Source organism: Acidovorax temperans (assembly GCF_028596105.1).
Lineage (GTDB): Bacteria > Pseudomonadota > Gammaproteobacteria > Burkholderiales > Burkholderiaceae_C > Acidovorax > Acidovorax temperans.
The window spans coordinates 859859-1087177 of the sequence record NZ_CP117193.1 but is presented as its reverse complement, the minus strand read 5'-3'; the positions used below and the strand labels follow the sequence as shown (position 1 = coordinate 1087177).

At 63.5% G+C, this 227319-nt stretch carries 205 protein-coding genes, 2 tRNA genes and 12 pseudogenes (2 of these 219 only partly in view); 104 read left to right on the top strand and 115 right to left on the bottom strand.

Annotated features, from left to right (window positions below; all coding sequences use genetic code 11):
• Positions 1–304: the 3' end of a Bug family tripartite tricarboxylate transporter substrate binding protein gene (locus PQV96_RS05100; RefSeq protein ID WP_207374194.1), read on the top strand. Its footprint begins 707 nt before the window's first position; the window shows 304 of its 1011 coding nt (coding positions 708–1011); its start codon lies off the left edge, out of view; it ends in the stop codon at positions 302–304.
• 68 nt (positions 305–372) lie between these two features.
• Positions 373–1947: a methyl-accepting chemotaxis protein gene (locus PQV96_RS05095; RefSeq protein ID WP_207374195.1), complete on the top strand. Its 1575-nt coding sequence runs from the start codon at positions 373–375 to the stop codon at positions 1945–1947.
• An 80-nt stretch (positions 1948–2027) separates the two neighbouring features.
• Here PQV96_RS05095 and PQV96_RS05090 read toward each other — a convergent pair.
• The 4 genes and pseudogenes from PQV96_RS05090 to PQV96_RS05075 form a co-directional block, all read right to left on the bottom strand.
• Positions 2028–2744 (bottom strand): annotated as a pseudogene (locus tag PQV96_RS05090) (tripartite tricarboxylate transporter substrate-binding protein); the annotation flags it as partial.
• A gap of 273 nt (positions 2745–3017) precedes the next feature.
• Positions 3018–3236: pseudogene (locus PQV96_RS05085) on the bottom strand (tripartite tricarboxylate transporter substrate-binding protein); the annotation flags it as partial.
• A 193-nt stretch (positions 3237–3429) separates the two neighbouring features.
• Complete coding sequence (locus PQV96_RS05080) at positions 3430–4665, bottom strand: CaiB/BaiF CoA transferase family protein (protein WP_207374196.1); 1236 nt, start codon at positions 4663–4665, stop codon at positions 3430–3432.
• Positions 4666–4683: 18 nt separating this feature from the next.
• Positions 4684–5631, bottom strand: a complete 948-nt coding sequence (locus PQV96_RS05075) for a hydroxymethylglutaryl-CoA lyase (RefSeq protein WP_207374211.1) — start codon at positions 5629–5631, stop codon at positions 4684–4686.
• A gap of 147 nt (positions 5632–5778) precedes the next feature.
• On the opposite strand from PQV96_RS05075, the gene PQV96_RS05070 reads away from it, so the two are divergent.
• The 3 genes from PQV96_RS05070 (at position 5779) to PQV96_RS05060 (ending at position 7705) form a co-directional block, all read left to right on the top strand.
• A complete protein-coding gene (locus PQV96_RS05070; protein WP_207374197.1) occupies positions 5779–6693 on the top strand; it encodes a LysR family transcriptional regulator in 915 nt (304 codons plus the stop codon).
• Between the two features lie 239 nt (positions 6694–6932).
• A complete protein-coding gene (locus PQV96_RS05065) occupies positions 6933–7244 on the top strand; it encodes a winged helix-turn-helix transcriptional regulator (protein WP_044399922.1) in 312 nt (103 codons plus the stop codon).
• Between the two features lie 104 nt (positions 7245–7348).
• A complete protein-coding gene (locus PQV96_RS05060) occupies positions 7349–7705 on the top strand; it encodes an FKBP-type peptidyl-prolyl cis-trans isomerase (RefSeq protein ID WP_044399919.1) in 357 nt (118 codons plus the stop codon).
• A gap of 101 nt (positions 7706–7806) precedes the next feature.
• Here the strand turns inward: PQV96_RS05060 and PQV96_RS05055 are convergent, their stop codons facing one another.
• From PQV96_RS05055 to ppsA, 4 genes are all read right to left on the bottom strand, one after another.
• Positions 7807–8292 (bottom strand): hypothetical protein, encoded by a 486-nt coding sequence (locus PQV96_RS05055; RefSeq protein ID WP_273624763.1) that lies wholly within the window; start codon positions 8290–8292, stop codon positions 7807–7809.
• A 122-nt stretch (positions 8293–8414) separates the two neighbouring features.
• Positions 8415–10484: a VC_2705 family sodium/solute symporter gene (locus PQV96_RS05050; RefSeq protein ID WP_273625226.1), complete on the bottom strand. Its 2070-nt coding sequence runs from the start codon at positions 10482–10484 to the stop codon at positions 8415–8417.
• A gap of 22 nt (positions 10485–10506) precedes the next feature.
• Entirely contained in the window at positions 10507–10860 is a 354-nt protein-coding gene (locus tag PQV96_RS05045) for a DUF4212 domain-containing protein (RefSeq protein WP_273624762.1), read from the bottom strand.
• A gap of 54 nt (positions 10861–10914) precedes the next feature.
• A complete protein-coding gene (gene ppsA, locus PQV96_RS05040; protein ID WP_273624761.1) occupies positions 10915–13305 on the bottom strand; it encodes a phosphoenolpyruvate synthase in 2391 nt (796 codons plus the stop codon).
• A 194-nt stretch (positions 13306–13499) separates the two neighbouring features.
• Here ppsA and ppsR point away from each other — a divergent pair, with 194 nt between their 5' ends.
• Positions 13500–14321 carry a posphoenolpyruvate synthetase regulatory kinase/phosphorylase PpsR gene (ppsR, locus tag PQV96_RS05035; protein WP_044399904.1) on the top strand — a complete coding sequence of 274 codons (822 nt, stop codon included), beginning with the start codon at positions 13500–13502 and terminating at the stop codon, positions 14319–14321.
• Positions 14322–14532: 211 nt separating this feature from the next.
• On the opposite strand, the gene ahpF is transcribed toward ppsR, so the two are convergent.
• Both ahpF and ahpC read right to left on the bottom strand, forming a co-directional pair.
• Complete coding sequence (ahpF, locus tag PQV96_RS05030) at positions 14533–16101, bottom strand: alkyl hydroperoxide reductase subunit F (protein ID WP_273624760.1); 1569 nt, start codon at positions 16099–16101, stop codon at positions 14533–14535.
• Between the two features lie 182 nt (positions 16102–16283).
• Positions 16284–16859, bottom strand: coding sequence for an alkyl hydroperoxide reductase subunit C (gene ahpC / locus PQV96_RS05025; protein ID WP_273624759.1), 576 nt, complete (start codon positions 16857–16859; stop codon positions 16284–16286).
• Between the two features lie 253 nt (positions 16860–17112).
• Here ahpC and bfr point away from each other — a divergent pair, with 253 nt between their 5' ends.
• From bfr to PQV96_RS05000, 5 genes are all read left to right on the top strand, one after another.
• The gene (gene bfr / locus PQV96_RS05020; RefSeq protein ID WP_044399895.1) at positions 17113–17589 is read left to right on the top strand and encodes a bacterioferritin; all 477 of its coding nucleotides are present in this window, start codon (positions 17113–17115) and stop codon (positions 17587–17589) included.
• Positions 17590–17909: 320 nt separating this feature from the next.
• Positions 17910–18218: a DUF3649 domain-containing protein gene (locus PQV96_RS05015; protein WP_198846227.1), complete on the top strand. Its 309-nt coding sequence runs from the start codon at positions 17910–17912 to the stop codon at positions 18216–18218.
• Positions 18219–18223: 5 nt separating this feature from the next.
• Complete coding sequence (locus PQV96_RS05010; RefSeq protein ID WP_420482203.1) at positions 18224–19999, top strand: PepSY-associated TM helix domain-containing protein; 1776 nt, start codon at positions 18224–18226, stop codon at positions 19997–19999.
• Between the two features lie 4 nt (positions 20000–20003).
• The gene (locus PQV96_RS05005) at positions 20004–20336 is read left to right on the top strand and encodes a DUF3325 domain-containing protein (RefSeq protein ID WP_066786500.1); all 333 of its coding nucleotides are present in this window, start codon (positions 20004–20006) and stop codon (positions 20334–20336) included.
• A gap of 120 nt (positions 20337–20456) precedes the next feature.
• Positions 20457–22643, top strand: coding sequence for a TonB-dependent receptor (locus tag PQV96_RS05000; protein WP_273624758.1), 2187 nt, complete (start codon positions 20457–20459; stop codon positions 22641–22643).
• A gap of 184 nt (positions 22644–22827) precedes the next feature.
• Here PQV96_RS05000 and PQV96_RS04995 read toward each other — a convergent pair whose 3' ends face one another.
• Both PQV96_RS04995 and PQV96_RS04990 read right to left on the bottom strand, forming a co-directional pair.
• Positions 22828–23430 (bottom strand): hypothetical protein, encoded by a 603-nt coding sequence (locus PQV96_RS04995; RefSeq protein ID WP_207374206.1) that lies wholly within the window; start codon positions 23428–23430, stop codon positions 22828–22830.
• Between the two features lie 51 nt (positions 23431–23481).
• Positions 23482–25107: a methyl-accepting chemotaxis protein gene (locus PQV96_RS04990; RefSeq protein ID WP_273624757.1), complete on the bottom strand. Its 1626-nt coding sequence runs from the start codon at positions 25105–25107 to the stop codon at positions 23482–23484.
• Positions 25108–25477: 370 nt separating this feature from the next.
• On the opposite strand from PQV96_RS04990, the gene PQV96_RS04985 reads away from it, so the two are divergent.
• The 4 genes from PQV96_RS04985 to PQV96_RS04970 all read left to right on the top strand — a co-directional run bounded on the left by PQV96_RS04985 (position 25478) and on the right by PQV96_RS04970 (position 30156).
• Complete coding sequence (locus tag PQV96_RS04985; protein WP_207374207.1) at positions 25478–26680, top strand: PepSY-associated TM helix domain-containing protein; 1203 nt, start codon at positions 25478–25480, stop codon at positions 26678–26680.
• The gene (locus tag PQV96_RS04980) at positions 26677–26922 is read left to right on the top strand and encodes a hypothetical protein (RefSeq protein ID WP_207374208.1); all 246 of its coding nucleotides are present in this window, start codon (positions 26677–26679) and stop codon (positions 26920–26922) included. Before PQV96_RS04985 ends, PQV96_RS04980 begins: the two co-directional genes overlap by 4 nt.
• A gap of 28 nt (positions 26923–26950) precedes the next feature.
• Positions 26951–29200, top strand: coding sequence for a TonB-dependent receptor (locus PQV96_RS04975; RefSeq protein WP_207375667.1), 2250 nt, complete (start codon positions 26951–26953; stop codon positions 29198–29200).
• Between the two features lie 218 nt (positions 29201–29418).
• Positions 29419–30156: a DUF4198 domain-containing protein gene (locus PQV96_RS04970; protein WP_242638391.1), complete on the top strand. Its 738-nt coding sequence runs from the start codon at positions 29419–29421 to the stop codon at positions 30154–30156.
• A 108-nt stretch (positions 30157–30264) separates the two neighbouring features.
• On the opposite strand, the gene PQV96_RS04965 is transcribed toward PQV96_RS04970, so the two are convergent.
• Complete coding sequence (locus tag PQV96_RS04965) at positions 30265–30606, bottom strand: HPF/RaiA family ribosome-associated protein (protein ID WP_044399884.1); 342 nt, start codon at positions 30604–30606, stop codon at positions 30265–30267.
• A gap of 219 nt (positions 30607–30825) precedes the next feature.
• On the opposite strand from PQV96_RS04965, the gene PQV96_RS04960 reads away from it, so the two are divergent.
• Positions 30826–31032, top strand: a complete 207-nt coding sequence (locus tag PQV96_RS04960) for a hypothetical protein (RefSeq protein ID WP_207374312.1) — start codon at positions 30826–30828, stop codon at positions 31030–31032.
• Positions 31033–31078: 46 nt separating this feature from the next.
• Positions 31079–31483, top strand: a complete 405-nt coding sequence (locus PQV96_RS04955) for a TerB family tellurite resistance protein (protein WP_207374313.1) — start codon at positions 31079–31081, stop codon at positions 31481–31483.
• A gap of 16 nt (positions 31484–31499) precedes the next feature.
• Here the strand turns inward: PQV96_RS04955 and PQV96_RS04950 are convergent.
• Together PQV96_RS04950 and PQV96_RS04945 are read right to left on the bottom strand one after the other, a co-directional pair.
• Positions 31500–32084 (bottom strand): annotated as a pseudogene (locus tag PQV96_RS04950) (LysR substrate-binding domain-containing protein); the annotation flags it as partial.
• A 113-nt stretch (positions 32085–32197) separates the two neighbouring features.
• Positions 32198–32509, bottom strand: a pseudogene (locus PQV96_RS04945) (LysR family transcriptional regulator); the annotation flags it as partial.
• Between the two features lie 109 nt (positions 32510–32618).
• Between PQV96_RS04945 and PQV96_RS04940 the strand changes: the two are divergent.
• Positions 32619–33056 (top strand): hypothetical protein, encoded by a 438-nt coding sequence (locus tag PQV96_RS04940; RefSeq protein ID WP_207374314.1) that lies wholly within the window; start codon positions 32619–32621, stop codon positions 33054–33056.
• A gap of 25 nt (positions 33057–33081) precedes the next feature.
• On the opposite strand, the gene PQV96_RS04935 is transcribed toward PQV96_RS04940, so the two are convergent.
• The 7 genes and pseudogenes from PQV96_RS04935 to PQV96_RS04905 all read right to left on the bottom strand — a co-directional run bounded on the left by PQV96_RS04935 (position 33082) and on the right by PQV96_RS04905 (position 40076).
• The gene (locus tag PQV96_RS04935) at positions 33082–33576 is read right to left on the bottom strand and encodes a hypothetical protein (protein WP_207374315.1); all 495 of its coding nucleotides are present in this window, start codon (positions 33574–33576) and stop codon (positions 33082–33084) included.
• 61 nt (positions 33577–33637) lie between these two features.
• Positions 33638–35074: an NAD-dependent succinate-semialdehyde dehydrogenase gene (locus PQV96_RS04930; protein ID WP_207374316.1), complete on the bottom strand. Its 1437-nt coding sequence runs from the start codon at positions 35072–35074 to the stop codon at positions 33638–33640.
• A gap of 240 nt (positions 35075–35314) precedes the next feature.
• Positions 35315–36706 carry an efflux transporter outer membrane subunit gene (locus PQV96_RS04925; protein WP_273624756.1) on the bottom strand — a complete coding sequence of 464 codons (1392 nt, stop codon included), beginning with the start codon at positions 36704–36706 and terminating at the stop codon, positions 35315–35317.
• Between the two features lie 197 nt (positions 36707–36903).
• Positions 36904–37689 (bottom strand): annotated as a pseudogene (locus PQV96_RS04920) (efflux RND transporter permease subunit); the annotation flags it as partial.
• Between the two features lie 9 nt (positions 37690–37698).
• Positions 37699–37893 (bottom strand): annotated as a pseudogene (locus PQV96_RS04915) (efflux RND transporter permease subunit); the annotation flags it as partial.
• Positions 37894–37910: 17 nt separating this feature from the next.
• Positions 37911–38690, bottom strand: a pseudogene (locus PQV96_RS04910) (efflux RND transporter periplasmic adaptor subunit).
• Between the two features lie 510 nt (positions 38691–39200).
• On the bottom strand, positions 39201–40076 hold the full coding sequence (locus PQV96_RS04905; RefSeq protein ID WP_207374318.1) for an alpha/beta hydrolase: 876 nt from the start codon (positions 40074–40076) through the stop codon (positions 39201–39203).
• A gap of 210 nt (positions 40077–40286) precedes the next feature.
• Here PQV96_RS04905 and PQV96_RS04900 point away from each other — a divergent pair, with 210 nt between their 5' ends.
• Both PQV96_RS04900 and PQV96_RS04895 read left to right on the top strand, forming a co-directional pair.
• Entirely contained in the window at positions 40287–41207 is a 921-nt protein-coding gene (locus PQV96_RS04900) for a LysR family transcriptional regulator (RefSeq protein ID WP_207374319.1), read from the top strand.
• A 34-nt stretch (positions 41208–41241) separates the two neighbouring features.
• Positions 41242–41589 carry a VF530 family protein gene (locus tag PQV96_RS04895; protein WP_420482187.1) on the top strand — a complete coding sequence of 116 codons (348 nt, stop codon included), beginning with the start codon at positions 41242–41244 and terminating at the stop codon, positions 41587–41589.
• 74 nt (positions 41590–41663) lie between these two features.
• Here the strand turns inward: PQV96_RS04895 and PQV96_RS04890 are convergent, their stop codons facing one another.
• From PQV96_RS04890 to PQV96_RS04880, 3 genes are all read right to left on the bottom strand, one after another.
• Positions 41664–42623, bottom strand: coding sequence for an alpha-E domain-containing protein (locus PQV96_RS04890; RefSeq protein WP_207374320.1), 960 nt, complete (start codon positions 42621–42623; stop codon positions 41664–41666).
• A 52-nt stretch (positions 42624–42675) separates the two neighbouring features.
• The gene (locus tag PQV96_RS04885; RefSeq protein ID WP_273624755.1) at positions 42676–44133 is read right to left on the bottom strand and encodes a circularly permuted type 2 ATP-grasp protein; all 1458 of its coding nucleotides are present in this window, start codon (positions 44131–44133) and stop codon (positions 42676–42678) included.
• 112 nt (positions 44134–44245) lie between these two features.
• A complete protein-coding gene (locus PQV96_RS04880) occupies positions 44246–46741 on the bottom strand; it encodes a DNA internalization-related competence protein ComEC/Rec2 (RefSeq protein ID WP_273624754.1) in 2496 nt (831 codons plus the stop codon).
• 284 nt (positions 46742–47025) lie between these two features.
• Here PQV96_RS04880 and PQV96_RS04875 point away from each other — a divergent pair, with 284 nt between their 5' ends.
• Positions 47026–47484: a RidA family protein gene (locus PQV96_RS04875; protein WP_066784266.1), complete on the top strand. Its 459-nt coding sequence runs from the start codon at positions 47026–47028 to the stop codon at positions 47482–47484.
• A 70-nt stretch (positions 47485–47554) separates the two neighbouring features.
• Here the strand turns inward: PQV96_RS04875 and parC are convergent, their stop codons facing one another.
• The 3 genes from parC to PQV96_RS04860 are packed head-to-tail and all read right to left on the bottom strand — an operon-like array spanning position 47555 to position 52784.
• Entirely contained in the window at positions 47555–49912 is a 2358-nt protein-coding gene (parC, locus tag PQV96_RS04870) for a DNA topoisomerase IV subunit A (RefSeq protein ID WP_273624753.1), read from the bottom strand.
• 10 nt (positions 49913–49922) lie between these two features.
• Complete coding sequence (locus PQV96_RS04865) at positions 49923–50768, bottom strand: lytic transglycosylase domain-containing protein (RefSeq protein ID WP_273624752.1); 846 nt, start codon at positions 50766–50768, stop codon at positions 49923–49925.
• A 33-nt stretch (positions 50769–50801) separates the two neighbouring features.
• Entirely contained in the window at positions 50802–52784 is a 1983-nt protein-coding gene (locus PQV96_RS04860) for a DNA topoisomerase IV subunit B (RefSeq protein WP_273624751.1), read from the bottom strand.
• Between the two features lie 127 nt (positions 52785–52911).
• Between PQV96_RS04860 and PQV96_RS04855 the strand changes: the two genes are divergently transcribed.
• From PQV96_RS04855 to PQV96_RS04830, 6 genes are all read left to right on the top strand, one after another.
• Entirely contained in the window at positions 52912–54129 is a 1218-nt protein-coding gene (locus PQV96_RS04855; protein WP_207374326.1) for an MFS transporter, read from the top strand.
• 20 nt (positions 54130–54149) lie between these two features.
• A complete protein-coding gene (locus PQV96_RS04850; RefSeq protein ID WP_207374327.1) occupies positions 54150–54305 on the top strand; it encodes a hypothetical protein in 156 nt (51 codons plus the stop codon).
• A gap of 71 nt (positions 54306–54376) precedes the next feature.
• Entirely contained in the window at positions 54377–54931 is a 555-nt protein-coding gene (locus tag PQV96_RS04845) for a class I SAM-dependent methyltransferase (RefSeq protein WP_207374328.1), read from the top strand.
• Between the two features lie 30 nt (positions 54932–54961).
• A complete protein-coding gene (gene dapA / locus PQV96_RS04840) occupies positions 54962–55858 on the top strand; it encodes a 4-hydroxy-tetrahydrodipicolinate synthase (RefSeq protein WP_207374329.1) in 897 nt (298 codons plus the stop codon).
• 36 nt (positions 55859–55894) lie between these two features.
• Positions 55895–56992, top strand: coding sequence for an outer membrane protein assembly factor BamC (bamC, locus tag PQV96_RS04835; protein ID WP_207374330.1), 1098 nt, complete (start codon positions 55895–55897; stop codon positions 56990–56992).
• A 93-nt stretch (positions 56993–57085) separates the two neighbouring features.
• The gene (locus PQV96_RS04830) at positions 57086–57874 is read left to right on the top strand and encodes an MBL fold metallo-hydrolase (protein WP_207374331.1); all 789 of its coding nucleotides are present in this window, start codon (positions 57086–57088) and stop codon (positions 57872–57874) included.
• 166 nt (positions 57875–58040) lie between these two features.
• Here PQV96_RS04830 and PQV96_RS04825 read toward each other — a convergent pair whose 3' ends face one another.
• The 4 genes from PQV96_RS04825 to PQV96_RS04810 form a co-directional block, all read right to left on the bottom strand.
• Positions 58041–58298 (bottom strand): hypothetical protein, encoded by a 258-nt coding sequence (locus PQV96_RS04825; protein ID WP_066785041.1) that lies wholly within the window; start codon positions 58296–58298, stop codon positions 58041–58043.
• Between the two features lie 173 nt (positions 58299–58471).
• Entirely contained in the window at positions 58472–59512 is a 1041-nt protein-coding gene (locus tag PQV96_RS04820) for an IS630 family transposase (protein WP_044395424.1), read from the bottom strand.
• A gap of 155 nt (positions 59513–59667) precedes the next feature.
• Positions 59668–60186, bottom strand: coding sequence for a hypothetical protein (locus tag PQV96_RS04815; protein ID WP_066785039.1), 519 nt, complete (start codon positions 60184–60186; stop codon positions 59668–59670).
• Positions 60183–61322, bottom strand: coding sequence for a cupin domain-containing protein (locus PQV96_RS04810; RefSeq protein WP_273624750.1), 1140 nt, complete (start codon positions 61320–61322; stop codon positions 60183–60185). The genes PQV96_RS04815 and PQV96_RS04810 overlap by 4 nt, the downstream gene beginning before the upstream one ends.
• A 55-nt stretch (positions 61323–61377) precedes the next feature.
• Between PQV96_RS04810 and PQV96_RS04805 the strand changes: the two genes are divergently transcribed.
• Positions 61378–61902 carry an FKBP-type peptidyl-prolyl cis-trans isomerase gene (locus tag PQV96_RS04805; RefSeq protein ID WP_044401469.1) on the top strand — a complete coding sequence of 175 codons (525 nt, stop codon included), beginning with the start codon at positions 61378–61380 and terminating at the stop codon, positions 61900–61902.
• Positions 61903–61981: 79 nt separating this feature from the next.
• Here the strand turns inward: PQV96_RS04805 and PQV96_RS04800 are convergent, their stop codons facing one another.
• From PQV96_RS04800 to coaBC, 3 genes are all read right to left on the bottom strand, one after another.
• Positions 61982–62488: an outer membrane lipoprotein gene (locus PQV96_RS04800; RefSeq protein WP_066785061.1), complete on the bottom strand. Its 507-nt coding sequence runs from the start codon at positions 62486–62488 to the stop codon at positions 61982–61984.
• 207 nt (positions 62489–62695) lie between these two features.
• On the bottom strand, positions 62696–63142 hold the full coding sequence (gene dut, locus PQV96_RS04795) for a dUTP diphosphatase (protein WP_066693746.1): 447 nt from the start codon (positions 63140–63142) through the stop codon (positions 62696–62698).
• A 111-nt stretch (positions 63143–63253) separates the two neighbouring features.
• Positions 63254–64468, bottom strand: coding sequence for a bifunctional phosphopantothenoylcysteine decarboxylase/phosphopantothenate--cysteine ligase CoaBC (gene coaBC, locus PQV96_RS04790; protein ID WP_273624749.1), 1215 nt, complete (start codon positions 64466–64468; stop codon positions 63254–63256).
• A gap of 103 nt (positions 64469–64571) precedes the next feature.
• Between coaBC and PQV96_RS04785 the strand changes: the two genes are divergently transcribed.
• The 6 genes from PQV96_RS04785 (at position 64572) to PQV96_RS04760 (ending at position 69706) form a co-directional block, all read left to right on the top strand.
• Positions 64572–66230, top strand: a complete 1659-nt coding sequence (locus PQV96_RS04785; RefSeq protein ID WP_273624748.1) for a CTP synthase — start codon at positions 64572–64574, stop codon at positions 66228–66230.
• An 11-nt stretch (positions 66231–66241) separates the two neighbouring features.
• On the top strand, positions 66242–67099 hold the full coding sequence (gene kdsA / locus PQV96_RS04780; RefSeq protein WP_273624747.1) for a 3-deoxy-8-phosphooctulonate synthase: 858 nt from the start codon (positions 66242–66244) through the stop codon (positions 67097–67099).
• Positions 67100–67103: 4 nt separating this feature from the next.
• Positions 67104–67394 (top strand): DUF1330 domain-containing protein, encoded by a 291-nt coding sequence (locus tag PQV96_RS04775; protein WP_207374336.1) that lies wholly within the window; start codon positions 67104–67106, stop codon positions 67392–67394.
• Positions 67395–67478: 84 nt separating this feature from the next.
• A complete protein-coding gene (gene eno, locus PQV96_RS04770) occupies positions 67479–68765 on the top strand; it encodes a phosphopyruvate hydratase (protein WP_142081689.1) in 1287 nt (428 codons plus the stop codon).
• Between the two features lie 74 nt (positions 68766–68839).
• On the top strand, positions 68840–69118 hold the full coding sequence (gene ftsB, locus PQV96_RS04765) for a cell division protein FtsB (protein WP_044401446.1): 279 nt from the start codon (positions 68840–68842) through the stop codon (positions 69116–69118).
• Positions 69119–69172: 54 nt separating this feature from the next.
• A complete protein-coding gene (locus PQV96_RS04760; RefSeq protein WP_273624746.1) occupies positions 69173–69706 on the top strand; it encodes a hypothetical protein in 534 nt (177 codons plus the stop codon).
• A gap of 39 nt (positions 69707–69745) precedes the next feature.
• Here PQV96_RS04760 and PQV96_RS04755 read toward each other — a convergent pair whose 3' ends face one another.
• The 3 genes from PQV96_RS04755 to PQV96_RS04745 all read right to left on the bottom strand — a co-directional run bounded on the left by PQV96_RS04755 (position 69746) and on the right by PQV96_RS04745 (position 71925).
• Entirely contained in the window at positions 69746–70222 is a 477-nt protein-coding gene (locus PQV96_RS04755; protein WP_273624745.1) for a CZB domain-containing protein, read from the bottom strand.
• A 144-nt stretch (positions 70223–70366) separates the two neighbouring features.
• Positions 70367–71359 (bottom strand): Hsp33 family molecular chaperone HslO, encoded by a 993-nt coding sequence (hslO, locus tag PQV96_RS04750; protein ID WP_273624744.1) that lies wholly within the window; start codon positions 71357–71359, stop codon positions 70367–70369.
• Between the two features lie 41 nt (positions 71360–71400).
• Positions 71401–71925: a gamma carbonic anhydrase family protein gene (locus PQV96_RS04745; protein ID WP_066693724.1), complete on the bottom strand. Its 525-nt coding sequence runs from the start codon at positions 71923–71925 to the stop codon at positions 71401–71403.
• Between the two features lie 90 nt (positions 71926–72015).
• On the opposite strand from PQV96_RS04745, the gene PQV96_RS04740 reads away from it, so the two are divergent.
• The 3 genes from PQV96_RS04740 to PQV96_RS04730 all read left to right on the top strand — a co-directional run bounded on the left by PQV96_RS04740 (position 72016) and on the right by PQV96_RS04730 (position 75622).
• The gene (locus PQV96_RS04740; RefSeq protein ID WP_207374340.1) at positions 72016–72819 is read left to right on the top strand and encodes a ferritin-like domain-containing protein; all 804 of its coding nucleotides are present in this window, start codon (positions 72016–72018) and stop codon (positions 72817–72819) included.
• An 85-nt stretch (positions 72820–72904) separates the two neighbouring features.
• Complete coding sequence (locus tag PQV96_RS04735) at positions 72905–74173, top strand: EAL and HDOD domain-containing protein (RefSeq protein ID WP_273624743.1); 1269 nt, start codon at positions 72905–72907, stop codon at positions 74171–74173.
• Between the two features lie 165 nt (positions 74174–74338).
• Complete coding sequence (locus tag PQV96_RS04730) at positions 74339–75622, top strand: EAL and HDOD domain-containing protein (RefSeq protein WP_273624742.1); 1284 nt, start codon at positions 74339–74341, stop codon at positions 75620–75622.
• A 93-nt stretch (positions 75623–75715) separates the two neighbouring features.
• On the opposite strand, the gene xerD is transcribed toward PQV96_RS04730, so the two are convergent.
• Both xerD and PQV96_RS04720 read right to left on the bottom strand, forming a co-directional pair.
• Complete coding sequence (gene xerD / locus PQV96_RS04725; protein ID WP_066693714.1) at positions 75716–76615, bottom strand: site-specific tyrosine recombinase XerD; 900 nt, start codon at positions 76613–76615, stop codon at positions 75716–75718.
• An 84-nt stretch (positions 76616–76699) separates the two neighbouring features.
• Positions 76700–77662, bottom strand: coding sequence for a tripartite tricarboxylate transporter substrate binding protein BugE (locus tag PQV96_RS04720; RefSeq protein WP_273624741.1), 963 nt, complete (start codon positions 77660–77662; stop codon positions 76700–76702).
• A 179-nt stretch (positions 77663–77841) separates the two neighbouring features.
• Between PQV96_RS04720 and PQV96_RS04715 the strand changes: the two genes are divergently transcribed.
• Complete coding sequence (locus tag PQV96_RS04715) at positions 77842–78747, top strand: AEC family transporter (protein ID WP_066695605.1); 906 nt, start codon at positions 77842–77844, stop codon at positions 78745–78747.
• Positions 78744–79397: a GDSL-type esterase/lipase family protein gene (locus tag PQV96_RS04710; protein WP_273624740.1), complete on the top strand. Its 654-nt coding sequence runs from the start codon at positions 78744–78746 to the stop codon at positions 79395–79397. The genes PQV96_RS04715 and PQV96_RS04710 overlap by 4 nt, the downstream gene beginning before the upstream one ends.
• Positions 79398–79439: 42 nt before the next feature.
• Here PQV96_RS04710 and queG read toward each other — a convergent pair whose 3' ends face one another.
• Complete coding sequence (queG, locus tag PQV96_RS04705) at positions 79440–80528, bottom strand: tRNA epoxyqueuosine(34) reductase QueG (protein WP_242638185.1); 1089 nt, start codon at positions 80526–80528, stop codon at positions 79440–79442.
• Between queG and tsaE the strand changes: the two genes are divergently transcribed.
• Both tsaE and PQV96_RS04695 read left to right on the top strand, forming a co-directional pair.
• Complete coding sequence (tsaE, locus tag PQV96_RS04700; RefSeq protein WP_207374345.1) at positions 80511–81023, top strand: tRNA (adenosine(37)-N6)-threonylcarbamoyltransferase complex ATPase subunit type 1 TsaE; 513 nt, start codon at positions 80511–80513, stop codon at positions 81021–81023. The genes queG and tsaE overlap by 18 nt on opposite strands.
• Complete coding sequence (locus PQV96_RS04695) at positions 81020–82465, top strand: N-acetylmuramoyl-L-alanine amidase (RefSeq protein WP_273624739.1); 1446 nt, start codon at positions 81020–81022, stop codon at positions 82463–82465. Before tsaE ends, PQV96_RS04695 begins: the two co-directional genes overlap by 4 nt.
• Positions 82466–82534: 69 nt before the next feature.
• On the opposite strand, the gene PQV96_RS04690 is transcribed toward PQV96_RS04695, so the two are convergent.
• A complete protein-coding gene (locus tag PQV96_RS04690; protein ID WP_273624738.1) occupies positions 82535–84109 on the bottom strand; it encodes a methyl-accepting chemotaxis protein in 1575 nt (524 codons plus the stop codon).
• A gap of 297 nt (positions 84110–84406) precedes the next feature.
• Here PQV96_RS04690 and PQV96_RS04685 point away from each other — a divergent pair, with 297 nt between their 5' ends.
• The gene (locus PQV96_RS04685) at positions 84407–84649 is read left to right on the top strand and encodes a glycine zipper 2TM domain-containing protein (protein ID WP_044401408.1); all 243 of its coding nucleotides are present in this window, start codon (positions 84407–84409) and stop codon (positions 84647–84649) included.
• 72 nt (positions 84650–84721) lie between these two features.
• Here PQV96_RS04685 and PQV96_RS04680 read toward each other — a convergent pair whose 3' ends face one another.
• A complete protein-coding gene (locus PQV96_RS04680) occupies positions 84722–85372 on the bottom strand; it encodes a DedA family protein (RefSeq protein WP_066696275.1) in 651 nt (216 codons plus the stop codon).
• A 104-nt stretch (positions 85373–85476) separates the two neighbouring features.
• Here PQV96_RS04680 and mutL point away from each other — a divergent pair, with 104 nt between their 5' ends.
• Positions 85477–87507 (top strand): DNA mismatch repair endonuclease MutL, encoded by a 2031-nt coding sequence (gene mutL / locus PQV96_RS04675; protein WP_273624737.1) that lies wholly within the window; start codon positions 85477–85479, stop codon positions 87505–87507.
• Positions 87508–87577: 70 nt separating this feature from the next.
• Here the strand turns inward: mutL and PQV96_RS04670 are convergent, their stop codons facing one another.
• Positions 87578–88747, bottom strand: a complete 1170-nt coding sequence (locus PQV96_RS04670; RefSeq protein WP_273624736.1) for a glycerophosphodiester phosphodiesterase — start codon at positions 88745–88747, stop codon at positions 87578–87580.
• 440 nt (positions 88748–89187) lie between these two features.
• Here PQV96_RS04670 and gdhA point away from each other — a divergent pair, with 440 nt between their 5' ends.
• The 6 genes from gdhA (at position 89188) to PQV96_RS04640 (ending at position 96039) form a co-directional block, all read left to right on the top strand.
• On the top strand, positions 89188–90531 hold the full coding sequence (gene gdhA, locus PQV96_RS04665; protein ID WP_273624735.1) for an NADP-specific glutamate dehydrogenase: 1344 nt from the start codon (positions 89188–89190) through the stop codon (positions 90529–90531).
• A 162-nt stretch (positions 90532–90693) separates the two neighbouring features.
• Positions 90694–91827, top strand: a complete 1134-nt coding sequence (locus PQV96_RS04660) for a PilT/PilU family type 4a pilus ATPase (RefSeq protein ID WP_273624734.1) — start codon at positions 90694–90696, stop codon at positions 91825–91827.
• 374 nt (positions 91828–92201) lie between these two features.
• Positions 92202–93041: an alpha/beta hydrolase gene (locus PQV96_RS04655; protein ID WP_273625223.1), complete on the top strand. Its 840-nt coding sequence runs from the start codon at positions 92202–92204 to the stop codon at positions 93039–93041.
• Positions 93042–93109: 68 nt separating this feature from the next.
• Positions 93110–94354, top strand: coding sequence for a multidrug effflux MFS transporter (locus PQV96_RS04650; protein WP_273624733.1), 1245 nt, complete (start codon positions 93110–93112; stop codon positions 94352–94354).
• Entirely contained in the window at positions 94344–95354 is a 1011-nt protein-coding gene (miaA, locus tag PQV96_RS04645; protein ID WP_273624732.1) for a tRNA (adenosine(37)-N6)-dimethylallyltransferase MiaA, read from the top strand. Before PQV96_RS04650 ends, miaA begins: the two co-directional genes overlap by 11 nt.
• A 10-nt stretch (positions 95355–95364) precedes the next feature.
• Positions 95365–96039, top strand: a complete 675-nt coding sequence (locus PQV96_RS04640) for an ABC transporter ATP-binding protein (protein ID WP_207374615.1) — start codon at positions 95365–95367, stop codon at positions 96037–96039.
• A 9-nt stretch (positions 96040–96048) separates the two neighbouring features.
• Here PQV96_RS04640 and PQV96_RS04635 read toward each other — a convergent pair whose 3' ends face one another.
• Positions 96049–96480: an Hsp20/alpha crystallin family protein gene (locus PQV96_RS04635; protein ID WP_198846181.1), complete on the bottom strand. Its 432-nt coding sequence runs from the start codon at positions 96478–96480 to the stop codon at positions 96049–96051.
• A 222-nt stretch (positions 96481–96702) separates the two neighbouring features.
• Here PQV96_RS04635 and PQV96_RS04630 point away from each other — a divergent pair, with 222 nt between their 5' ends.
• The 4 genes from PQV96_RS04630 to PQV96_RS04615 all read left to right on the top strand — a co-directional run bounded on the left by PQV96_RS04630 (position 96703) and on the right by PQV96_RS04615 (position 102632).
• Complete coding sequence (locus tag PQV96_RS04630) at positions 96703–99351, top strand: FtsX-like permease family protein (protein ID WP_273624731.1); 2649 nt, start codon at positions 96703–96705, stop codon at positions 99349–99351.
• 98 nt (positions 99352–99449) lie between these two features.
• Positions 99450–100343 (top strand): hypothetical protein, encoded by an 894-nt coding sequence (locus PQV96_RS04625; protein WP_273624730.1) that lies wholly within the window; start codon positions 99450–99452, stop codon positions 100341–100343.
• A gap of 86 nt (positions 100344–100429) precedes the next feature.
• Complete coding sequence (locus tag PQV96_RS04620) at positions 100430–101482, top strand: PLP-dependent cysteine synthase family protein (RefSeq protein ID WP_273624729.1); 1053 nt, start codon at positions 100430–100432, stop codon at positions 101480–101482.
• Positions 101483–101516: 34 nt separating this feature from the next.
• Positions 101517–102632 (top strand): lipocalin-like domain-containing protein, encoded by a 1116-nt coding sequence (locus tag PQV96_RS04615; protein ID WP_207374619.1) that lies wholly within the window; start codon positions 101517–101519, stop codon positions 102630–102632.
• A 120-nt stretch (positions 102633–102752) separates the two neighbouring features.
• On the opposite strand, the pseudogene PQV96_RS04610 reads toward PQV96_RS04615, so the two are convergent.
• From PQV96_RS04610 to rpsO, 23 genes and pseudogenes are all read right to left on the bottom strand, one after another.
• Positions 102753–103706, bottom strand: a pseudogene (locus PQV96_RS04610) (methyl-accepting chemotaxis protein); the annotation flags it as partial.
• Between the two features lie 228 nt (positions 103707–103934).
• Entirely contained in the window at positions 103935–104390 is a 456-nt protein-coding gene (locus PQV96_RS04605; protein WP_207374621.1) for a DUF1178 family protein, read from the bottom strand.
• A 36-nt stretch (positions 104391–104426) separates the two neighbouring features.
• Positions 104427–104732, bottom strand: coding sequence for a DUF2818 family protein (locus tag PQV96_RS04600; RefSeq protein ID WP_044401380.1), 306 nt, complete (start codon positions 104730–104732; stop codon positions 104427–104429).
• Positions 104733–104739: 7 nt separating this feature from the next.
• Positions 104740–106233, bottom strand: coding sequence for an NADH-quinone oxidoreductase subunit NuoN (gene nuoN, locus PQV96_RS04595; protein WP_207374622.1), 1494 nt, complete (start codon positions 106231–106233; stop codon positions 104740–104742).
• A 27-nt stretch (positions 106234–106260) separates the two neighbouring features.
• On the bottom strand, positions 106261–107739 hold the full coding sequence (locus PQV96_RS04590) for an NADH-quinone oxidoreductase subunit M (RefSeq protein WP_066788798.1): 1479 nt from the start codon (positions 107737–107739) through the stop codon (positions 106261–106263).
• A gap of 13 nt (positions 107740–107752) precedes the next feature.
• A complete protein-coding gene (gene nuoL / locus PQV96_RS04585) occupies positions 107753–109786 on the bottom strand; it encodes an NADH-quinone oxidoreductase subunit L (RefSeq protein ID WP_207374623.1) in 2034 nt (677 codons plus the stop codon).
• Between the two features lie 31 nt (positions 109787–109817).
• Positions 109818–110126 (bottom strand): NADH-quinone oxidoreductase subunit NuoK, encoded by a 309-nt coding sequence (nuoK, locus tag PQV96_RS04580; RefSeq protein WP_044401370.1) that lies wholly within the window; start codon positions 110124–110126, stop codon positions 109818–109820.
• Complete coding sequence (locus PQV96_RS04575; RefSeq protein WP_207374624.1) at positions 110123–110791, bottom strand: NADH-quinone oxidoreductase subunit J; 669 nt, start codon at positions 110789–110791, stop codon at positions 110123–110125. Before PQV96_RS04575 ends, nuoK begins: the two co-directional genes overlap by 4 nt.
• A 50-nt stretch (positions 110792–110841) precedes the next feature.
• Positions 110842–111354: an NADH-quinone oxidoreductase subunit NuoI gene (gene nuoI, locus PQV96_RS04570; protein ID WP_044401364.1), complete on the bottom strand. Its 513-nt coding sequence runs from the start codon at positions 111352–111354 to the stop codon at positions 110842–110844.
• A gap of 12 nt (positions 111355–111366) precedes the next feature.
• The gene (nuoH, locus tag PQV96_RS04565; RefSeq protein WP_044401361.1) at positions 111367–112443 is read right to left on the bottom strand and encodes an NADH-quinone oxidoreductase subunit NuoH; all 1077 of its coding nucleotides are present in this window, start codon (positions 112441–112443) and stop codon (positions 111367–111369) included.
• Positions 112440–114578, bottom strand: coding sequence for an NADH-quinone oxidoreductase subunit NuoG (nuoG, locus tag PQV96_RS04560; RefSeq protein ID WP_273624728.1), 2139 nt, complete (start codon positions 114576–114578; stop codon positions 112440–112442). Before nuoG ends, nuoH begins: the two co-directional genes overlap by 4 nt.
• A 14-nt stretch (positions 114579–114592) precedes the next feature.
• Complete coding sequence (gene nuoF, locus PQV96_RS04555; protein WP_273624727.1) at positions 114593–115948, bottom strand: NADH-quinone oxidoreductase subunit NuoF; 1356 nt, start codon at positions 115946–115948, stop codon at positions 114593–114595.
• Positions 115948–116436, bottom strand: a complete 489-nt coding sequence (nuoE, locus tag PQV96_RS04550; RefSeq protein ID WP_207374627.1) for an NADH-quinone oxidoreductase subunit NuoE — start codon at positions 116434–116436, stop codon at positions 115948–115950. The genes nuoF and nuoE overlap by 1 nt, the downstream gene beginning before the upstream one ends.
• Positions 116433–117686 (bottom strand): NADH-quinone oxidoreductase subunit D, encoded by a 1254-nt coding sequence (locus PQV96_RS04545; RefSeq protein ID WP_273624726.1) that lies wholly within the window; start codon positions 117684–117686, stop codon positions 116433–116435. Before PQV96_RS04545 ends, nuoE begins: the two co-directional genes overlap by 4 nt.
• A 26-nt stretch (positions 117687–117712) precedes the next feature.
• Positions 117713–118321, bottom strand: a complete 609-nt coding sequence (locus tag PQV96_RS04540; RefSeq protein WP_207374628.1) for an NADH-quinone oxidoreductase subunit C — start codon at positions 118319–118321, stop codon at positions 117713–117715.
• 10 nt (positions 118322–118331) lie between these two features.
• Positions 118332–118811, bottom strand: coding sequence for a NuoB/complex I 20 kDa subunit family protein (locus PQV96_RS04535; protein WP_273624725.1), 480 nt, complete (start codon positions 118809–118811; stop codon positions 118332–118334).
• A 25-nt stretch (positions 118812–118836) separates the two neighbouring features.
• Positions 118837–119196, bottom strand: coding sequence for an NADH-quinone oxidoreductase subunit A (locus PQV96_RS04530; RefSeq protein ID WP_044401345.1), 360 nt, complete (start codon positions 119194–119196; stop codon positions 118837–118839).
• A 68-nt stretch (positions 119197–119264) separates the two neighbouring features.
• A tRNA-Leu gene (locus PQV96_RS04525) sits at positions 119265–119349 on the bottom strand.
• 116 nt (positions 119350–119465) lie between these two features.
• On the bottom strand, positions 119466–119834 hold the full coding sequence (gene secG / locus PQV96_RS04520) for a preprotein translocase subunit SecG (RefSeq protein WP_207374630.1): 369 nt from the start codon (positions 119832–119834) through the stop codon (positions 119466–119468).
• A 35-nt stretch (positions 119835–119869) separates the two neighbouring features.
• Positions 119870–120613 (bottom strand): triose-phosphate isomerase, encoded by a 744-nt coding sequence (gene tpiA / locus PQV96_RS04515; RefSeq protein WP_207374631.1) that lies wholly within the window; start codon positions 120611–120613, stop codon positions 119870–119872.
• 2 nt (positions 120614–120615) lie between these two features.
• Positions 120616–121602: an NAD(P)H-quinone oxidoreductase gene (locus PQV96_RS04510; protein WP_142082524.1), complete on the bottom strand. Its 987-nt coding sequence runs from the start codon at positions 121600–121602 to the stop codon at positions 120616–120618.
• A 128-nt stretch (positions 121603–121730) separates the two neighbouring features.
• Entirely contained in the window at positions 121731–123935 is a 2205-nt protein-coding gene (pnp, locus tag PQV96_RS04505) for a polyribonucleotide nucleotidyltransferase (RefSeq protein WP_273624724.1), read from the bottom strand.
• 207 nt (positions 123936–124142) lie between these two features.
• Positions 124143–124409 (bottom strand): 30S ribosomal protein S15, encoded by a 267-nt coding sequence (gene rpsO / locus PQV96_RS04500; RefSeq protein ID WP_005793232.1) that lies wholly within the window; start codon positions 124407–124409, stop codon positions 124143–124145.
• A gap of 270 nt (positions 124410–124679) precedes the next feature.
• Between rpsO and PQV96_RS04495 the strand changes: the two genes are divergently transcribed.
• The 11 genes from PQV96_RS04495 (at position 124680) to PQV96_RS04445 (ending at position 137168) form a co-directional block, all read left to right on the top strand.
• Positions 124680–124961: a hypothetical protein gene (locus PQV96_RS04495; RefSeq protein ID WP_066694770.1), complete on the top strand. Its 282-nt coding sequence runs from the start codon at positions 124680–124682 to the stop codon at positions 124959–124961.
• A gap of 95 nt (positions 124962–125056) precedes the next feature.
• Entirely contained in the window at positions 125057–125686 is a 630-nt protein-coding gene (locus tag PQV96_RS04490; RefSeq protein WP_082758721.1) for a GspH/FimT family pseudopilin, read from the top strand.
• Positions 125687–125704: 18 nt separating this feature from the next.
• Positions 125705–126292, top strand: coding sequence for a GspH/FimT family pseudopilin (locus PQV96_RS04485; RefSeq protein ID WP_273624723.1), 588 nt, complete (start codon positions 125705–125707; stop codon positions 126290–126292).
• Positions 126280–126951, top strand: a complete 672-nt coding sequence (gene pilV, locus PQV96_RS04480; protein ID WP_273624722.1) for a type IV pilus modification protein PilV — start codon at positions 126280–126282, stop codon at positions 126949–126951. The genes PQV96_RS04485 and pilV overlap by 13 nt, the downstream gene beginning before the upstream one ends.
• A 62-nt stretch (positions 126952–127013) precedes the next feature.
• Positions 127014–127892, top strand: coding sequence for a PilW family protein (locus PQV96_RS04475; RefSeq protein WP_273624721.1), 879 nt, complete (start codon positions 127014–127016; stop codon positions 127890–127892).
• A gap of 35 nt (positions 127893–127927) precedes the next feature.
• Positions 127928–128737: a pilus assembly PilX family protein gene (locus PQV96_RS04470; RefSeq protein WP_273624720.1), complete on the top strand. Its 810-nt coding sequence runs from the start codon at positions 127928–127930 to the stop codon at positions 128735–128737.
• Positions 128738–128833: 96 nt separating this feature from the next.
• The gene (locus tag PQV96_RS04465; RefSeq protein WP_273624719.1) at positions 128834–132538 is read left to right on the top strand and encodes a pilus assembly protein; all 3705 of its coding nucleotides are present in this window, start codon (positions 128834–128836) and stop codon (positions 132536–132538) included.
• 7 nt (positions 132539–132545) lie between these two features.
• Positions 132546–132974 carry a type IV pilin protein gene (locus tag PQV96_RS04460; RefSeq protein WP_142081743.1) on the top strand — a complete coding sequence of 143 codons (429 nt, stop codon included), beginning with the start codon at positions 132546–132548 and terminating at the stop codon, positions 132972–132974.
• 25 nt (positions 132975–132999) lie between these two features.
• On the top strand, positions 133000–134145 hold the full coding sequence (ribD, locus tag PQV96_RS04455; protein WP_142081744.1) for a bifunctional diaminohydroxyphosphoribosylaminopyrimidine deaminase/5-amino-6-(5-phosphoribosylamino)uracil reductase RibD: 1146 nt from the start codon (positions 133000–133002) through the stop codon (positions 134143–134145).
• A gap of 195 nt (positions 134146–134340) precedes the next feature.
• On the top strand, positions 134341–134970 hold the full coding sequence (locus PQV96_RS04450; RefSeq protein ID WP_142081746.1) for a riboflavin synthase: 630 nt from the start codon (positions 134341–134343) through the stop codon (positions 134968–134970).
• A 437-nt stretch (positions 134971–135407) separates the two neighbouring features.
• The gene (locus PQV96_RS04445; RefSeq protein WP_420482186.1) at positions 135408–137168 is read left to right on the top strand and encodes a phospholipase D family protein; all 1761 of its coding nucleotides are present in this window, start codon (positions 135408–135410) and stop codon (positions 137166–137168) included.
• 14 nt (positions 137169–137182) lie between these two features.
• Here the strand turns inward: PQV96_RS04445 and PQV96_RS04440 are convergent, their stop codons facing one another.
• The gene (locus tag PQV96_RS04440; protein ID WP_066692840.1) at positions 137183–138148 is read right to left on the bottom strand and encodes a tRNA dihydrouridine synthase; all 966 of its coding nucleotides are present in this window, start codon (positions 138146–138148) and stop codon (positions 137183–137185) included.
• A 233-nt stretch (positions 138149–138381) separates the two neighbouring features.
• Between PQV96_RS04440 and PQV96_RS04435 the strand changes: the two genes are divergently transcribed.
• The gene (locus PQV96_RS04435) at positions 138382–138933 is read left to right on the top strand and encodes a hypothetical protein (protein WP_207374448.1); all 552 of its coding nucleotides are present in this window, start codon (positions 138382–138384) and stop codon (positions 138931–138933) included.
• 13 nt (positions 138934–138946) lie between these two features.
• Here the strand turns inward: PQV96_RS04435 and PQV96_RS04430 are convergent, their stop codons facing one another.
• From PQV96_RS04430 to PQV96_RS04400, 7 genes are all read right to left on the bottom strand, one after another.
• Positions 138947–140095, bottom strand: coding sequence for a class I SAM-dependent methyltransferase (locus PQV96_RS04430; protein WP_273624718.1), 1149 nt, complete (start codon positions 140093–140095; stop codon positions 138947–138949).
• Positions 140096–140103: 8 nt separating this feature from the next.
• Positions 140104–140628 carry a GNAT family N-acetyltransferase gene (locus PQV96_RS04425; protein ID WP_044400098.1) on the bottom strand — a complete coding sequence of 175 codons (525 nt, stop codon included), beginning with the start codon at positions 140626–140628 and terminating at the stop codon, positions 140104–140106.
• 657 nt (positions 140629–141285) lie between these two features.
• Positions 141286–142725, bottom strand: coding sequence for a coniferyl aldehyde dehydrogenase (locus PQV96_RS04420; protein WP_273624717.1), 1440 nt, complete (start codon positions 142723–142725; stop codon positions 141286–141288).
• 151 nt (positions 142726–142876) lie between these two features.
• The gene (locus tag PQV96_RS04415; protein ID WP_066690506.1) at positions 142877–143230 is read right to left on the bottom strand and encodes a hypothetical protein; all 354 of its coding nucleotides are present in this window, start codon (positions 143228–143230) and stop codon (positions 142877–142879) included.
• Positions 143231–143301: 71 nt separating this feature from the next.
• A complete protein-coding gene (gene clpB / locus PQV96_RS04410; protein WP_273624716.1) occupies positions 143302–145908 on the bottom strand; it encodes an ATP-dependent chaperone ClpB in 2607 nt (868 codons plus the stop codon).
• 199 nt (positions 145909–146107) lie between these two features.
• Positions 146108–146584: a molybdenum cofactor biosynthesis protein MoaE gene (locus tag PQV96_RS04405; protein ID WP_207374451.1), complete on the bottom strand. Its 477-nt coding sequence runs from the start codon at positions 146582–146584 to the stop codon at positions 146108–146110.
• Positions 146581–146811, bottom strand: coding sequence for a hypothetical protein (locus PQV96_RS04400; RefSeq protein ID WP_044400080.1), 231 nt, complete (start codon positions 146809–146811; stop codon positions 146581–146583). Before PQV96_RS04400 ends, PQV96_RS04405 begins: the two co-directional genes overlap by 4 nt.
• Positions 146812–146910: 99 nt before the next feature.
• Here PQV96_RS04400 and PQV96_RS04395 point away from each other — a divergent pair, with 99 nt between their 5' ends.
• Positions 146911–147165, top strand: coding sequence for a hypothetical protein (locus tag PQV96_RS04395; protein WP_142081758.1), 255 nt, complete (start codon positions 146911–146913; stop codon positions 147163–147165).
• A 32-nt stretch (positions 147166–147197) separates the two neighbouring features.
• Positions 147198–147569 carry a hypothetical protein gene (locus tag PQV96_RS04390; protein WP_273624715.1) on the top strand — a complete coding sequence of 124 codons (372 nt, stop codon included), beginning with the start codon at positions 147198–147200 and terminating at the stop codon, positions 147567–147569.
• 90 nt (positions 147570–147659) lie between these two features.
• On the opposite strand, the gene ffh is transcribed toward PQV96_RS04390, so the two are convergent.
• Entirely contained in the window at positions 147660–149042 is a 1383-nt protein-coding gene (gene ffh / locus PQV96_RS04385; RefSeq protein ID WP_066784978.1) for a signal recognition particle protein, read from the bottom strand.
• Between the two features lie 106 nt (positions 149043–149148).
• Between ffh and PQV96_RS04380 the strand changes: the two genes are divergently transcribed.
• The 8 genes from PQV96_RS04380 to PQV96_RS04345 all read left to right on the top strand — a co-directional run bounded on the left by PQV96_RS04380 (position 149149) and on the right by PQV96_RS04345 (position 159432).
• Complete coding sequence (locus PQV96_RS04380) at positions 149149–149946, top strand: cytochrome C assembly family protein (RefSeq protein WP_207374453.1); 798 nt, start codon at positions 149149–149151, stop codon at positions 149944–149946.
• Complete coding sequence (locus tag PQV96_RS04375) at positions 149943–150173, top strand: PP0621 family protein (RefSeq protein WP_207374454.1); 231 nt, start codon at positions 149943–149945, stop codon at positions 150171–150173. Before PQV96_RS04380 ends, PQV96_RS04375 begins: the two co-directional genes overlap by 4 nt.
• 11 nt (positions 150174–150184) lie before the next feature.
• Positions 150185–151879: a two-component system sensor histidine kinase NtrB gene (locus PQV96_RS04370; protein WP_273624714.1), complete on the top strand. Its 1695-nt coding sequence runs from the start codon at positions 150185–150187 to the stop codon at positions 151877–151879.
• Positions 151880–151884: 5 nt separating this feature from the next.
• Positions 151885–153423 (top strand): sigma-54-dependent transcriptional regulator, encoded by a 1539-nt coding sequence (locus PQV96_RS04365; protein WP_207374455.1) that lies wholly within the window; start codon positions 151885–151887, stop codon positions 153421–153423.
• A gap of 1 nt (position 153424) precedes the next feature.
• Positions 153425–154018, top strand: a complete 594-nt coding sequence (gene ampD / locus PQV96_RS04360) for a 1,6-anhydro-N-acetylmuramyl-L-alanine amidase AmpD (protein ID WP_207374456.1) — start codon at positions 153425–153427, stop codon at positions 154016–154018.
• 371 nt (positions 154019–154389) lie between these two features.
• Entirely contained in the window at positions 154390–157296 is a 2907-nt protein-coding gene (locus PQV96_RS04355) for a ribonucleoside-diphosphate reductase subunit alpha (protein WP_273624713.1), read from the top strand.
• 135 nt (positions 157297–157431) lie between these two features.
• Positions 157432–158619: a ribonucleotide-diphosphate reductase subunit beta gene (locus tag PQV96_RS04350; RefSeq protein WP_066696320.1), complete on the top strand. Its 1188-nt coding sequence runs from the start codon at positions 157432–157434 to the stop codon at positions 158617–158619.
• Between the two features lie 192 nt (positions 158620–158811).
• Positions 158812–159432, top strand: a complete 621-nt coding sequence (locus PQV96_RS04345; RefSeq protein WP_273624712.1) for a histone — start codon at positions 158812–158814, stop codon at positions 159430–159432.
• Positions 159433–159568: 136 nt separating this feature from the next.
• On the opposite strand, the gene PQV96_RS04340 is transcribed toward PQV96_RS04345, so the two are convergent.
• From PQV96_RS04340 to PQV96_RS04285, 13 genes and pseudogenes are all read right to left on the bottom strand, one after another.
• Positions 159569–160465 carry a carbohydrate kinase family protein gene (locus PQV96_RS04340; RefSeq protein WP_273624711.1) on the bottom strand — a complete coding sequence of 299 codons (897 nt, stop codon included), beginning with the start codon at positions 160463–160465 and terminating at the stop codon, positions 159569–159571.
• 24 nt (positions 160466–160489) lie between these two features.
• Positions 160490–161527: a DUF3426 domain-containing protein gene (locus PQV96_RS04335; protein ID WP_273624710.1), complete on the bottom strand. Its 1038-nt coding sequence runs from the start codon at positions 161525–161527 to the stop codon at positions 160490–160492.
• A gap of 393 nt (positions 161528–161920) precedes the next feature.
• Positions 161921–162025 (bottom strand): annotated as a pseudogene (locus PQV96_RS22340) (zinc-ribbon domain-containing protein); the annotation flags it as partial.
• A 52-nt stretch (positions 162026–162077) separates the two neighbouring features.
• Positions 162078–162980 carry a 50S ribosomal protein L11 methyltransferase gene (gene prmA / locus PQV96_RS04330; RefSeq protein WP_142081769.1) on the bottom strand — a complete coding sequence of 301 codons (903 nt, stop codon included), beginning with the start codon at positions 162978–162980 and terminating at the stop codon, positions 162078–162080.
• Positions 162981–163207: 227 nt separating this feature from the next.
• Positions 163208–164557, bottom strand: coding sequence for an acetyl-CoA carboxylase biotin carboxylase subunit (gene accC, locus PQV96_RS04325; RefSeq protein WP_044401556.1), 1350 nt, complete (start codon positions 164555–164557; stop codon positions 163208–163210).
• Between the two features lie 7 nt (positions 164558–164564).
• A complete protein-coding gene (gene accB, locus PQV96_RS04320; protein ID WP_066782614.1) occupies positions 164565–165017 on the bottom strand; it encodes an acetyl-CoA carboxylase biotin carboxyl carrier protein in 453 nt (150 codons plus the stop codon).
• Between the two features lie 145 nt (positions 165018–165162).
• Positions 165163–165753, bottom strand: coding sequence for a TlpA family protein disulfide reductase (locus tag PQV96_RS04315; RefSeq protein WP_273624709.1), 591 nt, complete (start codon positions 165751–165753; stop codon positions 165163–165165).
• On the bottom strand, positions 165750–166352 hold the full coding sequence (locus PQV96_RS04310) for a hypothetical protein (protein ID WP_066695785.1): 603 nt from the start codon (positions 166350–166352) through the stop codon (positions 165750–165752). Before PQV96_RS04310 ends, PQV96_RS04315 begins: the two co-directional genes overlap by 4 nt.
• Before the next feature lie 208 nt (positions 166353–166560).
• Positions 166561–166824, bottom strand: a pseudogene (locus tag PQV96_RS04305) (tripartite tricarboxylate transporter substrate-binding protein); the annotation flags it as partial.
• Positions 166825–167184: 360 nt separating this feature from the next.
• A complete protein-coding gene (locus PQV96_RS04300; protein ID WP_420482185.1) occupies positions 167185–167919 on the bottom strand; it encodes an SDR family NAD(P)-dependent oxidoreductase in 735 nt (244 codons plus the stop codon).
• Between the two features lie 2 nt (positions 167920–167921).
• Positions 167922–169151 carry a 3-oxoadipyl-CoA thiolase gene (gene pcaF / locus PQV96_RS04295; protein WP_273624707.1) on the bottom strand — a complete coding sequence of 410 codons (1230 nt, stop codon included), beginning with the start codon at positions 169149–169151 and terminating at the stop codon, positions 167922–167924.
• 35 nt (positions 169152–169186) lie between these two features.
• Positions 169187–169837 (bottom strand): 3-oxoacid CoA-transferase subunit B, encoded by a 651-nt coding sequence (locus PQV96_RS04290; protein WP_273624706.1) that lies wholly within the window; start codon positions 169835–169837, stop codon positions 169187–169189.
• 29 nt (positions 169838–169866) lie between these two features.
• On the bottom strand, positions 169867–170583 hold the full coding sequence (locus PQV96_RS04285; protein ID WP_207374465.1) for a 3-oxoacid CoA-transferase subunit A: 717 nt from the start codon (positions 170581–170583) through the stop codon (positions 169867–169869).
• 131 nt (positions 170584–170714) lie between these two features.
• Here PQV96_RS04285 and PQV96_RS04280 point away from each other — a divergent pair, with 131 nt between their 5' ends.
• The 5 genes from PQV96_RS04280 to PQV96_RS04260 all read left to right on the top strand — a co-directional run bounded on the left by PQV96_RS04280 (position 170715) and on the right by PQV96_RS04260 (position 175249).
• Positions 170715–171542 (top strand): IclR family transcriptional regulator domain-containing protein, encoded by an 828-nt coding sequence (locus PQV96_RS04280; RefSeq protein WP_198845796.1) that lies wholly within the window; start codon positions 170715–170717, stop codon positions 171540–171542.
• A 238-nt stretch (positions 171543–171780) separates the two neighbouring features.
• Positions 171781–172185, top strand: coding sequence for a hypothetical protein (locus tag PQV96_RS04275; RefSeq protein ID WP_207374466.1), 405 nt, complete (start codon positions 171781–171783; stop codon positions 172183–172185).
• Positions 172186–172857: 672 nt separating this feature from the next.
• Positions 172858–173292 (top strand): DUF1841 family protein, encoded by a 435-nt coding sequence (locus PQV96_RS04270; protein ID WP_066695761.1) that lies wholly within the window; start codon positions 172858–172860, stop codon positions 173290–173292.
• 192 nt (positions 173293–173484) lie between these two features.
• Positions 173485–173967 carry a DUF3429 domain-containing protein gene (locus PQV96_RS04265; protein ID WP_066695759.1) on the top strand — a complete coding sequence of 161 codons (483 nt, stop codon included), beginning with the start codon at positions 173485–173487 and terminating at the stop codon, positions 173965–173967.
• Positions 173960–175249: an ABC1 kinase family protein gene (locus PQV96_RS04260; RefSeq protein WP_066695757.1), complete on the top strand. Its 1290-nt coding sequence runs from the start codon at positions 173960–173962 to the stop codon at positions 175247–175249. The genes PQV96_RS04265 and PQV96_RS04260 overlap by 8 nt, the downstream gene beginning before the upstream one ends.
• A gap of 91 nt (positions 175250–175340) precedes the next feature.
• Here PQV96_RS04260 and PQV96_RS04255 read toward each other — a convergent pair whose 3' ends face one another.
• Positions 175341–176006, bottom strand: a complete 666-nt coding sequence (locus tag PQV96_RS04255) for a c-type cytochrome (RefSeq protein ID WP_044401599.1) — start codon at positions 176004–176006, stop codon at positions 175341–175343.
• Between the two features lie 111 nt (positions 176007–176117).
• Here PQV96_RS04255 and PQV96_RS04250 point away from each other — a divergent pair, with 111 nt between their 5' ends.
• The 7 genes from PQV96_RS04250 (at position 176118) to PQV96_RS04220 (ending at position 185657) form a co-directional block, all read left to right on the top strand.
• Entirely contained in the window at positions 176118–176972 is an 855-nt protein-coding gene (locus PQV96_RS04250; RefSeq protein ID WP_044401602.1) for an AAA family ATPase, read from the top strand.
• Complete coding sequence (locus PQV96_RS04245) at positions 176973–177215, top strand: hypothetical protein (protein ID WP_082758785.1); 243 nt, start codon at positions 176973–176975, stop codon at positions 177213–177215. It abuts the gene before it with no gap.
• Positions 177216–177219: 4 nt separating this feature from the next.
• Positions 177220–177819, top strand: a complete 600-nt coding sequence (locus tag PQV96_RS04240) for a GNAT family N-acetyltransferase (RefSeq protein ID WP_066695755.1) — start codon at positions 177220–177222, stop codon at positions 177817–177819.
• A gap of 21 nt (positions 177820–177840) precedes the next feature.
• Positions 177841–179028, top strand: a complete 1188-nt coding sequence (locus tag PQV96_RS04235) for a vWA domain-containing protein (protein WP_066695753.1) — start codon at positions 177841–177843, stop codon at positions 179026–179028.
• Between the two features lie 129 nt (positions 179029–179157).
• Entirely contained in the window at positions 179158–181068 is a 1911-nt protein-coding gene (locus tag PQV96_RS04230; protein WP_082758784.1) for an autotransporter assembly complex protein TamA, read from the top strand.
• Positions 181068–185528: a translocation/assembly module TamB domain-containing protein gene (locus PQV96_RS04225; protein WP_273624704.1), complete on the top strand. Its 4461-nt coding sequence runs from the start codon at positions 181068–181070 to the stop codon at positions 185526–185528. The genes PQV96_RS04230 and PQV96_RS04225 overlap by 1 nt, the downstream gene beginning before the upstream one ends.
• A 54-nt stretch (positions 185529–185582) precedes the next feature.
• Positions 185583–185657, top strand: a tRNA-Arg gene (locus tag PQV96_RS04220).
• A gap of 232 nt (positions 185658–185889) precedes the next feature.
• On the opposite strand, the gene PQV96_RS04215 is transcribed toward PQV96_RS04220, so the two are convergent.
• The 10 genes from PQV96_RS04215 to PQV96_RS04170 all read right to left on the bottom strand — a co-directional run bounded on the left by PQV96_RS04215 (position 185890) and on the right by PQV96_RS04170 (position 197103).
• Positions 185890–187257, bottom strand: coding sequence for a restriction endonuclease subunit S (locus PQV96_RS04215; protein ID WP_273624703.1), 1368 nt, complete (start codon positions 187255–187257; stop codon positions 185890–185892).
• Positions 187258–187292: 35 nt separating this feature from the next.
• Positions 187293–188333, bottom strand: coding sequence for an IS630 family transposase (locus tag PQV96_RS04210; RefSeq protein ID WP_044395424.1), 1041 nt, complete (start codon positions 188331–188333; stop codon positions 187293–187295).
• Positions 188334–188364: 31 nt separating this feature from the next.
• On the bottom strand, positions 188365–188619 hold the full coding sequence (locus PQV96_RS04205) for a hypothetical protein (RefSeq protein WP_273624702.1): 255 nt from the start codon (positions 188617–188619) through the stop codon (positions 188365–188367).
• A 26-nt stretch (positions 188620–188645) separates the two neighbouring features.
• Positions 188646–190127 (bottom strand): type I restriction-modification system subunit M, encoded by a 1482-nt coding sequence (locus PQV96_RS04200; RefSeq protein WP_273624701.1) that lies wholly within the window; start codon positions 190125–190127, stop codon positions 188646–188648.
• Positions 190128–190199: 72 nt separating this feature from the next.
• On the bottom strand, positions 190200–190757 hold the full coding sequence (locus tag PQV96_RS04195; RefSeq protein WP_207375149.1) for a hypothetical protein: 558 nt from the start codon (positions 190755–190757) through the stop codon (positions 190200–190202).
• 60 nt (positions 190758–190817) lie between these two features.
• Positions 190818–193262, bottom strand: coding sequence for an EcoAI/FtnUII family type I restriction enzme subunit R (hsdR, locus tag PQV96_RS04190; RefSeq protein ID WP_273624700.1), 2445 nt, complete (start codon positions 193260–193262; stop codon positions 190818–190820).
• A gap of 304 nt (positions 193263–193566) precedes the next feature.
• Positions 193567–194448, bottom strand: coding sequence for an EamA family transporter (locus PQV96_RS04185; protein WP_273624699.1), 882 nt, complete (start codon positions 194446–194448; stop codon positions 193567–193569).
• Between the two features lie 174 nt (positions 194449–194622).
• Positions 194623–195726 (bottom strand): aldose epimerase family protein, encoded by a 1104-nt coding sequence (locus PQV96_RS04180; protein ID WP_207375146.1) that lies wholly within the window; start codon positions 195724–195726, stop codon positions 194623–194625.
• Between the two features lie 149 nt (positions 195727–195875).
• The gene (locus PQV96_RS04175; RefSeq protein WP_044395424.1) at positions 195876–196916 is read right to left on the bottom strand and encodes an IS630 family transposase; all 1041 of its coding nucleotides are present in this window, start codon (positions 196914–196916) and stop codon (positions 195876–195878) included.
• 31 nt (positions 196917–196947) lie between these two features.
• On the bottom strand, positions 196948–197103 hold the full coding sequence (locus PQV96_RS04170) for a hypothetical protein (RefSeq protein ID WP_273624698.1): 156 nt from the start codon (positions 197101–197103) through the stop codon (positions 196948–196950).
• 227 nt (positions 197104–197330) lie between these two features.
• On the opposite strand from PQV96_RS04170, the gene PQV96_RS04165 reads away from it, so the two are divergent.
• The 4 genes and pseudogenes from PQV96_RS04165 (at position 197331) to mpl (ending at position 200529) form a co-directional block, all read left to right on the top strand.
• Positions 197331–198059, top strand: a complete 729-nt coding sequence (locus tag PQV96_RS04165) for a FadR/GntR family transcriptional regulator (protein ID WP_207375145.1) — start codon at positions 197331–197333, stop codon at positions 198057–198059.
• A 174-nt stretch (positions 198060–198233) separates the two neighbouring features.
• A pseudogene (locus PQV96_RS04160) lies at positions 198234–198347 on the top strand (5-dehydro-4-deoxyglucarate dehydratase); the annotation flags it as partial.
• Positions 198348–198398: 51 nt separating this feature from the next.
• A pseudogene (locus tag PQV96_RS04155) lies at positions 198399–198905 on the top strand (aldehyde dehydrogenase family protein); the annotation flags it as partial.
• Positions 198906–199104: 199 nt separating this feature from the next.
• Positions 199105–200529 (top strand): UDP-N-acetylmuramate:L-alanyl-gamma-D-glutamyl-meso-diaminopimelate ligase, encoded by a 1425-nt coding sequence (mpl, locus tag PQV96_RS04150; RefSeq protein ID WP_273624697.1) that lies wholly within the window; start codon positions 199105–199107, stop codon positions 200527–200529.
• Positions 200530–200656: 127 nt separating this feature from the next.
• Here the strand turns inward: mpl and PQV96_RS04145 are convergent, their stop codons facing one another.
• From PQV96_RS04145 to PQV96_RS04110, 8 genes are all read right to left on the bottom strand, one after another.
• Positions 200657–200968 carry a hypothetical protein gene (locus PQV96_RS04145; protein WP_273624696.1) on the bottom strand — a complete coding sequence of 104 codons (312 nt, stop codon included), beginning with the start codon at positions 200966–200968 and terminating at the stop codon, positions 200657–200659.
• A gap of 110 nt (positions 200969–201078) precedes the next feature.
• Positions 201079–202200 carry a 3-deoxy-7-phosphoheptulonate synthase gene (locus PQV96_RS04140; protein WP_273624695.1) on the bottom strand — a complete coding sequence of 374 codons (1122 nt, stop codon included), beginning with the start codon at positions 202198–202200 and terminating at the stop codon, positions 201079–201081.
• 334 nt (positions 202201–202534) lie between these two features.
• Positions 202535–203065, bottom strand: a complete 531-nt coding sequence (locus tag PQV96_RS04135) for a hypothetical protein (protein ID WP_044401661.1) — start codon at positions 203063–203065, stop codon at positions 202535–202537.
• 122 nt (positions 203066–203187) lie between these two features.
• On the bottom strand, positions 203188–204672 hold the full coding sequence (tldD, locus tag PQV96_RS04130; RefSeq protein ID WP_273624694.1) for a metalloprotease TldD: 1485 nt from the start codon (positions 204670–204672) through the stop codon (positions 203188–203190).
• 53 nt (positions 204673–204725) lie between these two features.
• Positions 204726–205073 (bottom strand): YegP family protein, encoded by a 348-nt coding sequence (locus PQV96_RS04125; RefSeq protein WP_044401667.1) that lies wholly within the window; start codon positions 205071–205073, stop codon positions 204726–204728.
• Positions 205074–205203: 130 nt separating this feature from the next.
• Entirely contained in the window at positions 205204–206376 is a 1173-nt protein-coding gene (gene rodA, locus PQV96_RS04120; protein WP_198845870.1) for a rod shape-determining protein RodA, read from the bottom strand.
• Between the two features lie 35 nt (positions 206377–206411).
• Entirely contained in the window at positions 206412–206711 is a 300-nt protein-coding gene (locus PQV96_RS04115; RefSeq protein WP_273624693.1) for a hypothetical protein, read from the bottom strand.
• Entirely contained in the window at positions 206708–207199 is a 492-nt protein-coding gene (locus PQV96_RS04110; RefSeq protein ID WP_273624692.1) for a hypothetical protein, read from the bottom strand. Before PQV96_RS04110 ends, PQV96_RS04115 begins: the two co-directional genes overlap by 4 nt.
• Positions 207200–207339: 140 nt before the next feature.
• Between PQV96_RS04110 and PQV96_RS04105 the strand changes: the two genes are divergently transcribed.
• Positions 207340–207924 carry a YqiA/YcfP family alpha/beta fold hydrolase gene (locus PQV96_RS04105; RefSeq protein ID WP_273624691.1) on the top strand — a complete coding sequence of 195 codons (585 nt, stop codon included), beginning with the start codon at positions 207340–207342 and terminating at the stop codon, positions 207922–207924.
• 6 nt (positions 207925–207930) lie between these two features.
• Here the strand turns inward: PQV96_RS04105 and PQV96_RS04100 are convergent, their stop codons facing one another.
• Positions 207931–209535, bottom strand: a complete 1605-nt coding sequence (locus tag PQV96_RS04100) for a PglL family O-oligosaccharyltransferase (protein WP_337931572.1) — start codon at positions 209533–209535, stop codon at positions 207931–207933.
• Positions 209536–209766: 231 nt separating this feature from the next.
• Here PQV96_RS04100 and PQV96_RS04095 point away from each other — a divergent pair, with 231 nt between their 5' ends.
• The 4 genes from PQV96_RS04095 (at position 209767) to mtgA (ending at position 214429) form a co-directional block, all read left to right on the top strand.
• Entirely contained in the window at positions 209767–211848 is a 2082-nt protein-coding gene (locus tag PQV96_RS04095; RefSeq protein WP_273624690.1) for a ribonuclease catalytic domain-containing protein, read from the top strand.
• Positions 211845–212705, top strand: coding sequence for an energy transducer TonB (locus PQV96_RS04090; protein ID WP_066695456.1), 861 nt, complete (start codon positions 211845–211847; stop codon positions 212703–212705). The genes PQV96_RS04095 and PQV96_RS04090 overlap by 4 nt, the downstream gene beginning before the upstream one ends.
• An 83-nt stretch (positions 212706–212788) precedes the next feature.
• Positions 212789–213640 carry a shikimate dehydrogenase gene (gene aroE, locus PQV96_RS04085; RefSeq protein WP_273624689.1) on the top strand — a complete coding sequence of 284 codons (852 nt, stop codon included), beginning with the start codon at positions 212789–212791 and terminating at the stop codon, positions 213638–213640.
• A 54-nt stretch (positions 213641–213694) separates the two neighbouring features.
• Positions 213695–214429: a monofunctional biosynthetic peptidoglycan transglycosylase gene (gene mtgA / locus PQV96_RS04080; RefSeq protein WP_273624688.1), complete on the top strand. Its 735-nt coding sequence runs from the start codon at positions 213695–213697 to the stop codon at positions 214427–214429.
• A 48-nt stretch (positions 214430–214477) separates the two neighbouring features.
• Here mtgA and PQV96_RS04075 read toward each other — a convergent pair whose 3' ends face one another.
• Positions 214478–214894 (bottom strand): cyanophycinase, encoded by a 417-nt coding sequence (locus PQV96_RS04075; protein ID WP_066695450.1) that lies wholly within the window; start codon positions 214892–214894, stop codon positions 214478–214480.
• 272 nt (positions 214895–215166) lie between these two features.
• Here PQV96_RS04075 and PQV96_RS04070 point away from each other — a divergent pair, with 272 nt between their 5' ends.
• The 3 genes from PQV96_RS04070 (at position 215167) to ruvC (ending at position 217675) form a co-directional block, all read left to right on the top strand.
• On the top strand, positions 215167–215928 hold the full coding sequence (locus PQV96_RS04070; protein WP_273624687.1) for a lysophospholipid acyltransferase family protein: 762 nt from the start codon (positions 215167–215169) through the stop codon (positions 215926–215928).
• Positions 215929–216074: 146 nt separating this feature from the next.
• Positions 216075–217067, top strand: coding sequence for a phosphatidate cytidylyltransferase (locus tag PQV96_RS04065; RefSeq protein ID WP_273624686.1), 993 nt, complete (start codon positions 216075–216077; stop codon positions 217065–217067).
• 59 nt (positions 217068–217126) lie between these two features.
• Positions 217127–217675, top strand: a complete 549-nt coding sequence (gene ruvC, locus PQV96_RS04060) for a crossover junction endodeoxyribonuclease RuvC (protein WP_273624685.1) — start codon at positions 217127–217129, stop codon at positions 217673–217675.
• 114 nt (positions 217676–217789) lie between these two features.
• Here ruvC and PQV96_RS04055 read toward each other — a convergent pair whose 3' ends face one another.
• Positions 217790–218320 carry a CZB domain-containing protein gene (locus tag PQV96_RS04055; RefSeq protein WP_273624684.1) on the bottom strand — a complete coding sequence of 177 codons (531 nt, stop codon included), beginning with the start codon at positions 218318–218320 and terminating at the stop codon, positions 217790–217792.
• 157 nt (positions 218321–218477) lie between these two features.
• On the opposite strand from PQV96_RS04055, the gene PQV96_RS04050 reads away from it, so the two are divergent.
• The 4 genes from PQV96_RS04050 (at position 218478) to PQV96_RS04035 (ending at position 222398) form a co-directional block, all read left to right on the top strand.
• Positions 218478–219515, top strand: a complete 1038-nt coding sequence (locus tag PQV96_RS04050; protein WP_066695008.1) for an LLM class flavin-dependent oxidoreductase — start codon at positions 218478–218480, stop codon at positions 219513–219515.
• Between the two features lie 178 nt (positions 219516–219693).
• The gene (gene gspF / locus PQV96_RS04045; RefSeq protein ID WP_066695007.1) at positions 219694–220926 is read left to right on the top strand and encodes a type II secretion system inner membrane protein GspF; all 1233 of its coding nucleotides are present in this window, start codon (positions 219694–219696) and stop codon (positions 220924–220926) included.
• Between the two features lie 24 nt (positions 220927–220950).
• Positions 220951–221895, top strand: a complete 945-nt coding sequence (locus PQV96_RS04040; RefSeq protein WP_273624683.1) for a 5'-nucleotidase — start codon at positions 220951–220953, stop codon at positions 221893–221895.
• Between the two features lie 113 nt (positions 221896–222008).
• On the top strand, positions 222009–222398 hold the full coding sequence (locus PQV96_RS04035) for an EF-hand domain-containing protein (protein ID WP_370541178.1): 390 nt from the start codon (positions 222009–222011) through the stop codon (positions 222396–222398).
• A gap of 43 nt (positions 222399–222441) precedes the next feature.
• On the opposite strand, the gene PQV96_RS04030 is transcribed toward PQV96_RS04035, so the two are convergent.
• The 3 genes from PQV96_RS04030 to PQV96_RS04020 form a co-directional block, all read right to left on the bottom strand.
• Positions 222442–222873 (bottom strand): hypothetical protein, encoded by a 432-nt coding sequence (locus tag PQV96_RS04030; protein ID WP_044401714.1) that lies wholly within the window; start codon positions 222871–222873, stop codon positions 222442–222444.
• A gap of 153 nt (positions 222874–223026) precedes the next feature.
• A complete protein-coding gene (locus PQV96_RS04025; protein WP_207374005.1) occupies positions 223027–223497 on the bottom strand; it encodes a cyanophycin metabolism-associated DUF1854 family protein in 471 nt (156 codons plus the stop codon).
• A 58-nt stretch (positions 223498–223555) separates the two neighbouring features.
• Positions 223556–225862, bottom strand: a complete 2307-nt coding sequence (locus PQV96_RS04020) for a cyanophycin metabolism-associated ABC transporter (RefSeq protein WP_207373985.1) — start codon at positions 225860–225862, stop codon at positions 223556–223558.
• A 370-nt stretch (positions 225863–226232) separates the two neighbouring features.
• On the opposite strand from PQV96_RS04020, the gene PQV96_RS04015 reads away from it, so the two are divergent.
• Positions 226233–227319, top strand: partial view of a cyanophycin synthetase gene (locus tag PQV96_RS04015; RefSeq protein ID WP_273624682.1) — the start only. 1148 nt of this gene lie beyond the right edge of the window; only the first 1087 of its 2235 coding nucleotides appear in the window; the start codon lies at positions 226233–226235; its stop codon lies off the right edge, out of view.

Below are 227319 nucleotides of genomic sequence, written 5' to 3'. Positions count from 1 at the left end.
GCGGGCTGTGGGCGTCTCGGCCCGGCGCAACGCCTTTGGCATCCCCGCCTTCAAGGACCAGGGCATTGACGCGGTGATGGCCAACTGGCGCGGTGTGTTCACCGGCAAGGACGTGAGCCCTGCCCGCACCGCCGAGCTGCTGGCCGCTGTGGAACAGGCCACGCACCACGAAAGCTGGCAGCAAACCCTCAAGCAAAACCGCTGGGAAGCCTCGTGGCTGTCGGGCAAGGACCTGAACGAATTCGTGGAGCTGGACCTGACCACCGCACGCGTGATGGTGTACCTGCTCAAGCTCAAAGCCTGATCGCCCTGCTCTGGGCGCCAGACCGCGCAATGCCGGGGCCAGCGCCCCTTGATTCACAGAGTTGACCCATGAAACTGTCCAACCACTCCATCGGTGCACGCATGGCCACGGCCCTGGGCCTGGTGCTGGCCCTGTTGCTGGGCGCAGCGCTGTTTGGCATTGCCACGCTGTACCGCACGCTGGGCACCTACGACAGCACCGTGCTGCAACGCGTGGCGCAAGAGCGCGCCGTGAGCCGCATGGAAAGCGAGTTCAAGACCCAGGTGCTGGAGTGGAAGAACACGCTGCTGCGCGGCGAAGACTCGCGCAAGCGCGAGCTGCATTGGGCTGCCTTCCAGGCCAGCGAAAAGCGCGTGGCCGACGCCGCCCGTGCGCTGGAGCCGCAACTGAGCGACGCCAACGAACGTGCCGCTCTGCAGAAATTCACCGACGCCCACGCGCAGATGGCACAGGGCTATCGCAAGGGGTTTGAGGTGTTCCAGTCGCTCGGCTTTGTGCCCGCAGCGGGCGATGCCGACGTGGCCGACATCGACCAGGGCCCTGCCAAGCTGCTCACGGCGCTGAGCGAGCAAGTGGCCGCCAGCAGCGCCGCCATTGCCCAGGCGGCCGCGCAGGATGCGCGCAACGCGCTGGTCAGCAGCCTGGTGGCGCTGGGCTTGGTGACGGGCCTAGGCGTGCTGGCCGGTCTGGTGCTGACGCGCTCGGTGGTGCGGCCACTGCGCGAGGCGGTATCCGTTGCGCACAAGGTGGCGGCGGGCGATTTGACCTCGGACATTCCGCTGGACGGGCAGGACGAGCCCGCCCGGCTGCTGCAGGCCCTCAAGGCCATGCAGGACAACCTTGAGAACGTGGTCGCGGGCGTGCGCAGCAGTGCCGAGAGTGTGGCCAGCGCCAGCGCCGAAATTGCGCAGGGCAATGCCGACCTGAGCGCGCGCACAGAGCAGCAGGCCAGCTCGCTGGACGAAACCGCGGCGTCCATGCAGCAACTGCAGACCACGGTGCAGCAAAACGCTGCCACTGCCCAGCGCGCCAGCGACCTGGCCCGCAATGGCTCGGCCGTGGCCGAGCGTGGCGGCGCGGTGGTGGAGCAGATGGTGCAGGTGGTGCAAGGCATCCAGGACAGCTCGCGCCGCATTGCCGACATCACCGGCGTGATCGATTCGATTGCCTTCCAGACCAACATCCTGGCGCTGAACGCGGCCGTGGAAGCCGCCCGTGCGGGCGAGCAAGGTCGAGGCTTTGCCGTGGTGGCCAGCGAGGTGCGCAACCTGGCCACGCGCAGCGCGGGCGCCGCGCAAGAGATCAAGACCCTGATCCAGGCCAGCGTGGAGCGGGTGCAGGCAGGTTCAGAGCTGGCCCACAACGCCGGTGGCACCATGGCGGAGGTGGTGTCGTCCATTCGCAGCGTGAGCGAGCTGATGCAGGAAATCAGCCATGCCAGCAGCAGCCAGACCAACGACATGCTGAACGCGACCCAGGCCATCGTGCGCATGGACGAGGCCACGCAGCAAAACGCTGCCCTGGTGGAAGAAAGCGCCGCCGCGGCCGGCAGCCTGAGCACCCAGGCGCGCGAGCTGGTGCAGGCCGTGGCCGTGTTCCGCCTGCGCCGCCAAGGCGGCCGCGCCACCGCCTTGCTGCGGTGACCGTACCGTTAGCTCACTTTTTCATAGCTGCCAGCGCTTGCCAGATAAGCGCTGGAGGCCTAAAAGGCTTTAAGAACCGCTCAATCCAGCTTCACGTTGGCGTTTTTCACCACCTGCGCCATGCGCGCCGCTTCGCTGCGGAAGAAGGCGGCGGCGGCATCGGGCGGGGTGAGCTTGATTTCGTAGCCCTGGGCGACGAGCGCATCGCGCGCTTCGGGCATCTCCATTGCTGCCTTGAAGGCGTTGTACAGCCGGGCTAGCTCGGTCTTGGGCAGGCCGGCGGGGGCCACGGGGGCAATCCAGCCGTCCAGCTCGTAGGCGGGCAGGCCTTGCTCGGCAATGGTTGGCACGCCGGGCAGCGAAGGCACGCGCGTGCTGGTCGTCACGCCCATGGCCCGCAGCGCGCCCGACTTGATGTGCGCCGCCGCAGGGGCCACGGCCACCACCGCCAGTTGCACCTGGCCGCCCAGCACGTCGTTCATCAGCGGGCCCATGCCCTTGTAGGGAATGTGCTGAATGGCGAGCTTGGCCTGGTCCACAAACATGGCCGCGCCCAGGTGCAGGATGGTGCCGTTGCCCGACGAGCCGTAGTTGAGCACCCCAGGCTTGGACTTGGCGTAGGCGATCAGCTCCTGCACGTTCTTGGCCGGCACGGAAGGGTGCGCTACCAGCACAAAGGGCGTGGCCCCGATGATGGTGATGGGCGTGATGTCGACCAGCGAATCGAATGGAATGCTTTTGTACACGCTGGGGTTGACCACATGGTTGTTCGACACCACCCCGATCACCGAACCGTCCCAGAACCTGCTCGCCGCCTTTTTACAGCCGCGTTGGAGCGCAATCGGGATGAGTGGATGCTCCGGATGCGCCGCATGGGCTCGTGCCCATGCAAGCAGCCGGGGCGTTCAATCGCCCGATTTCACTCCAACCCTGCGGGCAAGTGCCTTTTCGGGCGGTCTGCGGCGTTGCGGCGTTTGTGGATAGCGGTGCTATCCACTGCTCACCGCGCCTAGCATCCCATCCCGAAAAGGAACTTGCGCGGCTGCAAAAAGGCGGCGAGCAGGTTCATGCGCCCGCACGATCTGCGTGGTGCCGGTGATGCCGCCCGCGCCGGGCAGGTTTTCGATCACCACCGGTTGGCCCAGCGCCTTGGCCAGGCTGTTGCTGATGGCGCGGATGGCACCATCGGCCCCCGAGCCCGCAGACAGCGGCAAGATGATGCGCAGGGGCCGGTCGCCCAGGCTCTGGGCCCGCACCAGGCCCACGGGTGCCAGCGCTGCAGCGCCCAAGGCAGCCGCGCCAAAGCACAGGGCGCGGCGCCGGGCGGGAGCTGTCAGTGCGAAGGATGCTTCGCTGTCGCCTGCACCGGGGTGCCCAGAGCCTTTGGGTTGGAAGGGGGGTGTGGTCATGGTCTGGTCTCCGTTGTAGTTGTGAATCTGGGGCTGGCAGGGCTCTACCTGCCCGTTGTGCTCGTTGTGCCTGTCAGGCCACGGCACCTGCCTGCTGCAGCGCTTGCACCTGCTCGGGCGTGTAGCCCAGCTCTTGCATCAAAGCCGCCGTGTGCTGGCCCAGCACCGGGGGCTGCAGGCGCACGCCCAGGCGCTGGCCATCCATCGCCAGGGGCAGCAGCGTGGTGCGGGCGGTTTGCCCGGCGCGCTCGCCGTCGGGCAGCGTGATGTCGGCCAGGCCGCCGGTGGCGTTGAGGTGCGGGTCGTCCAGCAACTGCTCGGGCCGCGAAATGGGGGCAAACGGCAGGCCGTGCTTTTCAAAAATGGCGGCCAGCTCGGCCGCGCTGTGGTTTGCCAGGCGTTGGCGCAGGTCGGGCATCAGCGTGGGGCGGGCGCGCACGCGGTCGTTGTTGGTGGTGAGCTGCGGGTTGGCCTTGAGGTCAGCGTAGCCCATGGCGTCGCAGAAGGTGACCCACTGCGCGTCGCTCACGGCGGCCAGGAAGATCTGCTCGCCATCTTTGACGGTGAACACGTCGTACAGCGCCCACGAGGAAATGCGGTCGGGCATGGGGGCGGCGGGTTGGCCCGTCACGGCGTACTGCATCATGTGCTGGCCGACCAGAAAGACGTTGTTCTCGAACAGGGCCGAGTCCACCTCTTGCCCGCGCCCGGTGATGCCGCGCTGCATCAGCGCGGCCATGGCGCCAATGGCACCAAACATGCCGCCCATGATGTCGTTGACGCTGCTGCCTGCGCGCAGCGGGTCGCCGGGGCGGCCCGTCATATAGGCCAGCCCGCCCATCATCTGCACCACTTCATCGAGCGCGGTGCGGTGCTCGTACGGCCCGGCCAGAAAGCCCGTGTGGTTCACGTAGATAAGGCGGGGGTTGAGCTGCGAGAGCGCCGCGTAATCCAGCCCGTACTTGGTCATCACGCCGGGCTTGAAGTTTTGCGCCACCACGTCGGCGGATGCGGCCAGTTTGCGGGCCACCTCCAGCCCTTCGGGGTTGCGCAGGTCCAGCGCAATGCTTTTCTTGTTGCGGTTGAACATGGGGAAGAAGCCCGCACCCGCGCCGAGCAGGTGCCGGGTGCGGTCGCCTTCCACGGGCTCAACCTTGATGACCTCGGCCCCCAAATCCGCCAGCACCATGCCGCAGGTGGGTCCCATGACCATGTGGGTGAATTCAACGACCCGCAGGCCCGCCAGGGGCAAGGGGCCTGCGGACGATTTGGGCGATTCGGACGGGGAAGAAGAGGTGGTACTTGTCATGGGCGAACAATACAGAATTCAAACCGCTGCGGCGGCCAGGGTGGGCTGTGCGTGGCGGGGCAGGCCCGCCTGCCACAGGGCGCCGTGCAGTGTCTCGCCTGCTAGCCAGTCGGCTACGCGATGGCGCAGCGCCAGCAGCGCGGGCACATCCACACCCGTGGCAACGCCCATGCGCTGCAGCATGTATTCCAGGTCTTCGGTGGTGACGTTGCCGCTGGCACCGGGCGCGTGGGGGCAGCCGCCAATGCCCGCCAGGCAGGCGTCAAAGCGGGTGATGCCGGTTTGCCAGGCGGCGTAGGCATTGGCCAGGCCCATGCCGCGCGTGTCGTGAAAGTGCGCGCAGGCCAGCCGGTCGCCCACCAGGGCGCGGGCCTTGCCAAACAGGCGTTGCACACTGGCCGGGTCGGCAAAGCCCACGGTGTCGGCCAGGCTCACGCGGTCGGCACCGGCGTCGAGCAGGGCTTGCATCAGGCGCAGCACTTCGCTCTCGGCCACCTCGCTCTGCAAGGTGCAGCCAAAGGCGGTGCCCACACCGCCTTCGATCAGCGTGGCGCTGCCGGCCGCATCGCGGGCAGCGCGGATGCGGGCCACCTCGGCCACCACCTCGTCGGGGGTCTTGCGCAGGTTGGCCAGGCTGTGCGCGTGGCTGGCCGATAGGGGCACCACCATCAGGTGCGCGCCACATTCCAGCGCGCGCTCGGCCCCTTTCAGGTTGGGCACCAGCACCGAGGCGCGCAGGCCCGGCAGCGTTCGCGCGTGGGCCAGCACCTCGGCCGTATCGGCCAGCTGGGGCAGCAGGCGGGGAGGAACGAAAGAGCCCACCTCGATCTCGCGCTGCCCGGCAGCGTAGGCGGCATTCACCCACTCGATCTTCTGGGCGGTGGGCAGCACGCGGGCGATGCTCTGTAGGCCATCGCGCAGGCCGACTTCGCGCACCACGGCGTGGGTGGGGCCAGTGGCCGTCATGGGGGACACGGGCCCGCCGGGTAAAGATGGGTTCACAGGGCTGTCTCCGAAAGCGTTGGAAGCATGCAGGTGATTCTAGAAATTCCGTTTTGAATCAGAAAATCAATTTTGGAACTCTTATGATTCCGGAAAGGAATATCACAACCCATGCGCGATCTTGATCTGCAAACCCTGCGCCTGTTTGCCGCCGTGTGCGACCAGCGCAGCATTGCGCGGGTGGCCGAGCAGGAGTCCATCGTGGGCTCGGCCATCAGCAAGCGGCTGGCCCAGTTGGAAGACACCGTGGGCACGCCCCTGCTGCTGCGCAAGCGCCGGGGCGTGGTGCCCACTCCGGCGGGCGAAACACTGCTGGAGCACGCCCGCACCATGCTGGCCAGCGCGGGGCAGATCGAGCGCGACATGGCCGCGTATGCCACCGGCACCCGGGGCCACGTGCGCATGCTGGTCACAGCCTCGGTCATGGCCGAATCGCTGGCCGATGATGTGGCGGCGTTCTTGCAAGACCCGGCCCACCGCAGCATCCAGATCAGCATGGAAGAGCGGGTGAGCCCCGACGTGGTGCAGGGCATCCGCGAGGGCAGCGCGTCCATCGGCATCTGCTGGGATGCCGCCGACCTGAGCGGCCTGCAAACGCGCAACTACCGCAGCGACCACCTGGCCATCGTGGCCCACGCATCGCACCCTGTGGCGCAGCTACCCACGGTGCGCTTTGCCGATGTGCTGGGTTACGAATTTGTGAGCATGCCCGCCCTGAGCGCGGTACAGGTGCTGCTGGCCCGCGCGGCTGCGGTGGAAGGCAAGACGCTGGCCCACCGGGTGCTGGTGTCCAACTTTGACGCGGCCCTGCGCGTGGTGCGGGCCAACCTGGCCATCAGCGTGGTGCCACGCGAGGTGGCGGTGCCTTTTGCGCAGACGGCCCCGGTGCGCATCGTGCCGCTCAGCGATGCGTGGGCACAGCGCCGGTTTGCGATTTGCTACCGCGACGAGCAAGCCCTCTCTCCGGCAGCGCAGTTGCTGGTGAAACACCTGGCAAGCGCATCGGCGGGCGAGAACCCACCGTAGCCTTCGCGCCACACCCTAACCAGGGGCGAAATCACCCTGCACGGGGGCCCAGCGCCCTGCCAAACCCTGCAAAAAACAAGCCACAAAATCACCGGTCTATGGCATATGCACATTGCCTCGTGAGCTACCAAACTTGTAGCAAAATGGGTTCCGCGCTATAGTCTGAGCGCATTGGCGGGCCGCCCCGGCGCCCTGCTCCCAAATAACCGATCCAATACCTCGCGCAAGGAGAAGCATCCATGAGCTCCAAAGAAAACGCCGCCATCCACCAGCTGTTCGAACGGCTCGAATGCCGTTACGCGCTGCGCGTGCTGTGGGCCCTGCGCGACGGGCACCCCCAAACCTTCCGCCTGCTGCAAGACAGCGTGGGCGGCATCACCCCCAACACCTTGAACACCCGCATCAAGGAACTGCGTGAAGCTGGCCTGCTGGACCATGGCGCCGATGGCTACACGGTGACCGCCGCCGGGGCCGACCTGCTCAAGCGGCTGAACGATGTGCAGGCCTTTGCCACCCGCTGGGTCGCCGGCCGGGCCAAGAAAGCCGCCTGAACAAACACCTGCCCCATCGCGGGCAGCCTTTTTCAGCAAAAACACCCTCTAGCGCTTGTCCAGCAAGCGCCACTAGCTACCATTTCAATAGCAAAGGACATACCATGGCCCTCACCACCACCGCCTCTGGCCTGCAATACGAAGACACCACTGTGGGCGAAGGCGCCGAAGCCACCAAGGGCAACAACGTGTCGGTGCACTACACCGGCTGGCTGTACAACAACGGTGAGCAAGGCGCCAAGTTCGACTCCAGCCGCGACCGCAACGACCCGTTCGAGTTCTCTCTGGGCGCTGGCATGGTCATCAAGGGCTGGGACGAAGGCGTGCAGGGCATGAAGATTGGCGGCAAGCGCACGCTGATCATCCCCGCAGCCCTGGGTTACGGCGCCCGCGGCGCTGGCGGCGTGATCCCCCCGAACGCCACGCTGAAGTTTGATGTGGAACTGCTGAAGGTTCGCTGAGCCGCACGCGCACTTCGCCAAACGCTAAAAAGCCAACCCATCGGGTTGGCTTTTTTCATGGGGCAGAGCATTCAGGCGATGCCGGCGAGCAACGCCGTCGCTCAGCCAAACAGGGCCTTGCGCAAAGGCTCGTACTTCTCTTCTCCCACGGCTTCCTTGATCTTGGGGGCCAAGGCGGCCAGGTCTTCAAAGCTGGAGGCAGATTCAACCGCCAGATTGAGCCGGAAACCGCGCAGGCCCATGGCAGCGGTCATGGATGTGGCCACCGGGTAAGCGTCTTTGTAGCGCTGCTGTGAGGGCCGGGCAGTTTCACCCGAACCCGACTCTGCCGCCGGGGGAGTGACACCGCCCCCACCCTGGTCGGCCGCCGGCGGCAGTGAAGCCCCACCGGCCGGGGCCAGCAGGCCCTGGGCAATCATGGTCTGCACATCGTCCTGGGTGATGCCCATGGCGGCGGTGGCGGCGAGCACCTCGCTCAGGGTGCGCTTGCCATCGAACAAGATGAACGCAGAGCGTTGCCTGGACGACAGGCCACCGTGCCGATCTTTCAATGCTTCTTGACCTGCCTGCGTTTTGACGAAAACCATGGGGCTCCTGAATGTGAACGGGACTGCACCACTGACCACAGCCATGCCCACAGAGTGGCACAATTGGTGACAATTGGGTATCCGGGTTTATCCATAAGCCGCAGCCCCCAAAGGCTATTGGTTCAGATTTCCAGGCGCACGCCCGTGGGCACGGGCGCGGGGCGGGTGATGCGGCTCACCACAGCTGCCGCCACAAAACCGGCTGGCACCCCAAACACCCCGGCCGAGATGGGCTGGATGCCAAACCACAGACCATCGGCCAACAGCCAGCCGGGCAGTGCAGCCCGCACGGCGGGCACGTGTGAGAGCAGGTAGTACACCGCCACCCCCAGGCCCGCCAGCATGCCCGCCACGGCCCCCTTGCGCGTAGTGCCGCGCCAGAAGATACCCAGCACCATCACCGGCACAAAAGCCGAAGCTGCCAGCGAAAACGAGGCAGACACCATGGTCAGAATTTCTGACGGCTTGAGCGCCGCCACAAAGGCCGCTGACAAGGCCACCGTGAGCAGGGTGAACTTGGTCAAGATCACCCGCTGCTCGGGCGATGCATCGCGCTTGGTGCCGCGGAAGTACAGGTCACGCACCAGCGCATTGCTGATGGTGAGCAACAAACCATCAGCTGTGGACAACGCCGCTGCCAGCCCTCCCGCCGCCACCAGGCCCGACACCACATAAGGCAGCCCCCCCAGTTCGGGCGTGGCCAGCATGATGAGGTCAGCGCCCAGGCGGATCTCGCCAAACTGCACGATGCCGTCGCCGTTCACGTCTTCGATGGACAGCAGTGAACTGTCCACGCGCGCCCACTGGGCCATCCAGTTGGGCAAGGCTTCAAAGCTGCTGCCCACCAGGTTCTGCATGACCTCAAACTTCACCAGCACCGCCAGGGCGGGCGCGCTCAGGTACAGCAAGGCAATGAAAAACAGCGACCACGCCACCGACGCCCTTGCGCCAGCCACCGTGGGCGAGGTGTAGTAGCGTGTGAGCAAGTGCGGCAACCCTGCCGTGCCCACCATCAGACAGAACATCAGCGCCAGAAAGTTGCGGCGAGCCAATTCGTATTCGCGCTGCTCTTCGGGCGTGCCGTTGGGGTCGCCCGCATAGGCCTGGCTGTGCGGCGGCAGGCCACCCAAAGGTTTTGCACGCTCGTAGTTCTCGTGCATTTCACGCGTCCAGCGCTCGCGGGCAGAGGCAACGTCGCGCGGCAAGGCGGCCAGTTCGCGGCTGGCCGAAACAATCAGCCCCACATCGGCGTTTTGCGCTCGCAACTGGCGAATGCGCTCGCGCCCCAGTTCGCGTTCACGCTCCAGCGCCCCTTCCACATCCTGCAGGCGTGCCTCCATTTCCTTGGCGCGGCGCAGATAGGCCTGCACCACCTGGTGCTCTGCCGCCGAGTCAAGAAGCTGGGTTTCCAGCTCTGCAATCTTGCTGATCTGCTCGCCATAAACGGCCGGGGCCATGGGGTTGCCCAATTGCTTGTAGGCAAGCCAGGACACGGGAATCAAAAACGCCAGCAGCAGCACCACGTACTGCGCCACCTGCGTCCAGGTGATGGCACGCATGCCGCCCAGGAACGAGCACAGCAGCACGCCACCCAGGCCGAGCATGATGCCAATCTCGAACTGCACCCCCGTCAGGCGCGAAGCGATCAACCCCACGCCATAGATCTGCGCCACCACGTAGGTGAACGAGCACAGCACCGCCGCCAGCGCTGCAATGATGCGCGGCCAGCGCCCGCCAAAGCGCACATGGAAAAAATCGGGCACGGTGTAGAGGCCCATGGCCCGCAAGTGTGGCGCAATCAGCATCGCCACCAGGCAAAAACCGCCCGTCCACCCCAGCAGGTAGGCCAGCCCGCCAGCCTGCCCCGAAGTGCCCGAGAAACCCTGCAAGTACAGCGCCCCCGACAGGCTGATGAACGAGGCCGCGCTCATCCAGTCGGCGGCGGCCGCCATGCCGTTGTACATGGGCGGTATGCGACGGCCTGCCACGTAGTACTCGTCGGAATCTGACGTGCGGCCATACACACCGATGCCGGCGTACACCATCACGGTGAGGAAAAGAAAGATCGGACCGATCCAGTGGCGCGACAGCCCCTGGCTTTCGGCCCAGGTCATGAGTACCAGGAAGCCCAGCACCCCCAACACGTACAAAATGAAAAACTGGTGGGGCCGCAGCCAGGCGGGTAAACGCAAACCCCGCCTGCGGCGGGCCTGGTCAGCCACGGCGGTGCTCCGCCGGGTGAGCCCCTTCGGCCGATGCGGCACTGGCAGCCCGGGCGTCCTGCCGCTCGAACCGGCTCATGGCCCAGGCGTACACCACCACGATGGCGATGAACACCAACACCGCCCCCTGGGCTGCAATCCAGTAGCCCAAGGGCCATTCGCCCACCACGATGTCCTGCAGATCGCGGGCGAAATAAGTGGCGACAAACGACGCCAGCACCCACACAGCCAGCAGAACTGCCTTGAGCCACAGGTGGCGAACGTCGTGCAGATCAGGAGGAAATGGCCCCGCGAGTTCGGGTTCGCGGGGCGGAGCTTGCTGGGGGCGTAGCGCAGAAGGTCGCATGGATCAGAACTCCCTCACGCCTGCGATCTCATGCGCCGCCCCACTGGGAAGGCGTCAGCCGGCCAGTTGCTGCCAGGTAGCCACCACGCTGTCAGGGTTCAGCGAAATGGAAGAGATGCCCTCCTTCGCCAACCACTGTGCAAAGTCAGGGTGGTCGCTGGGGCCCTGGCCGCAGATGCCGATGTACTTGCCCTGGGCCAGGCAGGCCTTGATGGCCTGGTGGATCAGTGCCTCGACGGCAGGGTCGCGCTCATCAAAGTCCTGCGCCAGCAGCTCCAGGCCCGAGTCGCGGTCCAGGCCCAGGGTGAGCTGGGTCAGGTCGTTGGAGCCGATGGAGAAACCGTCGAAGAACTGCAGGAAGCGCTCAGCCAGGATGGCATTGCTGGGCACTTCGCACATCATGATGACCTTGAGGTCGTCCTTGCCACGCTCCAGGCCATGGGTAGCCAGCAGCTTGGTCACGCGCTCGGCCTGGCCCAGCGTGCGCACAAACGGCACCATCACCTGCACGTTGGTCAGGCCCATGTCGTTGCGTACGCGCTTGAGCGCTTCGCATTCCATCGCAAAGGCTTCGCCGAAGTCTTCGCTGATGTAGCGGGCGGCGCCACGGAAGCCCAGCATCGGGTTTTCTTCCTCAGGCTCGTAGCGGCTGCCGCCAATGAGCTTGCGGTATTCGTTGGACTTGAAGTCCGACAGGCGCACGATGACGGGCTTGGGCCAGAAAGCGGCGGCGATGGTAGCCACGCCCTCGGCCACCTTGTCCACATAGAAAGCGCGGGGCGACGCATGGCCACGGGCCACAGATTCCACGGCCTTCTTCAGGTCGGCGTCGATCTGGGGGTAGTCCAGGATGGCTTTGGGGTGCACGCCAATGTTGTTGTTGATGATGAACTCCAGGCGGGCGAGGCCCACGCCAGCGTTGGGCAGCTGGGCAAAGTCAAATGCCAGCTGGGGGTTGCCCACGTTCATCATGATCTTGGTCTTGATGGGGGGCATCTCGCCGCGCTGCACTTCGGTCACTTCGGTTTCGAGCAGGCCGTCGTAGATCTTGCCGGTGTCGCCCTCGGAGCAGCTGACCGTGACCAGCGTGCCGTCTTTCAGGCGCTCGGTCGCGTCACCACATCCCACCACGGCAGGAATGCCCAGCTCGCGCGCAATGATGGCGGCGTGGCAGGTGCGGCCACCGCGGTTGGTGACGATGGCGCTCGCGCGCTTCATCACGGGTTCCCAGTTGGGGTCGGTCATGTCGGTCACCAGCACATCGCCGGGCTGGACCTTGTCCATCTCGGAAATGTTGTGCACCAGGCGAACAGGGCCGGTGCCAATCTTTTGGCCAATCGCGCGGCCCTCGGCCAGCACCGTGCCGTGGCCCTTGAGCTTGTAGCGCAGTTCTGCCTGGTCCTTGGCCTGGCTCTTCACGGTTTCAGGGCGCGCCTGCAGGATGTAGAGCTGGCCGTCGGTGCCGTCCTTGCCCCACTCGATGTCCATGGGGCGGCCATAGTGCTGCTCGATCACCAGCGCGTAGTGGGCCAGTTGCTCCACGTCGGCATCGGTCAGCGAGTAACGGTTGCGCTGCTCAGCAGGCACGTCAATGGTCTTGACCAGCTTGCGGGTGGCTGCCTTTTCTTCGGGTGTAGAGAACACCATCTGGATCAGCTTGGAGCCCAGGTTGCGGCGAATCACGGCCTTCTTGCCAGCCTTGAGCATGGGCTTGTGCACATAGAACTCGTCGGGGTTCACGGCGCCCTGCACCACGGTTTCGCCCAGACCATAGCTGCTGGTGATGAACACCACTTCTTCAAAGCCAGATTCGGTGTCGATGGTGAACATCACACCGGCCGCGCCCAGGTCCGAGCGCACCATGCGCTGCACGCCGGCCGACAGGGCGACCACGTCGTGCTCGAAACCCTTGTGCACGCGGTAGGAGATGGCACGGTCGTTGTACAGCGACGCGAACACTTCCTTCATCTTGTGCATGACTTCGTCGATGCCCACCACGTTCAGGAAGGTTTCCTGCTGGCCAGCGAACGATGCGTCGGGCAAGTCTTCAGCCGTGGCAGACGAGCGCACGGCAAACGATGCATTGGGGTTGCCAGCGCTGAGCTTGGCAAATTCGTCGGCAATGGCTTTTTGCAGGTCGGCCGGGAAGGGCTGGGCCTCGACCATGGCGCGGATCTCGGCGCCAACCTGGGCCAGCGCGCGCACGTCTTCGGTGTCCAGGCTCTTGAGCTTGGCGCTGATCTTGTCGGCCAGGCCGTCGTAGGCCAGGAATTCGCGGAACGCGTGGGCGGTGGTGGCAAAGCCGGTGGGCACCCGCACGCCTTGCGGCAGTTGGGAGATCATTTCGCCGAGGCTGGCGTTTTTACCGCCAACGGCCTCGACGTCGGTCATTCTCAGGTTTTCAAACGGTACGACCAAGGCGGTCGGGCTGAAAAGTGCAGACATGGGAAAGCTCCAGAAGTTGAAACCGGGTCTGCATGCCAGGCCCGTCGTGGCCTCTGGCAAGCGGCCATGCGCAGGCTGCAGCTTTGTCGTTGTGGTTGTAGGCCGACGGTGCGCATGGTGAGAATTTGGATAATTGCGGCAATTGTAGGCCCCCGCTTCTGGCAAAGGGCTGACACTTTTAAAAAGGGCCCCCCATGCACTCGCGAACTGTATTTTTTGTGTCAGACGGCACCGGCATCACGGCGGAGACCTTCGGCAACGCCATCCTGGCCCAGTTTGAATTCAAGCCGCGCCATGTGCGCCTGCCCTTCATCGACACGGTGGACAAGGCCCACCAGGTGGTGCGCCAGATCAACCACACCGGCGAAGTGGAGGGCAAAAAGCCCATTGTCTTCACCACGCTGGTCGATATGGAAGTGCTCAAGGTGATTCAGGACGGCTGCAAGGGCATGCTGCTGGACATGTTTGGCACCTTTGTGCACCCGCTGGAAGAAGAGCTGGGCATCAAGTCGCACCACCGCGTGGGACGCTTCTCGGACGTGAGCCGCAGCAAGGAATACAACGATCGCATCGAAGCCATCAACTTCAGCCTGGCGCACGATGACGGCCAAAGCAACCGCGACCTGGCAGGGGCCGACGTGATCCTGGTGGGCGTGAGCCGCAGTGGCAAGACCCCGACCAGCCTGTACCTGGCCATGCAGTTCGGGCTGAAGGCGGCCAACTACCCCCTTATCCCCGAAGACTTTGAGCGCAAGCAGCTGCCACCCGCGCTGGTGCCCTACCAAAAGAAGATTTTTGGCCTGACCATCAGCCCCGAACGGTTGGCCGAAATCCGCAGCGAACGGCGCCCGAACTCCAAGTACGCCAGCCTGCTGAACTGCCGCGCCGAGGTGGCCGAGGCCGAGGCGATGATGCGCCGATCCGGCATCCGCTGGCTGTCCACCACCACCAAGTCGATCGAAGAGATCGCCACCACCATCCTGCAGGAAGTGCGGCCCGAACGGCTGATGTATTGAAGCCCATGCAGCCCCGCCGTGGCCGGCGGCACATTTGCTATTTCATTGATAGCACCTGGCGCTTTCCCTGATTGGCCTCCAGGGTGATTTGCTGCCAACGCAAGCAACCCCCCCAAGGTCAAAAGCCCAGGCCACTTTCGCGGCCTGGGCTTTGCTACTTTTTATATAGCTACCAGCGCTTACTGGGTGGGCGCTGGAGGCTATTTTGGCTTCAAACCGCCGAAGGTGTGCGGATCAGGTGGTCGAACGCGCTCAAGGCGGCTGTGGCACCCGCACCGGCGGCAATCACGATCTGCTTGTAAGGCACCGTGGTGCAGTCGCCGGCGGCAAACACGCCGGGCACATTGGTGTGGCCCTTGGCGTCGATCACGATTTCGCCGAACTTGGAGAGTTCGACCGTGCCCTTGAGCCATTCGGTGTTGGGCACCAGGCCGATCTGCACGAACACCCCTTCCACCGGCACCAGGTGTTCTTCGCCGGTGGCGCGATCCTTGTATTTCAGGCCGTTCACCTTGCCATCGGCACCGGTGATTTCGGTGGTCTGCGCGTTGGTGTGGATGGTGACGTTGGGCAGGCTCTTGAGCTTGTTCACCAGCACCGCGTCGGCCTTGAGTTGGTCGGCAAACTCGATGAGGGTGACGTGGGCCACCACGCCAGCCAGGTCAATGGCCGCTTCAACACCCGAATTCCCGCCGCCGATCACGGCCGTGCGCTTGCCCTTGAACAAGGGGCCGTCGCAGTGCGGGCAGTAGGCCACGCCCTTGTTCTTGTACTCGGCCTCGCCGGGCACGTTCACGTTGCGCCAGCGCGCGCCGGTGGACAGGATCACCGTCTTGGACTTGAGCGTGCCGCCGTTGGCCAGCTGCACTTCGATCAGGCCGCCGGGTTGGGCGGCAGGGATGATTTTCTCGGCGCGCTGCAGGTTCATGATGTCCACGTCGTAGGCACGGGTGTGGGCTTCGAGCGCAGCGGCAAACTTGGGGCCGTCGGTTTCGAGCACCGAGATGTAGTTCTCAATACCCAGGGTGTCGTTGACCTGGCCGCCAAAGCGCTCGGCGGCCACGCCAGTGCGAATGCCCTTGCGGGCGGCGTACACCGCAGCTGCGGCACCTGCAGGGCCACCGCCGACGATGAGCACGTCATACGCATCCTTGGCGCTGAGCTTGGCGGCTTCGCGGGCGGCAGAGCCGGTGTCGAGCTTGGCAGCGATTTCTTCCAGCGACATGCGGCCCGAGCCGAAGACCTGACCGTTGAGGAACACCATGGGCACAGCCATGATTTCGCGCTGGGTCACTTCTTCCTGGAAGGCGCCGCCTTCAATCACTGTGGTCTTGATCTTGGGGTTGAGGATGGCCATGAGCGACAACGCCTGCACCACGTCGGGGCAGTTGTGGCAGGTCAGGCTCATGTAGACCTCAAAGTTGAAGTCGCCGTCCAGCGCCTTGATCTGGTCGATCACATCCTGCTCGACCTTGGGGGGGTGGCCGCCCGTCCACAGCAGGGCCAGCACCAGCGAGGTGAACTCGTGGCCCAGCGGCAGGCCGGCAAAACGCAGGCTGTTGGTGGCGCCCACGCGCTGCAGGCTGAACGAGGGCTTGCGGGCGTCGTTGCCGTCGGTGCGCAGGGTGATCTTGTCGCTGCGCAGGGACTGGATGGTCTCCAGCAGCTCGCGCATGTCGCGGGCGGTTTCGCTGTCGTCCAGAGAAGCCACCAGTTCAAACGGCTGCTGTACGCGTTCCAGGTAGGCAGAGAGTTGCGATTTGAGTTGGTCGTCGAGCATGGTGGCTTCCTAAAAATTCGAGTTGTGGTCTTGTAGGTTTAAGGGCTTCAGGCGATTCATTCAAGCCTGATGGCCAAAATCCGGGCGAAAAAAAGCCGGACGGCATGGCGCAAGCACCGTGGCGCTGTCCGGCTTTGGGGAGCGCGCCAGTTGCGGCGCGCTCAGCCGATGCATGAAGCGGCTTAGATCTTGCCGACCAGATCCAGCGAAGGAGTCAGGGTCTTGGCGCCTTCCTTCCACTTGGCGGGGCACACTTGGCCAGGGTTGGCGGCGGTGAACTGGGCAGCCTTGAGCTTGCGCAGGGTTTCTGACACGTCGCGGGCGATTTCGTTGGAGTGCACTTCCATGGTCTTGATCACGCCATCGGGGTTGATCACGAAGGTGCCGCGCAGGGCCAGGCCTTCTTCAGGAATGTGCACGCCGAAAGCGTTGGTCAGCTGGTGGGTTGGGTCGCCCACCAGAGGGAACTTGGCCTTGCCCACGGCAGGAGATGTCTCGTGCCACACCTTGTGCGCGAAGTGGGTGTCGGTCGTCACGATATAGACCTCGGCACCGGCCTTCTGAAATTCAGCGTAGTTGTCAGCGGCGTCTTCGATTTCGGTGGGGCAGTTGAAGGTGAACGCTGCTGGCATGAAGATCAGAACAGACCACTTGCCCTTCAGGCTTTCTTCCGTCACGGTGATGAACTCACCCTTGCCGTTGCGGTTCACAAAAGCTTCGGTCTTGAAGGGCTGGACTTGCGTATTGATCAGGGACATTGCTGTTTCCTTTAGGGGTTGGTTGACAGAACAGACTGAAGTCTAGGCTTTTTGGTGCAATGCATCCAATTAATTGATTTGATTGAATCAATTGCCAATGACTATTCTATGACACGCCACCCTGGCGCCGAGGGGCACTCTACCCCTTTCCCTCGGCAGAGGGCTCCAGCGGGGCTACTCGCGCAGGGGCTTGGCTTGTCAGACACCGGGGCACACTCCACAATCGCACGTTGATAACCCACAAGGAGGCCTCATGAAAGGCGACCCACAAGTCATCGCGCACCTGCAAGCGCAACTGAAGAACGAACTCACCGCCATCAACCAGTACTTCCTGCACTACCGCATGCTCAAGCACTGGGGCTTCGACAAGCTGGCCAAGAAGGAATACGAAGAATCCATCGGCGAGATGAAGCACGCGGACTGGCTGATGGACCGCATCTTCATGCTCGACGGCCTGCCCAACCTGCAAGACCTGGGCAAGCTGCAAGTGGGCGAGGATGTGCCAGAAATCCTGGCCTGCGACCTGCGCTCGGAACAAGGCGCCCAAGCCACCATCAAAGAAGGCATGGCCCACTGCGAAAGCGTGCGCGACTATGTCTCGCGCGACCTGCTGCAAAAGATTCTGGACGACACCGAAGAGCACATCGACTTTCTGGAAACCCAGATCGACCTCATCGAAAAGGTGGGTTTGCCGAACTACCTCCAGTCCCAAATGGGGGATGCTGACTGAGGCAGTCGATACCCTCTGGGGCGCACGGCCAGCCGCCGCGCCATCGAACGGGCCTGCGGGCCCGTTTTTTTCGTCTGCACCAGGCGGCCCGCTCACTCTCCACCCGCAGCGGTCTGTTGCAACCTTGCGCCAACGCAAGCAGAACTTTACAAACAAAATAAGAATGCTTCTCAATAACTGTAGAATTCCGCGCTAGCAAGCCAGCACGAACGGGACCCCGCCGGGTGCAGCCAGCCTTTGGATCAACCCAGACTGGAGCCCCTGCCCATGCCTTGCCGCCGCCCCCTTTGCACCCACTTTCCGAGCCTCCCGGTGCAGCCATGAAAACGGCCCGAGTGGACTGGCGGTACCGCCTCACCGTCTTGTCGCGCACCCTGGCCGCCGCGTTGGGGGGCTATGCACTGACGGCAGCGTTTGCCGGGGCGTTGTCGCTGGCGCTGGCCCAGGCCATGCCCCGGGTGGATGCCGTGCTCACCGCCACCATGCTGGCATGGCTGGTGTACGCCGCCGCAGTGGCCTGGGTGTTTTATGCACGCACCAGCTGGGGCGCCTGGCTGGGCATGCTGGCACCCGCCGCCGTGATGGGCGCGATGGCCATGGCGCCGCGCTGGCTGGGGGCTGCGGCATGAGCACGATGCCCACCACTGAGAGCGCCCTGCCCGCACAGGCAAGGGCCAAGACCCCAACCAAGACCCCCAACGACCGCGAAGGCTTTCGCCAGGCCATGTCGTGGCTGCACACCTGGGCGGGGCTGGTGCTGGGCTGGCTGCTGTTTGCCATCTTCCTCACGGGCACGCTGTCGTTCTTCCGAAACGAGCTGAACCTGTGGACGCACCCCGAGCTGCACGGCTTGCCCACCACCACGGCAGGCACCGAGACCAACACCGCTGAAAAAGCCCTGGCTGCGCTGCACCGCAAAGTGCCAGACGTAACCCAGTGGATCATGCACCTGCCCGACGAGCGCGACCCGGCAGTGAATGTGCTGTGGCGCGGCAGCGGCAATGGCCGCTTTGAAACCCTGCGCATGAACCCGCAAACGGGCGAGCCAGTGGACATCCGCCAGTCCATGGGCGGCGACTTCTTCTACCGCTTTCACTTCGAGCTGCGCACCGCGCAAAAAGGCCGCTGGACGCTGGAAGGCCGCTGGGTGGTGGGCGTGGCCACGCTGCTCATGTTCATGGCCCTGCTCACCGGGGTGGTCACGCACCGGCGCATCTTCAAGGACTTCTTCACCTTCCGCCCCGGCAAGGGCGGCCAGCGGGCCTGGCTGGATGCACACAACGTCTCCGGCGTGCTGGTGCTGCCGTTTTACTTGCTGATCACCTTCAGCGGGCTGATGATCTTCCACTCGATGTACCTGCCCAGCGGCATCGCCACAGCGTATGCCGGGGCGGATGGCAAGGTGGACTCGAACACCTACTTTGCCGACCTGCAAGGCGACCAGCCCGAGCGCCGGGCCCGGCGCGAGCCAGGCGCCAAGGTCGAGCCCCTGCCGCTGATCCCTGTGGCCACCATCCTCACTGCCGCACAAAAGCACTGGGACGGCGGCCGCATCGGCTCCATCCAGGCGCGACGCGATGCCCAAGGCAAACCGGTGGTGGAAGTCACCCGCCACGAGGGCGACCGCCTGCAATACCGCCCGCCCCGCCTGCTGTTTGATGCCACCACCGCACAACCCGTGGGCGAGCTCAACCCCACCAGCGCCGCCGTCACCACCTACGGCGTGCTGTACGGGCTGCACATGGCACGCTTCGCCAGCCCCGGCCTGCGCTGGGCGTTGTTCGGTTTTGGCCTGCTGGGCTGCCTGATGATTGCCACCGGCATGGTGCTGTGGTCCGTCAAACGCAGCGCGCAGGCCCAGCGCAAGGTTGCTGCCCAGGCCACCCCAGCCCCGCAGCGACTGCCGCTGGGCGAGCGCCTGGTGGCAGGGCTGAACATTGGCACCCTGGCGGGCCTGCCGCTGGCTTGCGCGGTGTTTTTGGCGGCCAACCGGCTGCTGCCGCTGGAACTGCCCCAGCGTGCAGACACCGAGCTGGCCTGCTTCTTCGCCACCTGGGGCCTGGCCCTGGTGTGGGGCCTGCTGTGCCCCCGCCGCCTGGGCTGGACGGCAGTGTTGGGCCTGGCTGCTGCGGCATGGGCGCTGCTGCCCGTGCTCAATGCCCTGACCACATCCGCCCACCTGGGCGCCACGCTGCCTGCGGGCGACTGGACCTGGGCGGCGCTGGACCTGGCCTTCCTGGCCGCGGGCGCCGTGCTGGGTGCGGTGGCGTGGCACCTGCATCGCCGCAGCCCCGCCCCTACAACCCCTGCCAGGCGCGCGGCCCGCACCCACGCAGTGGCGCCCCAAGCCCCCACACCGGCAGCGCAGGCCGTGCCCAACGCGGCCTCGGAAATCACCGCAGGAACCTGAAGCCATGTCTGCCTTTCTGTTTTGCTTTGCAGCCTGGCTGGCCATGGCCCTGGGCATGGACAAACACCACGAAGACGCCTTGGGCCACGAGGCTTCCCCCGCGCGACTGCGCCATCTGCGCAGCGCGGGCTGGGTGATCTTGCTGGCATCGCTGTGGCTGGCCACGCGCACACCGGCCGGCGTGCCAGCCTCCCTCGGCGTCACGGCATGGGCCGTCGCCCTGTCGGTGGCTGCCGTGGCCGCCACCGCGGCCCTTACCTGGCTGCCCCAGCGCGCTGCGCCGCTGGGCGCCGCTTCGCTGGCAGCAGGGCTGCTGGCGTACGTCAGCGGCCTCTAGCCCGGCGGGCTCTCCCCCCCCAGCAAACGCTCTCTTGATGCGGCGCCGCCGTGCGCAGGCAGAGGCCTGCGCGGCTGTGCAACGCCCCTGTGTTTTTTCACTCTCGTTTCAGGAACCACCATGCATTCATCTTCCATGCCCCGCGTGCGGCACCCTGCGCCCCTGGCCCACACCCTCAGCCCCCTGGCGGCCGCCGTGTTGCTGCTGGCCTGTGGCACCGCCCTGGCCCAGGGCACGCCAGCTGACACCAGCGCCCCCAGGGCACTGGGCGAAGTCACCATCAAGGCCGCCCCGCAGGGCGACAGCTACACACCCACGGCCACCTCTACCGCCACCAAAGGCAGTGCACCCCTGCGCGATGTGCCACAGGCCGTGAACGTGGTGCCCGCCCAGTTGTTGCGCGACCAGGGCGCCCGTTCGATGGAAGACGCGCTGCGCAATGTGCCCGGTGTGGCCATGAGCCATGGCGACGGCCAGCGTGACCAGGTGGTCATTCGCGGCTTCACCGCGATTGCCGACCAGTTTGTGGATGGTGTGCGCGACGACGCGCTGTACTTCCGCGACCTGGCCGACATCGAGCGCATCGAAGTCCTCAAAGGCCCAGCGGCCGTGCTGTATGGGCGCGGATCTTCGGGCGGTCTCATCAACCGCATCACCAAGAAACCGCAGTTTGGCGAGACCTCGGGCGAAGCCTCGGTGGGCGTGGGCAGCTACGCCTGGCGCCGCGCCACGGCCGACCTGAACGTGGGCATCAGCGATACGGCGGCCTTTCGCCTCAATACCGCCGTGGAAGACTCTGACAGCTACCGCGACCAGCAGTTTGTGAAGCGCCACAACTTTGCGCCATCGCTGGCCCTCAAGCTCGCGCCGCAAACCGACCTGCTGCTGCAATACACCCACGCCCGCGACAAGCGCCTGACGGACTTCGGCATCCCGGCACTGAACGGCCGCCCGGTGAACGTGGCGGCAGGCACCTACTACGGCTCCAGCAACGCCGCGCAGGACGACACCACCACCAGCGCCATGCAGTCGTTCACCGCCACGCTCAACCATCGGTTCAACGACGACTGGTCCGTGCGCAACGTGACCCGCGTTTACGACTACGCACTTGACCGCTACAACACCCTGTCCAGCGGCACCACCGACCCGGTCACCATGACCGTGGGGCGATCACGCGCCTTCATCCTGCGCGACGAAAAGGGCGTGTTCAACCAGACCGACGTGACCTGGCGTAACCAGCTCGGCGGGCTCCAGCAAGAGTGGCTGATGGGCATGGAACTGGGCCAGCAAAAGAAACGCTCGGAATCCGTCTCGGGCGGGGCCGACCGGGTGTCCATCCTCAACCCCAGCGCCGCTGCGCCCGTGATTCCTGCGGCCAACTACAACGCCGACAACGCCATCCCCAGCCACACCACGCAAGACACCGCTGCGCTGTATTGGCAAAACCAGATCACCCTGGCCCCGCAGTGGAAGGCACTGATTGGCGCGCGGTATGACGTGTACGGGCAGGAAACGCGCTACGACCGCAAGCTCGCCACCCTCTCGCGCACCGACAAAAAATTCAGCCCCCGCGCCGGGCTGGTGTGGCAGCCCAGCGATACGGTGTCGTACTACGTGTCGTACAGCAAATCGTTCCAGCCCTCGGCCGAGGCGTTTGCCCTGGCTGCCAACATCACGGCCGCCGAGCCTGAAATCACCCAGAACAAGGAGATTGGCGTGAAGCTGGACCTGCTGGGCGGCAAGCTGAACGTGACGGGCGCCCTGTTCAACCTGGAGCGTACCAACATCAAGAACACCGACCCGGCCAACCCATCGCGCCAGATCAACGTGGGCACACAGCGCACCAACGGCTTTGAGCTGACCGCGAGCGGCCGCCTGCCTGGCCGCTGGGACGTGAGCGCGGGCTACGCCTGGCTGGACGGCCGCATGACGAAGTCGCTGGCCACCACCACCTCCACCCAGTTGCCCACCGCTGCCATCGCGGCCCAGGGCAAGGTGCCCGCGCTCACGCCTCGCAACTCCGCCTTCCTCTGGGCCATGAAGGACCTGGGCCACGGCCTGCGCGTGGGCGGCGGCGTGAACTATGTGGGCGCGCGCTTCACCTCGCTGACCAACCTGGTCACCCTGCCCGGCTACACCACGGTGGACGCGGCCCTGCAGTACACGCAGGGAAAGTGGGAGGTGGATGTGAACATCAAGAATCTGCTCAACCGCAAGTACTACGTGTCGGCGCATGGCAGCAACGACAACCTGATCCTGCCAGGCTCCCCGCGGGCTTTGCAGGTCACGCTGCGCACGTACTTCTGACGTGGCCAAGAGGCACAGGCATCTCAGTCAACCCGCCGCTTCACTGGACTTGTCGTTGCTGAATCCAGGATGCCGCTGACAGCCGGCCAAAAGCGCATCAGCAGCTACTGAAAATATCGCAATTTCCCCGACGAAAAGATTCCTGCGGTCACAGGGATCGCAGTGCTCGGGGATCGGGCCGTGCTCAGCACATGCTCCAGTTGCCGTCGTAGAGTTCAGCCCTTAGCCCCAGCTCCACGATCTGCGCAATCAAGGTGCGCACCGATTGCCTGGCCTTGTCACCTTCTGGGTCGGGGTGTTGCGCCAACTGCGCGGGGCGATGGGCACGAGTGGCTTTGCGTCCCCACACTCCGCGCCAGCGGGCCATGTTGGTGGTTTCCAGTGTCACCGCATTCAAGGCATCAATGTAGATATATCCGGTGGTCATCACCTGGCGGATACTCTCCCGCTCGGCCGCGCAAGGTGTGGTGATCTGTTCGCTTTGCAGCGCCAACATCGTCATGCCGATCAGACGATTCAATGACGAGGACGTCTGCACGGAGAGATCCACCAACCGATGCACCAGGTCATGCAGAACGGCATCCTCACCCGCTCGGTTCTCACCGAACCCGTCGACAGAAACGATGGCCAATGTGCCGGACATGGCCGTCAGCATGTGGGAAGCCAATGCGAAAAGGTTCACGATTCCCAGTGTGCCCTTGCGCTGCTCTGGGCTTTCCACCTGCGGCAAATAGTTGAATTGCCGCGTGAACAGTTCTTGGATCAGTTGTGTGGACTCATCAGTCATTGCCGACTTCCAGCGCGTGGCGGACAAATCAGGGCAGTACATCGCAGCGGCTCAGGCCGCATAGCCAAGACTGGGTCGCCGCGTGTAGCCGACCAACGAAGCGCCCGACTGCTCTTCAATCTTGAAGATCTGCACTGCCTGTATCAGCTGCTGGGCCTGCATGTCCAGACTCTGCGCGGCGGCCGCGCTTTCTTCGACCAGCGCTGCGTTCTGTTGCGTGACCTGGTCCATCTGGTTCACCGCCTGGCCGATCAGAGACACGCCGGAGCTCTGCTCAGAGATGGCAGCGCTGATCTGCCCCACAACTTCCTTCACACGCTGGATGGCGCCAACTACTTCGTCCATGGTCTGGCCTGCCTGATCCACCAGCTGGGTACCGGCAACCACCTTTTCCACGCTTTCGCTGATCAATGCCTTGATCTCCTTGGCGGCCGTGGCACTGCGTTGCGCAAGGTTACGCACCTCAGCGGCCACCACGGCAAACCCGCGCCCTTGTTCACCCGCCCGCGCGGCTTCCACGGCGGCGTTCAGCGCCAGGATGTTGGTCTGAAAGGCAATGCCATCAATCACGCCGATGATGTCGGAAATCCTGTGAGAGCTGTCGCTGATACCCCGCATGGTGTCCACCACCTGCGACACCACGTTGCCCCCCTGGGTGGCGACGGTGGTTGCGGTCATGGCCAACTGACCTGCTGCCTTGGCGTTCTCAGCGTTGTTAAGGACCGTGGTGCTGAACTGTTCCATGGTGGCGGCCGTCTGCTGCAGGGCGCTGGCCTGCTCTTCGGTACGGTGGCTCAGGTCGATATTTCCGCGTGCAATTTCGGACGTGCCCATGGCGATGGACTCCGATGCGCCGCGCACCTTGGCAACGATGTCCGCCAGGTTCTGCTGCATAGCGCTCAGAGAAGCCAGAACGCTCCCCTGGATGGCGGTGTCCGCTCCGTCCATTTTCGACAGGTCACCGTTCGCCACGCGGCGCGCGGCATCACTGAGCGCATCAGGCTCAGCCCCCAGTACACGGGACAGGCTGTGTGTGATCAGGTAGCCAGAAATCAGCGCCACCAATGCTGCCGCCAAAGCGAGGGCAACCAGGTACGTGCGCTGCGCGGCCATGTCCGACTCAGATTGCTGCACAAGCTGGCCTGATCGCTCGTCAGTGACAGCCTGGTATTCGTTGGTCTTCGCAATCAAAGTTGCCAGCAGAGGGCGGCATTTCTCGTTGATCATGGTGATGGCCTCATCCCGCTGGCCGTTCAGCGCCAGATCCACGATCTTCAACGCCACAGGGCTGTAGGCGTGTTCGATCTTGTCGATGTCGTCCACAAGCGTCTTGATGTGTGTCGGCACTTGGCCTGCTGCGGCCATCTCTTTCAACCGAGCCAACCGGTCCTGAACATCAGAATGGGCTTTGTTCACCGCGAGCTTCTCCGCCGCGCGATCTGATTCCGTGGTGGCTATCACCAGGTTACGCGCCGCAACAGCACGGCGGTTGACCGCCGACTGCACATCTTTCGCCAGATGGGCGCGGGCATTGATGCCGGCGACGTAGTCGTGGAACAGGTCCTGCTGCTTTGTCATGTCAAAGATGGCAATCCCCGCCACCAGCAGGATCAGGGTCACCATCAGGCCAAAGGCCAGACTCAGTTTTCTACGAACGGTCATGCGGTTGCGGTTCATGGCATATCACCTTGTTCATTGATGTGGATCAATTTTTTGGGTTTTTATCATGTCGGTCAATTTGTTTTTATCGATTCGCAAGAAAACATCAACACAAAACCAAATTTGCAAAATCACAACTATTGATCAGGAATCATTCTCATTTGTGAGATAAAATTTGGTTAACGCAAGCCAAAGCCCTTTCTCTCGGCTGCAGCCAGCTCCCTCCGTCATCAGATGTATTCGGGTTGCCTGGCTTGAAACACTCCCTTCTCTCTGTTCCATCCGGCGTGGCCGGCGCCTTGCGCCTGGCCCTTCAGTGCGTGCCTGCGCAGCGCTTTGAAACTCGTAGCCCTTGGGGTAGCCACTCGCTCAACAAGGTTCTCATCCCATGCTGAGCCCCACCGCCCTTCGCCGCTGGAGCTGGACCCACAAGTGGTCCAGCCTGGTGTGCACCGTCTTCATGCTGCTGCTGTGCATCACCGGCCTGCCGCTGATCTTTCACCACGAAATCGGCCACCTGCTGGGCACTGAGGTCGAGGCCCCCGCTATGCCCGCCAACACGCCGCGCGCCAGCCTCGACCAGGTGCTGGCCACCGCGCAGGCGCTGCACCCGGATCGGGTGGTGCAGTTCGCATCACACGCGGAGGACGATGACAACGTGTGGTTCGTCACCCTCACGCCCACGCCTGCGCCCACCGATGATTTCCGCTCGGTGGCGGTGGATGCACGCACAGCGCAGGTGCTGGCGCAGCCAAGGTTTGACGAGGGCTTCATGCATGTGATGTTCCGCCTGCATGTGGACCTGTTCGCAGGCCTGCCGGGCAAGCTGTTCCTGGGCTTCATGGGCTTGCTGCTGCTGGTGGCCATCGTCACCGGGGTGGTGCTGTATGCGCCCTTCATGCGCAAGCTGGCGTTTGGCGAGGTGCGGCGGGACCGCTCCACACGCGTGAAGTGGCTCGATCTGCACAACCTGCTGGGCATCGTCACGCTGGTGTGGGCGTTTGTGGTGGGCGGCACGGGCATGATCAACACGTGGGCCGACCTGCTCATCAAATACTGGCAGTACGACCAGCTGTCGGTGCTGCTCAAGCCGTATGAGGGCCAGCCCATCGTGCCCGCTGCCGAGCGCGGGCCGCTGCAGCAGGCGCTGGAGGCTGCACAGGCCCAGGCGCCGGGCACCAAGCTGTCGTTCATTGCGTTCCCGGGCACGGCGTTCTCCAGCCCACACCACAACACGTTTTTCCTGCGCGGCAATGAGCCGCTCACCTCCAGGCTGCTCAAGCCCGTGCTGGTGGATGCGCGCACGGCGCAGGTCACCGCGTCACCCGCGCTGCCGTGGTACCTGACGGCGCTACTGGTGTCGCAGCCGCTGCACTTTGGCGACTACGGCGGCATGCCGATGAAGATCCTCTGGGCGCTGCTCGACATTGCCACCATCGTGGTGCTGGGCAGTGGGCTGTACCTGTGGCTGCGCAAGGGTGTGCAGGCGGCCAGCCCTTCCGCCCACGCGGCGGACAAGTCTGCTGGCGTTTTTGCAGGCGGCGCATTGCCTGCATCGGGCGCCGCGCGCTCCACCCAGGGCGCTTTATGAACAAGCACCGCCGTTTCTGGGCCCTGTGGGGCTGGCCCATCGTGATGGGCGTGCTCTCCACCACCGGGCTGCTCACGGCCCTGGTGTCTGACACCTGGGGCGATTGGTGGTCGTGGGCAGCGCTGGGTGTGCCGGTGGCGGTGATGGGCTGGTACAGCTGGCCCCGCAGATCCCCAGCCACTGCGCACGCCGTCACATCACCCACCAATTCATCCGGCACGTCCAGCGCATCTCCACGCTGAATTTCTTGTTTCCTTGATCGCCTCCTCCATGCATTACCAACCGTCACCCTGCGCCGCCCCTGTGCTGCGCACTGCGCTGTCTGCCACCCCCATTGCACTGGCTGCGGCTGCGATGGTGCTGGCCCTGGCCACACCCGCGCTGCATGCCCAGCCCACCGCGGCTCCCGCCACGGCGGGCGAGGGCAAGGCCCTGTCCACCGTCACGGTCAACGCCAGTGCCGACGCATCGGCCCAGGGCCTGTCGCCCGCCTACCCTGGCGGCCAGGTGGCGCGTGGTGCGCGTGCGGGCATTCTGGGCACGCGCGATGCGATGGACACGCCGTTTTCGGCCATCAGCTACACCAACGAATTGATCCTGGACCGCCATGCCCGCAGCGTGGGCGATGTGCTGCAGAACGACCCCACCGTGCGCGTGGCGCGCGGCTTTGGCAATTTCCAGGAGGCGTACTTCATCCGCGGCTTCCTGCTCGATTCGGACGACACCGCCTACAACGGCCTGTACAGCCTGCTGCCACGCCAGTACATCGCCACCGAACTGTTTGAGCGCGTGGAAGTGCTGCGCGGCGCTTCGGCCTTCTTGAACGGTGCCAGCCCCGCAGGCGGCGGCATCGGCGGCAGCATCAACCTGTTGCCCAAGCGCGCACCCAACGAGCCCCTGAACCGCGTGAGCTTTGGCGTGGGCAGCGGCGGCAGCACGCAACTGGCGGCCGACATTGCCCGCCGCTTTGGGCCCGATGGCAACACCGGCGTGCGCGTCAACGCAGCCACCCACAACGGCGGCACCGCCATCAACGACGAAGACGCCAAGCTGGGCCTGCTGGCTGTGGGGCTGGACTGGCGCAGCCGCGACGTGCGCCTGTCGGGCGACATTGGCTTGCAAGACCACCAGCTCAAGCGCACCCGCACCAACGTGACGCTGGGGGCTGGCGTCACCAGCGTGCCCACGGTGCCCAACAACCAGAGCAACCACGCTCAGCCCTGGAGCTACTCGAACGAGCGCGACACCTTCGGCACCTTCCGTGGCGAATGGGACATCACGCCCGACGTGACCGCCTGGGCCGCTGCCGGTGCGCGCCGCAGCGAAGAGGCCAACTCGCTGGCCAATATCACCGTGAACAACGGCAGCACCGGCGCCGCCACCGCCTACCGCTTTGACAACACACGCGAAGACAGCGTGAACACGGGCGAGCTGGGCGTGCGCGGCAAGCTGCAGACCGGCAGCGTGGGGCACGAATGGGTGGCCACGGCATCGGTGTACGACTTTGAAAAGAAGAACGCCTACGCCATGGACTCGCGCAACACGCTGGCCACCAACCTGTATGGCCCTGTGTCCACCAACCTGCCAGCGTTCAGCGGCGCTACGCTGTACGGCGGTGACCTGGCCCACCCACTGCGCACCGGTACCACGCGGCTGACGAGCTTTGCCGTGGGCGACACGCTCACACTACTGGACAAGCGCCTGCTGCTCACCGCTGGTGTGCGCCATCAAAAAATCGATATCGGCAACTACGCTTACGGCACGGCCGCGCTGACCAGCCGCTACGAGCAAAACCGCACCAGTCCCCTGCTGGCGGCGGTGGTCAAGCTGGACAAGAGCGTGTCGCTCTACGCCAACTACGTGGAAGGCCTGAGCCAGGGCCAAACCGCACCCAGCACCGCTGCCAACCGGGGCGAGATGCTCAAGCCCTACGTCGCCAAGCAAAAGGAAGTGGGCGTGAAGTACGACGCGGGCCGCTTGGGTGGCAGCCTGGCCTTCTTCAGCACCGACAAGCCCCGGGCCTTTGTGAACAGCAGCAACCTCTTCGGCACCTACGGCAAAGACCGCCACCAGGGGCTGGAGCTGGCCGTGCAGGGCGAAGCCACCCAAGGCCTACGCCTGCTGGGCGGCCTGGCTTGGCTGGACGCCAAACAACAAGCCACCGGCTCTGCCACCACCGATGGCAAGCGCGTGATTGGCGTGCCTGAGGTGCAGGCCAACATCGGCGCCGAATGGGATGTGCCCGGCGTGCGCGGCCTGGCTGTGGACGGCCGCCTGGTGCACACCGGATCGAGCTACGCCAACGCCACCAACACCCTGAAGGTGGGCGGCTGGAACCGGCTGGACCTGGGCGTGCGCTACCTCTCCGAAGTGCAGGGCAAGCTCGTCACCCTGCGCCTGCGCATCGACAACGTGGCCGACAAGAACTACTGGGCCTCGGTGGGTGGATACCCCGGCTCGGGCTACCTGACGGTGAGCGCCCCGCGCACCGTGAGCCTGAGCGCCAGCGTGGACTTCTAAGCCTCCGAACGCTCACTGGGCGCAGGCTCTGTGCAGCCCGCTGCACAGCATGGGCTGCACCCAAAAACTTTAAGTCAAAACAGCCACCAGCGCTTATTTAGCAAGCGCAGGCAGCTATCAAAACATGAGCGTTTTCATCCCCACACGCGTGGGGCTGGACGTGCTCGCCCTGTGATTTCTGCAAACCCGTTTTAACCCACCGCAAGGAGCTGACTGCCATGAACCAACGTTTGAACACCCGCACCACAGGCCTGACCCGCAGCCTGATCACCGCCGCCCTGCTCGCCACCACCGGCCTGGCCGCACAAGCCCACCAGGTGTGGCTGGAGCACAGCGGCAGCCAGGCCAAACTGCACTTTGGTGAATACAACGATAACGTGCGCGAAACCTCGCCCGGTCGGCTCGACAAGTTCAGCGGTGTGCCCGTGCTGGAACAAACGGTGGCAGGTGCCAAGCAGCGCGTGGAAGGTCAACTCACCAAAGAAGCCTTCACCTACACCACCGCCGCGAATGCCGAGACGCTGTTCGCCGACGCTGCCTACCCGCTCATCGACCGCACCAAGGCCAACCTGCCCCCGCTGCTGTGGAAGCCCACCGCCCGCTGGGTGGCCAGCCTGGCCAAACCCGTGGCACCCACGGCTGCACTAGACCTCGTTCCCACCGGCAAGCCCGGCCAGCTGAAGGTGGTGTTCAACGGCGCCCCGCTGCCCAAGGCCAAGGTGGAACTGGTGTCCCCCTCCGGCTGGGCGCGTGAAGCCACCAGCGGCGACGACGGCACCGTCACCTTCGCCCTGCCCTGGAAGGGCCAGTACGTGGCCGAGGTCAAGCACAGCGACAAAACCCCTGGCGAGGCCCAGGGCCAGAAGTACGGCGAGGTCAGCCACCTCATCACGCTGAGCTTTGTGCAAGCAGAAGGCATGGCATCGCCCGCGCTGCCTGCGGCCCACGCCCATTGAATGAAAATGGCCGCCAGCGCTTGATAAACAAGCGCAAGCAGCTATATTTTTAATAGCACCAACTTGAATGGTGCCGCTGGCACTGACGGTAAGCCAGTGCGGCGGCGCTCACCCTTGCAGGGCCAGCGGCCGGTGGCGGCCTCTGCGCGCCACAGTGGCGCGGCGCCACACCTTCAGCACATGCCGCACCGCGCGGGCCAGGGCTTCGTCCAACGCGGTGCGCCAATCGCCTGCCACCGAAGACACCACCACCTCGCCCGCGCCATCGGTGCGCAAGGCAATCTGGCAGCGCTTGTCCAGCCCGCCGCGGGGGCCATTCACATCAGCCAACTGCACATCGGCCCTGGGCACCAGGGCATTCAATCGCCGCAGCGCAAACCGCACGCGGCGCTCCACGGTGTCACGCATCAAGGCGGCTTCGGGGTGGCGAGACTTGAAAAGTATCTGCATCAGCGTTCTCCTTGGTTGGAGCCCTCACCTTAGTGCCGGACATGCCGCCGTCACAGCAGGTTTTCTCAGAACATGGCCTCCAAAAAACCTGTGTCGCCGCCTCTAGCGACATTCAAGTCATTTCGATAAAACCAACGTAGCACTCACAAAAACCCTGCTTGGTTGCGCGGATGGGAAGCCACACATTCAAGGCTGTGTTCACCACCCAGGAGATGCTCCATGAAAACCCCTCGCACCTTGCGCCCCACGCTATTGCAGCGCCTGCGGGCCTTGTGGGACCAGGCCGTGCACAGGCTTTGGCATTGGTCTCAACGCAGCACCACCACACGGGCGCCCGTCCTGGTACCCGTGCGTGTGCGGGATGAGCGCCACCTGCCGCACCACCCACAGCGCCAAAGGCAGCGCTATCGCCCTTACGGCGACTGACCATCACCCTCAAAACCAGCCACCCACACTTGGAGGAAACCACCCCATGCGCAGCTACCCCCGCAACAGTCCCCAGGCCGCCGCACGCATCGTTGCGCTGCTGTTGATTGCCGACGGCCATGTCAGCCGCTCTGAAATGGATGCCCTGTATGGGCGCGACATTGAGCGCGAGCTGGGCTTACCACCCAGCGCATTCGGCAAGGTGCTGCACACGCTGTGCGAAGACCTGCTGATGGGCATGCGCGACCGGCGTTTGCTCACAGGCCACATCGACGATGCCACGCTGGCCGCGCTCTTGGACGAAGTGACCGATGCCGTGCTGCGCCAAAAAGTTTTGTACTTTGCCGATGCGGCCGCCACCGCAGACCAGCATGTGGCATCAGCCGAGGCGTGGGTGATGGAGGCGGCGCTGAAGCGCTGGCACATGGAAGAAGCCGCAGCCCAGGCTTGAGGCACCGGCATCTTGCCTACTGCGGCGAGCCGCCCCCGTGCGCAGCAGCCACCATCTGGCGCACCAGGGGATGGTGCTGCCCCCGGCGCGACCAGATGGCGTGCACTTCTTCATGAATGTCGGGGCTGTCACCCAGCAGGCGCAGCCCGCGCACCAGCCCCACATCCTGCGCGCCCAGCTGGCTGACGGGGAACACCCCCAGCCCACGCGCAGCAAACACCGCCAGCAGGGCACTGTCTTCAAACTCGCCCACCACCCGGGGCCGCAGGCCCAGGTCGTGAAACCACCCGTCCAAGGTCGTGCGCAACGGCGAATGCACGGTGGGCAGCAGCACCGGTAACTCCTGGAGCGACTGCGGAAACCGGTCACGCGCTGATTTTTTGACCAGCGAGGCTGGCCCATACCACTGCACCGCAGTGCGTGCCATGCGCTCGCTGGAAAGCCGCTGGTTGGGGTTGCGCGGCGCGGCCTGGCCTGCCAGCACCACGTCCAGCTGGTGCAGCGCCAGTTCGGACAGCAGCTCGTCAAACTCGCCCTCGTGGCACACCAGTCGCAATTGGGGGTGGGCCAGCACGGGCTCCAGCAGCGCATGTGCCGCCAGTTTATTGATCCGGCAGGCTTTATTCGTAAACCTTGCTCGGGCTGAGGTGTCGAAGCCCCTCGACGGGCTCAAGTTGAACGGCATCGGGACTCTGCAATAAACCGTGCCGGATCAATAGAGATGCCATCCGACAGCCCGACCGACAGCCGCGCCACCGGGCTGCTGGCCGCTTCACGCACTTCCTGGGTGATGCACTCACCCAACTGAAAGATGGCTTCTGCCCGCGCGTAGGCCGCCTGGCCCGCCTCGGTCAGCGCCACGCCGCGGCCCGAGGGCTTGAGCAGCTGGTGCCCCAGGGACTTTTCCAGCTCTCGCACCTGCGCGCTGATGGTTTGCACGGCCATCTGCAACCGGTCTGCCGCGCGGGCAAAGCCGCCTTCCTTGGCAACCATCCAGAAGTAGTACAGGTGGCGGTAGTTGAGCATGCACCCTCCGGTTCGAAAAAACCGAATACTAGGTTCGAGCCAGGCTGGTGTCTATTTCTCGTCGCCATCCCCATACTGCACGCCTGTATTTCACTAAAGGAAACGATCCATGTTCTATGCCATCAGCTGGTTTGTCTCGTTGTCGTTGCTGGCGATCTGGTCGCTGCTGTGCTGGGGCGTGCATGCATTCACCGTGTGGGCCATGTCCAGCGCCGGTGCGCTGGCAACCGGTGCGGCAGGCGCTGCATCAGTGCAGGCCGTGCTAATGCCTGCGTGGCTGCAAGGGTGGATACCGCCCGAGCTGCTGCAAACGTTGGAGAGCTGGGTCACTTTCGCAGGCCCGATGCTGCAAGGCGTGCTGGAAAGCGTGCCCGCGCTGGCGGGCGCCGTGACCGTGCTGGCCTGGGGCATCTGGGGGCTGGGGGCGATCTTCCTGCTCGCCCTGGCAGTGGGCGTGCATGTGCTGATCAGCCTGATCAAGCGCAACGGCCGCTCGTTGGAGCAAGTAGCGCAAACGGCCCGCAGCCGCATGGCGCAAGGAGGCTGAACACGCGGCTACGCCGCCAGGCTATTCAGGCGCCGGGCGGCGTAGCGGCAGGCTTGGTTTGCATGGCGCGGTGAGCCGCCAGCACCAGCAGCGCCAAGAAGGCCACGGCGCCCCACAGCATCCAGCGCAGATAGGCGGGGGGCGATACGTCCACCCGTGCCTCACTAGGCTGTGTGGCAGCAAACACGCCATTGAGCCGCGCAGCCGCCGCCTCTGCTTCAGACAGTGCGCTGCCTCCCTCGAACTCGGCCGCAAAGACCTCGCCCACCGAGGAAACCAGGTACAGCAGTATCCGGTCTGGCCCCTTGCGAACGTCTTTCACGCGCACCACCGCTTTCGGGTCGCTGCCCAGCGTGAACCGATGGGCCGTGGTGGCCGAAGACGTTTCGCGTTCGATGGCACAAGTGATCTGCACGTCTTTTCTGCATTCCACGCTATAGCCCCGCACCGGCCCCCAATAGGCGACGGCGAACGCCGCCACCAGCAAAGGGCCCAGCAGCAGAGGGATGATGTACTTCATGCGCAGGCGCTCACGGGAGCGAAGCGGGGGCAACTGCAACGTGCGGGCACAGGCAGACTCGTCACGCGTTCATGATCGAGACCAGGCGCGTGTTCAAGTGCGCCTCCACCGCCTCGGAGCCACCTTCGGAGCCATAGCCCGAATCCTTCAAGCCACCGAAGGGCAGCTCAGCCGCAGGCGCAGCCGCCTGGTTGATCCAGAGCATGCCCACTTCCAGGCGCTGGGCCAGCAGGTGGGCGTTTTTCAGCGAGGTGGTGAAGGCGTAACCGGCCAGGCCAAACGGCAGGCGGTTGGCTTCGGCAATGGCGTCTTCGATCTTCTCAAACCCGCGAATCGCGGCCACGGGGCCGAAGGGCTCTTCGTTGAAGATGCGGGCCGACAGGGGCACATCGTTGAGCACGGTGGGCTGGAAGAAGTTGCCTTCCGTACCAATGCGCTGGCCACCTGCCGCCAGCTGGGCGCCTTGCTGCACGGCGTCGGCCAGCAGGTCAGTCATGGCGGTAATGCGGCGCGGATTGGCCAGGGGGCCCATCTGCGTGCCTTCAGCCAGGCCGTCGCCTACCTTCAGGTTCTGGGCGTGGCGAGCGAAGGCCGCCACGAACTCAGGGCGAATGCTCTCGTGCACCAAAAAGCGTGTGGGCGAGATGCACACCTGCCCTGCGTTGCGGAACTTGGCACCGCTGGCCACGCGGATGGCCAGCTCGACATCAGCGTCTTCTGCCACGATGACGGGGGCGTGGCCACCCAGCTCCATCGTCACGCGCTTCATGTGCTTGCCAGCCAGGGCGGCCAGTTGCTTGCCCACGGGGGTCGAACCCGTGAAGGTGACCTTGCGGATGACTGGGTGGGGGATGAGGTAGTTGGAGATTTCGGCCGGATCTCCATAGACCAGACCCACGGTGCCAGCGGGCACGCCTGCATCGGCAAAGGCGCGGATCAGCTCAGCGGGGCTGGCAGGGGTTTCTTCAGGCGCCTTGACGAGGATGGAGCAGCCTGCGGCCAGGGCGGCAGCGAGCTTGCGCACGACTTGGTTGATGGGGAAGTTCCAGGGCGTGAAGGCGGCGACGGGGCCCACGGGGTCTTTGATGACCAGCTGCTGGGCCTTGAGGTTGCGCGAGGGCACGATGCGGCCATACACGCGCTGGGATTCGTCGGCAAACCATTCGATGATTTCTGCGGCCGACATGGTTTCGACCTTGGCCTCGGCCAGGGGCTTGCCCTGCTCTTGCACCATGATGGCGGCTATTGATTCGGCGCGTTCGCGGATCAATGCGGCCGCGCGGCGCATGGTCTTGGCGCGGTCTACGGCGGGGATGTCGCGCCAAGCTTCAAAGCCTTTTTGGGCGGCTTCCAGGGCGCGGTCCAGGTCGGCCTTGCCCGCGTGGGCCACCCGGCCAATTTCTTTGCCAGTGGCGGGGTTGTGCACGGCAATGGTCTTGCCGTCCGCAGCATCCTGCCATGTGCCTGCAATGAAAAGACGGGTGTGGGGGTAGCTCATGCAAAAACTCCTGTGGATGGAACAAAAGACGGTGGCCAGCCCCGGGCCGGGCACCCTGGTGAATCTGCTTGAACCCGAACAAGGCGTTGGGGCCCAAGCGCGCCCCACACTATAGGCGCAGCGCCAGCGGGCCGCCGTGGTTGTATGACAACCCGAGGCAAAGGTGGGGGTACTGCACCCCTGCCCTTTGCGCTCCGTCAACGGCTTGCGCCTTGCAGCGCCTGCACCTTCACCCGCTGATCAGGGTGCAGCGGCCACGCGCGGGGCCGCATCGCCCCAGTCGCCGCCCAGCGCACGGATGAGCCCCACCGTGGCGGTGTACTGGGCGGTGCGCACCTGCGGCGCCTGGCGGCGGTTGCGCAGTTCGCTGCGGCGGGCATCCAGCAACTCCAGCTGGCTGACCAGGCCATTGCGGTAGCGTGTGTCTGACAGCTGCGTGGCGCGGCGGGCGGCCGTGACGGCACGGCCTTGCGCCTCGGCCTGGCCCGCAAGCCAGCGCAGCGATGCCAATTGGTCTTCTACCTCGCGGAAGGCGGTGAGCACCTGCTCGCGGTGGCTGGCCAGGGCCTGCTCCAGGCGGGCGCTGGCACCTTGCACCTGGGCGTCGCGCTGGCCGCCATCCCACAGGGGCAGCGAGAGCAAGGCACTCACGCCCCAAGCGCGGGCCGACCACTTGAAGAGGTCGCCCAGCTCGGGCGATGCGTGGCCTGCATTGCCGGTGAGCGTGATGGCCGGGAACCAGGCCGTTTGCGCCACACCCACGCGGGCCTGGGCGGCCATCAAGGCCGCCAGCGCGGCCGACACATCGGGCCTGCGGGCGAGCACCGTGCCGGGCACGCCGGGGGGGATGACGGGCAAGGCGGCATCACCCGCAGCAGCGGGCAAGGCAAAGCTGCCGGGCACCTCGCCCACCAGCACGGCCAGCGCGTTGGTCAGCAGCGCCTGCTGGCGCTGCAGGGCCAGGGCTTCGGACTCGGTGGCGGCCACTTCGGTCTGCATCCGGGCCACGTCCAGCTCGGCCACGTCACCGGCCTGCAGGCGGCGCTGCGTCAGGCGCAGGGTGTCTTGGTAGGCAGCCAGGCTGTCACCCACAAGCTGCAGCTCGGTCTGCGCGGCACGCAGTTGCAGATAGGTTTGCGCCACATCGGCCTGCACCATCAGGCGCGTGCTTTGCAGCAGCGCGGCGCGGGCATCGGCGTCCAGCCGTGCGGCATCGCTGGTTTGCGAAAGTTTGCCAAACAGGTCCAGCTCATAAGACACATTGAGCCCGGCCGTGCCCAGCGTGGCAGGGGTGGCGCTGCCGGTGGTGGCGGCACCGGCCTGGCGCGTTACGCCCGCCGATGCGCCCACCTGCACCGAGCGCGCAGCGTCGGCCGAGCGCAGCAGCGAGCGGGCTTCGGCCAGGCGGCCAGCGGCTTGCTGGATGCTGGTGTTGGCGTTGCCCGCGCGTTGCACCAGGTCGGCCAATGTGGCGTCCTGGAATCCGAGCCACCACTCGCCGCGTGGCTGGGCCTCTGCAGGCGGGGCCACCGTCCAGGGGGCGGGCGGCACGGCTGCTTGCTGGCTGCCTGCGCTGAAAGCGTCGGGCACCGGCACACCGGCATGCGGCGCGGGCACCACGGGCTGCGTCATGCAGCCTGCCAGCACCAGCGCAGCGGCCAGGGGGGCCAGCAGGCTGCGCCTGCGGGCGGCGGGGCCTGCACGGCCCCCAGGGGGTTTGTGTTGTCTGTCATGTTGAATCTCCTGCCGGGCCCACGGCCCTGCGTTGGCGGGGCCGTGGGCGGCTTAAGGCGCTGGGCCGGGGCCCATTGCAAGTAGCTCAAAAGCGTTCAGGCACCTTCATGCGGGTGGCGTGGCGCAGCCAGCACGGGGTGTGCGGCACTGCCTGCAGCGTGCGGTGCATGCGGGGCGTGCGAAATGGGCGCCACATGCGCGCCGTGCTCCACCAGCGGGCGGTTGCCTGCGAGCTTGCGCAGCAGCACGTAGAACACGGGCGTGAGGAACAGGCCAAAGGCCGTCACCCCAATCATCCCGGCGAACACGGCCACACCCATGGCGCTGCGCATTTCTGCGCCCGCACCGGTGGACAGCACCAGGGGCAGCACACCCATCACGAACGCCAGCGAGGTCCTCAAGATGGGGCGCAGGCGCAGGCGGCTGGCCTCAATGGCCGCCTGCACTGGCGTGCGGCCCGCAAACTCCAGCTCGCGCGCAAATTGCACGATCAGGATTGCGTTCTTGGCCGATAGCCCCACCAGCACGATGAGCCCGATCTGCGTGAACACGTTGTTGTCGCCCTTGGTAAGCCACACACCCGTCATCGGCGCCAGAATGCCCATGGGCACGATCAGGATGATGGCAATGGGCAGCGTGAGGCTTTCGTACTATGCGGCCAGCACCAGGAACACCAGCAAGATGGCCAGCGGGAACACCAGCACCGCAGAGTTACTCGCCAGGATTTCCTGGTAGGTCAGCTCGGTCCATTCAAACGTGATGCCCTGGGGTAGCGTCTCTGCCGCAATGCGCTCGATAGCCGCCTGGGCCTGGCCCGACGAGAAGCCGGGCACGGGGCCTCCGTTCACGTCGGCGGCCAGGTAGCCGTTGTAGCGCATGCCTTCCACACCGTTGATGGATTCCTCCAGCGGGGTGGCTACGGTCTCGGCATTCACCTTGGGGTTGGCACCGGGGTACTGTGCACGAACCACCACAGACGGCGGCGCGACCTCGGGGTACTCAGAGATGGGCAGACCGCGCAATGCGATCAGGCCCGCCGGAAAGATGAGCACCGACAGCACCCCGGCGAAGATGGGGCGGTCAATGAAAAAACGGGACAGGTTCAGACAAAAATTCCTAGTTCCTCACGCCACTCAGACGGCGGGCGACTTGCTGGCACCTTGGGATTGCTTGCGCTCACCGGGCACCTCCGCCTTGGCCGCCATGGGCACGGCTTGCGGGGCCAGCACCACACCTGGGCGCCCAGCGTGACCTCGCGGTACTCGGCCTTGTTGCCTTCGGCCACCACCATCACAAACTTCTTGCTCTGGTCGGTGCCCACGGCACGCTCATTGATGAGCACAGCCTGGGTGTTGCGTGCCTGGCCCATGCGAATACGCGCAAGCTGGCCGGGGATGAGTGCGCCGTCGGCGTTGTCAAACACCGCACGCACGCGCACGGTGCCGCTCTTGGCGTCCACCTGGTTGTCAATCAGTTGCAGATGGCCGGTGTGGGGCTTGCCGCCGCTGTTGCCTGTACCCATCTGCACGGGAATGCACGCGAGCAACTGGCGCGCACTTTGCCCCTTGGCGCCGCTGCCCAGGTCTTGCAGGGCCTTCACCACGATCTGCTCGTCGGTGTCAAAGCTCGCATAGATGGGGCTGACAGAAACCAGCGACGTCAACACTGGCGCGCCCGCACCGGCAGACACCAGGTTGCCCACCGTGACTTCGATGCGGCCCACGCGGCCCGCCACCGGCGCGCGCACCTGGGTGTACGACACCCGGGCCTGCGCGGCGGCCACCTGGGCTTCGGCGCGGTCCACCTCAGCGGCTTAGGGGGCAGGGTCCACAGTCACCAGCAAGTCACCCTGCTTGACGAGGGCGCTTTCCTTGAAGTGCACAGCCTGCAGTGCACCTGCAACGCGGGGGCGCACCTCTACGCACTGCACGGCCTCCAGGCGGCCCGAAAACTCGTCCCACAGCGCTATGTCTTTTTGCAGCACGGCGGCCACCGACACGGGTACGCCCTGCGGGGCTGGGCCTGCTACGGACGATTCAGCGTGCGAGTCTTGCAGGCCCAGGGACGTGCCCCCGGCAGCCGCGGCCGCTGCCAGCGGCGCCTGCGGTAGCCCACCAGCGGCGGCGGGGCGAAAAGAGAAGTGCGTTGTTCATGGTGTTTTCCTCCGTATCGTTCGTTCAGTCATGCAAGGGGCCAGAGAGCACGGCAGGCCGCTGGACAGCGGCATTCGCACCCCTGGCGAAAAACGCGGGCAACGCAATGCCCTCCGGCACTGGGGCCAGACTTCAAAATCTCATCAGGAAGCAAGAGGCAACAGCACGCGCATCGGCGCCTGCAAAGGGCCAGAAAGGCGTGTGGGGTGATGACTCAGGGAATCAGCAGGTCAGCAGTGTCAGGAAGACTCCCGACATCGGGTGGCTTCGAAGAACCGCCGGAACTCTTCCTGCACCGCCCCGGCACAGGGGCATTCGTGTGGGCCGGTTTCCAGCAGCGGCTCGGGCCACTTCTCGGCTTTGGCAAACACATGCTGCGTGACTTGGAGGCCTGCGGCGTGCAGGCGCGCCGCATAGGCCAGGGCTTCGTCACGCATGGGATCGGTGTCGCCCACCAGCACCAGCGTGGGCGGCAAGCCGGAAAGGCGATGGGCCGAGGCAGGCACGGCATAAGGGTGCTCTGCATCGCGCGGGCAGCGCAGGAAATTGCGCCAGCCCTGAACCCATTTGCAGTCTACGGCGTCTCCACGGATGCGCCGCTGCGAAGCAGACCCTACGCAAGGGTCGAGCATGGGAGACAACAAAATTTGCCCGGCCAGTGGTGGGTGGGCCTGGTCGCGCGCCATCAGCGCCACGGCCGCCGCCAGGTTGCCTCCGGCCTCTTCCCCTGCCAGATACACCAAGGCCCCTTGCCCGCCCAGCTTGGTGCGATGGCGGTGCACCCACTGCAGCACACCATAGCCAGTGTCCACCGGCTGCGGAAAGGGCGTGAGCGGATAAGCCACCGACACCACCACAGCGCCCGCACCTTCCAGCAAATGGGCCACGGTGTGGCCGTTGTCCAGATCACCCGAAACGAAAGCACCGCCGTGAAAATGCACCACCAGGGGCGACGCATGACCCGCCTTCTTACGGCCATACATGCGCACTGCCACGGGTTCACCGCTTGCCAGATCGATGGCGCTGTCTGCACAGCGCGCAGCAGCAGGCTGAGCCTTGGCATGGGCTGCTGCTGGGTGGGGCTGCGGGGCGGGACGAGGTGCGTCGGGCGGCATGGCGATGGCCTGTGAAGGGAAGGCGGGTAGGTTTGCGATGTTGGGAAATGTACCGGCTGCGCGCAAGCCGATAAACCCGGCAAACACCACTGCAGTGTTTCCAATCTCACAACAATCAAGGTGCTGGTTGCGTGTGAGAATTCTTCAGCGCCCACAGAACTTGGTTCTGTGGGCGCTGATCCACCCGTTGTCAGGATTCCAGGAGGGGCGATGGACCAAATACAGGCCATGCGCATATTCACCCGTGTCGTTGAAGCCGGCACATTCACGCGCGCCGCCGATTCGTTGTCGCTGCCCAAGGCCACTGTCACCAAGCACGTGCAAGCGCTGGAGGAGCGCCTGCGCGTGAAGCTGCTCAACCGCACCACCCGCCGCGTGACCGTGACCGCCGATGGCGCGGCCTACTACGAGCGCACCGTGCGGCTGCTGTCTGACCTGGATGACATTGAAGCCAGCATGACCAACGCCCGCGCCAACCCCATGGGCCGCCTGCGGGTGGACGTGGGCACCTCGGTGGCGCAGTTGCTCATCATTCCTCACCTGGCGGATTTCCAGACGCGCTTTCCCGACATCCAGCTCGACCTGGGCGTGAGCGACCGCACCGTGGACCTGATTGGCGACAACGTGGACTGCGTGATCCGCGGGGGCGAGCTGAGCGACCAGTCGCTGGTGGCGCGGCGCATTGGCAATCTGGAATACATCACCGTGGCATCGCCCGACTACCTGGCAAGCAAGGGCACGCCGCATCATCCGCTGGAGCTGGAAGAAAAGCACACCAGCCTGCTGTATTTTTCGCCCCAGTCCGGCCGCCACTACCCGCTGGAGTTCCGCAAAGGGGCCGAGTCCATCGACATCAACGGCCCTTACCAGGTGAGCGTGAACGAAGCCAACGCCTATGTCACCGCAGCCCTGCACGGCATGGGTGTGGCGCAGATCACCAGCTTTCAAGCGCAAAAACATTTGAAGGCCGGAAGCCTGGTGCAACTGCTACCAGACTGGACGCAGCCCCTGCTCCCCATCTACGTGGTGTACCCGCCCAACCGGCACTTGAGCGCCAAGGTGCGCGCCTTTGTGGACTGGACGACCGAACTGTTCCAGCGCGAACCCCACCTGCAGCGGCACGAGGCATAACCGGCAGGCCGCCGGGGCGCTTATCCTTGGGCCCATGAACTCTGCCCCACCCACCGAACACAAGCCCCCCACAGAAAGCAATGGGGCACACACCACCGAGCCAATAGCCACTCACCCCCCCACGCCCACCGACCCAGCCAATCCGGCGCCTGCCAAGCAGGCGCGCAACCCGCTGCACGGTATCACGCTCGAAGCCATGGTGGTGGGGCTGGCCGATTACTTTGGCTGGGACGAACTGGGGCGGCAGATTCCCATCCGTTGCTTCCAGATCGACCCCAGCGTGGGCTCCAGCCTCAAGTTTTTGCGCAAAACCCCGTGGGCACGCGAGAAAGTCGAAAGCCTGTACCTCTTCATGCTGCGCGAACGCAAGCGCAACGCCTGAAAACACTCAAGCCTCGCAGGCGCAGCCGAGCGAAGTGAACCGGGCAAGCCGTTAGAGGCCCGCCCGAGCGCCTTTCAGTCGCTCACTGCCACCAGGAAGTCACGGCTGATACCCGCCCCGAGATCGTTCACCTTGTCCAGGAACTGGGTGAGGAACGCATGCAGTCCGTGTGACAGGATTTCGTCGATGCGGCCATATTGCAAATCGGCCAGCAGCCGGCCCGCGCGGCGCTGGGTTTCGGCCGAGTGGTCGTTGGCCAGCAGGTTCAGGTTTTCCACCACTTCATGCAGGCTGGCATGCAGTGAACGGGGCATATCGCGCCGCAGGATGAGCAGGTCGGCCACACGCCCTGGTGTGATCACGTCGCGGTAGACCTTGCGGTACACCTCGAACGCCGAAACGCTGCGCAAGATGGCGCTCCAGTGGTAGAAGTCGTTTTCCTGGTTGCGCTCACTGGCGCGGCCAAAGAAGTCGTTTTGCACAGCGTGGAACTTCACATCCAGCAAGCGCGCTGTGTTGTCGGCCCGCTCCAGAAACGTGCCCATGCGCAAGAAGTGAAAGGCTTCGTCTTGCAGCATGGTGCCCGCCGTCACCCCGCGCGAGAGGTGCGAGCGGTACTTCACCCATTCCAGAAACTGGCCGGGGTCGCGCTCAAAGGCGTTGCCCTGCAGTTGCCGGTGCAGCTCCAGCCAAGTCTGGTTGATAGTTTCCCACACCTCGGTCGTCAAGGCTCCGCGCACAGCGCGTGCGTTCTCGCGCGCAGCGCGCAGGCACGACACGATGGACGAAGGGTTGTACCCATCGCGCACCATGAAATCCAGCACATTGGCGGGCGTGATCTCGCCGTATTTGGCCATGAAGGCGGGAATCAGTTCGCTGATGGAGAGCAGCCCCTCCCAGCCTTCGCGCGCAGCTTCTGCCGCCTGGGGCAGCAGCGAGGTTTCGTAGCTCACGCTCAGCATGCGGGCGGTGTTCTCTGCCCGCTCGGTGTAGCGGGACATCCAGAACAAATGATCGGCGGTGCGGCTCAGCATGCGGCCTCCTTGATGACGCGAGATAAGTCGGTAATACAGCAGCGGCTCAGCATCATTCAGTCCCTCCATTTCCCAGCACCCAGGTGTCTTTGGTGCCGCCGCCTTGCGATGAATTGACGACCAGCGAGCCCTCTTGCAAGGCCACGCGGGTCAGGCCGCCGGCCACCATCTGCACTTCGCGGCCGCTCAGCACAAAGGGGCGCAGGTCGATGTGGCGCGGGGCAATGCCACTTTCCACATAGGTGGGGCAGCTCGACAGGCTGAGCGTGGGCTGGGCGATGTAGCCCGCCGGGTTGGCCAGCAGCGCGCGGCGGAAGTCTTCGATCTCGGCCTGCGTGGCGGCAGGGCCGATGAGCATGCCGTAGCCACCCGCACCGTGCACCTCCTTGACCACCAGGTCTTTGAGGTTTGCCAGCACGTACTGCAGATCGTCTTGCTTGCGGCACATCCAGGTGGGCACGTTCTTCAGGATGGGTTCCTGGCCCAGGTAGAAGCGGATCATCTCGGGCACGTAGGGGTAGACCGATTTGTCGTCGGCCACGCCCGTGCCCACGGCGTTGCAGATGGCCACGTTGCCTGCACGGTAAGCCTCCATCAGGCCGTGGCAGCCCAGCGTGGAGTTGGGGCGGAACACCTGCGGGTCGAGGAAGTCATCGTCCACGCGGCGGTAAATCACATCCACCCGCTGCAGGCCGCGCGTGGTGCGCATGTAGACGAACTTGTCGCGCACCACCAGGTCCTGCCCTTCCACCAGCTCCACGCCCATCTGCTGGGCGAGGAAGGCGTGCTCGAAGTACGCGCTGTTGTGCATGCCGGGCGTGAGCACCACCACCGTGGGGTCGTCTGCCGTGGCGGGGGCGCTGGCGCGCAGGGTGTCCAGCAACAAATCGGGGTAGTGGGCCACGGGCGCCACTTTGTGCAGGCTGAACAGCTCGGGGAAGAGCCGCATCATCATCTTGCGGTTTTCCAGCATGTAGCTCACGCCGCTGGGCACGCGCAGGTTGTCTTCCAGCACGTAGTACTCGCCCTTGCCCTGCGCGTCGGGCGCGCGAACGATGTCGATGCCCGCTATGTGCGCGTAGATGTTCTGCGGCACCTGCACGCCCGCCATCTCGGGGCGGTACTGCGCGTTGTTCAGAATCAGGTCGGCCGGCACCACGCCAGCGCGCAGGATGTCTTGCCCGTGATAAACGTCGTGGATGAAGCGGTTGAGCGCCGTGACGCGCTGCACCAGCCCCTGCTGCATGCGGCTCCACTCGTGCGCGGGGATGATGCGGGGGATGAGGTCAAACGGGATGAGCCGCTCGTTGCCCGCCCCGCTTTCGTCCTTGGCGCCATACACGGCAAAGGTGATGCCCACACGCCGGAAGATCATCTCGGCTTCGGCCCGGCGGTCCTGCATCACCCCAGGGGGTTGCTGCGCCAGCCAGTGCGCATAGCGCTTGTAGTGTTCGCGCACGTCACTGCCATCAAAGGGCAGCATGGCGTACATCTCGTCAAATTTCTGCATGGACGGGCCTCCTGCAGTCAGGATAGCAAGTTGCGCGCCCGCCTTTGGGCTGGGCTGCGCAAAAGCAGCACAAACCCTGATCAGGATCGAAGCTGCGCACTTTGCGTCGCTCTCAAGGCACCGTGTGCTGCCAGTAGCGGCGCCCCTTGTCGCGTTCACACTCCACCACATCCGGACGGGCGGAAGACCAGGTCGCCGCGCCGCAGCGGGCCGACTCCACCACGGGCACCTGGCGCTGGGCGTAGCGCTGCAACACCTCGGGTGCAGGATGGCCAAAGCGGTTGCGGTAGCCCGCCTGCACCAAGGCGGTGCGCGGCTGTACCGCGTCCAGAAACGCGGGGCTGGACGAGGTCTTGCTGCCGTGGTGCGGAACCAGCAGCACGTCGGCTTTGACCGGAGCGGAGCGGGCCAGCAGGGTTTGCTCCTGCGCGGCTTCGATGTCCCCCACCAGCAGTGCCACGGCCTGCGCGTGCGGGCCGCCTTCCGCGCTGGCCACGCGCAACACGCAGCTTGCCGTGTTGGGGCGGGCCGGCTTGTCGGGCTCGGCGCCCGTGGGGTGGAGCACCTCAAAAACCACGCCGTCCCACACCCAGCGCTGCCCCGCCAGGCACGGTGTGGCCGGGCGCAAGCCCTGCAGCGCATGCTCGGCTTCGATCGACCCTGTCAACGCCGCCCCTGGCTGCTGTGCCAGCACGGCGGCCGCACCCCCGGTGTGGTCGACATCGCGGTGGCTGAGCATGAGGACATCCACCCGTTCGCCCAGCGCCCGCAGCAGGGGCACCAGCACGCGGTGGCCCGCATCACTTTCGCGGCTAAAGCGCGGGCCTGCGTCGTACAGCAAGGTGCGCGTGGCCGTGCGCACCAGCACGGCATTGCCCTGGCCAATGTCGGGCGCCAGCAGCTCAACCTGGCCCGGCGCAGGCCTAGGCGCCTGCCAGCACAGCAAGGGCACCAGCAGCGGCACAGACCACAAGCGCAGCTGCCATGGCAGACGCATGGCCAGCAGGCAGCCACCCAACAAGGCCAGCACCCCGGCCCACAACGGTGCTGCGGGCAAAAACACCACCGCCCAGGGCCAACCGGCCAGCCACTGCAGCCCAGCCGCCAGGGGCTGCAAGGCCCACGCCGCCAGCGACCACAACGGCGCCCACACCACCCCGGCCAGCGCCAGGGGCGTGACCACCAGCGTGACCCACGGTATGGCCAGCAAGTTGGCCGCAAACCCCACCAGCGACACCTGGCCAAACAGCAGCAGGCTCAGCGGCGTGAGCGCCAGCGTCACCACCCACTGCTCACGCAATAATGCATAAAAATGGCCTCTAGCGCTTTTAGGATAAGCGCCAGCAGCTACAGAATCAGTAGCAAACAACACCCCCACGGCCACAAAGCTCAGCCAGAACCCGGCCTGCCACAACGCCCAGGGGTCGGTCAGCACCACGGCAGCGCAGGCCAGCAGCCACACTTGCGGCCAGGGCCAGCGGCGGCCGCTGAGCTGCAGGGCCGCCACCACGGCCAGCATGGTCACGGTGCGCTGCGCGGGCACCCCCCAGCCGCTGAACAAGGCATAGCCGCCCGCCAGCAGCACGCCACACACCAGGGCCGCCGTGGGCGCCGGTACCGCCAGGCACAACCGGGCCGAGCGCCGCCACAGCAGCCGCACCAGGGCAGCGGCCAGCCAGGCAAACAAGGTGATGTGCAGGCCCGAAATGCTCATCAGGTGCGCCACGCCCGTGGCGCGGAAGATGTCCCAATCTGCCCGGTCAATGGCCCGCTGGTCACCCGTGACCAAGGCGGCCACCACCCCGGCCACGCGCGCGGCAGAAGCGTCTTCGCCTGGTGCCGGGCTGCTGGTCAGGCGCTGAAAGATGGCGTCGCGCACCGACTGGCGCCATTGCTCCACCGGGTGCTGCCAGGTGGTACCCAGCCGCTCGGGGGGCTGATCTTTGGGGCCAGCGCGCACATAGCCCGTGGCCTGCACGCCCTGCTCCCACAGCCACAGTTCGTAATCAAAGCCGTGCGGGTTGCGCAACCCGTGGGGCGCTTTCAGGCGCACCGTCATGCGCCAGCGCTCCCCTGCGCGCAGTTCGGGCGGCTGGCGCTGCAAGTCGACCAGGCCCTGGGCGTCACGCAGCACGCCGCCGTACCAGGACACATCAATCAGCGGCGGCACCTGGGGCGCCGTGCACGGGCGCTCAGGGGCGCGGGCGCGGCTCGCATCGGGCGCGGCAGCCGCCCACTCGGCAGACTCGACCTGCAAGCGCAGGCGCACCCCGGCCTCGGTGCGCTGGGGCATGGCAGCCACCACGGCAGTGATGCGCACATCCTGCCCCTCCATCGCAGGAGGCAGGCCCTGCCGGGCAAACCCACTCGCACGCAAGCCACACAGGGCAAAGGCAGCAAACGCCGCCCAGACCAGCGTGGCCATCCACCCTCCTGACCGCCACCGGGACGACCCGCCGCCTAACCAGCGCCTGCGCAGCGGTGGGTAGCACAGCACGCAGGCCCCCACCACGCCCACTGCCCCCAAGGCACCGCCGTACACCCACAGGGCCCACAGCTCGGGCTGCCACAAATGCAGCACTGAGCCTGCCAGTACGCCTAGCAGCATGGCCGGCAATGGCCACTGGCCGCGACCACCGCCATCGCCCCCATACACACCAGGCGCTGGACGAGCGCCCTCCCCGCCCCTTGGGAGGGAAGCAGGAGAGTGGCTATTAGAGGGGCTTATGCCAAACATGGGCTGATGCTAATGCGCCGTTGCAGCGCCCCAGGCACCGCCGATGCGGCACCGGCTGTGTAACACTTGGCGCCGCAACACCGTGCGGGCCCGGCCAACGCTTTTTGGAGGCGCGGCGCCCGCGCTTTCCCTCGCACTTCAACCCAAGGAAAACCATGAGCGTTTACGACAAGCTGAGCGAACTCAACATCACCCTGCCCCCCGTTTCCGTGCCTGCGGCCGCCTATGTGCCATATGTGCAAACGGGCAACCTGGTGTTCCTCTCCGGCCACATCGCCCGCAAGGATGGCAAGCCCTGGGCCGCGCAGTTCGGCAAGAACATCACCACCGAAGAAGGCAAGCTGGCCGCACGCGCCGTGGCCATCGACCTGCTGGGCACGCTGCACGCCGCCACAGGTGGTGACCTCAACCGCGTCAAGCGCATCGTCAAGGTGATGAGCCTGGTGAACTCCACCGGCGACTTCACCGAGCAGCACCTGGTGACCAACGGCGCCAGCGAGCTGCTGGGCCAGGTGTTTGGCGACAAGGGCGTGCACGCCCGCAGCGCCTTCGGCGTGGCACAGATCCCCATGGGCGCTTGCGTGGAGATTGAGCTGATCGCCGAACTGGCCTGATACGGTCGCTCCACAAAAAAGCCAACCGGCAACGGTTGGCTTTTTGTTTGCGGGGCTGCGCGCAGCAGCATCACTCCACGCGGGTGACGGCGTTGGGTTTGAAGCCCAGGTCCGCCGCCTTGCCCTTGCGCCCGCGTGCGGCGCGGGCATTGTTCAGGCTGCGGATCTCCAGCGTTTCATCGCGCACCTTGCCGCCACGGCCAATGCCATCGAGGCGGATGCTGCGCGTGTAGGCCGCAGCGCCTGCAAGCTGGTCCTTGTCTTCCAGGTCGATCAGCATCAGGCCCCGGCCGCCGTTGGCCATGGTTTTCAGCTCGGTGATCTCGAACGTGAGGATGCGCCCACCCACCGACGCGCAGGCCACATGCGTGGCCGGCAGCAGCGGCTTGCTGCCCGTGGTGCCCGCAGCGTGCGAAGGCACGCACACCGTTTCGCCTTCGCCCAGCGAGATGAAGGCCTTGCCGCCCTTTTGGCGCGACACCATGTTCTCGACCGCCGCCAAAAAGCCGTAGCCGCCCGAGTTGGACAGCAGCAGCGTGGCGTTGGCCGGGCCTGCAAAGTAGTGCAGCAGCTGCGTGCCGGCTTCCAGCTCAATCAGCGTGGTCACCGGCTGGCCGTCGCCCCGTGCGCCGGGCAGCAGCGACACGGCCACCGAGTACACGCGGCCGTTGCTGCCAAAGGCCAGCAGGGTATCGACCGTGCGGCATTCAAACGTGCCGTACAGCCCATCGCCCGCCTTGAAGGCAAAGCTGGCGGCCTCGTGGCCATGGCCGGTGCGGGCGCGCACCCAGCCCTTTTGCGAGACGACCACGGTGACGGGCTCGTCCACCACCTTCACTTCGGCCACGGCCTTTTTCTCGGCCTGGATGAGGGTGCGGCGTGCGTCGGCAAAGGTCTTGGCGTCGGCCTCGATCTCTTTGACCATGGTGCGGCGCAGCGAGCCTGGGTTGTTCAGGATGTCTTCGAGCTTGCCCTGGCTTTCGCGCAGTTCTTTCAGCTCCTGCTCGATCTTGATGGCTTCCAGCCGCGCCAGCTGGCGCAGGCGGATTTCGAGGATGTCCTCGGCCTGCCGATCGCTGAGGTTAAAGCGTGCAATCAGCGCGGCCTTGGGGTCTTCGGCCTGGCGGATGATGGCAATCACCTCGTCGATGTTGAGCAGCACCAGCTGCCGCCCTTCGAGGATGTGGATGCGGTCCAGCACCTTGTTCAGCCGGTGCTGGCTGCGGCGGGTGATGGTGGTCTGGCGGAAGGCGATCCACTCTTCCAGCATCACGCGCAGCGACTTCTGCACCGGCTTGCCGTCCAGGCCCACCATGGTCAGGTTGATGGGCGCCGAGGTCTCCAGGCTGGTGTGGGCCAGCAGCGCGGTGATCAGTTCCTGCTGCGGGGTCTTGCCTGTTTTGGGCTCGAACACCAGGCGCACAGGCGCGTCTTTGCTCGATTCGTCACGCACCACGTCCAGCACCGCCAGCATGCTGGCCTTCAGTTGCGTCTGCTCCTGCGTCAGCGCCTTCTTGCCGGCCTTGACCTTGGGGTTGGTGATTTCTTCAATCTCTTCCAGCACGCGCTGGGTGCTGACGCCGGGCGGCAGCTCGGTCACCACCAGTTGCCACTGGCCGCGCGCCATGTCTTCGATCTTCCAGCGCGCGCGCACCTTGAGGCTGCCGCGCCCCGTGCGGTAGGCATCGGCAATGTCGCCGGGGCTGCTGATGATCTGGCCACCACCGGGGTAGTCCGGGCCGGGCACGATGGCCAGCAGCTCTTCCTGGCTCAGCGATGGCGTCTTGATGAGCGCCACGCACGCATCGGCAATCTCGCGCAGGTTGTGGCTGGGGATTTCAGTGGCCAGGCCCACGGCGATGCCGCTGGCGCCGTTGAGCAGCGCAAATGGCAGGCGCGCGGGCAACTGGCGGGGTTCCTCCGTGCTGCCGTCGTAGTTGGGCATGAAATCCACGGTGCCTTCGTCGATTTCATCGAGCAGCAGGCTGGTGATGCGCGACAGGCGCGCCTCGGTGTAGCGCATGGCGGCAGCGCCGTCGCCGTCGCGGCTCCCAAAGTTGCCCTGCCCGTCGATCAGCGGGTAGCGCTGCGCAAAATCCTGCGCCATGCGCACCAGTGCGTCGTAGGCCGACTGGTCGCCGTGGGGGTGGAAGCGGCCGAGCACGTCGCCCACCACGCGGGCGCTTTTGACGGGCTTTGCCGCCGTATTGCGCGTAGGGCCGCTGTAGCCCAGGCCCATGCGGTCCATCGAATACAAGATGCGCCGCTGCACGGGCTTGAGGCCGTCGCACACATCGGGCAGCGCACGGCCTTTGACGACCGACAACGCGTATTCCAGGTAGGCACGCTGGGCATAGCCCGCCAGGGCCAGCGAGTCGCCGCCATCATCGCCAGCGGTCGTGAAATCTAAAGTGGGTTGGTCGCTCATTCGTTAGCGCTCATTCATTCGGAATCGTCGGTAGAGGTTCGTTGCTGGCGCGGCTGTGCGCCACCACGGTGTCGGACGGCAGGTTGCCGCGGTTGTGGGCGCCACCCTGCAGCTGCATGCGCACCCGCCCTGGCGCTGCACGGTGGCTGAGCACCGGTGCGGGCGGCTTGAGCTGGGTGTACAGCGCCATCACCGTGCGCACGTAGTTTTGGGTTTCTTTGAAAGCGGGTATCTGGTTGCCTGCTTTTTGCACGGCGCCTTCGCCCGCGTTGTAGGCGGCCAGCGCCAGGTCCATGCGACCAGGGAACAGGTCCAGCAAATAACGCAGGTAGCGCGTGCCCGCAGGCACATTCACCGCGGGGTCAGCCAGCTTTTGTTCCAGCGAGCGCTTGGCATCGGCCCGCACACCAAAGCGGCTGGCCGTGGCGGGCATGAGTTGCATCAGACCCACCGCGCCCTTGGGCGATACGGCCTGCGCGTCAAAGCCCGACTCGGTGGCGATCAGCGCCTGCAGCAACTCGTAGTCCACCGCCTGCTGCTCCGACGCGGCCCGCAGGTGGTGCTTGATGCTTTTGTAGCCCGGCGCAATGTCAAAAAACGCCAGCAGGCGCGCACCCGCGCTGGGCATGCCATGGGGCGTGGCGGGTGCATTCGCAGGCATGTCGCGGGTCGAGTCGAATTCGGCGCCTCGGAAAAAAAGCTGATACCGGGCATCGAGCTGCTCGGCCGCAAAGTGCGTCACCCCGCGCTCGTCCACATGCGCCCACAGGTCAGCGTGGGCCTGCTGCTGCAAAAAGCAGAGCAACAAACCTAGTACGGACGAGCGCAAGAGACTAATTTTGCTTAATAACGTCATAGCAAACAGCGAGGGCAACTGCGGCTCAGCCCGTCAGATATCGATCTCGACCGCATCGCCATGCAGTTCCATCAGCTCACGGCGCGCAGCAGCTTCGCCCTTGCCCATGAGCTTGGTGATGAGCCCCTCGGTGGCTGCAAAGTCCACACCACCCAATTGCACGGGCAGCAGGCGGCGGGTGTCGGGGTTGAGCGTGGTTTCCCACAGCTGCTCGGCATTCATCTCGCCCAGGCCCTTGAAGCGGCTGATCTGGCACTTCTCGCGCGGCACGCCTTCCTTGGCGCATTTGTCGAGGATGGCATTGAGTTCACCATCGTCCAGCGCATACATCTTGGCCGCAGGCTTTTTGCCGCGTGCGGGCACGTCCACACGGAACAGCGGGGGCCGGGCCACGTAGATGTGCCCCGCCTCGATGAGCTTGGGGAAGTGGCGGAAGAACAGCGTGAGCAGCAGCACCTGGATGTGCGAGCCGTCCACGTCCGCATCGCTCAAGATGCAAATCTTGCCGTAGCGCAGGCCGCTCAAATCGGGGGTGTCATTGGGCCCATGCGGGTCCACACCAATGGCGACCGAGATGTCGTGGATTTCGTTGTTCGCAAACAGGCGGTCGCGCTCCACCTCCCAGGTGTTGAGCACCTTGCCGCGCAGCGGCAGGATGGCCTGGCTTTCCTTGTCCCGGCCCATCTTGGCGCTGCCGCCAGCCGAGTCGCCCTCCACCAGAAACACCTCGTTGTGGCTGGTGTCGCGGCTTTCGCAGTCCGTCAGCTTGCCGGGCAGCACGGCCACGCCAGAGCCCTTGCGCTTTTCCACTTTCTGGCCTGCCTTCTGGCGGGTCTGCGCGGCCTTGATGGCCAGCTCGGCCAGCTTCTTGCCGTATTCGACATGCTGGTTCAGCCACAGCTCCAGCGCCGGGCGCACAAAGCCGCTGACCAGGCGCACCGCGTCGCGCGAGTTCAGCCGCTCCTTGATCTGGCCCTGGAACTGCGGGTCCAGCACCTTGGCGCTCAGCACATAGCTGGCGCGCGCAAACACGTCTTCGGGCAGCAGCTTGACGCCCTTGGGGGCCAGGCTGTGCAGCTCAATAAAGCTTTTGACGGCGTTGAACAGGCCATCACGCAGGCCGCTGTCGTGCGTGCCACCCGCGCTGGTGGGAATGAGGTTGACGTAGCTCTCGCGCACCGGTGCGCCTTCTTCGGTGAAGGCCACGGCCCAGGCGGCACCTTCGCCCTCGGCAAAGCTCTCGTTGCCGCTGTCGGCAAAGCCTTCGCCTTCAAACAGGGGGATGACCGGGTCGGCAGTCAGCGTCTGCGTCAGGTAATCGCGCAGGCCGCCCTTGTATTGCCAGGTCTGCGTGTCACGCGTCTTCTCATTGATGAGCGACACAGACACGCCGGGCATCAGCACCGCCTTGCTGCGCAGCAGGTGGGTGAGTTCGCCCATCGGCAACGCGCTCGATTCAAAGTACTTGGCATCAGGCCACACACGCACGGTGGTGCCCTGCTTGCGCTCACCGGCCTCCAGCGGGCGGGCCACCAGCGGCTCGACCACCTCCCCGCCCGAGAACACCAGGCGTGCCACCTGCCCTTCGCGGTGGCTGCAAGCCTCCAGCCGCGTAGCCAGCGCGTTGGTCACGCTCACGCCCACGCCGTGCAGGCCGCCCGAGAAGCTGTAAGCCCCGCCCTTGCCCTTGTCGAACTTGCCACCCGCGTGCAAGCGGGTGAAGACCAGTTCAATCACCGGGGCCTTCTCTTCGGGGTGCATGCCAAAGGGGATGCCCCGGCCATCGTCTTCAATGCTGACCGAGCCATCGGTGTGCAGCGTGACCTTGATCTTCTTGCCATAGCCGGCCAGCGCCTCGTCGGCGGCGTTGTCCAGCACTTCCTGAATGATGTGCAGGGGGTTGTCGGTGCGGGTGTACATACCCGGGCGCTGCTTGACGGGCTCCAGGCCCTTGAGCACACGGATCGAGCCTTCGGAATATTCGCTTGCGGAAACTGGGGTAGGTTTGGCTGCCATGGCGCGGATTGTAGTGGGGCAGTGCCGCAAAAGCTGGATAAAAAACCAGTCGCACACACTGTCTCTCGCACTGTATTGGCCACTGGTGTGCCAGCACAATTCGCGCAATCTGGCTACATTCCTGTGAATGCATATGAATCCTCCGAAACTATCCATGTTCCAGGTGCTGGCCTGCGGGGCTGCCATCGTCACGCTGTCCATGGGCGTGCGCCACGGCTTTGGCCTGTGGCTGCAGCCCATCACCCAAGAGATGGGGTGGACCCGCCAGTCGTTCGCTTTTGCGATTGCGCTGCAAAACCTGTCGTGGGGCGTGATCGGGATCTTTGCGGGCATGGCGGCCGACCGGTTTGGCGCCTTCCGCGTGCTGATGGGCGGTGCCGTTTTGTACGGCCTGGGGCTGGCGGGCATGGCGCTTTCGCCCACCCCGCTCTTGTTTGCACTCACCACCGGCCTCTTGATCGGGGCAGCGCAGGCAGGCACCACCTATGCCGTGATCTACGGCGTACTGGGCCGGCAGATTGCGCCCGAGAGGCGCTCGTGGGCCATGGGTGTGGCCGCAGCGGCAGGCTCGTTCGGGCAGTTTCTGATGGTGCCGGTGGAAGGCTGGCTGATTGCCAGCCTGGGCTGGCAGCAGGCATTGCTGGCGCTGTCGATGGCCGTGCTGCTGATCATTCCGCTGGCGTTTGGCTTGCGTGAGCCGGGCTTTCAGGGGGCCGCCGCACCGAAGCGTGACCAGACCATTGGCCACGCCCTGCGGGAGGCCTTCAGCTACCCCAGCTTCAATTTGCTGATGGCGGGCTACTTTGTGTGCGGCTTCCAGGTGGTGTTCATTGGCGTGCACATGCCCAGCTACCTCAAGGACAACGGCTTATCGCCCCAGGTGGCCAGCTACGCACTGGCGCTGATCGGGCTGTTCAACGTGTTTGGCACCTACATCGCAGGCACCCTGGGGCAGCGCATGCCGCGGCGCTTCATCCTCTCGTTCATTTACCTGGCGCGGGCCGTGGCGATCAGCATCTTTTTGCTGGTGCCGCTGTCGCCCCTGTCGGTCTACATCTTCTCGGCCGTGATGGGTATCTTGTGGCTGTCCACGGTGCCCCCCACCAACGCCACCATTGCCCAGATTTTTGGGGTGCAGCACCTCTCGATGCTGGGCGGCTTTGTGTTCTTCAGCCACCAGCTCGGCAGCTTCATGGGCGTGTGGCTGGGCGGCTACCTGTACGACGCCACTGGCAGCTATGACATCGTCTGGTACATCGCCATTGGGCTGGGTGTGCTGGCGGGGCTGGTGAACCTGCCCATCAAGGAAGCGCCCATCCAGCGGGCACAGCCGCAAGCGGCGTGAACAACGCAGTTTTTACCGCCATGGCTTCACCTCCCCCCACCACCCCACCCCGCCGCCCGTGGCTGCGCGGGCTGGGCTGGGTTGCGGCCATCGTCGCCTGCCTGGCCGTGTTTGCGATGTACACGGTGCCAGACTTCATGGTGATGGTGGCCGACAAGGTGTGGTCGTGTTTTTGATTTCAAGCATTTCTGGCCTCTAGCGCTTGATGCATAAGCGCAAGCAGCTATCAATTCAATAGCAAAACCCCATGCACGGCACGGAAGCTCCCTCGGCCTGGGTCCAGCGATGGACGCATCTGATTCCACCCCAGGCCACAGCGCTGGACCTGGCCTGCGGCGCAGGTCGCCACATGCGCTGGCTACAGGCCCAGGGCCTGCAAGTGACGGGCGTGGACCGCTCACCTGAGGCCATTGCCGCCTGCACCGGACTGGGCGAGCTGATCTGCGCTGACATTGAAAACGGGCCCTGGCCTTTGCCCGGCCGGCAGTTCGGGGCCGTGGTGGTGACCAACTACCTGTGGCGCCCCTTGCTGCCCGCCGTGCTGGCCAGCCTGGCGCCCGGCGGCGTTCTGATCTACGAAACCTTCGCCCAGGGGCATGAAACCGTGGGCAGACCCAGCCGGGCCGATTTTCTGCTACGCCCCGGCGAGCTACTGCAGGCTTTTGGCGCCCTGCGCACCGTGGCCTACGAAGACGGATACCTCGAAAACCCGGCGCGGTTTGTGCAGCGCATTGCCGCCGTGCGGGAAACACCTCACCCCGAGGCACCTGCGCGCCACAGACTGCAGCCCTTGTCTAGTTAGAATGCCCTTTTACCGTTTCCATCTGCGGACATGACCTCTTCTTCCGTGCCCCTCACCGGCAGCATCGTCGCCCTTGTGACCCCCATGCATGAGGACGGTAGCGTTGACTACCCCGCCTTGCGCAAACTGATCGACTGGCACATCGCTGAAGGCACCGATTGCATCGGCGTCGTTGGCACCACGGGCGAATCGCCCACGGTGAATGTGGAAGAGCACTGCGAAATCATTCGCGTGGCCGTGGAGCAAGCCGCCAAGCGCGTGCCCATCATGGCCGGCTGCGGTGCCAACTCCACCTCCGAAGCCATCGAACTGGCCAAGTTCGCCAAGAAGGTAGGGGCTGACACCCAACTTCAGGTGGTGCCCTACTACAACAAGCCCACGCAAGAAGGCCAATACCAGCATTTCAAGGCGATTGCCGAGGCCGTGGGTGACCTGCCCACCATCCTCTACAACGTGCCCGGCCGCTCAGTAGCCGATATGCAGCACGATACCGTGCTGCGCCTGGCCCAGGTGCCCAGCATCATCGGTATCAAGGAAGCCACCGGCAACATCGAACGGGCCCAGTGGCTCATCCGCGAAGCCCCCAAGGGCTTCGGCATCTACTCGGGTGACGACCCCACCGCCGTCGCCCTCATGCTGTGCGGCGGCCATGGCAACGTGAGCGTCACAGCCAACGTGGCCCCCCGGCTGATGCACGAACTGTGCGTGGCGGCCATTGCAGGTGACGTGAAGCGCGCCATGGAAATCCAGTTCCAGCTGATGCCCGTGCACAAGAACCTGTTTGTGGAAGCCAACCCCATTCCCGTGAAGTGGGCGGTGGCCCGCATGGGCCTGTGCGGCGGAACCTTGCGCCTGCCCATGACTCCACTGTCCAAGAGCAACGAAGCCGTGGTCGAAGGCGCGCTGCGCAGCAGCGGCCTGCTCTGAACCGCGAAACCTCCCCGACATTCCAAGGATTTCCGAGTGAACGCAAATACCCGCCTGGGCCTGCTGGCCCTTGTTGCTGCCCTGTCAGCCTGCTCGACCCTTGAAGGCGACAAGATCGACTACAAAAGCGCCACCAAGGGCTCGACCCTGGAAGTGCCCCCCGACCTGACCCAGCTCGCCAAGGATTCGCGCTACGCCGTGCCTGGAGGCACCGTGTCTGCAGCCGCTCTGCAGGCAGGCCAGCAAGCGGCGCAACCTACTGCCGCCAGCCAGGCCGCCGCAACCTCCATCGGTGACGTGCGCATCGAGCGCGATGGCAACCAGCGCTGGCTCGTGGTCAACCGCCCCGCAGACAAGCTGTGGGAGCCCGTGCGCGAGTTCTGGCTGGAGAGCGGTTTCATCTTCACCCAGGACCAGGCCAACCTGGGCATCCTGGAAACCGACTGGGCCGAAAACCGTGCCAAGCTGCCGCAGGATGTCGTCCGCGCGGCCCTGGGCAAGGTGTTCGATTCTTTGTACTCCACTGGCGAACGCGACAAGTTCCGCACCCGCCTGGAGCGCAACGCCAACGGTGGCACCGACATCTTCATCAGCCACCGCGGCATGATCGAGGTGTATACCAACACCCAGAAGGACCAGACCGTCTGGCAGCCCCGCGCGGCAGACCCCGAGCTGGAAACTGAATTTCTGCGCCGCCTGATGGTCAAGCTGGGCGTGAGCCAGGAACAATCCAAGGCGATTGCCGCCACCGCGCCTACGCAGCAAACCCCGGCAGCCCGCATTGCCACGGTGAACAACGCGCCAGTGGTGCAACTGGCTGAGAACTTTGACCGCGCCTGGCGCCGTGTAGGGCTCGCGCTGGACCGCACCGGCTTCACGGTGGAAGACCGCAACCGCAACGACGGCCTGTACTTCGTGCGCTACGTGGCGCCCAACGCCGACAAGAAAGAGCCCGGCTTCTTTGGCAAACTCTTTGGCGGCTCGTCTGCTGCCGTTCCACCGCTGAAGTACCGCATTGCCGTGCGCAGCGAGGGCAACGCCTCCACCGTGTCCGTGCTCAACGAAGCTGGCGCTCCCGAGTCGTCCGCCAACGCAGAGCGCATTGTTCGCGTGATTGCCGACGAGTTGAAGTAACCCTCTGCCTACTCAGGCCCTGCGCCTGACGTGCCCCGCCAGCTCCCCACAGGGCTGCGGGGCTTTTTTTATGCACACACCAAAACGTCTCCCATGCTGCGACTGAAAAACCTGGGCAGCGGCAGCGCCGGTAACGCGACCTTGATTGAAGGCAGCGACGGGCTGCACACACGCCGCCTGCTGGTGGATTGCGGCCTGGGCGTGCGGCAGCTCGCAGCCCGGCTGGACCAGGCGGGCCTGGCCTGGAGCGACATTGCGGCCATCTTCATCACCCACGAGCACTCAGATCACATTGGCTGCGCGCGGTCTATCGCACTGAAGCATCGCATCCCCATCTGGATGAGCCACGGCACACATGCCGCCCTGGGCTCCCCCGACTTCAACGGGCTGCTGCGCATTGCTCACGACCTGGAGCCCATCGACCTGGGCTGCTGGCAAGCCACTCCCTTCACCGTACCGCACGATGCCCGCGAGCCGCTGCAACTGAGAGGCACCGATGGCGCAGTGCACCTGGGCATTCTGACCGACCTGGGACACGCCAGCGAGCATGTCAAAACGCAACTGGCGGGCTGTCACACCCTGCTGGTGGAGGCCAATCATGACCCTGCCATGCTGGCGGCATCGCGCTACCCTCTGTTCCTGCAACGCCGCATTGCAGGCCCCTATGGTCACATCGCCAATACAGCGACCGCTGAGCTTTTGGTAGCGCTGAAACACCCGTCGCTAGGCCACGTGGTGGCCGCCCACCTGAGCGCCCACAACAACACACCCGCGCTGGCGCAGGAGGCCCTGGCCAGCGCGCTGGATTGGCCGCCTGAGCGCATCGGCGTGGCCAGCCAGACGAAGGGAACGCCCTGGATCTCGGTGGGAATGGCTGGATAGAAAGCAAATCCTGCTGGCAAAGCAAGCGATGACCCCAACGGCTGCCCCGTTGCAATATGAGCAACGGCATGGTGCCACCAAAAACAAAAACCCCGCTTTTTCGCAAAAGCGGGGCTTTGGGGTGGCGATGCAACCTCTCCCTGCGGAAAGGCTACCTCATCACGAATTACTTGGCTTCGGAAGCAGCGCCAGTGGCAGCGGCAGCAGCGGTGTCAGCAGCAGCCTTGGCAGCGTCAGCAGCAGGAGCGGCAGCGTCAGAAGCAGCAGGAGCAGCTTCGGAAGCAGCTGGGGCTGCAGGAGCGGCTTCAGCAGCAGGAGCGGGAGCAGCTGCGGGAGCAGGTGCTGGTGCGGGTTCTTCTTTTTTACCGCAAGCGGCCAGAGCAGCAGCAGCGATCAGAGCGGCCAGAACGACGGAGTTCTTCATTTCAAATTTCCTAGTTGGACAAACAAAAATCTTGAAAAGCCACGGCGACCGGCGCGTTGAAGCCCTGGTACGCATTGGCGCAATGCATTTAACAATTGCACCATTTTGCGGTGCAGCCGTAAATTATATTGGCATTTAGTCAATAGTGACTATTGCTCCGGCCCCATGAAGTCTCAAGCGGCGGCATATTTGACGCGGGGATCCTGAAAGTAGCTCATCACCCGCTCGGGTGACTTCTCCAGCATGGCCATGTGTTCGTTGGCCGCATCGCGCAGTTTTGCCTTTGTTCTGACCGGGACCCGCTTGCCCATGGCCTGCTTGAGGTCGGCGTTCAAACGCTCTTCTGGGTTGAGTTCCGGGCTGTAGCTGGGCAGGTAGAACACCTCGATCTGTTCCTTTCTCTCTGCCAGCCACGCCTTGACCGGTTTGCTGTGATGTACACGCAGGTTGTCAAGGATCAGGAACACCTTCTTGCCCGCGTCCTTGATCAAGGCCTCCAGGAACTCAATCAACTTGTCGCTGTTGAAGGCCTCGTCAATGATCATCCAGCGTGCCTTGCCCCGGTTGGTCACCGTGGCGATCATCGACAGCTTCTGGCGTGTGCTGCCCACCGTGAACGCCACGGGTGTCTCACCTGCTGGTGCATAGCTCCTGCCGCGTACATCGGTGTTGACCAGTGCGGTCTCATCGCCCCAGTGGATTTCGCCGCCCTCAGCCTTGGCCTTGGCCTCGATGGCCGGGTAGTGTTCATCTAGCCAGGCCTTGACGGCTTCGGGGCGTTGTTCGTATGCCTTCTTGATGGGCTTTTGTGGGGTGAAACCCCAGCGTGCCAGGTATTTGCCCACGGTGCGCACACCCAATTTCAAGCCACATTCCTGTTCGATAAGCTGCATCACGGCGGCGCGACTCCACAGGAAGAAGTCCATCTTCAATTGCTCGGGACGTTTGTCGCAGATGGTCTTTTGGATGTGGACTTCTTGCTCGGGCGTGAGCAATCGGGCATCGCCTTTCGTGCGACCACGACCGGCTGGTTTGATGGCTGGCCAGCCGCCTTGCTCGAACAGATCAAGCACCTTGCGCACAGCCGGGTAGCTCAAGCCCGACATCTGCACCAGTTCCATGACTTTGATGCCCCGTTTGTGCAGTCGGATGACTTGCTTGCGCCGCTCGTGAAGCTGCTCCAGGGTTTGGTATCTCGCGTCTTCTTTGTCCATGCTGCTTCGAACGCGAAAATCAGCAGAAAGTTCAATCTTTATGGGGCCCGATCAATAACACTGAAAAAAGGTTTACAGCAAGTTGACATAGGCGCAGACGCAACACCCTGTGGGGTGCTAACAGCGGCGCGAGCTTACCCCAGGCTTGACGGACATCAAAGTCCCAACGTGGTGGACGGGAAACCGGGGAAACTTTTACTGCGCAGCCATTCGTTCAGAACCTCGCGCACCAGCACTCTGCGATCGGCTTCGCCTCCCGCCACGCCAGCACAACGCACCGGATCCAGTCGCTGCATGACCCACCCAGGCGACCAGAGCACGCTGGGTAATTCCAGAGGGTCTGCCGCGGGGCTTTTACGGCAGGTCATGATGTGATCCCAAGTGCCGCGCCACCCCACAAAACGCGCGTGCCGCCGAATGACATCGTCGTAGCTGACGGCCAGCATGGTGAAGCGCCGCCCACCTTTTGCCCAGGCCTGGAGCGACTCCACGACCGCCCGCTCCCCCAACGGCCAATCGTGAAAGTTGGCATCGCTGATCAGAATTTCGGCCCAGCCCTCGCGTGCAGCAGTGGCGAAGGCGTCGCGCACCATTTGCTGAAAAGCCTCGCGCCCAGAAAACCGCCCCTCGGGCAGGCCAGAGGAGCTGGACACAGGCAAGTCGCTAGTAGTCATGGGGTAGAGGTGTCGTCGGAGCAGGCGTGCGCCCAGCCGTCATCGCACCAAATCGAGAGCAACTCCAGCGCCTCGTCGCTGGCACGCTGGATGTCTTTGGAGCTGAGGTAGCGCTGGTTGGCCAGGCGGCGCATCAAAGTGGCGTCTTTGCCCCCAGCACGGTAGCTTTCGCCGTTGATGAAGATGTGCTGCGCGTCGTACATCATGCGCGTGCGGCGGTCCAGGCGCACCGCTTCCAGCATGGCGCCACCATCACTGGCTTCAAACCAGACGTTGGGCTTGGGCTCGGTCAGGTATTCACCCAGGGCGCGCTCCAAGGCCAAAGGCTGCGACAGGGCACGCTCCAGCGCCTCCTTGGCAAAGGCTTGCAGTTCGGCAGGAATTGCACCCGGCTCTGCCACCGCTTCCTGCTTGGCATCGCGGTACATCTGCACCTGCTCATCCTCTGCCGCATCCTCCGACAGGCGCACCAGCAACTCCTGCGCCAGTTCGGCACGGGCGGGCGCACGGAAGCCTATCGAGTAGGTCATGCATTCGCCCTCGGCAATCCCGTCATGAGCATAGCGAGGAGGCAGGTACAACATGTCGCCCGGCTCCAGCACAAACTCTTCCTCCGGCTCAAACTCCGCCAGCACCTTGAGAGGAATGCCTTCCTTGAGGGTCAAGTCCTTCTGGCGACCAATGCGCCAGCGACGGCGACCGTGGGCCTGCAACAAAAAGACGTCGTAGCTGTCGAAATGCGGCCCCACACCGCCACCGTCGGTGGCGTAGCTGATCATCAGATCGTCCAACCGCGCCTCTGGCACAAACCGGAACTGTTGCATCAACTGGTGCACTGCGTCGTTGTGCAGATCAACCCCCTGCACCAGCAAAGTCCACTCGCGCTGGCTCATTGCGGGCAAGGAGCGGCGCGCAAACGGGCCGTGGCGGAGCTTCCAGCCACCCTTGATTTGTTGTACCAGGCGCGACTCCACCGACTCCTGGGCCGCCAGCGCAAACATCTCGGGGCGCAGCACCGGGGGTTGGAAATTGGGGATGGCCTGGCGCACCAGCAAAGGCTTTTTGTGCCAGTGGCGGCGCATGAACTGGGCTGGCGTGAGACCGCCCAGCAGGGTCAGGGGTTGTTGGATATCCATGGATGAAGGCACCTGCCCCTGGCGGGGCTGTTGGTCAAACTGCGACAATTCTCCTATGGAAATTACCCAACAATGCGTGGTCGCACTGACCTGGACCCTCAAAGACACCCTTGGTGAAGAACTCGACGTGCTGGATGAGCCGGTGGAATTCCTGCTGGGCGGCAACGATTTGCTGCCCCGCATCGAAGAAGCCCTGCAAGGTCACAGCGCAGGCGCCAAGCTGTCACTGCACCTGGAACCTGAAGACGCTTTTGGTGACTTCAACGACCAGTTGCTCTTCCTGGAACCCCGCCACCTTTTCCCTGCCGAAGTGGAAGAAGGAATGACTTTTGAAGGCACGGCTTTGCCCGAAGGTTGCAACCCCGATGCACCCCGCACCGGCCTGTACACCGTGGCAGAAATTTACCCTGAACACATCGTGCTCGACGGCAACCACCCGCTGGCGGGTATTGCGCTGCGTCTGCAGCTGAAGGTGGAGTCGGTGCGTGAGGCGACCGAAGAGGAGGTAGGTCGCGGCACGGCGGGCACCGGTTTCTTCCGCATTGAAGCCCAGGCGCCCGGTAACCAGTTGCTGCACTGAAACGCACACAAGCCAAGCACCGGTGGGATGAGCCCCCCGCATGAACATTACGGGGGTTCAACGCACTGGATGCGCCGGGTTATTGGCGAGAAATCTGGCCGTTGTACAAACGCACGCGATCACCAATGCGCAAATCGCCGGGCGAACTCACGTCGTAGGCGCGGTAGCCGCCCTGATCGAGCTGGACCGAGATGCGATAGCCCTGGGCGTAGTCACCGGGGTTGTTGCGGCCCTCAATCGCGTTGCCGGCCACGGCGCCGCCAATAACACCCACGGCAGTGGCTGCTGCGCGGCCTGAGCCCTTGCCCACCTGGTTACCAAGCACCCCACCCACCACGGCACCCAGCACTGCGCCGGCACCCGATGTTTGCCCGCCACCGCGGCTTTGGTTATGAAGCACCTCGATATTGCTCACACGCCCGAATTCCGTGGCGTATGGGTTCTGTGAAGGCGCGGGATACGCAGGGGCTGTGCCCTGGTAGCCGCCGCCGTAATAGGGGTCGTTACGATTGCTCGCACAAGCGGTCAATGCCAACACGGCGGCAGCAGAGACGGCTGCAACGGCGGTCCGGTAAAAATGGCGCATCAGTTTCTCCTTGAAGGGGTGGCAATCGGGTGCTGCAAACGCAACATGCACCCGCACGATCTAAGCACTGTCCATCACACCAACGATTCAACGCCGCATCCAGTGCACGCCGACCACAGCGCAGGTCAGTAACAAGCCCTACCAAACGTAAGAAAAGTCTGACATGGCGGGCTGGATCACGATGAGCCGCCCTATCGCTTTGCCACTTCAGGCAGTGCCGGTAGAGCCGTAGCCGCCAGCGCCGCGCTCGGTCGCCACAAAATCTGTCACCACATTGAACTGGGCTTGCACCACCGGCACGATGACCATTTGTGCCAGGCGCTCCATCGGCTCGATCGTGAACGCCACATCGCTGCGATTCCAGGCACTCACCATCAACTGCCCCTGATAGTCGCTGTCGATCAGACCCACCAGGTTGCCCAAAACGATGCCATGTTTGTGGCCCAGGCCCGAGCGAGGCAGGATCAGCGCAGCATAGCCAGGGTCTTTGAGGTACACCGCGATGCCCGTGGGCACCAGCTGCCACGCGTTGGGTTGCAGCGTGAGGGGCGCATCCAGGCATGCGCGCAGGTCCAGGCCGGCGCTGCCAGGGGTGGCATAGGTCGGCAGTTGCTCGGCCATGCGTGGATCCAGAATCTTGACGTCGATCTTCATGAAACAGGTTCTCTTGGAAAAGTAAATGGAAGGCCTATGGCGAAAGCCTTCCGCGCACCGCAGAAGGCCCTGATCTTCGCCATGGCTGGCGCGCAACAAGGTGCGCCACGCTCAGCGCGGCAACCGCCGAGCTATTTCTGCGACCAGTTGTTGCGCCAGTGCGCGCTTGGAGGCATGCGGCAGTTCGCGGTGGCCCTGCTCGTCTACCAGCAGCAGGGCATTGTCGTCTTGACCAAAAGTGGCGGGGCCAATGTTGCCCACCAGCAGCGGCACACCCTTGCGCAAACGCTTCGCAGTGGCATGGGCCAGCAAATCGTGGCTTTCAGCGGCAAAGCCCACGCAGTACAACGCCCCAGACTGGGCGCGGGGCGATTGGGCCACGCGGGCCAGGATGTCGGGGTTCTCCACAAAATTCAGCGCCGGGGGCTGACCCGAGCCATCCTTCTTGATTTTTTCGGTGGACTGGCTTGCCACGCGCCAGTCTGCGACGGCCGCAGCTGCTATGAATAGAGTAGCACCTTGCGCTTGCCCTTCAACGGCTTCGAGCATATTTTGTGCTGATTTCACATCCAGCCTGCGTACGCCGCGGGGCGTGGGCAAATGCACAGGCCCTGCCACCAGAGTCACGTCGGCACCCGCTTCACGCGCAGCGCGGGCAATGGCAAAACCCATTTTTCCGCTCGAAAGGTTCGTGATGCCCCGTACAGGGTCGATGGCCTCGAACGTCGGGCCGGCCGTGATCAGCACTTTTTGACCTGCCAGCACCTTGGGGGCAAAAAAGGCAATCACCTCTTCCAGCAGTTCGCCGGGCTCCAGCATGCGCCCATCGCCGGTTTCGCCGCAGGCCTGGTCGCCGTTGCCCACACCCAGCACCGTGGCACCGTCCTGCGCCACCTGGGCCAGGTTGCGCTGGGTGGCGGGGTGCGCCCACATCTCGCGGTTCATGGCGGGCGCCAGCAGCAGGGGTACACGGTCGATGGGTCGGGCCAGGCACATCAGGCTCAGCAGCTCGTCGGCTCGGCCTTGCACCAGGCGGGCAATGAAATCGGCGCTGCACGGCGCAATCACAATCGCGTCAGCCTCGCGGCTGAGGTTGATGTGCGGCATGTTGTTGGGCTCACGCGCATCCCACTGCGATCCGTACACCGTGCGGCCCGACAGCGCCTGCATGGTGACGGGTGTGATGAACTGCTCGGCGGCCTCGGTCATCACGACCTGCACGGTAGCCCCCGCCTTGATGAGCTGGCGGCAAAAATCGGCTGCCTTGTAGCAAGCCACGCCTCCACTCAGACCCAGAACAATGTGTTTGCCAGCAAGCTCATTCATGGGCGCGAATTTAGCAGACCCCAGCGCGGGCTATGCACAGGCCCGCAAGAGCGCGAAGGTAGCGCCCATCTATAATCCCAATTTCCCACCACCATAAAACGACATGACCAAATTTGTCTTCGTCACCGGCGGTGTGGTGTCTTCCCTCGGTAAGGGAATCGCCTCAGCCTCCCTTGCCGCGATCCTCGAATCGCGGGGACTCAAAGTCACCCTCATCAAGCTCGACCCCTACATCAACGTAGACCCCGGCACGATGTCGCCCTTCCAGCACGGCGAAGTTTTCGTGACCGATGACGGCGCAGAAACCGACCTGGACTTGGGCCACTACGAGCGTTTCATTGAAACGCGCATGAAGAAGTCCAACAACTTCACCACGGGCAAAATCTACCAGTCCGTGCTCGAAAAAGAGCGCCGTGGCGACTACCTGGGCAAGACCGTGCAGGTCATCCCGCACGTCACCAACGAAATCCAGGAATACATCAAGCGCGGCGCGGGCATTGGCACCGACGACGCGGTGGACGTGGCCATCTGCGAAGTGGGCGGCACCGTGGGCGATATCGAGTCGCTGCCGTTCCTGGAAGCCGTGCGCCAGTTGAGCCTCAAGCTCGGCCCGAACAACTCGGCCTTCGTGCACCTGACTTACCTGCCCTGGATTGCCACGGCCGGCGAGCTCAAGACCAAGCCCACCCAGCACACCGTGCAAGAGCTGCGCAAGATCGGCATCCAGCCCGATGCGCTGCTGTGCCGTGCGCAAAAGCAGGTGCCCGAAGAAGAGCGTGAAAAAATCTCGCTGTTCACCAACGTGCCCGAATGGGGCGTGATCAGCATGTGGGACGTGGACACCATCTACAAGGTGCCCCGCATGCTGCACGAGCAAGGCCTGGACGGCCTGATCTGCGACAAGCTGCGCCTGAACACGCCCCCTACCAGCCTCAAGCGCTGGGATGAACTGGTGCACGAAACCGAGCACCCCCAAGGCGAAGTCACCATCGCCATGGTGGGCAAGTATGTGGACCTGTCGGACAGCTACAAGTCCGTCAATGAGGCGCTGCGCCACGCCGGCATGAAGAACCATGTGCGCGTGAAGATCGAGCACCTGGATTCCGAAACCATCGACAGCGCCAACGCCGCTGGCAAGCTGGCCAAGTACGACGCCATCTTGGTGCCCGGCGGCTTCGGCAGCCGCGGCGTGGAAGGCAAGATCAGCACAGCCCAGTTTGCCCGCGAGCACAAGGTGCCTTACCTGGGCATCTGCCTGGGCATGCAGGTGGCCACCATCGAATACGCCCGCCACGTCGCGGGGCTGGAAGGAGCCAATTCCACCGAATTCGACCCTCAGGCCAAGCACCCTGTGATCGCACTGATCACCGAGTGGAAGGATGCCGACGGCACCATCAAGACGCGCGATGCGAACTCTGACCTGGGCGGCACGATGCGTCTGGGCGCGCAATCGTCTGACGTGCAGGCCGGCACCCTGGCCCATCGCATCTATGGCGACGTGGTGACCGAACGCCACCGCCACCGCTACGAAGCCAATGTGAACTACCTGGACCAGTTGCGCAAGGCGGGCCTGGTGATTTCGGCCCTGACGCAGCGCGAGCAGCTCACCGAAATCGTGGAACTGCCCACCACCGTGCACCCCTGGTACATCGGCGTGCAATTCCACCCCGAGTTCAAGTCCACCCCCTGGGACGGCCACCCGCTGTTCAACGCCTTCATCAAGGCGGCGGTGGAACACCAGCAAGCGGCGAAAAAAGCCTGAAGGAAACGGCCATGCAACTGTGCGGATTCGACGTCGGCCTGAACCACCGGTTCTTCCTCATCGCGGGCACATGCTCCATTGAAAGCCTGCAGATGTCTTTGGACGTGGCAGGCCAGCTCAAGGAAGTCTGTACCGCCCTGGGCATTCCGCTGATCTACAAAGGCTCGTTCGACAAGGCCAACCGCTCCTCTGGCACCAGCCAGCGCGGCGTGGGGCTGGACGCGGGCCTGAAGATCCTGGACGAAGTGCGCCGCCAGTTGCATCTGCCCATCCTGACCGACGTACACGACGAATCGCAGGTCGCCCCCGTGGCCAGCGTGGTCGATGTGCTGCAAACACCCGCCTTCCTGTGCCGCCAGACGGACTTCATCCGCGCCGTGGCCCAGTCGGGCAAGCCGGTCAACATCAAGAAGGGGCAGTTCCTGGCCCCCTGGGACATGAAGAACGTCATCGACAAGGCCCGCGCTGCCGCGAACGAAGCCGGCCTGTCGGAAGACCGCTTCCTGGCCTGCGAACGCGGAGTGAGCTTTGGCTACAACAACCTTGTGGCCGACATGACCAGCTTGGCAGAGATGCGCAAGTCTGGCGCGCCCGTGGTGTTTGACGTGACCCACTCGGTGCAAAAGCCCGGCGGCCTGGGTGCCGTGAGCGGCGGCGCCCGCGACATGGTGCCCGTGCTGGCCCGCGCCGGTGTGGCCGTGGGCGTGGCAGGGTTGTTCATGGAAACCCACCCCAAGCCCGCCGAGGCCTGGTCCGACGGCCCCAACGCCGTGCCGCTCAAGCACATGAAGGCGCTGCTGGAAACCTTGGTGGCCCTCGACGACGTGACCAAGAAAAACGGATTCCTCGAAAACAACTTTGGAGCCTGACCACATGCCCAGCGGCTACCTCATTGCCAACGTCCGCGTGACGAACCCTGCCCAGTACGAGGAATACAAAAAATGGTCCACTGCGGCCTTCCAGGCCCACAACGCTGAAATTTGCGTTCGCGGCGGTGCAGTGGAAGTGATGGAAGGGGATTGGACCCCAGAGCGCGTGGTGATTGCCAAGTTCCCGAGCTTCGAGGCGGCCAAGGCCTTCTACCACTCGCCCGAATACGGCAAAGCCCGCGCCGCCCGCGAAGGCGCGGCCATCATGCGACTGGTCTGCGTCGAAGGCCTTTGATGCTCTGATTTTGATAGCTTATAGCGCTTTCCAAATAAGCGCTAGCACCCGATTTGACTTGAAACTTCTGTAAAAGGAAAAACCATGAGTGCCATCGTTGACATCGTAGGCCGCGAAGTGCTGGACAGCCGCGGCAACCCCACCGTCGAATGCGACGTGCTGCTCGAATCGGGCGTGATGGGCCGCGCAGCCGTGCCCTCGGGTGCCTCCACTGGCAGCCGCGAAGCCATTGAGCTGCGCGATGGCGACAAGAGCCGTTACCTGGGCAAGGGCGTGCTCAAGGCCGTGGAACACATCAACACCGAAATCAGCGAAGCCGTGCTGGGCCTGGATGCTTCCGAGCAAGCCTTCCTGGACCAGACCCTGATCGACCTGGACGGCACCGAGAACAAGAGCCGCCTGGGCGCCAACGCCATGCTGGCCGTGTCGATGGCCGTGGCCCGCGCTGCCGCCGAAGAATCCGGCCTGCCCCTGTACCGATACCTGGGCGGCATGGGCAGCATGCAATTGCCTGTGCCCATGATGAACGTCATCAACGGCGGCGCGCACGCCAACAACAGCCTGGACTTGCAAGAGTTCATGATCATCCCCGTGGGCGCCCCCACCTTCCGCGAAGCCCTGCGCTGGGGCGCCGAAGTGTTCCACGCCTTGAAGAAGATCCTGCACGACAAGGGCATCAGCACTGCCGTGGGCGACGAAGGCGGCTTTGCCCCCAGCGTGGAAAGCCACGAAGCAGCCATCCAGCTGATCCTGCAAGCCATCGAAGCCGCAGGCTACACCGCTGGCGACCAGATCGCCCTGGGCCTGGACTGCGCTGCCAGCGAGTTCTACAAAGACGGGCACTACGTGCTCGAAGGCGAAGGCGGCCTCAAGCTCACCGCCCAGCAGTGGACGGACATGCTGGCATCTTGGTGCGACAAGTACCCCATCATCAGCATCGAAGATGGCATGCACGAAGGTGACTGGGACGGCTGGAAGATCCTGACCGAACGCCTGGGCAAGAACGTGCAGCTGGTGGGCGACGACCTGTTCGTGACCAACACCAAGATCCTGAAGGAAGGCATCGACAAGCGCATCGCCAACTCGATCCTCATCAAGATCAACCAGATCGGCACGCTGACCGAAACGTTTGCCGCCATCGAAATGGCCAAGCGCGCTGGCTACACTGCCGTGATCTCGCACCGCTCGGGCGAAACCGAAGACAGCACCATTGCCGACATCGCCGTGGGCACCAATGCTGGCCAGATCAAGACCGGCTCGCTGTCGCGCTCGGACCGCATCGCCAAGTACAACCAGTTGCTGCGCATTGAAGAAGACCTGGGTGACGTTGCCCACTACCCCGGCCGCGAAGCCTTCTACAACCTGCGTTGATGTACTGCAGGGCATGCGCCGCTGCGCAAGTGCGGCGCGGCCCTGTGCTTGACCTCCTTCTCTGAGGCCACCCCATGGGCATCCGATTGGTTCCTGTTGTCCTGCTGGCGCTGCTGGTCGCACTGCATGCGCAGTTGTGGCTGGGGCGCGGCAGTCTGCCGCAGGTGGCTGCCATGCAGCAAAAAATCGAGGCGCAAAAAGCAGCCAACGCGCAGGTGCGCCAGGCCAATGAACGGCTGGCCTCGGAAGTGCATGACCTGAAAGAGGGTCTGGACATGGTGGAAGAAAAAGCCCGCAGCGAGCTGGGCATGGTCAAGCAAGGCGAGGTGTACGTGCAGTTCACCCCGCGTTGAACTGCGCTGCACCAGCCACACCCCCTCCACGACTCCCCTTAGCCTCTGACGCCCATGGCTATTTACCTCGTGGGCGCACCGCACAGCGGAGTGCATGAACTTCTGGCAGCGCTGACTGCCGAGCTGGGCGTGCACACGGCTCAGCTGCATCCTCTGATGCAAGCCCTTCCCAGTGCTGACAGCGCGCTCCCGGCTTCACCAGAGGCTTCCTTGCCCCCGCTCACTCCCATCACTTTATTGACGGGACTCGACTGGCCTTGCCCCCCTGATGAACAGGAAAACCGCGAGCATCGCGACGCCGAACTGCGCCGCCAGCTCCAGGCCAGCGGGATACCTTATCGGGTGGTGTACGGCAGCACCGCCCGCCGCCTGACCACCGCGCTGGCCGCAGCCCAGGCGCTGCAAGCCTCGTCCCCATCTACCGCAGTGAGCATCACACGAGCGCCCGTTGGTAGTGCAGATGGGCGGCGAGATGAGGACGATGACCAGGGGCGTCTGAAAATGCGCTCCTGGGGCTGCGAGAAATGCAGTGACCCGATTTGCGAGCACCGCCTGTTCACATCACTGCGGCTGGCTGCCACGCGGTGACGAAAACACCGCAGCCTTGGGCTGCGGCCGAAACGCTCCTCAGGCTTCCTGCCTCACACCCTGCCGGATGGACTTGAGCAAAAGCACGATCTGGTTCGAAGCAAACCGGTAGCGGCCGTTGAGAATGGCGACCACATGGTCCCACTCCCCCTGTTGGGCCCATTGCACCATCTCGGCAGCCTGTTCGTGAAAGTAGCGGTGCCGTGCCATCAGCAAAGGGTAGGCAGGGTGGGGGCCCAACACGTCGGCGCCCACCCCATGCAACCAGCGCCCCAAGGCACTGTAGTCATCCCGGCGGATCACGTCAGGGTCCAGCCCCACTGGCAGGCGCCCTTCCAGGTAGTCCATCAAGCGGGCTTTCCAGCGTTCGTGCGCGTTGATGGCGGCATCCACATCCAGCTCGGCAGGCACGGAATCCTCTGGCGGCGAAGCCAGGGCGATGGCCTCGCCAGCAGGGCCAGCCTGAGCCCCTGCGTTGGATGCCGACACTCCCAAAAATCGACGGAAAAAATCCATGCAAACCCTTCCTTCTGGGAAGAATCTTAGGAGAGGTCCGTCAAACTATCTGTCAACAATCGTCACCCTCTGGGAGGGCTCTGATCAGCACCTTGGGGCGGCACACCACACCCGCCCCATCGGCCTGGGGCAAGCGGCGCGGGCTTATTGAACGCCCGATGGCGCAGGCGGTTGGGCGGCAGCAGATTGCAGGAAGAGCTGCGCCGCATCCACCGCATCGAAGCGGTATTGCTGGCCACAGAACTCGCAACCCACCTCGATCTCGCTGCGCTCAGCCAGAATGCTTTCAGCCTCTTGAGCGCCCAGGCCGCGCAGCATGTTGGCCACGCGTTCGCGGCTGCAGGTGCAGGCAAAGCGCGGACCGCGCTCGCCCTCCAAGGGCTCGAAGCGCAGCAGCTTTTCTTCCCAGAACAAGCGCCGCAGGATGGTGTCTACATCCAGGGTCAGCAACTCGTCACGGGTCAGGCTGGAAGCCAGATGAGCGATGCGGTTGTAGTCTTCGTTGTGACCAATCTGGTCTTCGTTCTCGCGGTGCGATAGCCCCTGGGCCAGATTGCCCTCGCCCTTCATAGGCATGCGCTGGATCAGCAAGCCCGCAGCCACCTCGCTGTTGGCCGCCAGCACCAGCACGGTGTCCAGCTGCTCCGACTGCAGCATGTAGTGCTGCAGCACATCCGACAGGCGTTCGAGTTTTTCGTTATGGTCGCCGTGCAGCGGCACCACGCCCTGGTAGGGTTGCTGGCCTGGCAGGCGATCCTTGGGGTCCAGCGTGATGGCGCAACGCCCGCCGCCGCCCACATTGACCATCTGGCTCAGCCGGGCATCGGCAGCGATGTCGCCGTTGATGGTGGCGGTAGCGCGCAGGCTGAGGTCCGACTGCACCTCCGCCACCGCCACCTTCACCGGGCCATCCCCGAACACCTGCAGCACCAGCGCGCCGTTGAACTTGATGTTGGACTGCATCAGCACACCAGCCGCAGCCATCTCGCCCAACAACTCCTGCACGGGTGCGGGATAGGCGCCGGTGGCCGAATTGCTGTTGCGGCGCTGCAGGACCTCGGTCCAAGCATCGGTCAGCCGCACGATCATGCCGCGCACGGGCAGGCCTTCAAACAAAAACTTGTGGAGTTCAGACACTCGGGGATTCCAGAAAAACAAAAATAGAAGGCGCGAAGATCTCAATCGATGCGGCGCAGGCCCTGCTTGAAGCGGCGGGCGTTCTCGATGTAGTGCAGCGCGCTTTGGCGCAGCCCCTCGATCTGCTCGGGCGTCAATTCACGCACGGCCTTGGCGGGGGCGCCGATGATCATCGATCCATCGGGAAATTCCTTGCCTTCGGTGACCAGTGCACCTGCGCCCACCAGGCAGTTCTTGCCAATCTTCGCTCCATTGAGCACCACGGCGCCAATGCCGATCAGCGATTCATCTCCAATGGTGCAGCCATGCAGCATGACCTGGTGCCCCACGGTGACGCGCTCGCCCACCACCAGCGGCTGGCCAAAATCGGCGTGCAACACGCTGGCGTCCTGGATGTTGGTGCCCGCGCCAATGCTGATGCGTGCCGTGTCACCCCGCACCACGGCACCGAACCACACGCTGGCGTCTTCACCCAGATGCACCTCGCCCATGACCTGGGCACTGTCTGCCACCCATGCGGAACCCGGCACCAGCGGCGCCACACCATCCAGTTCATACAAAGCCATGCAACACACTCCAGTGAGAAGACAAAGGGGCTGCCAATTGGTTACAAAGCGTGTGCAGTGCGCTCAGCAGCAGGGCCTAGAATTGTACGGATGGAGCTTCGCCAATGTGCATTGCAGGTTTTGCAACTTGCCGACCCTGATCAAAAATCGGCTGCAGCGCTTGCCCTGCAAGCGCAACTAGCTACATATTCGATAGCAGAGAAATTCACCCCCAGCCCGGCTGAGATCGGCACCCTGCCGGGGCACCCCGAGCGTCCCCTGCTGCTGCGCCACACCGAGATGGCCCGGCGCTCACCCGCCACCCCCGAAGGGCGTGCCGTTCTGGTGCATGCCATTGCCCACATCGAATTCAACGCCATCAACCTGGCGCTTGATGCCGTCTGGCGCTTTGACGGCATGCCAACCGCTTACTACCACGACTGGTTGCGCGTCGCCGCCGAAGAGGCCACGCACTTCGAGATGCTGCGCAGCCACCTGCGCGCCCACGGCTACGACTACGGCGATTTCCCCGCGCACCAGGGCCTGTGGACCATGTGCGAGAAGACGCAGCACGACATTGTGGCGCGCATGGCCCTGGTGCCGCGCACCATGGAAGCCCGCGGGCTGGACGCCACGCCCTTGATTCAGCGCAAGCTTCGGCAGGTGGGTACGCCCGATGCATTGGACGCCGCCACCATCCTCGATACCATCCTGCACGACGAGGTGGGCCACGTGGCCATCGGCAACCACTGGTACCGCTGGCTGTGCGAGCGCGAGGGGCTGAGCCCGGAAACGCACTACGCCGTCCTGGTGCGGCAATACGAAGCCCCGCGCCTCAAACCGCCGTTCAACGACGAAGCCCGCCGCCGCGCTGGTTTCACCGAAACGGAACTTCAATGGCTGCAGCAGGGCTGAGCGAAACGCCCGGGAATTGGGCGCTCCCTAAAATGAGTTGGTTGTTTTTGCATCTTTTGAATTGTTCACACGTGAGTAGCCAGCCATGTCCACTACACCCGCCAATGCAGCGGCCTATCCTGCAAGCAACACATCGGGGCAAGCCACTGTGGCCATGATCGCGCGCCAAGCCATCGTCAATGCGCAGCAGGCAGTGATTGGCTATGAGCTGTTCAACCGTTCGCGCACCGGCATCGGGCACACCGCCGCCACCGATGTGATTCTGGTGTTCACAGCGCTGTCGCATGCGGGCACTGAAGAGCTGGTTGGCAAGAAGCTGATTTTTGTGAACTGCACCCACGAAAGCCTCTCGGGCGGGCACCTGGAGCTGCTGGACCCGGACAAGGTGGTGCTGGAGATTCCGCCGCTGGGCCACGCAGCTGCGCAGGAGGTGGAAACGCGCCTGCCCATCCTCATGGGCTTGCGTGATCGTGGCTTTCACCTCGCCTTCAACCACACCGTGCTCGAATCCGCTTACGCCGCCTGGTTGCCCCTGGCCGACTACATCAAGCTGGATCTGTCGGTGCTGGCCCCTGACCAACTGGCCGTGCTGATCCGCTACGCCGCACGCAACAGCCTGGCGGAGTTGATTGCCGAGAAGGTTGAGACGGCCCAGCAATACGACATGGTTTCCAGCCAAGGGGTGCAACTGTTCCAGGGCTACTGGTTCGCGCGCCCCTCGCTGGTAGAGACCAAGCTGCTCTCGCCTGCACAGGCCAGCATCGTCCACCTCATCAACCTGGTGCGCAAGCAAGCCAGCACCGACGATATTGAAGAGGTGCTGAAGAAAGATGCCGGCCTGGCGTTCAACCTCATGCGCCTCATCAACTCGGCCGGGTTTGGGCTGAACCGGGAGATCACGTCCTTCCGCCAGGCCGTGATGCTGCTGGGCCTGAAAAAGCTGTTCCGCTGGGCGGCCCTGCTGCTCACGGCAGCACGCACAGGCGCTGCGCCGTCCTCGGTGGGCCAGACCGCCGTGGTGCGCGGCCGGTTGATGGAATTGCTGGCGCTGGAGAGCATGCCCCCGGAAGAAGCCGACCAGGCCTTCGTGGTGGGCATCTTCTCGTTGCTGGATGTGATGCTGTCCATTCCGATGGAATCGGCCCTCAAGCTGCTGACCGTGCCCGACGCCGTGGCCGCCGCCCTGCTGCGCCGCGAAGGCGTGCTGGGCGACTTGCTCACGCTGGCTGAAGCCTGCGAATCGAGCGACGACGCCGTTTTCCACAAGGCTGCGGGGACCCTGCACCTGAGCAGCCAGCAGATCAACATGGCCCACCTGCAAGCCCTGGCCTGGGCAGACCAGATGACCGAGTGAACTGCCCAGAGGCCCGCTTGCATGGCGCCGCTGGCGGCAACGCACGGCGGGGCGGATACCGACCACCGGAGGGTTGCCCCCATGTGCTCAGGCATTGCACGTCCCCGTCAATACAGCGCCTAGAATGTGACGAAGCGTTCCGCTCAATTCATTTCTAGCCGCACCATGTCGAGCACCACCGAACAAAACATCCCGCCCGCCGATACCGCTGTCCCGCAGGAAGATGTGGACGCGAGCAACATGGCCGTCATTGCACGCCAGGCGATCGTGGACCACAACCGTGCGGTCTACGGTTACGAGTTGTTCGACCGTTCCACCGCATCGGATGCCCACACCGCCGCCAGCGATGCTGCGCTGCTATTCAACGCCTTGTCCTATGCGGGCACCGAAGCCCTGGTGGGCAAGAAAACGGTGTTCATCAACTGCACGCACGAGAGCTTGGCGGGTGGCCACCTGGAACTGATCCACCCCGAAAAGGTGGTACTGGAAGTGCCCCCACTGCCCGACAGCGCAACGCAGGAAGAAATCGACCAGCGCGTGCCCGTGCTGCAGGCTCTGCGCGAACGCGGTTTTCGCCTGGCGCTGAACCAAAACGCCTTGCGCAAGCCCTACGCCAGCTGGATGTCTCTGGCCTCCTTCATCAAGCTGGACTTGCAGACCTTCAAGCCCGAGCTGGCAGGCCCGCTGGTGAAGTTTGCGAGCCAATACGCCAAAGCCACGTTAGTGGCTGAAAAGGTGGAAACCGCCGAGCAGTTCCAGATGATGTCGAACCTGGGCGTGAAACTGTTCCAGGGCTTCTGGTTTGCCAAGCCCTCCCTGGTCAAAGCCACCACCATCCGCCCTTCGCAAGCCACCATCATTCAGCTCATCAACCTGGTGCGCAAACAGGCGGACACCAGCGAGATCGAAGACCTGCTCAAGAAAGACCCCACCCTGTCTTTCAATCTGCTGCGCTTCATCAACTCGTCGGGGTTTGGCCTGTCGTGCGAAGTGACTTCCTTCCGCCACGCGGTGATGATCCTGGGCCTCAAGAAGTTGTTCCGCTGGGCGGCGCTGCTCATGACCACCTCGCGCGACGGGGCCCCTCCTGCCGTGGGACAGACTGCCGTGGTGCGCGGGCGCCTGATGGAGCTGCTGGCGGCTGAATTGCTGCCCCCGGAGGAATGCGACAACGCCTTCGTGGTGGGGGTGTTCTCGCTGCTCGACACCATGCTGAACGTGCCGCTGGAAAAGGCCCTTGAATCCGTGGCCCTGCCCCAGCCGGTGACAGATGCCCTGCTGCACGGCACCGGCGTGTTCGCGCCCTTCCTGGAGTTGACCAAAGCCTGTGAATCTGGCGATGACGTGACGTTTGCCCGCATGGCCGACGAACTTCATCTGTCCAACCGCCAGGTCAACTGGGCCCACTTGCAGGCGCTGGCCTGGGCCGAAGACTTGAACGCAGACTGACCGAGCATCTCCCCCAACAAATCAAAAAGGGCTCCGAGCAACGGAGCCCTTTTGCTTGCGGGGTGCAACACGGCCCCCATCCCAACGCAGGACTCAGCCGCGTGGATGGTGCTGCGCATGCAGCGCCTTGAGCCGCTCCCGCGCCACGTGGGTGTAGATGGTGGTGGTTGAAATATCGGCATGCCCCAGCAACAGTTGCACCACGCGCAAATCCGCCCCGTGGTTGAGCAAGTGGGTGGCAAAGGCGTGGCGCAGTGTGTGGGGCGATAGGGGCACAGTGATGCCCGCCACCTGCGCCCACTTTTTCACAATGACCCAGAACATCACGCGCGTCATGCCCTCGCCGCGGTGGGTCACGAACAGGTCATCCGTCTGCTGCCCGGCCAGGATGGCGCCGCGCGCCTCTTGCAGGTAGCGCTGCAGCCAGCTGCGCGCTTCTTCGCCAAAAGGCACCAGCCGCTCCTTGTTGCCTTTGCCCATCACGCGCAGCACGCCTTCATTGAGCCCCACCTGAAAGGTCTTGAGCGTGACCAGTTCCGTCACGCGCAGGCCGCTGGCATACATCAGCTCCAGCATGGTGCGGTCGCGCAGGCCCAGGGGGTTGCCCAGGTCAGGGGCGCTAAGCAAGGCCTCCACATGGGCCTGCGACAGGGTTTTGGGCACCCGCAGGGGCTGGCGTGCAGCCTGCAGGCGCAGGGTCGGGTCCTGGGTGATGCGGCGTTCGCGCAAGGCCCAGTGAAAGTACCTGCGCAGCACCGTCAGGCGCCGGTTGGCCGAGGTGGCCCGCGTTTGCGCATGGCGGGCGGCAAAGTAGCCGCTCAGGTGCATTTCGGCTGTGGCGTCCAGTGCCAACGGGGGCTGCTGCTGTGCCAGCCACTGGGCGTAGAGCGTGAGGTCACGGCGGTATGCTGCCAGGGTGTTGCGCGAGAGGCCGTCTTCCAGCCACAGGGCATCCACAAAGGTATCGATCGCGCGCAGGCTGTCTTCAAGCATCCAAAAACGATAGCACGCCCACAGCACGCGCCATGAAAAAAGCCGCGCAGATCAGGCCCGCGCGGCTTTGCTTCAGTGCAGTGCTTAGTCGAGCGTGAGCTTTTGCTTGGCCACCACGTCTTTGTAGACGCTGAACTCGGCCTTGATCTGTTCGGCAAACTGCTCGGGCGTGTTGCCCACCACGATGGAGCCGGTATCCTCGATGCGCTTTTTCACGGCCGGATCTTCCAGCGCCTTGCGCACGGCGGCATTGACCTTGTCCACCACGTCCTTGGGCAGGCCTTTGGGCCCCACGATGCCGTAGTAGGCCATGCGGTTCACAGGCTCCAGCCCCACTTCCTTGAACGTAGGCACATTGGGCAGAGCGGCCACGCGCTGGGGTGCGGCCACCACGATGGGCACCAGGCGGTTTTCCTTGATGAAGGGCAGCGCCGAGGGCAGGTTGTCAAAAATCATGGGCACCTGGCCCGCCACCGTGTCATTCAGGGCGGGGCCTGCACCTCGGTAGGGGATGTGCGTCACAAACGTACCGGTCAAGCTCTTGTAGAGCTCCATCTGCAGGTGGCCGATGCCGCCGGTGCCCGAAGACGAGTACGAGTACTTGCCTGCGGACTTCTTCAGTTCGGCAATGAAGCCCTTGTAGTCCTTGGCCGGAAAGCTGGGGTGCACCGCAATGATGTTGGGCGTGGCCGCGATGTTGATGATGGGCGTGAAGTCCGTCAGCGGGTTGTAGGGCGTCTTGGGGTTGATGGCCGGGTTGGCGGCCGTGGTGGAGACCGTGGCAATGCCCAGCGTGTAGCCGTCCGGGGCCGACTTGGCCGTTTCATTGGCGCCCACGATGCCACCGCCACCCGCTTTGTTTTCCACGATGACGCTCTGGCCCAGGGCCTTGCCCAGTGGGTCGGCGATCACGCGGGCAATGATGTCGGTGGTGCCGCCAGGTGCAAAGGGCACCTGCAGCTTGATGATTTTGTTCGGGTAGGCTTGTGCGGCTGCAGATCCTGCAGCAGTGGCCAGTACCAGCGCGATCCAGTGGCGACGGTCCATCGATTTCTCCTTTTGGGGTTTTCGTACGTCTGCAATGTTATGCGAATGTTTTTCCGGCGGGTCTTAGGGATTTCGCACAGATACCCGGGGCATACGCGCCGGTGCGAGGTGCCCGATGCAGCAGCCGGCTGATAGCCTGCCAGCCCACCCGGGGCAGGCGCTTCAGGTATTCTCGAAACGTGAATTACGCCCAGCTCCTGCTTCCAGATTTCTCTCTCATCCTGTTCGGTTACCTGCTGTGCCGGTACACCCCCCTGAACCGATCGATCTGGCAACCCGTCGAGAGCCTGGTGTATTACTTGCTGTTTCCGGTGTTGCTGTTCCAGTCCATCGTCAAAAGCCCGATTGACGTGGGCGCTGCGTCCAGCCTGATGGCGGCGGGGCTGCTCTCGGGCGTGGCGGGCATTGCGCTGGCGTATTCGCTGCCCTACTGGCCCTGGCTGGGCTCGCACCTGGAGCGCCGCGACCATGCCGCCAGCGCACAGGTGGCGTTCCGCTTCAATTCGTTCATCGGCCTGGCGATTGCCGAGCGCCTGGCAGGCGCGCAAGGCTTGCTGATGATTGCGGTGCTGATTGGTGTGTGCGTGCCGCTGTTCAACGTGGCCGCCGTGTGGCCCATGGCACGCCACGGCGGCCAGGGCTTTGTGCGCGAGCTGCTGCGCAATCCGCTCATCATCGCCACGGCGTCGGGCCTGGTGGCCAACCTGCTGGGCTTTCGCATTCCGGGCTGGATGGAGCCTACGGTGAGCCGCATCAGCGCATCATCGCTGGCCCTGGGGCTGATGGCGGCGGGCGCGGGCATGCAGTTTGGGCTACTGGGCCGCAGCCGCCTGCTCACGGTGTCGGTTCTGTCCATTCGCCACCTGATTCAACCGCTGATTGCCTGGGGCATGGCGCATTGGTTCCAGCTCGACGCCGTGCAAACCACGGTGCTGCTGGCCTTCTCGGCCCTGCCCACGGCGTCTACCTGCTACGTGCTGGCGGCGCGCATGGGCTACAACGGGCCCTATGTGGCCGGGCTCGTCACGCTGTCTACCGTGCTGGGGGTGGCCAGCCTGCCATTCGCACTGGGATTTTTGCGATGAAACCCACCATCGACCGACGCGCCTTGCTGGGAGCCCTGGTGCTACTTGCAGCGGGCGCAGGGCTGCCCGGCTGCAGCCGAAGGCCTGCCACCCAGCCTGTGCCAGCGGGTGCCACCGTGCTGGCGCTGGGCGATTCGCTGACTTCTGGCGTGGGGGCATCGGCCGACACCGCCTACCCCACCCTGCTGGCAGCCCGCACCGGCTGGAATGTGATCAACGCAGGCGTTTCTGGCAACACCTCGGCCCAGGCGCTGGAACGGCTGCCCGCCCTGCTGCAAGAGCACCGGCCCGCGCTAGTGATCGTGAGCATCGGCGGCAATGACTTTTTGCGGCGCCTGCCGCTCGAAACCACGCGCACCCACCTTCGCCGCATTGGCGAGCAGGCGCGTGCCAGCGGCGCGCAGGTGCTGCTGGTGGCTGTGCCCGGCCTATCGCTCATGGCAGCGGCAGGGCACCTGAGCGACCACGATGTGTACGCAGAGACAGCCAAGGCGCTGAAGATTCCACTGCATGCCGATGGCTGGTCTACCGTGCTGGCAGACGCCCGCTTGCGCGCCGACAGCGTGCATGCCAATGCAGCCGGCTACGCGCGTTTTACCGATGGGCTGGTGCAGACGCTGCAAAGCACCGGATTGCTATCAAAAAAATAGCTACTAGCGCTTATCCATCAAGCGTCAGAGCCCAATTTCACCTCAAACCGCCAGCGCCCAGGCTACATGCTCGCGCACCAGCTCGCTCGGGTCTTGCGCGCGTGACTGCAGGGCGCTGCGCAGCTCCGCACTGTCAGCCTGCCGCAGTGCGTTGCCCAGCGCCACGGCCACGTTGCGCAGCCAGCGCTCGTGGCCGATGCGGCGAATGGGGCCGCCCTCGGTCATGCGCAAAAAGGTGGGCTCGTCCCACGCAAACAGGTGCACCAGCTGCTGGCCCGACAAGCCCTTGCGCTCATCAAAATCCGGCAGGCGGCTGACCTGGGCAAACTTGTTCCAGGGGCACACCAGCTGGCAGTCGTCGCAGCCATAGATGCGGTTGCCCATCAGGGGCCGCAACTCCAGAGGAATGGGGCCTGCGTATTCGATGGTGAGGTAAGAGATGCAACGCCGCGCATCCACTCGGTGGGGCGCCACGATGGCCAGCGTGGGGCAAGCGTCGATGCAGGCGCTGCAACTGCCGCAGTGGGCGGTGACGGGCTCGGTGGCCGGCAGGGCCATGTCCACGTAGATCTCGCCCAAAAAGAAGGTGGAGCCCGCCTCGCGGTTGAGCACCAGCGTGTGCTTGCCGCGCCAGCCCTGGCCGCTGCGGGCGGCCAACTCGGCCTCCAGCACGGGGGCTGAATCGGTGAACACCCGGTGGCCAAAAGGCCCCACCGCTTCTGCTATGCGGTCGCTGAGTTTTTGCAGGCGGGCGCGCAATACCTTGTGATAATCGCGCCCCCTTGCGTACATCGAGACGATGCCCTCGGCGGGGCGCTGCAGGCGCTGCAGCTCCATGGCCTGCCAGCCGCCCGCCTGGGCCACAGCGGGGGCGCTGTCCCGGTCGCGGGGCAGGTAGTCCATGCGCGCGGTGATCACGCTCACGGTGCCCGGCACCAGCTCGGCCGGGCGGGCGCGCTTCAGGCCGTGGGCGGCCATGTAATGCATGTCACCATGGAACCCTTGCGCCAGCCACTGCATCAATCCCGGCTCTGACGCAGACAAATCCACCCCGGCCACGCCGATTTGGGAGAATCCCAGCTCGCGGGCCCACTCCTGAATTTGAGGAACGAGTTGACTGTTGCACCACATACCGGCCAGATTGTAGAAAGCCCCGGCACAGCCCAGGCCACCACCACCTGGCGCAGCGAGGACGACACCGCCGCCTGGGCCCAGCGGCTGGCTGCACAGCCTGCGCTGGCCAACGCGTTCATCACCCTGCACGGTGACCTGGGCGCGGGCAAAACCACGCTGGTGCGCCACCTGCTGCGCGCGCTGGGTGTGCAAGGCCGCATCAAGAGCCCCACCTACGCCGTGGTGGAGCCGCACGAAACTGCACAGCTGGCCATCTGGCACTTCGACTTCTACCGCTTTGACGACCCGCGCGAGTGGGAAGACGCGGGCTTTCGGGACATCTTTGCCAGCCCCGGCCTCAAGCTGGCAGAATGGCCCGAAAAGGCTGCAGCGCTTACCCCGCCTGCGGACCTTGCTATACACATTGAAGCAATGAACGAAACCGAAAGGCAAGTCACCCTGCGTGCAGGCACCGCCACCGGCCGCAGCCTGCTCCAAGGATTGAGCGCATGACCGCTGACGCACACCCCGCCCACCCACCGCGCGCGCCCAGCCGGCGCAGCCTCTTGCAGGCCGGCAGTTTGGTGCTGCTGCTGGGCACGCAGCAGATTGCGCGCGGCGCCAGCATCCTGGCCGTGCGGGTGTGGCCAGCGCCCGAATATTCGCGCGTCACCATCGAGTCGGACACCAAGCTGGTGGCCAAGCAGTTTTTCGTGACCACCCCACCCAGGCTGGCGGTGGACATTGAAGGCATTGACCTCAGCCCCGAACTGCGCGAACTGGTCGCCAAGGTCAAGCCCGACGATCCGAACATTGCCGGCATCCGCGTGGGGCAAAACGCCCCTGGCGTGGTGCGACTGGTGGTCGATTTGAAGCAGGCCGCACAGCCCCAGGTGTTCACCCTGCCGCCCATCGCGGCCTACCAGCACCGCCTGGTGTTCGACCTGTACCCGGCAGAGCCCGTAGACCCGCTCGAAGCCCTGATTGCCGAGCGCCTGCGGGACACCACCGCGCCAGCGGCTGCTGCCACGGCGTCTGCCCCGCCCCGCCCTGCGGACAAAACCGCTGCGCCCGCCAAGCCGAACGAACCAGCCGACCCGCTGGGCGACCTGATTGCCCAGCACGCCGACCGCCCCGGGCCCAGCGCCACACCCACCCCGGCCGCGCCTATACCGGCGGCTCCGCCCGTGGCGGCCAACCGCCCGGGCGGGCGGGCCACAGCTACACAAACCGACCGCATCATCATCGTGGCGCTGGACCCCGGCCACGGCGGTGAAGACCCCGGCGCCATTGGCCCCGCCGGCACGCGCGAAAAAGACGTGGTGCTGCGCGTGGCCCACCTGCTGCGCGACCGCATCAACGCCACCACCGTGGGCGGCAACCCCATGCGCGCGTTTCTGACCCGCGACGGCGATTACTTCGTGCCCCTGGGCACGCGGGTGGAAAAAGCGCGGCGCGTGCAGGCCGATCTGTTCGTCAGCATCCACGCCGATGCCTTCACCACCCCCGCCGCGCGCGGTGCCAGCGTGTTTGCGCTGAGCCAAAGCGGCGCATCCAGCACGGCAGCGCGCTGGCTGGCCAACAAGGAAAACCAGGCCGACCTGGTGGGTGGCCTGAACGTGCAGAGCAAAGACCGCCATGTGCAGCGCGCCCTGCTGGACATGAGCACCACTGCGCAGATCAACGACAGCCTCAAGCTCGGCACCGTGCTGCTGGGCGAGATTGGCAATATCGGCCGGCTGCACAAACCCCGTGTGGAGCAAGCAGGCTTTGCTGTGCTCAAGGCACCCGACATTCCCAGCGTGCTGGTAGAGACTGCCTTCATCAGCAACCCCGAAGAAGAAGCCCGTCTGCGCAGCAGCGCCTACCAGCAGCAGCTGGCCGATGCGCTGATGCGGGGCATTACCCGCTACTTTGCCAAGAACCCTCCGCTGGCGCGCAGCCGCTCGGTGTGATCTTTCAGCCTGTTCACGATCCTTTCGGACACCGTGAACAGGACGTCGCTGGCGCCAACAACTGGCAGGCTAAGACGCCAGACGGATAACACTCACCACCTCGGCCAGCTTGGCCGCCTGGTGGCGCAGGCTGTCGGCAGCGGCGGCGCTTTGTTCCACCAGCGCTGCGTTTTGCTGGGTCACCTGGTCCGGCTGGGTGACGGCTTCGCCCACCTGGCTGATGCCGGTGGTCTGCTCGCTCGTGCCGCTGGAGATTTCGCCAATCAGGTCGCTCACGCGCTGCACCTGGGCCACGATGCCCTCCATGCTGCGCCCGGCCTCGCTCACCAGCTGGGTGCCGTTTTCCACTTTCTCGACGCTTGCGCCGATCAGGGTCTTGATCTCGCGGGCCGCGTCGGCCGAGCGTTGGGCCAGGCTGCGCACCTCGCTGGCCACCACCGCAAAGCCCCGCCCCTGCTCGCCTGCGCGGGCAGCCTCCACAGCAGCGTTCAGCGCCAGGATGTTGGTCTGGAAGGCAATGCCATCGATCACGGAAATGATGTCGGTGATCTTGCGCGAGGCAGCGGAGATTTCTTCCATGGTGCTCACCACCTGTCCCACCACTTCGCCCCCCTGCACGGCCGCGCGTGAGGCCTCGCCCGCCAACGCGGCCGCCTTGTGTGCCGTATCGGCATTGTTCTTGACGGTACTGGTCAGCTCTTCCATCGACGCGGCGGTTTCTTCCAGGTTGCTGGCCTGTTCTTCGGTGCGCTGGCTTAGGTCAGCATTGCCCGTCGCAATCTCGCTGGAGCCGGTGGCAATGCTGTCGCTGCTGAGGCGCACCTCGCCCACGATACGCACCAGCGAGGCCTGCATCTGCTGCATGGCCAGCATCATCTCGGCCACCTCGCCCCGGCCAGTCACCTGCACAGGGCGGGACAAGTCGCCCTCGCCGATACGGCGCGCCACGCCGCTGACTTCGCTGAGCGACTGGCGGATGCGCGCCACCAGCACCCACGACAGCACCACCAGCAACGCCAGCCCCGCCACACCGGCCACCACCACCGCCATGCGGTACGAGCGGATCAGCGCGCTGGCCTCAGCCGCCTGGGCTTCCGAACGCTCAATTTGGTAGGCCACCATCTTGTCGGCCACGGCGTTGTAGCGGTCTACCACCTGCGCAAACTCCTTCAAGGCAAAGTCCTTGGCCTGCGCCACGTCGCCCGCCTTTTTCATGGCCAGCGCCTTGTCGCGCGTTTCCAGGTACGACTTGCGCACGGTGGCCAGCTCTTCCTGAATGCGCAGCCCACCGGGGCTTTTCTCCAGCTCGGTGTAGCGCTGCTGCACCTTGGTCGTGTCGGCCGTGGTGCTGCCCATCACGTCCTTGAAATAGCCTTGCAAGTTGTCTCCATCGGTTTGGGTGATGGACAGCACCCGCGTGGCGTTCACCGCAATGTTGCTGCGCCAGCGCAGCGCCAGTTGCAGGCGCTCCACCTGTTCGTGGCCCAGTTCTTCCACCGTGGCGCCCAGTTGCTGCACCCGCACCAGGCTCAGCGCCAGGATGACCACCAGGGCCAGCACTGCCACCCCGGCCAGCAGGCTGATCTGCTGGGCAATGGTCAGCCGGTTGAGCCCCTGGGCGGGATGAGAGGTGTGTTCAGACATTGAGCACTTTCCCTTCTTGTTGTAGGCCGGTTCAACCGCGTGACGCACTCCTTGACGTGTGCACCAGCCCGGTCGGGCCCTGATGATTTCGTGAAGCAACCCAAGCCACGATGAACCTCTGCCGGTGCGGTGACAAGCCCATCCCCCCCCCCGCATTCACCCCAATTCCTACAGACGCGCAAGCCCAGGGCTGACACCGCACCGGGCGGCAGCGATTCACAGTGAAGCCATGGGCCAAGCCACCGGCTGCCAAACGCGAAGGCACTGGCCCACCTCCACTTGCGAAAGGAACACACCATGCTGCAAACACGTCATCTCATCGGGGCCACGGCCCTGGTTGCTGCCCTGGCCATGGGCGGCTGCGCGTCCAACCCCACCAATGCACAAATCGGCACGGGGGTAGGTGCCGCCGCTGGCGGCTTGGTGGGCAATGCGGTTTTTGGCGGCACTCTGGGCACCGTGGGTGGTGCCGCAGCGGGCGCACTGATCGGCCACGAAATTGGCGAAGACAAGGACCAGCGCCGCGCGCCGCGCCGATAAGCAGAGTACAAGCAAAAAGAGCTGCTAGCGCTTATCCCAAAAGCGCTAGCAGCTCTTAATTCAATAGCAAACTCAGGACTGTGCAGGCTGGTTGCGCCCTGCCTTCCAGGCTCCGGCAATCGCAATCAGACCCGGCACCAGGATCAGAGCCCAGATGATCTTGTCCAGGTTTTCCTTCACCCAGGGCAGGTTGCCAAAGAAGTAGCCCGCCGTGGCAATGCCCAGCACCCACAGCAGCGCACCGCCCACGTTGTAGGCCGTGAATTTGGTGCGGCTCATTTCCGCCACGCCCGCCACAAAGGGCGCAAAGGTGCGAATGAACGGCATGAAACGCGCAATGACGATGGTGATGCCGCCATAGCGCTCGTAAAAGTCATGCGCCTGGTTGAACGCGCGCTTGTTGAACCAGCGCGAGTCTTCCCACTGGAAGACCTTGGGGCCAAAGTAACGCCCGATGGTGTAGTTGCACTGGTCGCCCAGGATGGCCGCCACGATGAGCACCACGCACGCCAGCGGAAAGTTCATCAGGCCCGCGCCGCACAGCGCGCCCACGATGAACAGCAACGAATCCCCCGGCAGAAAGGGCATGACCACCACGCCGGTTTCCACAAACACGATCAGGAACAGCAGCGCGTACACCCACATGCCGTAGCTCTGCACGAACGCCTCCAGGTATTTGTCTACGTGCAGAATGAAATCAATCAGAAAGGTCACTATTTCCATGAACGGGCCTTGCGTGGCTGGGGTGAGGAGGTTGAAAGCAGCGCGCATTATCCCCATCACCCTGCTACCAAATCCCCATGGGGCCGACGCCTAAAATCTGGCGGGTGAACCCAACCCAGCCCACCTCCGAAATCTCCGCGCCCGAAGCATCCCTGTCCGTCACACGCCGCCCGATCCGCGACCTGCCCGACGAACTCATCAGTCAGATTGCCGCTGGCGAAGTGGTAGAGCGCCCCGCCTCGGTGGTGCGCGAGCTGGTGGACAACGCGCTGGACGCGGGGGCCACGCAAATCACCGTGCGACTGCTGGCCGGTGGCGTGCGCCTGATTGCGGTGGAAGACGACGGCCTGGGCATTCCGCCCGAAGAGCTGCCCGTGGCACTGCGCCGCCACGCCACCAGCAAGATCACCAATCTGCACGACCTGGAAACCGTGGCCACCATGGGCTTTCGGGGCGAGGCGCTGGCAGCCATCAGCTCGGTATCGGAGATGGCCCTGCTCTCGCGCCCGCCCACGCAGGCCAGCGCCTTTTTGCTGGACGCGCGCAGCGGCGAGCTGCGCCCCGCCGCGCGCAGCCAGGGCACGACGGTGGAAGTGAAAGAGCTGTTCTTCTCCACCCCCGCGCGCCGCAAGTTCTTGAAGACCGACGCCACCGAGCTGGCGCACTGCATTGAATCCGTGCGCCGCCACGCTCTGGCGCGGCCCGATGTGGGCTTTGCCATCTGGCACGAAGGCAAGCTGGTGGAGCAGTGGCGCGCCACCTTTGTGCCCGGCGAAGGCAACCCGCAAGACGCACTGGCCCGCCGCCTGTCGGACGTGCTGGGCGAGGACTTCGTCACCCAGTCGGTCGCCGTGCAGCACCGCGTGGGGCCCGTCACGGTCACCGGCCGCGCAGGCTTGCCCGACGCCGCCCGTTCGCGCCCCGACCACCAATACTGCTACGTCAACGGCCGCTTTGTGCGCGACAAGGTGCTCACCCACGCCGCCCGCGCCGCCTATGAGGACGTGCTGAACGGCCACAAGCAGCCCATCTACGCGCTGTATGTCGAGATCGACCCCGCCCGCGTGGACGTGAACGTGCACCCCACCAAGATCGAGGTGCGCTTTCGGGACAGCCGCGAAGTGCACCAGGCTGTGCGCCATGCGGTGGAAAACGCGCTGGCCGCGCCCCGCGCAGCCCTGGCAGCGGCCCAGGCCGCACATGCTGCGGGTGCGCCAGCCGCCACCGCACCGCACCCTCAAGGTTTAGAGCAAAAACAGCCTGCAGCGCCCATGTGGCAAGCGCAAGCTGCTATGAAATTTGAAGACCGAGGCCACCGCGTGCAAGACCTGCAGGCCCTGTGGTCACCCCGCGAGATAACCCCCAGCGTGCCGGACGCTGCGCTGGGCGGGCTTTGGGCCCCCTCTGCACAGCCTGCGGGGGTTGCGTCTGCAGAAGCTGCCCCCAGCGCAGTAGCCCCAGCGCCCAATGCCGCGAACAGCGCCGTGGACGATGCGGCGCGTGCCGAGGCCATGGTGTGGCCCGAGCAGCGCAGCGACAACGCATCCACCTGGCCCTTGGGCCGCGCCGTGGCCCAGTTGCACGGCGTCTACATCCTGGCCGAAAACGCCCAGGGTATGGTGGTGGTGGACATGCACGCTGCCCACGAACGCATCGTGTACGAGCGCCTCAAATCCCAGGTGGACAGCGGCGCCCGCATTGCCAGCCAGCCGCTGCTGATCCCCGCCACCTTTGCCGCCACCCCGCAGGAAGTGGCCACGGCGGAAGAATCCACCGACGTGCTGGCCCTGCTGGGCATGGAGGTGGTCCCCTTCTCGCCCAAGACGCTGGCCGTGCGCGCCGTGCCCACCACGCTGGCCCAGGGTAACCCGGTGGAACTGGCCCGCAGCGTGCTGGCCGAGCTGGCCGCCCACGACGCCACCACGGTGGTGCAACGCGCCCGCAATGAAATCCTGGCCACCATGGCCTGCCACGGCGCGGTGCGGGCCAACCGCAAGCTCACGCTGGACGAGATGAACGCCCTGCTGCGGCAGATGGAAACCACGGACAGATCGGACCAATGCAACCATGGCCGCCCCACCTGGCGGCAGCTCACGATGAAAGAGCTGGACGGGCTTTTTTTGCGCGGGCGCTGAGCTCCACGCGTCTGCGAAAACACAAAAGCCCGCAATCGCGGGCTTTTGTTTATTGGCAGCGCTGGCGCGATCAGTTGTCGCGCGCGGCCTTGGCAGTGTCGGTGAAGTCGCTGAACACGCCGTCCACCCCCAGGTTGAAGAACAGCTTGTACTCAGCCTTGGGGTCGCCCTTGAAGTCCGACGCCAGGCGCTTGGCTTCATTGCGGAAGGTGTAGGCGTGCACAAACAGGCCTGCAGCGTGGGCGTCCTTCACCACCGAGGTGGCAGGCATCATCACGCGGTCGCGCTCGTCGATCTTGCCGTCGCCGTTCAGGTCGTCGGGCTTTCCGTCGTTGTTGGCGTCCACCTGCTTGGAAGGGATTAGGTACGGCTTCCAGGGGCCAATGCCATCGGCGTAGGTCTTGATTTCCTTCAGGCCTGCGGGGGTCAGCAGGCTGGCAAAGGTGCGCGAGTCGCCGGCCACGGCAAAGTCATAGGGCTTGTCGTAGGGGGCCGCGAGGTCCATGCTGCCATCGGCGTTCACGTCGTTGGCATCCACCAGCTGCACCAGGCGAACCTGGGTCTTGGTGCGCAGGTACTTGAGGTTGGACACCTCGAACGACTGCACGATCACCGGCGACGCCTTGGTGGTGTAACCGTACTTGGCCAGCACGGCCAGCAGGCGGTCTTCCAGCGGCAGGCCCAGCTTGGCGTGGTAGGTGGGGTGCTTGGTTTCGGGGTACACGCCCACGGTGCGGCCGGCCTTGGTGCCTTCGGCCTTGGCCAGGTCCAGCACTTCTTCAAACGTAGGGATCTGGAACTTGCCGTTGTACGACTGGTCGCGGTCCGACAGGGGCTGCACGGCGCGCAGGGTCTTGAGTTCGGCCAGGGTGAAGTCAGAGACGAACCAGCCTTCTTCGTTCACGCCGTCCACGTTCTTGGTGGTCTTGCGGCTGGCGAATTCGGGGCGGGTGGCCACGTCGGTGGTACCGGTGATGTTGGGCTCGTGGCGGGCCACCAGCACGCCGTCCTTGGTGGCAACGAGGTCGGGCTCGATGAAGTCGGCGCCCATGTCGATGGCGAGCTTGTAGCTTTCCAGCGTGTGGTCAGGCCGGTAGCCGCTGGCGCCGCGGTGGCCAATCACCAAGGGGGTGTCGCCGTTGAGTGCGGGGTAGCTGGGGCTGTCGCTGCCGCCGCAGGCTGCCAACGCAAGGGCTGCCGTCAGCGCCAGGGCCGCAGGACGAATGCTGAATGTGTGCATGAGCGCTTCTCCTCTTGGGATGTCCTGCATAACCCTCGCGAGTCGGTGATAGTGCGGATCGGGATGGGCCACAAGGCATCTTTTTGCAGCCAATAGCCGGGCTATTGGCAAGAAAAGCAACGCAGTGGACTGCCCGAGGCCGCGCTATCACAGACCGCAGGGAGTTATGCAGGACATCCCTTGGTATGCGTGTAGTGAACCGGCCGACTGTGGGGGCATTCTGTGACAACACCATGACGGTGCATAGGGGTAAGCACCCTACCTTGGCCGCCGCCATTCACACCCCACGGCGGTGCATTCGAGCACCAATTCAATGCAAAAAGGCCACCAATTCACCAAGCTTGTGCAGATTTTCGGCATGACCTTATGACGCTTTGACATAATGTCGCATTGCAGCAAGCAACGGCTGCTTTTTTTGACCTCCACAAGCCTCTTCAACCATGAAATACGACTCCGTTGGCAGCTTCCTTTCGCAGGTGGCTCTTCGCAATCCCGGTCAACCTGAATTCCTGCAAGCTGTCACGGAAGTGATGGAAAGCCTGTGGCCTTTCATCGAGAAGAATCCCCGCTACGCAGAGCAAGGCCTGCTGGAGCGTCTGGTCGAACCCGAGCGCGTGGTGATGTTCCGCGTGTCCTGGACGGACGACCACGGCACCGTGCAGGTCAACCGCGGCTATCGCATCCAGCACAGCATGGCCATTGGCCCCTACAAGGGCGGCCTGCGCTTCCACCCCTCAGTGAACCTGTCGGTGCTGAAATTCCTGGCTTTTGAACAAACCTTCAAGAACGCGCTGACCACCCTGCCCATGGGCGGCGGCAAGGGTGGCTCCGACTTCGACCCCAAGGGCAAGAGCCCTGCAGAAGTCATGCGCTTTTGCCAGGCTTTCGTGACCGAGCTGTACCGCCACGTCGGCCCCGACACCGATGTGCCTGCAGGCGACATCGGCGTGGGTGGCCGCGAAGTGGGCTACATGGCCGGCATGTACAAGAAGCTGGCCAACAACGCTTCCAGCGTGTTCACCGGCAAGGGCCTGAGCTTCGGCGGCTCGCTGATCCGCCCTGAAGCCACGGGCTACGGCACCGTGTACTTTGCCGACGAAATGCTCAAGACCCGCGGCAAGTCCTTCAAGGGCATGCGCGTGTCGGTGTCCGGCTCGGGCAATGTGGCCCAGTACGCTGTCGAAAAGGCCATGGAACTGGGCGCCAAGGTCGTCACCGTGTCCGACTCCAGCGGCACCATCATTGACGAAGAAGGCTTCACCCCCGAGAAGCTGGCCATCCTGATGGATGTGAAGAACCACCACTATGGCCGCGTGAGCGACTACGCTGCCCGCACCGGTGTGAAGTTCGAAGCAGGCGTGCGCCCCTGGCATGTGCCCGTGGACATCGCCCTGCCCTGCGCCACGCAGAACGAGCTGGACGAGAACGACGCCCAGCTGCTCATCAAGAACGGCGTGCTGTGTGTGGCTGAAGGCGCGAACATGCCTTCGACCATCGAAGCGGCCAAGGCCTTCGAGGCCGCTGGCGTGCTGTACGCCCCCGGCAAGGCATCCAACGCCGGTGGCGTGGCCACTTCCGGCCTGGAAATGAGCCAGAACGCCATGCGCATGAGCTGGACCCGCGAAGAAGTGGACGCCCGCCTGCTGCAGATCATGCAAGGCATCCACGCAGCCTGCCTGAAGTATGGCAAGCGCGCCGATGGCAGCGTGAGCTACATCGATGGCGCCAACGTGGCGGGCTTCGTGAAGGTGGCCGACGCCATGCTGGCCCAAGGCGTGATCTGACATCCATGCCGCACAGGGTGCCGAGTGGCGCCTGCCGGTCAACACCAAGGGGCTTCGGCCCCTTTTTTCATGGGCGTAGCGTTGGATATGCCGATGCCGGTATGCTCACTGCCTGGACAATATGTCAGCAAAGGTAACCCCTTTCCTCAAGGAGACGCGCGCGTGGAAATTTTCAGCTTCCTCAATCTCATAGTCGAGAAGGCAGGCTCTGATCTGTTCTTCAGTGTGGGGGCCCCTGTCAACTTGAAGATCGAGGGCATTACCCACCCGCTGAAAATGCCCGCGCTGCGCCCGGGGCAGGTCAAGCAACTAGCCTATTCGGTGATGAACGAGCGCCAGATCAGCGAGTTCGAAGCCAAGATGGAGATGAATCTCTCGATCTCGGCCGAAAACCTGGGGCGCTTCCGGGTGAACGTGTTCGTGCAGCGCGGCGAGACCGGCATGGTGATTCGCTACATCAAGAACAAGATCCCGCCCCTGGCCGCCCTGGGCCTGCCGCCTGTTCTGGAAAAGCTGGTGATGCGCAAGCGCGGCCTGGTGCTGGTGACGGGCGCCACGGGTTCGGGCAAATCGACCACGCTGGCGTCCATGCTCAACTACCGCAACGAAAACGCCACGGGCCACATCCTCACCATTGAAGACCCGCTGGAGTTTCTGCACGCCCACAAGCTCTCGGTGGTAGACCAGCGCGAGGTGGGCATTGACACCCATTCCTACGAAGAAGCCCTGAAAAACGCCCTGCGCGAGGCGCCCGACGTGATCATGATCGGCGAAATCCGCGACCGCAACACCATGAAGCAGGCCATCGCCTACGCCGAAACGGGGCACCTGTGCCTGTCCACACTGCACGCCAACAATGCCAACCAGGCGATGGAACGCGTGATCAACTTCTTCCCCGAAGAAGCGCACCGGCAACTGCTGGTAGACCTCAGCCTGAACCTGGCGGGCGTGGTGTCGCAGCGGCTGATTCCCGGCCTGCACGAAAAGCTGGTACCTGCGGTGGAAGTGATGCTCAACTCTTCCTACATCTCCGACCTGATCGCCAAAGGCGAGTTCTCGGGCATCAAAGAAGCGATGGCACGCAGCACCGAGATTGGCATGTGCACCTTTGACCAGGCGCTGTACCAGCTCTACACCGAAGACCGTATTTCGCTGGACGAAGCGCTGCACAACGCCGACTCGCGCACCGACCTGGCATTGCGCATACGCCTGGCAGCGGGGGTCTCGACGCAAGATGTCGGCGATCTGTCCATCGACACGTCCTCGCCCATCCAGTCGGCTGCACGGTTGGCTTGACGGCAAGCGCGCGGATGCAGCACTGGCCGTTTCCGCCGTTTTTTAGGGATGCCGCAGGGGAAGACACCCTGGCGGGGGCAGCGGCCATCGTCTTCACCACCACGAACGAAACCCGCCACGGTGCACTGGAGCGGTTTGACCTTCAGGCACAGCTGACCGTACTGATGCCGCACGAAGGGGCTGCCGCCATCACGCTGCCTTTCTCGGCCATCAAGAGCATTCAGCTCATGCCGCCCATTGTGCTGACCTCTGACGAGGAACCCACCCGGCGCTACCAGGCTGCGGGTGGGCATGCGGTCAACGCCACGCCTCGCCCCTTCACCGTGCAGTTCACGGATGGCGAACTTTGTGGTGATGCGCGAGTCACCCCGAGGATGAAAAGAACCCCTCTTGTTCTCTCGCTGGCCCTGGTAGCGGCCGTGAGCGTGGGCTGCGCCACGCTCGACGCCAAACAGCGCGAATGGATTTTTCAGCCCAGCGACCGCAGCTGGGGCGGCGCGCAGTCCACCGAAGGCATGCAGGATGTGTGGATTGAATTGCCGACGCAGGCCGCGGGCAAGCCAGAGCAACTGCACGGCCTGTGGCTGCCGCAGCCGCAGGCTGATGCGCCCGTGCTGCTGTACCTGCATGGTGCGCGCTGGAACGTGGCGGGCTCGTCCGGCCGCATTCGGCGCATGCACGAGCTGGGCTTTTCGGTGCTGGCGATTGACTACCGGGGCTTTGGTAAAAGCAGCGCCGGGCTGCCGTCTGAAGCGTCTTCCGCCGAGGATGCACGCGCCGCCTGGCAATGGCTGGCCGCCCAGTACCCCGACAGCCCCCGCTACATCTTTGGCCACTCGCTGGGCGGCGCCATTGCCATCGAACTGGCGCACCAGGTGCACGACGAACAGGGCACGATGGTGGAAGGCACCTTCACCAGCATTCCCGACGTGGTGAGCACCTTCCGCTGGGGCTGGCTGCCCGTGTCGCCACTGATCACGCAGCGCTTTGAGTCGGTGCGCAAGGTGGGCGAGATTGGCTCGCCCCTCTTGGTGGTGCACGGCAGCGAAGACCGCCTGATCCAGCCCGAGCTGGGCCGCAAGCTGTACGAAGCCGCCCAGGAACCCAAGCAGTTCGTGCTGGTGGAAGGCGGCTCGCACCACAACACAAACGCCATCGGCCAGGGCCAATACCGGCAGGCGATGGCCTCGCTGTTCCGCCTGCCCACACGCTGAATCCACACCGCGCATCACAAGGCCGCACGGGCCTGCGGCCCGGCACCATCTGGTACGCTCAGCCGGTTATGTCTGCACCTTCCGCCACTGCTGGCGCCGCGCTTCCAACGCCTTCCCGTCCCTCCGCCAGCCTGGCCATCGTGGTGCTGGCGCTGCTGCTGAGCATTCAGCCCGTCACCACCGATTTGTACCTGCCCGCGCTACCCGCCTTGACGCGCGACCTGGGCGCCAGTGTGGCCGCGGGGCAGCTCACGCTCAGCGCCCTGCTGCTGGCCTTTGGTTGCTCACAACTGGTGTGGGGCCCGCTGTCAGACCGCTTTGGCCGCCGCCCTGTGCTGCTGGCGGGCCTGGGCATTTACGCGGCGGCATCGGTGGGCAGCGCCCTGGCACCCAGCATGGCCCTGCTGGTCGTGTGGCGTGTGCTGCAAGGCGCAGCCATGGGCGCGGTGGTGATGTGCGCACGCGCCATCGTGCGCGACCTGTACACCCCGCTGGCCGGTGCGCGTGCCATGTCCAAGGCACTCACCGGGCTGGGCATTGTGGCCTGCCTGTGCGCCCCCGTGGGTGGCCTGCTGGCACAGTGGCTGGGCTGGCGCGCCGCCCTGCTGGCGCTGACGGTGTACGCCACCGCCACGCTGGCCCTGGTGGCCCTGCGCATGCCCGAAACCATTGCCCACAAGAACCCCCAGGCCCTGCAACCCGGCACACTGCTGCGCACCTGGCGCCTGGTGCTGGGCCACCCCAGCTTCTGGGCCTTCACACTGCTCACCACGGCCACCTATGGCGGTCTGTTCACCTTCCTCGCAGCCTCGTCGTTCGTGTTCATCGAAGTGCTGCAGCTCACCCGCACGCAGTACGGCTGGGTGATGCTATCCACCAGCGTGGCCTACTTCTGCGGCACCTTTGTGTGCCGCAACCTGCTGGCGCGGCTGGGGCTGCGCCGCTCAGTAGCCATTGCCGGGGCCCTGAGCCTGGCCGGTGGCACGGGCCTGGCCCTGGTGGCACTGGCTGGCTCACAAAACCCGGTGGCCCTGCTGGCACCGTTTTACCTGTTCATGGTGGCGCACGGCATTCACCAGCCCTGCGGGCAAACAGGCTCGGTGGCGCCCTTTCCGCAAGCGGCTGGCGTGGCATCGGCCATGAATGGGTTCGTGATGATGCTTGCCGCCTTTGCCACAGGGGGCTGGGTGGGCTCGCACCTCAATGGCACCGTATGGCCCCTGGTGCAGGGCGTGCTCTTCTGGTCGGTGGTGCTGGGCGCCACGTCCTGGACTTTGGTACAAAAATTTGGAGAACCGCGACATGCTGCCTGAACACCTGCCCAACATTGCGCTGGCAGGCCCCACCGCATCGGGCAAAACCGCCGGGGCGCTGGCCCTGGCTGCCGTGCTGGGGCGGCGCATGCCGGTGGAGATCATCAGCGTGGACTCGGCCCTGGTGTACCGCGGCATGGACATTGGCACCGCCAAACCCACCGCGGCAGAGCGTGCCGCCGTGCCGCACCACCTCATCGACATCCGTGACCCGCTGCAGGCCTACAGCGCCGCAGAGTTTGTGCAAGACGCCACGCGCCTCATTGCCGAGATCCGCTCGCGTGGCGCCCTGCCCCTGCTGGTGGGCGGCACCATGCTGTACTTCAAGGCGCTGCTGGACGGCATTGACGACATGCCCGCCGCCAACCCCGAGGTGCGTGCCCAGCTTGAAGCCCAGGCCCAGGCCATTGGCTGGCCCGGCATGCACGCCGAGCTGGCCAAGGTAGACCCCACCACCGCCGCCCGCCTGGCACCGGGCGACAGCCAGCGCATTCAGCGCGCACTGGAGGTGTGGCATGTGTCAGGCCAGCCGCTGTCGAGCTTTCACACTACAAAAAAAGGAGCATCCAGCGCAAGCGCAGCAAGCGCTACAGCCCTTTTTTCCTTAGAACCAAACAACCGTGCCTGGCTGCACGAACGCATTGCCCAGCGGTTTGACGCCATGCTGGCGGCAGGCTTCATGGACGAGGTACGCGCCCTGCGTGCGCGCGGCGATCTGCATGCCGACCTGCCATCGATGCGCTGCGTGGGTTACCGCCAGGCGTGGGAAGAACTGGACTACCAGGCCCGCAAGGGGCCCGATGCGCCGCTGAACATCGCCCACTTCCGCGAGCGCGGCATCGTCGCCACGCGCCAGCTGGCCAAACGCCAGGTGACATGGCTGCGCAGCATGCCCGAACGCCACGCCATTGCCTGCGACCACCCCACCGCCGTGGCCGAACTGGTGCAAGCCGTGCTGCTTCGGCTGGACCAGGCAGAGCGCAACGCCGCCACCGCCTGACCTGTCACCCATGCCCACCCACAGCACGCTTACCGTCCAGCACCTGGGCAAGCACTACGGCGGCACGCCCGTGTTTGCCCAGGTCCACTTCGCCGTGCAGCCCGGCGAGTTCGTGGCCATCGTGGGCGACTCGGGGGTGGGCAAATCCACCCTGCTCAACTGCCTGGCGGGGCTGGACCAGTGGGACGAAGGCGACATCACTTACACCGCCGCCAATGGCACCGCCACCCGGCTGGCCGATTTGGACGAAACCGCCCGCGCCTTGTGGCGCCGCGCCCATGTGGGGTTTGTGTTCCAGGCCTTTCACGTACTGCCGCACCTGGACGTAGCGCAAAACGTGGCCCTGCCGCTGATGCTGCTGGGCCAGACAGACCCTGCCCGCGTGCAAGCCATGCTCGATGCCGTGGGCCTGGGTGCGCTGGGCAGCCGACTGCCGCAACAGCTCAGTGGCGGGCAACTGCAGCGCGTGGCCATTGCCCGCGCCCTGGTGCACCGCCCCGGCCTGCTGCTGGCCGACGAGCCCACGGGCAACCTCGACCCCACCACCGCCGCGCTGGTCATGGACTTGCTGCTCGCCCAGACGCGCGAGCAAGGCGCCTCGCTGGTGCTGGTCACCCACTCTGACGCTGCCGCTGCGCGGGCCGACCGCGTGCTGCGCCTGACGGCCAGCGGCATGGTGGGCTGAAGCCCTCGGTTACTCGATGTGCAGGCGCTGCGCGTTGCTGGCCTGCTTCTTGGGCAAGGTCAGCGTCAGCACGCCGTTGTCGTATTTGGCCTTGGCCTGGCTGGCGTCCACATCAGCGGGCAGCGCAAAGCTGCGGGCCACCTGGCCGAAGTAGCGCTCTGAGCGCAGCACCTTTTCGCCGTCTGTTTGCTGGTCGTGCTGGCGCACCTCGGCGCGCAGGCTCACCACATTGCCTTCGAGCGAGACATGGATGTCCTCCTTGGCCACGCCGGGCACCTCGGCGTGCACGGTGTAGCCGCCGTCTGACTCTTTCACATCCACTTTGATCTGTGCAGGCGAGGGCAGGCCGTCGCCATGCAGGGGGCGCACATAAAAGCCGGGGGCTACGTCCTTGAAGAATTCGTCCAGCAAGCTGCCGCCACGGGGGATCAGAGAACTCATGGTGATGCTCCTTGAAAGTTGTGTGGAATTCAACATCTCTGGCGCACGGCTGGCACCAGACCTGCAGGCAGCCAGAGGCAGAAACCTCCACCACCTTCCCTTCCAATTTACGGCCCGCGTTCTGCCATTTCAAGAGCCCCCGCCGGGCCAACATGCGCGGGTTGATGTGCCTCAAAAAGCCCCTGCCACCGGCCCGCGCAGACCGGCCTGCACAATGCCCCCATGCTCGCACTGCTTCGCACCTTCTCGTGGCAAGACCTGCGCCACCACCCCTGGCGCAGCGCCGCCGCCATGGCCGCCGTGATGCTGGGCGTGGCGCTGGCCTTTGCCGTGCACGTCATCAACGCATCGGCGCTGGACGAGTTTTCGCAGGCCGTGCGCGCCGTCAACGGCCAGCCCGATCTGGAAGTGCGCGCCATGCAAGGCGCGCTGGGCGAAGACCTGTTTGCCCAGATCGCCACCCACCCCGACGTGGCCCGCGCCAACCCGGTGCTGGAGGCCACGGCCATGGCCCGCCCTGTGGCGCTAGCCCCCGTCGCTGCCCCCGTCGCCCTGCGCCTGCTGGGGGCCGATGCCCTGCTGCTGCCCGCCATGGCCCCAGCCCTCATGCCCCGGCCGTGGGAAGGCGCGGCGCGTGATGCCCTCTTTGCCCCCGCCACCGTTTACCTCAACCCCGCCGCGCTGCAAGCGCTGGGCGTGCCGCCCGAAGGCACCCAGCCCCGCCCTACGCTGCAACTGCGCACGGGGCTGCAGACCCTGGCCGTGCAAGTCGCAGGCACCGTGAGCGCCCCCGGCGCACCGCTGGCGGTGATGGACATTGGCGCCGCGCAAGACCTGCTGGGCCGCGTGGGCCAGCTCACCCGCATCGACCTGCAACTGCAGCCCGGCACCGACCGCAGCGCCTTCCAACAAGCGCTGCAAGCCCTGCCCGGCTGGCCCGCACAAGCCACGCTGGCCGAGCCGGGCGATGCGGCGCAGCGGGTGAGCAACCTGTCACGCGCCTACCGCGTCAACCTGACCGTGCTGGCGCTGGTGGCGCTGTTCACCGGGGCCTTCCTCGTGTTCTCGGTGCTGGCCCTCAGCGTGGCGCAGCGCGGGCCGCAGTTTGCGTTGCTGGCCGTGCTGGGTGCCACGCCGCGCCAGCGACTAGCGCTGGTGCTGGCCGAATCCGCCTTGCTGGGCGTGGCGGGCAGCCTGGCCGGGCTGGCGCTGGGCACCGCTCTGGCCAGCGCGGCGCTGCAACTGCTGGGCGGCGACCTGGGCGGTGGCTACTTTGCCGGGGTGCAGCCCCGCCTGCAATGGAGCTTGAGCGCCGCCCTGCTGTACGGCAGCCTGGGCGTGGCCGCCGCCGTGGCAGGCGGCTGGTGGCCCGCCCGCGCCGCGCAGGCCCTGCCGCCCGCGCAGACCCTGAAAGGCCTGGGCAGTGCCAGCGGGCGCGCCGGGCGGGGCTGGGTTGGGTTGGTTTTGATAGCTGCTAGCGCTGGTTTGGCGGCGCTTCCGCCCGTTTTTGGCATTCCACTGGCGGCCTACGTGGCGATTGGCCTGCTGCTGGTGGGCGGCATTGCGCTGCTGCCCTGGGGCGTGGCCTGGCTGCTGCAGCGCCTGCAGCCGCTGGCAGCGCGCCACCCGCTCACCCTGCTAGCGCTGGAGCGCGCCCGCCGCATGCGCGGCACCGCCGCCATTGCCGTGGGCGGCGTGGTGGCCAGCCTGAGCCTGGCCGTAGCGCTGACGGTGATGGTGGCCAGTTTTCGCGGCTCGGTCATCCAGTGGCTGGACGCGGTGCTGCCCTCGCCGCTGTACGTGCGCTCGGCCCTACAAGCTGCGGGCGGCGACGCCGCCCTGCTGCCCCCCGGCTTTGCCGAAGCGGTGGCCCGCCTGCCGGGTGTGGACAAGGTATCGCCCCTGCGCACCAGCCCCCTGCAACTGAGCGCCACCCGCCCCGCTCTCACCGTGCTCAGCCGCCCGCTGGGCACCGACCCCGCCCAGGTGCTGCCCCTCACCGGCCCGGCACTGCCCGTGCCTGCCGGGCAGATCGGCGTGTATGTGAGCGAAGCGGTGGTGGACCTGTATGGCGTGCGCCCTGGCCAGGCGTGGCCCGAGCTTTCCAAGGCTTTTATGCCTGTAGCGCCCGATAATCAAGCGCAGGCAGCTACGTTTTTTATAGCAGGCGTGTGGCGCGACTATGTGCGCCAGACCGGCGCCATCACCCTGGACAGCGCCGCCTACCAGCGCCTGACCGGCGACACCCGCATCAGCGACCTGGCCCTGTGGCCTGCCGACGGGGTGGACATGGCCGCACTGCAAAGCCGCATCCGCAACGCGGCGCAGCAGGCCAGCGCGGCAGCACCAGCGGGCACCAGCGACTCAGGTGCCGCCAACCACAGCGCGGATGGCAATCCGCCCCTGGTCGAATTTGTCTCCGCCCAATCCATCCGCGAACGCTCGCTGCAAATCTTTGACCGCAGCTTCGCCGTCACCTACTGGCTGCAGGCCGTGGCCATCGGCATCGGCCTCTTCGGCGTGGCCGCCAGCTTCAGCGCCCAAGTCCTGGCCCGCCGCAAAGAATTCGGCCTGCTCGCCCACCTGGGCCTCACCCGCCGCCAGATCCTGGCCGTGGTGGCAGGCGAAGGCGCGGCATGGACGGGCATCGGTGCCATCGCAGGCGTGCTGCTGGGCCTGGCCGTGTCCGTGGTGCTGGTGCATGTGGTCAACCCGCAGAGCTTTCACTGGACGATGGAGATGAACATCCCCGCGCCGCGCTTGTGGGCGCTATGTGCAGCGGTGGTGGTGTCAGGGACGGTGACTGCGTGGCTGGCCGGGCGGGCGGCTGCGGGGAGGGATGCGGTGATGGCGGTGAAGGAGGATTGGTAGGAGCAAAAGACAGCCAGCAGAGCTGCCTCTACTGTCCTACTTAAAAATACTGATCCGTACCATCCAGATTCAACTGGTACCAATCCGAGGAGAACATTTTGAAAACCTTCAAGTCCATCCAAGACATTTTTCAGACAGAGTTGATGAATTTAGTGAACCGAGTCTTGGTGGTTAGATGCAAGAAACAATACAACGATGCCTATCTTCGGAACAAAGAATGGCTGCTAAAAGGCAGATCAGGTTGGTGGCCCATCGCGAAACACCAGTCATTCAAGGGCGTGGTTGTTTTGCTGGACTCCGCAGAAGGAGACACTATCGAAATATGGGCCGGGTCCTCCGTAGGACCTGATAGCGGCAAGGTCGACCAGGACCCAACCTCCGGCAGATGGACACTTCAAGTGAAGGGTTCATTTCAATTTATGGGACTGATGCAGGCAGCGGGAGTAAAAGCGTTTTTAGGTACTACGCCGGGTAACCTGACGACATATATTGACCGTAATCAACTGCTGGACCCAGAGGTCCCTCAGTGGCGTTTACCAGCCGCTCAACGCCCCAGACGAGGCTTTGATCCAGAGCTTTGCGGAGACCGCGCGGTCGTCACGCCCGGGACTTACTCGATGTACCGCGAGCATGGGCTTATTGTGAATAGCCTGGCTAAGTGGCTTACTGAGGTTGAAGGCTACAGCAACCTAGATAACGCCCTAGGTTGGCACGATCTACATGCATTTACCCTTGACGGACAACCTGAGCTGTTTGAAGTAAAGACTGATGTGACAAATTCAGACATCTACTGCGCTCTAGGACAACTTCAACTGTACGAGCTAGAGGTTGGACAAAGCCGTAAAACCTTGGTGCTGCCTCAAGAGAAGAATGCGGAAGAAGCTTGGCATGAGCGACTCTTCAGATTGAATATTCAACTCATTACATACAAGCGCCATGATGATGGATACACCTTTGTTCGAGCGGTTCCAAGGCCGACATGGCATCGATAACGCGACGACTGAACAAACTGTTTTCCATCAGTACTAACTGCTTCACCCGTCCAGTCTTGAAAACTTCATCACACTTTGGAATACACATGCCTTCCGCCCCCTGGCTCCACGAAGCCATCGCCCGCATCGAAGCCGACTACCAGCGCAGCGCCGACACCCACTTGATCCCCTTGCGCCTGCCCGCCTTTGCCGCGCACGGCATTGACCTGTACCTCAAGGACGAATCCACGCACCCCACGGGCAGCCTGAAGCACCGGCTGGCGCGGTCGCTGTTTTTGTATGCGCTGTGCAATGGCTGGCTGCATGAGGGCTCGACGGTGGTGGAGGCGTCGAGCGGCTCCACGGCAGTGAGCGAGGCCTACTTTGCGCGGCTGCTGGGCCTGCCGTTTGTGGCGGTGATGCCGCGCAGCACTTCGCCCGAAAAGATTGCGCAGATTGAGTTCCACGGTGGGCGCTGCCACCTGGTGGAGAGTGCGGGTGAGGTCTATGCCGCAGCCCGTGCCGTGGCGGCGGAGACGGGCGGGCATTACATGGACCAGTTCACCTATGCCGAGCGGGCCACCGACTGGCGGGGCAACAACAACATTGCCGAGAGCATGTTCACCCAGATGGCGCGCGAGCGGCACCCCGTGCCGCGCTGGATTGTGGTGGGCGCAGGCACGGGCGGCACCAGCGCCACCATTGGCCGCTATGTGCGCTACCAGCGGCATGCCACGCAGGTGTGCGTGGCCGACCCGGCGGGTTCGGTGTTCAGCGCCTACCACCGCACGGGCGATGCCAGCCTGACGGCCCCCGGCTCGCGCATCGAGGGCATTGGCCGCCCCCGGGTGGAGCCCAGCTTTATCCGCACATTGGTAGACCGCATGGTGGATGTGGCGGATGTGGATTCGGTCGCCGCCATGCGGGTGCTGTCCCAACTGCTCGGGCGACGCGTGGGGCCATCTACCGGCACCAACTTTGTGGCGATGCTGACGCTGGCGCATGAGATGCGTGAGCGGGGCGAGAGTGGTTCCATCCTCTCGCTGCTGTGCGATGCGGGGGAGCGGTATTTGCCCACGTACTACAACTGCGACTGGGTGCACCAGACGATAGGCGACTGCGCAGGCGCAGAGCAGCGCCTGAACGCGCTGCTGGCCTGACGCCATGGCTGGCTTACCACCTTCAGCGGCGGGCATGCCACCACGCTTTGCCCGGCGGCAGTGGCTGGCCTGGGCATTGGCCATGGCCGGTGCCACCACAGCGCGTGATGGCTTGGCGTTGCCAGCAAAGACCTTGCAGTTTCCGCGCGACCACGGCAGCCACCCTGACCTGCGCACCGAGTGGTGGTACATCACCGGGCACGCGTTTGCGGATGGGCGGCCCTGGGGGTTTCAGGTGACGTTTTTCCGCTCGCGCATGGATGCCACACAAACCATGCGGTCAGCGTTTGCCGCCAAGCAACTGCTGTTTGCCCACGCGGCCATTACCGATGTGCAGGGGCAAAAGCTGCTGCACGACCAGCGCGTGGCGCGCGCCGGGTTTGGCGTGGCAGAAGCCAGCGAAGCCGACACGGCGGTGCGACTGCGCGACTGGAGTTTGCTGCGGCAGAACGCGCCGGGCCCTGGCGCGGATGCAACCGCGAGCCGCTATACCGCACGGATCACGGGTGAGCAATTTGGCTTGCAACTGCAGTTTGAATCCACCCAACCCTTGTTGCTGCAAGGGCAGCGGGGTTTGTCGCGCAAGGGGCCGTTGGCCGAGCAGGCCAGCTACTACTACAGCCAGCCCCAGCTGGCCGTGAGCGGCAGCATGGTGGTGGGCGGCCGCACCCTGCCCATTGACCCCACCCGGCCCGCACGCGCCTGGATGGACCATGAATGGAGCGAAGCCCTGTTGGCAGACGATGCAGTGGGGTGGGACTGGATCGGGATGAATCTGCACGACGGCAGTGCGCTGACAGCCTTCCGGCTGCGGCGCGCCGATGGATCGGCGCTGTGGGCTGGCGGATCGTTTAGAGGCGCGGGCCAGATAACGCCAAAGGTGTTCTCAGCCACCGACGTATCGTGGCGCCCGCTGCGGTGGTGGACCAGCCCCAAAAGCGGCGCCCGCTACCCAGTGCAGTGGGAGGTGCAAACACCGGTGGGCACCTACACGGTGAATGCTGTGCTGGACGCGCAAGAGCTGGACAGCAGTGCATCCACCGGCGCAGTGTATTGGGAGGGGTTGTCGGACCTGAACCACGCCAATGGCCAAGCGGCGGGCCGTGGTTATCTGGAAATGACGGGGTACACCAAGGCTATGCGGCTGTAGCCGGAATGCCTTTGGGCCAACCACAGCGCGCCAGCAGGCCTGAGCCCAAAAAAAAGAGCCTGGGGCTGGTAGCCGCAGGCTCTTTGAACGGCGCACCACCACGCGCCTAACGTGAAGAACTCAGTCCTGGCTCAAAGCCAAAGCCTGCCCCCGTTGGGGTGCAGCGCTGCTACCCCATGAACCAACAGTGCCGTTGTCGAGCTTGAAGCCGGCTACGGCTTCTGCCAGCGCCACCGCCTGGTGTTGCAGCGATTGCGCGGCAGCGGTGGCTTCTTCCACCAGGGCAGCGTTTTGCTGGGTGGCCTGGTCCATCAGCGTCACGGCGCTGCCTACCTCGGCAATGCCCGTGCTTTGCTCCTGGCTGGCCAGGCTGATATCGGCCACGATGGTGGTGACCTTGCGCACGCTTTCCACCACCTTGTCCATGGTGGCGCCCGCCTCTTGCACCAGCTTGCTGCCAGCCTCCACTTGCGAGGCCGATTCGCTGATCAGCTCCTTGATCTCCTTGGCGGCTGTGGCGCTGCGCTGGGCCAGCGTGCGCACCTCAGACGCCACCACGGCGAAGCCGCGACCTTGCTCACCCGCACGGGCAGCCTCCACGGCCGCGTTCAAGGCGAGGATGTTGGTCTGGAAAGCAATGCCGTCAATGACACCAATGATGTCCACGATCTTGCGGGCTGATGCATCGATGCCACCCATGGTCTCCACCACCTGGCCCACCACCGTGCTGGCGTGCGAAGCCACTTGCGAAGCGCCGGTGGCCAGCTCGTTGGCTTGACGGGCGTTGGCTGCGTTTTGCTGCACCGTGGCCGTCAGCTCTTCCATGGCGGCGGCGGTTTCTTCCAGCGAGCCTGCTTGCTGTTCAGTGCGTGCCGACAAATCCTGATTGCCGCTGGCAATCTCGGTCGAGGCCAAGCGCACCGACTCCGAAGATTCGCGGATGCTGACCAGCACCTTGGCGATCTTGTCCACAAACTGGTTGAACGACGTGGCAATGGCGGCCAGCTCGTCCTTGCCCTGGGTTTCCAGGCGGCGCGTGAGATCGCCCTCACCCGATGCGATGTCACGCAGCGCGCGCGGATACGAACGGCCCCTCTGCCGGCGCGCAGCCGCTCTCAAGATCCGCATAGACAAAGCCGCAACAACGGAGGGCCTAGGCTGGGTAAAAAAGGGGGAGATGGCGCGAACTGTTGTGCAGGCAGCAGCGCACTTGGGCTGGATACGCACAGTGGCAGGCCTCATGCGCGATGCCCGGGCCTCCCACCACCCCGCGAAAGCAGCGGCGCAGACCAGGGCAAGCGTTTATTGAAGCGGCTCTTTCAGAGCTGGAGGCAGTGGCAGCACCGGAATACCCTCTTCCAGCAACTGCAGCGTTTGATCCAGGTTTGCTTGCCCGCGAATGGCGCGCTGATCCGTTTCGCCCGAATGCATTTTTCGGGCTTCTTCGGCGAATCGCTCGCCCACGTCCTCAGATTGGGCAACGGCTTGCCGCATCCGCTGCAGCCACGCCGCAGCCTGCGAAGCGTCTGAGGGTAGCTGAGGCGGTGGCGAAGGCTCGGCGGTGGGCGCCTGCGCACTGGCTGACGCCGAAGCTCGCAAGTTCAGGCGTGGGGCACTGAGTCGTTTTTGTACCTGCTCATCCCCACACAAAGGGCATTGAACCAGCCCTCTGCCAAGCTGGGATTGGAAGTCTTCTTCTGACGCAAACCAGCCTTCAAAGACATGTTCGCTACGGCAGTGCAGATCCAACACCTTCATGGTGACAGTCGCTCAGAAGGAAAAAGCTAGACAGGCTCAGCTATGGCGGCGCAAAAGGTACCGGTACACAAAGCCCGGAAACGCCAGCGTGAGAAACAACGTACCGGTGATGGCGTAGAACTCCCACCCCTGGGGAGCATTCTGGCCAGCACGACGCTCCAGCAACATCGCAAAGCCACCCACCAGAAAATACAAGACGACCAGTTCCACCAGACGGATGAGCAATCCTTTGCGAGGCGAAGCCACAGGCCCCACCAGCGCCACCCGGTGGTTGAGGAAAGGCAAATTGGCCGCCACCAGAGCAGCCAAAATCACCAGCCAAATGGCACCGGTCTGTGACACAGACGCCTCAGGTCGCCAGGGCGCGGACGATGGCGTCAGCGCACAGCGCCATCAAACCGCCTGGCAACAAACCCAACACCAGCACCAGTGCGCCGTTCAAAGTCAAGACAAACCGAACGTCGAGCGGAGCGGACACGCTGGTGGCGGTCAGTGGCGCGTCGAAATACATCACCTTCACGACGCGCAGGTAGTAGAACGCACCGATCAGCGACATGACCACTGCAAACACGGCCAGCGCGATATAAGCGGTCTGCCCAGAAGCCAGCAACGACTGCAACACCGCCAGCTTGGCGTAGAAGCCCACCAGTGGAGGAATACCTGCCATGGAGAACAGGCAGATAGCCATCACACCTGCGTACAGGGGGCTGCGCTGGTTGAGACCTGCCAGATCCGAAATCTCTTCGCTTTCAAAACCTTCGCGAGCCAACAGCAGAATGACACCGAACGTGGCCAAGGTAGTCAACACGTAGGTCACGACGTAGAACATCGAGGCGCTGTATGCGTTCTCCGCCACGGCCGAATTCACCTGCCCGTTGATGACCCCGGACAGCAGGCCCAGCAACACAAAGCCCATTTGGGAAATGGTCGAGTACGCCAGCATCCGTTTGAGATTGGTCTGCGCGATGGCGGCCAGATTACCAATCAACAGCGAGCCGATGGCGAGCACCGCCAACATTTGCTGCCAATCGATGGCCAAAGGCAGCAGTCCGTCTACCAGCAAGCGCATGGTGATGGCGAACGCAGCCAGCTTGGGCGCGCTACCAATCATCAGTGTGATGGCTGTGGGAGCACCTTGGTACACATCAGGAATCCACATGTGGAAGGGAACCACACCCAGCTTGAAGGCCAAGCCAGCCACGACAAACACCAAACCAAATACCAGCACCTGGTGCTTGACCTGACCCGAAAGCACGGCCTTGAACACTTGCCCGATATCCAATGAACCTGTGGCGCCATAGAGCATGGACAGGCCGTAGAGCAAGAAACCGCTGGCCATGGCACCCAGCACGAAATACTTCATGGCCGCTTCGGTCGCGGTCGCATTGTCGCGGCGCAAGGCCACCAGGGCGTAGCTGGACAGCGTCAGCAGCTCCAAGCCCAGGTAAATGACCAGGAAGTTGTTGCCTGAGATCATGATGAACATGCCCAGCAAGGCAAACATCGACAGCGTGAACATTTCGCCGCCGCGCAGCATGTCGCGGTCTGCAGCGTAGGGGCGTGAGTAGACCAAGGTCACCATGACTGCAATCGCGGCAAAGCACTTGAGCCAATTGCCCATGGCGTCACTGACCACCATGTTGCCGAAACCATAAAAGGTGTTGCCACTGCTGGCGTAGACACCTTCGAGGGCAGCCACCACAGCCAGTGTCAGCATGGTCAGCACATAGGTTGCCGTGCGACGGGGGCTCTTCACCCACAGGTCAACCAGCGCGATCACGCAGGCCATCACAAGAAGCACGATCTCGGGGTAGACCGCAAGCCAGCTGATGTTGTCAATCATCTCAAATCTCTCTGTTCTGTCTGTCGGTCAGTTCAGCTTTTGCAGGGCCACATGCTTGAGCAATTCAGCCACCGAGGTATCCATCACGTCGGTGAAGGGGCGTGGGTACAAGCCCATTGCCAGGACGGCAATCGCCAACAGCGACAAAATCAGAAACTCGCGGCTGCCGATATCGGTCAGTTCCTTGACGTGGCTGTTTCCCACGGGGCCCAGATAGACACGCTTGAACATCCACAGTGTGTAGGCAGCGCCAAAAATCAACGCGGTTGCAGCAGCCAGGCCAATCCAGAAATTCGCTTTGACAGCGCCCAGAATCACCATCCACTCGCCCACAAAACCGGCAGTGCCCGGCAGCCCGCAGTTGGCCATGGCAAACAGCAATGCAAACGCAGTGAAGTTAGGCATGGTGTTGACAACGCCACCATAAGCAGCAATCTCACGCGAGTGAACGCGGTCGTACAGCACACCGATGGACAGGAACATGGCACCCGACACAAAGCCGTGCGCAATCATCTGAACCAAGCCGCCAGAGACGCCCAGGTCATTGAAGATGAAGAAGCCCAGCGTGACAAAGCCCATGTGTGCGACCGAAGAGTACGCCACCAGTTTCTTCATGTCTTTCTGGACCATGGCAACCAAACCGACATAGATCACAGCGACCAAAGACAGGGCAATCATCAGCCATGCCCATTCGCGCGAGGCATCTGGAGCAATGGGCAGCGAGAAGCGCAGGAAACCATAGGCGCCCAGCTTCAGCATGATGGCCGCCAGCACGGCGGAACCACCCGTAGGAGCCTCCACGTGCACATCAGGCAACCAAGTGTGCACAGGCCACATCGGCACCTTGACTGCAAACGCTGCAAAGAAAGCGAAGAACAACAGTGTCTGGGCCGTGCTGCTCAGTGGCATCTTGTGCCAAGCTGCAATGTCAAAGCTGCCACCTGATTGGTTGTACAGATAGATCAGTGCGATCAGCATCAACAAGGAGCCGAGCAGCGTGTACAGGAAGAACTTGAAGGCCGCGTAGATCTTGTTTGGCCCCCCCCAGATACCGATGATCAGGTACATCGGGATCAGCGTGGCTTCAAAAAAGACGTAGAACAACATGCCGTCCAAGGCCGTGAACACGCCAATCATCAGACCCGACAAAATCAGGAAAGCACCCATGTACTGGTTGACGCGCTCTGTGATGGACTCCCAGGACGCCAACACCACAATCACTGTGATGAAAGCCGTCAGGGGCACGAACCAAAACGAAATACCGTCAACGCCCAGGTGGTAATTGATATTGAAGCGCTCAATCCAAACCGCTTTCTCCACGAACTGCATGGCAGCAGTCCCCGTCTGAAAGCCGCCATACAAAGGCAAGGTCACCAGCAAACCGGCCAGCGCACCAATCAATGCAATCCAACGCACTGCACGCGCGTGCTCATCGCGTCCCAAAGCGAGCAAAACGGCACCAAAAACGATGGGTGTCCAGATTGCGAGACTCAACAACGAACTCATTTTGTTGTTTTCCTTATTTGATGAGTTGCATGAAGAAGTCGCCCCAGACAAACCAAGTCATCAGTGCGAACACACCCAGAATCATCACCAAGGCGTAGTGGAAGATAAAGCCCGACTGAACCCAGCGCACCACGCCAGAAATAGCACCGACCAGCTTCCACGAGCCGTTCACCACTCCACCATCAATGATGGCCTGATCGCCGACCTTCCAGAGGCCAACACCCAGAGCCCGTGCCCCCTTGGCCAAGATGTTCTCGTTGATCCAATCGAGGTAATACTTGTTTTCCAGCAGGCGGTACAGAGGCTGCACGCGTGCTTTGATGCCTGCGGGCAAAGCGGGGTTGACCATGTACATGTAGTACGACAACGCCACCCCGGCCAAAGCCAGCCAGAACGGTGCAGTTTGGAGACCGTGCAACGCCATCGCCACGGGGCCGTGGAAAATCTCGCCCAGTTTGGCCATTGCAGGGTGCTTGGCTGCATCCACAAAAATCACGTCCTTGAAGAAATCACCAAACAACATGGGCTGAATGAACATGAAGCCCACCACCACCGATGGGATGGCCAGCAACACGAGGGGAACCGTCACCACCCAAGGAGATTCGTGGGGCTCATGATGGTCATCATGCCCGTGGTGGTCACCATGGTGAGCATCAGGGTTCTGGTCAAACCGTTCCTTGCCGTGGAAGACCAGGAAATACATGCGGAACGAGTAGAACGCCGTAACGAAGACGCCAGCCAACACCGCGAAGTGCGCGAACCCAGCAGCAGGCAAATGGCTGAAGTGAACGGCCTCGATGATGCTGTCCTTGGAGTAGAAACCCGAGAACAGTGGAGTACCAATCAACGCCAGGGAACCAAGCAACGAAGTGATCCAGGTGATCGGCATGTACTTGCGTACGCCACCCATCCAGCGGATATCCTGGTTGTGGTGCATGCCCATGATGACGGAGCCAGCACCCAAGAACAGCAGAGCCTTGAAAAAAGCGTGCGTCATCAGATGGAACACGGCCACCGAATAGGCAGAAGCGCCCAATGCCACCGTCATGTAACCCAGCTGCGACAGCGTGGAATAAGCGACCACGCGCTTGATGTCGTTTTGGATGATGCCCAGGAAACCCATGAACAACGCTGTGATGGCACCAATCACCAGGATGAAATTCAGAGCGGTGTCTGACAATTCAAACAAGGGCGACATGCGCGACACCATGAAAATGCCAGCAGTCACCATCGTGGCCGCGTGAATCAACGCGGAAATGGGAGTGGGACCTTCCATCGAGTCAGGCAGCCACACATGCAGCGGAAACTGCGCCGACTTGCCCATAGCACCAATGAACAGGCAGATGCAAATCACTGTGACCAGCATCCAGCCGGTGCCTGGGAAGCTCAGAGCACCAAGTTCGTTCGATTTAGCGAAGATTTCACCGTAATTCAGGGTGCCTGTGTATGCGGCGATCAAACCGATACCCAGAATGAATCCAAAGTCACCGACCCGATTCACCAAAAAAGCCTTCATGTTGGCAAAAATAGCCGACGGCTTGTTGAACCAAAAACCAATCAGAAGATAAGAAACCAGGCCTACCGCCTCCCAGCCAAAGAACAGCTGCAGCAGGTTGTTGCTCATGACCAGCATGAGCATGGAGAAAGTGAACAGCGAAATGTAGGCAAAGAAGCGGTTGTAGCCTTCGTCCTCTTCCATGTAGCCGATGGTGTAGATGTGAACCATCAGAGACACAAAAGTGACCACGACCATCATCATGGCGGTCAGGCTGTCAACCAGAAAGCCCACTTCCATCTTGAGACCACCAACCACCATCCATGTGTACAGCGTATCGTTGAAACGCGCGCCATCCAATGCAACGCTCTTGAGCGTCATGGCAGAGAGAATGAAGGCGACCAGTACACCCAGAATCGTCAGCGTGTGGCTGAGGCGACGCCCAATCCAGTTGCCGCCGAAGGTTGTACCGAATACGCCAGCCAGCAAAGCGCCCGCCAGCGGAGCCAGCGGAACAGCCAAGAGCGTTGAAGCAGAGAGGGTTTGACTCATTCTTGAGAACCTAGGGAATACGGGTGGCTCATCAACCCTTGAGGGTGTTGAGGTCTTCTGCGTTGATGCTGGTCTTGTTTCGGAACAGCAGCACCAGAATGGCCAGCCCGATAGCGGACTCAGCTGCGGCCACGGTCAAGATAAAAAACACGAACACCTGCCCGTGCATGTCATCCAGATAATGGGAGAACGCCACAAAGTTCATATTGACGGCCAGCAGCATCAGCTCAATCGCCATCAACAAAACAATCAGGTTCTTGCGGTTCAGAAAAATGCCGATGACCGACAAAGCAAACAGCATCGCACCCAGCGACAGGAAATGCCCCAAAGTCAAAGTCATGCTTTTTTCTCCTCGACTGGCGCCGCTTCTGGCGAGGTTTCGGATGGTTTCTGCGTAGCAATCACCTTCACCACTTCCAGACGGTCGCGAGCGCGAACACGAACCTGGTTTGCAGGGTTGATCGCCTTGCTGTCCTTACGCTGACGCAGCGTCAGGGCAATAGCAGCAATCATGGCCACCAGCAGAATCACAGCAGCGATTTCAACGGGATACAGGTACTGTGTGTACAGCAGCTTACCCAGGGCCTTGGTGTTGGAATATTGGACGACTTGCCCTGCAGCATCCAAAATGGGAGCTGCAGCCTTGGGCTCCTCGAGGCCGCGGAAGCCACCCATGAGAACAGCAGCCATCTCCAGCGCAATCAAGGCGCCCACCGTAGCAGCCAAGGGGAAGTGCTTCCAGAAACCCTTGCGCACAGTGTCGATGTGAATGTCCAGCATCATCACCACGAAAAGGAATAGCACCATCACGGCGCCCAAATAGACCAGCACCAGTGCGATAGCGAGAAACTCTGCTTTCAGAAGCAACCAAACAGCTGCCGCCTGAGAGAAAGCAAGAATGAGATATAGCACCGCATGCACAGGGTTGCGTGCGGTGATGACGCGGAAGGCCGCAAAAAGCAGCACAACCGAGAACAGATAAAAGAAACCAGTCTTGGCATCCATGGATCGGGTCTTTATAGAAAGTCTGGCAAACAGGCGGAGACCAACACCGATCAGCGGTATTTGGCGTCTGCAGCCTTGGCCGCAGCAATTTCGCCTTCGTAGCGGTCACCCACTGCCAAGAGCATGTCCTTCGTGAAATACAGGTCGCCCCGCTTCTCGCCGTGGTATTCGAAAATGTGCGTTTCCACGATGGAATCCACTGGGCAGCTTTCTTCGCAAAAGCCGCAGAAGATGCACTTCGTCAAATCGATGTCATACCGGGTGGTGCGACGCGAACCATCATCACGGACATCTGATTCAATCGTGATGGCCATCGCAGGGCAGACAGCTTCGCAAAGCTTGCAAGCGATGCAACGTTCTTCCCCGTTTTCATAGCGACGCAGTGCGTGAAGACCACGGAACCGAGGGGACAGAGGTGTCTTTTCCTCAGGGAATTGAACGGTCACCTTGCGGCGGAATGCATAACGCCCTGTAAGGGCCATGCCCTTGAGCAATTCCACGAGCATGAAGCTCTTGAGGAAGTCTTTGAAAGAGAAAGGTGCAGCAGCAACAACAGCAGTCATTTGTGTCCCCGCTTATTTCCAGATATTCCAGGGCGAGAGCAACCACCCACCCACCAGCACCAGGCACACCAACGTGACTGGAATGAAAATCTTCCAGCCCAGACGCATGATCTGGTCATAGCGGAAGCGAGGAAACGTGGCACGGATCCAGATGAACATCGAGACGACCAAGAACGTCTTGGCTGCCAACCACACCCACCCGGGAATGAAGGCCAAGGCGTCAAATGGAGGCAACCATCCGCCCAGGAACATCAGCACGGCAAGAATAGACACCAGCCACATGCTCGCGTATTCCGCCAAGAAGAAAATGGCGAAACCCATACCCGAATATTCAACCATGTGTCCGGCCACAATTTCCGCCTCGCCCTCGACAACGTCGAACGGGTGGCGATTGGTCTCAGCGACTCCGGAGATCAAATAGACCAAGAAAATCGGCAGAAGGGGCAACCAGTTCCAGGACAACAACCCAAAACCGTGCGACGCCGCCCAACCTCGGGCTTGGCTTGCAACAATTTCTGTCAGATTCATGCTGCCTGACACCATGATCACGATCAAGAAGCAAAAACCCATCGCGATTTCATAGCTCACCATCTGCGCAGACGCACGCAGCGCACCCAAGAAGGCGTACTTCGAGTTGGAAGCCCAGCCCGCGATGATGACGCCGTACACCTCAATCGATGTGATGGCCATCACCAGCAAAAGACCCGCATTGACATTGGCCAGAGCCACATCAGGGCCGAAGGGAATTGCGACCCAGGCCGCCAGCGCTGGCATGATCGCCATCACGGGCCCCAGAACAAACAAACCTTTGCTTGCTGCTGTGGGCTGAATAATTTCCTTGGTCAGAAGCTTCAGTGCATCAGCAATCGGCTGCAACAGTCCCAACGGTCCGACACGGTTGGGGCCATGACGAACTTGCATGAAGCCCAAGAGCTTGCGCTCCCACAGCGTCAGGTAGGCCACTGCGCCCATCAGGGGAGCCAGAATGCAAACGATCTTCAGCAAGATCCAAAGAACAGGCCATGCCGCAGCCGTCCACCAGCCGAAGGGAAGCAGGCCAAGGCCGGCGTTATAGAGCGCGTCAATCATGCTGCCACCTCTTCACGTGCCATACGCGCATCTGCGGTCAATTGCAAAGATGGGGAGCGACGCACCAGACCGTCCAACTGGTAGATGGAAGCCACCACGGGTTCACCTACAGCACCGGAGACCGAAGCAGTCACGCCGCCAGTCACCGCATTGGACAATTGAGTCGCATCGATCTGGGAGAACGCGCCAGGTGCAGCGTTCGTAGCGCGTACCAACACGTCCTGCGACGTTTCGAAATCAAAACCAGGAATCTCCAGCATGTTGGCCAATACGCGAAGCACCTTCCATGCAGGCCGCGTATCGCCCAAAGGACGCACGACTGCATGGAAGCTCTGCAGGCGCCCTTCCGCATTGATGAAGCTGCCCGAGGTTTCGGTGAATGGGGCGATAGGCAGGAGAACGTCGCTGAACTCCATGTTGGCCTTGAACGGACTCAAGGTGACAACCATTTCGGCACCTGAGAGCGCATCGGTGGCGCGTGCGCCGACTGAAGAGTCGTGCACAGGCTCATTGTTCAGCAGGAGGACTGCCTTGAGTCCACCAGACAACATCTGGGCCGCGTTCAAACCATCCTTGACTGGGTGGGCACCCACGAACTGCGCACCGACAGTGTTAGCGGCTTCAGTCAAATAACCAACCGTGGCACCCGTGTGCTCACCAATCCAATTGGCCAGAGCCAGCAACTGAGCGGCTTGGGCATGGTGTGCTGCGGCGTTGCCCAACAACACCGCTTTGCGCTCACCCGCCATCAGCGAACGCGCGACAGCCGTAGCGGCGTCATCGATAACAAACGAACCGGCGGGCCCAGCCACACCCTTTTCTTGTGCAACCGCTGCCGCAATACCGCCCAGTGCCTGCACCCATTGGGAGGCCGCGTGCTTCAAGAGGTGCTTGACAGGAATGGCCCAGTCACGCTCAACCGAATCCAGTGCGATGACTTGGCAACCATGGCGAGCCGCCTGGCGAATCCGTTGTGCAAACAGAGGATGATCCTTACGCAAATTGGATCCCACCACCAAAACGCTCTGCAGCGTGGAGAGCGATGCAATGGAGGTGCCCAACCAGCGGATACCTTCTGGAGCGCTGAATTCAGCGTTGCGCAGACGGTAGTCGATGTTGTCACTACCCAATCCGCGCAACAATGCACCCGCCAAATACAACTCTTCCACAGTGCTGTGCGGACTCACCAGTGCGCCGATGGCCTCGGCGCCATGGTCATGGCGAATGTTCTTGAGGCCGTTAGCAACGTACTCAAGAGCTGTTTGCCAGTCCACTTCCTTCCAAACGCCGCCCTGCTTCAGCATGGGCTGAGTGAGGCGATCTTCGCCATTGAGCGCTTCGTAGGAAAAACGGTCACGGTCCGCGATCCAGCACTCATTCACTGCTTCGTTCTCAAAAGGAACGACGCGCATCACCTTGTGGTTTTTGACCTGGACAATCAAGTTTGCGCCGGTAGAGTCATGGGGACTCACAGAACGGCGGCGTGACAACTCCCAGCTGCGCGCGCTGTAGCGGAAGGGCTTGCTCGTCAACGCGCCGACGGGACAGATATCAATCATGTTGCCCGACAACTCGGAATCCACCGTGTCACCACTCACTGTCGTGATTTCGGAATGCTCACCACGATGGATCATGCCCAATTCCATGGCGCCAGCCACTTCCTGGCCAAAGCGAACGCAGCGGGTGCAATGAATGCAGCGGCTCATCTCCTCCATGGAGATCAGTGGGCCCACATCTTTGTGCAGCACAACACGCTTCTCTTCTTCGTAACGCGAAGAAGAGCCACCATAACCCACAGCCAAGTCCTGCAACTGGCATTCACCACCTTGATCGCAAATGGGGCAATCCAGCGGGTGATTGATAAGGAGAAACTCCATCACCGACTTTTGGGCCTTGATCGCCTTGTCGGATTTGGTACGGACCACCATGCCTTGCGTCACGGGCGTTGCGCAAGCAGGCATCGGCTTGGGAGCCTTCTCCACTTCCACCAAGCACATGCGGCAGTTGGCAGCAATCGAGAGCTTCTTGTGATAGCAGAAATGCGGGATGTAGGTGCCTGCTTTCTCAGCCGCATGCATCACCATGCAGCCTTCGGCAACTTCTACTTTCTGACCGTCCAGTTCAATTTCAACCATATTTGTTCTCGCAATCAGGCGGATGCGGCAGCTTGCGAGCCTTTGTTCCGGATCAATGCCTCAAACTCAGGACGGAAATGCTTCAGCATGGCGCGCACAGGCATTGCTGCGGCATCACCCAAAGCACAAATTGTTCGCCCCTGGATGTTGTCGGCAACAGAGTTGAGCAAGTCGAGATCGCCATCACGGCCTTGCCCATGCTGAATGCGGTCGATCACACGCCACATCCAGCCTGTGCCTTCGCGGCAAGGCGTGCATTGGCCACAGGATTCGTGCGAATAGAAATACGACAGGCGCAGCAGGCTTTCCACCATGCTCCGCGAATCGTCCATGACGATCACGGCGCCAGAACCCAACATCGACCCTGCTTTGGCGATGGAGTCATAGTCCATCGTGCATTCCATGATGATGGAAGCAGGCAGCACGGGGGAAGAGGAGCCACCAGGAATCACAGCCTTGAGTTGACGCCCCTTACGAACGCCACCCGCCAGCTCCAGCAATTTGGAGAAGGGGGTTCCCAAGGGAATCTCGTAGTTTCCAGGCCTCTCAACATCGCCCGACACCGAGAAAATCTTGGTACCGCCGTTGTTTGGCTTGCCACATTCCAAGTAGGCTGCGCCGCCGTTTCGGATAATCCATGGCACCGCGGCAAATGTCTCGGTGTTATTGATCGTGGTCGGCTTGCCGTACAAACCAAAACTCGCAGGAAACGGAGGCTTGAAGCGTGGCTGGCCCTTCTTGCCTTCCAGGGACTCCAACAACGCAGTTTCTTCTCCGCAGATGTAAGCCCCAAAACCGTGGGCCGCATGCAGCTGGAAGCTGAAGTTGCTTCCCATGATGCTGTCACCCAAATAGCCCGCCGCCCGCGCCTCTTCCAGCGCCGCCTCAAAGCGTTCGTAAGACTGGAAAATTTCACCGTGAATGTAGTTGTAACCCACGCTGATGCCCATCGCATAGGCGGCAATGATCATGCCTTCAATCACGATATGCGGATTGAATTGCAGGATATCGCGGTCTTTGCAAGTTCCAGGCTCACCCTCATCCGAGTTGCAAACCAAATACTTCTGACCAGGGAAAGAGCGCGGCATGAAGCTCCACTTGAGCCCCGTAGGAAAGCCTGCGCCCCCACGACCACGCAAGCCGGACTCTTTGACCGTTGCGATGACTTGATCCTGTGTCAAGCCCTCTCCGCCATCCTTACCCAGAATGCGACGAAGTGCTTGGTAGCCACCGCGAGCCTCGTAATCCTTGATGCTCCAGTTACTGCCATTCAGTCCTGCATAAATTTGCGGATTGATGTGGCGATCATGGAAACAGGTCTGAACACCTGTCGCCTTGAATTGCGAAAGAATTTCTGCGGCAGTGGTCATTACTTACCCTCCGCTGCGCGCAAACCGTCCACCAACTGGTCTAGCTTGTCGTTGTCCATAAAACTGCACATAGTGCGGTCATTCACCAGCATCACTGGCGCATCGGCACAAGCGCCCAGGCACTCGCACTGCTGCAAAGTGAACAAACCATCCGCAGTCGTCTCGCCCATGGACACACCGAGCTTTTGCTCCAGATGGTGCAGGGCCTTTTGACCATCACGCAGTTGGCATGGCAGATTGGTGCAGACATTGAGCTTGTACTTGCCAACAGGTTGCTGGTTGTACATGTTGTAGAAGGTCGTGACTTCATGCACCGCAATCTGGGGCATGCCCAGGTAGTCGGCGATCACGGCTTCGCTCTCGGCGCTCACATAGCCTTGCTCTTGCTGCACGATGGAAAGGCAAGCCATTACCGCAGACTGCTTCTGGTCTGCCGGGTACTTTGCCACCTCGCGCGCGAATCGCGCCAACGTCGCTTCGGTAATCATCGGTCAATTTCTCCGAACACGATATCCATGGTGCCAATGATCGCCACCGCATCGGCAATCATGTGTCCCCGAGCCATTTCATCCAGCGTAGCCAAGTGCGCAAAACCAGGAGCGCGGATCTTTAAACGATAGGGCTTATTCGCGCCATCGCTCACCAAGTAGATACCAAACTCTCCCTTGGGATGCTCCACCGCTGCATAGGCTTCGCCTTCAGGCACGTGAAAACCTTCGGTGAACAGCTTGAAATGGTGAATCAACTCCTCCATGTGGGACTTCATGGATTCGCGCGAAGGGGCGGCAACTTTGTGGTTGTCAGTGATGACCGGCCCAGGGTTGGCGCGCAACCAATCCACGCATTGCTTGATGATGCGATTGGACTCGCGCATTTCCTGCACGCGAACCAGATATCGGTCGTAGCAGTCACCCCTCTTGCCGACTGGGATATCAAAATCGACTCGATCGTAGGCATCGTAGGGCTGAGTCTTGCGCAAATCCCAAGCGATACCAGAGCCACGTAGCATGGGCCCTGTCATGCCCAGATTCAAAGCACGTTCAGGCTTCACGACCCCGATACCCACCGTACGCTGTTTCCAGATACGGTTGTCAGTCAGGAGAGTTTCGTACTCATCCACGCAACCTGGGAAGCGCTTCGTGAAATCATCGATGAAGTCCAGCAAAGAACCTTGGCGATTCTGATTCATCGCCTCCAGCGCTTTGGCGTTCTTGATCTTGCTGACTTTGTACTGGGGCATGGTATCGGGAAGATCCCGGTACACACCACCCGGACGGAAGTACGCAGCATGCATGCGCGCGCCGGAAACCGCCTCGTACATATCAAAAAGATCCTCACGTTCACGGAACGTGTAGATCAGGATGGTGGAGCTGCCACAGTCATTACCATGGGAGCCGAGCCACATCAGGTGATTAAGCAAACGCGTGATTTCCGAGAACATTACACGGATGTACTGCGCACGCACAGGCACCTCAATGCCGAGCAACTTTTCGATGGCCAGGCAATACGCGTGCTCATTGCTCATCATGGACACATAGTCCAGACGATCCATGTATGGCAAAGACTGGATGAACGTCTTGTGTTCCGCCAGTTTCTCAGTCGCGCGGTGGAGCAGGCCAATGTGCGGGTCAGCACGCTGAACAACCTCACCGTCCAGCTCCAGCACCAAACGCAACACGCCGTGCGCCGCAGGATGCTGGGGTCCAAAATTCAGGGAATAATTTTTGATTTCAGCCATGATGATTCACATGAGCGCAAAGCAGCTCAGTGCAGGCCTCCGTACTTGTCTTCGCGAATGATGCGAGGCGTGATCTCACGCGGCTCGATAGATACAGGCTCGTAAACCACGCGGCGTTGCTCGGCGTCGTACCGCATCTCCACATGGCCAGACAAAGGGAAATCCTTGCGGAAGGGGTGGCCGATAAACCCGTAGTCGGTCAAGATGCGACGCAGGTCATTGTGACCATCGAACACGATACCAAACAGATCAAAAGCCTCGCGCTCGTACCAGTTGGCAGAGTTCCACAACTCAGCCACCGATGCCACCATTGGAAAATCGTCATCAGCACAGAACACCTTGACGCGTACACGCTGGTTCAGACTGACCGACAAGAGATGGGAGACCACTGCATATCGCGGGCCTTCTTGAACGGCATCTGCGTAGGTGGAATAGTCCACACCACACAGGTCAATCAACTGCTCAAATTTGCATGCATCCGAGTCACGCAAGACACGCATGGACTCCAGGTAGTCCGCAGCAGCTACCGTCACCGTCACCTCATCCAAGGCGAGCGTGACCTGACGGGCCTTAGCACCCAAGGCCGCGGCAATGTTCTTTTTGAGCTCTTCAGGCCGAATGGCTACAGCAGTCATCATCAACCCTTCAAGCGCGAGCGATCGCATTGGTGCGGCGGATTTTTTGCTGCAACTGGATGATCCCATAAATCAGCGCTTCCGCTGTTGGAGGACAGCCAGGCACATAAACATCCACAGGCACGATGCGATCACAGCCACGCACCACCGAATAACTGTAGTGGTAGTAGCCACCACCATTGGCACACGAGCCCATGGAGAGCACCCAGCGCGGCTCGGACATCTGGTCATACACCTTGCGCAGCGCGGGAGCCATCTTGTTGCAGAGGGTTCCAGCAACGATCATCAAGTCCGACTGGCGAGGGCTGGCACGAAACACCTCCGCGCCAAAGCGACCAATGTCATAACGTGCAGCGGCGGCGTGCATCATTTCCACCGCACAACAGGCCAAGCCAAACGTCATGGGCCACAAAGAACCGGTCTTGGCCCAATTCACCACCGAGTCATAACTCGTGGTGATAAAGCCTTCCTTCATCACGCCTTCAATCATCGCACTCGTCCTTGTTGAAGCTCGATCATTCCCAATCCAACGCGCCTTTTTTCCACTCGTAGGCAAAGCCCACAACCAGAATAGCCAGGAAGATTGAGACCGCTACGAAGCCTGTCATTCCCACCTCATGCAGGGTCACCGCCCAGGGAAAGAGGAATGCAATTTCCAGATCAAACAGAATGAACAAAATGGCTACCAGGTAGTAGCGCACGTCAAACTTCATGCGAGCATCTTCAAACGCTTCGAAGCCGCATTCATAAGGGGAGTTTTTGGCTGCATCTGGGCGATTAGGGCCCAACACATAACCAAGCACCAAGGGGACAACGCCTACGGCAATGCCAACCAAGATGAACAAAAGGACGGGGAGGTACTGATCGAGGTTCATCGTGAGGATGCTCACCGCTGTAGCCAAACCTGCGGGACTTGTACAAGTGCACAGGCTGGCTTTTGTTTTGGTGCCGTCGGCGAGACTCGAACTCGCACAGCTTTCGCCACTACCCCCTCAAGATAGCGTGTCTACCAATTTCACCACGACGGCTGATGTTGCATGTTTGGATGGCATGAGGAACCGCGAGGGTTTTAGCTTTCCAAACAATCCAGAATTCTACCCCGGAAAACCCTCGATAGGCATCAGGGTAGCCAATTTAGTGCAGATTATTTGGATGGAATCTGGGCTGCACCAGAAGCTGGAGCGACAGGGGCAACAGGCACCGCATCAGCAGCACTTCCAGAGGCAGGGATGACGGCGGCTGGGGTTTCCAGAACACTGCCCGAGCTGGCCGGGCGCGAATTGCCAAAGTAGGCCAGCGCCAGGGTCGTGATGAAAAACACGGCTGCCAGCACGGCGGTCGTACGGGAAAGGAAGTTGGCGCTTCCGCTGGCACCAAACAAGCTGCCGGACGAGCCGCTACCGAACGCAGCACCCATGTCTGCCCCCTTGCCGTGCTGCACCAGAATCAAACCGATCATTCCCAAGGCAGCCAAGATTTGTACAGCCAGGATCACGTTCACCAAAACACTCATGTTCACTCCTAAATTAATAGCTATTAGCGCTCAGCTCATTGGGCTGCAGCGATGATCTTGAGAAAATCTTCCGCCTTCAACGAGGCGCCTCCCACGAGGCCGCCATCAATGTCTGGCTGAGCAAGCAATTCGGCAGCATTCGCCGCGTTCATGCTGCCGCCGTAAAGCACGCGAACACGATCCGCGTGAGGAGTGGCTGCCGTCAACTGCGCACGCAGCACAGCATGTACTTGCTGCGCCTGCTCAGGCGAAGCAGTACGACCCGTGCCAATGGCCCACACAGGCTCGTAGGCCACCACGATTTCGCTGATGCAATGGCCATTCACATGGATCACGGCAGCCAGCTGGCGCTTGACTACAGAATCCGTCTGACCAGCCTCCCGCTCTTGCAGAGTCTCGCCCACACACACGATGGGCGTGATGCCGGATGCCAAGGCCTGGCGGGCTTTTTCTGCAACGACCGCATCCGTTTCACCATGGTACTGACGACGCTCAGAGTGCCCCACCAGCGCGTAACGAACGCCGAAATCCTTCAACATCGCCGCCGACACTTCACCGGTATAAGCCCCAGAAGCAAAGGCCGAGACATCTTGCGCACCCAATGCGATGTTGGCACCGGACAGCAACCCCTGGACTTGCGCCAAATAGGGAGAAGGCACCGCCACAGCCACATCGCAAGCAGGCGTTCCAAGCCCTGCAAGGAGCCCCTTGACCAGAGCTTCGTTGGCAGCAAGGCTGCCATTCATCTTCCAGTTGCCTGCGATCAGTTTCTTTTTCATGTTTACCACGTCAAAACAATCTTGCCAGTGTGTTGATTGGATTCCATCAATGCATGAGCAGCCGCAGCATCACCCGCATCAAAGGTCTGGTAGATGACAGGACGAACCTTACCCTGCTCAATGAGCGGCCAGACCTGGGAACGGAGGGACTGCGCTATGGCGGTCTTGAACTCTACAGACCTGGGTCGCAGGGTAGAGCCCGTGATGGTGAGTCGGCGGCGCAGCACAAGCCCCGCACTGAAAGAGCTCTTCACCCCGCCCTGCACGGCAATGATGACCAGCCGCCCATCTTCAGCGAGGCACTCCACCTCACGCGCCACATAGTCACCGGCGACCATGTCCAGCACCACATCCACGCCACGCCCATTGGTGATTCGCTGGACTTCTGCCACAAAGTCCTGTGTCTTGTAGTTGATGGCATACGAGGCACCCAGCTCAATGCACGCTGCGCATTTTTCGTCGCTGCCCGCCGTAACAATCACAGTGGCGCCCCACGCACGGGCCAGCTGGATGGCAGTCACACCGATCCCGCTGCTCCCGCCTTGCACTAGGAGAAACTCACCCGCTTGCAGACGCCCTCGATCGAAGACATTGCTCCACACGGTGAAGAATGTTTCCGGCAGAGAAGCCGCTTCGATGTCATTGAGCCCCGCAGGAACCGGCAGGCACTGCCCGACGGGCGCGACACACCACTGCGCATACCCACCGCCAGCCACCAAGGCGCAGACCCGGTCGCCCACCTTCAAACCTGCAGACGCCATAGCCTGTGTGTCGCCGGCCTCAATCACGCCAGCGACCTCCAGGCCAGGCAAGTCAGACGCACCCGGCGGCGGAGCATAGTGCCCCGCGCGCTGCAATACGTCAGGCCTGTTGATTCCGCTCGCCGCCACACGGATCAACAATTCACCCACACCCGGCTGGGGCACAGGCCGCTGCCCGAGGCGGAGCACGTCGGGCGCACCGAAGGACGAAATCTCCACAGCACGCATCAAACGTTCGGTCATAAGTCTCTGCTCTTTAAAGCAATTTAAGCTGCCAGCGCTTATGGGTAAAGCGCTGGCAGCTACAAATTCAATAGCAATTTAATCCACTAGCGGGCCGGCAGACCCGCCGGACCTTATTGCTGTTGCTGCTGTTGCTGGTCAGCCGACTGGCGACCACCTTCTCGGCTTTGGCGTGGCTCACGCTCGCCGCGCTCTGCAGGCGCAGGGCGATCGCTACCACCAGCAGGACGCTCTGCCAGCGCCTTCATCGACAGTTTGATACGACCCTTTTCGTCGGTTTCCATGACCTTGACCTTGACGATCTGGCCTTCTGCCAAGTAGTCCGACACCCTCTCGACGCGCTCGTGGGCGATCTGGCTGATGTGCAGCAGACCGTCCTTGCCGGGCAGCAGGTTGATCAGCGCGCCGAAATCCAGAATCTTGGTGACAGGGCCTTCGTACACCTTGCCAATTTCCACCTCGGCCGTGATCTGCTCGATGCGGCGCTTGGCTTCGTCAGCCTTGGCGGCCTCGGTCGCAGCGATGGTGATGGTGCCGTCTTCCTCGATGTTGATCTGGCAGCCGGTTTCTTCGGTCAGCGCACGAATCACGGCGCCGCCCTTGCCGATCACGTCACGGATCTTCTCGGGGTTGATCTTCATGGTGTACAGCTTGGGCGCGAAGTTCGACACTTCGGCCTTGGCCTCACCCATGGCTTCTTGCATCTTGCCCAGGATGTGCATGCGCGCTTCCTTGGCCTGGGCCAGTGCCACCTGCATGATTTCCTTGGTGATGCCCTGGATCTTGATGTCCATCTGCAAGGCCGTGATACCACCCGTGGTACCCGCCACCTTAAAGTCCATGTCGCCCAGGTGATCTTCATCACCCAGGATGTCGGTCAGCACGGCGAAACGGTTGGCGTCCTTGATCAGGCCCATGGCGATACCGGCCACGTGCGCCTTCATGGGCACGCCGGCATCCATCAGCGACAGGCAGCCGCCGCACACCGAAGCCATCGACGAGGAGCCGTTGGACTCAGTGATTTCCGACACCACACGCATGGTGTAGGGGAATTCTTCCTTGGTTGGCAACACGGCCACGAGAGCACGCTTGGCCAGACGGCCATGGCCGATTTCGCGGCGCTTGGTTGAGCCCATGCGGCCCACTTCGCCGGTGGCGAAGGGAGGCATGTTGTAGTGCATCATGAAGCGGTCTTCGTACTCGCCAGCCAGCGCGTCGATGCGCTGTGCATCACGCTCGGTGCCCAGTGTGGTCACGACCAGCGCCTGGGTTTCGCCACGCGTGAACAGGGCCGAGCCGTGGGCGCGGGGCAGCACGCTGTTGCGGATTTCGATGGGGCGCACAGTGCGCGTATCGCGGCCGTCGATGCGGGGTTCGCCCGCCAGGATCTGGCTACGCACGATGCTGGCTTCGATGTCGAACAGCATGCCTTCGACCTTGACGGAGTCGAACTCCACGCCGTCAGCCTTCAGGCCAGCCATCACAGCGACATAGGCTTCACGGCAGGCTTGGGTACGGGCTTGCTTGTTGCGGATCTGGTAGGCAGCGCGCAGCTTGTCGTCGGCCAATGCGACCACCTTGGCGATCAGGGCTTCGTCCTTGGCAGGCGCTTCCCACTGCCACACAGGCTTGCCCGCGTCGCGCACCAGTTCGTGGATGGCGTTGATGGCCACATTGCCTTGCTCGTGACCGAACACCACGGCGCCCAGCATGATTTCTTCGGACAGTTGCTGGGCTTCGGACTCCACCATCAGCACAGCGGCTTCGGTGCCCGCCACCACCAAGTCCATCTGCGAGTTCTTGCGCGCAGTCTGGCCGGGGTTCAGCACGTATTCGCCGTTGATGTAACCCACGCGGGCCGCACCGATAGGGCCGTTGAACGGGATACCAGAGATGGCCAGGGCTGCGCTGGTGGCGATCAGGGCGGCGATGTCAGCGTCCACTTCGGGGTTCAACGAGATCGTGTGGACCACCACATGCACTTCATTGAAGAAACCTTCGGGGAACAGCGGGCGGATCGGACGGTCGATCAGGCGGCTGGTCAGGGTTTCGTGTTCGCTGGGCTTGGCTTCGCGCTTGAAGAAGCTGCCGGGGATCTTGCCAGCGGCATACGTCTTCTCGATGTAGTCCACCGTCAGCGGGAAAAAGTCCTGACCAGGCTTGGCAGACTTGGAAGCAACGACAGTGGCCAACACCACGGTGTCGTCAATGTTCACCAGCACGGCGCCGGAGGCTTGGCGAGCGATCTCGCCCGTTTCCATGATGACGGTCTTGTCGCCCCACTGGAAAGACTTCGTGACTTTGTTGAAAATGCTCATTATTAGCTCCTAATTTAATAGCTGGTAGCGCTTTACCAGCTTGGTCTGGAGCGGAATTCAGAACACGATGCCATTCCAGCGAGACTGCCCTATTGGCAGCAAATGCAATCTCGTTGGAATGACACAGCTTCGCTCTGTTTTGCCACTCCGAAGTAAAAAACGCCTGAGCTAGCGAACTAACCCAGGCGTTTTTGCATGCAATAACAATTACTTGCGCAGACCCAACTTGGCGATCAGCGCGGTGTAACGGTCAGCGTCCTTGGCCTTGAGGTAGTCCAGCAGCTTGCGACGACGGCTGACCATACGCAGCAAGCCACGACGACCGTGGTGGTCCTTGGCGTGGGTCTTGAAGTGAGGAGTCAGTTCGTTGATGCGTGCAGTCAGCAAAGCGACTTGCACTTCTGGGCTACCAGTGTCGTTGGCAGCGCGGGCGTTGGCCTTGACAACTTCGGCCTTGATGGAGGATGCGATCATGATTTTCCTTTGTGAGCCTCGAGAGTGAAGCCTGTTTACTTGCGCCAGAAGCTGGAACGTCTACTGGCGTGCGTCTTGCACCATGCAAAACAGACCCATTATAGCGCCCACCCTCTTTGTTGCCTTTGGCCACCGCAAAGAAGAACGCGGCCACCCCGCTTCTACGGGATTCTTCGTGGTTGGCGGCAATGGCGCGCGTGGCAGGATGGCGCTGCACGCCATAGCGCCCGCCCAGAGCACTTGCAATCAACCCATTTCATCGAGCACCCTATGCCGCCCTTTGACGCTACCGCCCGCCCCCACCACCGATTCGGTGCCCTGCTGACCATCAGCCTTGCCTCGTGCCTGCTGGCCAATCCCAGCGCAGCAGACGCTGAACAACCTAAACGCAACAAGGCCGACACCAGCGAATCGGCCAAAAAGAAAGGTACGACCAAAGTCACCTCTCAACGCAGCTCGTCTGAAGAGAGCCGCGCGGAGCGGGATCGCCGCTTGTACCGCGAGTGCAAAGGCATGCACAACGCCGGCGCCTGCCAGGGCTACACGCGCTAACCCGTCAGCCAGCAAGGCCACCGCTCGTCCTTAATGCAGCGCCATCAGTCAGGGCACGGTGGAAGTGCCAAAGCGGCATCGTTAGCATTGCCCCCATGCAATCGTCCACCACTTCCTGCGCTCGCGGTGCCCACCCTCGGTGGGGTGTGTCACATGCCAGCCGCGGAGTTACCGCCATAGAGCTGATGGTGGTCGTAGCCATCATCGCCGTGCTAGCAGCCTTGGCAGGGCCCAGCCTTACCCCTCTGATTGAACGCTGGCGGGTCCGGGACGCAGCTGAAACCCTGACATCCTCCCTCTACTACGCTCGTTCCGAAGCCATCAAACGCGGCGGCAATATCATCATCATCAAAAGCCCCAACAGCGGCGCTTGCACCACGGCCGACGGAAACACGCAATGGGGCTGCGGCTGGCGCATTTTTTTTGACGCCAACGGCAACCGTGCCCAAGACACCTGCGTACCCGCTAACACTCCAAATGAGTGCGACCTGCAGGTCACCGCAGCCCCCACACGGCTGACGATCACCCTGACCAGCAGCACCGGCAGCCTCTCCTTCGACCGCTGGGGTATGCAGTCCCACACCGATGCAGCAGACTCCACGCCCGACGATCTGACCTTCAAGCTCATGCCCTACGGCAAAACTGCGAGCGATGCCAGCGCAGCAACCCTCTGCGCAGTTCGCGGCGGCCGCATCGTGCGCAAGAAGGGCTCCGACACCTGCTGAGCACCCCACGGCACAACCATGGCACATGACCATCTCACACCTTCGCACGCCATGCAGGCGGCTCGCCCCACAATGCAGGGCTTCACGGCCATCGAACTGATGGTCGTGGTGAGCATCATTGCTGTTCTCGCAGCCCTGGCAGGCCCCTCCTTTACCCAGATGATCGAAAGCTGGCGCGTGCGCGATGCCACGGAATCCCTGCGCTCAACGCTGCTTTTTGCCCGCTCCGAAGCCATCAAACGCGGCGGCCAAATCGCCATCCACAAGCTGCCCAACAACACCAACGGCTGCACCAGTGCCACTGGCAACCGCGATTGGGATTGCGGCTGGATCGTCTGCCACGACACCAACAACAGTGGCACCTGTACCAGCACCGAGCCTGTACTGCAGCGCATCGAAACCCCCGCCAAAGTGCAAGTGACCCGCACCGGCGGCAGCGTCAGTATCAAGCTCAACCGCTGGGGCTTGGTCGATGGCACCTGGCTGGGCTTCAACCTGGTGCCCTACGACAAATCCACAACCCACCCAGGCGCACGCGGCGTCTGCATGAGCTCGGGTGGACGCATCCGCATTCTTCTCCCTGAGGCCATTCCATGCACCGGCTAACACATTTCAACCCCGCTGCAGCCCGACGCCAGCACGGCATCAGCCTGATCGAATCGCTCGTCGCCATCGTCGTCATGGCGCTGGGAATTCTGGGCATTCTGGGTGTGCAGATGCGCACCCTCACCGACACATCCACCACCGTACGCCGCGCCCAAGCCATCCGTCTGATTGAGGATCTGAGCGAACGCATGAGGGTCAGCCCCAACGCGCTGCTGAGCATCACAGATTACGAGTCTGGTTACAGCGAAAAGGGCAGCGCACTGACCGCCTCCGACTGCGCTAACACGGCCTGCACCCCGGCCCAGCAGGCCAAGTACGACCTGAAACAATGGAAAACAACGGTGGAACAAACCCTTCCGGGCGGGCAGGCGAGCATCTTTCTCGCGCCAGGCGAAACCGTTGATGCCAATCGCCGCCAGCTCGGCGTCATGATTGCCTGGCGCGAAAACGAGCGTGATATCACCGACTCAGACGATAAAAAAATCTACAAGAACAACATAGATACCACCAAGATTAAGGTTGGTGATGAGTGGAAAGAAGCTGGAGGAGACACCACGTGCCCCACCGACAAAACCTGCCACCTGCAATACCTCCCGGTCGCGGCCCGCTGTGCGCCCTACGACAACGGCAGTGGCACCAAGGCGCTTTACTGCTCGTAATGAAAGCTCTGCATGAGCTCAAAAACCATAGCATTTAACGCTGATTTGGCAAGCTCCAAACCATGAAAACTCTCCAAACACCCCTCCGTCAAAGCGGCGTGACACTGATTGAACTGATGGTTGGCTTGGCCATCGGCCTGCTGGTCGTCGCGGTCGCCATGGGCGCACTGATGGTTTCGCGTGGCATCTCTGGCACCGTCAGCGACGCCAGCGGCATACAGCAACAGGGCGCCTACATCCTGCGGGTGGTCAGTCAGCAACTGCGCCAGACCGGCTCGCTCTATCTGAACCCTGACCCAGTTGGAGGTAACAGCACCGACGTGTTGAGCCCTGTGGCTTTTGAAATCATGGCCCGTGCATCTGACGTCACACAAAGTTTTAGGCAGGAAGACACGCTTGTGGGCGGTGACAACACCGTGACCACCAGATTCAGGCGCTACCAGGACAACGTTTTTCTGGCTGACAACGCTACAAGCACCACCATCGGCACCGACTTTCTGGCCCGGAACTGTGTGGGCGCACCGGGCAACAGCAGCACCGATCAGCGGGTCGAAAGCATCTTCACCTTTGACAGCACTAAAAACGAACTGCAATGCGGCGGCAATGGCACCGCTGCACAGCCGATCGCGCAAAACGTTGCGCAGTTCCAGGTCACCTACATGGTGCAAACAACCGATGCTGCCGGAAACACGACCGTGCAATACACCAAGGGCAGCGACATGCCCGCCGCCGCCACCGACCCCACATGGCGTCGTGTGCAGGGCGTGCAGGTCTGCCTGGTGCTCTATGGCAGCGAGCCCATCGACATGCCTGCAGGCAGCAGCTACACCGACTGCGCGGGCACCAGTGTCAACATGACCACCCTCACCGGCGAACGCAAGAACCGCATGCACCTGCTGTTCCGCAACACCTATCAGTTGCGCAGCCAGGGGCTGCTCTGATGCGCACCCCCACAGAACACCGCAAAAAGGCAACCATGCCCCACCCACTGCGCCCCGCCGCCCCCCGCCCCCCCGCCGACTGCGGGCACGGGCAACCCCTGCCAACCGTTGCCGTGCGCCAGCGGGGTGTGGCACTGTTTGTCGTCATCGTCTTCGTTATGCTCTCGATGCTGCTGGCGCTGTGGGCGTCGCGCACCTCACTGTTCAACGAGATGGTGGTGGGGAACGACGCGGACTACCAACGCGCCTTCGAGGCGGCCCAGGCGCTGTTGCAAGACGCAGAACTCGACATCCGTGGCGAAATGGCTGATGGCACTGTATGCGCCGCGCATCCATGCCGCGCTTACACCAACGGGGCGCTGCAGTTTCCGGGCGACACCAACGAAATCAACCCTTTGATAACCAAGCTCGAAGGCGAAACCACGCGCTGCAAGGATGGCCTTTGCGCGCGGCGTGTGGGCCGGCAAGACTTCTGGAACTACAAAACAGCAGACACGCCCATCAAACCGGCCGCCAACACGGCCTTGGGAGAAGTGCCGCTTTCCGACCTCATGGCCGTGGGTGCCCGCTACGGCCAGTTCACCGGCGCACAACTGGGCAGCAGCACAGCGCCCGCCAACCCCATCCTCGCCGACCCTGATGCGGGACGGTACTGGATCGAAATCATGCGCTACAGCGACACCGCCAAAAGCGCCAACGTCATCGTGGACGCCTCCAGCAGCCAATTGCCGCTAAACCTTGATGTGTACGTCGTCTTCCGCATCACGGCCGTCGCCGTCGGGCGCAAGCCCGGCACCACCGTCGTGCTGCAGGAAACCTATGCCCGGCAACGGACGAAAGATTGAAACCTTGCGCCAGATTGCTATGAATTTAATAGCAATTTACCTAGACGCAACAGGTGTTTTAGTCCATTTTGCATCTACCCCTTGAAGGAGCACGCTATGCCCCGCAACCCAAGCCTCCCCTTCCGCAAGAACCTGCTGGCCATCGCCATGGGCGCCGCCCTGACCCCCACCTGGGCGCTGGAACTGGTACAGGAGCCGCCGCTGCCCACGTCCAAATCAGCCTTTGTGGCACCGAATGTGATTATTTCGGTGGATGATTCAGGGAGTATGAATTTCGGCGTTAAAACCGACTACACGGTCCCGGATACTACTGGACCGGGATACTCCGTGCCTGACAGCAACGGAAAGTGGAAAGACGATGCCAGACGCGTCAATGTTTTGAAATATGCGCTGAAAGAAGTTTTCAGCAACAAAAATTTAATACCAGAGAACAAACTGCGGATTGCCTGGCAATCCATGAACAAAGGAACTCAAAAAAATGTCAACGCTGCGGGTATGGTCATCAACTCCATGCGCCCCATTGATGCGGTCGTAGGGACTAATAAGGTACATCGCGACAATTTCCTTGCTTTTATCAATGGGTTGGCACCGGGCAGCGGCACCCCCTTGCATCGGCTTCCCAGCCAAGCAGACGCCTACATGCGGCGCGCGCTCAACAGCAGCAGCCCATGGGCTACCGACCCTGGTGGAACCGGCAGCAAAGCCACAGAATATCTGGGGTGCCGCCGTAATTACCACATCCTGATGACCGACGGTCGCTGGAACGGCACGGTTTCCGGCGGTATCCAGGATGGCACTGATTGGCCAGCACTGGGCGACCGGCAGGCGTACAGCACCACATCCAACCAGACAAAAATCTATTACGACGATTATTCCGATACGATTTCCGACTGGGCATTCAGAAGCTGGATGGATCCTTTACAAAATTCTGCAAGCTTGAAAGATTCAGACAAGCTCAAACCATCCAAAATTTATGAAGAGGCACCGGCAACAGAATTATTTACCGCAACCAGAGATAAATTCAAATATGTAACGATCTCTGGATCCGGTAAAAGAGCCAAGTGCGAAGCGTTGCCTGGGGAGTGGAACAGCGTTACAGATCTGTGCAAAGTTAAAGATGGTACCGAAACAAAATCGGTAAATTTACAGAAATATTGGAATCCAAAATACAACCCTGCGACGTGGCCGCACATGGTCACTTACACGATTGGCTTCAGTAATGACGCCGTGACTTGGCCGGGGGCCAGCAACATCGTTGGGCCCACATCGCAGGTTCCGTTTGGCTATGACAAAGGCTTCATCGATCTGGTTACCGGCTTTGAAACCTGGCCCGCCATGGATAGTGAAGAGAAGCGTGCGCTCGATTTGTGGCATGGTGCCATTAATGGCCGTGGCCGCTTTTATGCGGTCTCGGAAGCCGAAGACCTTGCCAAGGCTTTCACCGAGATCATCGGCAAAATCAACGAAGAAAGCGTGCCCCTGCCCGATGAAATCGCTGGCGGCGGCAGCACCAGCGGCTACAACGTCTCGCAAAGCAATGCGGGCATTTTTGCATCGACCTACAGCCCGAAAAGGGGTTGGAGTGGCTCGATTACAGCCACGCGTGCCATTGAGCCGGAGGAGTATGCCTGCCCTACTAAAGCCGACCCCAATCTCAAGTGCATACGTTTCCCAGACACCATCGCCGGCTGGCAAGGAAAGTCCACAGCCGACCGGCTTGACGAGGCTTGGCCTGCGGACGGCGCCGTGGACACCCGGCTGGTTCTGAGTTGGAGCGACGGCACGAATCAAGGCATCCCGTTTAAATGGACTTCCAGCGATGCCATCGGTTACAGCACGGCGCAACAGCTCGCGCTGCTCGGTGAAACTTCGGGCGACACCACGCTGGACCCACTGAAAACCAAAGGCATCAACATCGTCAACTACATCCGGGGCGACCGGAGGCTGGAAGGCACCACCACCGACAAGCCGCTGCGCGTGCGCTATAGCCGACAGGGGGATGTGGTCAACTCCGAAATTTGGTACACGGGGCGTCCATCCAGCAACTATGGGATGGGCTATTCAAGCTTTGTGACAGCTCAGAAAAACCGCACGCCCATGCTGTATGTGGGTGGCAACGACGGTATGCTGCACGGGTTCTCGGCCAAGGATGGCAAGGAGCTGATTGCCTATGTCCCACGTGGCGTGGTAAGCGGGCTCAAAGACCTGACCGACAAGGACTACCAGCACCGCTACTACGTCGATGGATCTCCCATGACCGGCGACATCAAGGACGGCAGCGCCTGGAAGACCCTGCTGGTGGGCACGCTGGGCGCCGGCGGCAAAGGCTACTTTTTGCTGAATGTGACCGACCCCGACGGCTTTGGCACGGCCAGTGCATCGACATTGGTGGTGCTGGATCGCACCCGCGGCAACAGCGAGACCGCTCCCAACTGCAGCGGGCTCACGGGTGCGGCAAAAGCCGCGTGTGACACCGCGGTGGAAGAAAACAAAGACATCGGCAACATCACCGCCCAGCCTGGACGCAACCCCGCCAACAAGCAAGAGGCCACGCAAATCACGCGCCTGAACAACGGCCGCTGGGCTGTGGTGATGGGCAATGGCTACAACAGCACCAATCAGCGCCCGGTGTTGCTGGTGCAGTACCTTGATGGCGACAAGAAGCTCGTGCGCATTCAGGCGACAACCGATGTCACAGATCCGAAAGTCCCGAACAACGCCAGTGACAACGGCCTGGCATCACCCGCTCTGGTGGATCTTGATGGCGATGGCAAGACCGATGTGGTCTATGCGGGCGACAACCTGGGCAACCTCTGGAAGTTCGACCTGACCAGCACCGATGAGGCCCAATGGAAAGTGGCCTTTGGCGGCATTGACAAAAACAATCCAGGCAGCGGCAAACCGCTGTTCACCGCACGCGGCCCCGCCACGCTGACCAGCACCACGCGCGACAAGGTGCAACCCATCACAGCCCCACCCATCGTTCGCCCCAACGACCGCAGCATGACCGTGGGCACAGGCACCAGCGCCAAGACGTTGCCTGTCGGCGGCATGATGGTTGCCTTCGGTACGGGCCGCAACCTCACAGCCACCGACCGTCGCACTGACATTACGCAGCCGGTGCAAACGCTGTATTCGGTGCTGGACAACACCCGCTATCGCATGAAGACGGACAAGTCCTCACTGGAAGTCCACCCCGGCGCAGGCGACTGCAGCAGCGCACCCGCCACCTGCATACCCACCCCCGCGCAGGTGGGCACCATCGCCGACGATGGCAAACCCCTGGCCAAGCAAACCATCACCACAGTGTCTGGCGACGACGCCACCGTGACCGCCACCGAGGAGCTGAAAAAAGAAACCTGGAAAGACTACAAGGGCTGGTATGTGGACTTGCCGTTCAAAGGTGAGCGACTACTCAAACCCATGCAGTTCTATGATGGCAGCAATATTCTTGCGGTCTATAGCGAATCGCCCTCGGGCACCAAAAACAGCGAGAGCGACAACATCAACGAAAGTTGCGTGCCGGTGAAAGTGGACACCAGTGCGGGCAGCCAGTTCCGCACGTTTGTCAACATCATGGATGGCAAGCGCCCCACGGTCCAGCTGGTGGACACCGACAACAACGGCATCTACAACTCTGCAGACAACAACGTCAACCGAGTGGCGGTGAAGACCGGTACACCAGTCCTGATCACCAAACGCGACCGCATTCAGGATCTCACTGGGGGTGGAGGCGCGCGCGACACCCTGAACCGCATGCCCGAACAATCCATGCGCCCCAGCTGGCGCCAACTGAAGTGAAAAAACAATGACTCGTCATCCGCAGAAAGCGCAGCTTGGGTTCACCCTCATAGAGCTCATGATCGTGGTGGCCATCGTCGGGATTCTCTCGGCGGTCGCCTACCCTAGCTATACCGAATACGTCCGGCGCGGGCACCGTGCGGATGCGCGCGCAGGGCTGTTGCAGGCACAGCAATGGCTGGAGCGAGCCGCTACCGCCACAGGTGCCTATCCGACGGAGTTACCTGCCACGCTGACCTGGGCCAACGACTCCACCAAGCGCTACACCATCTCTATTGGCGGCCCTGCTACCACATCCACTTTTACGCTAACGGCCACCCCCAGAGGCGCCCAGGTGGGCGACAAGTGCGGCAATTTCACCGTGACCCATACGGGCTTACGTGGTGCCAAGGGCGTTACCACGGGTGATATCGTGACTGAATGCTGGAGCAAATAGCCACTGCGCTACCATCGACGGCGCAATGACAGTTTCCGCGCCCTCCACCATCCGCCAAGCGCTTGGGCTCGCCACCCAAGCGCTTTTTCTTTCCAACCCCAATCCCCGCGTAGGGTGCGTCATCACCTCTCGGACGGGCGAAATAGTGGGCAAAGGATCTACACAGCGTGCTGGAGGACCCCACGCAGAAATCATGGCCCTGCGTGATGCGCAAGCTCGCGGGCATGACCTGCAGGGGGCAACCGCCTATGTGACACTGGAGCCGTGCTCTCACCACGGGCGCACAGGCCCATGCTGCGACGCTTTGATTGCAGCTGGAATCGCAAAAGTGGTAGCTTCGCTTGCCGACCCGAATCCACTCGTGGCAGGGCAAGGCTTTGCCCGCCTGAGAGCCGCTGGCGTTGAAGTCTCGGTGGGCGACGGAGCGCAAGAATCCTTCGAGCTCAACATCGGGTTCTTCAGCCGCATGGTGCGCAAAACACCTTGGGTGCGGATGAAAATGGCCGCTTCGCTGGACGGGACCACTGCCCTGCCCAACGGTGAAAGCCAGTGGATCACCTCGTCTGCGGCGCGGGCGGATGGGCATGCCTGGCGGGCGCGGGCTTGTGCGGTGTTGACCGGCATTGGCACCGTGCTGGAAGACAACCCCAGGCTGGATGTTCGCGACGTAGCCACGCCGCGCCAGCCCCATGTGGTGGTGGTGGACAGCTTGCTTCAAACCCCGCCAGACGCTCGCCTTTTGATAGCAGGTCGCGCTTGCTACATCTACTGCGCAGCCCCTAACGACACTGCATTTCAAGCGAGAAAACAAGCGCTGGAAAGCCAGGGTGCCGTGGTCGTGGAGCTACCGAATGCCCATAACAAAGTGGACTTGTCAACAATGCTTGCAGACCTGGCCAGCAGAGGAGTGAACGAACTGCATGTAGAAGCCGGCACCAAACTCAATGGCTCCTTCATTCGTGAGGGGCTGGTGGATGAAATGCTTGTGTATCTGGCCCCTTGCATGCTGGGAGAAGGGCTTGCAATGGCCCACTTTGGCCCTCTGACCCAGCTGGATCAAGGCCTCTCGCTGGACTTCAAAAGCGTGGAAAAGATAGGCCCTGATGTGCGCATCCTCGCGCGGGTAAAGGGACGGGACAACTTTTTGGCCATGCCGACTGCTGAGCTTTAGCAAACTCCTTCGCAACAGCGCTGCGAGTGCCTTTGGAAGATTTGGAAACACAACGATAGTGCAGATTCGTTGCGGCCACATCTCAAAACAGCCGCAAAGCACCGGCATCGGTCTTGCCAGATACTCGACATATTTCGACGCACAAAGCTCTTTCGGGCTTTTGCGCTGTACCCATTTTTAAAGTTCAATCACGCCATGTTCACAGGAATCATCACTGGCCAAGGCCAGATCACAGAAGTCGCTGCATTGGGGGCCACAGCCTCGCACGGCAAGCGCTTGGTCATTCGCGCCCCAGAGGGCTACCTGGACGATGTGGGGCTGGGGGACAGCATTGCGCTCAATGGGGCGTGCATGACGGTGACCACCCTGTCGCCTGACACCCAGCAGTTCACGGTGGATATTTCGGCAGAGTCGCTGCTGAAAACCACGGGGCTGGACACCCCAGGGCCCATCAATATGGAAAAAGCGCTGCGTGCCAACGACCGCCTGGGGGGGCATCTGGTGTCGGGTCATGTGGACGGGCTGGGCCAGGTGACGCACTTTGCCCAGGTGGGCGAAAGCTGGGAGTTGCGCATCATGGCGCCCCGTGATTTGGGGCGTTACCTGGCTTACAAGGGTTCGATCACGGTGAACGGCGTGAGCTTGACGGTGAACCGCATTGCCGACTCTGCCGACGGCTGTGAGGTCAGCATCAATCTGATTCCGCACACGGTGGAAAACACGGCCCTGGGCACGCTGAAGGCGGGCAGCCGTGTGAACCTGGAAATCGACCTGATTGCGCGCTATGTGGAGCGCATGGTGACTGCACCTGCGGAGGCGCGGTAACGCTCCCACCAACGGTTTGGCTGCAGCTTGGCAGGGCCCTGCGGCACCCCTCCACAACCTGTGGCTGATCCGCTCCAGTCCATGCCAACCACAAGCTGTGGCGTTGGACTGCACTTCACACCTGCGCGATCAACGCTATCAAAAATATAGCTGGTAGCGCTTACGGAATAAGCGCTAGACCCGCTTTTCTTTGATATCTCTCTTCAGCTCGTGAGTGAGCACGCATAGCCCGAGCAAGGCATCTGCTTCTTGCTGCGGCGGGCTTCCGCCATGCGTGCACAGTCCGCGCACCAGGCGGCCAACAGGCCACGCACCCCTTCAAACCACCGGCCAAGACCCAGATTCCAAGCTGTTGAGCCGGGGCGTTGTCCGACACATGCCCAGCAGTGCTGCACGCTACAGTGGGGCGCGGCTTCACCGCGGTTTCTCCACCCACCATGTACCCTGCCCCCGCCCCTGTTCAGCTCTTCAATCAGCGCCCAGCGAGATTCCGGCTGTTCGCGATTTTTTCGCTGCTGATCGCGATGGGCATTGGCATGGCACTCACGGGCTGCGCGGGTTTGCCAGAGAACGTTGACCGCCCCGTAAGCCGCGCGCTGGCCGACCCTTCTGGCACGGTGCTGGTCAGCATGGTGCAAGAACAAAAGGCTGCCGCCAAAGCTCGCCACCCTTCGGGGTTCGTGCTGCTCAGCGGCGCGCAAGCGGCCTACAGCAGCCGTCTGGCACTCGTGGAATCTGCACAGAAGACGCTGGATTTGCAGTACTACGCCATCCATGCCGACGTGAGCACGCAGCGGCTGCTGCAAAGCGTGGTAGCCGCCGCAGAACGTGGTGTGCGGGTGCGCGTGCTGCTGGACGACCTGCACAGCACAGGGCGAGACGCGCAGGTGATGCGGCTGGCCTTTGTGCCCAATGTGGAAATGCGCATGTTCAACCCGCTGACGGGTGCACGCAATTCGCAGCTGGGGCGCCTTTTCAGCCTGGTGGGCGACTTCTCGCGGGTGCAGCAGCGCATGCACAACAAGCTGTTCATTGCCGACAACACCTTGGGCATTGCGGGCGGCCGCAACCTGGGCAACGCCTACTTTGGCAACGATGACGCGGGCAATTTTGTGGACATGGATGTGCTGGCGGCCGGGCCCGTGGTGCAAGAGCTGTCCCAAACGTTCGATGCCTACTGGAACAACCCACGGGCCTACCCGGTGCAGTCGCTGATCTCACGCCATCAGCTGCTGGAAATGCAAGCCAGCGTGCGCAAGGCCGCCCAAGGGGATGGGGACAGCAGCGACACACCTGCCGACGGCGCCGCACCTGCGCCCCCCACCGAAGCCGAGCGAAAAACGACACCCGAGCAGCAAGCCCGCATCTGGAACCAGGAGCCCATGGACCTGAAGGCTGCGCCTTGGACCTGGGCCCCTGCCGCCGTGCTGGTGGACCACCCCGCGAAAATTCCTGCCGAAGGCGGCGAGCAACCCACGCCCGAACCGCGCGCAGCGCTGCCAACCCCCAAGAACACACCAGAACTGGGCCCCACAGACCCGCAGCAGGACACGGTGGTGGACGGCTTGCTGCAACTGATGGGCCAGGCCAAGAAGGATTTGCTCATCGTCTCGCCCTACTTCGTGCCCGGCCCGGACATGAAGCAGGCGTTTGCTGCAGCGCGGGCCCGGGGGGTGCGCGTGCGGGTGTTGACGAACTCTCTGGCGTCCAACGACGCGCCCATCGCACACGCGGGGTATGCGCGCCACCGCCCGGAATTGCTGGCCACGGGCCTGGAACTGTACGAGATGCGCAGTGAACTCTCAGGCCTGCGCAGCGTGCTCCAGGGCACGGGCAGCAGTGGTGTCACCGGGTCCAGCGGCGACTCCAAGGCCATGCTGCATTCCAAGCTATTGATCCTGGACGGGCGCCTGCTGGTCATCGGCTCGATGAATCTGGATTTGCGCTCGCAACTGCAAAACACGGAAATTGCCCTGCTGATTAGCAGCCGGAGCCTGTCGACACGCGCCACAGAGCAAATCGAAGCCGCCCTGGAAGATGCCGCTTGGCGTGTGGAGCAGGACAGCGAAGGCAGGCTGGTGTGGCGGGCGCCCAAAGACAGCGGGCTGAAGGACGCCACCGCCGAGCCCGACACCAGCGCCCCACTGCGCTGGCTGGTGCGCATTCTGGGCTGGTTTGCGCCCGACCACCTGCTGTAAGCGAGAAGACTTTTTCAGCCCTGGGCTTGCAGCTGCAAGGCAGCAATCCAGCGGGTGATTTCGCGCTGGTCGGTCAACGTGCGCACATGTTCAAACGCCAGCTCGGCCTCTGGGTAGCGGCGGCGCAGCAGGTTGAGCCACTGCTTGAGCCGCCCGGCGCGCTGGCGCGGCTCCAGCCCGTCGCACACCAACTGCCAGAACGTGGCCAGCTGGGGCAGCAAGTCGGCCCACTGCACGGTGTCGGAGCCCGCACGGCCCGCATCGGCCGCGCGAATGGCGCGTGCCAGGCCAGGGTCTGCCACCGCGCCACGGCCCAGCATCAGGGCGTCGCAGCCCGACACCGCGCGGCAACGCTGGGCGTCTTCCACCGTCCAGATCTCGCCATTGGCCACCACCGGAATGCGCACCGCGTCACGCACCTGCGGAATCAGCTCCCAATAAGCGGGCGGGCGGTAGCCATCTGCCTTGGTGCGCGCATGCACCACCAGCTCTGCCGCGCCGCCGTCCTGCATGGCCTGCGCGCATTCGCGCATCAGCCGGGTGTCGTTAAAACCCAGGCGCATCTTGGCGGACACGGGCAAATGGGCGGGCACGGCCCGGCGCACAGCCGCCACCACAGCAGCAATGCGCTCAGGCTCTTGCAACAGGGCTGCGCCACCCCCGTGGCGGTTGACCACCTTGGCGGGGCAGCCAAAGTTCAGGTCAATGCCTTCGGGCTGCAAGGCCGCGAGCCGCGCGGCATTTTCGGCCATGCACACCGGGTCTGACCCCAGCAACTGCGCACGCACTGGCACACCGGCCAAGGTGCGGCTGCCGTTGAGCAGCTCGGGCACGTAGCGCAGGAACACCTTGTCGGGCAGCAGGCTGCCCGTGATGCGGATGAACTCCGACACGCACCGGTCCACGCCACCCACGCGGGTGAGCACGTCACGCAATACAAAATCCAAAAGCCCCTCCATCGGGGCCAGTAACAAGGTCATACCCATGCATCCCTGGGTGGTCCACGTGCTGGGGCACGGGCCACTCATTTCAAGCCAAAAGTGGCTCTAGCGCTTACCCATCAAGCGCCTCAAGCTATTAAATATATAGCAAACAATCTTTGCAGCCCGCGTGCTTGCAGCGAGCCCGCCAGGGCAGACCGGCACGGCAGGCGTCATCGCCATGTCACGGTGCGCTGCTGCAATGCCGGCCACCGCCTTTGCGATTGCCCCCCATGCTGCTCCTCAAAACCGACAAAGCCCGACAGGAACTCGCTCCCGGCATGCGCACCCTGAGCCTGCGCGAGCGCTCGTTGCTGCTGCTGGCCGAAGGCAAGCCTTTGGCCGAATTGCAGGCCATGTACAGCGGCGGCGGTGCCGAGATTGTCAAGCACCTGCTCAGCCAGGGGTACCTGTCGCTGTCCGCACCTGCGGTGCAAGACACTTTACCCACCCCACCCGCCCACACTCAACGCTCAGCGCTGCGGCCAGAGGCAGTCACGCCGCCTGAGCCCAGTGACCACCTGCGATCGCTGGCGGGTGCGCGCATGTACCTGTTCGACATCTGCGAGCGCCTATTTGCCCGCCGTGACCCCGCACGGGCACAGTATTTTCACAGCGCCCTGCGCGCAGCCCGTGACCGGGACAGCATGCTGCACGTGGGCGAATCGTTGCTGGAGGAAGTGTCGCAACTGGCGGGCGCCGAGCGAGCCGAGACCATTCGCGAGCGCATGAAGCAGCTTTTGCCCCGCGAGCAGCCCCAGGACATGGCCCTGGCGGCGGCCTAAGCCTCCCACCAGATCAGGCCAGGCCCAGGCGCCACAGCGATGTGACTTCCGCTGCGCGTGCGGTATGCAAGGCATCCGACGCGTCGGCCGACTTGCCGTGCCGGGGCTTGACGTCTTGTCGCCCCAGCACCTTCAAGCCGCCTTGCGCCATCCATTCCAGCAGCTGTTCACGCGTGCGCAACTGCAAATGTTCAGCCAGGTCCGACAGAATCAGCCAGCCTTCGCCGCCGGGCTCCAGGTGGGCAGCCAAGCCGGCCAAAAACCCGCGCAGCATGCCGCTGCCTTCGTCGTACACCGCCCGCTCAATGGGCGAGCTGGCCCGTGCGGGCAGCCAGGGCGGGTTGCACACCACCAGCGGGGCCTTGCCCTCGGGGAACAGGTCTTGCTGCTGCACCTCGACACGGCTCGCCAGACCCAGGCGTTGCAAATTCTCGCGTGCACAGGCCAGCGCACGCGGGTCCTGGTCGGTGGCCACCACGCGCTGCACACCACGGCGCGCCAGCACGGCAGACAGCACTCCCGTGCCCACGCCCACATCAAAGGCAAGCGTCTTGCTGGGCAGCGGCGCCTGCGCGACCAGATCCACATATTCCCCACGCACTGGCGAAAAAACGCCGTAGTGCGGGTGAATGCGGTTGCCCGGCGGTGCACCCAGGGCGGGTATTTCTACGCCCTTCTTGCGCCATTCATGGGCGCCCACCAAGCCCAGCAGCTCACGCAGCGAAGCCACCACGCGATTCCCGCTGGCGGGGCCCCAGGCCTCGGTGCAGGCCTGGCGCAGGTCGGGCGCGCGGCGCAGCGCAATCGTGTAATCGCCTTCCAGCACGATCAGCACCGACGACAGCACCCGCGCACGCTGCGCCTGCGCCTGCCGGTGCAGGTGAAACGCTTCCGCAGGGGTGGCCGCTGCCGCTTTTTGCGCCGCTTTGGCCGCCACCTTGCGGGGCTTGCGGTCTGCGCGGCGCATCAGCGCCTGCAGCAACATGCGGGCGTTCTGGAAGTCGCCCGTCCACAACAAGCCCGTGCCTTCACAGGCCATGCGGTAGGCTGTGTCGGCGGGCAGGGTGTCGTCGGCAGCGATCACGCGGCGCGGAGCCGAAGCGCCACTCTCGGAGCGCCATTGGGCGTTGTGGGCCTGGCCCTGGCTGCTCCATTCGATCATGGGAGGGCTCAGCCGTTGATCGGGCGCTTCAGGCGCACTTCTTCGATCTTGACGCCGCCGATGATGGCCGTCTTGGCGGTAGACAACTCGCGCTTGAAGCCGGCCAGCTCATGGAAACGCAGAGCGCGCTCATTGCGCAGGGGCACCCACGCGGTCACGTTGGTGCAGCCTTCTTCCTGAAGGCCATCACGGGCGGCATCCCACAGAGCCAGGCCAACGCCTTGGTTCCAGTGTGTGGGAGCTGCGTAGATGGCCCAGATTTCACCTGTGGTGGGGCGGGACTTTTCATCGCGCGAGCGGTCATAGCCGACGAAGCCGACGATCTTTTCGCCGTCAACGGCCACCTGGACTTGGGGCTCGCAATATTCGATGGCCTCGCGCCAGTAAGCCTGGCGCTTTTCGACCGATGACATGGCTTTCAATTGCTCGTCTGGCACCAGTCCTTTGTAGGCCTCTTGAGCAGAGACGGTGTGGATCTGGGCAATGGCTTTTGCATCGCGAAGCGTGGCGGGACGAACCTGGATACTAGACATGGAAAAACCGAACGAAAACAGGGTGTAAAAAAACGAAAGGAGCGGCATTGTCGCCGCAAACGGTTTTTCACCCTTTTGTGCTCGGTTACACCATGATGTCAATGCACGGTTTTTCTCGTGGTTTTGGCGCCTTGCAACACCCTGCTTTTGCACGGCTTATGCCGCAGCCGAGTCCTCTCACGCGATGGCTAACGCGTGGCCCGTGGAGGCCGCAGACACAGCCTGCGCAGCGCGCTGCACCGAGGCCCGCTTGTTGCGTGGGCGGGGCACGTGCACTGCAGGCGGCAGGCGGCAGGCGGCAGGCGGCAGGCGGCAGGCGGCAGGCGGCAGGCCATTGTTTTGAAGACGATCAACCTCAAAACCCTGTGCGCATGGATCAACACCCGCGAGGCGCTCCTGCGTGCTTTGAACAGGTTCTTGAGGAAAGTCTAGAAACCGCCCCGGCGCGCGTCCATCGCACCAATGGACTAGCCCGGCACGCCGCTTTGTGCGCAATACTTGCTTTAGGCCTGCCCGTCTTTTGCTCGTTGATGACCACAACCTGTTTCGCACGCCCGAAGACCACACAACGGCGGTCGGCCCCTGAGCTTTGAGGCTGCCGCAATGGCAGGGTTGCGGCAGCGAACCACTATCGCCCCAAGCGCTGTGGGCCAGCGATCAAAGCAGGCGGCGTATCAACGCCATGATGCGTTCCATGCGGGGGCCGTAAGGCGGGTACAACAGCGACCCCATCGACCAGCGCGACTGCACCAGCACTGACTTCTGGTGGCAAAACTGCAAGAAGCCTTGCTCGCCGTGGTAAGCCCCCCAGCCGCTGTCGCCCACACCTCCAAACGGCAGTTGGTCGTGCGCGATGTGCATGAGGGTGTCATTCACCGTCACACCACCACTCACGGTGCGCTGCAGCACGTTGTCACGCACTGCCTCGCTCTGCCCAAACCAGTACAGCGCCAACGGGCGTGGCCCTGCGTTGATGTGGGTGATGGCATCGTCCAGCCGCTCGTACGAGACCACAGGGAGGATGGGGCCAAAAATCTCCTCCTGCATCAGCTGCATGGCCGACGTTGCGCCAAACACCAGCGTGGGCAGCATCTGGCGGCTCACGCCATCACCCAGCGTGCCGGTGGTGTGAACCACGGGCTTGCCGGCAGTGGGGTCGATGGTCTGCACCTCGGCACCCTGCGTTTGGGCCTGCTGCAGCATGGTGCGCAGCCGCGCATGGTGGCGGGCCGTGATGATCGAAGCGTAGTCGCCATTGCCTTCGATGGTGGGAAACAGCCGTGCCACCGCTGCGGCATAGGCCTGGGCAAACTCGCCTTCACGGCCTCGGGGCAACAGCACATAGTCGGGCGCAATGCAGGTTTGCCCCGCGTTGAGGAGCTTGCCGTGCGCAATCTTGAGCGCGGCGTCCTTCATGTCGCAGTGGCCGTCGATGATGCATGGCGACTTGCCGCCCAGCTCCAGCGTGGTGGGCGTGAGGTTTTGCGCCGCAGCCTGGGCCACCTTGCGCCCGACAGCCGTAGAGCCGGTAAAGACCAGGTGATCGAAGGGCAGCGATGCGAACAAGGCCGCCAGGTTGGCATCGCCTTGCACCACGCAGAACTCGTCGGGGGAGAAAAACTGGGCCACCAGCGCAGCCAGTTGCGCCGAAGTGTGGGGCGTGAGTTCGCTGGGTTTGAGCATGACCCGGTTGCCTGCGGCCAACGCGGTGATGGCCGGGGCCAGCGCCAGTTGCACCGGATAGTTCCACGGGGAAATCACGCCCACCACGCCCAGGGGCTGGCGGGCAATCCAGGCCGTGGCGGGCTGCAGCACCAGGGGCGTGGACACTTTCTTGGGTTTCATCCAGCGCCCGAGGTGGCGCAGGGTGTGCGACAGCAGGCTGCGCAGCACAAAAAAGTCTGCCACCTCCGTCAGCAGCGGTGATCGCATTCCGAAGTCTGCCTGCACGGCCGCTGCGAGCACGGGGCCGTGCTCGTCCAGCATTTTCTGGATGCGCAACAGGCGCTCTCGGCGCACCAAAAGCGGCACATCGACGTGCTCACGACTGGCTTGCCGCTGGAGTTGGAAATGGGCGTGGATTTCGGCTGGGGTCATGCCAAGATGATAGGAGGCCTGGGCCAAGGTCACGTCACCAAAGGGCACATGAGCCCACGGGACTACGGGCCTGCCGTGGCGTTGCGTCCGCCACCCGACACAACGCCCGCAGGCGGCCCCACGCCAGGGCCGCCGGGCGGTTCAACAGGCTTCAGCGCACTTCGCGCGGAACCACATCGGTGACGTCTTGGGCACCCGGCAGCACGCCGCCACGGCGCGATGCCGCAGACTCTTCAGGAGCTGCATCCGCAGCAGGAGAGGCACGGCGCGCGGCGGTCCAGCGCTCGGTCGAACGAAACACGGTGCCGAAGCCGGTACGCGGGTCCATGCGCATCACCCAGGGGGTGACGGGCTTGCCGGTCAAACGTGCCCACCCCGCGCGCAGCGCCCACACCAGGGCCAACACCATCACGGCGGCGACGAGGCTCAAAAACAGCACTACGCCCATCGCAACCACCACGACACGCAGCACCAAGCGAAGTACACCTGCAACAAATTCGTTCAAACAACACCTCTCATTCACAACTGCGATGCGGACAAAGCCTCAACCGAGGCCCTGCCCGCACCGGGGGCCGCTTAACCCTGCGGCACAGCGCTGAACTGGAACACCCCAGGTTCCAGCACGGGGTTCACTGTCACGGCAATCACGCTCTTGGGCGGGAAGCGCCCTTCCAGCAGCAGCTTGGACAAGGGGTTCTCGATGCGCTGCTGGATGGCCCGCTTGAGCGGACGTGCACCAAACACCGGATCGAACCCCACCTTGGCCAATTCTGCCAAGGCAGCGTCAGACACCTGCAGTTCCAAATCCATTTTGGCCAGCCGGGTTTCGAGCAACTTCAGCTGGATCTTGGCGATCGACGCAATGTGCTGCGCATCCAGCGCGTGGAACACCACGGTCTCGTCAATGCGGTTCAAAAACTCGGGCCGGAAGTGGTTCTTGAGCTCGCCCCACACCGCATCCTTGATGTCCTGCGAGTCCTGGCCCACCATGGCCTGGATCAGGTGCGAGCCGATGTTGCTGGTCATCACGATCACCGTGTTCTTGAAGTCCACGGTACGGCCCTGGCCATCGGTCAGGCGGCCATCGTCCAGCACCTGCAGCAGCACGTTGAACACGTCGGGGTGGGCCTTTTCCACCTCGTCGAGCAGCAGCACGCTATAGGGCTTGCGGCGCACGGCTTCCGTCAGGTAACCGCCTTCCTCATAGCCCACGTAGCCGGGCGGCGCGCCGATCAGGCGGGCCACGGAATGCTTCTCCATGAACTCGCTCATGTCGATGCGCACCAGATGCTCTTCGCTGTCGAACAGGAAGCCCGCCAGCGCCTTGCACAGCTCGGTCTTGCCCACGCCCGTGGGGCCGAGGAACAGGAACGAGCCCGTGGGCCGGTTCGGGTCAGACAGGCCCGAGCGTGAGCGGCGGATGGCATTGGCCACAGCGGCAATCGCCTCTTCCTGCCCCACCACGCGCTCGTGCAGCTTGGTTTCCATCTGCAGCAGCTTGTCTTTTTCGCCCTGCATCATCTTGGCGACGGGGATGCCCGTGGCGCGGCTCACCACCTCGGCAATTTCTTCCGCGCCCACTTGCGTGCGCAGCAGGCGGTTGGGGGTGGACGCGCCGTCCTTGCCCTCTTCCTTGGCCTGCGCTTCCTTGAGCTGGCGCTCCAGGTCAGGCAGCTTGCCGTATTGCAGCTCGGCCACCTTGTTGAAATCGCCCTTGCGCTTGAGCTCTTCGATCTGCTGCTTCACTTTCTCAACCTGCTCGCGCACCTGCTGGCTGCCCTGGGCCTGGGCCTTTTCCGAGGTCCAGATGTCTTCCAGGTCGGCAATTTCCTTTTGCAGCTTTTCGATCTCTTCTTCCAGCAAGGTCAGGCGCTTTTGTGAGGCCTCGTCCTTCTCCTTCTTCACCGCCTCGCGCTCGATCTGCAGCTGGATCAGGCGGCGGTCGAGCTTGTCGATGGCTTCGGGCTTGGAGTCGATTTCGATCTTGATCTTGGCCGCTGCCTCGTCGATCAGGTCAATCGCCTTGTCGGGCAGGAAGCGGTCGGTGATGTAGCGGTTGGAGAGCTCGGCCGCAGCCACGATGGCCGGGTCGGTGATCTCCACCCCATGGTGCACTTCGTACTTTTCCTGCAGGCCGCGCAGGATGGCGATGGTGGCCTCCACGGTGGGCTCGCCCACCAGGATTTTCTGGAAGCGGCGCTCCAGCGCAGCGTCTTTTTCGATGTACTTGCGGTATTCGTCCAGCGTGGTCGCGCCCACGCAGTGCAGCTCGCCACGCGCGAGGGCTGGCTTGAGCATATTGCCCGCGTCCATCGCACCCTCACCCTTGCCAGCACCCACCATGGTGTGCAGCTCGTCGATGAAGACGATGGTCTGGCCCTCGTCCTTGGCCAACTCATTCAACACGGTTTTCAGGCGCTCTTCAAACTCGCCGCGGTATTTGGCACCGGCCAGCAGGGCCGCCATGTCCAGCGAGAGGACGCGTTTGCCCTTGAGCGATTCGGGCACTTCGCCCGCCACGATGCGCTGGGCCAAGCCTTCCACAATCGCCGTCTTGCCCACGCCTGGCTCGCCAATCAGCACGGGGTTGTTTTTGCTGCGGCGCTGCAGCACCTGGATGGCGCGGCGGATTTCATCATCGCGGCCAATCACGGGGTCGAGCTTGCCGGCGCGGGCGCGCTCGGTCAGGTCCAGGCAGTACTTTTGCAGCGCGCCGCGCTGGCCCTCGGCTTCGGCGCTGTCCACCTTCTGGCCGCCGCGCACGGCGTTGATGGCGGCTTCCAGGCTCTTGCGGGTCAGGCCGTTGTCTTTGGCGATCTGGGCAGCATCGCCCTTGCTATCGGTCAGCGCCAGCAAGAAGAGCTCGCTGGCAATGAACTGGTCGCCGCGCTTGATGGCCTCTTTTTCAGTGGCCTGCAGCACGCGGCCCAGCTCGGGGCCGCCCTGCACCTGGTCGTGCCCCTGCACCTGCGGCAGGCGCTTGATGGCGGCTTCAGCAGCGCTGGTCAGGCCCGGCACGTTGGCGCCCGCGCGCTGCAGCAGCGCTTTGGGGCCATCGTCCTGCTTGAGCATGGCCAGCAGCACGTGCACGGGTTCGATGTAGGCGTTGTCGTGGGCCAGGGCAAGGCTTTGGGCATCGCCCAGGGCTTCCTGGAACTTGGTGGTGAATTTGTCGAGACGCATGGGTCAATATCCTCCGAATTGCAAAGCATTTGGGGCATGCACTGCCTCATTTCAAGGCAGCTTTTGACAGAAGAGATTGACGTGCGTCAGCAAACCAAAATGCAGCAGGCCGCCTGAATTGCTACTTTTTTAATAGCTACCAACGCTTATCTATCAAGCGCCAGAGCCATTTTTTACTGATATTCCTGGCCGCAGAGCTTCACGCATTGCTCGCCGTGATGCCCCAGCGCGCCAGTGCCGCATCGTCGCTCACCCGCGCGTCCACCCAGCGGGCGCCCTGGGGGGTTTGCTCCTTCTTCCAGAACGGGGCCTGGGTCTTGAGGTAGTCCATCAAAAACTCGCAGGCCTGAAAGCTCTGGCCCCGGTGGGCGCTGGTCACTGCCACCAGCACGATCTGGTCGAGCGGCTGCAGCAGGCCCACCCGGTGGATGACGCGGGCGCCAAAGATGTCAAAGCGCCGGAAAGCCTCCTCCACCATGGCTTCGATGGATTTTTCCGTCATGCCGGGGTAGTGCTCCAGCTCCATCGACGCCACGGCGTCACCTTCATTACGGTCGCGCACGGTGCCCACGAAGCTGCACACGGCGCCCACGCCCTTGTCGTTGCGGCGCAGTTCGGCGATTTCGTGCGAGAGGTCAAAGTCTTCGGTCTGGATGGAAACGCGTGCGTAGGTCATGGTGCGCGGTGCAGGCGGGGCGCTGCCAGCAGGGCGCGCTCTTCTTCGACAAATTTCTTGAGCTGTTGCAGCGCGGGCGACGGCGGCAGCTTTTCCAGCAGGGTTTGCAGCCGGGTGATATCGCCCACCGTGGGCGCCACCTTGATTTGCGCCACTGCGGCGGTGTGGTTGCCGGATTGAATCAAGGCCAGTACCTTGTTCGGCCATTCACTTTTGGGTCTTGCCATAGAGATGTTGTTGGTAGTTGGGCAGGATTGTCTGTAGCATTCGCCCGCACTTTACCCCCACCGCAGCCCTTGCGCGACCGATCAGCCCCTCATCTGCCCATGGCCACACAGACCATTACCACCGACCAATACAAGCTCTACCCCTCGCCCCGCAACCAGTACCGCGAGATTTTTGAGCACCAGGTGTTCGTGCCCTACCCCTACGCCATCATTGACCTGGAAGTGATGGAGCTGGCAGGCAAAACCACCCTGTACGCTGCCTGCCGCCTGTCGGACATGAAAATGGGCCAGGTGGTGACCTTTGAGCTGGCGCCCGACCAGGCCAAGTTCGAGCGTCTGTTCACCCCCGATTGAGCGGCCCCACCGCCCATCCACGCCCCCTGCCCATGCACGAAGAAGACAACCAGATCCACGTCCCGCCCTCATTCCTGGCGGTGTATGCCGACAGCCGCCAGCGCCTGCGCGAACCGGCTTCGGTCGTCCGCAACCGCTACGAGCTGTGCGAAGACCTGGCCGGGCACCTGGTGGAGCAAGCGCAAACGCTGTACCACGTGCAAGCCCCGTCGGAAGCCGAGATCTTGCGGCGCATCCACGCGGGGCTGTGCGCGGCCGAGTCAGGCGTTTCAGTAGACGAAGCAACCTGGATCACCACCCGGCTGGCGGAGCTGCTGAACTGGCCATGCCCCGTGCTTACCCCGCCCGCCACCGAGGATGGGGCCGAAGGAGAAGGCCCGGCCAGCCCACCACAGCAGCCATGAAAAAAGGCGCAAACCCTGTAAAGGTTTTGCGCCTTTTTAGCCTCTAGCGCTTATCCAACAAGCGCCAGCAGCTATTGATTCAGTAGCAAATCAAGAGCCGCCAAACGGCATCTTGGGCATGCCGCCCAGGCCTTTCATGCCGCCCATGCGCTTCATCATCTTCATCAGGCCGCCGCCCTTCATCTTCTTCATCATGTCCTGCATCTGCTCAAACTCTTTGAGCAGGCGGTTCACCTCTTGCACATGCACGCCAGCACCGGCGGCAATGCGCTTTTTGCGGGTGGCCTTGATGAGATCAGGCTTGCGGCGCTCCAGCGGCGTCATGCTCTGGATGATGCCTTCCTTGCGCTTGATGTCTTTTTCGGCCTTGTCCATGTCGATGGAGCCCGCCTTGGCGGTGAGCTGAGAGGGCAGCTTGTCCATCAGGCTCGACAGCCCGCCCATCTGCTTCATCTGCTGGATCTGCGCCAGGAAGTCATTCAGGTCAAACCCGTCGCCGCTCTTGACCTTGGCCGCCAGCTTCTGCGCGGCTTCCATGTCCACGCCTGCCGTGACCTGCTCCACCAGCGCCACGATGTCGCCCATGCCCAGAATGCGGCCCGCGTGGCGTTCGGCGTCGAACACTTCGAGGCCATCGATCTTTTCCGACACACCCGCAAACTTGATGGGCGCGCCGGTGATCTGGCGCACCGACAGCGCCGCGCCACCGCGCGAGTCGCCGTCCAGCTTGGTCAGCACGATGCCGGTGAGCGGCAGCGCCTCTTTGAACGCCTTGGCGGTGTTGATGGCGTCCTGGCCCTGCATGGCGTCCACCACGAACAGGGTTTCAACAGGGTTGATGGCGGCGTGCAGGTCCTTGATTTCCTTCATCAAGGCTTCGTCAATCGCTAGGCGGCCGGCGGTGTCCACCAGCAGTACATCAAAGTAATGCTTCTTCGCGTAGTCGAGCGCGGCGTTGGCAATGTCCAGCGGTTTCTGGTCAGGGGTGCTGGGGAACCACTCGGCTCCAGCCTGGGCCGTCACGGTCTTGAGCTGCTCAATGGCGGCAGGGCGGTACACGTCGCCCGACACCGTCAGCACCTTCTTCTTGCGCTTTTCAATCAGGTGCTTGGCCAGCTTGGCAGTGGTGGTGGTTTTACCGGCACCCTGCAAGCCTGCCATCAGGATCACGGCGGGCGGCTGGGCGGCCAAGTTGATGTCGGCCACGCCTTCGCCCATGGTGGCCGCCAGCTCGCGGTTGACGATGCTGACCAGCGTCTGCCCCGGCTTGAGCGAGCCCAGCACTTCTTGGCCCAATGCCTTTTCCTTGACGCGGGCGATGAAGTCGCGCACCACGGGCAGGGCAACGTCGGCCTCCAGCAGCGCCATGCGCACCTCGCGCAGCATGTCCTGGACGTTGGATTCGGTGATGCGGGCCTGGCCGCGCATCTCCTTGACGAGTCGCGTGAGTTTGTCGGTGAGTGCGGAGGCCATAAGGGGTTCTGGAAAGGTTCCGGTGTGAGCCGCAACCTGCACGCAAGTCAAAAGCAGGCAGGTTTGCCAGGGCGCTGGCAGCGGGCGAAAGGCTAAACTGTGACCCATGATTTTACCCAGTGCTTCCCCCGTCAGTTGGCTGCTGGCCCTTGCCGCCGCCTTGGCATACGCCGCACCCGTCGCAGCCGCTTCCCGCCTGGGGGCGGCGGCGTCGCGCAACGCACTGCTCGTGGCCTGGGTGCTGCACGGGGCCTTGCTGGTGTGGGGGCTGTGGGGCGAGGCGCCGCGCTTCGGCTTTGCCCCCGCGTTGTCGATGACCGCATGGCTGGTGCTCACGATGTATGCGGTGGAGCGCCAGTTGTTTCCGCAGATGCGGGCCCGCTGGGTCCTGGCCGCGCTGGGCGCTGCCACCATCGTGCTGGCGCTGCTGTTTCCGGGGCAACCGCTGCATGTGGCGGCGTCGGCCTGGCTGCCGCTGCACCTGGCCCTGGGCATTGCCTGCTATGGCCTGTTTGCGGCGGCAGTGGTGCACGCCTGGCTGATGACGCGGGCCGAGCGCCACATCCGGCAGGCCGAAGACCCTGACAGCGGAATCCCCTTGCTGACGCTGGAGCGCCTTACCTTCCGTTTTGTGACGGCCGGGTTTGTGCTGCTCAGCGCAACGCTGCTGGCTGGATGGCTGTTCAGCGACATGCTGTATGGCCGCGCCTGGCGCTGGGACCACAAAGCGGTTTTCTCGTTCCTGTCGTGGCTGGTGTTTGCCGCGCTGCTGCTGGGGCGGGCACGCTTTGGCTGGCGGGGGCGCAATGCGGTGCGCATCCTCTATGCAGGCTCCGCATTGCTCATGCTGGCGTATGTCGGCTCACGCTTCGTGCTTGAAGTGATTCTGGGCCGCAGCACATGAAGTACCTGGTTTTGCTATTGGTGCTGGTAGTGGCTTTTGGCATCTGGAAAAGCCGCCGCAACCTTGCGCAACCCAGCCGCCCCCACCAACCCAGCCCCCCCACGCCTCAAGACATGGTGGCGTGTGCGCACTGCGGCCTTCACCTGCCGCGCACTGACGCCATCGTCCAGTACGGCGCCCACTACTGCTGCGCAGACCACCTGCGCGCAGGCCCTTCGCACCGTTGAAAGGCGCCTTCTTGAGCGATAGCCGGCTGTTCCCCAACGAAGCCCCCTTTGTGCGGCTGTGGCGGGGCTTTCTCACCGGCCGGTTGATGATTGCCGTGGCACTGCTGGTGCTGCAGCTGCTGGGGTATGCCTTCAACCAGGCGCAGGCATTCACACCAGTCGTGCTGGCGGTGTGCGTGGCCTATCTGGTAGCCACCGTGATGCTGCGGATTCTGGGGCGCCACACCCCACCCTACCCAGGTACCGGGCCGCACTGGCTGCCTTCGATCGGGGTGGATATTCTGGTGGTCTCCGCGCTGCAGCTGCTGCACCCCGGCACCATGAACTACACGCCTTTGTTCGGATTGCCCATCCTGATGGCGGCCGTGCTGGGCACGCTCACACTGGCCCTGGGCACCACGGCGGCGGTCACCTTGCTGCTTTTGCTGTGGGCCTGGTGGACGGGAGATCAATCCTCAAGCGACGACGCGCAACGTTACCTGCAAAGCGCCCTCACCGGCACCGGCTACTTCGTCGTAACCTACCTGGTGCACCAGCTCTCTGCCAGGCTGGTGGGCGAGCAGGAAGTGGCCGAACGCAGCCGCATGAAGGCGCAGGTGCAGACGCAGATCAGCACTCTGGTGATCGAGCACTTGAATGATGGTGTGCTGGTGGTGGACGAGAACGATACCGTGCGCATGGCCAACCCTGCTGCACAGGCGTTGCTGGGGGATGGGCAGAACACGGCGCTTCCCTTTTCGCTGGGAAACTGTGTAGGCTGGCAGCCGCTGGTCGCACTGGCCCACCGCACCTTCGACGAAGAGCAGCCCCAAACTGCCGACGTGGCCCTTCTCCATCCTGGCGAAAGCCCCATGGGCCTGCACGTGCGCACCTGGCTCACCTCCACCCCCAGCGATCAAAACAGCCGCGCAGAGCGGGTGTGCGTGATGTTTCTGCACGACCTGCGCGAGATGGAAGCCCGGCTGCGTACCGAAAAGCTGGCGGCCATGGGCCGTATGTCTGCGGCCGTGGCGCATGAGATTCGCAACCCCCTGGCAGCCATCGTCCAGGCCAACGCCTTGCTGGAGGAAGACTTGCAGGACCCTGGCCAGAAGCGGCTGGCGCACATGGTGCAGCAAAATGCCGACCGCCTGGCCCGCATCGCCGAGGAGGTGCTGGACATCGCCCGGGTACAGCACCAGATCAACCATGCGCCAGGTGCCACCCTGGCGCTGGATGCCAGCGTGGCACAGGTGTGGAGCGACTGGAGCAGCCAAGACCCGGCGCGGCGGCGCGGGCAGGTGTCGCTGGAAACCTCGATGGTGCAGGTGGAGTTCGACCCCGAGCACCTGCGCCGCGTGCTGGTGAACCTGCTGGACAATGCCCTGCGCTACATGGGCCCAGAGGAAGACTCGCTGGTGGTGCAGACGCGCACCAGCCCCGCTGGGCAGACCACACTGCAGGTGTGGAGCGACGGCGCCCCCATGGACAAATCCGTCGAGCGCCATCTGTTTGAGCCCTTCTTCTCGTCCGAGAGCCGCTCCAGCGGCCTGGGGCTCTATATTTGCCGCGAGCTGTGCCAAAGGCATGGCGCATCCATCAGCTACCAGCGCACCACACGCGACACCGCGCGTGGAAAAGTCGGTGGCAACGCATTCACCGTCGCGTTTCGCCGCACCATACGCCCCGTGGAACCCGCCACGCTTTTCGACTCGATCGTGATCTGAGAACCATGAACGCTCCCGCCGCATCCATCCTGGTCATTGACGACGAGCCCGACCTGCGCACCTTGTATGAACTGACACTGCTGCGCGAGGGCTACCGCGTGGAAACCGCATCCACCGTGCAGGAAGCACGCGAACAACTCCAGAGCCGCCTCTTTGATGTGGTCATCTCGGACATGCGCCTGCCCGACGGCTTTGGCATGGAGATCCTGCAAGACCTGCGTGACCAGCAACGCCGCGAACGCTGCGTGGTCATGACCGCTTACGGCTCCGCTGAAAATGCCGTTGAAGCCCTGCGGGCGGGGGCATTTGACTACCTGACCAAGCCGGTGGACCTGAAACAGTTTCGTTCAGTGGTGGCCTCGGCCGTTCAAGGCACCGGAGCAACCCCCGCGCCGCGCGCCCCCCGCGGTGGACCGGCGCCCCGCAATCAGACAGCAGACGCAAGCACTTCCACGCTCCATTCATCGCTGGATCGGCTGGTGGGAGATTCGGAAGCCATGCGCAACGTCAAGCAGCGCATTGCCAAGGTGGCCCGGGGCATGGCGCCGGTGCTGGTGCGTGGCGAATCAGGTACAGGCAAAGAGCTCGTCGCGCAGGCCCTGCATGCCTGCAGCCAGCGCGCAGAAGGCCCGTGCATTGCGGTGAATTGCGGCGCCATCCCAGAAAACCTGCTCGAAGCCGAATTCTTCGGTGCCCGCAAGGGCTCCTACACCGGCGCGACACAGGACAGGGACGGCTACTTCCAGGCTGCGCGCGGAGGCACCCTTTTCCTGGATGAGATCGGGGACCTGCCCCTGGCCATGCAATCGAAACTGCTGCGGGCCATCCAGGAACGCAGCGTGCGCCCGCTAGGCTCCACGCAAGAAGAAACGGTGGACGTGCGGATCGTGAGTGCCACGCACCGTGACCTTGCTGCCGACGTGCAGGCGGGCAGATTTCGCCAGGATTTGTATTACCGCCTGAACGTCATCGAAATCGTCATCCCACCGCTGCGCGAGCGCAGGGAAGACCTGCCCGCTTTGTGCGCTACGCTGCTGGCGCGCATTGGCCATGAGTCGGGCATGCCTGCGCCCCGACTCACCGAACAAGCCTTGCAGGCGATTGCCACCCATCCGCTCACGGGCAACGTGCGCGAACTGGAGAACGTTCTGCACCGCGCAGTGGCATTGACTGAAGGGGATGAGCTGCAAGTTGAAGCGTTCTCGTCTGGCTGCCCCACCGCCCAGGGCTCCGCGCACCCTGCAGCAACCTCACAGCCGCTACAGACACCACACAAGGCGCCCCACGAACCTCCATCCTCGATGACAGCCCACGCTGGGGCGGAGCAGGATGGCGCTGGCACAGCCCCCCTGCCCAACGATTTGCAAGCATGGCTGGACCAGCAAGAGCGCGATATTCTGATCCGCGCACTCAAGGAAACAGGCTTCAATCGCACCGCCACGGCGGCGCGCCTGGGCATCAGCCTGCGCCAGATCCGTTACCGGATTGCACGCCTGAACATCGGCGTGCCCAACGACCAGGATTTTCAAGACGAGATCGGCTGAGATGACCGGCTTGCAATCCGTGTGGGAAGGGGGATGGCATCGCGGCGCGGTGCGCCTACCGTCGCCCAACTTCGGCCCCCGCCCCCTGGGGGCCTTGCAGGTGGTGGACTTGGTCGTCGTGCATTCCATCAGCCTGCCGCCCGGGCAATACGGCACCGGCGCTGTGCAGCAGCTGTTCACCAATGCCCTGGACTGGGATGCCCATCCCTACTATCAGCACATCAAAGGCCTGCAAGTGTCTGCGCATTTTTTCATTGAGCGCAACGGTCGGCTCTGGCAATTTGTCGACTGCGACCAGCGCGCCTGGCACGCTGGCCAGTCTTTTTATCGGGGCCGGGCCAACTGCAACGACGACTCCATCGGCATTGAGCTGGAAGGCCTGGAGGGCTTGGCGTTCGAGTCCGCCCAATACGAAGCCCTTGGGGAGCTGTGTCGCGATTTGATCGAGCGCTACCCATTGCACTATGTGGCAGGACACGAACACATCGCCCCAGGCCGCAAACAAGACCCCGGCCCCGGCTTCGATTGGGCAAAGCTGGGCAGCGAATTGCCTGTAAACATCCTTGAGTTACCGAGTCAAGCGACCCCCAGGTAAACCCGACCTCTTTTCAGGTTAAAACACAGCGGCAGATTCAGGGTAGGATCGCGCCCCTTCGAAACCTCCATCCAGGCTGTACGCGCCCCTGCGGGGCAAATTCCGCGACAGCCCGCGCAGCCACAACATTTGACGCGCCAAACCTTGCGATCAAGCGGGCTTGGCTGCCATTCGTTCCTGCGGAGTGGCTCTTGAGCCACAGGTTTGGAGCACTCACCCCGCCAAGGCATTACACTACCAGTAGTGTCTTGAACACGATCGACACACCATATATAGTGTGCGACAACCAAAAACGGTTGCACACGTCTAGCCTTTGCAGCAGCCCCGACCTGCTGCCATTTCTCCCCCGCCAGCCCACAGAGAGGACACCCATGCAAGCTGCTTTGAACACCCCTGCCACCCCGCACGCGACCCCTGAAGAGACCGCAGGCGACGCTGCCAACGCAGCAGCCAATGCGCAGGGCCACTACCAGATCATTCGGCGCAATGGCGCGGTGGTCCCGTTCGAAGCACCCAAGATTGCCATCGCATTGATGAAGGCATTTCTGGCCGTCCACGGCACCCAGGGCGCAGCCTCTGCCAGCGTGCGCGAAGTGGTGGATGCACTGACCCAGGGCGTCACCCGCGCGTTGATGCGCTCGCGCCCAGGAGGCGGTACTTTCCATATTGAAGATGTACAAGACCAGGTCGAACTGGGCCTGATGCGCGGCGGCCACCACGAAGTGGCGCGTGCTTACGTTTTGTATCGCGAGCGCCGTGCACAAGAACGCGCTAACCAGGTTCAGCAACAGGCCCCAGCGGCCCCTGCGCTGCATGTTCTGGAAAATGGCCAGCGGGTTGCCCTGGACCCTCGTCGCCTGCAATCGCTGATTGAGTCGGCCTGTGTGGGACTGGGCCAGGATGTCAAAGCTGACCCCATCGTGGCAGAAACCATGCGCAACCTGTACGACGGCGTCCCCATGGACGAGGTGTACAAGGCTTCCATCCTCGCCGCCCGCACCCTGATCGAAAAAGACCCGGATTACACCTACGCCACCGCACGCCTGCTGCTCCATACCATCGTGCGCGAAGTGCTGGGCCGTGATGTGACCCAGGACCAGATGGCCCAGGCTTACACAGAGTACTTCCCTCAATTCATCCAGAAGGGTGTTGATAACGAACTGCTGGACCCACGCCTGCTCAAGTTCAACCTGCCCCGCCTGGCCGCCGCACTCAAGCCCCAGCGCGACCTGCAGTTTGACTACCTCGGCCTGCAAACCCTGTACGACCGCTATTTCCTGCACGTCCGCAAGACTCGCATCGAACTGCCACAGGCTTTCTTCATGCGCGTCGCCATGGGCCTGTCCCTCAACGAGGCGGACCCAGAAGCCCGCGCCATTGAGTTCTATGAAGTGCTCTCCAGCTTCGACTTCATGTCGAGCACGCCCACGCTGTTCAACAGCGGTACGCTGCGCTCGCAACTGTCCAGTTGCTACCTGACCACCGTACCCGACGACCTGGACGGCATCTACGAATCCATCAAGGAAAACGCCTTGCTGTCCAAGTTTGCGGGCGGCCTGGGCAACGACTGGACGCGCGTGCGCGCCCTGGGCTCGCATATCAAGGGCACCAACGGCGAATCCCAAGGCGTGGTTCCCTTCCTCAAGGTGGTGAATGACACGGCCGTGGCAGTCAACCAGGGCGGCAAGCGCAAGGGCGCCGTCTGCACTTACCTCGAAACCTGGCACCTTGACATCGAGGAGTTCCTGGAGCTGCGCAAGAACACCGGCGATGACCGCCGCCGCACGCATGACATGAACACGGCCAACTGGATCCCTGACCTGTTCATGCGCCGCGTGATGGAAAAGGGCACCTGGACTCTGTTCTCGCCTTCCAACGTGCCTGATCTGCACGACCTGTTTGGCGCAGAGTTCGAGAAGGCCTATGTGGCCTATGAAGCCAAGGCCGCCAGTGGCGAACTCAAGCCCAGCAAGACGGTGCAAGCCACCGACCTGTGGCGCAAGATTCTCACCATGCTGTTCGAAACTGGCCATCCCTGGATCACGTTCAAGGATGCCTGCAATGTGCGCTCGCCCCAGCAACACGCTGGCGTGGTGCACTCGTCCAACCTGTGCACGGAAATCACGCTCAACACCAGCGACACCGAAACAGCGGTGTGCAACCTGGGCTCGGTGAACCTGCGCCAGCACTTGAAGAACGGCCAGATTGACCACGAGAAGCTGAAGAAAACGATCACGGTGGCCATGCGCATGCTGGACAACGTCATCGACATCAACTACTACGCGGTCAAGAAGGCGCGTGACTCCAACCTGCGCCACCGCCCTGTGGGCCTGGGCCTGATGGCGTTCCAGGACAGCCTCTATGAATTGCGCATTCCTTACGCATCGCAAGAAGCTGTCGAGTTTGCCGATCGCTCGATGGAAGCGATCTGCTACTACGCCTACTGGGCATCGACCGAGCTCGCCAAGGAACGCGGCCAATACTCCAGCTACAAGGGTTCGCTGTGGGATCGAGGCATCCTGCCTTTTGACACCCTGGACATGCTGGCGCAAGCCCGTGGTGGCTACGTGGAAGTGGACCGCTCGTCCACCCTCGACTGGGATGCTCTGCGCAAGAAGATTGCACAAGATGGTATGCGCAACTCCAACTGCGTTGCCATCGCACCCACAGCCACCATCTCCAACATCATTGGTGTGGACGCATCGATCGAACCCTCGTTCGGCAACCTGTCGGTCAAATCCAACCTTTCCGGCGAATTCACGGTCATCAACGGTGGTCTGGTGCGCGACCTCAAGCGTCTGGGCCTGTGGGATGACGTGATGATCATGGACCTCAAGCACTTCAAGGGTTCGCTGCACCCCATCGACCGTGTGCCTGCAGATATCAAGGCGCTGTATTCCACGGCGTTCGAAGTCGAACCCAAGTGGCTGGTGGAAGCCGCTTCGCGTCGACAAAAGTGGATCGATCAGGCGCAGAGCCTGAACATCTACATGGCTGGCGCTTCGGGCAAGAAGCTTGACGACACCTACAAACTGGCATGGGTGCGCGGCCTCAAGACCACGTACTACCTGCGCACCCAAAGCGCTACGCACGTGGAAATGAGCACCGTGAACACACGTCAGCTCAACGCCGTGTCGTCGGGGCCAGAAGGCGTATCGGCCCACGCCGCTGAAGGCCCTGCAGCCACGCTGGCCAGTGCAGCGCCTGGTAGCACCGTGCCTGCCACCGACGTCAAATTCACAGCCATTGACGACGTCGCATGTGAGGCGTGCCAGTAACTCCATGCAAGCGGAGCACTCCTGATCCAGAAGTGCTCCGCGCATGTGCTGTGAAGCAACAAAACGTTGCTGCATAACGCTTCAGTGCTTTTCTTTTTGCAGCACTCCTTTCATAATCCGATCACTGGAAAACCTATGCTGACCTGGGACGAAGAAGTCAAGCCCTCATCGCAAAAACCAACGGACGGTGGCCTGCAAAACGGCCACCAGGCAGCGCAGTCGCCGCTGCCCATCCAGACACCTGCATTGCAGCCAACAGCTGCTGCAATTCCCGCGGCCACAGCTGCCGCTCCTGCAGCCACTCATCGCCGAGTGAACGCTGCCGACAAGCGCATCATCAACGGCCAGACCGACGTCAACCAGCTCGTGCCCTTCAAGTACAAGTGGGCATGGGAGAAGTACCTTGCGACCTGCGCCAATCACTGGATGCCGCAAGAGGTGAACATGACGCGTGACATCGCGTTGTGGAAAGACCCCAATGGCCTGACCGAAGACGAGCGCCGCATCGTCAAGCGCAATCTCGGTTTCTTTGTGACGGCTGACTCGCTGGCTGCGAACAACATCGTGCTGGGCACATACCGCCACATCACTGCCCCAGAATGCCGTCAGTTCCTGCTGCGGCAGGCTTTCGAAGAAGCCATCCATACCCATGCGTACCAGTACATCGTGGAGTCGCTGGGCCTGGACGAGAGCGAGATCTTCAACGCTTACAACGAAGTCCAATCCATCCGTGACAAGGACGAGTTCCTGATCCCCTTCATTGAAGCGATCATGGACCCCAACTTCCACACAGGCACCCCTGAAGCCGATCAGACGCTGCTGAAGTCGTTGATCGTTTTCGCCTGCCTGATGGAAGGGCTGTTCTTCTACGTAGGCTTCACGCAGATTCTGGCACTGGGTCGCCAGAACAAGATGACTGGCGCTGCCGAGCAGTACCAGTACATCCTGCGCGATGAATCGATGCACTGCAACTTCGGCATCGATCTCATCAACCAGCTCAAGCTTGAGAACCCCCACCTGTGGACCGCAGAGTTCAAGGCAGAGATCAAGGCCTTGTTCATGAAGGCCGTCGAGCTGGAATACCGATACGCCGAAGACACCATGCCCCGCGGCGTGCTGGGCATGAATGCCTCGATGTTCAAGGGCTACCTGCGCTACATCGCCAACCGCCGCGCAACGCAGATCGGCCTGGAAACCCTCTTCCCCAACGAAGAGAACCCCTTCCCATGGATGAGCGAGATGATCGACCTGAAGAAGGAACGTAACTTCTTCGAGACCCGCGTCATCGAGTACCAATCGGGCGGCGCCCTTTCTTGGGATTGATCCCATCGCGCGCTTTCTGGCCATGGACGCTTACACCACACCCCGCACACACACCTCGGCGCTGCCTTGGTTTGTGCGGTGGTGTTCCCGTATTCATGGTGATGGAGCTACTGCAGCGTCCATCACCATGGATCGCTTCCTGTCCACTGTAGACGGGGAGTGCTCTTTGCTCACTGACCCAAGGAGAACATGATGGCAACTGCGAAAAAACCGGCCGCCAAGAAAGCCGCCCCAGCAAAAAAAGCGACTCCCGCTAAACCCGTAGCTCCAGCGAAGAAGGCTGCTGCTCCAGCGAAGAAGGCTGCTGCTCCAGCCAAGAAGGCCGCTGCTCCAGCCAAGAAGGCTGCTGCCCCAGCGAAGAAGGCTGCTGCTCCAGCCAAGAAGGCTGCTGCTCCAGCCAAGAAGGCTGCTGCTCCAGCCAAGAAGGCTGCTGCTCCAGCGAAGAAGGCTGCTGCTCCAGCCAAGAAGGCTGCTGCTCCAGCCAAGAAGGCTGCTGCTCCAGCGAAGAAGGCTGCTGCTCCAGCCAAGAAGGCTGCTGCTCCAGCCAAGAAGGCTGCTGCTCCAGCCAAGAAGGCTGCTGCTCCAGCCAAGAAGGCTGCTGCTCCAGCCAAGAAGGCTGCTGCTCCAGCGAAGAAGGCCGCTGCTCCAGCGAAGAAGGCCGCTGCTCCAGCGAAGAAGGCCGCTGCTCCAGCGAAGAAGGCTGCTGCTGCAAAGAAAGTGGTGAAGGCTCCAACAGCCCCTGCCGCTCCCGCTGCTCAGACCACGCTGAACCCCCAGGCTGCCTGGCCGTTTCCCACAGGCACCAAGCCCTGAGGAAGCCCAGCGCTCCAAGCCCAACCCGGTGCCCTGCACCGGGTTTTTTTATGGCTGTACGGGGAGAGCCTTGAGCACAGTGTCAAAGGCCCGCTCTGGATGGCAGGCCAAGCCCCTCAGTCCCATCACGCTCCCATCACGCGGGGGTGAAATTCAGGACATAGTTCTGTGGGCCACGCTGCGCAATCTTCAGCGCGCCCACCTTGTTGCCCAGTTCAGCACACCGCGCCAAAGGCCAGCCCTGCTCCAGACCAAACAGCAGGGCCCCACGCCAAGCGTCACCGCACCCTGTCGGATCCACCACGGCCGCTGGCTGCACAGCTTGCACTCGCTCACGCTCGCCATCCACCCACACATCACAACCTTCACCGCCCAACGTCACTACCAGGCCCTTCACCTTGCGCGAGATGTCTGCCAGGCTCAAGCCGGTGCGGTCGCACAGCATCTTGCCTTCGTAGTCGTTCACCGTCACCCAGGTGGCTTGCTCAATGAATTGGGTCAACTCAGCGCCATTGAACATGGGCAAGCCCTGGCCCGGATCGAACACGAAAGGGATGCCAGCCGCCACGAACTGCGCTGCATGTTCCAGCATGGCATCGCGCCCATCTGGCGAGATGATGCCCAGCTTGATATCGGGATGGGATTCGATGCGGGTGATGTGCGCCTGCATCATGGCCCCCGGGTGGAACGCCGTGATCTGGTTGTTGTCACGGTCGGTCATGATCATGGCCTGCGCCGTATAAGTGCCGTCCACCTGCTTCACATAGCGGTCACTGATACCCAGCGCAGCCAGGCGCTGCAGGTACTCGCCACCGTCTGTTCCCAGCGTGGCCATGGGCAGGGGCTCGCCGCCCAGCAACTTGAGGCTGTAAGCGATGTTGCCCGCGCAGCCACCAAAATCACGACGCAACGATGGCACCAGAAAGGACACGTTGAGGATGTGCAATTGATCCGGGAGGATCTGCTCAGCAAACCGCCCCTCAAAAGTCATGATGGTGTCGAACGCCAGGGAACCACAGATAAGAGCGGCCATAAAAAGCAATCAATAAAAGAAGAATCAGGGATAAAACGCCAGCAGGCGATAGCCCGCCACGCGGGCGCCGCCAGTGGTCACCAGCACCGACACGGAAGCACTCCATTCGCCGCCCGCGGCAAGTTCCTGCGGAGCGCCCATGTCAGCAGGTAGCAATACACGGCGCAAAACAGGTTGGTCCTGCGCATCGGTCAGCGTCAGCTCCACCGCCGGCATCTCCAGCGCCACGGTAGAACGGCTCTTCATCGTGACGGCGAGCACATAGCTGTCGCCCCGCGCCTTGTTGAAGGAGGAGCTGTCGATGACCACCTCTGAAATTTGCCGCAGAGGCGCCAGTTCACACCCCAACGGCTCACACAGGGCCAGCAAGAGGGGGCGAAGCTGTGGTGCCACGGCAGCCACGCGGTTGCGCTCATGCACAGCCACCTGCGCTGCGAGTGCAGTCGCCAAACACAAGCCCAGCACAACCAGCCCACTGCGCACCAGAGGCTTGCGCCAAAACGCCCGTCGGCGAGCTGCTTTGACGAAGCTGACATCCTCCGCCGCGTCAGGCGCCTCATCGTCTTCGCCCTCGCTGCTTTGGTAAGCACGCGGATCTGGAGTTGCCGGCTTCGCTTCCTTCGCACCAGTGGCTTCGTCGATCGAAGGAAACTCCACCGATGGCAAAGAGGGCTTTACAGGCTCCTCGGCATCGGCAAGAGACTGCACTTCAGCAGGAGGAAGTGCGGGCAAGGATGCCAGAACATCCATGCCATCAGCAGTCATGCCCTCCACGCCGCTGTCGGTCACCACATCTGCCTGCAGCGGCTTGGTAGGCGCTGCCTGCTCTGCACTGGTCGCGGTGACACCGTCCACCTGCGAAGCGGTTGGCGAAGGCTGTGCATCAGACTCCAACGTCAGCGGAGTGTCTGCAAAGTCTTCGGCGTAAGGCAGCTCATACCCTTCGGGCTGCGGCACTGGTGCTGCAGGCGTCTGCGCCAAAGCTTCCGAAGAAACCGCCGAGGGATGCGTCGCACGAAGAGGTTCCTGCAGCACCAGCTCCAGCATGTCAGGCGACAACACGCGGCTTTCCTGCCGCCCTGCAAACTCGGGCGGAGGTGGTGGAGGGGGCGGAGCAACCGGAGCCTTGGGCGGCACGCTCGGGGCATCTGCCCCCTTCCAGGCAAAGGTAGCAGCAGGCTCAAAAATGGGAGGCGGCTCCGCACCGACCAGTGGAGGCTCCGCAGCCAAAACACCGGCACCCGACGGGGCTGGCGCATTCCCTGACGGCGCGTCAGGCTCCACAACAACCCGAGAGAAAGCTTTTTGGACAGGAGCCGGAGGAGCCCCCCATGCGCGCGAAGAATCATCCGCCCGCGCCACTGGCATGGGCGGTGGTCGCACGTCGGTCAGCGATACGTCGGGCAAAAGCGCTGGTGGGGGCGCTGGCATGAGCGATTCGGACGCATCAAACACCTCGGCGCAGTGACCGCAGCGCACCCAGCCATCAGAAATGCGCAACTGATCCGCGACCACCTTGAATTGGGTCGAACAGGCGGGGCAGCGTGTGATCTGGCTCATCTGCAATGGATTGTAGAGCGCAGGCCCCACAGCCCGCGGGGCCTCGCAAGGCTCAACGGCTGGCGGTCATCAAAATCCAGCCGTCTTCCGAATCGGCCACTTGCAGTGGCAGCCAGGGGGCATAGGCCTCCTTCAGCTCATCTGCCTGCCGCTCCAGAATGCCGGCCAGCACCAGGTGTCCGCCAGCCGCTACATGGCTGCACAGCAAGGGGGCCAGCACGCGCAGTGGCGTCGCCAGGATGTTGGCCAGTACCGTCTGGTATTCACCCTGGGCCTTGTCGGGCAGGCCCGCCTTGAGCTGCACGCCATTGGCCTGCGCGTTTTGCAGGGTGGACTCCACCGCTGCAGGGTCGATATCCACCGCATCAATATCCACCGCACCGAACTTGGCAGCACCAATGGCCAGGATGCCCGAGCCGCAGCCGTAGTCCAGCACACGCCCCAGGGTACTGGAGCCATCGGCGGCCACCGTGCCGTTGCGCGCAATCCAGCGCAGACACATGCGGGTCGTGGGGTGCGTGCCAGTGCCAAAGGCCAGGCCTGGGTCCAGGCGAATGCTGCGCACAGCCTGCGGTGGCAACTCATGCCAGGTCGGCACGATCCAGAAATCGGGGGTGATGTCCACTGGCGCAAATTGCGATTGGGTCAGCCGCACCCAGTCTTGCTCAGGCACTTCGGCAACGCCCAGCACCTGGCAGCCTTCAAAAAAGTCTTGTACGGTCAGCAGTTGCTGCGCCTCTTGGGCAGCATCGGCCGTGGGGAACAGTGCCACCACGCGGCTGCGCTGCCATCCATCCTTGGGCGGGGGCATGCCGGGCTCGCCAAACAGGGCCTGCTCGGCATCGGTCTGCGCATCGGCGTCTTCCACCGAGACGCTCAAGGCGTCCAGCGCATCCAGCGCGTCGCTCACCGCTTCAATGCGGTCTTCAGGGCACATCAGGCTCAGCTCAAACATGAAAAACGCCTCTTTGCAAAAATGAAATGCTGGCACCCGTTTCCGGGAGCCAGCATGTGAACCCACTGTGGCCGCACCAGCCCAAGACTGGAATCAGCCTAACAAACACCCAACGCCCGCAGCCCCCCGCAAGCCACCGCCGCGCTGGCGGTGTCTCCCTTCCCGAATGGCGCAGCCATTCGAGAAAAGGGGGAAGGCGCGAAGCGCCTCAGGGGTTTGTACGCAGCCTAGCGTTTGTGTTGCGACAGCCACTCTTCCAGATAGTGGATGTTGGTGCCGCCCGCCATGAACTTGGCATCCACCATCAGCTCGCGGTGCAGCGGCACATTGGTGTTGATGCCTTCGATCACCGTCTCGGACAGCGCCGTGCGCATGCGGGCCAGGGCCTGCTCGCGCGTGTCGCCGTGCACAATGATCTTGCCGATCATCGAGTCGTAGTTGGGCGGCACGAAGTAGTTGGTGTAAGCGTGCGAATCCACACGCACACCGGGGCCGCCTGGCGCGTGCCAGGTGGTGATGCGACCGGGTGACGGAATGAACTTGTAGGGGTCTTCCGCGTTCACCCGGCACTCGATGGCGTGGCCACGGATCTCGATCTGGCGCTGGGTGAAGGGCAGCTTTTCGCCAGCCGCCACCATGATCTGCGTCTTCACGATGTCCACGCCCGTGATCAACTCGGTCACCGGGTGCTCCACCTGCACGCGGGTGTTCATTTCAATGAAATAGAACTCGCCGTTTTCGTACAGAAACTCGAACGTGCCCGCACCGCGGTAGCCGATCTTCTTGCAGGCCGCAACGCAGCGCTCGCCGATCTTCTCGATCAGCTTGCGCGGAATGCCGGGCGCTGGCGCCTCTTCAATGACCTTCTGGTGGCGGCGCTGCATGGAGCAGTCGCGCTCACCCAGGTACACCGCGTTGCGGTGCTTGTCGGCCAGCACCTGGATTTCGATGTGGCGGGGGTTCTGGAGGAACTTCTCCATGTACACCGCAGGATTGCCAAACGCAGCACCCGCTTCGGCCTTGGTCATCTGCACCGCATTGACCAGGGCAGCTTCGGTGTGCACCACGCGCATGCCGCGGCCACCGCCGCCGCCAGCGGCCTTGATGATGACCGGATAGCCGATGGCCTTGGCGATGCGGCGGATCTGCACCGGGTCGTCAGGCAACTCGCCTTCAGAGCCAGGCACGCAGGGCACGCCGGCACGGATCATGGCCTGCTTGGCTGACACCTTGTCACCCATGATGCGGATGGACTCGGGCGTGGGGCCGATGAACTGGAAACCGCTCTTTTCCACGCGCTCGGCGAAGTCGGCGTTTTCGCTCAGGAAGCCATAGCCGGGGTGGATGGCTTCAGCATCGGTTACCTCGGCGGCCGAGATGATGGCCGGCATGTTGAGGTAGCTCAGGGGCGACGGGGCGGGCCCGATGCACACGGCCTCTTCGGCCAGCTTGACGTATTTCGCATCGCGGTCGGCTTCGGAATAGACCATGACGGCCTTGACTCCCAGCTCGCGGCATGCGCGTTGGATACGCAGAGCGATCTCTCCGCGGTTCGCAACCAGAATTTTCTTGAACATGAGCGCCTTATTCGATGACGAACAGCGGCTGTCCGTATTCCACGGCCTGGCCGTTTTCGCCCAGGATACGGGTCACGGTGCCCGACTTGTCGGCCTCGATCTCGTTGAGGATCTTCATGGCCTCGATGATGCAGAGGGTCTCGCCTTCTTTGACCTGGCTGCCCACTTCCACGAAGGGCTTGGCGCCGGGACTGGACGAACGGTAGAACGTGCCCACCATCGGCGACTTGACCACATGGCCCGTGGGGGCTGCGGCGGCAGGACTGGGCAGTTCGGCCACAGGGGCCGCAACGGGCGCTGGCGCCACGGGGGCTTGCATGGGCGCTGCCACATATTGCTGAACCACGGCGCCGCCGCTCTTGACGATACGGACTTTGCCTTCGGCCTCGGTGATTTCGAGTTCGGAAACGTTTGACTCGGAGACGAGGTCGATCAAGGTTTTGAGTTTTCGCAGATCCATGGAAGCTCCAACGGCTATAAAACTAAATAGGGCGCGAATTTACTCTAATTTCGGACTACCTCAGCGATTGAGAGGTAATTTTCATCAACATCGAAGCTGATGGAGCGCATCAAACGCTGAAAAAAGCCCCATGAAGGGGCTTGGCTTACCGCAGATGGACCCACTGCTGGAGGTCATCGGGCGTCACTTGCCCCATTTTACGATGCAGCACCCGGCCCCCCTGCCCCAGCACCACGGTGAAAGGCAGGCCACCGGTGAGGTTACCCAGCGACCGGCCCAGCTCCGTGCCGCCCAGGCCCGCCAGCCCCACGGGAAAGTCCAGCGGCAGCCGGTCCAGAAACTTGCGCACCGACGAGGGCTGGTCGATCGCCAGGCCCACCACCTGCCAGCCCTTGGACGCGTTTTCCCGGTAAAACGCGTTCAGCATGGGCAGCTCTTCCACGCAGGGCGGGCACCAGGTGGCCCAGAAATTCAGCAGCACGGGGCGGCCCTGCAGGGCTTTCATGGCCAGCGGGGCACCGCCTGTGGGGGTGTCAAACTCCATGCCCCACAGGGCCGCCTCGGCGCCATCTTGCATGGCGTGGGGCTGAAAACGCCACCAGGCCAGCCCGGCCCCGCCCAGCGCGGCAGCCCCGGCCACGGCGCCATACAGCCAGCGCCTGCGCGATGTGGGTGCGGGCTGGGCGGCGGGTTCAGCAGCGCTGGCGCTGCGGGAAACGTCGGGCGGCAAACTCATGGGGCAGTCTCTTCCAGAACACGGCGCACGGCCGTCACATCGCCGCGGGGGGTGCGTCCCTTGGCATCGGGTTTCAAGGCGCCACGCAGGTCGTCCAGGTCGTAAATCATCAGGTGCACGCCGATCATCTCCTGGAGCTCAGGGCACTTGCTGCCCAGGCTCAGGGCCTCGACCGATTCCCCATGAAAGCCCGTCACCGTGCGCGGCTCGTAGTCGACATGGTGATCGATCAGGGCAATCTCTGCCGACTTGGGGTCATCGCAGAACAGCTGGATGTAGATATCAGACAGGCGCGTGGCCGTGCCATGCCAGACCGAGCCCGCCAGATGCGGCCGAAACTCGGCCATGCGCACCATCCACACCAGCGCCAGCTGGCGCAGGGCGCGCAGCTCGCGTGGCTGGGTGTCGGCACAGAAAATGTCGAGGTATTCGCGCACCGCGTCTTCCACCTGGTCGTTGTCAGGCAGCGGGGTGCGGGCGGGCAGACCCATTTCGCGCACTGCGCGGCGCTTGGCGGGGCCCCATTCGAGCCCCTCTTCCACAACGATGCGGGCCGTGATGGCGGCAATTTCGGCAGTCAGGGGGTTGGATACAGGCATGGAGGAACCCTCGCGGCATCAGCAGCCGACATTGTCGCGTGAACGCAAACAGGCACCGCCCGCGCGCCCGTATGGCACCGAGGGTTTCTCAGGCTCTCTGTGTTTGCTATTTTTATGATAGCTGCTGACGCTTACCCAGTAAGCGCTAGCGTGCTTTTTTCCTTAAACCCAGGCATTCCCCCGGGCCAGGCCCGGCAGGTTGGGGAAATCAGTCCAGGCTGGCGCCGGACTCTTTCACCACCTTGCCCCACTTCACGCTTTCGGCCTGGATGAAGGCTGCGAACTGCTCGGGCGTTTCGCTGTAAACCTCGGCGCCCTGCTCGTTGATCTTCTTCTTCACATCAGGCTGGGCCAGCACCTTGACGATGGCGGCGTTCAGCTTGGCCAGCACGGGTGCGGGCGTGCCTGCGGGGGCAAACATGCCAAACCACGAAGTGGCCTCGTAGCCAGGCACGCCGGCTTCGGCGATGGTGCCGCCTGCGGCGAAGGGCACGATGATGGTGACGGGCTGGGTGGGGTAAGCCTGGGCCAGGGCCGACGTACCGCCGAGCAGACCAGCGCCCAAAACGACGGCCGAAGCGATGGAGCCCAGGGCGAAGCGGCGGGTGGCGTGGGAATGTTGCATGGGAGTCTCCTTCAAAGAAGCTGCTGGACAGAAATAGCGTTTGGTGAGCCACGTCCCAATCGCCACAGCGTTTGAGACTGGCACGGCGCAGGCACGGGACGCCGAGGAAGGGCCACCCCCCGTACCGAGGGCGTCGTCCCCCTTCCCGAATGGCGAAGCCGTTCGAGAGAAGGGAGGGGGAGCGAAACGACTCAAGGGGTTGTCACTTCACACCGGCGCCACGCCCAGCGTGGTGCCGCCGCAGACGTACAGCACCTGGCCGGTGATGAAGCCGTTGTCGGGCGAGAGGAAGAACAGCGCCGTGCGCGCCACGTCTTCGGGGGTTCCCATGCGGCCCACGGCAATGCTCTTGAGGATGCGCTCTGTCTGCGGGGCGCCTTCGGGGTTGCTCTGGCGGAACAGCTCGGTGGCGATGGGGCCAGGGCCGATGGCGTTGACGGTGATGCCGTCGCGGCCCAGTTCCATGGCCAGCGTGCGGGTCATGCCGATCATTCCGGCCTTGGTGGCCGAATAGACGATGCGCTCACCCTTGCCCAGTGCGGCACGCGAAGACATGTTCACGATGCGGCCCTGGCCACACGCGCGCAGCGTGGGCAGGAAGGCCTGCACCAGCAGCATGGGCGCACGCAGGTGCAGGCCCACCACATCGTCCAGCTGCGCGGTGGTGGCGGTGTCGATGGTGCCGGGGCGCGTGGCGCCCGCGTTGTTCACCAGTGCTGTCACGTTGTGCTGGGCGGCAATCTCGGCCGCGCGTTCGCGGGTGGAGGCCTCGTCCGTCAGGTCGCCCTGGTACGAGGTGAGCAGCGGGTGGCTCCAGGTGGGCAGCACGTAGTCGAGGTTGACCACGGCCCGGCCCTGGGCCAGCACGGCTTCGGCAATCGCACGGCCAATACCGTTGCTGGCGCCGGTAACCACGGTGACGGGGGTGCGGGTATCAGCCACGGTCACACCCGCTCGATGATCAAGGCAATGCCCTGGCCCACGCCAATGCACATGGTGCACAGCGCGTATTGGCCCGCGTGCTCGTGCAGGCGGTTCACGGCCGTGGTGACCAGGCGCGCACCGCTGGCACCCAGCGGATGGCCCAGGGCAATGGCACCGCCCCAGGCGTTCACGCGGGCGTCGTCGTCCTTCAGGCCCAGGGCGCGCAGCACGGCCAGGCCTTGGGCGGCGAAGGCTTCGTTCAGCTCGATCACGTCCATGTGGTCGAGGGTCAGGCCGGTTTGCGCCAGCACCTTCTGCGTGGCGGGCGTGGGGCCAAAGCCCATGATGCGCGGGGCCACGCCAGCGGTGGCCATGCCCACCACGCGGGCGCGGGGCTTGAGGCCGTATTTACCAGCATGGGCCTCATCGGCCAGCAGCAAGGCGCAGGCGCCGTCGTTCACGCCCGATGCGTTGCCCGCCGTCACCGTGCCGTCAGGCCGCACCACGCCCTTGAGCTTGGCCAGCGCTTCCAGGCTGGTTTCGCGGGGGTGTTCGTCCTGGCTGACGATGATGGCGTCGCCCTCGCTACCGGAGGGGCCTTTCTTCTTCTGCGGGATGGTGACGGGCACGATTTCGCGCGCCAGATGGCCAGCCTTGATGGCGGCCACGGCGTTGAGCTGGCTGCGCAGGGCCATCTGGTCTTGCGCTTCGCGCTCGATCTTGAAGTCCACCGCCACGTTCTCGGCGGTTTCGGGCATGGAGTCCACGCCGTACTTTTCCTTCATCAGCTTATTGACGAAGCGCCAGCCGATGGTGGTGTCATACACCGCGTTGTTGCGGCTGAAGGCGGTTTCAGCCTTGGGCATGACGAAGGGGGCGCGGCTCATGCTTTCCACACCACCGGCAATCATCAGGCCGGCTTCGCCAGACTTGATGGCGCGCGCGGCCGTGCCCACGGCGTCTAGGCCGGAGCCGCACAGGCGGTTGATGGTGGCGCCGGGCACTTCAACGGGCAGGCCCGCCAGCAGGCTGCTCATGTGGGCCACGTTGCGGTTGTCTTCGCCAGCCTGGTTGGCGCAGCCATAGAGCACATCCGTCACGGCAGCCCAGTCCACACCGGGGTTGCGCTCCATCAGGGCCTTGATGGGAATGGCGCCCAGGTCGTCAGCGCGCACGCTGGAGAGGGCGCCGCCGTAGCGGCCGAAGGGGGTGCGGATGGCGTCGCAGATGTAGGCTTGGGATTGGCTCATGGAAGATGTCTCCTTAATAGCGGCTCAGGGTTCAGTCAGGCTGCGGGGCGGATGGGCAGGCCCACCAGTTGCTCCAGCTCGGGCAGGGTCAGGCCGGGCACCAGGTCGATGAGCTGCAGCCCGGTGGGCGTGCAAGCCAGGGTGCACAGGTCGGTGTAAATGCGCTTGACGCAGCCCACGCCCGTGAGCGGGTAAGTGCACTGCTGCACCACCTTGCTGGCGCCCTGCTTGGTCAGCAAATCCATCATCACCCAGGTCTGCTTGGCACCAATGGCCAGATCCATCGCACCGCCCACGGCGGGAATGGCGCCGGGCTCGCCCGTGCTCCAGTTGGCGAGGTCGCCCGTGGCCGACACCTGGAAGGCTCCCAGCACACAAATATCCAGATGGCCGCCGCGCATCATGGCGAAGCTGTCGGCGTGGTGGAAATACGCGCCACCGGGCAGCAGCGTCACGGGCTGCTTGCCGGCATTGATCAGGTCGTAGTCTTCATGGCCTGCGGCGGGCGCGGGGCCCATGCCCAGAATGCCGTTCTCGCTTTGCAGGATGACTTCACGCCCTTCAGGGATGTGGTTGGCCACCAGGGTGGGCTGGCCGATGCCCAGGTTCACATAGGCACCGTCGTGGATGTCTTGCGCCACACGGCGGGCCAGTTCGTCTTTGCTTCGTTTTTGATAGCTGCTCACGCTTGTTCCTTCTGCGCTAAGGGCGCTTTTTATGCAGACTTCTTGAAACCACCGGCCTGGGTGGCGGTGCGCTCGATCTTCACCACATGGCTCACGTAGATGCCGGGGGTGACGATGGCTTCGGGGTCCAGCGCGCCCAGCTCCACCACTTCATGCACGGTGGCGATGGTGGTCTTGGCAGCGGTGGCCATCACGGGACCAAAGTTGCGGGCCGACATGCGATAGGTCAGGTTGCCCCAGCGGTCGCCCTTCTGGGCCTTGATGAGCGCCACGTCGCCGTAGATGGGGTACTCCAGCACATACTGCTTGCCGTTGATTTCGCGGGTTTCCTTGGGCGAGCCGTCAGCATTGAGCGCCAGTTCAGTGCCATAACCCGTGGGGCAGAAGAAGGCGCCAATGCCCGCACCGGCCGCGCGCAGGCGCTCGGCCAGGTTGCCCTGGGGCACCAGTTCCAGTTCCAGCTTGCCGCTGCGGTACAGCTCGTCAAACACATAGCTGTCCACCTGGCGTGGAAAGCTGCAGATGATCTTGCGCACCCGCCCGGCCTTGAGCAGAGCGGCCAGGCCGTGGTCGGCATTGCCAGCGTTGTTGTTCACCACCGTCAGGTCGCGCGCGCCCTGCGCAATCAGCGCGTCAATCAGTTCGCCAGGAATACCCGCGGTGCCAAAGCCCCCGATGAGCACCGTGGCGCCATCGCGCACACCAGCCATCGCCTGGGCCGCCGAGTCAGCAATCTTGTTGATCATGAAACTGTGTCCCCACAAAAAAGAACTTCAGGAATGGGCCAAAACACGAACCCGAAACCGCACCCGGCAAAGCCCGAGATTTGTTCATATATCGAACTTTTGTTCGTATAATGAATTATAGAGAAGTCCCAATGACGACGCCTGAAAACCACGAAGCCCCCTCGGGCGTGCCCGCTCCTGCCTCCACCCCCAAGCCGGGCGACAGCTATGTGCAGTCGTTCGCGCGTGGGCTGGAAGTGATCCGCTCCTTCAGCGCCAGCGCACCGCAGCAAACCTTGAGCGAGGTGGCCGCGCACACTGGCCTGACCCGCGCCGGGGCGCGCCGCATCCTGCTCACGCTGCAAACGCTGGGTTATGTGGAAAGTGACGGCAAGCTCTTTCGCCTCACGCCGCGCATCCTCGACCTGGGCTTTGCCTACCTGTCATCGCTGCCGCTGTGGAACCTGGCCGAGCCGCTGATGGAAGACCTGGTGGAAGAAGTGCGCGAATCGTCCTCGGCCGCCGTGCTCGATGGCCTGGACATCGTCTACGTGCTGCGCGTGCCCACCCACAAGATCATGCGCACCAGCCTGGGCGTGGGCTCGCGCCTGCCTGCAGCCTGGACTTCAATGGGCCGCGTGCTGCTGGCCAGCCTGCCCGACGACGAACTGCAAAGCCGCCTGGCCACACTGCCCCTGCAGCGCCACACCGCCCACACCGCCACCGACCTGCCCACCCTGCTGGAACGCATTCGCCAGGCGCGCACGCAGGGCTGGTGCCTGGTGAACCAGGAGCTGGAAGAAGGCCTCATCTCCATCGCCGCACCGCTCACCAACCGCCTGGGGCAAACGGTGGCAGCCCTCAACATCAGCGGACAGGCCAACCGCACCAGCGCCGAGCTCATGCAGCAAACCCTGCTGCCGCCGCTGCTGCGCGCGGCGCAAACCATCTCGCGGCTGATGGGTGCTCCGCGCCGCTGAACTCAGAAATGACACGCGGTACCACCTCTGAGCGATTTGAGATACGCAATGCTCAATAAGCAACCAAGCCAAACGCTGCAATCAAGTCACACGGAAGCGGATCTTCACTAGAGGGCACCGTGTAGAGCAGACGCCTAGCGTTCTGGTGCCCGAGCCCTAGTACGCCGATCCAAGCCTGGGCCCGTGAAGAGACCGCTCCAAAATCAACGACCAATAAATTGGAAAGCAGCCCCCCAACATGACATCGCACCACACCACTGAACAAATCGTCACGCTGCTGAAGTGCGCCACGGAAGAGCACTCTGTTTTGCAGATTGACATGCAGGATTTTGACGACGCGTTAAATCTTTGCGGTAGCTCACCAATGTGTTTTAACGTCACGGATGACGATGCTGGCGTAGTGCTTAACGCTTGCCGTGACGCAGCTGCGCATCTCGGGAACGCCCAAGTAGCAGCGGCTGTGGTTGTGTGCGGGATCGCCGACACCTCAGGCAACTACAAGCTAGCTCACCTCCAAGAAGTATTTGAAGTCTTCAGGCAAGCGATGGATGAGTCAGCATTTCTGGTTTTTGGTGCAAGTTGTGACCCGTCTCTGAAGACCAGCATGAGGGTGACATGGCTGGCTGGTGCCCCTGATCGGTAAAACCGTAGCGCATCTCAGCGCCCAGTCAAGCACAGCGGTGTCCTAGAGTCTCATCGCCCACAGCGAAAATCACGTGCAGGCCCAGCGGGGACAGGTTTTGTAGTCCCGCAGTCCAGAGCTGAAGGAAAAACACCATTCTCGAGGAACGACCAAACCGGTTGTGGACAGTCAAGGTGTATCAGCAATCGGCGGTATCCAAGTCCAACAGGCACCCAAACTCGCACCAGGAAGATTGGCGTGCCATACGCTATCAAACGGCGACCTGCACAACGCGATCGCTGCCGTAAGCAAACACCGCCTGTGAATGGGTCAAAGTGAAGGGGATAAGCAGGAGGTATCCAGCCACGAGCACCATTGGTCGTCCGGAGTGTCTTCCCCCGGAAAATAGAACTCAGCGCCCGATTTACGCGCTAGCTCGACTCCTACCGCTCTGGCTACGGGAATCTCCAAAAAACCAGGCAGCCCCCCCATGCAACACTCGGCGCTCACCATCACCAAGAAGGCCGCCAAGCAGCACGGCAGAGCAATAGCCACGCCCTTGAAAAAAGGCGGTGAACTCCAAGCCCCACCCACATGCCCCACGAGAGACGAGGCGCTGGTACCAGCGCTGGTGCCAGCAACAAAATTCAAACCCAATCGGATAGTTTGACTGGCATGCTACCCTCCCGCCCCATGTTCAACCCCACCCAAGCCGATGTGCGCCGCTTTCTGTGCGGCGTGCACGCCAAAGCCCAAAGCGGCGCGCCCATGGAAGCCATCGAAACGCTGGCCAGCCTGTGGATTGCCGAGCACCCCGAATACCACGCCGACCTGGCGGACATAGATGCAGCCATCGCCCGCAACTACGACGAAACGCCCCAGCAGACCAACCCCTTTCTGCACCTGTCGATGCACCTGTCGATCAGCGAGCAGTGCAGCATCGACCAGCCGCGCGGCATCCGCCAGGCAGTCGAATTGCTAGCCAAGCGGCTCGATTCGCTGCACGACGCCCACCACGCCGCCATGGAATGCCTGGGCGAGATGCTGTGGGAAAGCCAGCGATCCGGCCGCCCGCCCGACGGCAATGCCTACATCGCCGCCGTGCAGCGCCGCGCCACGCGGGACTGATCCTGTGCAGCGCAGGGCGCTATGAATTCGCGCTATTAATAAATGAGCACCTCGCGCTTATTACAAAAGCGCTAGCGGCACATTTGGCTTAAATACTGGCGCCACTGCACAGGCTGCACTGCGCCACACAACCACGCAGCCCACTCGGGAGTCGCGCTTTCCCCACAATGGCCCCATTGACCTGGAGGCCCCATGCAAAGCACCCACCCTACCCCATCGCCTTCACCCGCCTCGCTCACAGCGCTGCCCACCTCCGTGGCCTGGCTGGGCTATGGCGGGCTGCTGCCGTTCGCTGCACTGGCGGGCATCGGCTGGTGGGCGCCGGGCACACCGCTGTGGGGCACGGCGCTGCTGGCCTACGGCGCGGTCATTCTGAGTTTTGTGGGCGCGCTGCACTGGGGCTTTGCGATGTTGGTGGGCGAGCTGAGCGACACCGAACGCACGCACCGCTTTGTGTGGAGCGTGGTGCCATCGCTGCTGGCCTGGCCTGCCGTGCTGCTGCCCATGGCAGGCGGGGCGGCCTTGCTCATCGTGGGGTTTGCGGCGCACCTGGCGCAAGACCTGCGCCTGGCATCCCGCACGACACTGCCCGCCTGGTACCTGCCGCTGCGCTGGCGCCTCACGGTCACTGCCTGCGTTTGCTTGGCCCTGGGCGCGGTGGCCGCCCATGGATGAACGCCCAGACCCATTGCCCGCCGCGGCCTCGCCCAGCGCTACAGCATCCGTGCCCAGCGGCCGCTGGAGCCGCATGGCGCGCATGGGCACCCTGGCCACCGGGCTGGCTGGCGGCATGCTGGCCGAAGGCGCGCGCCGCGTAGCCGACCAGCTCGCGCAGTTGCGCGGCGCAGCCATGAAGGTGGGGCAACTGCTATCGATGGATGCAGGTGAGTTGCTGCCGCCCGAGCTGGGCGAAATCCTGGCGCGCCTGCGCTCAGACGCCAAACCCATGCCCATCGGGCAGATGGACGATGTGCTGACGGCCGCCTGGGGCGCGGGCTGGGATGCACGCTTTGCGCAGTTCGGCTTCACGCCCATCGCCGCGGCTTCCATCGGCCAGGTGCACCGCGCCACCACCAAGGACGGGCGGCAACTGGCCATCAAGGTGCAGTACCCCGGCATACGCCAAAGCATTGCCAGCGACGTGGACAACGTGGGCACGCTGCTGCGCGTGTCGGGCCTGCTGCCTGCCCACCTGGATGTGGCGCCACTCTTGGCCGAGGCCAAGAGGCAGTTGCACGAAGAAGCCGACTATCTGCGCGAGGCCCGCTGCCAAGCGCAGTTTGCAGCCCTGCTGGCCGACGCGCCGAACCTGCGCATTCCCACCGTGCACACCGACTGGACCACAGAGAACGTGCTGGCGATGGACTACGTGGAATGCGTGCCCATCGAATCCCTGCAGCGCTCGCCCCAGGCGCAGCGCGACGAGGTGGCCAGCACCCTGATGGGCCTGCTGTTCCGGGAGCTGTTCGAATTCCGCCTGGTGCAGACCGACCCCAACTTCGCCAACTACCGCTATGACAAGGCCAGCGGCCGCACCGTGCTGCTCGACTTTGGCGCCACGCGCGCCTATGGCAGTGAGGTGGTGGAAGCCTACCGGCGGCTAATGCGCGCCGCCATGCACGGCCACCGCGATGGCATGGACGAAGCAGCCCAGGCCATTGGCTACTTCGGCCACCACATCCAGCCCCACCAGCGCAACGCGGTGATTGACCTGTTCGCACTGGCCTGCGAGCCCCTGCGCCATGCCGATGGCTATGACTTTGGCACCAGCGACCTGGCCCAGCGCATCCGCACGGCGGGCATGGCACTGAGCACCGAAAAAGACTTCTGGCACACCCCACCGGCCGATGCGCTGTTCTTGCACCGCAAGCTGGGCGGGCTGTACCTGCTGGCGGCCAGACTCAAGGCCCAGGTACCGGTGCAGGCGCTGGCACGGCCTTATCTGGAGCAAGGCTGAGCCGCGTCATCAGCGTTTCGCCTCCAACCACCAACCTGCCAGACAACAAAAAGCCCGCCGAAGCGGGCTTCTTGGTGAACCGAAGAATGGCTCAGCGGAAGCGCGACTGAGGCACCACCTGCAGATCACCTTCCACAGAAGCCAGGTAGTTGGCCAGGGCCTTGAGTTCGGCGTTCGAGAACTGCTTTGCAATGCCGCCCATGATGGCGTTGTTGCGGCCCACGTTGGCGTTGCGTGCATCAGCCTTGTAGGACTTCAGTGCCACAAAGAGATAGTCGGCATGCTGACCAGCGATCTTGGGGTAAGAAGGATCGATGGGCTTGGCGAAGTTGTCGCCGTGGCAGGACACGCAAGCGCCCTTCTTCAGCAGCTCAGCCACTTGCACGCTGGGTTCGCGGCCGGGCTTGGCAGGCAGCTCGGTGCCCTTCTTGCCGTGTTGTTCGTAGTAGGCCGACACGTCGGCGATGTCTTGTTCAGACAGCGAATCGGCAATGCCGCGCATGGTGGGGTGCTTGCGGTCGCCCTTCTTGTAGGCATCGAGTGCCGAGGCAATGTACTTGCCGCTCTGGCCCGAAATCATGGGCACCTTGTGCACTTCAGGGAAGCTGGATTGGTAGCCCGGAATGCCGTGGCAGCCAATGCACATGGCGATTTTCTTTTCGCCGGCCTTCACGTCTCCCTTGGCTTCCTGGGCGTGAGAAAAAGCGGTCACAGAAGCGACAGCCAAGGCAAATATCGTGGTCAACGTCTTGTTCATTTTGCGCGCACAATCTCGTGGAGGTTCAGCTTCAGCTCTGGGCCCAGATCAGCGGCTGATTATAGCCAGCGCTTGTCAAGCCCATTCATCAACGATTTGGTGATTTCCCTTATGAAATTTCGCGGTTCCCAGAATTACGTCGCTACCCAAGATTTGATGTTGGCGGTGAATGCAGCCATCACCCTGCAGCGGCCGCTGCTCATCAAGGGCGAACCCGGCACCGGCAAGACCATGCTGGCCGAAGAAGTGGCCCAGGCTTTGGGCATGCCGCTGTTGCAGTGGCACATCAAGTCCACCACCAAGGCGCAACAGGGCCTGTATGAATATGACGCGGTGAGCCGTCTGCGCGACAGCCAGCTGAACGATGGCGACAGCGCCGAGCGCGTGAAAGACATCCGCAACTACATCGTGCAGGGCGTGCTGTGGCAGGCCTTCACGGCAGACCAGCCCGTGGCGCTGCTGATCGACGAGATCGACAAGGCCGACATCGAATTCCCGAACGACCTGCTGCGCGAAATCGACCGCATGGAGTTCTACTGCTACGAAACGCGTGAACTCATCCGTGCCAAGCACCGGCCGCTGGTGTTCATCACCTCCAACAACGAAAAAGAGCTGCCCGACGCCTTCTTGCGCCGCTGCTTCTTCCACTTCATCAAGTTCCCCGAAGCCGACACGATGCGCCAGATCGTGAACGTGCACTTCCCCACGCTCAAGAGCGAGCTGCTCACCGTGGCGATGAAGACGTTTTACGATGTGCGCAACCTGCCGGGCCTGAAGAAGAAGCCCTCCACCAGCGAGCTGATCGACTGGCTCAAGCTGCTGGTGGCCGAAGACATTCCGCTCGAAGCGCTGCAAAGCGCCGACAACAAGGTGGCCGTGCCCCCGCTGGTGGGCGCGCTGCTGAAGAACGAGCAGGACGTGAGCCTGTTTGAAAAGCTGGTCTTCATGAACCAGAGGAACCGCTAAGTGAGCGACAACAACACCGGAACACTGCTGGCCAACGGCGTGGCCGATGCCGTGGGCTTTGTGGGCGGGGCACTGCTGGGCTTTTGGGCTGGCCAGTGGTTGGGCGTAGACATTTTTGCGCCCGGCTACGGCACCGCCAGCCTGCTTGGCATTGCCCTGGTGGGCCTGGGCGGCGGCCTGGGCCTGCACGCAGCGCGGCGCTGGCAAACGCGCCGCCAAGACAAAGCCTCTGCCAAGGAGTAGCGCGATGGCTTTTGTGGAACCCGTGACCCTGCGCGAGCGCGGCGTGCGCCTGGAACCGCTGGCCGCATCGCACGAGGCGGGCCTGCGCGCGGCCGCCGCCGATGGCGAGCTGTGGAAGCTGCGCATCACCTCGGTGCCCGAGCCCGAAAACACTGGCAAATACATCGACGATGCCCTGCGCATGCGCGCCGAAGGCAACCGCTTTGCCTTTGCCGTGGTGGACGACACCACCGGCACAGTGCTGGGCACCACCAGCTACCACGACGTCCTGCCCGCCGTGAAGCGCGTGGAAATTGGCTACACCTGGTATGCCAAGAGCGTGCAGCGCACCCATGTGAACACCACGGCCAAGCTCTTGATGATGGGCCACGCCTTCGACACCCTGGGCTGCCATGTGGTGGGCTGGCGCACCGACAACTTCAACTTCGCCTCGCAGCGCGCCATCGAGCGGCTGGGCGCCAAGAAAGACGGCGTGATTCGCGGCCACGCGCTGCGCCGCGACGGCACCATCCGCGACACGGTCATGTACAGCATGCGCGCGGGCGAATGGCCCGAGGCCAAGGCACAGTTGCTATACCTTTTAGAGCGGCACGCGCTTGCCTAGCAAGCGCTGGAGGGCAAAATCATGTTGATTGACTTCTTCTACACCCTGCGCGCGGCCAAGCTGCCCGTGTCTGTGAAGGAATACCTCACCCTGCTCGAAGCCCTGCAAGCCGGCGTGGTGGGCCCCAAGTCAGACGATGCCTGGGCGCTGGACGATTTCTACAACCTCTCGCGCCTGACCTTGGTGAAGGACGAGAAGCACTACGACAAGTTTGACCGCGCCTTTGGTGCGTACTTCAAAGGCGTTGAAATGGTGGCCGACTTCACCAAGGAGATCCCTGCCGACTGGCTGCGCAAGATTCTGGAAAACGAACTCACGCCCGAGCAAAAAGCCGCCATCGAGAAGATGGGCTGGGACGAGCTGATGGAGACGCTGAAAAAGCGCCTCGAAGAACAGAAAGAGCGCCACGAAGGCGGCAACAAGTGGATTGGCACCGGCGGCACCAGCCCGTTTGGCCATGGCGGCTACAACCCGCAAGGCGTGCGCATTGGCGGCGCGGGCAAAAACAAGAGCGCCGTGAAGGTGTGGGAGCAGCGCGCCTACCGCGACTACGACGACACGCAGGAGCTGGGCACGCGCAACATCAAGGTAGCGCTGCGCCGCCTGCGCAAGTTTGCGCGCGAAGGGCATGAACTGGAGCTGGACCTGCCCGACACCATCCGCAGCACGGCGGCCAACGCAGGCTACCTCGACATCAAGATGGTGCCCGAGCGCCATAACAACGTGAAGGTGCTGCTGCTGATGGACGTGGGCGGCACGATGGACGAGCACATCCAGCGGGTGGAGGAACTCTTCAGCGCCGTGAAGACGGAGTTCAAGCACCTGGAGTTTTATTACTTCCACAACTGCGTGTACGACTTCATGTGGAAGAACAACCGCCGCCGCTTTGCCGAGAAGTTTCCGACCTGGGACATCATCCGCAAGTACAACAAAGACTACAAACTGATCTTTGTAGGCGATGCGACCATGAGCCCGTACGAAATCCTGCAGCCCGGCGGCAGCGTGGAATACAACAACGAGGAGCCGGGGGCGGAGTGGATTCAGCGCCTCACCCACGCCTTCCCGAAGTTTGCGTGGATCAACCCCGAGCCCCAGGGCGTGTGGCAGTACCGCCAGAGCATCAGCATCATCCAGCAGCTCATTGGCAACCGCATGTTCCCGCTGTCACTCAAGGGGCTGGAAGACACCATGCGCCTGCTGTCGAAGTAGCGCTGCGCCGGCGCGTGCTGCCACGGCCGCGCGGCCGAAGCTGTCCTACACCGGGCGCCTGTTTTTGCAGGCATAGTGCGGACCAGTTGCCGCCATACTTGCGCATTGCTGCGGCATTGCCTCCGTTCCATGATTTCTTCCTCGTCCGTTTCTGCTTCTCGCGTGCACGCACCGTGCAAGGCGCAGCCTCATCCAACGCCGACTCTGTGGTCGGCGTTGCTGCTATGTGGAGCGCTGGTTTTGCAGGGGTGCAGTGTGCTGTCGCCCCGGCCAGGGGCTGAACCAGCCGCTGCGGTCACCACCGAAGACCAGCCCGCCTTCAGCCTGGAAGTGAAGGCCCCAGACTCGGTGCGCGACACGCTGGAGAGCCACCTGGAACTGCAGCGCTTTCGCCTGTTGCCCGATCTGCAAAACGAAGAACTGCGCCGCCTGCTGCACGCCGCCGACGCCAACGCCCGCGAACTGCTGGGCACGCTGGGCTACTTCGCGCCCACCATTGCGATTGAGCTGCGAGAGGCCGCAGCGCCACAACCGCCGTATGCCGTCACCATCACCGTGGAGCCCGGCCCGCAGACGCGCGTCACGCAGGCCGACATCCGCCTGACCGAAGGGGCTGAAACCGAGCCAGGTGCCGGCGTGCGCCAATTGCAACGGGTAGAAAGCAACTGGGCGCTGCCCGCAGGCAGCCCCTTCACGCAAGGCGCCTGGTCAGACGCGAAAAGCAGCGGGCTGCGCCAACTGCAAGTGCGCCGCTACCCCACCGCCAGCATTGCCAGCAGCCGCGCCGAGGTGGATGCCGACACCCACGAAGCCAAGCTGGCCGTGACCTACGACCCCGGCCCGCCCTACCGCTTTGGCCCGCTGCAAGTGCGCGGCAGCCAGCGCTATGACCCCGATGGCGCGCGCCGCCTGGCCCGCCTGCCCACTGGCAGCGTGTACGACGAAGCAGAAATGCTCGATGCACAGCAGCGCCTGGCCAACAGCGGCTACTACGACGCGGTGTTCCTCACGCTGGACACCGAGAGCCACGACCCGCAGGCAGCCCCCGTGATTGCCCAGGTGCGCGAAGCCAAGCTGCAAAAGCTGGTGTTTGGTGCGGGCCTGTCCACCGACAGCGGGCCACGCCTGTCGATAGACCACAGCCACAACCAGTGGCCCACGCACGGCTGGCGCGCGGTGAACAAGCTGTCGCTCGACAAGAATGCACAGCAACTGGGTACGGGCTGGACGGCCTTGCCCAACGACAACGGCTGGCGCTGGTTCACATCGGCCCTGGCACAGCGCCAGCAGACGGGCGACTACGACGTCAACAGCTTGGAGGTGCTGGGCGGGCGCAGCAAAAGCACCAAGAACATCGACCGCACCTACTTTCTGCGCTACGACGCCACCCGCCCCCAGGGGCTGAACGCCCCCGCCGACAGCGCTGCGCTGAGCGCCAACTATGGCTGGACGGGCCGCTATTTCAACAGCAAAACGGCACCCACCCGCGGCTGGGGCATTGCCGTGGAACTGGGCGCCGGCATGACCTTGCGGCCCGAACGCAACCCGTTCACGCGCACCCTGGTGCGCTGGCAGTCGTTCTTCCCCGCAGGGCGGGTGGAGGCAGACAACGGCGAGGCCCGCGCCGCACGCATTTCGGTGCGCACCGAGGTAGGCGCCGTGCTGGCGCGTGGCAGCGCAGAAATCCCGGTCACACAACTGTTCCTCACCGGTGGGGACACCACCGTGCGGGGCTACAGCTACCGCAGCATCGGTGCGCGCACGCAAAACAACCAGCTCTATGGTGGCCGCTACATGGGCGTGGCCAGCGTGGAATGGCAACGCCCCATCACCTACCGCGGCAACATGACCGATTGGGAAAACACCCTGTTTGTGGATGCAGGGGCCGTGGCCGACCGCGCCGGAGACCTGGACCCGCGCGTGGGCATAGGCACCGGCGTGCGCTGGCGCAGCCCCGTGGGGCCGCTGCAGGCCGACCTGGCCTGGGGCGTGCAATCCAAACAACTGCGGCTGCACCTGCGCCTGGGGTTCACTTTCTGATGCCTACGTTCAACGAGCCCACAGGTCCGGGTAGCCCGCCCAGCCCCAACGAGCCTGCCCACACCGCTGCACCGCCACCGCGCCGCCGCAGTGCGCTGCGCTGGCTGGGGTGGGCGGTCGCCGCACTGCTCTTGGCCATTGCGCTGGCAGGCGCAGGGCTGTGGTGGTGGGCTGGCCAGGCCACTTCACTGGCCACGGTGCTGCAGCGGACAGCGCAGTGGCTGCCCGCCGGGCAAAGCTTGCAAAGCCGCGATGTGACAGGGTCGCTGCGCAGCGGCGGGCGCATTGGCTGGCTGCGCTGGAGCAGCCCAAGCCTGGTGGTAGACGTGACCGACGCCCAGGTGGGCTGGCAACTGCCCCTGCTGCTGCAGCGCCGGCTGGAGCTGCGCGATATCCGCGCTGCGCGCATCCACGTCACCCCGCTGGAACATGACCAGCCCGCCACCCCGCCCCAGCCGCTGCAAGAGCTGGTGCTGCCGCTGACGGTGGAGCTGGGCTTCCAGGTAGACCAATTGCAGTGGGGCGACAACCCGGCCTTGCAAGCCCAGGGGCTGGCGGGCACCTACCGCTTTGACGGGCAAGACCACCGGCTGACCATCAGCAACCTGGCGCTGGCACAAGGGCGCTACACCGCCAGCGCCGTGCTGCAAGCCCGCGCCCCCATGGCCCTGCAGGCCGCGGTGGACGGCACCGTCACCACACCCCTACCGGGCCGCACAGAGGCATTCACTGCAGCCGCACAGGTACGTGCCGATGGCACCCTGGCCACCGAGGCTGCGCAGTTGAACCTGGAAGCCAACCTGCAACCAGCGGGCGCCACGCCAGCCCCAGGCACCACCCCTGCTGCAAAGGCAGCCCCCACAGCGCGCGTCCCAGCACCTGCCCCGGCAGCCATGCGCGCCACGGCCCAAGCCACCGTGCGGCCCTGGGCCCCACAGCCGCTGGAGCAAGCGCGTGCCACCCTCCAAGCCGTGAACCTGGCGGCCCTGTGGCCCCAGGCGCCCACCACCGATCTGCACGGCACGCTGACGGCAGGGCCCGATGCCAGTACCGGCACCAGCACCCAAGCCCCCGCCCAGCAGAATGCCTGGAACCTGACTGCAGACCTCACCAACCGCGCGCCCGGCCCCTGGGATACCCAGCGCCTGCCGCTGGCAGGGCTGCAAGCGCAGGCCCGCTACGCAGCGGGCGGCTGGACGGTGAACCAGGCCACGGCCACCGTGGGCTCAGCCCCCCGCGCAGGCAGCCTGGACCTGCAAGGCAGCTTTGCGCCCGCCACCGGGGCAGTGCAAGGCTCGATCCGCCTGCGCAACCTGTCGCCCGCCGCCCTGCATTCCGCTCTGGCGGCGTCGCCCCTGTCGGGCAGCGTGCAGGCCCAAATGCCGTCGCAGGCCAGCCCACTGACCAGCACAGTGGTGCGCTTGACGGCAGACATTCGATCAGCAGCGCCCGCTGGCACCGCACCGGCGAGTGCGACAGACCTGCGCATTGACGCCTTCACCGCCCAGGGCCAATGGAACCCCGATGACAACGGGGGCACGGTGCACATCGAACAGCTGGCGCTGGATGCGTTGCGCGCCCGGTTGCAGGCAACGGATCTGCGCATCAGCCGTGGCGCGCCACCCGGTGCGACACCTGCCGCCAGCAATCCAGCCGTAGCCGTCTCGGGCCAGGGGCTGGTGCAGCTCACCCTTCCCGGCTCGCAAGTGCGCGTGCAGGGCAATATCGCCCCCCGCACTGGCCAGGGCGAAGGCCGCTGGAGCCTGACCGATGCCGACCAAACCCTGCGCTGGCTAGGCCGCTTGCCCTGGCTGGGCAAAGACCTGCAAGGCACGCTGCGCACCGCCTCGGCCAAAGGCCAGGCACAGCTGCAACTGCAATGGAAGGGCGGCTGGAGCACTCTGCAGCAGCAACTGCACACGGCAGCCCAGGGCCTGCCCCCCAGTGCTGGCGCCAAAGCCCCGCCCTTTCAGATACAGACCTCACTGACCAGCCCGCAATTGGACCTGGTGCTCCCCCCCCAGGCCAGCGGCACCGCAGACGCCACCAACGTGGCGACATCGGTGCAACTGCGCGCCCTGAAAGCCGAGCTGAACGGGCAACTGCCGCAAGCCACGCTGCGCCTGGAAGGCGAAGCACGCACAGGCACCCAACACCTGTCGCTGCAGACCCAAGCCACCGGCGGGCTCAGCGGCGCTGGGCAATGGCAGGCCCAGTGGAGCCAACTGCGCGCACAGTGGCAAGACACGCGCCGCCCTGGGGTGTGGACGGCTCAACTCACGCAGCCCTGGGCCATGTCGCTGCGCACCGGCGCCAGCCCTGCCACCGCCGTGGCGCCGTCTGCGCGGGCCTCATCCACAGCAAGCGCTGCGCCCACCGGCAAACCCCAGGGGCTCACCCTGCAAGCCAGCGCCGGGCAGGCGCAAATCACCGGCCCCGTGCCGGGCACCGTGGCGCTGCGCTGGCAGCCCGTGCGGCTGACCACGGTGGCGGGCGGCCTGCCACGCCTGCAAACACAAGGCACGCTGCAAGGCCTGCCCCTGGCCTGGGTGGATGCGTTCGGCATGGATGCCGCCCCCACGCCTGCACCCAGCACCGCCGTGCCCGGCGCCGCCTCCACGTCGCCCACCGCGCCCACGCTGGCGCCACAACCATTGTTGGCCCGCCTGGGGCTGGCTACCGATCTGCTGCTGGAAGGCCAGTGGAACGTGGACACCACCGAATCCCTGCGCGCCACGGCCAGCCTGCGCCGCACCCAGGGCGACTTGCGCATCTTGAGCGCAGAGCCACCGGCAGAGACCACCAGCATCAGCACCGGCCAGGGGCTGGGGCCGGGCAGCGTGACCACCATCACGCCAGCATCCACCGCTGCCACCAGCCGGGGCACCCCGGCCGGTGTGCGACAGGCAGAGCTGAGCGTGCAGCTGGACGCAGACGCCCTGAACGCCCACCTGCAGTGGGCCAGCGCACGCGCTGGCGAGATTGACGCCACCGCCAGCACCCGCCTGCAGTGGGGCAAAGACACCGCCCCCTGGCCTGCAGACGCACCGCTGGCCGGCAGCGTGCGCGCCCGCCTGCCCGACGTGGGCGTGTGGTCTGCCCTGGCACCCCCCGGCTGGCGCGTGCGCGGCACGCTGGATGCCAACGCCACCTTGTCGGGCACGCGCAACGCCCCGCGCTGGTCTGGCACGCTGGCGGCCGATGAACTGGCAGTGCGCTCACTCATCGATGGCGTGGACCTGCAAGGCGGCCGCCTGCGGGCCAGCCTGCGCGGCAACCAGCTGGAGCTGACCGAGTTCCAGCTGCAAGGCGGGCGCGGCAGCAAGGCCCGCATTGCCGGGCAAAGCGGCAACCGCACCCAGACCCCCACCGACCGGGGCAGCCTCTCGGCCACGGGCCGCCTGACCTGGAGCGATGCCGACACCACCAGCGGCACCCCACCGCGCATTGCCATGGACCTGCAAGCCCAGGCCCAGGCGCTGCAGGTGCTGGTGCGGGCCGACCGGCAGGTGAGCGTGTCGGGCAACCTGCGGGCGCAGCTGCAAGAAGGCCAGTTCAGCCTGACCGGCAAACTCACCACCGACCGCGCCACCATCATCCTGCCCGACGAAACCGCCCCCACGCTGGACTCTGACGTGGTCATCCGCTCTGCCGCGCGCGACCGCGAAGCCCAGGCCCGCGCCCAGGCCGCCGCCCAAGCCCACCAAAAGGCCGAGCAAGCGCCCCAGCTGGTGCCCGCCAAGCCAGCGGTCATCGCCATCACGCTGAACCTGGGCAACGACTTTGCCCTGCAGGGCCGGGGCATCACCACCCGGCTCACGGGCGAGGTGGATGTGCGCAGCGCCGCCACCGCAGGCGCCCCACCCCGCGTGACGGGCGAGGTGCGCACCGAAGAGGGACGCTACCGCGCCTGGGGCCAGATGCTGGACGTGGAGACCGGGTTGATCCGCTTCAACGGGCCGTACAACAACCCCTCGCTCGACATCCTGGCGCTGCGCCCCAACATCAGTGTGCGGGCGGGCGTGCAGGTCAGCGGCTCAGCCCTGGCCCCGCGCGTGCGCCTGTATTCCGACCCCGAGCTGCCCGACGCTGAAAAACTCGCCTGGGTGGTGCTGGGCCGCGATGCCACCGCCGGCGGTGCCCAGGCCGCCGTGCTGCAACAAGCCGCCCTGGTTCTGCTGGGCCGCCGCGGGCAATCGCCCACCGGCAACCTCGCCAGCCGCGTGGGTCTGGACGAAATCGGCTTCAAAGGCGCGGCCCCCGGCGAAGACGCCAACACCGCCGCCCTCACCTTCGGCAAGCGCATTTCCAAAGACCTGTACCTGACGTACGAACGCACGCTGTCGGGCACCCTGGGCGCGCTCTACATCTTCTACGACCTCTCGCGCAACCTCACCCTGCGGGGCCAGGCGGGCAGCAACAGTGCGGTGGATCTGATCTACACGATGAAGTACGACTGAGAACCTGTTCCAAGCCCCGCCACCCTGCCCGCAGCCTCTACAATCCCGCCCTGTCTCCTCGTAGTTCAATGGATAGAACGAGTGCCTCCTAAGCGCTAGATACAGGTTCGATTCCTGTCGAGGGGACCAAGAATTTGGGTCCAATCGCCTGATTGGCGACATAGCGCAAACCCCATTCGCCCTGAGCCCGTCGAAGGGCTGTTTGCAAACAGTGCCCAGACTTGGACAGACTCAGCCCGAACGGGTGGAGTGGTATCTGAGGCAAGTAGCCAATCAGGCAAATCGGCCTCCAGCGCTTATCCAGCAAGCGCCAGTAGCTATCAAAACAGAAGCATTTTGACAGCCAGCCCGCCGCCCCGCATCACCCCACAGACTCCACCAGCGCCTCGGCCAGACGGGCCTGCACTGCCTCGCGCTCGGCCAGGCGCTGGCGCAGGTCGGCGCACAGGCGGCGCAGGGCGGTGACGCGGGTGACGATGCGGGATTGTTCTGTCTTGCTACAGACTGGAATCCAGAAGCCTCGAAGATCAGACTGCGAGATATTGACTTGGCTTGCTGCCATGCCCGACTTTGCGGCTTCGATTTGGTCCTTCGTGTAACCCGCATTCAATGTAAGCACGATGAAGGCAGGCAACATTTCGTCAGCCACAGGATGAAATCGAACGATCTTGTCGGACAACATCAGTCGAGGCGGCGCCCTGTCAACCCAGCAGGAGATACCAACGCGGTTCATAGGTCCCGCGCGTGTAATGAGGATGTCTCCGTCCTGCACCTCAATTTCAGGCCGTGGGCTCAACTTGTTTGGTAAGACTTTGTGCTCGCGTGGTCGAAATTCATTGACCTGAACTGCCGTCGTTCGCAAAACCGCCCAACGCGTCGGATCGGATCGCTCCCCCTCATCGCAAGCAGGACTCCACCCTGAACCCATGTTCTCGACGAGGTCACCTAGCTGCGCCCAGGTCCATCGGTCAGGCAACTCATAGGGAAACAGCGGCAACTTGTCGTCAGTTGGCTTGCGGCTTTTTCCGGCACTAGCGGCCTTTCGCTGCATGACCCGAACGATCAACTCAGTGGCGGGTTCGTCGGTGGGGTCTTGGGGCACGAGCAGGCCGCGCACGGCCAGTTGCAGCAGGGTTTGCTCCAGCGCGTCGATGGCTGCGGGGCGATCCAGCAACAGGTCGAAGTGCTGGGCCACGCGCTGCCAGTTGTCAGCCAGTTCTCCGGGTGAGGTGCTGGCGGTGAGCGTGCCCAGCAGGGTGCTGACCAGTTGGGCATGTTGCGCGGCCTCCAGTTGGCCCTTGGCCTCCAGCGCATCGCACAGGCGCATGAGAGCTTCGACGCGGGTGACGATGCGGGATTGTTCGGCGAGGGGTGGCAATCCGACGATTTCGGCATACACATCATTGCGATTGATGCCAGGAATCGCTGTTGCCTTGTCATGCTTTGCGAGTCCCAGCGACCTTAATAGGTGGAACGCGAAATGCAGTTCGATTCCACTAGGGGGCGTAACGAAATAGCTTGTGTCGATTGACCAAAACGGCACCAGTGAAATGTTGATAGCACCGACGGAGCCCTTACGCCCAACAATCAGAGATGGCTCGCTGACCAATGCAGATGAATGAAATCCAACAATTCCGTTGGAGCCGTAGACAGGTATTGAGCCGGGTAGTCTTTCCTTTTCTGGTAAAGCAGAACCGTATTCCAGCGACAGCACACTTCCGAGCCGCACCCACTCCCACCCTATTGCTCCGGCCCCATGAAGTCTCAAGCGGCGGCATATTTGACGCGGGGATCCTGAAAGTAGCTCATCACCCGCTCGGGTGACTTCTCCAGCATGGCCATGTGTTCGTTGGCCGCATCGCGCAGTTTTGCCTTTGTTCTGACCGGGACCCGCTTGCCCATGGCCTGCTTGAGGTCGGCGTTCAAACGCTCTTCTGGGTTGAGTTCCGGGCTGTAGCTGGGCAGGTAGAACACCTCGATCTGTTCCTTTCTCTCTGCCAGCCACGCCTTGACCGGTTTGCTGTGATGTACACGCAGGTTGTCAAGGATCAGGAACACCTTCTTGCCCGCGTCCTTGATCAAGGCCTCCAGGAACTCAATCAACTTGTCGCTGTTGAAGGCCTCGTCAATGATCATCCAGCGTGCCTTGCCCCGGTTGGTCACCGTGGCGATCATCGACAGCTTCTGGCGTGTGCTGCCCACCGTGAACGCCACGGGTGTCTCACCTGCTGGTGCATAGCTCCTGCCGCGTACATCGGTGTTGACCAGTGCGGTCTCATCGCCCCAGTGGATTTCGCCGCCCTCAGCCTTGGCCTTGGCCTCGATGGCCGGGTAGTGTTCATCTAGCCAGGCCTTGACGGCTTCGGGGCGTTGTTCGTATGCCTTCTTGATGGGCTTTTGTGGGGTGAAACCCCAGCGTGCCAGGTATTTGCCCACGGTGCGCACACCCAATTTCAAGCCACATTCCTGTTCGATAAGCTGCATCACGGCGGCGCGACTCCACAGGAAGAAGTCCATCTTCAATTGCTCGGGACGTTTGTCGCAGATGGTCTTTTGGATGTGGACTTCTTGCTCGGGCGTGAGCAATCGGGCATCGCCTTTCGTGCGACCACGACCGGCTGGTTTGATGGCTGGCCAGCCGCCTTGCTCGAACAGATCAAGCACCTTGCGCACAGCCGGGTAGCTCAAGCCCGACATCTGCACCAGTTCCATGACTTTGATGCCCCGTTTGTGCAGTCGGATGACTTGCTTGCGCCGCTCGTGAAGCTGCTCCAGGGTTTGGTATCTCGCGTCTTCTTTGTCCATGCTGCTTCGAACGCGAAAATCAGCAGAAAGTTCAATCTTTATGGGGCCCGATCAATAGTGGCAATTCAAACGGCTTTTCCTCTTCGGCAATCGCCGCCAGCGGCTTGTCCCGCTTGGATTTCCCCTCGACGATCAACCGATCCTTCTCCGCCCGAATCTTCTGCAGCAACACGCCGGCCGGTTCATCGGCCGGGTCTTGCGGCACCAGCTTGCCTTGCACGGCCAGGGTGAGGATGAGTTCGCGCAGCTTGGCGACGCCACCGGGGGCGGTGGCGATTAGCTCCATATTTGATAGCAGCATGCGCTTATTCCTCAAGCGCTAGCGGCTGTTTTTGCCATTAAAGACTGCTCCAGGATGCCCTTGAGCTCGTCGCGCAGGGCTTGGGCTTCGGCCTGCAGGCGGGCGTAGTCGGCCAGCAGCTCGCCGGGGTCGTGGCTGGTTTGTTCGCCGACGTGGGGGTTCTTCTGGTCGAGGTTCCAGTTAGCGGCGCGGATGGTGTCGATGCTGACCTTCCAGGCGCGTTCGTTTTCCACACGGGCGGCAAAGCCGTCGGCCTCGGTGCCCCACCAGGCTTTCTCGGCATCGAATTCTTCGATGCGGATGGGCTTGGTCTTGTTGTAGTTCTTCACGCCCGGCGGGTACGGGTGTTCGTAATACCAGACATGCTGCGTGGGCTGGCCTTTGGTGAAGAACAGCAGGTTGGTCTTGATGCCGGTGTAGGGCGCAAACACGCCATTGGGCAGGCGCACGATGGTGTGCAGGTTGCACTCGGTGAGCAGCTGCTCTTTGATGCGGCTTTTGACGCCTTCGCCAAACAGGGTGCCGTCGGGCAGCACCAGGGCGGCGCGGCCGTTGTTTTTGAGGATGTGCTTGATGAGCACCAGAAACAGGTCGGCCGTTTCTTTGGTGCGCACGTCGGCGGGGTAGCCTTGTTCGATGCCGGGTTCCTCCACGCCACCAAAGGGCGGGTTGGTGAGCACCACGTCCACGCGGTCGGCCTGGGTGTAATCGCGCAGGGGGCGCGCCAGGGTGTTGTCGTGGCGGATGTTGCTGGGCACTTCGATGCCGTGCAGCATCAGGTTGGTAACGCAGAGCATGTGCGGCATCTGCTTTTTCTCGACGCCGCGAATGCTGTTCTGCAGCAGGGTTTCTTGCTCGGCGTTTTTGACCTGTTTGCGCAGGTGCTCAATGGCGCACACAAGGAAGCCGCCGGTGCCGGTGGCCGGGTCGAGCACCACTTCGCCCAGTTGCGGGTTGACCATGTCCACCATGAACTGGGTGACGGCGCGGGGGGTGTAGAACTCGCCCGCGTTGCCGGCGCTTTGCAGGTCTTTGAGGATTTTTTCGTAGAGGTCGTTGAACTGGTGGCGCTCGGCCTGGCGGTTGAAGTCGATGGCGTTCAGTTTGTTGACCACCTGGCGCAGCAGGTGGCCGCTTTTCATGTAGTTGTAGGCGTCTTCAAACACGCCGCGCACCACATAGCCGCGCGGGTTGCGCACGGGGTCGGCGCTGAGGCTTTTGAGGGTGGCGAAGAGCTGGTTGTCCACAAAGTCGAGCAGCGCGTCGCCAGTCATGCCCTCGGGGTCTGCAGCCCAATTGCGCCAGCGCATGGACTCGGGGATGGGGCTTTGGTAGTGGTCGCGCGTCAGCTCCAGCTCTTCTTCCAGCGCATCAAACACCTTCAAAAACAGCAGCCAGGTGAGCTGACTGATGCGCTGGGCGTCGCCATCGACGCCGCTGTCCTGGCGCATGATGTCCTGGATGGATTTGATGACGGGGGTGAGGTTGGACATGGGGTGCAAAATTTAAGTCAAAACAGGCTCTAGCGCTTATTGGATAAGCGCTAGTAGCTATCATTTTATGAGCTACTTCGCCACTGTTTCGGGCGGTATCCGGGGCAGCAGGCGGTCGCGATAAAGCGCCCCCTGGGCGCGGCAGGCGGCGAGTTGCTCTTTGAAGCTGCTCCGGTAGTTTGGCCCCAGCCAGGCGCCAAAGCCCACCAGCCCGTCGCAGATGACCTGCCCTTGAAACACCAGCAGACCGCAGGAGATGACGGCACCGCTGCTGCCAAGCATTTCTTTGAGGGGCGTGGTCAGCGTCTTGATGGCATACGCCGCATTCGTCTCATGGGGCTCCAGAAAGTGGCTGTGTGTGGCGGTGTCGTTGACATAGATCCATTTGTCAACGCGCAGCGTGTGCACGGCTTGCAGCACGTCGTCGGCACAGAAGCGGCCCTGGTCCTGCAGGTGTGCCAGCGCTGGCTGCAAAAGCGCAGGGTTGGCATACAGGGCATCGCGTGCCGCGGTCAGTTGCGCCACCAGGTTCGCCTTGCGCTTGGTGGTGGGGATGGTTTCGAGCAGGCTTTGGTAGTTGGCAATGAAGTGCCGTGCCGCTGCAGGGTCGATGCATTTTTTGTTCGTCATAGGGGATTCCAACGCGGCTCTTGAGAGGCTGGTGTTTGTCTGAATTTCGGCGGGCAGCAGTCAGCGAGGAGCGTACAGCTCGCGCTCCAGGGTTTGCAGCGCGCTCAGGTACTGCGGGCGGCCGCCAAAGCTGCGCACCAGTTCCACCGGGCTGCCCAGGTCGGTGAAGGGCTGGAGCTTGAAGACTTCGTTGCTCTCGATGGTGGCGATGCCTTCGTCGGCGTATTTGTCGAGCAGTGCCTCCAGCACCTTGCGGGCCACGGGGCCGTATTGGGTGAAGACATTGCGCTTTTGCACGCGGCGAGCGCGCTCGCTGCGGGTGAGCGGGGGCTGGTCGTAGGCTACATGCAGCAGTAAATCGAACGGGTCGAGGTCTTTGCCAACCTCGTCGGCCAGGGCGTCGAGCAGCACGCCCTGCCCTTCGAGCTCTTGCAGCAGGGCGGCTTTGCGGTCGGCCTGTTGCCAGGCTTGCAGGAACTGGTCGAGCGAGTCGTATTGCTTGCGCAGGTTGATGCGGGTGTAGTCGCGCAGGCTTTCGGTGATGAGCTTGCCCTGCGCGTTGAGATACTGCACACGCTCGCGGGCGACGGCCACGGTGACGTTGTTGCCGAGGATGTATTTCTTGGGGCCGTCCGCCTCGCCGCCGCCTTTGAAAGGCCCCAAGGGTTCTGGCGCGCCGCCGGTGTGGCCTGCATCGCCCGGATTGCCGCCGGGCACGGCAGGTTCGGGCGGGGCCACGGGCTCGCCGCTGCCGGGTTCGTAGATTTGCACTGGCTCGCCGTCAAAGTCCTTATCGGCAAACAGTTCGGTGGCGCGCTTGAAGTCGAGGATGGTGAACCAGGTTTTGCCGTGGTGCTCATTGATGCGCGTGCCACGGCCGATGATCTGCTTGAACAGCGTCATGGACTTGATGCCCTGGTCCAGCACGATGAGCTTGCAGGTTTGTGCATCCACCCCCGTGCTCATGAGCTTGGAGGTGGTGGCAATCACCGGGTAGGTTTTCTCGGGGTCGATGAAGTTGTCGAGCTCCAGCTTGCCCTCGGTGTTGTCGCCGGTGATCTGCACCACATATTTGGGCTGGGTGGCGCACAGGTCGGCGTTGGCGTTGGCGAGCGCCTGGCGCATGCGCGCGGCGTGGTCGATGTCTTCGCAAAAGACGATGGTCTTGGCGTAGCGGTCGGTGGCCTTCAAATACTCGGTGATCTTGGCGGCCACGGCCACGTCGCGCTGCTCCAGCACGAGCTTGCGGTTCATGTCGGCGCCGGTGTAGATGCGGTCTTCGATGGCGTGGCCGTGTTTGTCGGTCATACCGGCGGTGGGGCGCCAGCCAAAGGTGTCTTTGTCCAGATCGACGCGGATGACTTTGTACGGGGCGAGGTAGCCGTCTTCGATGCCTTGCTTGAGGCTGTAGGTGTAGACGGGCTCGCCAAAGTAGTCGGTGTTGGAGACGTCTTTGGTCTCTTTGGGCGTGGCCGTGAGGCCGATCTGCGTGGCGCTGGCGAAGTAGGTGAGGATGTCGCGCCAGGCGGAGTCTTCGGCGGCGCTGCCCCGGTGGCATTCGTCCACCACGATGAGGTCGAAGAAGTCAGGGCTGAACTGCTTGTAGATGTTGCGCTCTTCGTCGGTGCCGGTGACGGCCTGGTAGAGCGAGAGGTAAATCTCGTAGCTTTTGTCTACCAGCTTGGTGGTTTTGTGGACGGCCAATTCCACGTCCTCGACCGACACCGAGCCCTGCGCATCCATCCGCTCCACGCCCTTGGCATTGGGGCTGAGCTTGGCCATGGCGCCCTTGAAGGGGCGAAAGTCATTGACCATGGTCTGGTCGATGAGGATGTTGCGGTCGGCCAGGAACAGGATGCGCTTTTTGGCGCCGCTCTTCCACAAGCGCCAGATGATCTGGAAGGCGGTGTAGGTCTTGCCGGTGCCAGTGGCCATGACCAGCAGCACGCGTTTTTGCCCGGCGGCGATGGCCTCGACCGCGCGGTTGACGGCATTGAGCTGGTAGTAGCGCGGGGTTTTGTGGGGGGCGTAGTCAAAACCGGCGACGCGGCTTTCTTCGTCAGACCAGCCCTTCCAGGTGCAATAGCGGCGCCACAGCTCTTGCGGCGAGGGGAACTCTTCGAGGGTGAGGTTTTGCTCCAGCACGCCGGTGGCCAGGGTGGCGTCGCGGAACACGAAGCCATCGCCGTTGCTGGAGAAGCTGAAGGGCACATCCAGCAATTGGGCGTAGTTCAGCGCCTGGCCCATGCCTGCACCCACGGCGTGTTGGTTGTCTTTGGCCTCGACCACCGCCAGGGGAATGTTGGCCTTGTAGAACAGGGCGTAGTCGGCGCGCAGCACCGTGCTCTTGTCGCGGTAGGCTTTGTTGCCACGCACCACCACGCGTCCAGCCCGCAGGGGGTATTCACGAAAGATCTGGTCCAGACCATTCCATCCAGCCTTCTCCATGGCGGGGCGGATGAACTTGTCGCAGATGTCGCTTTCGGAAAGTTGGGTCTTGTCCATTCGGTGGTGCGCACCGCCCCTGAAAGAGCACGGCCCGTAGTGAATTGTTACCTGATGGTACTGCCTCCCCTTTCCGCTTTTCAGGATCACCACCCGTCGTGCTGCGGCACACCGTCTCCAATCAGCCACATGGGTGCAGCGCAAGCAATGTGGGCACTTTCACCATCGAAACCCGAGAAATCCACAGACATGAGGCTTGCAGGCCGGTTTTGATTGCTGCCGAGCCAACACAAGCAAAATCAGCCGCTAGCGCTTGATAGACAAGCGCCAGAAGCTACGAAATATGTAGCAAACACCCATCCCATCAAGCAGGCTGCGCTTGCACTGCGGGCAGCCTGCGCGCCGTTGCGGCGCTGCCCATGGATGCGGCCACGATGCAGCCAATGGCGAGCCACTGCACGGTGTCCAGCCGCTCGCCCAGCAACGCCAGGGCCAGCAGGGCAGCGATGGCGGGCTCCATGCTGATCATGATGCCGAAGGCCTCTTTGGGCAGGCGCTTCAGGGCCATCATCTCCAGCGAGATGGGCAGCGCGCTGGAGATGGCCGCCACAGCCACCCCCACCAGCAGCACCGAGGGCGACAGCAGCGCAGCGCCCGCGTGGGCCACGCCCACCGGCACCACCACCAGCGCCGCCACCAGCAGGCCCAGCGACACCGACTGCCCGGCATGCAGGTGCCCGGCCCGTTTGCCAAACACGATGTACAGCGCCCAGAACACGGCCGCCCCCACGGCATACAGCACGCCCTGGGGGTTTAGCGTGCTGCCGCTGAGCCCCAGCGGCAGCAGCAGGGCCAGGCCCACGATGGCGAGAGCCACCCAGATGAAATCCACCGCGCGGCGCGATGACCAGATGGCCACGGCCAACGGCCCCGCAAACTCGATGGCCACCGCCAGGCCAAAAGGCAGGGTCTGGAGTGACAGATAGAACATGAGGTTCATGGCGCCCAGCGCCGCGCCATACAGCACCACCGCTTGGGCATCGGCCCGCGACAGGCGCCAACGCCAGGGGCGCCACAACATCAGCATCAACAGCGCCGACAACCCCACCCGCACGGCGGTGGTGCCCTGCGCGCCCACCACCGGAAACAGCGCCTGCTTGGCCCACGAGGTGCCCACGCCCAGGGCGGTGACGGAGCCGAGGACAGCGAGAAAGGGAATAAACCGTTGAAAAGGGGATGCGCTCATTGGCAAAAATGTAGTGCGTTTGGCTGTCGCTGAAGCGGGCTGACCGCGCCAACATCGAGAAGGGGGTGCAGCGTTACGCGGCCTGGGCAAGCACTACAAGGCTTATTGGCCTGTGGCGCTTTACCAGCAAGCGGCAGAAGCTATTTATTTAATAGCAAAATGTCTTGGCACCGCTCAAGGGCCCATGAACCGGTACACGATGCTGCCGCGCACCACGTCGCCGGGCAGCCACCAGCGCACCGGGAATGCCAGGTGGTTGGGCGCGTCGGGGTACTCCATGGGCTCCAGGCAGATGCCGTCGCCGGGCTGCCACAGCCAGGTGCCCTGCCCTGGCCCACGGCCCAGGTCGCGAGCCGGGTCGCCTTTGAGGCCGTGGCCTGCGTACACCTGCACGCCAGGGGCGGTGCTCCAGACCTGCATGGCGCGGCCCGAGGCGGGGTCGGCCAGTTGGGCGGCCAGGCGCAGACCGGGGGTGGCGGCGGGGGCTACAGAGACTGGAGAGGCATCGTCCAGCACCAGGTAGTGGTCCAGCCCACCGGCCCGTGCCAGCTGCTCATGCGGCATGGCCGTGGCATCGGCCACACTGCGCGGCTTGCGAAAGTCGAACGGCGTGCCCTGCACCGAATCAACGGTGCCCGTGGGGCACACATCGGGGGCCAACGGCACGTAGCGGCTGGCGGGCACCTGCAGCGTGTGGCCCAGGGTGCTGCCTGCGCCCGCCAGGTTGAAGAAGGCGTGGCCCGTGGGGTTGAACACAGTGGCGGCGTCGGCCACCTCAGCCATCCACTCCATGTGCAGCGCGTTGTCAGGGGTGACCTGCAGGTGCAGCGTCAGGCGCACGGTGCCGGGCACGCCATCGTCTTCGGTGCGGAAGGTGTGGGTGAGCACCATGGCATCGGGCTTCACTTCGGTGACGCCGAACACCTGAAAGCGGCTGCCCTGCGGCCCACCGTGGTGGTGGTGCGGGCCACTGTTGGTGGGCAACTGCAGCGTGCAGCCGCCGGGCAGATGCAACTTGCCACCCCGCAGCCGCCCCGCCCAGCGGCCAATGAAGGCGCCCATGGAGAGTTGTCCATCGACGTAGCCCTGCAGGCTGTCGTAGCCCAAGGCCACGTCCACCAGGCCGCCCTGCCCGTCTGGCACGGCCACTTGCACCAGACGCGCGCCATAGTTGCTCACCGCCACCTGCAGGCCACCCGCACCGCGCAGGGTGAACAGGTCGGTGCGCTGGCCATGCAGTTGTTGTTGAAACGCTTCGCGTGAAAGTGTGTAAGCCATGTGCCCGAGTTTAGAGCGACCAACAAAACGCAGCGCAGCGGCCCTGGCTAGGCGTTTCGCCGCAGGCAGTACAAACAGTACGACAAGGCGAAACAACGACGCCAGGGGCGTTTTGTTCGCCGCTCTTATTGCTCCGGCCCCATGAAGTCTCAAGCGGCGGCATATTTGACGCGGGGATCCTGAAAGTAGCTCATCACCCGCTCGGGTGACTTCTCCAGCATGGCCATGTGTTCGTTGGCCGCATCGCGCAGTTTTGCCTTTGTTCTGACCGGGACCCGCTTGCCCATGGCCTGCTTGAGGTCGGCGTTCAAACGCTCTTCTGGGTTGAGTTCCGGGCTGTAGCTGGGCAGGTAGAACACCTCGATCTGTTCCTTTCTCTCTGCCAGCCACGCCTTGACCGGTTTGCTGTGATGTACACGCAGGTTGTCAAGGATCAGGAACACCTTCTTGCCCGCGTCCTTGATCAAGGCCTCCAGGAACTCAATCAACTTGTCGCTGTTGAAGGCCTCGTCAATGATCATCCAGCGTGCCTTGCCCCGGTTGGTCACCGTGGCGATCATCGACAGCTTCTGGCGTGTGCTGCCCACCGTGAACGCCACGGGTGTCTCACCTGCTGGTGCATAGCTCCTGCCGCGTACATCGGTGTTGACCAGTGCGGTCTCATCGCCCCAGTGGATTTCGCCGCCCTCAGCCTTGGCCTTGGCCTCGATGGCCGGGTAGTGTTCATCTAGCCAGGCCTTGACGGCTTCGGGGCGTTGTTCGTATGCCTTCTTGATGGGCTTTTGTGGGGTGAAACCCCAGCGTGCCAGGTATTTGCCCACGGTGCGCACACCCAATTTCAAGCCACATTCCTGTTCGATAAGCTGCATCACGGCGGCGCGACTCCACAGGAAGAAGTCCATCTTCAATTGCTCGGGACGTTTGTCGCAGATGGTCTTTTGGATGTGGACTTCTTGCTCGGGCGTGAGCAATCGGGCATCGCCTTTCGTGCGACCACGACCGGCTGGTTTGATGGCTGGCCAGCCGCCTTGCTCGAACAGATCAAGCACCTTGCGCACAGCCGGGTAGCTCAAGCCCGACATCTGCACCAGTTCCATGACTTTGATGCCCCGTTTGTGCAGTCGGATGACTTGCTTGCGCCGCTCGTGAAGCTGCTCCAGGGTTTGGTATCTCGCGTCTTCTTTGTCCATGCTGCTTCGAACGCGAAAATCAGCAGAAAGTTCAATCTTTATGGGGCCCGATCAATATTTGGCTGGCGTGGCAGAGGGGGCGGACGCGCGTTACCAGCCAGATGCCCACGCACACCAGCACCAGGGCGAGCAGGTTCTTCCACTCCGGCAGAGCCTGGCGCAGGTCGGCAATGTGCGACAGCCGCACGGTGGTTCAATACGCTTTCAGGCGGGCGCGCAGCTCGCGCTCCAAACCACCGGCAGCGCCAGTGAGCAAGATTCGGTTGAATCGGATCGGCGTCGGGTGAGCAGTCATGGCAATTCGACAGGTTCTTGGTACAGTGGCACTGCGGGACAGTTGAATGTCATCAGTTGTCACACCATCGAAATGCCACTACGCAGCACTACGAATCGACATAGGGATAACACCGGGAAATGAACACAGAAACCACTCTCCGCCGCAAACCCCGCACGTTGGCCCTGGAGCTGGTGGATTCCTTGGGTAACCGCATTCGCGATGGGCGCCTGGCCGTGGGCGACAAGCTGCCCACCGAGGCGGCCATCATGGCCGAGTTCGACGTCAGCCGCACCGTGGTGCGCGAAGCGATTTCCAAGCTGCAGGCCTCGGGGCTGGTCGAAACCCGCCACGGCATTGGCACGTTTGTGCTGGGCATGGGACAAAACCCCGGCTTCAAGATCACCCCCGAGCAATTCAGCACCCTGCGCGGCGTGATTGCCGTGCTGGAGCTGCGCATTGGCGTGGAGACTGAAGCCGCAGCCCTGGCCGCGCAACGCCGCACCGACGCCAACTTGGCCACCATGCGCCAGGCGCTGAACGCGGTGGCTCAAGCCGTGGACGAAGGCCGCGACGCAATGGCGGCCGACTTCCAGTTCCACCTGGAGATTGCACGCGCTACCCAGAACAGTCATTTCACCGAGCTGATGAGCACACTGGGCAGCATGATCATTCCGCGCGCACGCCTGCAAGGCAGCGACGACCAGAGCGATGAGCGCCGACAGTACCTGCGCCGCGTCAATGGCGAGCACGAGAACATTTTTGACGCTATCGTGGGGCAAGACCCCGACGCCGCCCGCGCAGCCATGCGCACCCACCTGGCCAACAGCCGTGAGCGCCGCCGCCGCGCCCAGACGGAAGCCAGCTGACCCTACCCAGCCACCTCCGCCCAACCAAGGGCGGAGGTGGCATTCGTATTGAACCGTACGCTTTTTTTATTTTGTACGATGACATACAACATGAATTTCTCGTGTTCCTGGTGCCCGGCCTTGACGGGCTGGAAGCAGGACTCTTGCACATTTCTCACCCAACGGAGCCTGAACATGTCCCCACAAGACCTCAAAAGCGTATTGCAAGCCGGCTTGCTGACCGTTCCTCTGACCGACTTCGACAGCGAGCTGCGCTTTGCGCCCAAGCCTTATGCCGATCGCCTGGAGTAGCTGTAGTTCTACGGCGCATCGACACTGTTTGCCGCAGGTGACACGGGTGCCCGCAAGGCCGGCACCGACATCGGCCCCGTAGTAGATGACCGCCAATTGGCGCAAGACCTGAAGTAGATCGCCATCGGCCAAAAGGAAGGCGCCACGCTGCACGGCGGCGAAGCGCTCGCTACCAATGCCGACGGCGCCCCCGGCTTCTACCTGCGCCCCGCCCTGTTCACCGAAACCACACCCGAGATGCGCATCAACCGCGAAGAAATCTTTGGCCGCGTGGTCAGCATCCAGCGTGTGAAGGGCTATGACGAAGCACTGGCCCTGGCCAATGAAACGCCGTTTGGCCTGGCCAGCGGCATTGCCACCACCAGCCTCAAGCACGCCACGCACTTCAAGCGCCACGCCCAGGCGGGTATGGTGATGGTGAACCTGCCCACCGCCGGGGTGGACTACCACGTGCCGTTCGGTGGCCGCAAGGGCAGCAGCTACGGCTCGCGCGAGCAAGGCCGCTACGCCGCCGAGTTCTACACCACGGTGAAGACCGCTTACATCCAGGCCTGATGGCGTGATGACGCACTGGGGGTGCAACGCCCCCAGAAGATCTCCGCACCCCTGCTACCTCTTCAGAGGGACATCGGCACCGCAGGGGTGCTATTTATTCCCGATCATTCGGCGCATTGGCTTCATCACCTGCCCGGGGTGCGCAGCTTGCGCGCCAGCAGACCGAGCCCCCCATGGCCCGTCATTAGAATCCCCCGCCATGCACATACACATACTCGGAATCTGCGGAACCTTCATGGGCGGCCTGGCCGCGCTGGCCCGCGAGGCGGGGCACAAGGTTACCGGTTGCGATGCCGGGGTCTACCCCCCCATGAGCGATCAGCTCCGCGCACTGGGCATTGACCTGATTGAAGGCTTTGGGGCCGAGCAACTGGCGCTGCAGCCAGACATGTTTGTGGTGGGCAACGTGGTCAGCCGGGCCCGTCTGCCCGATGGCAGCCCGAAGTTCCCGCTGATGGAAGCGATTCTGGACGCTGGCCTGCCCTACACCAGCGGCCCCCAGTGGCTGGCCGAGCATGTGCTGCAAGGCCGCCATGTGCTGGCCGTAGCGGGCACGCACGGCAAGACCACCACCACGTCGATGCTGTCGTGGATTTTGGAGAGCGCAGGCTTGCAGCCGGGCTTTCTGATCGGCGGCGTGCCGCTGAACTTCGGTATCTCTGCCCGCCTGGGGGCCGCACAGCGCCCTCAGCCCGGCCCCGGCGCGCAAGGCCAGCGCCCGCTGTTCGTGATCGAGGCCGATGAGTACGACACCGCCTTCTTCGACAAACGCAGCAAGTTTGTGCACTACCGCCCCCGCACGGCGGTGCTGAACAACCTGGAGTTTGACCACGCCGACATCTTTGACGACCTGGCCGCCATCGAACGCCAATTCCACCACCTGGTGCGCACCGTGCCGCCCTCGGGCCGTGTGGTGACCAACGGGCTGGAAGAGAGCCTGACCCGCGTCTTGAACAAAGGCTGCTGGAGCGAGGTGAGCAGCTTTGGTGCCGCCGTGAGTGACTTCACAGCCGAAGGCGACCCGCAGGCTTTTGACGTGCTGCACCAAGGCCGCAAAGCGGCGCGCGTGGAATGGGCGCTGACCGGCGTGCACAACCAGCTCAACGCACTGGCTGCCATTGCCGCTGCCCACGACGTGGGGGTGAAACCCGCCGTGGCGGCGGCCGCGCTGGGCCAGTTTCAGAACGTGAAGCGCCGCATGGAGCTGCGCGGCACGGTGCGCGGCATTGCCGTGTATGACGACTTTGCCCACCACCCCACGGCGCTGCGCACCACGCTCGACGGCCTGCGCCGCAGCCTGGGGGCTGAAGCCCGCATCCTGGCGGTTTTCGAACCCCGTAGCAACACCATGAAGCTGGGGGCCATGAAAAGCCAGCTGCCCTGGGCGCTGGAACCCGCCGACCGGGTGTTCTGCCACACGGCCGGGCTGGACTGGGACGCTGCCGAGGCCCTGGCACCGCTGGGCGTGGGCATGGGCCAACGTGCGCAGACCGCCCCCGACATTGCCACCCTGGTGGAGCAGATCACCCAGGCCGCCCGCCCTGGCGACCATGTGGTGTGCATGAGCAATGGCGGTTTTGGCGGCATCCACGCCCGGTTGCTGGAAGCGCTGCAACGCGGCTAACACGGCCAACGCAACCAACACGCCAAAGGCACTACAAAAACAATAGCTGCCAGCGCTTATATATCAAGCGCTGGCAGCTATTTTCATGTTACCCCCTTACGGGATAGCAAGGCTGGTATTTAGCAGTTCAGTACGTGATAGCCATTGCAGGCACGTCTACGCGCACAATGGGCCGCGCCAGCGCCGCACTGGCCGCCAGGGCAAAACGCTGGCCCCACTCTGCTTGCGAGAACAACGCTGCCCCTGCGGCCTGCGCCACGGTCAGCACCTTGTCGGCCAGCAAGACTTTGCCGCTGGCCCGCAGCGGTTCGCAGTCGAGCGTGGTGAACTGCTCGTCCAGCCACAGGCGGGCGGCCTCGTGGGCCATGGGCTCCGCGCTGGACAGGTCAAAACGGTATTCCTGATCGGCAGCCAGACGGACGGATACTTCACTGGGCATGGGGTGACCTCGTTGCAATCGTGGAAGAAGAGGGATGAGTTCCGGTGAGCTTACACGCTGAGCCCACCGGGTGCATCTCCGTCTTTTCCCTGTAGCGCCAAAGCGCCGCCTCAGCGAGCGCGGCGCGCCTGCACTGCAGCCGACAGGTCGGCCAGCGCCGTCAGCGAATCGTCCCAGCCCAGGCACGCATCGGTGATGCTCTTGCCGTACTCCAGCGCACAGGCATCGTCCTTGCCGGGGGTGAACTTCTGCGCACCCGCGTTGATGTGGCTTTCAATCATCACGCCGAACACGCTGTGCGAGCCACCGGCAATCTGGCTGGCAATGTCGCGCGCCACGTCCAGCTGCTTTTCGTGTTGCTTGCTGCTGTTGGCGTGGCTGCAGTCCACCATCAGCGTGGCGGGCAGCTTGGCGGCTTCCAGATCCTTGCAGGCGGCGGCCACGCTGGCGGCGTCGTAGTTGGGGGCCTTGCCGCCGCGCAGAATCACGTGGCAATCTTTGTTGCCGCTGGTGTTCACGATGGCCACTTGCCCATTCTTGTGCACCGACAGGAAGTGGTGACCACGGCTGGCCGACTGGATGGCGTCGGTGGCGATGCGGATGTTGCCGTCCGTGCCGTTCTTGAAGCCGATGGGGGCGGACAGGCCTGAGGCCAGCTCGCGGTGCACCTGGCTTTCAGTAGTGCGCGCACCAATGGCGCCCCAGGCGATCAGGTCGCCGATGTACTGGGGCGAGATCACGTCCAGGAACTCGCTGCCTGCAGGCATGCCCAGGCGGTTGATGTCGATCAGCAACTGCCGCGCGATGCGCAGGCCTTCGTCGATGCGGTAGGTTTCGTCCAAGTAGGGGTCGTTGATCAGGCCCTTCCAGCCCACAGTAGTGCGGGGCTTTTCGAAGTACACGCGCATGACGATCTCCAGCGTGTCCTTGTACTGCTCGCGCACCACTTTCAGGCGGCGGGCGTAGTCGAGCGCAGCCGCAGGGTCGTGAATGGAGCAGGGGCCGATGATGACCAGCAGGCGGTCGTCATCACCCGCCATGATGTTGTGGATGTTCTTGCGGGTCTGGCTGATGAGCCCTTCCACCGGCGTGTTGCTGATGGGGAAAAAGCGGATCAGATGCTCTGGAGGAGGCAGCACGGTAATGTCCTTGATACGTTCGTCGTCGGTCTGGCTGGTTTTCTCGACGCTGCGGTACCAGGCATCGCTGGCGGGGGTGGCTTGCAAGCTCATGTTGTCGTCCTCGTAAGGTGGAAAAAGTGAAAAAAGGGGGCTGAAAAACAAAAAACCGCCGGGCTTTGCAGCTGCGGCGGTTGGTATGGGGAGGGTGCTTCAGTTACTTGCGCGTTTTCCTCTCATCCGCCTAGGACCGAGATAAAAAACCAAAAATAAAACGCGCTGCGAACTTGCATGGCTTTCAATGTAGCACAGCCCCCGGGTGGTCTTGCAAGCAGCTTGCGCAAACTTGGGCCGAAAAAACCACACCTGAACCGCCGAGGGCGAAGGCCATGCTCCGGGCGTGGATACGCGTCAGCCTTCACCCAGGGGGCGCGCATGCAGCAATGCCTCAGCGACCTAACCAGCGCAAGGCGCGCTGCCACCAAGACCGGCTGCGGGAGGGCACTGGAGGCTCCGCCCCTCCCTCGCCACGGCTGCCCTGCTCATACATGTCGATGAGCAGCAAGGCCTCGCCCAGCGTGCGCCAGGCCAGCAACTCAAATTTGTCAAAGTGCTCGGTTTCGCTGGAGTGGCGAAGCTCCAAGGCCTCTTTCCAGGTGGAAACCGACTGGCCCAGCTCCCAAAGCGCCCGCTGGTACACCCCAAACTCGTACAGGGTGTGCCACCCGGAACCCAGCCCTGTCAGCAGCCGCTGGTGCTCTCGCACGCCCTGAAACAGGGCCGTTGCGGTGCGGTGGATGAGTTGGGTGTCTGTGCTGGTGCGCCGAATGCGCACGGCCTCTTCGATCGCGTTGGACAAAGCACCCAAGCTGTCGCGCAGCTGGCGCGAATCTTCGTCGGCAACGCCTTCGCGCAAAAAGCGGCTGATGTCTCCAAACGACTGGAAACTTTGCGACAGAAAAGTGCGCGAAGCCGGCATAGGCCGATTGTGCTGCGCGCCGCAAAAATTGTTACAGCGCAAAACCCCTGAATGGCCAGGGTGCAGCCAATGCGCAACAGCTGCACTGGCAGCCCCGCCCTCGCACCCCGGTCGTCAGGTGGTCAGGCCGTGCCGCCCACGGTAAGGCCTTCGATGCGCAAGGTGGGCTGGCCCACGCCCACAGGCACGCTTTGGCCTTCCTTGCCGCAAGTGCCCACGCCGCTGTCCAGGCGCATGTCGTTGCCGATCATGGTCACCTTCTTGAGCGATTCAGGGCCGCTGCCCACGATGGTGGCGCCCTTGACGGGGTACTGGATCTTGCCGTCTTCCACCCAGTAGGCTTCGCTGGCAGAAAACACGAACTTGCCCGAGGTGATGTCCACCTGGCCACCACCAAAGTTGCTGGCGTACAGCCCCTTCTTGATGCTGGCGATGATTTCCTGCGGATCCTTGTCGCCACCCAGCATGTAGGTGTTGGTCATGCGCGGCATGGGGATGTGGGCGTAGCTTTCGCGGCGGCCATTGCCCGTGGGGGCCACGCCCATCAGACGGGCGTTGAGCGAATCCTGGATGTAGCCCTTCAAGATGCCGTCTTCGATCAGCACATTGCGCTGGCTGGGGTTGCCCTCGTCGTCCACATTCAGCGATCCACGGCGGTCGGCAATGGTGCCGTCGTCCAGCACCGTCACGCCCTTGGCGGCCACACGCTGGCCGATGCGGCCGCTGAAAGCGCTGGAGCCCTTGCGGTTGAAGTCCCCTTCCAGGCCATGGCCCACGGCTTCGTGCAGGAGGATGCCGGGCCAGCCCGCACCCAGAACCACCGTCATTTCACCAGCCGGAGCGGGGCGGGATTCCAGGTTGGTCAAGGCAGCGTTCACCGCCTCGTCCACATACTTGCTCAGCTGTGCGTCATCGAAATACGCCAGACCAAAGCGGCCACCGCCGCCGGCCGAGCCCACTTCGCGGCGGCCGTGTTGCTCGGCAATCACGGTGATCGACAGGCGCACCAGCGGGCGCACATCTGCGGCCAGCGTGCCATCAGCACGGGCCACCAGCACTACGTCGTACTCACTGGCCAAGCCTGCCATTACCTGTGCCACGCGGGGGTCCTTGGCGCGGGCGCGCTGCTCCAGGCGCTCCAGCAGGGCCACCTTGGCGGTGCTGTCCAGCGAAGCAATGGGGTCTACACCCTGGTAAAGGCTGCGGCTGGTGGCAATCTTCTTGGCGGGCACGCGCACACGGCCAGTCTGCGCCACAGAAGAAATGGCACGCACGGTGCGCGCGGCGTCCAGCAGCGAAGCCAGCGAAATGTCGTCCGAATACGCGAAGGCCGTCTTTTCACCGCTCACGGCGCGCACGCCCACGCCCTGGTCAATGCTGAAAGAGCCGGTCTTCACAATGCCCTCTTCCAGACTCCAGCCCTCGCTGCGCGTGTACTGGAAGTACAGATCGGCATCGTCCACCTGGTGGGCACGGATTTCCGCCAGCGCACGGGCCAGGTGGCTCTCGTCCAGCCCAAAAGGCGTCAACAGCAGTTCACGGGCGACATCAATGCGTTGGGTGGTGGCTGCGCGCTGCGGCGCGGCGGTAGAGGAGCGAAAGGTCATCGCCGCATTTTAGGCGGGCAACCCCACCCGCACCGCCGCAGGGGAAAACTGCGCTACGCGCTCTGCGAAGCCGAGAGGTCCACCAGCACCGCCACCGGGGCATGGTGCTGCACGGCCTCGATGCCGGCATCGCGGGCTTTGGCGCCGGAGTACATCTGGCTTTGGCCGATGACCTGGCCATTGCCCGCCTTCAAGGTGAAGTAGGGTGCGCCGTTGCGGGCACTCAGGCGCCCGAAGCGGGCATCGTCAGGCGCGTGTTTTTTGACGGATTCGATGCCCTGCAGGGCACTGGCGCGCGAGTCGTAGGTCTCGCTGGTCAAGATCACCTGCCCATTCGAGGCCAGCAGGTTGAAAACAAACTTGTCGTTGGACGTTTTCTTGAGCTCGAACTTTGCCGCCATGGGGAGCACCTCCAGGGGTTAGTGAAAACACGCCCCCGGGTTGTAACCTCAGGACAGCCCCCGAGGCAAGGGTATTGACCCCGCCCCTGCATCACCTGAGGGCATCGCCCGGCAAAACCGGCGCATCGCGCTACAGCGGCGCACGGGCTTTGGCGGGCTCCTGGCGCTGCGCGCGCGCCACCGACATGAGAATGCCCAGCGCCAGCCCCAGGGTGACCATGGCCGTGCCCCCGTAGCTGACAAAGGGCAGCGGCACGCCCACCACCGGCAGAATGCCGCTGACCATGCCCATGTTCACAAACGCATAGGTGAAGAAAATCATCGACACAGCGCCCGCCATGAGGCGACCGAACAAGGTGCCGGCCCCCATGGCAATGGCCAGCCCGCGCCAGATCAGCAGCAAAAAGCACACGATCAGAAACAGGTTGCCAGCCAGCCCGAATTCTTCGGAATAGGCCGCAAAGATGAAGTCGGTGGTGCGCTCGGGAATAAACTCCAGGTGGGTCTGCGTGCCCGCCATGAAGCCCTTGCCCGTGAGCCCGCCAGAGCCAATCGCGATCATGCCCTGGATGATGTGAAAGCCTTTGCCCAGCGGGTCGCGCGTGGGGTCCAGCAAGGTGCAGATACGCTGCTGCTGGTAGTCGTGCAGCACCGGCCAGCGCACGCCGTCCGCGCACAGCTGGGGTTCAAACCACACGATGAGGGCAATGCCGATGCCCCCCAGCACCACAGGCGGCAGCACCAGCTTCCACGACAGGCCCGCGAAAAAGATCACCGACAGCCCCGCCGCCAGCACCAGCAGCGAGGTCCCCAGGTCCGGCTGCTTCATGATGAGCCCCACCGGCACGGCCAGCAGGGCCCCGGCGGCGACAAAGTCCAGCGGGCGCAACTGCCCCTCGCGCTTTTGAAACCACCAGGCCAGCATCAGGGGCATGGCAATTTTCAGAATCTCGCTGGGCTGGATGACGATGCCCAGGTTCACCCAGCGCTGTGCACCCTTCTTGGTGATGCCAAACAGCGCCACCGCCAGCAGCAGCGCCACCCCCGCCGCGTACAAGGGCACAGCAAACGCCATGATCCTCTGGGGCGGCACCTGCGCCACCACAAACAAGATGGTTCCGGCAATGAGCATGTTGCGGCCGTGGTCCACAAAGCGGGTACCGTGGTCGTAACCGGCCGAGTACATGGCCACCAGGCCTGCCCCTGCCAGCAACAGCACGACAAACAGCAAGGGCAGGTCAAACCCCCGAAACAGGGGCAATATGCGTTGCAGGAGAGAGGTTTTTTCAAAAACGGCGGCCATCCCCCAATTATCGGGCTGACGGCTGCGCCGGGAAGTCAGCCCGCTTGGCGAAAGGCCATCACCGCCTGGTTGCGCAAGGTGCGCAGCAAACCCGGGGCCTTGTCGTCCACCACGATGCCGCCAGGAACCGCCTGGTCGGCATAGATGAGTGCAAACGGCTGCCCCTTCATCTGCAGCGGCAGCAACAGAAAAGAGGGGGCGTTGACGCCTTCCACGTACCACCGGGGCAGGCGCGCACTGATGCGGGGCTCGGTAGCATCGTTGATGAGGGTGTCGGCGCCCCGCAGGCACACGGCCGTGAACAAATCGCCGGGCACGTTCAGCGGCACCTTCATGGCACGCACCACGGCTTCGCTGCCTTCGCCCAGGCCAAAGCGGCCGGTGAGCTGGTCGGTGCGCGCCTCACGCAGGCAAAACACCATGCGCCGAAAACCCAGAGCGCGCGGAACATCGTCTCCAGGATCATGCGCAGCACGTCGTTGAGCTGAAAGCTCTCGACCATGGCGTTGGTGATGTCCTGGATGCCAGCAGCCAGCACCTCGTTCACCTGCGCGACCGACACCGCGCCGCCCGCCTGCGACGCCAGCAAAGCGGGCAAAGGCTTGGCTTCGCTGGGCTTGAGTTCCAGGGGGCTGAGGGCGTCGTCCTGCGCGGTGGCGTCTTGCGCCGCCGGGGGCAGCTTCAGCAACCGGGCAGCGGGCGAGCCAGCATCCACCCGCAGGTCCAGTGCCTCGGCCAGCGCCACCAGCTTGCGGCGTGCACGCAGCGTCGCTTCGTTGACGGCCCGCCTGCAAGGGAGCGCTGGCTGCAGAAAGCGGGGCAAAATCAGTCATGGTGCTGGCGGCTCAACAGACCCCGCACAGTGCCGGGTCTTCGTGGCTAGACATCTTATGCCCGCTCAGACCCGCCAAAAGCAGTGATTCCCCTGCCTTGCGTCTTTCGCACACACCCTTCAACGCGCCCATGACCACCACGCACCTTCTGTACCTGCACGGCTTTCGTTCATCGCCCTCTTCGGCCAAAGCCCGGCAAATGGCGGCCCATGTGGCGCAGCACCACCCGGCCGTCACCTTCTGGTGCCCGCAGCTTCCGCCCTCGCCCCAGGCCGCGATGGCGCTGGTAGCGCGGGGCATCGCATCCTGGCCCCGGGGCGCCATGGCGGTCATCGGCTCTTCGCTGGGCGGCTTCTACGCCAGCTGGGTTGCGCAACACGCAGGCTGCCCCAGTGTGATGCTCAACCCCGCGGTGGACCCGGCCCGTGACCTGGCGCGCTACATCGGCGAGCAAACCAGCTGGCACGACCCGGCCGAGCGCTTTTACTTTCTGCCCGAATACATCGGCGAGCTGCAGGCGCTGGATGTGCGCGGCCGCCCACCCGCTGCGCGTGAGCTGGCCATCATCGCCAAAGGCGACGAAGTGCTGGACTGGCGCGAGATGGTGGCCCGCTACCCGCAGGCCGAGCTGCGTTTGCTCGAAGGCGGCGACCATGCACTGAGCGACTTCACCGAGCACCTGGAGCCCATCACGCGCTTTCTGCAGCTGGCCTGACGGCGGCTACTGCGCGCCGGCTGCACTGGCCGCAGACGCCCTGCGTGCCTGCCAGCGGGCGAAGTCTGCAGGGTAGGCAATGCGGTAGCGCTGCTGGTGCAAAGCCGCTTCGTCCGCCCGGCCCAGGGCCTGGGCGCCGTCCAGCAGCTTCTCGATCACCCGGGGTTCGGGCGAAAAATGCAGCAAATCCAGCGCCACGGCGTGCATCTGGGCCGCATTGGCGGGCGTCAAATCCTGCGTGGTGAGCCAGGCAAAGCGCACCTGGTCAGAAAACAGCACCCCCTTGGGCTGGGGCACGGCCCGCACATCGCGCAAGGCGGGTGGGCGCTGGGCCACCGGCTTGTAGAGCTGGCTCACCACCCGGTACTGGTAGGCAGCCATGCCCAGCGCTGCGGCGCCGATCAGGCACACGGCGGCCCCCAGGCCCCACCCCACAGTGACATCGCCCAGCTTGCTGCCCAGCCACCGCCACGCCTCGGGCACACCACGCCCCGGCGCGCGCCGCCAGCACAGCAGCACCAGCGCAAACAGGGTGGTGACCTGGAAGGGGCCGTACCACAGCGGGTATTCGAGCAGGCTGTGCAGCCCCACCACAGCGACCACGCCCCAGGCCAGCTGGCGCACGGGGTCGGTCTCGCGCCAGGGGCGCGACCACACCAGCCACGCCAGCACGCCGCCGCACAGCAGCAGCGCGGCGGGCAGGCCCAGCTCCACCGCCAGGTGCAAGGGCAGGTTGTGGGCGTTGTCCAGCAGCACGCAAAAACGTTCTTCGGGGAACAGCGTGATGTAGTGCGCGTAGCTCAGCTCCCCCCACCCCCAGCCCGTCCAGGGCTTGAGCGAGATGAGGTGCAGCATGTTCGACCACAGCACCCGGCGTGCGCCGCAGGCGCCCGAGGTGTTGGAGAACCGGTCGAACAGCCCATCAATGCGTATGCCGCTGACCTGCAGCAGCACCTGCGGCAGCGCCCAGGCGGCCAGCACATACAGCACCATGCCCACCAATACCAGGGCGATGGCCTTGCGTGCATCGGTGCGGCGCCACAGGCAGAGCAAGCCCAGCATCAGCAGCCATTGCAGGGCGCCGGTGCGCGAATTGGTGGCGGCAGCGGCCACGGCCAGCACCGCCAGCGCCCCCCCCAGCACCATGCCCATGCCCCACTGGGGGCGCTGCACCCGCTCGGCCCGCACCCACAGCCAGAGCAGGGACCACACGCCCAGCGCCATCAGCGATGCCTGCTGGTTGCGCTGGCGCAGGTTGCCCACCGCCTCGCCCGGTGTGGACGGATGAATCCACGGCAAGCCCCAGGGCTCTGCGCCCAGGTACTGCAACAGCCCCACCACGCCACCCAGCACCGCCGCCAGCAAGAGCCCCCACGCCAGCGTGCCAGCGGCACGGTTGCCCAGGCGCACGCACTGGGCGCGGGTGACTACCGCCGCCCCCTGCACCAGCCCCCAGGCGGCCAGCGCCAGGCCACAGGCCCAGGAAAACACCAGCGGCCAGAAGTTGGGGGACGGCGGCGCCGTGACCGCGAACAGGAAGGGCAGCGCCACGGCCAGCACCGTCAGCAGCGTGTTGAGGGCAGAAAACGGCATCGTCTGGGGTTTGCGCAAGGGTCAAAAATCAAAAGACAAATAACGAGGCGGCGGCGCCAGGCCACCACGGGGCGCAGGCTGCGCCAGGGTGGGGATCATAGGGGCGCCAGAAAGGCTTTGGGTAAAAAATGCCTCTGGCGCTTATCCAACAAGCGTCAGCAGCTACAAATTCAATAGCATTTCATTTCATCCGGCTTGGCCGGATCTGCACCGTGCGGAGCGGGCAGACAGCCATGGGAGAATCCCCCGATGCATGCACTGTTTGAAGAAGCCGGCAAATTCATGGCCGGACGTATCCTGTCCGAAGCCGACACCTCGGCCCAGGTTGAGCTCGATTCGGGCAAGCGGGTCAAGGTCAAGGCCGCGAACATTCTGTTGAAGTTCGAAAAGCCCGCCCCCGCCGAACTCATCGCCCAGGCCCAGGCCGTGGCCGAGACGATTGAGCTGGACCTGGCCTGGGAATTCGCGCCCGAGGACGATTTCGGCTTTGCCGACCTCGCCCGCGACTATTTCTCGGAAAACGCCACGCTGGCCCAGCAGGCGGGCGCGCTGTTCCGCCTGTACGAGGCGCCGCATTACTTCCGCCGCGCAGGCAAGGGCCGCTTCAAGAAGGCGCCCGCAGAAATCCTGCAGCAAGCCCTGGCCGCCATCGAGAAGAAGAAGGCGCTGCTCGCACAAATTGACGAGTGGGCCGCAGCCCTGGGCCGGGGCGAATGCCCCCAGCCCATCCGCGACCAGCTCTACAAAATCCTGTTCAAGCCCGACAAGAACGCGCCCGAATACAAGGCCGTGGTCGAGGCCAGCCGCGCCACGCACACCGCGCCGCTCGATCTGCTGCAAAAGGCCGGAGCCATCGACTCGGCCTACCAGTTCCACTGGAAGCGCTTTTTGTTCGAAAACTTTCCCAAGGGCACGGGCTTTCCGGCGCTGGCAGCGCCGCAGCCGCCGGCCGACCTGCCGCTGGCACCGGTGCAGGCCTATTCCATCGACGATTCGCAAACCACTGAAATCGACGATGCGCTGTCTGTGCAAGGCCTGGGCACCGGCACCGTGGTGCTGGGCATCCACATCGCTGCGCCCGGCCTGGCCATCCAGCCCGGCAGCGCGATTGACCAGCTCGGCCGTGCGCGCCTGTCCACCGTGTACATGCCGGGCTACAAGATCACCATGCTGCCCGACGACGTGGTGCAAACGTATACGCTGGACGAGGGCCGCGCCAACCCGGCGGTGTCGCTGTACGTGACCATCGACGAAGCCACGCTGGAGTTCAAGAGTTCCGAAACCAAACTGGAGCGCGTGCACGTGGCCGCCAACCTGCGCCACGACCAGCTCGACAGCGTGGTGACGGAAGAATGGCTCACCAACCCAGCGTTTGAGCACCAAAACGACCCGCAGCGCTTGTCTGACCTGCGCGGGCAGCTATCATTTTTATACCGCCTTGCCAAAGAACTCAAAGCCCGCCGCGAGGTGGTGCGCGGCAAGCCCGAGAACTTCAACCGGCCGGACTACAACTTCCGCCTGGTGGGCAACCAGGGCGCCGAGCCCACGGGGCACGAGCAGGTGCAGATCAGCGTGCGCCAGCGCGGCGCGCCGCTCGATCTGATCGTGGCCGAGGCCATGATCGTGGCCAACAGCACCTGGGGCAGCTGGATGGCGGAGCTGGGCGTGCCCGGCATCTACCGCAGCCAGGCCAGCATGGCCCCCGGCGTGAAGGTGCGCATGGGCACCAAGGCGCTGCCGCACGCGGGCATTGGCGTCAAAGCTTATTCGTGGGCCACATCGCCGCTGCGCCGCTACACCGATCTGGTCAACCAGTGGCAGATCATTGCCTGCGCGCGCCATGGCGCCACGGCTGCACTGGCCGCACCGTTCAAGCCCAAGGATGCAGACCTGTTCTCCATCATCAGCAGCTTTGATGCGGCCTACAGCGCCTACAACGGCTACCAGGCAGGCATGGAGCGTTTCTGGACGCTCAAGTACATCGAGCAAAACCACATCACCGAGCTGACGGCCGCCGTCATCAAGGAAGGGCCGGGTGGCAGCTTTCTGGTGCGGGCGGACGACATTCCGCTGGTCTTCCCCGTGCTGGGCGCGCAAAACCTGCCGCGCGGCGCGCGCCTGAAGGTGCGGCTGGGCGAGGTGGATGAAATCACCCTGGACATCCACGGCACGGTGGTGGAACGCCTGGACGACCCGAACGACGCCAGCGACGATGCCGTGGTGGAGGACGAGGGCGACGAAGACGCCGTGGCCGGCCCGATCGCCATCGCCGTGGATGTGAACGAAGCCGACAGCACGGCACCCGCCAACGCCGATAATCCGACGCCGTGAACATCCGCTCGCTTTTCCGCTCCTTCAGCACGCTGCAGATTGCCCTGGGCGTGTCGGTGGCCGTGCACGCGGCCCTTATCTCGGTGCGCTTCATCGACCCCGAGGGCTTCAACCGCGTGTTCCAGGACACGCCGCTGGAAGTCATCCTGGTCAATGCCAAGTCCACCGAGCGCCCCGAAAAGGCACAGGCCATCGCCCAGTCCAACCTGGCGGGCGGCGGCGATGCCGCGCAGGGCCGGGCCACCAGCCCTCTGCCCTACTCGGCCCTGACGGCGGTGGGCGACGACTTTGAAGAGATGCAGCGCAAGATGGACGCCATGCAGGAGCAGCAAACCCAGCTGCTCACGCAACTGCGCAAGCAGCTGGCCTCCATGCCCGAGCCCGACCCGCGCAAGCAAAGCGACAGCGGCGAGCAAATGTCGCAGGAAGAAAAGCGCCGCCAGTTGCTGAAGCTGCTGGCCGAGATTGAAAAGCGCATCAACGAAGAAAACTCGCGCCCCAAAAAACGCTACATCAGCCCTGCCACGCGCGAGGAAGCCTACGCGGTGTACTACGACGCGCTGCGCCGCAAGGTGGAAGACAAGGGCACCGAGAACTTCCCCGAGCAGGGCGGCAAAAAGCTGTATGGCGAGCTGATCATGATCGTCACCGTCAACCACGATGGGCGCGTGCTCTCCACCGAAGTGGTGCAAGGCTCGGGCAAGCCCGCGCTGGACCGCCGGGCCGAAGCCATTGCCCGCGCCGCCGCGCCGTTTGGCCGCTTCACCCCCGAAATGCGCGCCAAGGCCGACCAGGTGGCCATGGTGGCCCGCTTCAAGTTCACCCGCGAACAGACCCTAGAAACCAGCGTGCGATAACCCCCGTCAGGCGCCTGCGGACTGGCGCAGCCCGTTTCGCGGCAGCCCTGGCCAGCCCCCTGCATGCAGCCCTTGTTGTTCCCATGAACTCTTCGACGCTCCCCCCCGATCTGTACTGCGTGATGGGCAACCCCGTGGCCCACAGCCGCTCGCCCGCCATCCACGCCCGCTTTGCCGAACTCGCCGGCCAGCAGCTGCGCTACGAGCGCCGACTGATCGCGCTGGACGGCTTTGCGCAAGGCGTGCGTGACTTCATCGCCGAGGGCGGGCGCGGCTGCAACATCACCGTGCCCTTCAAGTTCGAGGCCCCGGCCCTGGCCAGTGTGTGCAGCGAACGCGTGCGCCTGGCCGGTGCTGCCAACGTGCTGAGCTTTGCGGCAGACGGCAGCATCCATGCCGACAACACCGACGGCCTGGGCCTGGTGGCCGACATCACCCGCAATGCAGGCGTAGCTCTGCAAGGCGCGCGGCTGCTGCTGGTGGGCGCGGGCGGTGCCGCGGCTGGCGTGCTGGGCCCGCTGCTGCAGGCCGGTGTGCGCCACATCACCATTGCCAACCGCACCGTGGCCAAGGCCGAGGCGCTGGTGGCCTCGCACAGCGCTCTGGCGGTGCTACAAAAAGCAGAGCTGCTGGCGCTTGCTCCGCAAGCGGTAGAGGGCGATTTTGATGTCATCATCAACGCCACCGCCAGCAGCCTGGCGGGCGACGCCGTGCCGGTGCCCGCCAGCGTGCTGCGCCCCGGCAGCCTGGCCTACGACATGATGTACGGCCCCGCTGCGCAAGGTTTTCTGGACTGGGCCCAAGCCCACGGCGCCGTGGCGCGCGACGGCCTGGGCATGCTGGTGGAACAGGCCGCCGAGGCGTTTGCCATCTGGCGCGGTGTGCGCCCGCCATCGGCCCAGGTGCTGGAAGAACTGCGCCGCGCCCCGCACTGACCCAGCCATGCGCGCCCTGCCCTTCACGCCCTGCAGAACCCTGGAGCCCAGGCCATGAAAGCGCTGCTGCGCTGGCTGGGCCTGGTGCTGCTGGCCCTGGTGGGCCTGCAGCTGTTCTTTGTGCTGCGCATTGCGGCCATGGCAGCCATCAACCCCGAATCCACCACCTTCCAGCGCTCGGAAGCCTGGACACTGCTGACCAGCAAGGGCAGCGTGCCCTGGCGCCAGCAGTGGGTGCCCTACGGCAGGATTTCCGACCACCTCAAACGCGCCGTCATCGCATCGGAAGACGATGGCTTTGTGAACCACGAGGGCGTGGACTGGGCCGCGATTGAAAAGGCCTGGGAGCGCAACGCCAAGGCCGAGGCCCAGATCGCCAAGGCCCAAAGCCGCGCCCCCGACCGCCCCGTGCGCGCACCCAAGATCCGGGGCGGCTCCACCATCACCCAGCAACTGGCCAAAAACCTGCTGCTCTCGGGCGAACGCACGCTGCTGCGCAAGGGGCAGGAATTTGTGCTGACGCTGCTCCTGGAACAAATCCTGAGCAAAGAGCGCATTCTGGAGATTTACCTCAACAACGTGGAATGGGGCGAAGGCGTGTTTGGCGCGGAAGCCGCTGCGCAGCACTACTTCAAGAAAAGCGCCGCCCAGCTCACCCCCACCGACGCCGCCCGCCTGGCCGTGATGCTGCCCGCGCCCAAACGGTTTGAGAAAACGCCTGGCTCGGCGTATCTGGCGGGGCGCACGCGGGCGATTCTGGGGCGCATGGGCAGCGCAGAACTGCCTTGACCCCACCACCCCGCCTTGGGGTGTAGCGCAGGGTTATAGGTCGCACGCTCAGGGGATGTTCACCTCCTGGAATTCCACCCGGCGCCGCCGCGGGTCGAACAGCCCGCCCTCGGGCAGCACATGCATGCGGATGTCGGCGGCCTTGGCCAAGGGCCCCCGGTCGTCCACGATCTGCGCGCGGCGGGCGTCAAAAATCTTGACGTAGTAGTTGCCCAGCACTTCCCACTGGCCGTCTGCGCGCACCAGCAGGGCGGTTTCCTCGTCAATGCCCACGCCAATGAGCTGGGGGTGGTCGAGCACCGCGCTGATGAGCCGGTTGTAGCGGGCGCGGTGCATGAAATGCTGGTCCACGATGGCGCCCTTGAAGAAGCCAAAGCCCGGTGCCAGCTCCTTCATGCCGCGTGCGATGTTGACCTGCTCCTCTTCATCGGAATTGCGCGGCGTGCGCCACTTGCCGGTCAGCATCAGCCGGCGTCCAACAACAAACCCATCACTTTTCACCATGGAATGAAACCCAACCAATGAGCCTGTGTTCAACGCACCCGGGGCTTGCCACAGCGTGGCGATGCGCGCGCAGTTGAGGCGCGCCCTGCGGCTGCGTTCGTCAAGAAATGCCTGGAGCCGACCGTGCAACACCGGGCGTGGCGCCCCACTCGCCCCGGAGCACCAGGTGGGGCGCGCATTCTAGGGCCTGCAAGGCGGGCGGGCACTGCACCCCTGCCCGTATGATCCCCGCCATGCTTGCCAAGTTAATGAGTTACTTCCTGCTCGGCGTGGTGCGGTTTCTGACGGGCTCCCAGGCGCGCTGGTACGGCTGCCCTCCCAAGGCCGAGCAGCGCATCTACTTTGCCAACCACCAGAGCCACGCCGACATGGTGCTGATCTGGGCTGCGCTGCCCGAAGAGCTGCGCAGCATCACCCGGCCCATCGCCGCCAAGGATTACTGGACCAAGACCCCCTTCAAGCAGTGGATCACCACCGCCGTGTTCAACGCGGTGTATGTGGACCGGCAAGCCAGCCCTGCGCGCACGCCAGCCCCGGCCGGGGAGGCTGCAGGCAACGCCGCCCCGGCGCTGGACGGCGCAGCAGAAACCGCCGCCCCCGGTGGCCCCGACCCGGCCCCCGAGCCCGCCGCCCCGCCCTCGCCCGAAGCCCTGCGCGCTGCGCTGCCTGAAAGCGACCCGCTCGCCCCGTTGGTGCGCGCGCTGGAAAGCGGCGATTCGATCGTGATCTTCCCTGAGGGCACACGCGGCCATGGCGACGAGCCCCAGCCCTTCAAGTCGGGCCTGTACAAGCTGGCGCAGATGTTCCCGAACGTGGTGCTGGTGCCCGCGTGGATCAACAACGTGCAGCGCGTGATGCCCAAGGGCGAAGTGGTGCCGGTGCCCATCCTGTGCTCGGTGACGTTTGGCGCGCCGATTGCGCTGGAACCCGGGGAAGAGCGCCGCCCCTTTCTCGACCGTGCCCGCCGCGCGGTGATGGCCCTGCGCGAGGTGTGAGATGAAGCCCCCCCTGAGTCGCTTCGCGCCTTCCCCCCAAGGGGGGACGACGCCCTCACTGCAGGGCGGCCTTTGCTCGGCGTCCCCGGCAGGGGCAGCGCCCACTGCAAAGGCAGCATTGAATGGGTCGATATGGGATTTTTGGAATGAATAGTTTTTTGCGCAACCTCACCACCTCGCAGCAGATCGGTGCCTTGTTCATCGTGGTGTTTGGCGTGCTCTCGCTGGCCACCCTGTGGGGGTTTTTCCGTTCGCTGCGCGAGCACGCCAGCGACGACCCGCAGGCCGAAGCGCATGCGCAGGAGGTCAAGCGCTTTTGGGGGCTGATCAAAACCTCGTGGGGCATGGCCACGGTGTTCTGGATTGGCTGGGCGCTGGGCGACACAGTGGCCACGGTGCTGTTTGCCATCGTCGGCTTTTTTGCGCTGCGCGAATTCATCACGCTGTCGCCCACGCGGCGGGGCGACCACCGCAGCCTGGTGCTGGCGTTCTTTGTGGTGCTGCCGCTGCAGTTCACCATCGTGGGCAGCCGCATGTTCGACCTGTTCACCGTGTTCATCCCGGTGTATGTGTTTCTGGCGCTGCCGGTGGTGAGCGCACTGGCCAACGACCCCGAGCGCTTTCTGGAGCGCAACGCCAAGCTGCAGTGGGGCATCATGGTCTGCGTGTACGGCATGAGCCATGTGCCCGCGCTGCTGCTGCTCGACTTCCCTGGCTACCGCGAAAAGGGCGCGTTCCTGGTCTTCTTCCTGGTGTTTGTGGTGCAGACCTGCATGCTGGTGCAGCACCTGGTGGGGCATCGCTTTCCGCACAAGCCGGTGGCGCCCCAGGTGAGCCAGAGCTTTCAGTGGGCAAGCTGGCTGGCCGGCGTGGCCGCCGGGGGGCTGGCGGGCGGGCTGCTGTCGTTCATTACCCCATTCAAGCCGGGGCAGGCGTTGGGCATGGCGCTGCTGGCCTGCTTTGCAGGCAGCCTGGGGCATCTGGTGATGAAGGCCCTCAAGCGCGACCGGGGCGTGACCAGCTGGGGCATGCAGGGCATGTCGGTCACCGGCGCGGGCGGCCTGCTCGACCGCGTGGACGCGCTGTGCTTCGCCGCCCCCGTGTTCTTCCACTCCACCCGCTGGTACTTCGGTCTTTAAGCAAAATTGGCCACTAGCGCTTGATGAATAAGCGCTAACAGCTATTAATTCAATAGCACATGCGTATTTTAGGGATTGACCCCGGCCTGCAGACCACTGGTTTTGGCGTGGTGGACATGGATGGCCACCAACTCCGCTACGTGGCCAGCGGCACCATCCGCACCACCACCCTGGCCCTGGGCGACCTGCCCGGGCGGCTGAAGATTCTGTTCGACGGCATCACCGAGGTGGTGGCCCGCTACGAGCCCGATGTGGCCTCGGTCGAAATTGTGTTCGTGAACGTCAACCCGCAGTCCACCCTGCTGCTGGGGCAGGCGCGGGGCGCGGCCATCACCGCCCTGGTGGCCAGCAACCTGCCCGTGGCCGAATACACCGCGCTGCAGATGAAAAAAGCCGTGGTGGGCCACGGCCGCGCCGCCAAAAGCCAGGTGCAGGAGATGGTGCGCCGCCTGCTGCAACTGCCCGGCCTGCCCGGCACCGATGCGGCCGACGGGCTGGGCCTGGCCATTACCCACGCCCACGCGGGTGCCGCCATGGGCCGCCTGGGCGAAACCGCTACGCTGAACCGCCGCCAGCACGCCATGTACAAGGGCGGGCGCAGTTACTGAGGGGGTTGGCATCGCCCCCTGCTTATCGCCTGAATTTTTATAGAGAATCGGCCTCTAGCGCTTATCCAGCAAGCGCCAGCAGCTCACCTATTGATAGCAAAAGCCGGTTGACGATCAGCGCCCCAGCCCGCGCTTGAGTTCTTTGAGCAGCAACAGCACCTGGTTAGACGCGTGGCGGCAACTGGTGTTGAAAAGGTGCAGCGCCTTGGGCTGGTCGCCCGCGCGCATCTGATCGACCACCCCGGCCGCCTGCTGGTGAAAGTACTGGTGGCGGGCCACCAGCATGCCAAACGCCGGGTAGTGGCCCAGCCGCAGCCGCCCGGTGCCGCCCAGCCAGCGCCCCAGGTCACACCGGTCGGCGCTGCAAATGGGCTCGGCCTGCGGCACCTCGCCCGAGCGACCATGCACCAGGTCTTCCAGCTGCTGGCGCCACACCTCGTGGTTGGCAATGGCTGCGTCCAGGTCCAGCTCGGTCATCAGCGTGGCAGCGTATTCAGGGTCCAGCACCAGCTCGCTGCCGTTGTCTTCCATGGCCCAGGTGGTTTCTGCGCTGTCGGGGTCTTGTTCGCGGATCTTGAAAAAACGGCTGAAAAACCCATACCTTGCCTTGGTTGATGAACGGGGAAGTGCGGAGGCATTCCGCAATCGGCGCCACCATTCAGAAACATTTTGTATCGCATCCTGTGTTTTGGCTATCAAAAAAATGCACTCCCGTGCTTTTGCAAGGCAGAGCAACCCCGCTGGCGGGCACAGCTCCCCACCAGGGCCTGCAGACTGCGGTCAGGCGGCGGACAATAACGGCATGAACGCACCCACTCCCACCCATCGCCCTGCCCTGTCCATGCTTGATCTGGTCGCCGTGCGCGAAGGCGGCACCGTGGCCCAGGCGCTGCAAATCGCCCTGCGCACCGCCCAGCACGCCGAAAAGCTGGGGTTTGCGCGCTACTGGCTGGCCGAACACCACAACATGCCGGGCATTGCCAGCTCGGCCACGGCCGTGCTGGTGGGCTACATCGCGGGGGGCACCTCGCGCATCCGCGTGGGCTCCGGCGGTGTGATGCTGCCCAACCATGCCCCGCTGGTGGTGGCCGAAGCCTTTGGCACGCTGGCAGAGCTGTACCCCGGCCGCATCGACCTGGGCCTGGGCCGTGCCCCGGGCACCGACCCCGCCACCATGCGCGCCCTGCGCCGCAGCCGGGTGGAAACCGCCGACGACTTCCCGCAGGATGTGGCCGAGCTGCAGCGCCTGCTGGGCCCCGTGCAGCCAGGCCAGCGCCTGGTGGCCATGCCTGGTGCGGGCACCAACGTGCCGATCTGGCTGCTGGGCTCCAGCCTGTTTTCTGCGCAACTGGCCGCACAAGAAGGGTTGCCCTACGCCTTTGCCTCGCACTTTGCGCCGCGCCTGATGCACCAGGCGATTGACCTGTACCGCCGCCTGTACCAGCCATCGGCCGCATGGCCCAAACCGTACGTGGCCATTGGCGTGCCCTTGATTGCCGCCCCCACCGACGACGAGGCCGAATACCTGGCCAGCAGCACCTACCAGCGGGTGCTGAGCATCCTCACGGGCAACCGCCTCAGCCTGCAGCCACCGGTGGAGAACTACGCTGCCCGCCTGCAACCGCAGGAGCGCGCGGCCATTGGCGACTTTCTGGCCGCCGCCGTGATTGGCGGGCCCGATACCGTGCGCGATGGCCTCACCACGCTGGCGCAAGAAACGGGTGCCGACGAGCTGATTCTGGTGTGCGACGTGTACGACCCCGCGCTGCGCCTGCGCTCGCTGGACATTGCCGCCCAGGCGCACAGCGCCATGGGGCAGGCCACAGCCGCTGCGCTGTGAGAGCCTGCTCGGCGGACCGGCAGGCCATCGGCCGATCGCGGCGCAGGTCACCGCCATGCGCTAGGCATAAGGCCCCCGCACATTCCCAGGCACCCCGGTCACACCGAGCGGCTACTATCGCGGGGGCAGCATTGCCTTGAGCGCAGTGCCCCTTTGCCCCCGACACCGCCACTGATTCATGCCCGCTTTTTCTTTTGAAGCCCTGGACGCCCAGGGCCAGACCCGCAAAGGCCTGCTGGAGGCCGACACCGCCAAGTCCGCCCGCAGCATGCTGCGCGCCCAGGCGTTGGTGCCCCTGACGGTGGAGCTGGTGCAGACGGGGCAGACTGCCGCGGGCGGCGGCACCTCGCTGGGCCAGCGCCTGTTCACCCGCCCGGTGTTCAGCGCCACTACGCTGGCGGTGTGGACCCGGCAACTGGCGGGGCTGGTGTCATCAGGTCTGCCGCTGGAGCGGGCGCTCACCGCCCTGAGCGACGAGGCCGACGACGAGCGCCAAAGCCACTTGGTAGCAGCCTTGCGCGCCGAAGTGAATGCGGGCTCCACCTTCGCCCGCGCGCTGAGCCAGCACCCGCGCGAGTTCTCCGATATCTACTGCGCCGTGATCGGTGCGGGCGAGCACAGCGGCAACCTGGGCATGGTGCTGGAGAAGCTGGCCGACGACCTGGAAGACCGCCAGGCCCTCAAGGCCAAACTGGTGGGCGCGGCGCTGTACCCCGCCATCGTCACCGTGGTGGCCATCGTCATCGTGCTGTTTCTGGTGGGCTACGTGGTGCCCCAGGTGGCCAGCGTCTTCGTCGGCACCAAGCGGGCGCTGCCCTTCCTCACGGTGATGATGCTCACCATCAGTTCCATCGTGCGCAACTACGGCTGGTGGATGTTGATTGCTCTTATTTTGATAGCTGCCAGCGCCCGCTGGGCACTGACTTTGGAGTCTTTTCGCCAAAAGTTTGATGCCGCCTGGCTCAACCTGCCGCTGGTCGGCAAACTGGCCCGCGGCTACAACGCCGCCCGTTTTGCAGGCACGCTGGCCATGCTGGCAGGCGCCGGCGTGCCCATTCTGAAGGCGCTGCAGGCGGCGGCCGAAACCCTCAACAACCGCGCCATGCGCGCCGACGCGCTGGATGCACTGGTGCTTGTGCGCGAAGGTGCGCCTCTGGCCTCGGCCCTCGCACAGAAGAAGCGCTTTCCGGGCCTGGTGTCCATGTTCGCCCGCCTGGGTGAACAAACCGGGCAGTTGCCGCTGATGCTGCAACGCGCCGCCACGCAAATCTCCACCGAAGTGCAGCGCCGCGCCCTGCAACTGGCCACCATCCTGGAGCCTCTGCTGATTGTGGGCATGGGCCTGATCGTGATGACCATCGTGCTGGCGGTGATGCAGCCCATCATCGAGCTCAACCGCTTCGTGAAATAACGCCCCCGGCAGAAAAACCGCACCATGGCCGTAACGCTGGACGACAAACTGGTGGTGGCGATCTCGTCACGCGCGCTGTTTGACTTTGAAGAGGAAAACCGCGTTTTCGACCCCCTGGACCCGCGCGCCTACATGGAACTGCAGCAGGCGCGACTGGAAGTCCCGGCCAAACCGGGGGTGGCTTTCCAGCTCGTGAAAAAGCTGCTGGCCTTCAACACCGCCCACGCCCGGAATGTGGAGGTGGTCATCCTCTCGCGCAACGACCCTGTCAGCGCGCTGCGGATTTTTCGCTCGGCCAAAGAGGCCGGGCTGCCCCTGGAACGGGGCGTTTTCACCCAGGGGCGCGACCCCTTCCGCTACCTGCGGCCGCTGGGGGCGCACCTGTTTTTGTCGGCCAACGAACAGGACGTGAGCGAAGCGCTGGCGCTGGGCTTTCCGGCTGCACGGGTACTGACCGAATCGGTGGCCGCCGGAGTCGATTACCCCCACGAGCTGCGGATTGCGTTTGACGGCGACGCGGTGCTGTTCTCGGACGAGGCCGAGCGGGTGTACCAAACCGAAGGGCTGGAAGCCTTTCAGACGCATGAAATCAGCAAAGCCGAGCTGCCGCTGTCTGGCGGCCCATTCAAGCCCCTTTTGGCTGCGCTACACCAGTTGCAGCAGCAGGCGGGCGCCTCGGGCATGCGCCTGCGCATCGCGCTGGTGACGGCTCGCAGCGCCCCCGCACATGAGCGCGCCATCAATACGTTGATGAAATGGAACCTGGCAGTGGACGAAGCCATGTTCCTCGGCGGCCTGGAAAAAGGCCCGTTCCTGCGCGAATTCGAGCCCGACTTTTTCTTTGACGACCAGACAGGCCACGTCACCTCGGCCGCGCTGCATGTGCCTTCAGGCCATGTGCGCGCCGGTATTGCCAACCCACCTCTGGTGGCAGATGAAGCCACCGCACAGCGCAAACCCAAGGCCTGATCCTGTGCAAAGGCATGTGAATGCGCGCAACCACCGGTTAAAGGCCCGTCGCCACGGTTGCAAATCCAGCACATTCACCCCAAATGCCAAGCTACACACCTGAGGAGCACGCCTTGCTGTTGATTCGAACACTGTGGTTTTGCAGCGCTGCCTTGCTGGGCACGGCGGCGATGGCACAAGGCACGCCCACCCCCACTGAAACCGCACCCTCGCAGGAAGCAGCGCTCACCAAGGGAGAGTTGAAGGCGATGCGCGACTTCAAGATGCTGGATTTCAACGGCGACGGCAAGCTCAGCCGCACCGAGGTCAAGCTGTTTCCGCGCCTGTCAGCCGCATTCGACGATGCGGACACCAACCACGACAACTACGTTTCGTACGAGGAAGTGCGCGAATTTGCCGTCAAGTACCGCGCCGAACGCGACCGCCAAAAAGCAGCGCAGGCCGCACAGCCCCCCATTCAAGAGGCGCCTGCCATCCAAGGCGCGCCTCTCAAGGCCGAATGAGATGCTGGTGGGATGGGAAAACACCCGCCGCGTTCCCTTGGAGTCACAAACCCGTGGTGCGCTTGATCTTCGGATCTGAATAAGTCAGGTCTTCTTTTTTGACCTGCTGGGCCAGGCGCTCCTGCTGGGTCACCTTGTTCACTTCTTGCGCCATCTCCACCGCGCTGCCGCTGGCGCGCCACATGGACTGGATCAACTCCAGCAATTGCTTGTAGATGGGCTCTTTGGGTGGCTCAGGGGGTTCCTCCACCGTGTCTTTTTTCTTGACTTCAGTCCAGTCCCGGTTCGTAGCGTCGGGGGCAGAAGGCTTGTCAGGCTCGCGCACCACGGCGCCCTGACCCAGTCGGTCGACAGACTCGACGGGGTTGGGGGCGTTGATAGGACGCACCGGAGGTGCGCCAGAAGCCCCGGTGGAATACAAATCGGCGCCCTGAGGACGCCAGGCAGGCGATCGGTCAACAGGTGGCATTTGCATGACATGGGCCCATGGGTGAAATGAAAAAAGCGAAGGCTTTACCGCCTCCTTCGTAATCCATTTCGGCAAAAAGAAGGGCAAATTAAGCCTTTTTTCACCTTTTGAGCCAAAACCAGGGTTTACCCTAGTTTTTCACACCTCCACCCGGACGATTTACAGGAAGCGCTCCAGCAGCTTGCGGGAATGTTTGTCCAGGGCGGTGGTGTCAGGCACTTTGAACTGCCCGCCTTCGCCTGCCGCAATCAGCAAACGCGTGCGTCCAGCCAGGCGGCGGATGTCCTCCTCCGCCTTCAGCACCAGGCGAGCGGCACCACGGTCCGTGATCACATCCCAGGTACTGGGGGTGGAGAAGCTGGACACCGCCACGATTTTTTCGATGGTGGGCACGAACTCCCGCACCGCCAATTCTTCTTCCAGCAACTGCCGCTGGGGCGCTGGCAGCGTATCGATGCGGTCTATCCACAGCAGCTCGTGCCCGTCTGCGCCCACGAGGGAAAGGCCCTCCTGGGGCGCTGCGATGGGGAAGGCTCGCACAGGCACCACGCCTTCGTGCGCTGTGCCGTCTGGCAGGGTGAGCACCAGGCGCCCGTGGGGGTTGCGGTGAAGTTGCACAGAAGCAGCCATGGCGGGGGTAGCTGAGCCAGCAGGGGAATGGTTTTGCGAAGTCATGTCTTCTCCGGGCTCAGGAGTTACCTGCGGGGTGGGCGGGGTGCAGCAGGCTGCTGTCGATGATGACGCCCGCGGCCTGTGCGTCCTCTTCGGCACGGCGGGCTTGCGCTTCGTACAGGCGCCAGTAGGCCCCCTGCTTTTCCATGAGTTCGTCGTGTGGCCCGACTTCCACCACTTCGCCGCGGTCCATCACCACCAGGCGATCGGCCTTGCGCAGGGTGGAGAGGCGGTGGGCAATGGCAATGGTGGTGCGGCCTTGCACCAGGTTGTCGAGCGCCCGCTGGATTTCCTTCTCGGTCTCTGTGTCCACGGCTGACGTGGCCTCGTCCAGAATCAGGATGCGGGGGTCAATCAGCAGCGCGCGGGCAATCGAAATGCGCTGGCGCTCGCCGCCCGACAGGCCCTGGCCGCGCTCACCGACCAGCGAGTCGTAGCCGTGCGGCAGGCGCAGGATGAATTCGTGCGCATGGGCGGCACGCGCGGCGGCCACGATTTCCTCGCGCGTCGCGTCGGGCTTGCCATAGGCAATGTTCTCGGCAATGGTGCCGAAGAACAGGAACGGCTCTTGCAGCACCAGGCCAATGTGGCGGCGGTAGTCAGCCACCGCAAAGCGGCGAATGTCGATGCCGTCTACCTGGATGGAGCCATCGCTCACGTCATAGAAACGGTTGATCAGGTTGACCAGCGTGCTCTTGCCCGAGCCGCTGTGACCCACCAGGCCAATCATTTCGCCCGCCCGGATCTCCAGGTCGAGCCCCTTGATCACGGCGCGGCTGCCGTAGCGAAAGCCCACGTTCTGCATGGTGATGGAGCCGGCGATCTTGTCCACCTTCACGGGCTGGGCCGGGTCGGGCACATTGCTGACATGGTCCAGGATGTCAAAAATGCGCTTGGCGCCCGCTGCTGCCTTTTGCGTGACGGAAACGATGCGGCTCATGGAATCCAGCCGGCCATAGAACCGACCGATGTAGGCGATGAACGCCGTGAGCACACCCACCGTGATCTGGTTGCGCGACACCAGCCAGATGCCGAAGGCCCACACCACCAGCAGCCCTATTTCGGTGAGCAGCGACACCGTGGGCGTGAACAGGCTCCAGGTCTTGTTCAGCTTGTCGTTCACTTCCAGGTTGTGCTGGTTGGCGTCGCGAAAGCGCTGGGCTTCGCGCTTTTCTTGCGCAAAAGCCTTCACCACGCGGATGCCGGGGATGGTGTCGGCCAGCACATTGGTCACTTCGGACCACACGCGGTCGATCTTTTCAAATCCGGTGCGCAGGCGGTCGCGCACGGTGTGGATCATCCAGGCAATGAAAGGCAGCGGCACCAGGGTGACCAACGCCAGCCAGGGGTTGATGGAGAACAGAATCACCGCCGTCATGAAGATCATGAGCACGTCGGTGATGAAATCGAGCGCGTGCAGCGACAGGAATACGTTGATGCGATCGGTCTCAGAGCCGATGCGCGCCATCAGGTCGCCCGTGCGTTTGCCCCCAAAGTAATCCAGCGACAGGCGCAGCAGGTGCTCATAGGTGGTGGTCCGCAGGTCAGCCCCGATGCGCTCGGACACCAGCGCCAGGATGTAAGTGCGCGCCCACGACAAGCCCCAGGCGGCCAGAGCCGCCAAAAGCAACCCACCCAGGTACGTCAATACCAGCCAGGGGTCAATGGTCTGCCCGTTCTGGTACGGGATCAGGATGTCGTCCATCAGCGGGATGGTGAGGTACGGGGGCACCAGCGTGGCGGCCGTGGACGCCATGGTGAGGGCAAAGCCCGCCGCCAGTTGCTTGCGGTAGGGGCGGGCAAACCGCCACAGGCGCAGCAATACCCAGGTGGAGGTCTGGGGCGCCTGGGCGCGGGCGCAGGCGGGGCATTCGTCCGTGTCAGGCGGCAGGGGGGTGTGGCAAGCGGGGCAGGCGGGCTCGTCTTCCTCTGTGGCAGCCTGACCCGCCCCACGCTCGACCTGCTGCTCAAAGCGCTGTACCAGGCGCAGCGCCTGGGGATGGTGGCCGAGGGTAAAGCGCCAAAAAGCCACCCGCTCCTGCGGGTTGTGCAACTCCAGCGTTCCCACGCCCCCGTGGTCCTGCAGCTTGAGTGACAGCCCAAGGGCAAGGGGCCAGTCCCGCCATACGGTGGCGCCCGGATCGCACGCCAGCAGGCGCCTGGAAGTCACCACCACCCAACCGCTGACGAAGCGCAAATCTGCACTCAGGTCAACCTGTAACGCAGCCAGTACGTTTTCATCAGACGCGAGCTTGGCCCGCAAATCGGCCCCTACCGGGCCGGAAAAGACACCCGAGGCGTCCACAGAATGGTGATGTTGCATATTCTTTGTGTTTTCCGCAGCTGGCAGTACAAAACTGCTGGCCGTGCAGATGCAGGAATTTTGACCGAAACCCAGGCCGCCAACGACCGCTGACACTTGGAACCTGTTTACGATCTTTAAAGGAACGCATTGGTGTGCCATTGGGATGACCGGATGACCAGTGTTCGCTGCAGGCGCTCATGCCCATGCAAGCAACCGAGACAGACGCATCGCCAGCCTGCACTCCAACTCTTCCAACCTGTGAGTTGCGCAACCCCGAAAAAGTCGCAAACCGTTTCTGATTCCCACCGTCCCGTCCATTTCCAGCCCAACCGGGCGCACAATGGCAACCCTGTCCGGCCCGTCCGGTGTCTCTGAACCGCTCCGATCCATGGCAAAAATCGACGACATCCAACTGCTTCGCATCAACTACCTGCGCGGCCCCAATATCTGGACCTACCGCCCCGTGCTGGAAGTCTGGCTGGACCTCGGGGTTCTGGAAGACCACCCCTCCAACACACTGCCGGGTTTCAACGAGCGCCTCACGGCCTGGCTGCCCGCCCTGGTCGAGCACCACTGCGGCGTGGGCGAGCGCGGCGGCTTTTTGCAGCGCCTGCAAGAAGGCACCTGGTGCGGCCATGTGCTGGAGCACATCGTCATTGAACTGCTGAACCTGGCTGGCATGCCCACCGGTTTTGGCCAAACCCGTAGCACCTCGGTACGCGGGGTGTACCGCATGGTGTTCCGTGCCCGCGACGAGAGCGTGGCGCGTGTGGCGCTGGCCCAAGGCCATGCACTCATCATGGCCGCCATCAACGACGAACCCTTTGATGTGCAAGCCGCCGTGGCCCGCGTGCGCACCGAGGTAGACGACCAATACCTCGGCCCCAGCACAGCGTGCATCGTCACCGCAGCGACCGACCGGGGCATTCCTCACATTCGCCTGAACGATGGCAACCTGGTGCAGCTCGGCTACGGCGCTGCCCAGCGCCGCATCTGGACGGCCGAGACCGAGCGCACCAGCGCGATTGCCGAAGGCATCGCCAGCGACAAAGACCTCACCAAGAGCCTGCTCAAGGCCTGCGGCGTGCCCATTCCCGAAGGCCAGGTGGTCAACAGCCCCGAAGAGGCCTGGGAAGCCGCTCAGGACATCGGTCTGCCCGTGGTCGTCAAGCCATCAGACGGCAACCATGGCCGGGGCGTGACGCTGGAGCTGCGCAAGAAAGAAGACATCGAAGCGGCCTACCACGTGGCCTACCCCGAAGGCAGCGACGTGATGGTGGAGCGCTTCATCCCCGGCGACGAACACCGCATTCTGGTGGTGGGCGGCAAGGTGGTGGCCGCCGCGCGTGGCGAGGTGGTCAGCATCACCGGCAACGGCCGCTCCACCGTCAAGGAACTCATCGACACCCAGCTCAACTCCGACCCCCGCCGCGGCTACGAGGAAGAGTACCCCCTCGAAATCATCGACCTGGCCA

What these genes read in the sequence shown, in the direction of transcription:
- PQV96_RS05095 (WP_207374195.1), top strand. Translation starts at nt 373, where the DNA reads ATGAAACTGTCCAACCACTCCATCGGTGCACGCATGGCCACGGCCCTG.
- PQV96_RS05080 (WP_207374196.1), bottom strand. Translation starts at nt 4,665, where the DNA reads ATGACAAGTACCACCTCTTCTTCCCCGTCCGAATCGCCCAAATCGTCC.
- PQV96_RS05075 (WP_207374211.1), bottom strand. Translation starts at nt 5,631, where the DNA reads ATGACGGCCACTGGCCCCACCCACGCCGTGGTGCGCGAAGTCGGCCTG.
- PQV96_RS05070 (WP_207374197.1), top strand. Translation starts at nt 5,779, where the DNA reads ATGCGCGATCTTGATCTGCAAACCCTGCGCCTGTTTGCCGCCGTGTGC.
- PQV96_RS05065 (WP_044399922.1), top strand. Translation starts at nt 6,933, where the DNA reads ATGAGCTCCAAAGAAAACGCCGCCATCCACCAGCTGTTCGAACGGCTC.
- PQV96_RS05060 (WP_044399919.1), top strand. Translation starts at nt 7,349, where the DNA reads ATGGCCCTCACCACCACCGCCTCTGGCCTGCAATACGAAGACACCACT.
- PQV96_RS05055 (WP_273624763.1), bottom strand. Translation starts at nt 8,292, where the DNA reads ATGGTTTTCGTCAAAACGCAGGCAGGTCAAGAAGCATTGAAAGATCGG.
- PQV96_RS05045 (WP_273624762.1), bottom strand. Translation starts at nt 10,860, where the DNA reads ATGCGACCTTCTGCGCTACGCCCCCAGCAAGCTCCGCCCCGCGAACCC.
- ppsA (WP_273624761.1), bottom strand. Translation starts at nt 13,305, where the DNA reads ATGTCTGCACTTTTCAGCCCGACCGCCTTGGTCGTACCGTTTGAAAAC.
- ppsR (WP_044399904.1), top strand. Translation starts at nt 13,500, where the DNA reads ATGCACTCGCGAACTGTATTTTTTGTGTCAGACGGCACCGGCATCACG.
- ahpF (WP_273624760.1), bottom strand. Translation starts at nt 16,101, where the DNA reads ATGCTCGACGACCAACTCAAATCGCAACTCTCTGCCTACCTGGAACGC.
- ahpC (WP_273624759.1), bottom strand. Translation starts at nt 16,859, where the DNA reads ATGTCCCTGATCAATACGCAAGTCCAGCCCTTCAAGACCGAAGCTTTT.
- bfr (WP_044399895.1), top strand. Translation starts at nt 17,113, where the DNA reads ATGAAAGGCGACCCACAAGTCATCGCGCACCTGCAAGCGCAACTGAAG.
- PQV96_RS05015 (WP_198846227.1), top strand. Translation starts at nt 17,910, where the DNA reads ATGAAAACGGCCCGAGTGGACTGGCGGTACCGCCTCACCGTCTTGTCG.
- PQV96_RS05010 (WP_420482203.1), top strand. Translation starts at nt 18,224, where the DNA reads ATGCCCACCACTGAGAGCGCCCTGCCCGCACAGGCAAGGGCCAAGACC.
- PQV96_RS05005 (WP_066786500.1), top strand. Translation starts at nt 20,004, where the DNA reads ATGTCTGCCTTTCTGTTTTGCTTTGCAGCCTGGCTGGCCATGGCCCTG.
- PQV96_RS05000 (WP_273624758.1), top strand. Translation starts at nt 20,457, where the DNA reads ATGCATTCATCTTCCATGCCCCGCGTGCGGCACCCTGCGCCCCTGGCC.
- PQV96_RS04995 (WP_207374206.1), bottom strand. Translation starts at nt 23,430, where the DNA reads ATGACTGATGAGTCCACACAACTGATCCAAGAACTGTTCACGCGGCAA.
- PQV96_RS04990 (WP_273624757.1), bottom strand. Translation starts at nt 25,107, where the DNA reads ATGAACCGCAACCGCATGACCGTTCGTAGAAAACTGAGTCTGGCCTTT.
- PQV96_RS04985 (WP_207374207.1), top strand. Translation starts at nt 25,478, where the DNA reads ATGCTGAGCCCCACCGCCCTTCGCCGCTGGAGCTGGACCCACAAGTGG.
- PQV96_RS04980 (WP_207374208.1), top strand. Translation starts at nt 26,677, where the DNA reads ATGAACAAGCACCGCCGTTTCTGGGCCCTGTGGGGCTGGCCCATCGTG.
- PQV96_RS04975 (WP_207375667.1), top strand. Translation starts at nt 26,951, where the DNA reads ATGCATTACCAACCGTCACCCTGCGCCGCCCCTGTGCTGCGCACTGCG.
- PQV96_RS04970 (WP_242638391.1), top strand. Translation starts at nt 29,419, where the DNA reads ATGAACCAACGTTTGAACACCCGCACCACAGGCCTGACCCGCAGCCTG.
- PQV96_RS04965 (WP_044399884.1), bottom strand. Translation starts at nt 30,606, where the DNA reads ATGCAGATACTTTTCAAGTCTCGCCACCCCGAAGCCGCCTTGATGCGT.
- PQV96_RS04960 (WP_207374312.1), top strand. Translation starts at nt 30,826, where the DNA reads ATGAAAACCCCTCGCACCTTGCGCCCCACGCTATTGCAGCGCCTGCGG.
- PQV96_RS04955 (WP_207374313.1), top strand. Translation starts at nt 31,079, where the DNA reads ATGCGCAGCTACCCCCGCAACAGTCCCCAGGCCGCCGCACGCATCGTT.
- PQV96_RS04940 (WP_207374314.1), top strand. Translation starts at nt 32,619, where the DNA reads ATGTTCTATGCCATCAGCTGGTTTGTCTCGTTGTCGTTGCTGGCGATC.
- PQV96_RS04935 (WP_207374315.1), bottom strand. Translation starts at nt 33,576, where the DNA reads ATGAAGTACATCATCCCTCTGCTGCTGGGCCCTTTGCTGGTGGCGGCG.
- PQV96_RS04930 (WP_207374316.1), bottom strand. Translation starts at nt 35,074, where the DNA reads ATGAGCTACCCCCACACCCGTCTTTTCATTGCAGGCACATGGCAGGAT.
- PQV96_RS04925 (WP_273624756.1), bottom strand. Translation starts at nt 36,706, where the DNA reads ATGACGCAGCCCGTGGTGCCCGCGCCGCATGCCGGTGTGCCGGTGCCC.
- PQV96_RS04905 (WP_207374318.1), bottom strand. Translation starts at nt 40,076, where the DNA reads ATGCCGCCCGACGCACCTCGTCCCGCCCCGCAGCCCCACCCAGCAGCA.
- PQV96_RS04900 (WP_207374319.1), top strand. Translation starts at nt 40,287, where the DNA reads ATGGACCAAATACAGGCCATGCGCATATTCACCCGTGTCGTTGAAGCC.
- PQV96_RS04895 (WP_420482187.1), top strand. Translation starts at nt 41,242, where the DNA reads ATGAACTCTGCCCCACCCACCGAACACAAGCCCCCCACAGAAAGCAAT.
- PQV96_RS04890 (WP_207374320.1), bottom strand. Translation starts at nt 42,623, where the DNA reads ATGCTGAGCCGCACCGCCGATCATTTGTTCTGGATGTCCCGCTACACC.
- PQV96_RS04885 (WP_273624755.1), bottom strand. Translation starts at nt 44,133, where the DNA reads ATGCAGAAATTTGACGAGATGTACGCCATGCTGCCCTTTGATGGCAGT.
- PQV96_RS04880 (WP_273624754.1), bottom strand. Translation starts at nt 46,741, where the DNA reads ATGCTGCTAGGCGTACTGGCAGGCTCAGTGCTGCATTTGTGGCAGCCC.
- PQV96_RS04875 (WP_066784266.1), top strand. Translation starts at nt 47,026, where the DNA reads ATGAGCGTTTACGACAAGCTGAGCGAACTCAACATCACCCTGCCCCCC.
- parC (WP_273624753.1), bottom strand. Translation starts at nt 49,912, where the DNA reads ATGAGCGACCAACCCACTTTAGATTTCACGACCGCTGGCGATGATGGC.
- PQV96_RS04865 (WP_273624752.1), bottom strand. Translation starts at nt 50,768, where the DNA reads ATGACGTTATTAAGCAAAATTAGTCTCTTGCGCTCGTCCGTACTAGGT.
- PQV96_RS04860 (WP_273624751.1), bottom strand. Translation starts at nt 52,784, where the DNA reads ATGGCAGCCAAACCTACCCCAGTTTCCGCAAGCGAATATTCCGAAGGC.
- PQV96_RS04855 (WP_207374326.1), top strand. Translation starts at nt 52,912, where the DNA reads ATGCATATGAATCCTCCGAAACTATCCATGTTCCAGGTGCTGGCCTGC.
- PQV96_RS04850 (WP_207374327.1), top strand. Translation starts at nt 54,150, where the DNA reads ATGGCTTCACCTCCCCCCACCACCCCACCCCGCCGCCCGTGGCTGCGC.
- PQV96_RS04845 (WP_207374328.1), top strand. Translation starts at nt 54,377, where the DNA reads ATGCACGGCACGGAAGCTCCCTCGGCCTGGGTCCAGCGATGGACGCAT.
- dapA (WP_207374329.1), top strand. Translation starts at nt 54,962, where the DNA reads ATGACCTCTTCTTCCGTGCCCCTCACCGGCAGCATCGTCGCCCTTGTG.
- PQV96_RS04830 (WP_207374331.1), top strand. Translation starts at nt 57,086, where the DNA reads ATGCTGCGACTGAAAAACCTGGGCAGCGGCAGCGCCGGTAACGCGACC.
- PQV96_RS04825 (WP_066785041.1), bottom strand. Translation starts at nt 58,298, where the DNA reads ATGAAGAACTCCGTCGTTCTGGCCGCTCTGATCGCTGCTGCTGCTCTG.
- PQV96_RS04820 (WP_044395424.1), bottom strand. Translation starts at nt 59,512, where the DNA reads ATGGACAAAGAAGACGCGAGATACCAAACCCTGGAGCAGCTTCACGAG.
- PQV96_RS04815 (WP_066785039.1), bottom strand. Translation starts at nt 60,186, where the DNA reads ATGACTACTAGCGACTTGCCTGTGTCCAGCTCCTCTGGCCTGCCCGAG.
- PQV96_RS04810 (WP_273624750.1), bottom strand. Translation starts at nt 61,322, where the DNA reads ATGGATATCCAACAACCCCTGACCCTGCTGGGCGGTCTCACGCCAGCC.
- PQV96_RS04805 (WP_044401469.1), top strand. Translation starts at nt 61,378, where the DNA reads ATGGAAATTACCCAACAATGCGTGGTCGCACTGACCTGGACCCTCAAA.
- PQV96_RS04800 (WP_066785061.1), bottom strand. Translation starts at nt 62,488, where the DNA reads ATGCGCCATTTTTACCGGACCGCCGTTGCAGCCGTCTCTGCTGCCGCC.
- dut (WP_066693746.1), bottom strand. Translation starts at nt 63,142, where the DNA reads ATGAAGATCGACGTCAAGATTCTGGATCCACGCATGGCCGAGCAACTG.
- coaBC (WP_273624749.1), bottom strand. Translation starts at nt 64,468, where the DNA reads ATGAATGAGCTTGCTGGCAAACACATTGTTCTGGGTCTGAGTGGAGGC.
- PQV96_RS04785 (WP_273624748.1), top strand. Translation starts at nt 64,572, where the DNA reads ATGACCAAATTTGTCTTCGTCACCGGCGGTGTGGTGTCTTCCCTCGGT.
- kdsA (WP_273624747.1), top strand. Translation starts at nt 66,242, where the DNA reads ATGCAACTGTGCGGATTCGACGTCGGCCTGAACCACCGGTTCTTCCTC.
- PQV96_RS04775 (WP_207374336.1), top strand. Translation starts at nt 67,104, where the DNA reads ATGCCCAGCGGCTACCTCATTGCCAACGTCCGCGTGACGAACCCTGCC.
- eno (WP_142081689.1), top strand. Translation starts at nt 67,479, where the DNA reads ATGAGTGCCATCGTTGACATCGTAGGCCGCGAAGTGCTGGACAGCCGC.
- ftsB (WP_044401446.1), top strand. Translation starts at nt 68,840, where the DNA reads ATGGGCATCCGATTGGTTCCTGTTGTCCTGCTGGCGCTGCTGGTCGCA.
- PQV96_RS04760 (WP_273624746.1), top strand. Translation starts at nt 69,173, where the DNA reads ATGGCTATTTACCTCGTGGGCGCACCGCACAGCGGAGTGCATGAACTT.
- PQV96_RS04755 (WP_273624745.1), bottom strand. Translation starts at nt 70,222, where the DNA reads ATGGATTTTTTCCGTCGATTTTTGGGAGTGTCGGCATCCAACGCAGGG.
- PQV96_RS04745 (WP_066693724.1), bottom strand. Translation starts at nt 71,925, where the DNA reads ATGGCTTTGTATGAACTGGATGGTGTGGCGCCGCTGGTGCCGGGTTCC.
- PQV96_RS04740 (WP_207374340.1), top strand. Translation starts at nt 72,016, where the DNA reads ATGGAGCTTCGCCAATGTGCATTGCAGGTTTTGCAACTTGCCGACCCT.
- PQV96_RS04735 (WP_273624743.1), top strand. Translation starts at nt 72,905, where the DNA reads ATGTCCACTACACCCGCCAATGCAGCGGCCTATCCTGCAAGCAACACA.
- PQV96_RS04730 (WP_273624742.1), top strand. Translation starts at nt 74,339, where the DNA reads ATGTCGAGCACCACCGAACAAAACATCCCGCCCGCCGATACCGCTGTC.
- xerD (WP_066693714.1), bottom strand. Translation starts at nt 76,615, where the DNA reads ATGCTTGAAGACAGCCTGCGCGCGATCGATACCTTTGTGGATGCCCTG.
- PQV96_RS04720 (WP_273624741.1), bottom strand. Translation starts at nt 77,662, where the DNA reads ATGGACCGTCGCCACTGGATCGCGCTGGTACTGGCCACTGCTGCAGGA.
- PQV96_RS04710 (WP_273624740.1), top strand. Translation starts at nt 78,744, where the DNA reads ATGAAACCCACCATCGACCGACGCGCCTTGCTGGGAGCCCTGGTGCTA.
- queG (WP_242638185.1), bottom strand. Translation starts at nt 80,528, where the DNA reads ATGTGGTGCAACAGTCAACTCGTTCCTCAAATTCAGGAGTGGGCCCGC.
- PQV96_RS04695 (WP_273624739.1), top strand. Translation starts at nt 81,020, where the DNA reads ATGACCGCTGACGCACACCCCGCCCACCCACCGCGCGCGCCCAGCCGG.
- PQV96_RS04690 (WP_273624738.1), bottom strand. Translation starts at nt 84,109, where the DNA reads ATGTCTGAACACACCTCTCATCCCGCCCAGGGGCTCAACCGGCTGACC.
- PQV96_RS04685 (WP_044401408.1), top strand. Translation starts at nt 84,407, where the DNA reads ATGCTGCAAACACGTCATCTCATCGGGGCCACGGCCCTGGTTGCTGCC.
- PQV96_RS04680 (WP_066696275.1), bottom strand. Translation starts at nt 85,372, where the DNA reads ATGGAAATAGTGACCTTTCTGATTGATTTCATTCTGCACGTAGACAAA.
- PQV96_RS04670 (WP_273624736.1), bottom strand. Translation starts at nt 88,747, where the DNA reads ATGCACACATTCAGCATTCGTCCTGCGGCCCTGGCGCTGACGGCAGCC.
- gdhA (WP_273624735.1), top strand. Translation starts at nt 89,188, where the DNA reads ATGAAATACGACTCCGTTGGCAGCTTCCTTTCGCAGGTGGCTCTTCGC.
- PQV96_RS04655 (WP_273625223.1), top strand. Translation starts at nt 92,202, where the DNA reads ATGAAAAGAACCCCTCTTGTTCTCTCGCTGGCCCTGGTAGCGGCCGTG.
- PQV96_RS04650 (WP_273624733.1), top strand. Translation starts at nt 93,110, where the DNA reads ATGTCTGCACCTTCCGCCACTGCTGGCGCCGCGCTTCCAACGCCTTCC.
- miaA (WP_273624732.1), top strand. Translation starts at nt 94,344, where the DNA reads ATGCTGCCTGAACACCTGCCCAACATTGCGCTGGCAGGCCCCACCGCA.
- PQV96_RS04640 (WP_207374615.1), top strand. Translation starts at nt 95,365, where the DNA reads ATGCCCACCCACAGCACGCTTACCGTCCAGCACCTGGGCAAGCACTAC.
- PQV96_RS04635 (WP_198846181.1), bottom strand. Translation starts at nt 96,480, where the DNA reads ATGAGTTCTCTGATCCCCCGTGGCGGCAGCTTGCTGGACGAATTCTTC.
- PQV96_RS04630 (WP_273624731.1), top strand. Translation starts at nt 96,703, where the DNA reads ATGCTCGCACTGCTTCGCACCTTCTCGTGGCAAGACCTGCGCCACCAC.
- PQV96_RS04620 (WP_273624729.1), top strand. Translation starts at nt 100,430, where the DNA reads ATGCCTTCCGCCCCCTGGCTCCACGAAGCCATCGCCCGCATCGAAGCC.
- PQV96_RS04615 (WP_207374619.1), top strand. Translation starts at nt 101,517, where the DNA reads ATGCCACCACGCTTTGCCCGGCGGCAGTGGCTGGCCTGGGCATTGGCC.
- PQV96_RS04605 (WP_207374621.1), bottom strand. Translation starts at nt 104,390, where the DNA reads ATGAAGGTGTTGGATCTGCACTGCCGTAGCGAACATGTCTTTGAAGGC.
- nuoN (WP_207374622.1), bottom strand. Translation starts at nt 106,233, where the DNA reads ATGATTGACAACATCAGCTGGCTTGCGGTCTACCCCGAGATCGTGCTT.
- PQV96_RS04590 (WP_066788798.1), bottom strand. Translation starts at nt 107,739, where the DNA reads ATGAGTTCGTTGTTGAGTCTCGCAATCTGGACACCCATCGTTTTTGGT.
- nuoL (WP_207374623.1), bottom strand. Translation starts at nt 109,786, where the DNA reads ATGAGTCAAACCCTCTCTGCTTCAACGCTCTTGGCTGTTCCGCTGGCT.
- nuoK (WP_044401370.1), bottom strand. Translation starts at nt 110,126, where the DNA reads ATGACTTTGACTTTGGGGCATTTCCTGTCGCTGGGTGCGATGCTGTTT.
- PQV96_RS04575 (WP_207374624.1), bottom strand. Translation starts at nt 110,791, where the DNA reads ATGGATGCCAAGACTGGTTTCTTTTATCTGTTCTCGGTTGTGCTGCTT.
- nuoI (WP_044401364.1), bottom strand. Translation starts at nt 111,354, where the DNA reads ATGACTGCTGTTGTTGCTGCTGCACCTTTCTCTTTCAAAGACTTCCTC.
- nuoH (WP_044401361.1), bottom strand. Translation starts at nt 112,443, where the DNA reads ATGATTGACGCGCTCTATAACGCCGGCCTTGGCCTGCTTCCCTTCGGC.
- nuoG (WP_273624728.1), bottom strand. Translation starts at nt 114,578, where the DNA reads ATGGTTGAAATTGAACTGGACGGTCAGAAAGTAGAAGTTGCCGAAGGC.
- nuoF (WP_273624727.1), bottom strand. Translation starts at nt 115,948, where the DNA reads ATGACCACTGCCGCAGAAATTCTTTCGCAATTCAAGGCGACAGGTGTT.
- nuoE (WP_207374627.1), bottom strand. Translation starts at nt 116,436, where the DNA reads ATGATTACCGAAGCGACGTTGGCGCGATTCGCGCGCGAGGTGGCAAAG.
- PQV96_RS04545 (WP_273624726.1), bottom strand. Translation starts at nt 117,686, where the DNA reads ATGGCTGAAATCAAAAATTATTCCCTGAATTTTGGACCCCAGCATCCT.
- PQV96_RS04540 (WP_207374628.1), bottom strand. Translation starts at nt 118,321, where the DNA reads ATGACTGCTGTAGCCATTCGGCCTGAAGAGCTCAAAAAGAACATTGCC.
- PQV96_RS04535 (WP_273624725.1), bottom strand. Translation starts at nt 118,811, where the DNA reads ATGATTGAAGGCGTGATGAAGGAAGGCTTTATCACCACGAGTTATGAC.
- PQV96_RS04530 (WP_044401345.1), bottom strand. Translation starts at nt 119,196, where the DNA reads ATGAACCTCGATCAGTACCTCCCCGTCCTTTTGTTCATCTTGGTTGGC.
- secG (WP_207374630.1), bottom strand. Translation starts at nt 119,834, where the DNA reads ATGAGTGTTTTGGTGAACGTGATCCTGGCTGTACAAATCTTGGCTGCC.
- tpiA (WP_207374631.1), bottom strand. Translation starts at nt 120,613, where the DNA reads ATGAAAAAGAAACTGATCGCAGGCAACTGGAAGATGAATGGCAGCCTT.
- PQV96_RS04510 (WP_142082524.1), bottom strand. Translation starts at nt 121,602, where the DNA reads ATGCGTGCTGTGGAGATTTCGTCCTTCGGTGCGCCCGACGTGCTCCGC.
- pnp (WP_273624724.1), bottom strand. Translation starts at nt 123,935, where the DNA reads ATGAGCATTTTCAACAAAGTCACGAAGTCTTTCCAGTGGGGCGACAAG.
- rpsO (WP_005793232.1), bottom strand. Translation starts at nt 124,409, where the DNA reads ATGATCGCATCCTCCATCAAGGCCGAAGTTGTCAAGGCCAACGCCCGC.
- PQV96_RS04495 (WP_066694770.1), top strand. Translation starts at nt 124,680, where the DNA reads ATGCCGCCCTTTGACGCTACCGCCCGCCCCCACCACCGATTCGGTGCC.
- PQV96_RS04490 (WP_082758721.1), top strand. Translation starts at nt 125,057, where the DNA reads ATGCAATCGTCCACCACTTCCTGCGCTCGCGGTGCCCACCCTCGGTGG.
- PQV96_RS04485 (WP_273624723.1), top strand. Translation starts at nt 125,705, where the DNA reads ATGGCACATGACCATCTCACACCTTCGCACGCCATGCAGGCGGCTCGC.
- pilV (WP_273624722.1), top strand. Translation starts at nt 126,280, where the DNA reads ATGCACCGGCTAACACATTTCAACCCCGCTGCAGCCCGACGCCAGCAC.
- PQV96_RS04475 (WP_273624721.1), top strand. Translation starts at nt 127,014, where the DNA reads ATGAAAACTCTCCAAACACCCCTCCGTCAAAGCGGCGTGACACTGATT.
- PQV96_RS04470 (WP_273624720.1), top strand. Translation starts at nt 127,928, where the DNA reads ATGCCCCACCCACTGCGCCCCGCCGCCCCCCGCCCCCCCGCCGACTGC.
- PQV96_RS04465 (WP_273624719.1), top strand. Translation starts at nt 128,834, where the DNA reads ATGCCCCGCAACCCAAGCCTCCCCTTCCGCAAGAACCTGCTGGCCATC.
- PQV96_RS04460 (WP_142081743.1), top strand. Translation starts at nt 132,546, where the DNA reads ATGACTCGTCATCCGCAGAAAGCGCAGCTTGGGTTCACCCTCATAGAG.
- ribD (WP_142081744.1), top strand. Translation starts at nt 133,000, where the DNA reads ATGACAGTTTCCGCGCCCTCCACCATCCGCCAAGCGCTTGGGCTCGCC.
- PQV96_RS04450 (WP_142081746.1), top strand. Translation starts at nt 134,341, where the DNA reads ATGTTCACAGGAATCATCACTGGCCAAGGCCAGATCACAGAAGTCGCT.
- PQV96_RS04445 (WP_420482186.1), top strand. Translation starts at nt 135,408, where the DNA reads ATGTACCCTGCCCCCGCCCCTGTTCAGCTCTTCAATCAGCGCCCAGCG.
- PQV96_RS04440 (WP_066692840.1), bottom strand. Translation starts at nt 138,148, where the DNA reads ATGACCTTGTTACTGGCCCCGATGGAGGGGCTTTTGGATTTTGTATTG.
- PQV96_RS04435 (WP_207374448.1), top strand. Translation starts at nt 138,382, where the DNA reads ATGCTGCTCCTCAAAACCGACAAAGCCCGACAGGAACTCGCTCCCGGC.
- PQV96_RS04430 (WP_273624718.1), bottom strand. Translation starts at nt 140,095, where the DNA reads ATGATCGAATGGAGCAGCCAGGGCCAGGCCCACAACGCCCAATGGCGC.
- PQV96_RS04425 (WP_044400098.1), bottom strand. Translation starts at nt 140,628, where the DNA reads ATGTCTAGTATCCAGGTTCGTCCCGCCACGCTTCGCGATGCAAAAGCC.
- PQV96_RS04420 (WP_273624717.1), bottom strand. Translation starts at nt 142,725, where the DNA reads ATGACCCCAGCCGAAATCCACGCCCATTTCCAACTCCAGCGGCAAGCC.
- clpB (WP_273624716.1), bottom strand. Translation starts at nt 145,908, where the DNA reads ATGCGTCTCGACAAATTCACCACCAAGTTCCAGGAAGCCCTGGGCGAT.
- PQV96_RS04405 (WP_207374451.1), bottom strand. Translation starts at nt 146,584, where the DNA reads ATGACCTACGCACGCGTTTCCATCCAGACCGAAGACTTTGACCTCTCG.
- PQV96_RS04400 (WP_044400080.1), bottom strand. Translation starts at nt 146,811, where the DNA reads ATGGCAAGACCCAAAAGTGAATGGCCGAACAAGGTACTGGCCTTGATT.
- PQV96_RS04395 (WP_142081758.1), top strand. Translation starts at nt 146,911, where the DNA reads ATGGCCACACAGACCATTACCACCGACCAATACAAGCTCTACCCCTCG.
- PQV96_RS04390 (WP_273624715.1), top strand. Translation starts at nt 147,198, where the DNA reads ATGCACGAAGAAGACAACCAGATCCACGTCCCGCCCTCATTCCTGGCG.
- ffh (WP_066784978.1), bottom strand. Translation starts at nt 149,042, where the DNA reads ATGGCCTCCGCACTCACCGACAAACTCACGCGACTCGTCAAGGAGATG.
- PQV96_RS04380 (WP_207374453.1), top strand. Translation starts at nt 149,149, where the DNA reads ATGATTTTACCCAGTGCTTCCCCCGTCAGTTGGCTGCTGGCCCTTGCC.
- PQV96_RS04375 (WP_207374454.1), top strand. Translation starts at nt 149,943, where the DNA reads ATGAAGTACCTGGTTTTGCTATTGGTGCTGGTAGTGGCTTTTGGCATC.
- PQV96_RS04365 (WP_207374455.1), top strand. Translation starts at nt 151,885, where the DNA reads ATGAACGCTCCCGCCGCATCCATCCTGGTCATTGACGACGAGCCCGAC.
- ampD (WP_207374456.1), top strand. Translation starts at nt 153,425, where the DNA reads ATGACCGGCTTGCAATCCGTGTGGGAAGGGGGATGGCATCGCGGCGCG.
- PQV96_RS04355 (WP_273624713.1), top strand. Translation starts at nt 154,390, where the DNA reads ATGCAAGCTGCTTTGAACACCCCTGCCACCCCGCACGCGACCCCTGAA.
- PQV96_RS04350 (WP_066696320.1), top strand. Translation starts at nt 157,432, where the DNA reads ATGCTGACCTGGGACGAAGAAGTCAAGCCCTCATCGCAAAAACCAACG.
- PQV96_RS04345 (WP_273624712.1), top strand. Translation starts at nt 158,812, where the DNA reads ATGGCAACTGCGAAAAAACCGGCCGCCAAGAAAGCCGCCCCAGCAAAA.
- PQV96_RS04340 (WP_273624711.1), bottom strand. Translation starts at nt 160,465, where the DNA reads ATGGCCGCTCTTATCTGTGGTTCCCTGGCGTTCGACACCATCATGACT.
- prmA (WP_142081769.1), bottom strand. Translation starts at nt 162,980, where the DNA reads ATGTTTGAGCTGAGCCTGATGTGCCCTGAAGACCGCATTGAAGCGGTG.
- accC (WP_044401556.1), bottom strand. Translation starts at nt 164,557, where the DNA reads ATGTTCAAGAAAATTCTGGTTGCGAACCGCGGAGAGATCGCTCTGCGT.
- accB (WP_066782614.1), bottom strand. Translation starts at nt 165,017, where the DNA reads ATGGATCTGCGAAAACTCAAAACCTTGATCGACCTCGTCTCCGAGTCA.
- PQV96_RS04315 (WP_273624709.1), bottom strand. Translation starts at nt 165,753, where the DNA reads ATGAGTTTGCCGCCCGACGTTTCCCGCAGCGCCAGCGCTGCTGAACCC.
- PQV96_RS04310 (WP_066695785.1), bottom strand. Translation starts at nt 166,352, where the DNA reads ATGCCTGTATCCAACCCCCTGACTGCCGAAATTGCCGCCATCACGGCC.
- pcaF (WP_273624707.1), bottom strand. Translation starts at nt 169,151, where the DNA reads ATGAGCCAATCCCAAGCCTACATCTGCGACGCCATCCGCACCCCCTTC.
- PQV96_RS04285 (WP_207374465.1), bottom strand. Translation starts at nt 170,583, where the DNA reads ATGATCAACAAGATTGCTGACTCGGCGGCCCAGGCGATGGCTGGTGTG.
- PQV96_RS04280 (WP_198845796.1), top strand. Translation starts at nt 170,715, where the DNA reads ATGACGACGCCTGAAAACCACGAAGCCCCCTCGGGCGTGCCCGCTCCT.
- PQV96_RS04275 (WP_207374466.1), top strand. Translation starts at nt 171,781, where the DNA reads ATGACATCGCACCACACCACTGAACAAATCGTCACGCTGCTGAAGTGC.
- PQV96_RS04270 (WP_066695761.1), top strand. Translation starts at nt 172,858, where the DNA reads ATGTTCAACCCCACCCAAGCCGATGTGCGCCGCTTTCTGTGCGGCGTG.
- PQV96_RS04265 (WP_066695759.1), top strand. Translation starts at nt 173,485, where the DNA reads ATGCAAAGCACCCACCCTACCCCATCGCCTTCACCCGCCTCGCTCACA.
- PQV96_RS04260 (WP_066695757.1), top strand. Translation starts at nt 173,960, where the DNA reads ATGGATGAACGCCCAGACCCATTGCCCGCCGCGGCCTCGCCCAGCGCT.
- PQV96_RS04255 (WP_044401599.1), bottom strand. Translation starts at nt 176,006, where the DNA reads ATGAACAAGACGTTGACCACGATATTTGCCTTGGCTGTCGCTTCTGTG.
- PQV96_RS04250 (WP_044401602.1), top strand. Translation starts at nt 176,118, where the DNA reads ATGAAATTTCGCGGTTCCCAGAATTACGTCGCTACCCAAGATTTGATG.
- PQV96_RS04240 (WP_066695755.1), top strand. Translation starts at nt 177,220, where the DNA reads ATGGCTTTTGTGGAACCCGTGACCCTGCGCGAGCGCGGCGTGCGCCTG.
- PQV96_RS04235 (WP_066695753.1), top strand. Translation starts at nt 177,841, where the DNA reads ATGTTGATTGACTTCTTCTACACCCTGCGCGCGGCCAAGCTGCCCGTG.
- PQV96_RS04230 (WP_082758784.1), top strand. Translation starts at nt 179,158, where the DNA reads ATGATTTCTTCCTCGTCCGTTTCTGCTTCTCGCGTGCACGCACCGTGC.
- PQV96_RS04225 (WP_273624704.1), top strand. Translation starts at nt 181,068, where the DNA reads ATGCCTACGTTCAACGAGCCCACAGGTCCGGGTAGCCCGCCCAGCCCC.
- PQV96_RS04210 (WP_044395424.1), bottom strand. Translation starts at nt 188,333, where the DNA reads ATGGACAAAGAAGACGCGAGATACCAAACCCTGGAGCAGCTTCACGAG.
- PQV96_RS04205 (WP_273624702.1), bottom strand. Translation starts at nt 188,619, where the DNA reads ATGGAGCTAATCGCCACCGCCCCCGGTGGCGTCGCCAAGCTGCGCGAA.
- PQV96_RS04200 (WP_273624701.1), bottom strand. Translation starts at nt 190,127, where the DNA reads ATGTCCAACCTCACCCCCGTCATCAAATCCATCCAGGACATCATGCGC.
- PQV96_RS04195 (WP_207375149.1), bottom strand. Translation starts at nt 190,757, where the DNA reads ATGACGAACAAAAAATGCATCGACCCTGCAGCGGCACGGCACTTCATT.
- hsdR (WP_273624700.1), bottom strand. Translation starts at nt 193,262, where the DNA reads ATGGACAAGACCCAACTTTCCGAAAGCGACATCTGCGACAAGTTCATC.
- PQV96_RS04185 (WP_273624699.1), bottom strand. Translation starts at nt 194,448, where the DNA reads ATGAGCGCATCCCCTTTTCAACGGTTTATTCCCTTTCTCGCTGTCCTC.
- PQV96_RS04180 (WP_207375146.1), bottom strand. Translation starts at nt 195,726, where the DNA reads ATGGCTTACACACTTTCACGCGAAGCGTTTCAACAACAACTGCATGGC.
- PQV96_RS04175 (WP_044395424.1), bottom strand. Translation starts at nt 196,916, where the DNA reads ATGGACAAAGAAGACGCGAGATACCAAACCCTGGAGCAGCTTCACGAG.
- PQV96_RS04165 (WP_207375145.1), top strand. Translation starts at nt 197,331, where the DNA reads ATGAACACAGAAACCACTCTCCGCCGCAAACCCCGCACGTTGGCCCTG.
- mpl (WP_273624697.1), top strand. Translation starts at nt 199,105, where the DNA reads ATGCACATACACATACTCGGAATCTGCGGAACCTTCATGGGCGGCCTG.
- PQV96_RS04145 (WP_273624696.1), bottom strand. Translation starts at nt 200,968, where the DNA reads ATGCCCAGTGAAGTATCCGTCCGTCTGGCTGCCGATCAGGAATACCGT.
- PQV96_RS04140 (WP_273624695.1), bottom strand. Translation starts at nt 202,200, where the DNA reads ATGAGCTTGCAAGCCACCCCCGCCAGCGATGCCTGGTACCGCAGCGTC.
- PQV96_RS04135 (WP_044401661.1), bottom strand. Translation starts at nt 203,065, where the DNA reads ATGCCGGCTTCGCGCACTTTTCTGTCGCAAAGTTTCCAGTCGTTTGGA.
- tldD (WP_273624694.1), bottom strand. Translation starts at nt 204,672, where the DNA reads ATGACCTTTCGCTCCTCTACCGCCGCGCCGCAGCGCGCAGCCACCACC.
- PQV96_RS04125 (WP_044401667.1), bottom strand. Translation starts at nt 205,073, where the DNA reads ATGGCGGCAAAGTTCGAGCTCAAGAAAACGTCCAACGACAAGTTTGTT.
- rodA (WP_198845870.1), bottom strand. Translation starts at nt 206,376, where the DNA reads ATGGCCGCCGTTTTTGAAAAAACCTCTCTCCTGCAACGCATATTGCCC.
- PQV96_RS04115 (WP_273624693.1), bottom strand. Translation starts at nt 206,711, where the DNA reads ATGAAGGTGCCGCTGAACGTGCCCGGCGATTTGTTCACGGCCGTGTGC.
- PQV96_RS04105 (WP_273624691.1), top strand. Translation starts at nt 207,340, where the DNA reads ATGACCACCACGCACCTTCTGTACCTGCACGGCTTTCGTTCATCGCCC.
- PQV96_RS04095 (WP_273624690.1), top strand. Translation starts at nt 209,767, where the DNA reads ATGCATGCACTGTTTGAAGAAGCCGGCAAATTCATGGCCGGACGTATC.
- aroE (WP_273624689.1), top strand. Translation starts at nt 212,789, where the DNA reads ATGAACTCTTCGACGCTCCCCCCCGATCTGTACTGCGTGATGGGCAAC.
- mtgA (WP_273624688.1), top strand. Translation starts at nt 213,695, where the DNA reads ATGAAAGCGCTGCTGCGCTGGCTGGGCCTGGTGCTGCTGGCCCTGGTG.
- PQV96_RS04075 (WP_066695450.1), bottom strand. Translation starts at nt 214,894, where the DNA reads ATGCTGACCGGCAAGTGGCGCACGCCGCGCAATTCCGATGAAGAGGAG.
- PQV96_RS04070 (WP_273624687.1), top strand. Translation starts at nt 215,167, where the DNA reads ATGCTTGCCAAGTTAATGAGTTACTTCCTGCTCGGCGTGGTGCGGTTT.
- PQV96_RS04065 (WP_273624686.1), top strand. Translation starts at nt 216,075, where the DNA reads ATGAATAGTTTTTTGCGCAACCTCACCACCTCGCAGCAGATCGGTGCC.
- ruvC (WP_273624685.1), top strand. Translation starts at nt 217,127, where the DNA reads ATGCGTATTTTAGGGATTGACCCCGGCCTGCAGACCACTGGTTTTGGC.
- PQV96_RS04050 (WP_066695008.1), top strand. Translation starts at nt 218,478, where the DNA reads ATGAACGCACCCACTCCCACCCATCGCCCTGCCCTGTCCATGCTTGAT.
- gspF (WP_066695007.1), top strand. Translation starts at nt 219,694, where the DNA reads ATGCCCGCTTTTTCTTTTGAAGCCCTGGACGCCCAGGGCCAGACCCGC.
- PQV96_RS04040 (WP_273624683.1), top strand. Translation starts at nt 220,951, where the DNA reads ATGGCCGTAACGCTGGACGACAAACTGGTGGTGGCGATCTCGTCACGC.
- PQV96_RS04030 (WP_044401714.1), bottom strand. Translation starts at nt 222,873, where the DNA reads ATGCAAATGCCACCTGTTGACCGATCGCCTGCCTGGCGTCCTCAGGGC.
- PQV96_RS04025 (WP_207374005.1), bottom strand. Translation starts at nt 223,497, where the DNA reads ATGGCTGCTTCTGTGCAACTTCACCGCAACCCCCACGGGCGCCTGGTG.
- PQV96_RS04020 (WP_207373985.1), bottom strand. Translation starts at nt 225,862, where the DNA reads ATGCAACATCACCATTCTGTGGACGCCTCGGGTGTCTTTTCCGGCCCG.